Origin of the sequence: Tenacibaculum halocynthiae (assembly GCF_964512825.1) — a bacterium.
Classification (GTDB): Bacteria; Bacteroidota; Bacteroidia; order Flavobacteriales; family Flavobacteriaceae; genus Polaribacter; species Polaribacter halocynthiae.
On sequence record NZ_CAZELG010000009.1, the window covers coordinates 1,398 to 232,083 of the forward strand.

General features: G+C 29.8%; 223 protein-coding genes, 9 tRNA genes, 1 other RNA gene and 1 riboswitch (2 of these 234 only partly in view). Of the genes, 134 read left to right on the plus strand and 99 right to left on the minus strand.

All coding sequences use genetic code 11. From position 1 onward, the window contains the following. The 5 genes from ACKTTQ_RS00635 to ACKTTQ_RS00655 all read right to left on the minus strand — a co-directional run. Nucleotides 1–648, minus strand: partial view of a thioredoxin domain-containing protein gene (locus tag ACKTTQ_RS00635; RefSeq protein WP_456243495.1) — the 5' portion only. The gene continues 939 nt to the left of window position 1, outside the view; only the first 648 of its 1,587 coding nucleotides appear in the window; its start codon is at nucleotides 646–648; the stop codon falls past the left edge of the window. Between the two features lie 30 nt (nucleotides 649–678). Continuing rightward, nucleotides 679–3,390, minus strand: coding sequence for a CHAT domain-containing protein (locus ACKTTQ_RS00640; RefSeq protein ID WP_408048152.1), 2,712 nt, complete (start codon nucleotides 3,388–3,390; stop codon nucleotides 679–681). Then, the gene (locus tag ACKTTQ_RS00645) at nucleotides 3,380–3,904 is read right to left on the minus strand and encodes a hypothetical protein (RefSeq protein ID WP_408048153.1); all 525 of its coding nucleotides are present in this window, start codon (nucleotides 3,902–3,904) and stop codon (nucleotides 3,380–3,382) included. The genes ACKTTQ_RS00640 and ACKTTQ_RS00645 overlap by 11 nt, the downstream gene beginning before the upstream one ends. A gap of 137 nt (nucleotides 3,905–4,041) precedes the next feature. Further along, on the minus strand, nucleotides 4,042–6,744 hold the full coding sequence (locus ACKTTQ_RS00650; protein WP_408048154.1) for a CHAT domain-containing protein: 2,703 nt from the start codon (nucleotides 6,742–6,744) through the stop codon (nucleotides 4,042–4,044). Between the two features lie 17 nt (nucleotides 6,745–6,761). Then, nucleotides 6,762–7,262 carry a hypothetical protein gene (locus ACKTTQ_RS00655; RefSeq protein ID WP_408048155.1) on the minus strand — a complete coding sequence of 167 codons (501 nt, stop codon included), beginning with the start codon at nucleotides 7,260–7,262 and terminating at the stop codon, nucleotides 6,762–6,764. 102 nt (nucleotides 7,263–7,364) lie between these two features. On the opposite strand from ACKTTQ_RS00655, the gene ACKTTQ_RS00660 reads away from it, so the two are divergent. Then, nucleotides 7,365–7,925, plus strand: a complete 561-nt coding sequence (locus tag ACKTTQ_RS00660) for an RNA polymerase sigma factor (RefSeq protein WP_408048156.1) — start codon at nucleotides 7,365–7,367, stop codon at nucleotides 7,923–7,925. Continuing rightward, complete coding sequence (locus ACKTTQ_RS00665; RefSeq protein ID WP_408048157.1) at nucleotides 7,922–8,725, plus strand: tetratricopeptide repeat protein; 804 nt, start codon at nucleotides 7,922–7,924, stop codon at nucleotides 8,723–8,725. Before ACKTTQ_RS00660 ends, ACKTTQ_RS00665 begins: the two co-directional genes overlap by 4 nt. 400 nt (nucleotides 8,726–9,125) lie before the next feature. On the opposite strand, the gene uvrA is transcribed toward ACKTTQ_RS00665, so the two are convergent. Then, nucleotides 9,126–11,951: an excinuclease ABC subunit UvrA gene (gene uvrA, locus ACKTTQ_RS00670; protein ID WP_408048158.1), complete on the minus strand. Its 2,826-nt coding sequence runs from the start codon at nucleotides 11,949–11,951 to the stop codon at nucleotides 9,126–9,128. Between the two features lie 106 nt (nucleotides 11,952–12,057). Between uvrA and ACKTTQ_RS00675 the strand changes: the two genes are divergently transcribed. From ACKTTQ_RS00675 to ACKTTQ_RS00795, 25 genes are all read left to right on the plus strand, one after another. Then, nucleotides 12,058–12,285, plus strand: a complete 228-nt coding sequence (locus tag ACKTTQ_RS00675; protein ID WP_176974334.1) for a PspC domain-containing protein — start codon at nucleotides 12,058–12,060, stop codon at nucleotides 12,283–12,285. Continuing rightward, on the plus strand, nucleotides 12,285–13,286 hold the full coding sequence (locus tag ACKTTQ_RS00680; protein WP_093869059.1) for a potassium channel family protein: 1,002 nt from the start codon (nucleotides 12,285–12,287) through the stop codon (nucleotides 13,284–13,286). The genes ACKTTQ_RS00675 and ACKTTQ_RS00680 overlap by 1 nt, the downstream gene beginning before the upstream one ends. Further along, nucleotides 13,286–14,185 (plus strand): SDR family oxidoreductase, encoded by a 900-nt coding sequence (locus ACKTTQ_RS00685; protein ID WP_408048159.1) that lies wholly within the window; start codon nucleotides 13,286–13,288, stop codon nucleotides 14,183–14,185. Before ACKTTQ_RS00680 ends, ACKTTQ_RS00685 begins: the two co-directional genes overlap by 1 nt. A 94-nt stretch (nucleotides 14,186–14,279) precedes the next feature. Continuing rightward, the gene (locus tag ACKTTQ_RS00690; RefSeq protein WP_093869057.1) at nucleotides 14,280–15,860 is read left to right on the plus strand and encodes an alanine/glycine:cation symporter family protein; all 1,581 of its coding nucleotides are present in this window, start codon (nucleotides 14,280–14,282) and stop codon (nucleotides 15,858–15,860) included. 15 nt (nucleotides 15,861–15,875) lie between these two features. Then, nucleotides 15,876–16,778 carry a ComEA family DNA-binding protein gene (locus ACKTTQ_RS00695; RefSeq protein ID WP_408048160.1) on the plus strand — a complete coding sequence of 301 codons (903 nt, stop codon included), beginning with the start codon at nucleotides 15,876–15,878 and terminating at the stop codon, nucleotides 16,776–16,778. Nucleotides 16,779–16,800: 22 nt separating this feature from the next. Beyond that, a complete protein-coding gene (locus tag ACKTTQ_RS00700; RefSeq protein WP_408048161.1) occupies nucleotides 16,801–17,967 on the plus strand; it encodes an acyl-CoA dehydrogenase family protein in 1,167 nt (388 codons plus the stop codon). 178 nt (nucleotides 17,968–18,145) lie between these two features. Continuing rightward, nucleotides 18,146–18,343: a 30S ribosomal protein S21 gene (gene rpsU, locus ACKTTQ_RS00705; RefSeq protein WP_093869054.1), complete on the plus strand. Its 198-nt coding sequence runs from the start codon at nucleotides 18,146–18,148 to the stop codon at nucleotides 18,341–18,343. A gap of 94 nt (nucleotides 18,344–18,437) precedes the next feature. Next, nucleotides 18,438–19,328 (plus strand): tyrosine-type recombinase/integrase, encoded by an 891-nt coding sequence (locus tag ACKTTQ_RS00710; protein WP_408048162.1) that lies wholly within the window; start codon nucleotides 18,438–18,440, stop codon nucleotides 19,326–19,328. Between the two features lie 13 nt (nucleotides 19,329–19,341). Next, the gene (hpf, locus tag ACKTTQ_RS00715) at nucleotides 19,342–19,650 is read left to right on the plus strand and encodes a ribosome hibernation-promoting factor, HPF/YfiA family (protein WP_113786558.1); all 309 of its coding nucleotides are present in this window, start codon (nucleotides 19,342–19,344) and stop codon (nucleotides 19,648–19,650) included. 96 nt (nucleotides 19,651–19,746) lie between these two features. Next, nucleotides 19,747–19,820 (plus strand) — tRNA-Thr (locus ACKTTQ_RS00720). 34 nt (nucleotides 19,821–19,854) lie between these two features. Then, nucleotides 19,855–19,937, plus strand: a tRNA-Tyr gene (locus ACKTTQ_RS00725). A 69-nt stretch (nucleotides 19,938–20,006) separates the two neighbouring features. Then, nucleotides 20,007–20,079 (plus strand) — tRNA-Gly (locus ACKTTQ_RS00730). Between the two features lie 11 nt (nucleotides 20,080–20,090). Continuing rightward, nucleotides 20,091–20,163, plus strand: a tRNA-Thr gene (locus ACKTTQ_RS00735). A 72-nt stretch (nucleotides 20,164–20,235) separates the two neighbouring features. Next, a complete protein-coding gene (gene tuf, locus ACKTTQ_RS00740; RefSeq protein WP_093869053.1) occupies nucleotides 20,236–21,423 on the plus strand; it encodes an elongation factor Tu in 1,188 nt (395 codons plus the stop codon). A 67-nt stretch (nucleotides 21,424–21,490) separates the two neighbouring features. After that, nucleotides 21,491–21,563, plus strand: a tRNA-Trp gene (locus tag ACKTTQ_RS00745). A gap of 53 nt (nucleotides 21,564–21,616) precedes the next feature. Then, entirely contained in the window at nucleotides 21,617–21,808 is a 192-nt protein-coding gene (gene secE / locus ACKTTQ_RS00750; protein WP_093869052.1) for a preprotein translocase subunit SecE, read from the plus strand. 2 nt (nucleotides 21,809–21,810) lie between these two features. Further along, a complete protein-coding gene (gene nusG, locus ACKTTQ_RS00755) occupies nucleotides 21,811–22,359 on the plus strand; it encodes a transcription termination/antitermination protein NusG (RefSeq protein WP_093869051.1) in 549 nt (182 codons plus the stop codon). 67 nt (nucleotides 22,360–22,426) lie between these two features. Continuing rightward, entirely contained in the window at nucleotides 22,427–22,864 is a 438-nt protein-coding gene (gene rplK / locus ACKTTQ_RS00760; protein WP_093869050.1) for a 50S ribosomal protein L11, read from the plus strand. 20 nt (nucleotides 22,865–22,884) lie between these two features. Beyond that, nucleotides 22,885–23,577 carry a 50S ribosomal protein L1 gene (gene rplA / locus ACKTTQ_RS00765; RefSeq protein WP_093869049.1) on the plus strand — a complete coding sequence of 231 codons (693 nt, stop codon included), beginning with the start codon at nucleotides 22,885–22,887 and terminating at the stop codon, nucleotides 23,575–23,577. A 21-nt stretch (nucleotides 23,578–23,598) separates the two neighbouring features. Next, on the plus strand, nucleotides 23,599–24,114 hold the full coding sequence (gene rplJ, locus ACKTTQ_RS00770; protein ID WP_093869048.1) for a 50S ribosomal protein L10: 516 nt from the start codon (nucleotides 23,599–23,601) through the stop codon (nucleotides 24,112–24,114). A gap of 49 nt (nucleotides 24,115–24,163) precedes the next feature. Beyond that, nucleotides 24,164–24,535 (plus strand): 50S ribosomal protein L7/L12, encoded by a 372-nt coding sequence (gene rplL / locus ACKTTQ_RS00775; RefSeq protein WP_408048163.1) that lies wholly within the window; start codon nucleotides 24,164–24,166, stop codon nucleotides 24,533–24,535. A 235-nt stretch (nucleotides 24,536–24,770) separates the two neighbouring features. Further along, nucleotides 24,771–28,580, plus strand: a complete 3,810-nt coding sequence (rpoB, locus tag ACKTTQ_RS00780; RefSeq protein ID WP_093869046.1) for a DNA-directed RNA polymerase subunit beta — start codon at nucleotides 24,771–24,773, stop codon at nucleotides 28,578–28,580. Nucleotides 28,581–28,676: 96 nt separating this feature from the next. Beyond that, nucleotides 28,677–32,948, plus strand: coding sequence for a DNA-directed RNA polymerase subunit beta' (gene rpoC / locus ACKTTQ_RS00785; RefSeq protein ID WP_093869045.1), 4,272 nt, complete (start codon nucleotides 28,677–28,679; stop codon nucleotides 32,946–32,948). A 68-nt stretch (nucleotides 32,949–33,016) separates the two neighbouring features. Then, a complete protein-coding gene (locus ACKTTQ_RS00790) occupies nucleotides 33,017–33,328 on the plus strand; it encodes a DUF3467 domain-containing protein (RefSeq protein WP_093869044.1) in 312 nt (103 codons plus the stop codon). Between the two features lie 111 nt (nucleotides 33,329–33,439). Then, on the plus strand, nucleotides 33,440–34,246 hold the full coding sequence (locus ACKTTQ_RS00795) for a M23 family metallopeptidase (protein WP_408048164.1): 807 nt from the start codon (nucleotides 33,440–33,442) through the stop codon (nucleotides 34,244–34,246). A gap of 57 nt (nucleotides 34,247–34,303) precedes the next feature. Here ACKTTQ_RS00795 and ACKTTQ_RS00800 read toward each other — a convergent pair whose 3' ends face one another. From ACKTTQ_RS00800 to ccoS, 8 genes are all read right to left on the minus strand, one after another. Further along, complete coding sequence (locus ACKTTQ_RS00800) at nucleotides 34,304–35,137, minus strand: universal stress protein (protein ID WP_408048165.1); 834 nt, start codon at nucleotides 35,135–35,137, stop codon at nucleotides 34,304–34,306. Between the two features lie 89 nt (nucleotides 35,138–35,226). Beyond that, a complete protein-coding gene (locus ACKTTQ_RS00805) occupies nucleotides 35,227–35,931 on the minus strand; it encodes a sulfite exporter TauE/SafE family protein (protein ID WP_093869043.1) in 705 nt (234 codons plus the stop codon). After that, nucleotides 35,931–36,377, minus strand: coding sequence for a FixH family protein (locus ACKTTQ_RS00810; RefSeq protein WP_113786560.1), 447 nt, complete (start codon nucleotides 36,375–36,377; stop codon nucleotides 35,931–35,933). Before ACKTTQ_RS00810 ends, ACKTTQ_RS00805 begins: the two co-directional genes overlap by 1 nt. A 42-nt stretch (nucleotides 36,378–36,419) precedes the next feature. After that, entirely contained in the window at nucleotides 36,420–37,841 is a 1,422-nt protein-coding gene (gene ccoG, locus ACKTTQ_RS00815; protein WP_408048166.1) for a cytochrome c oxidase accessory protein CcoG, read from the minus strand. 40 nt (nucleotides 37,842–37,881) lie between these two features. Further along, a complete protein-coding gene (locus tag ACKTTQ_RS00820; RefSeq protein WP_408048167.1) occupies nucleotides 37,882–38,748 on the minus strand; it encodes a cbb3-type cytochrome c oxidase N-terminal domain-containing protein in 867 nt (288 codons plus the stop codon). A 14-nt stretch (nucleotides 38,749–38,762) separates the two neighbouring features. Continuing rightward, the gene (locus tag ACKTTQ_RS00825; RefSeq protein WP_093869040.1) at nucleotides 38,763–38,930 is read right to left on the minus strand and encodes a CcoQ/FixQ family Cbb3-type cytochrome c oxidase assembly chaperone; all 168 of its coding nucleotides are present in this window, start codon (nucleotides 38,928–38,930) and stop codon (nucleotides 38,763–38,765) included. Nucleotides 38,931–38,935: 5 nt separating this feature from the next. Continuing rightward, nucleotides 38,936–41,137, minus strand: coding sequence for a cytochrome-c oxidase, cbb3-type subunit I (gene ccoN / locus ACKTTQ_RS00830; protein WP_093869039.1), 2,202 nt, complete (start codon nucleotides 41,135–41,137; stop codon nucleotides 38,936–38,938). A 26-nt stretch (nucleotides 41,138–41,163) separates the two neighbouring features. Next, on the minus strand, nucleotides 41,164–41,331 hold the full coding sequence (gene ccoS / locus ACKTTQ_RS00835; RefSeq protein ID WP_093869038.1) for a cbb3-type cytochrome oxidase assembly protein CcoS: 168 nt from the start codon (nucleotides 41,329–41,331) through the stop codon (nucleotides 41,164–41,166). A 385-nt stretch (nucleotides 41,332–41,716) separates the two neighbouring features. Here ccoS and ACKTTQ_RS00840 point away from each other — a divergent pair, with 385 nt between their 5' ends. After that, nucleotides 41,717–42,430: a DUF3667 domain-containing protein gene (locus ACKTTQ_RS00840; protein WP_299135162.1), complete on the plus strand. Its 714-nt coding sequence runs from the start codon at nucleotides 41,717–41,719 to the stop codon at nucleotides 42,428–42,430. Nucleotides 42,431–43,110: 680 nt separating this feature from the next. Here ACKTTQ_RS00840 and hemN read toward each other — a convergent pair. From hemN to ACKTTQ_RS00865, 5 genes are read right to left on the minus strand one after another with little or no spacing between them, the layout of a single operon-like run. Beyond that, the gene (hemN, locus tag ACKTTQ_RS00845) at nucleotides 43,111–44,472 is read right to left on the minus strand and encodes an oxygen-independent coproporphyrinogen III oxidase (RefSeq protein WP_299135163.1); all 1,362 of its coding nucleotides are present in this window, start codon (nucleotides 44,470–44,472) and stop codon (nucleotides 43,111–43,113) included. Nucleotides 44,473–44,514: 42 nt separating this feature from the next. Next, nucleotides 44,515–45,213 carry a purine-nucleoside phosphorylase gene (gene deoD, locus ACKTTQ_RS00850; RefSeq protein ID WP_093869035.1) on the minus strand — a complete coding sequence of 233 codons (699 nt, stop codon included), beginning with the start codon at nucleotides 45,211–45,213 and terminating at the stop codon, nucleotides 44,515–44,517. 11 nt (nucleotides 45,214–45,224) lie between these two features. Continuing rightward, on the minus strand, nucleotides 45,225–45,890 hold the full coding sequence (gene deoC / locus ACKTTQ_RS00855; protein ID WP_093869034.1) for a deoxyribose-phosphate aldolase: 666 nt from the start codon (nucleotides 45,888–45,890) through the stop codon (nucleotides 45,225–45,227). Nucleotides 45,891–45,894: 4 nt separating this feature from the next. After that, nucleotides 45,895–46,227, minus strand: coding sequence for an AraC family ligand binding domain-containing protein (locus ACKTTQ_RS00860; protein WP_093869033.1), 333 nt, complete (start codon nucleotides 46,225–46,227; stop codon nucleotides 45,895–45,897). A gap of 5 nt (nucleotides 46,228–46,232) precedes the next feature. After that, nucleotides 46,233–48,608 carry a heavy metal translocating P-type ATPase gene (locus tag ACKTTQ_RS00865; RefSeq protein ID WP_408048168.1) on the minus strand — a complete coding sequence of 792 codons (2,376 nt, stop codon included), beginning with the start codon at nucleotides 48,606–48,608 and terminating at the stop codon, nucleotides 46,233–46,235. A 103-nt stretch (nucleotides 48,609–48,711) separates the two neighbouring features. Here ACKTTQ_RS00865 and ACKTTQ_RS00870 point away from each other — a divergent pair, with 103 nt between their 5' ends. Next, nucleotides 48,712–49,398, plus strand: coding sequence for a Crp/Fnr family transcriptional regulator (locus tag ACKTTQ_RS00870; RefSeq protein WP_113786569.1), 687 nt, complete (start codon nucleotides 48,712–48,714; stop codon nucleotides 49,396–49,398). 108 nt (nucleotides 49,399–49,506) lie between these two features. Here the strand turns inward: ACKTTQ_RS00870 and ACKTTQ_RS00875 are convergent, their stop codons facing one another. The 13 genes from ACKTTQ_RS00875 to ACKTTQ_RS00935 form a co-directional block, all read right to left on the minus strand. Next, the gene (locus tag ACKTTQ_RS00875) at nucleotides 49,507–50,211 is read right to left on the minus strand and encodes a DUF4369 domain-containing protein (RefSeq protein ID WP_093869030.1); all 705 of its coding nucleotides are present in this window, start codon (nucleotides 50,209–50,211) and stop codon (nucleotides 49,507–49,509) included. 39 nt (nucleotides 50,212–50,250) lie between these two features. Next, nucleotides 50,251–51,513 (minus strand): DUF819 family protein, encoded by a 1,263-nt coding sequence (locus tag ACKTTQ_RS00880; RefSeq protein ID WP_408048169.1) that lies wholly within the window; start codon nucleotides 51,511–51,513, stop codon nucleotides 50,251–50,253. A gap of 39 nt (nucleotides 51,514–51,552) precedes the next feature. Beyond that, nucleotides 51,553–52,212: a DUF2490 domain-containing protein gene (locus tag ACKTTQ_RS00885; RefSeq protein WP_093869028.1), complete on the minus strand. Its 660-nt coding sequence runs from the start codon at nucleotides 52,210–52,212 to the stop codon at nucleotides 51,553–51,555. A gap of 410 nt (nucleotides 52,213–52,622) precedes the next feature. After that, on the minus strand, nucleotides 52,623–52,772 hold the full coding sequence (locus ACKTTQ_RS00890) for a hypothetical protein (protein ID WP_158530833.1): 150 nt from the start codon (nucleotides 52,770–52,772) through the stop codon (nucleotides 52,623–52,625). A 264-nt stretch (nucleotides 52,773–53,036) separates the two neighbouring features. Continuing rightward, nucleotides 53,037–56,237, minus strand: coding sequence for a WD40/YVTN/BNR-like repeat-containing protein (locus tag ACKTTQ_RS00895; protein WP_408048170.1), 3,201 nt, complete (start codon nucleotides 56,235–56,237; stop codon nucleotides 53,037–53,039). Nucleotides 56,238–56,454: 217 nt separating this feature from the next. Then, entirely contained in the window at nucleotides 56,455–56,619 is a 165-nt protein-coding gene (locus tag ACKTTQ_RS00900; protein ID WP_093869026.1) for an Arc family DNA binding domain-containing protein, read from the minus strand. Between the two features lies 1 nt (nucleotide 56,620). Further along, nucleotides 56,621–57,541 carry an alpha/beta hydrolase gene (locus ACKTTQ_RS00905; RefSeq protein ID WP_408048171.1) on the minus strand — a complete coding sequence of 307 codons (921 nt, stop codon included), beginning with the start codon at nucleotides 57,539–57,541 and terminating at the stop codon, nucleotides 56,621–56,623. Then, nucleotides 57,538–58,041, minus strand: coding sequence for a hypothetical protein (locus tag ACKTTQ_RS00910; protein ID WP_093869024.1), 504 nt, complete (start codon nucleotides 58,039–58,041; stop codon nucleotides 57,538–57,540). Before ACKTTQ_RS00910 ends, ACKTTQ_RS00905 begins: the two co-directional genes overlap by 4 nt. A gap of 1 nt (nucleotide 58,042) precedes the next feature. Beyond that, a complete protein-coding gene (locus tag ACKTTQ_RS00915) occupies nucleotides 58,043–58,201 on the minus strand; it encodes a DUF4177 domain-containing protein (RefSeq protein WP_093869023.1) in 159 nt (52 codons plus the stop codon). A gap of 2 nt (nucleotides 58,202–58,203) precedes the next feature. Beyond that, nucleotides 58,204–58,374 carry a DUF4177 domain-containing protein gene (locus ACKTTQ_RS00920; protein ID WP_093869022.1) on the minus strand — a complete coding sequence of 57 codons (171 nt, stop codon included), beginning with the start codon at nucleotides 58,372–58,374 and terminating at the stop codon, nucleotides 58,204–58,206. Beyond that, complete coding sequence (locus ACKTTQ_RS00925; RefSeq protein WP_408048172.1) at nucleotides 58,361–58,555, minus strand: hypothetical protein; 195 nt, start codon at nucleotides 58,553–58,555, stop codon at nucleotides 58,361–58,363. Before ACKTTQ_RS00925 ends, ACKTTQ_RS00920 begins: the two co-directional genes overlap by 14 nt. 3 nt (nucleotides 58,556–58,558) lie before the next feature. Continuing rightward, the gene (locus ACKTTQ_RS00930) at nucleotides 58,559–58,732 is read right to left on the minus strand and encodes a hypothetical protein (protein ID WP_408048173.1); all 174 of its coding nucleotides are present in this window, start codon (nucleotides 58,730–58,732) and stop codon (nucleotides 58,559–58,561) included. Nucleotides 58,733–58,735: 3 nt separating this feature from the next. Next, complete coding sequence (locus ACKTTQ_RS00935) at nucleotides 58,736–59,596, minus strand: SPFH domain-containing protein (protein ID WP_093869020.1); 861 nt, start codon at nucleotides 59,594–59,596, stop codon at nucleotides 58,736–58,738. Nucleotides 59,597–59,712: 116 nt separating this feature from the next. On the opposite strand from ACKTTQ_RS00935, the gene ACKTTQ_RS00940 reads away from it, so the two are divergent. The 3 genes from ACKTTQ_RS00940 (at nucleotide 59,713) to ACKTTQ_RS00950 (ending at nucleotide 61,764) form a co-directional block, all read left to right on the plus strand. Continuing rightward, a complete protein-coding gene (locus ACKTTQ_RS00940) occupies nucleotides 59,713–60,495 on the plus strand; it encodes a S1/P1 nuclease (RefSeq protein ID WP_093869019.1) in 783 nt (260 codons plus the stop codon). Between the two features lie 134 nt (nucleotides 60,496–60,629). After that, a complete protein-coding gene (locus ACKTTQ_RS00945; RefSeq protein WP_408048174.1) occupies nucleotides 60,630–61,139 on the plus strand; it encodes a TlpA disulfide reductase family protein in 510 nt (169 codons plus the stop codon). A 7-nt stretch (nucleotides 61,140–61,146) separates the two neighbouring features. Beyond that, the gene (locus ACKTTQ_RS00950) at nucleotides 61,147–61,764 is read left to right on the plus strand and encodes a thioredoxin family protein (RefSeq protein ID WP_113786577.1); all 618 of its coding nucleotides are present in this window, start codon (nucleotides 61,147–61,149) and stop codon (nucleotides 61,762–61,764) included. Between the two features lie 63 nt (nucleotides 61,765–61,827). Here ACKTTQ_RS00950 and ACKTTQ_RS00955 read toward each other — a convergent pair whose 3' ends face one another. The 3 genes from ACKTTQ_RS00955 to tsaD form a co-directional block, all read right to left on the minus strand. Further along, on the minus strand, nucleotides 61,828–62,439 hold the full coding sequence (locus ACKTTQ_RS00955) for an aspartyl/asparaginyl beta-hydroxylase domain-containing protein (RefSeq protein ID WP_093869015.1): 612 nt from the start codon (nucleotides 62,437–62,439) through the stop codon (nucleotides 61,828–61,830). 74 nt (nucleotides 62,440–62,513) lie between these two features. Continuing rightward, nucleotides 62,514–64,364, minus strand: a complete 1,851-nt coding sequence (locus tag ACKTTQ_RS00960; protein ID WP_408048175.1) for an LTA synthase family protein — start codon at nucleotides 64,362–64,364, stop codon at nucleotides 62,514–62,516. A gap of 3 nt (nucleotides 64,365–64,367) precedes the next feature. After that, nucleotides 64,368–65,396: a tRNA (adenosine(37)-N6)-threonylcarbamoyltransferase complex transferase subunit TsaD gene (gene tsaD / locus ACKTTQ_RS00965; protein WP_113786578.1), complete on the minus strand. Its 1,029-nt coding sequence runs from the start codon at nucleotides 65,394–65,396 to the stop codon at nucleotides 64,368–64,370. A 226-nt stretch (nucleotides 65,397–65,622) separates the two neighbouring features. Between tsaD and ACKTTQ_RS00970 the strand changes: the two genes are divergently transcribed. The 5 genes from ACKTTQ_RS00970 to ACKTTQ_RS00990 all read left to right on the plus strand — a co-directional run bounded on the left by ACKTTQ_RS00970 (nucleotide 65,623) and on the right by ACKTTQ_RS00990 (nucleotide 74,635). Further along, nucleotides 65,623–69,987: a translocation/assembly module TamB domain-containing protein gene (locus ACKTTQ_RS00970; protein WP_408048176.1), complete on the plus strand. Its 4,365-nt coding sequence runs from the start codon at nucleotides 65,623–65,625 to the stop codon at nucleotides 69,985–69,987. Nucleotides 69,988–69,997: 10 nt separating this feature from the next. Then, the gene (locus ACKTTQ_RS00975; RefSeq protein ID WP_408048177.1) at nucleotides 69,998–70,918 is read left to right on the plus strand and encodes a DUF368 domain-containing protein; all 921 of its coding nucleotides are present in this window, start codon (nucleotides 69,998–70,000) and stop codon (nucleotides 70,916–70,918) included. Nucleotides 70,919–70,956: 38 nt separating this feature from the next. Beyond that, complete coding sequence (locus ACKTTQ_RS00980; RefSeq protein ID WP_408048178.1) at nucleotides 70,957–71,964, plus strand: DUF368 domain-containing protein; 1,008 nt, start codon at nucleotides 70,957–70,959, stop codon at nucleotides 71,962–71,964. Further along, nucleotides 71,945–72,703, plus strand: a complete 759-nt coding sequence (locus ACKTTQ_RS00985; RefSeq protein WP_408048179.1) for a shikimate dehydrogenase family protein — start codon at nucleotides 71,945–71,947, stop codon at nucleotides 72,701–72,703. Before ACKTTQ_RS00980 ends, ACKTTQ_RS00985 begins: the two co-directional genes overlap by 20 nt. Before the next feature lie 90 nt (nucleotides 72,704–72,793). Next, complete coding sequence (locus ACKTTQ_RS00990) at nucleotides 72,794–74,635, plus strand: DUF349 domain-containing protein (RefSeq protein ID WP_113786582.1); 1,842 nt, start codon at nucleotides 72,794–72,796, stop codon at nucleotides 74,633–74,635. A gap of 57 nt (nucleotides 74,636–74,692) precedes the next feature. Here the strand turns inward: ACKTTQ_RS00990 and ACKTTQ_RS00995 are convergent, their stop codons facing one another. The 5 genes from ACKTTQ_RS00995 to ACKTTQ_RS01015 form a co-directional block, all read right to left on the minus strand. Beyond that, nucleotides 74,693–75,037 carry a TfoX/Sxy family protein gene (locus ACKTTQ_RS00995; protein WP_408048180.1) on the minus strand — a complete coding sequence of 115 codons (345 nt, stop codon included), beginning with the start codon at nucleotides 75,035–75,037 and terminating at the stop codon, nucleotides 74,693–74,695. A gap of 1 nt (nucleotide 75,038) precedes the next feature. Further along, nucleotides 75,039–75,554: a DUF4136 domain-containing protein gene (locus tag ACKTTQ_RS01000; protein ID WP_408048181.1), complete on the minus strand. Its 516-nt coding sequence runs from the start codon at nucleotides 75,552–75,554 to the stop codon at nucleotides 75,039–75,041. A 105-nt stretch (nucleotides 75,555–75,659) separates the two neighbouring features. Next, the gene (locus ACKTTQ_RS01005; RefSeq protein WP_113786585.1) at nucleotides 75,660–77,147 is read right to left on the minus strand and encodes a S8 family peptidase; all 1,488 of its coding nucleotides are present in this window, start codon (nucleotides 77,145–77,147) and stop codon (nucleotides 75,660–75,662) included. 287 nt (nucleotides 77,148–77,434) lie between these two features. Then, nucleotides 77,435–77,989, minus strand: a complete 555-nt coding sequence (locus tag ACKTTQ_RS01010; protein ID WP_408048182.1) for a hypothetical protein — start codon at nucleotides 77,987–77,989, stop codon at nucleotides 77,435–77,437. A 30-nt stretch (nucleotides 77,990–78,019) separates the two neighbouring features. Next, nucleotides 78,020–78,997: a M28 family peptidase gene (locus ACKTTQ_RS01015; protein ID WP_093869004.1), complete on the minus strand. Its 978-nt coding sequence runs from the start codon at nucleotides 78,995–78,997 to the stop codon at nucleotides 78,020–78,022. Between the two features lie 71 nt (nucleotides 78,998–79,068). Between ACKTTQ_RS01015 and kdsA the strand changes: the two genes are divergently transcribed. The 7 genes from kdsA to ACKTTQ_RS01050 all read left to right on the plus strand — a co-directional run bounded on the left by kdsA (nucleotide 79,069) and on the right by ACKTTQ_RS01050 (nucleotide 85,096). Further along, complete coding sequence (gene kdsA, locus ACKTTQ_RS01020; protein WP_408048183.1) at nucleotides 79,069–79,887, plus strand: 3-deoxy-8-phosphooctulonate synthase; 819 nt, start codon at nucleotides 79,069–79,071, stop codon at nucleotides 79,885–79,887. Nucleotides 79,888–79,934: 47 nt separating this feature from the next. Further along, nucleotides 79,935–80,882 carry a transglutaminase domain-containing protein gene (locus ACKTTQ_RS01025; protein WP_408048184.1) on the plus strand — a complete coding sequence of 316 codons (948 nt, stop codon included), beginning with the start codon at nucleotides 79,935–79,937 and terminating at the stop codon, nucleotides 80,880–80,882. A gap of 407 nt (nucleotides 80,883–81,289) precedes the next feature. Beyond that, nucleotides 81,290–81,691: a transglutaminase domain-containing protein gene (locus tag ACKTTQ_RS01030; RefSeq protein ID WP_408048185.1), complete on the plus strand. Its 402-nt coding sequence runs from the start codon at nucleotides 81,290–81,292 to the stop codon at nucleotides 81,689–81,691. A 402-nt stretch (nucleotides 81,692–82,093) separates the two neighbouring features. Then, a complete protein-coding gene (locus ACKTTQ_RS01035) occupies nucleotides 82,094–82,702 on the plus strand; it encodes a hypothetical protein (RefSeq protein ID WP_093869000.1) in 609 nt (202 codons plus the stop codon). A gap of 5 nt (nucleotides 82,703–82,707) precedes the next feature. Beyond that, the gene (locus ACKTTQ_RS01040; protein WP_093868999.1) at nucleotides 82,708–83,004 is read left to right on the plus strand and encodes a winged helix-turn-helix domain-containing protein; all 297 of its coding nucleotides are present in this window, start codon (nucleotides 82,708–82,710) and stop codon (nucleotides 83,002–83,004) included. Between the two features lie 259 nt (nucleotides 83,005–83,263). Beyond that, a complete protein-coding gene (gene creD, locus ACKTTQ_RS01045; protein ID WP_408048186.1) occupies nucleotides 83,264–84,646 on the plus strand; it encodes a cell envelope integrity protein CreD in 1,383 nt (460 codons plus the stop codon). A gap of 72 nt (nucleotides 84,647–84,718) precedes the next feature. Further along, nucleotides 84,719–85,096, plus strand: a complete 378-nt coding sequence (locus tag ACKTTQ_RS01050) for a ribosomal maturation YjgA family protein (RefSeq protein WP_113786590.1) — start codon at nucleotides 84,719–84,721, stop codon at nucleotides 85,094–85,096. On the opposite strand, the gene ACKTTQ_RS01055 is transcribed toward ACKTTQ_RS01050, so the two are convergent. Both ACKTTQ_RS01055 and ACKTTQ_RS01060 read right to left on the minus strand, forming a co-directional pair. Beyond that, the gene (locus ACKTTQ_RS01055; protein WP_093868996.1) at nucleotides 85,073–85,291 is read right to left on the minus strand and encodes a DUF3820 family protein; all 219 of its coding nucleotides are present in this window, start codon (nucleotides 85,289–85,291) and stop codon (nucleotides 85,073–85,075) included. The genes ACKTTQ_RS01050 and ACKTTQ_RS01055 overlap by 24 nt on opposite strands. 37 nt (nucleotides 85,292–85,328) lie before the next feature. Next, the gene (locus ACKTTQ_RS01060; protein ID WP_408048187.1) at nucleotides 85,329–86,534 is read right to left on the minus strand and encodes an NAD(P)-dependent oxidoreductase; all 1,206 of its coding nucleotides are present in this window, start codon (nucleotides 86,532–86,534) and stop codon (nucleotides 85,329–85,331) included. 207 nt (nucleotides 86,535–86,741) lie between these two features. Between ACKTTQ_RS01060 and ssrA the strand changes: the two genes are divergently transcribed. Further along, nucleotides 86,742–87,136: a transfer-messenger RNA gene (ssrA, locus tag ACKTTQ_RS01065) on the plus strand. 69 nt (nucleotides 87,137–87,205) lie between these two features. On the opposite strand, the gene ACKTTQ_RS01070 is transcribed toward ssrA, so the two are convergent. The 11 genes from ACKTTQ_RS01070 to ACKTTQ_RS01120 form a co-directional block, all read right to left on the minus strand. Continuing rightward, nucleotides 87,206–87,640, minus strand: a complete 435-nt coding sequence (locus ACKTTQ_RS01070) for a heavy-metal-associated domain-containing protein (protein ID WP_408048188.1) — start codon at nucleotides 87,638–87,640, stop codon at nucleotides 87,206–87,208. Between the two features lie 11 nt (nucleotides 87,641–87,651). Further along, nucleotides 87,652–89,358 (minus strand): efflux RND transporter periplasmic adaptor subunit, encoded by a 1,707-nt coding sequence (locus ACKTTQ_RS01075; RefSeq protein WP_408048189.1) that lies wholly within the window; start codon nucleotides 89,356–89,358, stop codon nucleotides 87,652–87,654. A 3-nt stretch (nucleotides 89,359–89,361) separates the two neighbouring features. After that, nucleotides 89,362–90,093 carry a heavy-metal-associated domain-containing protein gene (locus ACKTTQ_RS01080; RefSeq protein ID WP_408048190.1) on the minus strand — a complete coding sequence of 244 codons (732 nt, stop codon included), beginning with the start codon at nucleotides 90,091–90,093 and terminating at the stop codon, nucleotides 89,362–89,364. Between the two features lie 2 nt (nucleotides 90,094–90,095). Further along, complete coding sequence (locus ACKTTQ_RS01085) at nucleotides 90,096–91,319, minus strand: TolC family protein (RefSeq protein ID WP_408048191.1); 1,224 nt, start codon at nucleotides 91,317–91,319, stop codon at nucleotides 90,096–90,098. After that, on the minus strand, nucleotides 91,309–95,034 hold the full coding sequence (locus ACKTTQ_RS01090; RefSeq protein WP_408048192.1) for an efflux RND transporter permease subunit: 3,726 nt from the start codon (nucleotides 95,032–95,034) through the stop codon (nucleotides 91,309–91,311). Before ACKTTQ_RS01090 ends, ACKTTQ_RS01085 begins: the two co-directional genes overlap by 11 nt. Nucleotides 95,035–95,137: 103 nt before the next feature. Further along, complete coding sequence (locus tag ACKTTQ_RS01095) at nucleotides 95,138–95,557, minus strand: HYC_CC_PP family protein (RefSeq protein WP_408048193.1); 420 nt, start codon at nucleotides 95,555–95,557, stop codon at nucleotides 95,138–95,140. A gap of 181 nt (nucleotides 95,558–95,738) precedes the next feature. Further along, nucleotides 95,739–96,239, minus strand: a complete 501-nt coding sequence (locus tag ACKTTQ_RS01100) for a hypothetical protein (RefSeq protein WP_408048194.1) — start codon at nucleotides 96,237–96,239, stop codon at nucleotides 95,739–95,741. 306 nt (nucleotides 96,240–96,545) lie between these two features. Then, nucleotides 96,546–96,728: a hypothetical protein gene (locus tag ACKTTQ_RS01105; RefSeq protein ID WP_408048195.1), complete on the minus strand. Its 183-nt coding sequence runs from the start codon at nucleotides 96,726–96,728 to the stop codon at nucleotides 96,546–96,548. Then, complete coding sequence (locus ACKTTQ_RS01110; RefSeq protein ID WP_408048196.1) at nucleotides 96,712–97,710, minus strand: hypothetical protein; 999 nt, start codon at nucleotides 97,708–97,710, stop codon at nucleotides 96,712–96,714. Before ACKTTQ_RS01110 ends, ACKTTQ_RS01105 begins: the two co-directional genes overlap by 17 nt. A gap of 162 nt (nucleotides 97,711–97,872) precedes the next feature. Next, nucleotides 97,873–98,298, minus strand: a complete 426-nt coding sequence (locus tag ACKTTQ_RS01115) for a hypothetical protein (RefSeq protein ID WP_408048197.1) — start codon at nucleotides 98,296–98,298, stop codon at nucleotides 97,873–97,875. Between the two features lie 17 nt (nucleotides 98,299–98,315). Continuing rightward, nucleotides 98,316–98,561, minus strand: a complete 246-nt coding sequence (locus tag ACKTTQ_RS01120; RefSeq protein ID WP_408048198.1) for a hypothetical protein — start codon at nucleotides 98,559–98,561, stop codon at nucleotides 98,316–98,318. Nucleotides 98,562–98,946: 385 nt separating this feature from the next. On the opposite strand from ACKTTQ_RS01120, the gene ACKTTQ_RS01125 reads away from it, so the two are divergent. After that, nucleotides 98,947–99,690: a hypothetical protein gene (locus ACKTTQ_RS01125; RefSeq protein WP_408048199.1), complete on the plus strand. Its 744-nt coding sequence runs from the start codon at nucleotides 98,947–98,949 to the stop codon at nucleotides 99,688–99,690. 56 nt (nucleotides 99,691–99,746) lie between these two features. Here ACKTTQ_RS01125 and ACKTTQ_RS01130 read toward each other — a convergent pair whose 3' ends face one another. Beyond that, a complete protein-coding gene (locus tag ACKTTQ_RS01130; RefSeq protein ID WP_408048200.1) occupies nucleotides 99,747–100,244 on the minus strand; it encodes a hypothetical protein in 498 nt (165 codons plus the stop codon). Nucleotides 100,245–100,485: 241 nt separating this feature from the next. Here ACKTTQ_RS01130 and ACKTTQ_RS01135 point away from each other — a divergent pair, with 241 nt between their 5' ends. The 3 genes from ACKTTQ_RS01135 (at nucleotide 100,486) to ACKTTQ_RS01145 (ending at nucleotide 103,675) form a co-directional block, all read left to right on the plus strand. Continuing rightward, complete coding sequence (locus ACKTTQ_RS01135) at nucleotides 100,486–101,799, plus strand: hypothetical protein (protein ID WP_408048201.1); 1,314 nt, start codon at nucleotides 100,486–100,488, stop codon at nucleotides 101,797–101,799. Nucleotides 101,800–101,909: 110 nt separating this feature from the next. Continuing rightward, a complete protein-coding gene (locus ACKTTQ_RS01140; protein ID WP_408048202.1) occupies nucleotides 101,910–102,944 on the plus strand; it encodes a sensor histidine kinase in 1,035 nt (344 codons plus the stop codon). After that, complete coding sequence (locus ACKTTQ_RS01145) at nucleotides 102,944–103,675, plus strand: LytR/AlgR family response regulator transcription factor (protein ID WP_408048203.1); 732 nt, start codon at nucleotides 102,944–102,946, stop codon at nucleotides 103,673–103,675. The genes ACKTTQ_RS01140 and ACKTTQ_RS01145 overlap by 1 nt, the downstream gene beginning before the upstream one ends. A gap of 144 nt (nucleotides 103,676–103,819) precedes the next feature. Here ACKTTQ_RS01145 and ACKTTQ_RS01150 read toward each other — a convergent pair whose 3' ends face one another. After that, nucleotides 103,820–110,206, minus strand: a complete 6,387-nt coding sequence (locus ACKTTQ_RS01150; protein ID WP_408048204.1) for an alpha-2-macroglobulin family protein — start codon at nucleotides 110,204–110,206, stop codon at nucleotides 103,820–103,822. A gap of 319 nt (nucleotides 110,207–110,525) precedes the next feature. Here ACKTTQ_RS01150 and ACKTTQ_RS01155 point away from each other — a divergent pair, with 319 nt between their 5' ends. Beyond that, on the plus strand, nucleotides 110,526–111,878 hold the full coding sequence (locus tag ACKTTQ_RS01155; protein ID WP_408048205.1) for a UDP-N-acetylmuramate--L-alanine ligase: 1,353 nt from the start codon (nucleotides 110,526–110,528) through the stop codon (nucleotides 111,876–111,878). On the opposite strand, the gene ACKTTQ_RS01160 is transcribed toward ACKTTQ_RS01155, so the two are convergent. Next, nucleotides 111,870–112,955: a nucleotidyltransferase family protein gene (locus tag ACKTTQ_RS01160; protein WP_113786605.1), complete on the minus strand. Its 1,086-nt coding sequence runs from the start codon at nucleotides 112,953–112,955 to the stop codon at nucleotides 111,870–111,872. The genes ACKTTQ_RS01155 and ACKTTQ_RS01160 overlap by 9 nt on opposite strands. Further along, nucleotides 112,945–114,054, minus strand: coding sequence for a phosphoenolpyruvate carboxykinase (ATP) (locus ACKTTQ_RS01165; RefSeq protein WP_113786606.1), 1,110 nt, complete (start codon nucleotides 114,052–114,054; stop codon nucleotides 112,945–112,947). The genes ACKTTQ_RS01160 and ACKTTQ_RS01165 overlap by 11 nt, the downstream gene beginning before the upstream one ends. A gap of 109 nt (nucleotides 114,055–114,163) precedes the next feature. On the opposite strand from ACKTTQ_RS01165, the gene ACKTTQ_RS01170 reads away from it, so the two are divergent. Together ACKTTQ_RS01170 and ACKTTQ_RS01175 are read left to right on the plus strand one after the other, a co-directional pair. Further along, entirely contained in the window at nucleotides 114,164–114,328 is a 165-nt protein-coding gene (locus ACKTTQ_RS01170) for a DUF5522 domain-containing protein (protein ID WP_158530835.1), read from the plus strand. A 60-nt stretch (nucleotides 114,329–114,388) separates the two neighbouring features. Continuing rightward, complete coding sequence (locus tag ACKTTQ_RS01175) at nucleotides 114,389–115,096, plus strand: DUF4197 domain-containing protein (RefSeq protein WP_408048206.1); 708 nt, start codon at nucleotides 114,389–114,391, stop codon at nucleotides 115,094–115,096. Here the strand turns inward: ACKTTQ_RS01175 and ACKTTQ_RS01180 are convergent, their stop codons facing one another. Together ACKTTQ_RS01180 and ACKTTQ_RS01185 are read right to left on the minus strand one after the other, a co-directional pair. Continuing rightward, the gene (locus ACKTTQ_RS01180; protein ID WP_408048207.1) at nucleotides 115,097–115,807 is read right to left on the minus strand and encodes a LytR/AlgR family response regulator transcription factor; all 711 of its coding nucleotides are present in this window, start codon (nucleotides 115,805–115,807) and stop codon (nucleotides 115,097–115,099) included. It abuts the gene before it with no gap. Next, nucleotides 115,804–116,841 carry a sensor histidine kinase gene (locus ACKTTQ_RS01185; RefSeq protein ID WP_408048208.1) on the minus strand — a complete coding sequence of 346 codons (1,038 nt, stop codon included), beginning with the start codon at nucleotides 116,839–116,841 and terminating at the stop codon, nucleotides 115,804–115,806. The genes ACKTTQ_RS01180 and ACKTTQ_RS01185 overlap by 4 nt, the downstream gene beginning before the upstream one ends. Before the next feature lie 205 nt (nucleotides 116,842–117,046). On the opposite strand from ACKTTQ_RS01185, the gene ACKTTQ_RS01190 reads away from it, so the two are divergent. Both ACKTTQ_RS01190 and ACKTTQ_RS01195 read left to right on the plus strand, forming a co-directional pair. Beyond that, nucleotides 117,047–119,443: a TonB-dependent receptor domain-containing protein gene (locus tag ACKTTQ_RS01190; protein WP_408048209.1), complete on the plus strand. Its 2,397-nt coding sequence runs from the start codon at nucleotides 117,047–117,049 to the stop codon at nucleotides 119,441–119,443. A gap of 126 nt (nucleotides 119,444–119,569) precedes the next feature. Continuing rightward, complete coding sequence (locus ACKTTQ_RS01195) at nucleotides 119,570–119,767, plus strand: hypothetical protein (protein ID WP_093868956.1); 198 nt, start codon at nucleotides 119,570–119,572, stop codon at nucleotides 119,765–119,767. On the opposite strand, the gene ACKTTQ_RS01200 is transcribed toward ACKTTQ_RS01195, so the two are convergent. The 3 genes from ACKTTQ_RS01200 to ACKTTQ_RS01210 all read right to left on the minus strand — a co-directional run bounded on the left by ACKTTQ_RS01200 (nucleotide 119,750) and on the right by ACKTTQ_RS01210 (nucleotide 122,398). After that, nucleotides 119,750–120,535, minus strand: coding sequence for an ABC transporter substrate-binding protein (locus tag ACKTTQ_RS01200; RefSeq protein ID WP_408048210.1), 786 nt, complete (start codon nucleotides 120,533–120,535; stop codon nucleotides 119,750–119,752). The genes ACKTTQ_RS01195 and ACKTTQ_RS01200 overlap by 18 nt on opposite strands. Continuing rightward, entirely contained in the window at nucleotides 120,519–121,133 is a 615-nt protein-coding gene (locus tag ACKTTQ_RS01205) for a sensor histidine kinase (RefSeq protein WP_408048211.1), read from the minus strand. The genes ACKTTQ_RS01200 and ACKTTQ_RS01205 overlap by 17 nt, the downstream gene beginning before the upstream one ends. 482 nt (nucleotides 121,134–121,615) lie before the next feature. Beyond that, on the minus strand, nucleotides 121,616–122,398 hold the full coding sequence (locus ACKTTQ_RS01210; protein WP_408048212.1) for a LytR/AlgR family response regulator transcription factor: 783 nt from the start codon (nucleotides 122,396–122,398) through the stop codon (nucleotides 121,616–121,618). 415 nt (nucleotides 122,399–122,813) lie between these two features. Between ACKTTQ_RS01210 and ACKTTQ_RS01215 the strand changes: the two genes are divergently transcribed. Together ACKTTQ_RS01215 and ACKTTQ_RS01220 are read left to right on the plus strand one after the other, a co-directional pair. Beyond that, the gene (locus ACKTTQ_RS01215; protein ID WP_408048213.1) at nucleotides 122,814–125,951 is read left to right on the plus strand and encodes a SusC/RagA family TonB-linked outer membrane protein; all 3,138 of its coding nucleotides are present in this window, start codon (nucleotides 122,814–122,816) and stop codon (nucleotides 125,949–125,951) included. Nucleotides 125,952–125,961: 10 nt separating this feature from the next. Beyond that, nucleotides 125,962–127,386 (plus strand): RagB/SusD family nutrient uptake outer membrane protein, encoded by a 1,425-nt coding sequence (locus tag ACKTTQ_RS01220; protein WP_408048214.1) that lies wholly within the window; start codon nucleotides 125,962–125,964, stop codon nucleotides 127,384–127,386. A 173-nt stretch (nucleotides 127,387–127,559) separates the two neighbouring features. On the opposite strand, the gene pyrF is transcribed toward ACKTTQ_RS01220, so the two are convergent. Beyond that, nucleotides 127,560–128,387 (minus strand): orotidine-5'-phosphate decarboxylase, encoded by an 828-nt coding sequence (gene pyrF / locus ACKTTQ_RS01225; RefSeq protein ID WP_408048215.1) that lies wholly within the window; start codon nucleotides 128,385–128,387, stop codon nucleotides 127,560–127,562. A 63-nt stretch (nucleotides 128,388–128,450) separates the two neighbouring features. Here pyrF and ACKTTQ_RS01230 point away from each other — a divergent pair, with 63 nt between their 5' ends. The 7 genes from ACKTTQ_RS01230 to ACKTTQ_RS01260 are packed head-to-tail and all read left to right on the plus strand — an operon-like array spanning nucleotide 128,451 to nucleotide 132,712. Beyond that, on the plus strand, nucleotides 128,451–129,527 hold the full coding sequence (locus ACKTTQ_RS01230) for an ABC transporter permease (RefSeq protein ID WP_093868950.1): 1,077 nt from the start codon (nucleotides 128,451–128,453) through the stop codon (nucleotides 129,525–129,527). A 1-nt stretch (nucleotide 129,528) separates the two neighbouring features. Further along, nucleotides 129,529–130,011 (plus strand): TlpA family protein disulfide reductase, encoded by a 483-nt coding sequence (locus ACKTTQ_RS01235; RefSeq protein WP_093868949.1) that lies wholly within the window; start codon nucleotides 129,529–129,531, stop codon nucleotides 130,009–130,011. Further along, the gene (locus tag ACKTTQ_RS01240; protein ID WP_093868948.1) at nucleotides 130,008–130,493 is read left to right on the plus strand and encodes a TlpA family protein disulfide reductase; all 486 of its coding nucleotides are present in this window, start codon (nucleotides 130,008–130,010) and stop codon (nucleotides 130,491–130,493) included. The genes ACKTTQ_RS01235 and ACKTTQ_RS01240 overlap by 4 nt, the downstream gene beginning before the upstream one ends. Nucleotides 130,494–130,552: 59 nt before the next feature. Further along, nucleotides 130,553–131,311, plus strand: coding sequence for a triose-phosphate isomerase (gene tpiA / locus ACKTTQ_RS01245; RefSeq protein ID WP_093868947.1), 759 nt, complete (start codon nucleotides 130,553–130,555; stop codon nucleotides 131,309–131,311). Then, entirely contained in the window at nucleotides 131,311–132,144 is an 834-nt protein-coding gene (prmA, locus tag ACKTTQ_RS01250; protein WP_093868946.1) for a 50S ribosomal protein L11 methyltransferase, read from the plus strand. The genes tpiA and prmA overlap by 1 nt, the downstream gene beginning before the upstream one ends. A gap of 6 nt (nucleotides 132,145–132,150) precedes the next feature. Then, on the plus strand, nucleotides 132,151–132,426 hold the full coding sequence (locus tag ACKTTQ_RS01255) for an ATP-dependent Clp protease adaptor ClpS (RefSeq protein WP_093868945.1): 276 nt from the start codon (nucleotides 132,151–132,153) through the stop codon (nucleotides 132,424–132,426). Between the two features lies 1 nt (nucleotide 132,427). Next, complete coding sequence (locus tag ACKTTQ_RS01260; protein ID WP_093868944.1) at nucleotides 132,428–132,712, plus strand: hypothetical protein; 285 nt, start codon at nucleotides 132,428–132,430, stop codon at nucleotides 132,710–132,712. Nucleotides 132,713–133,062: 350 nt separating this feature from the next. Here the strand turns inward: ACKTTQ_RS01260 and ACKTTQ_RS01265 are convergent, their stop codons facing one another. The 5 genes from ACKTTQ_RS01265 to ACKTTQ_RS01285 all read right to left on the minus strand — a co-directional run bounded on the left by ACKTTQ_RS01265 (nucleotide 133,063) and on the right by ACKTTQ_RS01285 (nucleotide 138,691). After that, nucleotides 133,063–134,457 carry a TolC family protein gene (locus tag ACKTTQ_RS01265; RefSeq protein ID WP_093868943.1) on the minus strand — a complete coding sequence of 465 codons (1,395 nt, stop codon included), beginning with the start codon at nucleotides 134,455–134,457 and terminating at the stop codon, nucleotides 133,063–133,065. Next, on the minus strand, nucleotides 134,457–135,815 hold the full coding sequence (locus tag ACKTTQ_RS01270; RefSeq protein ID WP_093868942.1) for an HlyD family secretion protein: 1,359 nt from the start codon (nucleotides 135,813–135,815) through the stop codon (nucleotides 134,457–134,459). Before ACKTTQ_RS01270 ends, ACKTTQ_RS01265 begins: the two co-directional genes overlap by 1 nt. Nucleotides 135,816–135,818: 3 nt before the next feature. Then, nucleotides 135,819–137,486 carry a peptidase domain-containing ABC transporter gene (locus tag ACKTTQ_RS01275; protein WP_093868941.1) on the minus strand — a complete coding sequence of 556 codons (1,668 nt, stop codon included), beginning with the start codon at nucleotides 137,484–137,486 and terminating at the stop codon, nucleotides 135,819–135,821. After that, nucleotides 137,479–138,156: a TetR/AcrR family transcriptional regulator gene (locus tag ACKTTQ_RS01280; RefSeq protein ID WP_093868940.1), complete on the minus strand. Its 678-nt coding sequence runs from the start codon at nucleotides 138,154–138,156 to the stop codon at nucleotides 137,479–137,481. Before ACKTTQ_RS01280 ends, ACKTTQ_RS01275 begins: the two co-directional genes overlap by 8 nt. A gap of 109 nt (nucleotides 138,157–138,265) precedes the next feature. Next, the gene (locus tag ACKTTQ_RS01285) at nucleotides 138,266–138,691 is read right to left on the minus strand and encodes a DUF6265 family protein (RefSeq protein WP_093868939.1); all 426 of its coding nucleotides are present in this window, start codon (nucleotides 138,689–138,691) and stop codon (nucleotides 138,266–138,268) included. A 79-nt stretch (nucleotides 138,692–138,770) separates the two neighbouring features. On the opposite strand from ACKTTQ_RS01285, the gene prfA reads away from it, so the two are divergent. Further along, a complete protein-coding gene (gene prfA, locus ACKTTQ_RS01290; RefSeq protein WP_093868938.1) occupies nucleotides 138,771–139,847 on the plus strand; it encodes a peptide chain release factor 1 in 1,077 nt (358 codons plus the stop codon). A gap of 334 nt (nucleotides 139,848–140,181) precedes the next feature. After that, nucleotides 140,182–140,370, plus strand: a complete 189-nt coding sequence (gene rpsU, locus ACKTTQ_RS01295) for a 30S ribosomal protein S21 (RefSeq protein WP_093868937.1) — start codon at nucleotides 140,182–140,184, stop codon at nucleotides 140,368–140,370. A 72-nt stretch (nucleotides 140,371–140,442) separates the two neighbouring features. Here rpsU (ACKTTQ_RS01295) and ACKTTQ_RS01300 read toward each other — a convergent pair whose 3' ends face one another. Both ACKTTQ_RS01300 and ACKTTQ_RS01305 read right to left on the minus strand, forming a co-directional pair. Next, nucleotides 140,443–141,213, minus strand: a complete 771-nt coding sequence (locus tag ACKTTQ_RS01300) for a zinc ribbon domain-containing protein (protein ID WP_093868936.1) — start codon at nucleotides 141,211–141,213, stop codon at nucleotides 140,443–140,445. 2 nt (nucleotides 141,214–141,215) lie between these two features. Next, nucleotides 141,216–142,310, minus strand: a complete 1,095-nt coding sequence (locus ACKTTQ_RS01305) for a Nif3-like dinuclear metal center hexameric protein (protein WP_113786619.1) — start codon at nucleotides 142,308–142,310, stop codon at nucleotides 141,216–141,218. Nucleotides 142,311–142,372: 62 nt separating this feature from the next. Between ACKTTQ_RS01305 and lpxK the strand changes: the two genes are divergently transcribed. Then, the gene (lpxK, locus tag ACKTTQ_RS01310) at nucleotides 142,373–143,407 is read left to right on the plus strand and encodes a tetraacyldisaccharide 4'-kinase (RefSeq protein ID WP_408048216.1); all 1,035 of its coding nucleotides are present in this window, start codon (nucleotides 142,373–142,375) and stop codon (nucleotides 143,405–143,407) included. Between the two features lie 46 nt (nucleotides 143,408–143,453). After that, nucleotides 143,454–143,945: a thioredoxin family protein gene (locus ACKTTQ_RS01315; RefSeq protein ID WP_093868933.1), complete on the plus strand. Its 492-nt coding sequence runs from the start codon at nucleotides 143,454–143,456 to the stop codon at nucleotides 143,943–143,945. A gap of 24 nt (nucleotides 143,946–143,969) precedes the next feature. Here ACKTTQ_RS01315 and ACKTTQ_RS01320 read toward each other — a convergent pair whose 3' ends face one another. The 5 genes from ACKTTQ_RS01320 to ACKTTQ_RS01340 are packed head-to-tail and all read right to left on the minus strand — an operon-like array spanning nucleotide 143,970 to nucleotide 148,450. Then, nucleotides 143,970–145,037, minus strand: coding sequence for a mannose-1-phosphate guanylyltransferase (locus tag ACKTTQ_RS01320; protein WP_408048217.1), 1,068 nt, complete (start codon nucleotides 145,035–145,037; stop codon nucleotides 143,970–143,972). Nucleotides 145,038–145,054: 17 nt separating this feature from the next. Beyond that, a complete protein-coding gene (locus tag ACKTTQ_RS01325) occupies nucleotides 145,055–145,645 on the minus strand; it encodes a SprT-like domain-containing protein (RefSeq protein ID WP_093868931.1) in 591 nt (196 codons plus the stop codon). A 47-nt stretch (nucleotides 145,646–145,692) separates the two neighbouring features. Next, nucleotides 145,693–146,376, minus strand: a complete 684-nt coding sequence (locus ACKTTQ_RS01330) for an SDR family NAD(P)-dependent oxidoreductase (protein WP_299135324.1) — start codon at nucleotides 146,374–146,376, stop codon at nucleotides 145,693–145,695. Then, a complete protein-coding gene (locus tag ACKTTQ_RS01335; RefSeq protein ID WP_408048218.1) occupies nucleotides 146,369–147,478 on the minus strand; it encodes a M48 family metallopeptidase in 1,110 nt (369 codons plus the stop codon). The genes ACKTTQ_RS01330 and ACKTTQ_RS01335 overlap by 8 nt, the downstream gene beginning before the upstream one ends. Beyond that, nucleotides 147,479–148,450, minus strand: a complete 972-nt coding sequence (locus ACKTTQ_RS01340; RefSeq protein ID WP_408048219.1) for a YjgN family protein — start codon at nucleotides 148,448–148,450, stop codon at nucleotides 147,479–147,481. Between the two features lie 172 nt (nucleotides 148,451–148,622). Here ACKTTQ_RS01340 and ACKTTQ_RS01345 point away from each other — a divergent pair, with 172 nt between their 5' ends. After that, nucleotides 148,623–149,573: a DUF3179 domain-containing (seleno)protein gene (locus tag ACKTTQ_RS01345; protein ID WP_408048220.1), complete on the plus strand. Its 951-nt coding sequence runs from the start codon at nucleotides 148,623–148,625 to the stop codon at nucleotides 149,571–149,573. On the opposite strand, the gene ACKTTQ_RS01350 is transcribed toward ACKTTQ_RS01345, so the two are convergent. The 5 genes from ACKTTQ_RS01350 to ACKTTQ_RS01370 all read right to left on the minus strand — a co-directional run bounded on the left by ACKTTQ_RS01350 (nucleotide 149,570) and on the right by ACKTTQ_RS01370 (nucleotide 157,538). After that, nucleotides 149,570–150,280 (minus strand): hypothetical protein, encoded by a 711-nt coding sequence (locus tag ACKTTQ_RS01350; protein ID WP_093868926.1) that lies wholly within the window; start codon nucleotides 150,278–150,280, stop codon nucleotides 149,570–149,572. The genes ACKTTQ_RS01345 and ACKTTQ_RS01350 overlap by 4 nt on opposite strands. 44 nt (nucleotides 150,281–150,324) lie before the next feature. Next, nucleotides 150,325–150,996, minus strand: a complete 672-nt coding sequence (locus ACKTTQ_RS01355) for a hypothetical protein (protein WP_093868925.1) — start codon at nucleotides 150,994–150,996, stop codon at nucleotides 150,325–150,327. Between the two features lie 89 nt (nucleotides 150,997–151,085). After that, the gene (locus tag ACKTTQ_RS01360; RefSeq protein ID WP_408048221.1) at nucleotides 151,086–152,594 is read right to left on the minus strand and encodes a SusD/RagB family nutrient-binding outer membrane lipoprotein; all 1,509 of its coding nucleotides are present in this window, start codon (nucleotides 152,592–152,594) and stop codon (nucleotides 151,086–151,088) included. Nucleotides 152,595–152,613: 19 nt separating this feature from the next. Further along, entirely contained in the window at nucleotides 152,614–155,757 is a 3,144-nt protein-coding gene (locus ACKTTQ_RS01365; RefSeq protein WP_408048222.1) for a SusC/RagA family TonB-linked outer membrane protein, read from the minus strand. A gap of 146 nt (nucleotides 155,758–155,903) precedes the next feature. Then, a complete protein-coding gene (locus ACKTTQ_RS01370; protein ID WP_408048223.1) occupies nucleotides 155,904–157,538 on the minus strand; it encodes a BamA/TamA family outer membrane protein in 1,635 nt (544 codons plus the stop codon). A 174-nt stretch (nucleotides 157,539–157,712) separates the two neighbouring features. Here ACKTTQ_RS01370 and rpsL point away from each other — a divergent pair, with 174 nt between their 5' ends. The 48 genes from rpsL (at nucleotide 157,713) to ACKTTQ_RS01610 (ending at nucleotide 191,007) form a co-directional block, all read left to right on the plus strand. Next, nucleotides 157,713–158,087, plus strand: a complete 375-nt coding sequence (gene rpsL, locus ACKTTQ_RS01375; protein WP_093868921.1) for a 30S ribosomal protein S12 — start codon at nucleotides 157,713–157,715, stop codon at nucleotides 158,085–158,087. Between the two features lie 32 nt (nucleotides 158,088–158,119). Continuing rightward, complete coding sequence (gene rpsG, locus ACKTTQ_RS01380; RefSeq protein WP_093868920.1) at nucleotides 158,120–158,596, plus strand: 30S ribosomal protein S7; 477 nt, start codon at nucleotides 158,120–158,122, stop codon at nucleotides 158,594–158,596. Between the two features lie 5 nt (nucleotides 158,597–158,601). Further along, nucleotides 158,602–160,719 carry an elongation factor G gene (fusA, locus tag ACKTTQ_RS01385; protein ID WP_408048224.1) on the plus strand — a complete coding sequence of 706 codons (2,118 nt, stop codon included), beginning with the start codon at nucleotides 158,602–158,604 and terminating at the stop codon, nucleotides 160,717–160,719. Nucleotides 160,720–160,724: 5 nt separating this feature from the next. After that, the gene (rpsJ, locus tag ACKTTQ_RS01390; RefSeq protein WP_075342599.1) at nucleotides 160,725–161,030 is read left to right on the plus strand and encodes a 30S ribosomal protein S10; all 306 of its coding nucleotides are present in this window, start codon (nucleotides 160,725–160,727) and stop codon (nucleotides 161,028–161,030) included. 296 nt (nucleotides 161,031–161,326) lie between these two features. Continuing rightward, nucleotides 161,327–161,944: a 50S ribosomal protein L3 gene (gene rplC / locus ACKTTQ_RS01395; protein ID WP_093868918.1), complete on the plus strand. Its 618-nt coding sequence runs from the start codon at nucleotides 161,327–161,329 to the stop codon at nucleotides 161,942–161,944. Continuing rightward, nucleotides 161,944–162,573: a 50S ribosomal protein L4 gene (rplD, locus tag ACKTTQ_RS01400; protein WP_093868917.1), complete on the plus strand. Its 630-nt coding sequence runs from the start codon at nucleotides 161,944–161,946 to the stop codon at nucleotides 162,571–162,573. Before rplC ends, rplD begins: the two co-directional genes overlap by 1 nt. 7 nt (nucleotides 162,574–162,580) lie before the next feature. Next, on the plus strand, nucleotides 162,581–162,871 hold the full coding sequence (gene rplW, locus ACKTTQ_RS01405) for a 50S ribosomal protein L23 (RefSeq protein ID WP_093868916.1): 291 nt from the start codon (nucleotides 162,581–162,583) through the stop codon (nucleotides 162,869–162,871). Nucleotides 162,872–162,882: 11 nt separating this feature from the next. After that, nucleotides 162,883–163,707, plus strand: coding sequence for a 50S ribosomal protein L2 (gene rplB / locus ACKTTQ_RS01410; RefSeq protein WP_093868915.1), 825 nt, complete (start codon nucleotides 162,883–162,885; stop codon nucleotides 163,705–163,707). Nucleotides 163,708–163,713: 6 nt separating this feature from the next. After that, nucleotides 163,714–163,992 carry a 30S ribosomal protein S19 gene (gene rpsS / locus ACKTTQ_RS01415; RefSeq protein WP_093868914.1) on the plus strand — a complete coding sequence of 93 codons (279 nt, stop codon included), beginning with the start codon at nucleotides 163,714–163,716 and terminating at the stop codon, nucleotides 163,990–163,992. Between the two features lie 9 nt (nucleotides 163,993–164,001). Next, entirely contained in the window at nucleotides 164,002–164,406 is a 405-nt protein-coding gene (rplV, locus tag ACKTTQ_RS01420) for a 50S ribosomal protein L22 (RefSeq protein WP_093868913.1), read from the plus strand. Nucleotides 164,407–164,417: 11 nt separating this feature from the next. Further along, a complete protein-coding gene (gene rpsC / locus ACKTTQ_RS01425; protein ID WP_093868912.1) occupies nucleotides 164,418–165,134 on the plus strand; it encodes a 30S ribosomal protein S3 in 717 nt (238 codons plus the stop codon). 21 nt (nucleotides 165,135–165,155) lie between these two features. Continuing rightward, nucleotides 165,156–165,587, plus strand: coding sequence for a 50S ribosomal protein L16 (gene rplP, locus ACKTTQ_RS01430; protein WP_093868911.1), 432 nt, complete (start codon nucleotides 165,156–165,158; stop codon nucleotides 165,585–165,587). An 11-nt stretch (nucleotides 165,588–165,598) separates the two neighbouring features. Continuing rightward, nucleotides 165,599–165,790, plus strand: a complete 192-nt coding sequence (gene rpmC / locus ACKTTQ_RS01435; RefSeq protein WP_093868910.1) for a 50S ribosomal protein L29 — start codon at nucleotides 165,599–165,601, stop codon at nucleotides 165,788–165,790. 18 nt (nucleotides 165,791–165,808) lie between these two features. Continuing rightward, a complete protein-coding gene (gene rpsQ / locus ACKTTQ_RS01440) occupies nucleotides 165,809–166,066 on the plus strand; it encodes a 30S ribosomal protein S17 (RefSeq protein WP_093868909.1) in 258 nt (85 codons plus the stop codon). A 1-nt stretch (nucleotide 166,067) separates the two neighbouring features. Then, the gene (gene rplN / locus ACKTTQ_RS01445) at nucleotides 166,068–166,436 is read left to right on the plus strand and encodes a 50S ribosomal protein L14 (protein ID WP_093868908.1); all 369 of its coding nucleotides are present in this window, start codon (nucleotides 166,068–166,070) and stop codon (nucleotides 166,434–166,436) included. 13 nt (nucleotides 166,437–166,449) lie between these two features. Beyond that, nucleotides 166,450–166,758 (plus strand): 50S ribosomal protein L24, encoded by a 309-nt coding sequence (gene rplX / locus ACKTTQ_RS01450; RefSeq protein ID WP_093868907.1) that lies wholly within the window; start codon nucleotides 166,450–166,452, stop codon nucleotides 166,756–166,758. 2 nt (nucleotides 166,759–166,760) lie between these two features. Beyond that, nucleotides 166,761–167,312: a 50S ribosomal protein L5 gene (gene rplE / locus ACKTTQ_RS01455; RefSeq protein WP_093868906.1), complete on the plus strand. Its 552-nt coding sequence runs from the start codon at nucleotides 166,761–166,763 to the stop codon at nucleotides 167,310–167,312. A gap of 3 nt (nucleotides 167,313–167,315) precedes the next feature. Continuing rightward, nucleotides 167,316–167,585 (plus strand): 30S ribosomal protein S14, encoded by a 270-nt coding sequence (gene rpsN / locus ACKTTQ_RS01460; RefSeq protein ID WP_093868905.1) that lies wholly within the window; start codon nucleotides 167,316–167,318, stop codon nucleotides 167,583–167,585. A 340-nt stretch (nucleotides 167,586–167,925) separates the two neighbouring features. Beyond that, complete coding sequence (gene rpsH / locus ACKTTQ_RS01465) at nucleotides 167,926–168,324, plus strand: 30S ribosomal protein S8 (protein WP_093868904.1); 399 nt, start codon at nucleotides 167,926–167,928, stop codon at nucleotides 168,322–168,324. 15 nt (nucleotides 168,325–168,339) lie between these two features. Then, nucleotides 168,340–168,885, plus strand: a complete 546-nt coding sequence (rplF, locus tag ACKTTQ_RS01470; RefSeq protein WP_093868903.1) for a 50S ribosomal protein L6 — start codon at nucleotides 168,340–168,342, stop codon at nucleotides 168,883–168,885. Between the two features lie 18 nt (nucleotides 168,886–168,903). After that, entirely contained in the window at nucleotides 168,904–169,254 is a 351-nt protein-coding gene (rplR, locus tag ACKTTQ_RS01475; protein ID WP_093868902.1) for a 50S ribosomal protein L18, read from the plus strand. A gap of 8 nt (nucleotides 169,255–169,262) precedes the next feature. After that, nucleotides 169,263–169,787 carry a 30S ribosomal protein S5 gene (gene rpsE / locus ACKTTQ_RS01480; protein WP_093868901.1) on the plus strand — a complete coding sequence of 175 codons (525 nt, stop codon included), beginning with the start codon at nucleotides 169,263–169,265 and terminating at the stop codon, nucleotides 169,785–169,787. Nucleotides 169,788–169,798: 11 nt separating this feature from the next. Continuing rightward, the gene (rpmD, locus tag ACKTTQ_RS01485) at nucleotides 169,799–169,981 is read left to right on the plus strand and encodes a 50S ribosomal protein L30 (protein WP_408048225.1); all 183 of its coding nucleotides are present in this window, start codon (nucleotides 169,799–169,801) and stop codon (nucleotides 169,979–169,981) included. A 13-nt stretch (nucleotides 169,982–169,994) separates the two neighbouring features. Then, complete coding sequence (gene rplO, locus ACKTTQ_RS01490) at nucleotides 169,995–170,444, plus strand: 50S ribosomal protein L15 (protein ID WP_093868899.1); 450 nt, start codon at nucleotides 169,995–169,997, stop codon at nucleotides 170,442–170,444. 14 nt (nucleotides 170,445–170,458) lie between these two features. Then, nucleotides 170,459–171,781: a preprotein translocase subunit SecY gene (gene secY / locus ACKTTQ_RS01495; protein ID WP_093868898.1), complete on the plus strand. Its 1,323-nt coding sequence runs from the start codon at nucleotides 170,459–170,461 to the stop codon at nucleotides 171,779–171,781. A gap of 1 nt (nucleotide 171,782) precedes the next feature. Continuing rightward, nucleotides 171,783–171,998, plus strand: a complete 216-nt coding sequence (gene infA / locus ACKTTQ_RS01500; protein ID WP_024740627.1) for a translation initiation factor IF-1 — start codon at nucleotides 171,783–171,785, stop codon at nucleotides 171,996–171,998. Nucleotides 171,999–172,010: 12 nt separating this feature from the next. Further along, the gene (gene ykgO / locus ACKTTQ_RS01505) at nucleotides 172,011–172,127 is read left to right on the plus strand and encodes a type B 50S ribosomal protein L36 (protein WP_010181906.1); all 117 of its coding nucleotides are present in this window, start codon (nucleotides 172,011–172,013) and stop codon (nucleotides 172,125–172,127) included. Between the two features lie 2 nt (nucleotides 172,128–172,129). Then, the gene (gene rpsM / locus ACKTTQ_RS01510) at nucleotides 172,130–172,495 is read left to right on the plus strand and encodes a 30S ribosomal protein S13 (RefSeq protein WP_093868897.1); all 366 of its coding nucleotides are present in this window, start codon (nucleotides 172,130–172,132) and stop codon (nucleotides 172,493–172,495) included. Nucleotides 172,496–172,528: 33 nt separating this feature from the next. Next, nucleotides 172,529–172,915 carry a 30S ribosomal protein S11 gene (rpsK, locus tag ACKTTQ_RS01515; RefSeq protein ID WP_093868896.1) on the plus strand — a complete coding sequence of 129 codons (387 nt, stop codon included), beginning with the start codon at nucleotides 172,529–172,531 and terminating at the stop codon, nucleotides 172,913–172,915. A gap of 140 nt (nucleotides 172,916–173,055) precedes the next feature. Further along, nucleotides 173,056–173,661: a 30S ribosomal protein S4 gene (rpsD, locus tag ACKTTQ_RS01520; RefSeq protein ID WP_093868895.1), complete on the plus strand. Its 606-nt coding sequence runs from the start codon at nucleotides 173,056–173,058 to the stop codon at nucleotides 173,659–173,661. A 95-nt stretch (nucleotides 173,662–173,756) separates the two neighbouring features. Next, the gene (locus tag ACKTTQ_RS01525) at nucleotides 173,757–174,749 is read left to right on the plus strand and encodes a DNA-directed RNA polymerase subunit alpha (protein ID WP_093868894.1); all 993 of its coding nucleotides are present in this window, start codon (nucleotides 173,757–173,759) and stop codon (nucleotides 174,747–174,749) included. 60 nt (nucleotides 174,750–174,809) lie between these two features. Next, the gene (gene rplQ / locus ACKTTQ_RS01530) at nucleotides 174,810–175,289 is read left to right on the plus strand and encodes a 50S ribosomal protein L17 (protein ID WP_093868893.1); all 480 of its coding nucleotides are present in this window, start codon (nucleotides 174,810–174,812) and stop codon (nucleotides 175,287–175,289) included. 106 nt (nucleotides 175,290–175,395) lie between these two features. Then, nucleotides 175,396–176,505, plus strand: coding sequence for a glutamine-hydrolyzing carbamoyl-phosphate synthase small subunit (gene carA / locus ACKTTQ_RS01535; protein WP_093868892.1), 1,110 nt, complete (start codon nucleotides 175,396–175,398; stop codon nucleotides 176,503–176,505). A gap of 131 nt (nucleotides 176,506–176,636) precedes the next feature. Further along, complete coding sequence (gene eno / locus ACKTTQ_RS01540; RefSeq protein WP_093868891.1) at nucleotides 176,637–177,923, plus strand: phosphopyruvate hydratase; 1,287 nt, start codon at nucleotides 176,637–176,639, stop codon at nucleotides 177,921–177,923. Between the two features lie 189 nt (nucleotides 177,924–178,112). Then, nucleotides 178,113–179,399, plus strand: coding sequence for a citrate synthase (locus tag ACKTTQ_RS01545; RefSeq protein ID WP_093868890.1), 1,287 nt, complete (start codon nucleotides 178,113–178,115; stop codon nucleotides 179,397–179,399). Nucleotides 179,400–179,455: 56 nt separating this feature from the next. Beyond that, nucleotides 179,456–180,409, plus strand: coding sequence for an arginase (locus ACKTTQ_RS01550; RefSeq protein ID WP_233487144.1), 954 nt, complete (start codon nucleotides 179,456–179,458; stop codon nucleotides 180,407–180,409). A 109-nt stretch (nucleotides 180,410–180,518) separates the two neighbouring features. Continuing rightward, nucleotides 180,519–180,613, plus strand: a riboswitch (TPP riboswitch). A gap of 64 nt (nucleotides 180,614–180,677) precedes the next feature. After that, the gene (thiS, locus tag ACKTTQ_RS01555; RefSeq protein WP_093868888.1) at nucleotides 180,678–180,881 is read left to right on the plus strand and encodes a sulfur carrier protein ThiS; all 204 of its coding nucleotides are present in this window, start codon (nucleotides 180,678–180,680) and stop codon (nucleotides 180,879–180,881) included. Between the two features lie 48 nt (nucleotides 180,882–180,929). Beyond that, nucleotides 180,930–182,786, plus strand: a complete 1,857-nt coding sequence (thiC, locus tag ACKTTQ_RS01560) for a phosphomethylpyrimidine synthase ThiC (RefSeq protein ID WP_093868887.1) — start codon at nucleotides 180,930–180,932, stop codon at nucleotides 182,784–182,786. A 74-nt stretch (nucleotides 182,787–182,860) separates the two neighbouring features. Beyond that, on the plus strand, nucleotides 182,861–183,457 hold the full coding sequence (locus ACKTTQ_RS01565; protein WP_113786630.1) for a thiamine phosphate synthase: 597 nt from the start codon (nucleotides 182,861–182,863) through the stop codon (nucleotides 183,455–183,457). A gap of 3 nt (nucleotides 183,458–183,460) precedes the next feature. After that, on the plus strand, nucleotides 183,461–184,219 hold the full coding sequence (locus ACKTTQ_RS01570; protein WP_113786631.1) for a hydroxymethylpyrimidine/phosphomethylpyrimidine kinase: 759 nt from the start codon (nucleotides 183,461–183,463) through the stop codon (nucleotides 184,217–184,219). A gap of 49 nt (nucleotides 184,220–184,268) precedes the next feature. Further along, the gene (locus ACKTTQ_RS01575; RefSeq protein ID WP_113786632.1) at nucleotides 184,269–184,589 is read left to right on the plus strand and encodes a hypothetical protein; all 321 of its coding nucleotides are present in this window, start codon (nucleotides 184,269–184,271) and stop codon (nucleotides 184,587–184,589) included. Beyond that, nucleotides 184,579–185,229, plus strand: a complete 651-nt coding sequence (thiE, locus tag ACKTTQ_RS01580) for a thiamine phosphate synthase (RefSeq protein ID WP_113786633.1) — start codon at nucleotides 184,579–184,581, stop codon at nucleotides 185,227–185,229. Before ACKTTQ_RS01575 ends, thiE begins: the two co-directional genes overlap by 11 nt. Nucleotides 185,230–185,231: 2 nt before the next feature. Beyond that, entirely contained in the window at nucleotides 185,232–186,005 is a 774-nt protein-coding gene (locus ACKTTQ_RS01585; protein WP_408048226.1) for a thiazole synthase, read from the plus strand. A gap of 53 nt (nucleotides 186,006–186,058) precedes the next feature. Then, a complete protein-coding gene (gene thiH, locus ACKTTQ_RS01590) occupies nucleotides 186,059–187,192 on the plus strand; it encodes a 2-iminoacetate synthase ThiH (protein ID WP_299135335.1) in 1,134 nt (377 codons plus the stop codon). Between the two features lie 63 nt (nucleotides 187,193–187,255). Next, nucleotides 187,256–188,311: a molybdopterin-synthase adenylyltransferase MoeB gene (gene moeB, locus ACKTTQ_RS01595; RefSeq protein ID WP_408048227.1), complete on the plus strand. Its 1,056-nt coding sequence runs from the start codon at nucleotides 187,256–187,258 to the stop codon at nucleotides 188,309–188,311. Nucleotides 188,312–188,421: 110 nt separating this feature from the next. Beyond that, nucleotides 188,422–189,462, plus strand: coding sequence for a flavin-containing monooxygenase (locus ACKTTQ_RS01600; RefSeq protein ID WP_408048228.1), 1,041 nt, complete (start codon nucleotides 188,422–188,424; stop codon nucleotides 189,460–189,462). 22 nt (nucleotides 189,463–189,484) lie between these two features. Further along, nucleotides 189,485–190,417, plus strand: coding sequence for a citrulline utilization hydrolase CtlX (gene ctlX / locus ACKTTQ_RS01605; RefSeq protein ID WP_408048229.1), 933 nt, complete (start codon nucleotides 189,485–189,487; stop codon nucleotides 190,415–190,417). A gap of 56 nt (nucleotides 190,418–190,473) precedes the next feature. Next, nucleotides 190,474–191,007, plus strand: coding sequence for an alpha/beta hydrolase (locus ACKTTQ_RS01610; RefSeq protein WP_408048230.1), 534 nt, complete (start codon nucleotides 190,474–190,476; stop codon nucleotides 191,005–191,007). 33 nt (nucleotides 191,008–191,040) lie between these two features. Here the strand turns inward: ACKTTQ_RS01610 and ACKTTQ_RS01615 are convergent, their stop codons facing one another. The 3 genes from ACKTTQ_RS01615 to ACKTTQ_RS01625 all read right to left on the minus strand — a co-directional run bounded on the left by ACKTTQ_RS01615 (nucleotide 191,041) and on the right by ACKTTQ_RS01625 (nucleotide 194,989). Beyond that, entirely contained in the window at nucleotides 191,041–191,493 is a 453-nt protein-coding gene (locus tag ACKTTQ_RS01615; RefSeq protein ID WP_093868877.1) for a hypothetical protein, read from the minus strand. A gap of 136 nt (nucleotides 191,494–191,629) precedes the next feature. Beyond that, nucleotides 191,630–194,527 carry an FAD-binding and (Fe-S)-binding domain-containing protein gene (locus ACKTTQ_RS01620; protein ID WP_408048231.1) on the minus strand — a complete coding sequence of 966 codons (2,898 nt, stop codon included), beginning with the start codon at nucleotides 194,525–194,527 and terminating at the stop codon, nucleotides 191,630–191,632. A 3-nt stretch (nucleotides 194,528–194,530) separates the two neighbouring features. Beyond that, the gene (locus tag ACKTTQ_RS01625; RefSeq protein WP_093868875.1) at nucleotides 194,531–194,989 is read right to left on the minus strand and encodes an Lrp/AsnC family transcriptional regulator; all 459 of its coding nucleotides are present in this window, start codon (nucleotides 194,987–194,989) and stop codon (nucleotides 194,531–194,533) included. A gap of 155 nt (nucleotides 194,990–195,144) precedes the next feature. On the opposite strand from ACKTTQ_RS01625, the gene hglS reads away from it, so the two are divergent. Further along, on the plus strand, nucleotides 195,145–196,572 hold the full coding sequence (gene hglS, locus ACKTTQ_RS01630; RefSeq protein ID WP_408048232.1) for a 2-oxoadipate dioxygenase/decarboxylase HglS: 1,428 nt from the start codon (nucleotides 195,145–195,147) through the stop codon (nucleotides 196,570–196,572). Nucleotides 196,573–196,765: 193 nt separating this feature from the next. On the opposite strand, the gene ACKTTQ_RS01635 is transcribed toward hglS, so the two are convergent. The 4 genes from ACKTTQ_RS01635 to ACKTTQ_RS01650 form a co-directional block, all read right to left on the minus strand. Continuing rightward, nucleotides 196,766–197,866 (minus strand): WD40/YVTN/BNR-like repeat-containing protein, encoded by a 1,101-nt coding sequence (locus tag ACKTTQ_RS01635; RefSeq protein WP_408048233.1) that lies wholly within the window; start codon nucleotides 197,864–197,866, stop codon nucleotides 196,766–196,768. A 298-nt stretch (nucleotides 197,867–198,164) separates the two neighbouring features. Continuing rightward, nucleotides 198,165–198,590, minus strand: coding sequence for a hypothetical protein (locus ACKTTQ_RS01640; RefSeq protein ID WP_408048234.1), 426 nt, complete (start codon nucleotides 198,588–198,590; stop codon nucleotides 198,165–198,167). A gap of 61 nt (nucleotides 198,591–198,651) precedes the next feature. Continuing rightward, nucleotides 198,652–201,159, minus strand: a complete 2,508-nt coding sequence (locus tag ACKTTQ_RS01645) for a T9SS type A sorting domain-containing protein (RefSeq protein ID WP_408048235.1) — start codon at nucleotides 201,157–201,159, stop codon at nucleotides 198,652–198,654. A gap of 136 nt (nucleotides 201,160–201,295) precedes the next feature. Further along, entirely contained in the window at nucleotides 201,296–202,387 is a 1,092-nt protein-coding gene (locus ACKTTQ_RS01650; RefSeq protein ID WP_408048236.1) for a bestrophin family protein, read from the minus strand. 151 nt (nucleotides 202,388–202,538) lie between these two features. Here ACKTTQ_RS01650 and ACKTTQ_RS01655 point away from each other — a divergent pair, with 151 nt between their 5' ends. From ACKTTQ_RS01655 to ACKTTQ_RS01665, 3 genes are all read left to right on the plus strand, one after another. Next, nucleotides 202,539–205,037 (plus strand): M14 family metallopeptidase, encoded by a 2,499-nt coding sequence (locus ACKTTQ_RS01655; protein WP_408048237.1) that lies wholly within the window; start codon nucleotides 202,539–202,541, stop codon nucleotides 205,035–205,037. 112 nt (nucleotides 205,038–205,149) lie between these two features. Beyond that, a complete protein-coding gene (locus ACKTTQ_RS01660) occupies nucleotides 205,150–205,566 on the plus strand; it encodes a hypothetical protein (protein ID WP_408048238.1) in 417 nt (138 codons plus the stop codon). Nucleotides 205,567–205,672: 106 nt separating this feature from the next. Further along, nucleotides 205,673–205,828, plus strand: a complete 156-nt coding sequence (locus tag ACKTTQ_RS01665; protein WP_113786645.1) for a YqaE/Pmp3 family membrane protein — start codon at nucleotides 205,673–205,675, stop codon at nucleotides 205,826–205,828. A gap of 40 nt (nucleotides 205,829–205,868) precedes the next feature. Here ACKTTQ_RS01665 and pafA read toward each other — a convergent pair whose 3' ends face one another. After that, nucleotides 205,869–207,509 (minus strand): alkaline phosphatase PafA, encoded by a 1,641-nt coding sequence (pafA, locus tag ACKTTQ_RS01670; RefSeq protein WP_408048239.1) that lies wholly within the window; start codon nucleotides 207,507–207,509, stop codon nucleotides 205,869–205,871. A 116-nt stretch (nucleotides 207,510–207,625) separates the two neighbouring features. On the opposite strand from pafA, the gene ACKTTQ_RS01675 reads away from it, so the two are divergent. The 6 genes from ACKTTQ_RS01675 to ACKTTQ_RS01700 all read left to right on the plus strand — a co-directional run bounded on the left by ACKTTQ_RS01675 (nucleotide 207,626) and on the right by ACKTTQ_RS01700 (nucleotide 209,891). After that, nucleotides 207,626–208,366 (plus strand): MlaE family ABC transporter permease, encoded by a 741-nt coding sequence (locus ACKTTQ_RS01675; protein ID WP_093868866.1) that lies wholly within the window; start codon nucleotides 207,626–207,628, stop codon nucleotides 208,364–208,366. 1 nt (nucleotide 208,367) lies between these two features. Next, nucleotides 208,368–209,132, plus strand: coding sequence for an ABC transporter ATP-binding protein (locus ACKTTQ_RS01680; protein WP_093868865.1), 765 nt, complete (start codon nucleotides 208,368–208,370; stop codon nucleotides 209,130–209,132). 133 nt (nucleotides 209,133–209,265) lie between these two features. After that, nucleotides 209,266–209,338: transfer RNA gene (locus tag ACKTTQ_RS01685), tRNA-Lys, on the plus strand. A gap of 40 nt (nucleotides 209,339–209,378) precedes the next feature. Continuing rightward, nucleotides 209,379–209,461 (plus strand) — tRNA-Tyr (locus tag ACKTTQ_RS01690). Nucleotides 209,462–209,698: 237 nt separating this feature from the next. After that, nucleotides 209,699–209,771: transfer RNA gene (locus ACKTTQ_RS01695), tRNA-Lys, on the plus strand. Nucleotides 209,772–209,808: 37 nt separating this feature from the next. Beyond that, nucleotides 209,809–209,891, plus strand: a tRNA-Tyr gene (locus tag ACKTTQ_RS01700). 121 nt (nucleotides 209,892–210,012) lie between these two features. Here the strand turns inward: ACKTTQ_RS01700 and ACKTTQ_RS01705 are convergent. Next, on the minus strand, nucleotides 210,013–212,160 hold the full coding sequence (locus tag ACKTTQ_RS01705; RefSeq protein WP_408048240.1) for a C10 family peptidase: 2,148 nt from the start codon (nucleotides 212,158–212,160) through the stop codon (nucleotides 210,013–210,015). 406 nt (nucleotides 212,161–212,566) lie between these two features. Between ACKTTQ_RS01705 and ACKTTQ_RS01710 the strand changes: the two genes are divergently transcribed. After that, entirely contained in the window at nucleotides 212,567–214,972 is a 2,406-nt protein-coding gene (locus ACKTTQ_RS01710) for a TonB-dependent receptor (RefSeq protein WP_408048241.1), read from the plus strand. Between the two features lie 90 nt (nucleotides 214,973–215,062). Continuing rightward, nucleotides 215,063–216,178 (plus strand): C1 family peptidase, encoded by a 1,116-nt coding sequence (locus ACKTTQ_RS01715; protein WP_299135350.1) that lies wholly within the window; start codon nucleotides 215,063–215,065, stop codon nucleotides 216,176–216,178. Between the two features lie 91 nt (nucleotides 216,179–216,269). Here ACKTTQ_RS01715 and ACKTTQ_RS01720 read toward each other — a convergent pair whose 3' ends face one another. Next, nucleotides 216,270–216,650, minus strand: coding sequence for a MerC domain-containing protein (locus tag ACKTTQ_RS01720; protein WP_093868861.1), 381 nt, complete (start codon nucleotides 216,648–216,650; stop codon nucleotides 216,270–216,272). 200 nt (nucleotides 216,651–216,850) lie between these two features. On the opposite strand from ACKTTQ_RS01720, the gene ACKTTQ_RS01725 reads away from it, so the two are divergent. From ACKTTQ_RS01725 to ACKTTQ_RS01735, 3 genes are all read left to right on the plus strand, one after another. Then, nucleotides 216,851–218,299, plus strand: coding sequence for a DUF389 domain-containing protein (locus ACKTTQ_RS01725; RefSeq protein WP_299135351.1), 1,449 nt, complete (start codon nucleotides 216,851–216,853; stop codon nucleotides 218,297–218,299). A gap of 117 nt (nucleotides 218,300–218,416) precedes the next feature. Beyond that, nucleotides 218,417–218,743 carry a winged helix-turn-helix transcriptional regulator gene (locus ACKTTQ_RS01730; protein WP_408048242.1) on the plus strand — a complete coding sequence of 109 codons (327 nt, stop codon included), beginning with the start codon at nucleotides 218,417–218,419 and terminating at the stop codon, nucleotides 218,741–218,743. Nucleotides 218,744–218,752: 9 nt separating this feature from the next. Continuing rightward, nucleotides 218,753–219,040 (plus strand): YciI family protein, encoded by a 288-nt coding sequence (locus ACKTTQ_RS01735; protein WP_299135352.1) that lies wholly within the window; start codon nucleotides 218,753–218,755, stop codon nucleotides 219,038–219,040. A 68-nt stretch (nucleotides 219,041–219,108) separates the two neighbouring features. Here ACKTTQ_RS01735 and ACKTTQ_RS01740 read toward each other — a convergent pair whose 3' ends face one another. The 4 genes from ACKTTQ_RS01740 to pdxH all read right to left on the minus strand — a co-directional run bounded on the left by ACKTTQ_RS01740 (nucleotide 219,109) and on the right by pdxH (nucleotide 223,392). Continuing rightward, nucleotides 219,109–221,196 carry an OmpA family protein gene (locus ACKTTQ_RS01740; protein WP_408048243.1) on the minus strand — a complete coding sequence of 696 codons (2,088 nt, stop codon included), beginning with the start codon at nucleotides 221,194–221,196 and terminating at the stop codon, nucleotides 219,109–219,111. Nucleotides 221,197–221,318: 122 nt separating this feature from the next. Then, the gene (locus ACKTTQ_RS01745; protein WP_093868856.1) at nucleotides 221,319–222,215 is read right to left on the minus strand and encodes a Ppx/GppA phosphatase family protein; all 897 of its coding nucleotides are present in this window, start codon (nucleotides 222,213–222,215) and stop codon (nucleotides 221,319–221,321) included. A 9-nt stretch (nucleotides 222,216–222,224) separates the two neighbouring features. Then, nucleotides 222,225–222,713, minus strand: a complete 489-nt coding sequence (locus ACKTTQ_RS01750; protein WP_093868855.1) for a SixA phosphatase family protein — start codon at nucleotides 222,711–222,713, stop codon at nucleotides 222,225–222,227. A gap of 31 nt (nucleotides 222,714–222,744) precedes the next feature. Next, on the minus strand, nucleotides 222,745–223,392 hold the full coding sequence (gene pdxH, locus ACKTTQ_RS01755; protein ID WP_113786653.1) for a pyridoxamine 5'-phosphate oxidase: 648 nt from the start codon (nucleotides 223,390–223,392) through the stop codon (nucleotides 222,745–222,747). 217 nt (nucleotides 223,393–223,609) lie between these two features. On the opposite strand from pdxH, the gene ACKTTQ_RS01760 reads away from it, so the two are divergent. From ACKTTQ_RS01760 to ACKTTQ_RS01770, 3 genes are all read left to right on the plus strand, one after another. Then, nucleotides 223,610–225,769, plus strand: a complete 2,160-nt coding sequence (locus ACKTTQ_RS01760; RefSeq protein ID WP_408048244.1) for a TonB-dependent receptor — start codon at nucleotides 223,610–223,612, stop codon at nucleotides 225,767–225,769. Between the two features lie 106 nt (nucleotides 225,770–225,875). Then, nucleotides 225,876–226,295 carry a DUF2141 domain-containing protein gene (locus tag ACKTTQ_RS01765; RefSeq protein ID WP_408048245.1) on the plus strand — a complete coding sequence of 140 codons (420 nt, stop codon included), beginning with the start codon at nucleotides 225,876–225,878 and terminating at the stop codon, nucleotides 226,293–226,295. 16 nt (nucleotides 226,296–226,311) lie between these two features. Continuing rightward, a complete protein-coding gene (locus ACKTTQ_RS01770; RefSeq protein ID WP_093869213.1) occupies nucleotides 226,312–226,935 on the plus strand; it encodes a hypothetical protein in 624 nt (207 codons plus the stop codon). Between the two features lie 31 nt (nucleotides 226,936–226,966). Here ACKTTQ_RS01770 and speB read toward each other — a convergent pair whose 3' ends face one another. From speB to ACKTTQ_RS01795, 5 genes are all read right to left on the minus strand, one after another. Then, complete coding sequence (speB, locus tag ACKTTQ_RS01775) at nucleotides 226,967–227,743, minus strand: agmatinase (protein ID WP_408048246.1); 777 nt, start codon at nucleotides 227,741–227,743, stop codon at nucleotides 226,967–226,969. 101 nt (nucleotides 227,744–227,844) lie between these two features. After that, entirely contained in the window at nucleotides 227,845–228,447 is a 603-nt protein-coding gene (locus tag ACKTTQ_RS01780; protein WP_299135357.1) for a short chain dehydrogenase, read from the minus strand. Between the two features lie 104 nt (nucleotides 228,448–228,551). After that, nucleotides 228,552–229,058, minus strand: a complete 507-nt coding sequence (locus ACKTTQ_RS01785; protein ID WP_408048247.1) for a cupin domain-containing protein — start codon at nucleotides 229,056–229,058, stop codon at nucleotides 228,552–228,554. Between the two features lie 43 nt (nucleotides 229,059–229,101). Next, a complete protein-coding gene (locus ACKTTQ_RS01790) occupies nucleotides 229,102–230,172 on the minus strand; it encodes a phosphotransferase enzyme family protein (RefSeq protein WP_408048248.1) in 1,071 nt (356 codons plus the stop codon). Further along, on the minus strand, nucleotides 230,172–230,686 hold the 3' portion of the coding sequence (locus tag ACKTTQ_RS01795; protein ID WP_408048249.1) for a sugar phosphate nucleotidyltransferase. Its footprint extends 391 nt past the window's final position; the window shows 515 of its 906 coding nt (coding positions 392–906); its start codon lies beyond the right edge, outside the window; it ends in the stop codon at nucleotides 230,172–230,174. The genes ACKTTQ_RS01790 and ACKTTQ_RS01795 overlap by 1 nt, the downstream gene beginning before the upstream one ends.

The following is a 230,686-nucleotide window of genomic DNA, read 5'->3' on the forward strand; positions in this document are numbered from 1 at the left end:
TCCTTTTGAAGTAAGAACTGCATCACAATCTTTTTTATCATCTGCTCCAGAACAAAAAGCATGGCCAATAGAAGTTTGCAAGCCTAATTCTTGTTTTACGATAGCTACACTAACCACAATTCCTACTATAGATAGCAATAAATGAGAAATACTAAAAACAGAATCTGTTGTTTTTGAAATCAAAAAAGCAACTAAGAATCCTACAATTCCAAAACCTACATATTTAGGAATCTTACTAGTTTTTTTACTAGTTTGTATCGTATCTGTTTTTTCAACAGCTACTATAATCCCTGTAAACTTCTTTAAAAATTCTTCTTCAGATATCTTTTCTTTTCTGCCTTCTATAGAATATAAAATAAAATCACTTTTCTTTTTTTCAACTACAGTTAAGTTCTGCCCAGTACTATCATTCACTTGAACGATATAACAAGAAGGTAGTTGCTTTAATGTTTCTGAGTTAACAGGAACATCAGCTGCTACATTTTCTATATTAAAATGATCTAATACTCCTGTTATGGCATGTAAACTAGGATAGGAAGGATGACTTTGTATTTGAAACCTTAACTCTTCTTTATCAAAAGAGATTTTATTTTTCTGTAATAAAAGCTGAACTGATTGTATTAAAGTATTTTTCAAAATATAGATCATTTTCTATAGTGTTCAATACTTTAATTTATGTTACCCTTTTTTTTTGAAAAAAATAAAAAAGATAAATAAACCCAGTAAAATAGGAAGAATGTAGAGTAAGTAATTAGTAGTAAAAACAGGAGAAGTGTCTCCAATTAAAATAAAAGAAGCCCAGTAGTATGGAGATTGTTCTGATAAACTATGGTTTTTTAAATAGGTACGTTTCGCATTATTAAGCGCTTCAGATTTTGATTCTTTGTTTTTTAAATTGGAGTAAAACTCTTTCATGATGTATGAAGAGCTAGCGTCATTAATTTTCCACGTTGAAGAAACCACCGCATTGGCCCCAGAATGAAAGAAACCTCTAGCCAAGTTTAAAACACCTTCACCTTGTTTTAATTCTCCAATATTAGTCTCACAAGCACTTAAAACAACTAAGTCAGCGTTGTTTTTATAGGTGTATAGTTCATGTAACTTTAAGTCATTAGTAAAAAACTGAATGCTAGGATTGTTAGATGCATTTGCATGTGTTGCTAAATGAATGATTTTAGCATTACTAGTTTTATGAACAAAATTCTCTTTTGTAGCATTACTGTTTGTAAAGCTATCTCCACCTATTAAATTAGAAATAACAGCAGCTTCTTTTTCTGTTTTTTCTAGGGATGATAATTCAGTGTTTTTAAAATTAACAGGAGCAAAAACAGCAATGTCTGTATTTGTTTTTCGATCTCTATTTTTATTAAACTCAGAAAATGAGCTAGAGTAAGTATAGCTAATATTGCAATCGTTTACTAAATAGCGCAAGTCAGTAGCGCTAGTATTAAAAGCTTCAAAAGGAATGTTTTCTAAAGAAACATCACTAATAATACTAATATTTTTATTTTTAATAAGATCTTTAATCTCTTTAGTTGGGAATAAATGGTTGTAAAGTGAATATGAGACCTTTTTAAAACGTGCTAGTTCTTGTTTTTGATTAATTGGTTTTGAAATAAGTTTTTTGTATTCAGTAATCCCTAATAAAACACTATCAATATTTTTTATTTTAAAACGAATATCCTTGTTGTTAGCAATTAGTAGTCCCAACATTGATTGCTTGTTAGAATCTACATTACTAGTATTTAATGTATAGTAGAGTTTAATATCGTTTTTATTTAAGTTACTTTTTACTTGATTAAAAGAAATTTGTTGAATATCATTGTTTTGATTACTAAATTGGGGATATATCTTTTGAATAGAGTCTTTAAAATTCTGGTAGCTTACTTTTAAATCAAATAAAGAATCTTTTTTCTTTGAAGCTTTATAAGTGTTTGTTTCACTTTCTAATTGAAAAATATCTTTTTTAAATACGTTGTTTTTAATAGAAACTTCATTAGGAAGGTTGGTGAGTTTTATATTTTCATTAATGTTTAACGCTAACAAAAAAGCTTTATTTTTTTCCATTAACTCAAACATTAATTTAGAATCATTTAATAAATAAGCAGTGTAAATACCTAAATTAAAAGTTTCTGAAATTTCTTTTCGCCACAAATATTTTGTATTAGCTTCTGTGCTATAGTTGATCAGAATATTGACTATCCTATTAGTAAGGTTAACATTGTCAATAGCTTTTTGTAAGTATTCTTTTTCTTGTGTAGAATTGTATAATTGTAAAAGTATTTCTGTTTTAGTTTTTAAAGAAACTATAATTGATCTTTTGTCTCGTGTATTAAGAATTTTTTCTACGGAAAGAGAATTAATATTTTTATTTTTTTTTACTTTAAAACAATAACTAATTGCTTTTTTTATATGAGAAAGAGCTTTGATGTAATTATTATTTCTTTTAAAATAAGTAGCTATGTTTCTATGAGTTTCATTTAAATATGCTTTTTCCATTATATCATATTTAATACTTTTATTGAAAAAATACATAGAACTGTCATTTTTTAAATCCAAATATAATTCACCAATATTCATATAAGCATTTGCAACTATATTAGAATCTTTTTCTTTTAAAGAATTTTTTAATATTTTGAAATAATAGACTTTTGCTTTTTTGTAATCTTTTACATATGGGTTAGAATAAAGGTTTGCAATTCCAGTATGAAATGAATGTATGGCAACATTCCCAAGATTTAGACTTGAAGTATTATTAATTAAACTATCTCCTTTTTTTAAGTAATGAAGACCTAGTTTGGTGCTTTCTTGTGTGTTCATTTTGTAACAACAGTAAGAGAGCTGTGTATATTGAACTAATATGCTCCTTTTCGTACCATGTTTTTCTAATAAAGGTATCCCTTTTAAATAATGATTGATGGATTTATAGTAGTCTCCTTTTTTGTATAGGCAATTACCAATTTGACAATAAGATTGAGCAACTCTTTTTGGATAAGCATTTGAATTGATGGCTTTTTCAAAAAACTGTATTGCTTTTTGGTATTTTTTTTTAAACAAATAGAATTTACCTAAATTGTATAAAGCATTTGTGTGTTTTTTATTTACTAAATTTAAGTTATCTAAAATTGTGACTTCAATTTTACCATATTTTATAGCTAAATCATAGTTTTTTGTTTTCTTATAGTGAAAAAAAGAAAAGTTATGGGCTATTTGAGCGTATTTCGCATCCTTTATTTTGACTGAAGAAAGTATGCTGTCGATTTTTTTTTCAGAAAAATCTATTTTACTACTGAAAGCAACAATTTCTTTATAACTATATTGACTTATAGCCTTTTGATTGCAAAAGACTATAAGTATTAGTGTAATTAGCCTTAGGTGTTTATAAGTCATTTATTTTTAACTGAATAAAACCATTACCACCTTGATTATTATTACTGCCACAATTAGTGTTTGTTGAAACTGAAACCCCACAATCATTAAATATTTTATTGTAGGTTGAAAAATTGATATAGTTGTTTGTACTTTTGCCATTAGGTTTTTCTGCATCATCATCGTCAGCAACAGCTTTATCATTTTCTTTAGGATCAAATATTCGAAACTTGATTACTTCGGCATAAGGATTAGATGGGCATGGAACGATACTTGAAATATTATACCATAAACCTTTAACATTATTATTTTGTAGTGTTGCTCGAATACACTCTCTTTTTTGTACTCTTTCAGCAAAAGAGGTTCCAGGAGTATAAACAACTAAAAGTTCAAATGTTCTAATAGGAATACTAACTTCACTATTTTTAATTAAGGATGTAGAGTTTTTAAATTGTTTGTTTTCTGCAATAAAACTACATGTAATAAAGGCAACTAAAAGAAGTAGTCCTTTGTAAATAAAAGTACTTTTTTTCATGATTAGAAAGATTTTGTTTTCTTAATTTGATGTTTAAGGGACATCAAATACTATATACTCACAAATATAGTTTTTTTCAACTTTAACTTATTTGAAAATTAAAGTTGAAATGGAGGTTTAACATTCATTTAGTATTTTTATTTTCTTTTGAAATAGAAAAAAATCAATAAACCAATTATTAAAATAATACCTACATAATAAAAATAATGAGTAGTAAAAACAGGAGAAGTATCTCCTATTAAAACAAAAGAAGCCCAATAATAAGGAGTCTGCTCTGATAAACTATGGTTTTTTAAATAGGTGCGTTTCGCATTGTTAAGCGCTTCTGCTTTTGATTGTTTATTTTTTAAATTGGAGTAAAATTCCTTCATGATGTATGAAGAGCTAGCGTCATTAATTTTCCACGTTGAAGAAACTACTGCATTGGCTCCTGAATGAAAGAAACCTCTAGCTAAGTTTAAAACACCCTCACCTTGTTTTAACTCTCCAATGTTAGTTTCACAGGCACTTAAAACAACTAAATCCGCATTATTTTTATAGGTGTATAGTTCATGTAGTTTTAAATCATTAGTAAAAAACTGAATGCTCGGATTATTAGCAGAAGTAGCATGTGTTGCTAAATGAATGATTTTAGCATTACTCGTTTTACGAACAAAATTTTCTTTTGTAGCATTACTGTTTGTAAAACTATCTCCGTCTATTAAATTAGTAATAACAGCAGCTTCTTTTTCTGTGTTTTCTAGGGGGGATAATTCAGTGTTTTTAAAATTAACAGGAGCAAAAACAACAATGTCTGTATTTGTTTTTCGATCTCTATTTTTATTAAACTCAGAAAATGAGCTAGAGTAAGTATAGCTAATATTGCAATCGTTAACTAAATAGCGCAAGTCAGTAGCGCTAGTATTAAAAGCTTCAAAAGGAAGGTTTTCTAAGGAAACATCACTAACAATACTAATATTTTTATTTTTAATAAGATCTTTAATCTCTTTAGTCGGGAATAATTGGTTATAGAGTGAATATGAAACCTTTTTAAAACGTGCTAATTCTTGTTTTTGTGTAAGCGGTTTTGATATTAGTTTTTTGTATTCAGAAATAGCCAATAAAACACTATCAATATTTTTTATTTTAAAACGAATATCCTTGTTCTTAGCAATTAGTAGCCCTAACATTGATTGTTTATTAGCATCTACGTTACTAGTATTTAGTGTGTAGTATAGTTTAATATCGTTTTTATGTAAGTTACTTTTAACTTTGTTAAGATAAACTTGTTTAATGTCGTTGTTATGATTGCTAAACTGAGGGTATATTTTATGAATAGAGTCTTTAAAGTTTTGATAGCTTATTTTTAATTCAAATAAAGAATCTTTTTTCTTTGAAGTTTTATGTATTTCTGTTTCACTTTCTAATCGAAAAATATCTTTTTTTAATACGTTGTTTTTAACAGAAACTTCATCCGGTAAATTGGTTAGTTTTATGTTTTCATTAATATTTAAGGTTAATAAAAAAGCTTTATTTTTTTCCATTAACTCAAGCATTAACTTAGAATCGTTTAATAAATAAGCAGTATAAATACCTAAATTAAATATTTCTGAAATTTCTTTTCGCCACAAATATTTGGTGTTAGCTTCTGTGCTATAACTAATGAGAATGTTAACTATTTTATTGGTAAGTTGAACATTGTTAATAGCTTTTTGTAAGTATTCTTTATTTTGAGTAGTATTATAAAGTTGTACAAGAATTTCTGTTTTTGTTTTTAAAGAAACTAAAGCAGATTTCTTATGATTACTGTTAAGTATGTCTTCTATATTGAGTGTGTTTAAATTTTTGTTAGATGCTATTTTAAAGCAATAATTAATGGCCTTTTCAATTTGAGTAAGAGCGAGGTTGAATATTTTTTTTCTTTGATTATACGTAGCTAAGTTTCTATAAGTTTCATTTAAATAAACTTTTTTAGAAAAATCATAGCTAATACTTTTGTTTAAAAAATACACACAACTATCATTGTTTATATCCAAATATAGTTCACCCATATTCATGTAAGCGTTTGCTATATGGTTAGAATCTTTTCTTATTAATGAGTTATTCAATACTTTTAAGTAATATTCTCTTCCCTTATTATAGTTTTTTTTATGTTTATTAGAATATAAATTGGCAAGACCAGTGTATAAAAAGTTCCTTTTTTTGTAAGTTAATTTTAATTTAGGAGAGTTTTTAACTAAACTATCTCCTTTTTTTAAATATAAAAGGCCCAATTCAGTACTTTCTTTCGTGTCAATTTTGTAGCAACAATTAGAAAGTTTTATGTATTGAATTAATATGCTTTTTTTTAAACCATGTTTTTCTAGTAAAGGCAATCCTTTAATAAACATATTTATAGATTTGTAGTAGTCTCCTTTTTTAAAATAGGAATTTCCGATCTCACAATAAGATTGTGCAACTCTCATTCGATGTTTATTCGAATAAATAGCTTTTGAAAAGTAATGAATAGCTTTTTGATATTGTTCTAATTTAAGATGAAACTTACCTACGTTATAAAGTGCTTTTGTGTGTCTTTTGTTAATTATTTTTAAGCTATCTAAAATATGAATTTCTTTTTTCCCATATTTAATGGAAAGTTTGTAGTTTTTAGTTTTTTTAAAGTTAAAAACAGAAAAATTATGAGCTATTTGGGCGTATATAGAATCCTTTGTAGTTATTGAAAGTAAGATACTGTCAATTTTTTTTTCGGACAGTTTTGTTTTTTTATTGATGTTTATTATTTCTTTGTAACTATATTGACTTTTAGCCTTTTGGTGCCAAAAGACTAAAAGTAATATGAGTATTAACTTCTTTGGTTTCAAATTATAATTATTGATAATTATTGAGGTCCAAAACTACCTGAAATTCCTTGTGCTAAATTGCAATTAGTATTACTTGAAGCAGTAGTTAAATTACAGTCATCTATTATAGTTAAAAACGCTAAATCACTAACATACATTTGAACTTTAATATGATTAGGTTTATCTAAGGCTTCATCATCATTATCAACATCACTGACATTATCTTTTCCTTTTATTATACCAAATGTAATAACTTCAGCGTTAGAGTTGGAAGAGCAGGGTGTAATACTTTCAATTGAATATGTACCTACTCCATAATATTGTAAAGTTGTTAAGATACATTGTCTTTTCTGAATTCTGTCAGAAATAGATGTTCCCGAAGGATACACAATTAAAAGCTCAAAAGTGTCATAAAATGTATTGATTTCTGTTTTTTTAATATTATTGTTAAGATCATTTTCTTCTTTAACAATAAAACTAAATGTTACAAAAGCAACTAATAAAATTAGCGCTTTGTAAGTAAAATTACTTTTTTTCATGATTATAAATATTTTGTTTTCTTAATTTGATGTTTATGAAAACATCAAATGTTACCCAAGGGCAAATATAATTTTTTTATTTTTGTCAGATAACTATTTAAAATGGAAGGAAAGTTTTTTTTAGAAGCTATAGAAAAGAATGATTCAAGTGTTATAAAAACAATTTATGAACAGAGTTTTTATGCTATAAAGCAATTTGTTCTTCAAAACAAAGGAAATAGTGAAGATGCTGAGGATGTTTTTCAAAAAGCTTTACTACAAATAGCGGTTAGATTAAAAAAAGAAAAATTTGAAATAAAGTCAAGTTTTGAAGGCTTTCTTTATACTGTTTGTAGAAATTTATGGCGTAGAGAGTTAAATATAAGAAAAAATAGGGTAACAAATAATGAGGTTGTTGAACAGGTAAGTGAAGAGAGGGATACTGCCTTGTCGTATTTGGAAATTAAAAAACAAGAATTGTTTGTAGAAAAATTAGGAATGTTGTCTGAAAACTGTAGAAATATTTTAAATCTGTTTTTTGCTAAAATGCCCTATGCGGAAATTTTAGCAACTACTGAGTATAGCTCTGAAACAGTTATACGACAGCGAGTTTTTAAGTGTAAAAAGAAACTGACAGAACTTATTAGAGGAGATGTGAGGTATATGAAATTAAAAGCGGTATGATGATGGAAGAAGATATATTAATTGAACGTTATTTTAAAGACGAACTTTCAGAAATAGAAACAAAGGCTTTTAAGGATAGGCTAAAAACTGACGAAGATTTTAAAATTAAAGTAGATTTTGAAAAAGAGTTGTTTGATTCTTATAATGAAGAGTTGTGGAATTTTTCAATAGATGAGAACGATGAGGTTGATGAAATAGAAGCTTTTTTTAAAGGTACTGTAGCTAAGAGTTTCGAAAAAACAATTAAAGAAGGAAGTGATGCTTTTAAAAACAAGAAAAAAGGAAAAATAAGACCATTATTCTTTATTTCAGTAGCAGCAAGTATTGCCTTATTGGTAGGAGTATTTAGGTTTTTTAATAATGGAAGTCCGAACAGTAATTATGGTGACTTGTATAATGAGTATGTTTCGCAGACATCGCTTCCTACTTTTGTGAATAGAGGAGATAATGATACAGAAGTTAATTTAATTGAAGCAGAAAAGAGTTTTAAAAACAAAGACTATAAAAAAGCATTGGTGATTTTTGGTAAGAGCTTATTACAAGATAAAAATAATAGTGCTGTTTATATGTATAAAGCAATATCACATATAGAGTTAAAAGATTATATAAGTGCTGAAAAAATACTTGACAGTTTAATAAATAGCGATTTAATTGATGCTCAAAAAGGATATTGGTTTAAATCACTTTCATTGGTAAAGCAAAACAAGTTAACTGAAGCTAAAGAGTTACTGCATCTTATTATTGACAAAGCCTATTACAATAAAGATAAAGCTCAAGAGTTGTTAGAGCAATTGAATTAATATTAATTGTTTAAAGTCTGTAAGAGAAAACTAACTTTTTAAGTGGTCTGTAATTATAGAGAGATTACTTTATTTCATTCGTAATGACGGTTTTTATTAAGTTTTTGTTCGTGTCATTACGAGAAAGCTTACTTTCGAATAATATGTGTAATTATAGAGAGATTACTTCACTTTGTTCGTAATGACAGTTTTGTAGTTAGTTTTTGTTCACGTCGTTACTAGAAAATGTTTTTTGAAGTACTCTGTAGTTATAGAAAGATTACTTCGTTTCATTCGTAATGACATTTTTGTAGTTAGTTTTTGTTTACGTCATTACGAGAAAGTTTACTTTTGAAGTAATCTGTGAAATTATAATGAGATTACTTCACTTCGTTCGTAATGACTGTTTTTTATTTTGACTTTATTTTTTTAGTTCTTTCTTTAAAAATTTAGCGGTATAACTCGTTTTATGTTTAGCTACTTTTTCTGGAGTTCCAGATACTAATATTTTTCCACCACCTTTTCCACCTTCCATACCAACATCAATAATATAGTCGGCAAGTTTTATTACGTCTAAATTGTGTTCAATAATTAAAACCGTATTCCCTTTGTTAGTTAGTTTGTTCAGCACTTCCATTAAAACACGAATGTCTTCAAAATGTAAACCGGTAGTAGGTTCATCTAAAATATAAAAAGTATTTCCAGTATCTCTTTTTGAAAGTTCAGAAGCTAGTTTTATACGTTGTGCTTCTCCACCAGATAATGTGGTAGATCGTTGTCCTAAGGTAATGTAGCCTAAACCAACATCTTGAATAGTTTTTAATTTACGATGTATTTTCGGAATTAATTCAAAGAAATCAACTGCTTCATTAATTGTCATTTCTAATACATCAGAAATAGATTTTCCTTTGTACCTAATCTCCAAAGTTTCTCTATTAAAACGTTTTCCTTGGCAGGTTTCACATTCTACATGTACATCAGGTAAAAAGTTCATTTCAATAACACGAACACCTCCACCCTGGCATGTTTCACAACGACCTCCTTTTACATTAAAGCTAAATCGTCCAGGTTTGTATCCACGGATAGATGCTTCAGGTGTTTTAGCATATAAACTTCTAATTTCACCAAAAACCCCAGTATAAGTTGCAGGGTTTGAACGTGGTGTTCTACCTATCGGTGATTGATCAATATCAATTACTTTATCTACATTTTCTAACCCTTCAATTTTTTTATAAGGCATAGGTTTTTTTACACCTCTATAGATATGCGCATTTAAAATTGGGTATAATGTTTCATTAATTAAAGTAGATTTTCCACTACCTGAAACACCCGTAACACAAATCATTTTACCTAAAGGAAATTCAACAGAAACATTTTTTAAGTTATTTCCAGATGCTCCTGATAATTTTATGGTTTTTCCATTCCCTTCTCTTCTTTTAGTAGGAACTTCAATTGTTTTTCTTTTAGATAAATAATCAGCAGTTAGGGTTTTGTGAGATTTTAAATCTTCAAAAGTACCTTGACTTACAACTTCTCCACCATGCCTTCCTGCACCAGGACCAATATCAAATACAAAATCGGCATGTTTAATCATATCTTCATCATGTTCAACTACTAAAACAGAATTTCCAACATCACGAAGTTTAATCAATGAGTTAATTAGTTTTTCATTATCACGTTGATGAAGTCCAATACTAGGTTCATCTAAAATATATAAAACACCAACCAATTGAGATCCTATTTGTGTAGCCAAACGAATACGTTGCGCTTCACCACCAGATAAAGATTTTGAGGTTCTATCTAAGGTTAAGTAATCTAGACCAACATCTAATAAAAATTGAATTCGAGTTCGGATTTCTTTTAAAATTTCAGAAGCAATTTTTAGTTGTTTTTCACTGAACTCACTTTCTATGTTTTTAAACCAATTAGCAAGTTCAGTAACATCCATTTGTGCTAAATCACTAATGTTATTATTAACAATTTTAAAATGTAAAGCTTCTTTTTTTAATCGTTTTCCTTCACAAACGGAGCAAGAAACTTCGTCCATAAAACCTTTGGCCCATCTTTTAATAGAGGAACTGTCGGTATCCTTATATTGGTTTTCAATAAAAGCAATGATACCTTCAAAGTCTATTTCATATTTTCTTGTAACACCAGCCGCTTTCGATTTAATGGTAAATGATTCCTTACCACCATTTAAAATAATGTCTTTTGCTTCTTTAGGTATTTTATTAATTGGATCAGTTAGTTTAAACTTATAACGTTCAGCAATAGTTTGAAGTTGTTTAAAAATCCAACTGTTTTTTTGTTCTCCTAAAGGAATAATACCTCCATTTTTAATGGAGATACTATCATCTGGAATTATTTTTTGAAAATTAACTTCATTAGTTATTCCCAAGCCATTGCAATCGTTGCATGCACCTTTTGGTGAGTTAAATGAAAATGTATTTGGCTCAGGGTTTGGATATGCAATACCAGTTGTGGGGCACATTAGTTCCCTACTAAAATATCTAGGTTTATCATCGTCAATATCAATAACCATTAATATGTTATTACCAGTGTATAAAGCGGTTTTAATGGTTTCTTCTAAGCGTTTTTCAGCAGCGTTACTAATGGGTAGTCTATCTATAACAACTTCTATATCGTGTGTTTTATAACGGTCAAGTTTCATTCCTTTCTCAATCTCACGAATTTCTCCATCAACTCGAACTTTAACAAAACCTTGTTTAGATATTTGTTCAAACAACTCACGGTAATGACCTTTTCTAGATTTAATTAATGGAGCAAGAACAGCAATTCGTTTTCCATCGAAATCTTTTAAAATTAAGTTTTTTATTTGGTCGTCAGAATAACTAACCATTTTTTCTCCTGTGTTAAAAGAATATGCATCAGCAGCACGTGAAAACAACAAACGTAAAAAGTCATAAATTTCTGTAATAGTTCCAACTGTTGATCTAGGACTTTTATTAGTTGTTTTTTGTTCAATAGAAATAACAGGAGATAAACCATCTATTTTATCTACATCTGGACGTTCTAATCCACCTAAGAATTGGCGAGCATATGCAGAAAACGTTTCTATATATCTTCGTTGTCCTTCAGCATATATGGTATCAAAAGCTAATGATGATTTTCCACTTCCACTTAAACCAGTAATTACAACTAGTTTTTCTCGAGGAATTTTAACGTCAATGTTTTTTAAATTATGGGCTCTTGCTCCATAAACTTCGATATATTCTTGCTCTTTCAAAGTGAGTTATTTACAGAAAAAAGCAAATTTAAGCAATACTTATGTATTTTAGTTTACTAGATATAAACAAAATAGTATCTTGCAGTTAAAACAGAAAAATAGTATAATGAGAATAATCCATTCAACACGACATTTTTTTGAGAGAAACGGATTTTATGTATCATCGCGTTTAGCGGATAGATTAGGTATGAGAGCTGTAAATGTTCGATTATTTTTTATTTATATTTCTTTTGTTACTATCGGTCTTTCTTTTGGCTTGTATTTAACTTTAGCGTTCTTGTTAAGGTTAAAAGATATGATTTACACTAAAAGAACTTCGGTTTTTGATTTATAATGAATACGATATTTCAATCACGTTTATATAAAGCTGTTTTATTCTCCATATTAATTTTATTAGTAGGAGTAGGAGGGTATTGTTTTTTGTTTGACTATTCTTTTGTGGATGGTTTGTATATGACAATTATTACTATAACTACTATTGGTTTTGGAGAAGTACATCCGTTTGGAACTGGAGAAAAAATATTTACAATAGGACTCATTTTATCTAGTTTGTTTATTTTCGGATATGCGGTATCTTCATTTTCAGAATATTTAATAAGTGGCCAGTTTTTTCATCAATTAAAAATTAAAAAAGTGCAAAAAAAAATAGAGAAGTTGAAAGGACATACTATTGTTTGTGGTTATGGCAGAAATGGACGTCAGGCTATAGCTAAATTAAAAAGTTATAAAAAAGATTTTGTAGTAGTTGAGCAAAATCAAACAATAATACAACGATTAGACAACGATGGTGTACTAAATATTGAAGGAGATGCAACAACTGATGAAACTTTGATAAAAGCAGGAATTTTAAATGCTAGTAATTTAATAACAGCTTTACCTTCTGATGCTGATAATTTATTTGTAGTACTTACTGCTAAACAATTAAATAGAAAGTGTAAAATAATAAGTAGAGCTTCTAAAGAAACTTCGTATAGTAAATTAAAAATAGCAGGTGCTGATAATGTTATAATGCCAGATAAGTTAGGGGGTGCCCATATGGCTTCATTGGTAGTAACACCAGATGTGATAGAGTTTGTAGATCGTTTAACTATTGAAGGTGATACGACAGCTAATTTGGAAGAGATAGCAATTAATAATTTGCCACAAGAATATATTGATAAAACTATTTTAGATTTAGATTTAAGAAAGCAAACAGGTTGTACTGTTATAGGATATAGAACTTCTGAAAAAGAATATATTATTAATCCTGATGCTTCAGTAACACTAAAAGCGGGTGCTAACTTAATTGTTTTAGGAAGACCAGAGCAAATAACAAAATTAAGAGAGTTGTTTTAATGAAAAGAGTTGTGATAACAGGAAGTAATGGTTTACTTGGTCAAAGTTTGGTTAGTTTACTATTAAATGAAAAAGATAAATATAAGGTAATAGGTTTTTCTAGAGGGGATAATAGGAGTGGGAGAAATGATTTTGAATATGTTTCGATTGATATAACAGATGAAATGTTATTGAAAGAAAAACTGAAAACATATACTCCTGATGTTATTATTAATACTGCAGCAATGACAAATGTTGATGCTTGCGAAGATAATAAAGAAGAATGCGATAAACTTAATGTAGATGTAGTTCATTTTCTTAAAGAATATGCTGAAAAAACGAATGCTCATCTGATTCATTTATCAACAGATTTTATTTTTGATGGTGAAAAAGGATATTATAAAGAAACTGACGACCCAAATCCTTTAAGTTATTATGGAATGTCAAAGCTTAAGTCTGAAGAATTGTTAACTTCTTCATCTGTACATTACACAATTTTACGTACAATTTTGGTGTATGGAAAGGTGTTCGATATGTCTAGAAGTAATATTGTGCTATGGGTTAAAAAATCTTTAGAAGAAGGGAAGGAAGTTACTATAGTTAATGATCAATATAGAATGCCAACCTATGTTGAACCTTTGGCGTTGGCTTGCAAGTTAGTTATTGATAAAAAAGCAAAAGGAGTATTTAATGTGTCTTCCAAAAAACTATTAAGTATATATGAAATAGCTATGGAGATTGCTGAGGTGTTTGATTTAAACAAAAAATTGATTAAGCCTATTTCAACTCAAAGTTTAAATCAAAAAGCATCAAGACCAGCTAAAACAGGTTTTGATTTAAGTAAGAGTATTGAGCAATTAAACTTTGTGCCAGAAAATTTTAAACAAGATTTACAAAACTTTAAAGAAAAATTAACTTAAAAACTACATTTAACGCATAAAAGTTGGCAAAACTTCAATTTTTTAAGATATTGCAATCCACTAATTCAAAAAAAACTAACTTATAATTTATATTATGAAGAAAAAACTTCTAGCATTATTAATGTTAATAATGCCAATGTTAACTTTTGCACAAGAGAAAGGACTAGCAGAAAAGATAAATGAAGGTTTTAAACCTGTTGCAGATGCTTGGGGAAGCATTGTTTTTTATCCAGTAAAACTAGGTGGAGGAGTTGAAATGCCTTTGGTTATTATTATGTTACTTTCTGCGGGTTTAATTTTTACGATTATATTCAAGTTTGTAAATATTCGATTATTTCCTACATCAATTAATATAGTAAGAGGGAAGTATGATGATGTTGATCACGCTACTTCTGGTGTTATGGCAGGAGACCCAACTCCAGGAGGTGATGCTATTGAAACTATTAGAGTTGAAGGCAATGAAGGTGAGGTAACCCATTTTCAAGCGTTAACAGCTGCTTTGTCAGGAACTGTTGGTTTAGGTAATATTGCAGGGGTTGCAGTAGCTTTATCATTAGGAGGTCCTGGAGCTACTTTTTGGATGATTGTTGCTGGTTTATTAGGAATGTCGTCAAAGTTTGTAGAGTGTACTTTAGGTGTTAAGTACCGTGATGTAGGTGAAGATGGAACTATTTATGGAGGACCAATGTATTACCTTAAAAAAGGTTTAGCTGATGTTGGTAAAAGTGGATTAGGTAAAGTGTTAGCTGTGGTATTTGCAGTTATGGTTGTTGGTGGTTCGTTTGGTGGTGGAAATATGTTCCAGGCTAATCAAGCAGCTCAACAATTTGGAAGTATGATTGGATCTAACGATTTATCTACAGCCTTAATTTTTGGTATTATTATGGCAGTTTTAGTAGCTGTAGTAATTATTGGAGGAATTAAAAGAATTGGAAATATTACTGAGAAGATTGTACCTTTTATGGTAGGAATATATTTTTTAGCAGCAGTTATAATTTTAGTTGCTAATTTTTCTAAAATAGGAGATGCTTTCGGTCAAATTTTTGATGGAGCATTTAATGCTAAAGGTATTTCAGGTGGTTTACTTGGAGTGCTAATTATTGGTTTTCAAAGAGCTGCATTTTCAAATGAAGCTGGAGTAGGTTCAGCTGCGATTGCACATTCAGCAGTAAAAACAAAATATCCTGCATCTGAAGGGTTGGTTGCTTTATTAGAGCCTTTTATTGATACTGTGGTGGTTTGTACAATGACAGCATTAGTAATTATTATTACAAACGGAAATGGTGATATAATGACATATGGAGTAAAATCACCTGATGGAGTTTTAGCTACTTCTAAGGCCTTTGCTTCTGTATTACCATGGTTTCCTTATATTTTAACAATAGCAGTTGTGTTATTTGCTTTTTCAACTATGTTGTCTTGGTCATACTATGGGTTACAAGGATGGATGTTCTTATTTGGTCGTTCAAAAGCGTCTGATTATGCATATAAAATCTTATTTTGTTTATTTGTAATTATAGGTTCAGCTGCAAGTTTAGGTGCTGTTACTGATTTTTCTGATGCAATGATATTTGCAATGGCAGTTCCAAATGTGATAGGATTATGCTTCTTGTTCCCTAAAGTTCGTGAAGAGTTATCTAAGTATTTGAAAGCTATCGGAGTTATGAAGGCTTAAAATATTCCATATAAAATGAAGTTATTTAAATCCCATTTCTGGTATACTAAAAGCCAAAGAAATGGGATTTTCTTTTTAATAATTCTTATTGTCCTGTTGCAAGCTATATATGTATTTGTAAATTTTCATGAAGAAGAAACTGAAGATTTAGATAAAAATGAATTAGCAGTTTTTTTAAAAGAAATAGATAGCCTAAGGGAAGATAAACTTAAAAAGAAAGGGCCTAAGTTATATCCGTTTAATCCTAATTATATTTCTGACTACAAAGGGAGTAAATTAGGAATGTCTATAGATGAAATAGATAGATTACATGAGTTTAGAAAAAGAGGAAGATTTATAAATTCAAAAAAGGAATTTCAACAAGTAACAAAAATATCGGATAGTTTATTTTTTAAAATAGCGCCTTATTTTAAATTTCCTGATTGGGTAACTAAGAGAAATCTGAAAAAAAGAAATGACGCTGAAAATATAATCAGATCTAGTGCGAAGCAAAAAGAATTTGAAGAGGTTATTAAGTTCTCAAGTATTGATATAAATAAGGTCACATTAAGAGATGTGGTGAATTGTGTGGGGGATCAAGAGTTAGCTCAAAAATTATTAAATTATAGAAGTAGAATACAAGGGTTTACTTTTGTGTCACAATTAAACGAAGTTTCTGGAATTAAGGACAATGTTGTAAGAAAACTAAGGAGTACTTTTAAAATACTACATAAGCCGCAAATATTAAAAGTGAATGTAAATACAGCTACATTTAAAGAGGTTTTAAGAAATCCATATATAGATTATATACTTTGTAAAAAAATATTTGATTATAAGGAGGAAGTCGCCGAAATCCAAAACATTGCTGAATTGAAAAATATTAGCGGTTTCCCATTAAAAAAATACGCTAGAATAGTCTTATATTTGGAAGCGAAATAAACAACAACTAATTATAAAATCAATGAATAGTATGTACTTTACTGAAGAGCACGAATCTTTTCGTCAAAGTTTTAAGGGCTTTTTACAAAAAGAAGTTGTTCCTCATATAGATAAATGGGAAAAGGATGGGACTGTTGAACGTTTTATTTGGAAAAAGTTTGGGGAAATGGGCTACTTTGGTTTAAACCAGCCTGAAGAATATGGTGGATTAGGTTTAGATCTTTTTTATACGGTAATCTTTTTAGAAGAATTACAGAAAATTAATTCTGGAGGTTTTGCTGCAAACATGTGGGCTCATGCATATTTAGCCATGACGCATCTTAATAAAGAAGGAGATGATAGAATTAAAAAAGAATATTTAACACCAAGTATTGAAGGTGATAAAATAGGGTGCTTATGTATTTCTGAACCTTTTGGAGGAAGTGATGTTGCAGGAATGCGTACAACAGCAATAAAAGATGGAGATAATTTTGTGATTAATGGATCAAAAACATTTATAACAAATGGTGTTTACTCTGATTATTTAGTAGTTGCGGCAAAAACAAACCCTGAAGCAAAACATAAAGGGATGAGTATTTTTGTTGTAGATAGAAATGTACAGGGAGTTTCAGCTGTTAAATTAGATAAATTAGGATGGAGAGCATCTGATACCGCTGAAATAGCATTTGATAATGTTATTGTTCCTAAAGAAAACTTAATGGGAGAGGAAGGTTCTGGTTTTTCTTATATTATGCAACATTTTGCTTTAGAACGTTTGATTATGGGTATAAATGCGCATGCCAGATCTGAATATGCTGTAGATTATGCATTGCAATATATGAATGAAAGACAGGCATTTGGTAAACATTTAAATGAATTTCAAGCATTGAGGCATAAAGTTGCTGAAATGGCAAGTAAAGTTGATATGTGTAAAGAGTATAATTACTCAATCACAAAGCGATTAAATGATGGCCAATATGTAGTGAAAGAAGCAAGTATGAGTAAGTTACTTTCTACAAAGATGGCTGATGAGGTTATATACGATGCTTTACAGTTATTAGGAGGGTATGGTTATATGGAGGATTATCCAATGGCAAGACTTTTAAGAGATAGTCGTTTAGGTCCAATAGGGGGTGGTACTTCTGAGATTTTAAAAGAGATTATTGCAAAAATGATTATCGATAAAAAAGAATATAGACCAGCAACCTAGTAGGTACTGTATTCTCAAAATTATAATAGTTTTTTATAAGTAATTCTAGTGAAGAAAGTGTTGATGATGAATAGTTTGAAAATAATTCACAAAAGATAATTGTATTTCAAAATTTGTTTTTACTTTTGCAGTCCTAAAAATAAAATTTAGAGACAGACATGAAGGGAGGTGCAATTATATGTTAATCATTCCAGTAAAAGAAGGAGAGAATATTGATAGAGCGTTAAAACGTTACAAACGTAAATTTAGCAATACTAAAACAATGCGAGAATTACGTAATAGGAAGCAGTTTACAAAACCTTCAGTAGCTAATAGAGCTCGAAAAATAAAAGCATCTTATGTTCAGCAGTTAAGAACACAAGAAGAAATAGGATAAAAAAATCCTTAAATAAATAAAGTCCCGTATTATTTTAATACGGGACTTTTGTTTGTGGTAAACATTGGTTAAATTTGAGGATATATATTTATTTATGCTAGTAACATCGTTTTTGGAGTATTTAGAGTTTGAAAAGAAATATTCTAAACATACCATAATGGCTTACGAAAACGATTTGATAGCGTTTAAGGAGTTTTGTATAGAGAATTATGAAGAAGATGATTTAACGAGTATTCACTATCGTGAAATAAGAAATTGGATTGTAGATTTGGTGAATGGAGGTGTTTCGAATAGAAGTGTTAATCGGAAGGTGAGTTCATTAAAGTCATTTTATAATTTTTTGCAAAAAATAGAAGAAATTGATATAAATCCATTAGCAAAACATAAATCATTAAAGGTTCAGAAAAAAATCAATTCACCTTTTACGGAGTTGGAAATAAATAATGCAATAAATTTAATAAAAGAGAAAGATGATTTCGAAGGATTAAGAGATAGGTTAGTTGTTGAGTTGTTATATTCAACAGGTATAAGGAGGGCGGAATTGATTAGTCTTGAAGAAAAAAATATCGATTATGTTAATAATACTATAAAAGTTTTAGGTAAGAGAAATAAAGAAAGATTAGTTGTTTTATTGCCATTTGTAGTGGAAACTATTGATAGTTATTTGATTAAGAAAAAAGAACTGTCGTTAACAGATGATGATGGTTATTTATTGATGACTAAAAAGGGAGGTAAAATATATGAAACACTTGTTTATAGAATAATAAATTCGTACTTTAGTAGGGTGTCTACAAAAGGAAAAAAGAGTCCGCATGTGTTAAGGCACGCCTTTGCTACGCATTTATTAAATAATGGTGCATCGCTGAATTCGGTTAAAGAATTACTAGGGCATTCAAGTTTAGCCTCTACCCAAGTTTATACGCATAATAGCTTGGAACAAATGAAAAAAGTGTTTAACATGGCTCACCCTAGAGGAGCTGATTAAAAATTGAAAGATTATGAAGGTATTTACACAATCTGTTAACTTCACCGCCGACAAGAAATTAATTGACTATATAGAGAGGAAAATAGGGGGCTTAGAAAAGTTTCATGATAAGATTGTTGATGCAGAGGTGTTTTTAAAAGTGCAAAAAACAAGTGAAAAGGAAAATAAAATTACTGAAGTAAAAGTTAATATACCAGGAAGTGAGTTGATGTTTAAAAAACAATATAAAACCTTTGAAGAGGGTATTAGTGTTGCGATTGAGTCGTTAAAAAGGCAGTTAAAAAAATCAAAAGAAAAGGATAAAGATTTTTTAGTGCTATAAAAATGAAAAAATTTTCAAAAAAAGTTTTAGAAAATCAAAATTACTTTATACATTTGCAGTCCGTTAGAAATAGCGGATTGTTTTTTGCAATAAAAAGCCGATGTAGCTCAGCTGGCTAGAGCAGCTGATTTGTAATCAGCAGGTCGTGGGTTCGAGTCCCTCCATCGGCTCAATTAAAGTTCATTAACATAATACAATTAAAATGGGGAGATTCCAGAGCGGCCAAATGGGACGGACTGTAACTCCGTTGTCTTACGACTTCGCAGGTTCGAATCCTGCTCTCCCCACTTTTTAAAACTGATTAATTAATATATTAAGCTTCAATTTTTAATTATTAATGAAAGGTTTTAAAATCCGCGAGAGTAGCTCAGTTGGTAGAGCGTCAGCCTTCCAAGCTGAATGTCGCCGGTTCGAACCCGGTCTCTCGCTCTAATTTCCAAGCCGGTGTAGCTCAGTTGGTAGAGCGCATCCTTGGTAGGGATGAGGTCACGGGTTCAAATCCCGTCGCTGGCTCTTTTAGAGTATTTTAAAATAGGTTTTAAAGTAACACTAAATATATTTAACTAAGAATAAAAATTAATAATCATGGCAAAAGGAACTTATGATCGTTCGAAACCGCACTTAAACGTAGGTACTATTGGTCACGTAGATCACGGTAAAACTACTTTAACTGCTGCAATTACTAAGGTTTTAGCAGATGCAGGATATTCAGAAGCAAGAGCTTTTGATCAAATAGATAATGCTCCAGAGGAGAAAGAGAGAGGTATTACAATTAACTCTTCTCACGTAGAGTATCAAACAGCTAATCGTCACTATGCTCACGTTGATTGTCCAGGTCACGCCGATTATGTAAAGAACATGGTAACTGGTGCTGCACAAATGGATGGAGCTATCTTAGTAGTTGCTGCTACTGATGGTCCAATGCCACAAACTCGCGAACACATCTTATTAGGTCGTCAGGTAGGTATTCCACGTATCGTTGTTTTCTTAAACAAAGTTGACATGGTTGATGATGAGGAGTTATTAGAGTTAGTAGAAATGGAAGTAAGAGAATTATTGTCTTTCTATGAATATGATGGAGATAATGGTCCTGTAGTTTCAGGTTCTGCTTTAGGAGCTTTAAATGGTGAAGAAAAATGGGTTAATACAGTTTTAGAATTAATGGAATCTGTAGATACTTGGATTGAAGAGCCACCAAGAGATACTGAAAAAGATTTCTTAATGCCAATTGAAGATGTATTCTCAATTACAGGTCGTGGTACTGTTGCTACTGGTCGTATTGAAACTGGTATCATCAATTCTGGTGACGCTGTTGAGATTATTGGTATGGGAGAAGAAAAATTAACTTCTACTGTAACTGGTATTGAAATGTTCCGTCAAATCTTAGATAGAGGTGAGGCTGGAGATAACGCTGGTATCTTATTAAGAGGTATAGCTAAAGAAGATATTAAAAGAGGAATGGTAATCTGTAAGCCAGGTTCTGTAACTCCACACGCTAAGTTCAAAGCTGAGGTGTATATCTTAAAGAAAGAAGAAGGTGGACGTCATACTCCATTCCATAACAACTACCGTCCTCAGTTTTATGTACGTACTACTGATGTTACTGGAAACATTAACTTACCTGATGGAGTTGAAATGGTAATGCCAGGAGATAACTTAACAATTACTGTTGATTTAATCCAACCAATTGCATTAAACTTAGGTTTACAGTTCGCAATCCGTGAAGGAGGTAGAACAGTTGGTGCTGGTCAGGTAACTGAAATTTTAGACTAATTTTAAGGTCTTAAATATATAAAATAAGGAGTCTCTTTAAAAAGAGAGGCTCCTTTTAAAATGAAATACGGGTTTAGCTCAGTTGGTAGAGCACTGGTCTCCAAAACCAGGTGTCGGGGGTTCGAGTCCCTCAATCCGTGCAAAACTAAAACGAGTTACAGGTTTTTCTGTAACTCGTTAAAAGGATAAAATCATGAATAACTTTATACAATACATTAAAGATTCTTTTGAAGAATTAAATACTAATATGACTTGGGTATCTAGAGAAGAGGCTCAAAAGTCAACGGTAGTTGTAGCTGCATTTACTATAGTTTTTGCATTAGCTGTAGCAGGAATTGATTGGGTTTTTCAAACAGGGTTAGATAACTTCTTTAAAAGGTTTTAATAATGGCTGAGTCAGTGATGAAGTGGTATGTTGTTAGAGCTATTGGTGGTCAAGAGAATAAAGTGAAAACTTATATCGAAACTGAAATAGCACGTCATGGTTTATCTGATTTTGTAAGTCAAGTAATTGTTCCGACAGAAAAAGTTATTCAAGTAAGAAATGGAAAAAAAATAAACCGTGAGAGAGTTTATTTTCCAGGGTACATAATGGTTGAGGCTAACTTAGCTGGAGAAGTACCACACATAATAAAATCAGTAACTGGAGTTATTGGTTTTTTAGGTGAAACTAAAGGAGGAGATCCTGTGCCTATGAGAAAATCAGAGGTAAATAGAATGTTAGGTAAAGTAGATGAGTTATCTGTAAAGGATGAAAATATTGCAATACCATATAACGTAGGAGAAACTGTAAAAGTAATTGATGGTCCTTTTAATGGATTTGATGGTACAGTTGAAAATGTAAATGAAGAAAAGCGTAAGCTTGAGGTAATGGTTAAGATTTTCGGAAGAAAAACACCATTAGAATTGAATTACATGCAAGTAGAGAAAATATAATTGTTACAACCTATATTTTGATTTGTTTTTAGCTTCCACTTTTAAACAAATCGTTAAATCTTAAACAATGGCAAAAGAAGTAAGTAAATTAGTAAAACTACAAGTAAGGGGAGGTGCAGCGAATCCGTCGCCACCAGTTGGACCCGCTTTAGGTGCTGCCGGTGTTAACATCATGGAGTTCTGTAAGCAGTTTAATGCACGTACACAGGACAAACAAGGTAAAGTATTACCTGTTGTTATTACTGTTTATACTGACAAATCATTTGAATTTGTAGTAAAAACACCACCAGCTGCAGTACAATTATTAGAAGCGGCCAAAATTAAGAAAGGTTCAGGTGAACCTAATAGGAAAAAAGTAGCAAAAGTTTCTTGGGATCAAATTCGAGGAATTGCAGAAGACAAAATGGTTGATATGAATGCCTTTGAAGTTGAATCTGCAATGAGAATGATCGCTGGAACAGCTCGTTCTATGGGATTAACAGTAACGGGCGATGCTCCTGCATAAACTTAAAAGAGATTTAGAAAATGGCAAGATTGACTAAAAAACAAAAAGAGGCTCACGCTAAATTAGATAGCTCTAAAGTTTATAACTTAACAGAAGCATCAGCTTTAGTAAAAGACATTACAAATGTAAAATTTGATGCATCTGTAGATTTAGCAGTACGTTTAGGAGTAGATCCTCGTAAAGCTAATCAAATGGTTCGTGGTGTTGTAACATTACCACACGGAACAGGTAAAGATGTAAAAGTTTTAGCATTAGTTACTCCAGATAAAGAAGCAGAAGCTACAGCAGCTGGTGCAGATTATGTTGGATTAGATGAATACCTTCAAAAAATTAAAGGAGGATGGACAGACGTTGATGTAATAATCACTATGCCTAGTGTTATGGGTAAATTAGGTCCTTTAGGTCGTATTTTAGGACCAAGAGGTTTAATGCCTAACCCTAAAACAGGTACAGTAACAATGGATGTATCAAAAGCAGTAACAGAAGTAAAAGCTGGTAAAATTGACTTTAAAGTTGATAAAACTGGTATCGTACATGCTGCAATCGGAAAAGTATCTTTTGATGCTAAAAAGATTGAAGAAAATGCAAACGAGTTATTGCAAACACTTATTAAATTAAAGCCAACAGCAGCAAAAGGAGAGTACATAAAAAGTATCTTTATGTCTTCAACTATGAGTCCTAGTGTTGCTATTGATGAAAAATCTTTATCATAAGGCAGTTAAAACTTTTTAATCATGACTAGAGAGGAAAAATCACAAGTAATAGAAGATTTAACAGCACAATTAGCAGATACTAATACCATTTATTTAGCAGATATATCTGGATTAGATGCTGTTACTACATCAAACTTACGTAGAGCTTGTTTTAAAGCGAATGTACAGTTATCTGTTGTTAAGAACACATTGCTTTCAAAAGCAATGGAAGCTTCTGATAAAGAATTTGCTGAGTTACAAGATGTATTAAAAGGTAATACTTCAATGTTAATTTCTGAAGCATCTAATGCTCCAGCTAAAGTTATCAAAGAGTTCAGAAAAAAATCAGATAAACCTTTATTAAAAGGTGCATATGTTGAAGAAGCAGTTTATGTTGGTGATGACCAATTAGACGCTCTTGTAAACATTAAATCTAGAGAAGAACTTATTGGAGATATTATCTCATTATTACAATCGCCTGCTAAAAATGTTGTTTCAGCATTACAATCAGGTGGTAACAAACTTTCAGGTATTCTTACAACGTTATCTGAAAAATAATTACGCGCACTAATAAACTAAAATAATAAAATTTTTAAAAACAATTAAAATGGCAGATTTAAAAGATTTCGCAGAACAATTAGTTAACTTAACAGTAAAAGAAGTTAATGAATTAGCTGATATTTTAAAAGAAGAGCATGGTATTGAGCCAGCCGCAGCAGCAGTAGCAGTAGCAGGACCAGGAGCAGCAACAGAAGCAGCTGAAGAGCAAACAGAATTTGATGTTATCTTAAAAGCAGCAGGAGGTTCTAAATTAGCAGTTGTTAAATTAGTTAAAGAATTAACTGGTTTAGGATTAAAAGAAGCTAAAGGTATCGTTGATAGCGCACCAGCAGCAGTAAAAGAAGGTGTATCTAAAGATGAGGCTGAAGGTCTTAAAAAGTCTTTAGAAGAAGCTGGAGCTGAAGTAGAGCTTAAGTAATATCTTTCCCGGTTATTAAACGGGATAAACAATAAAGGTTTAGGTACTAGAAACTTATGTTTTTAGTCCTAAACCATTTTGTGTATATATTCGTTCTTTATCTTATCACATAAGTTTAATTTGTGATTATACGATAATAATAAACTGATTAACAGTCGGTTGTTGCAATAAAAATTGCATTATTGAAACAATAAGTTTCAAAAAATATATTTTTAATTTAAAAATAGTATCTCTTTTGGCAACGATAAACACTACTGAAAGAATTAACTTCGCATCATCAAAATTAGGAGCAGATTATCCTGATTTTCTTGATATTCAGGTAAAATCTTTTCAAGACTTTTTCCAACTGCAAACTAAAGCAGAACAGCGAGGTAATGAAGGTTTATATAAAACTTTCATGGACAACTTTCCGATTACTGATACCCGTAATCAATTTGTATTAGAATTTTTAGACTATTTTGTTGACCCGCCTAGGTATAGCATTCAAGAATGTATAGAGCGTGGTTTAACACATAGTGTACCTTTAAAAGCACGTTTAAAGTTATATTGTACTGATCCTGAACATGAAGATTTTGAAACTATTGTTCAAGATGTTTATTTAGGTACAATACCTTATATGACAAATTCTGGAACGTTTATTATAAACGGAGCAGAACGTGTTGTGGTATCACAATTACACCGTTCACCAGGTGTATTCTTCGGTCAATCTTTCCATGCTAATGGAACTAAATTATACTCTGCAAGAGTTATTCCATTTAAAGGTTCTTGGATTGAATTTGCAACCGATATCAATCAAGTGATGTATGCTTATATTGATAGAAAGAAAAAATTACCAGTAACGACATTATTCAGAGCCATAGGTTTTGAAAGAGATAAAGATATTTTAGAAATTTTTGATTTAGCTGAAGAAATAAAAGTTTCAAAAGCTGGATTAAAAAAAGTATTAGGGCGAAAATTAGCGGCAAGAGTATTAAAAACTTGGCATGAAGATTTTGTTGATGAAGATACTGGAGAGGTAGTATCTATTGAGCGTAATGAAATAGTTTTTGACCGTGATACAATTTTAGAGAAAGAACATATTGATGAAATAATTGAAGCTGGAGCAAAAACTATCTTATTACATAAAGAAGATAATTTGCTTGCAGATTACGCCATCATTCATAATACATTACAAAAAGATCCTACGAATTCTGAAAAAGAAGCAGTAGAACATATTTATAGACAATTACGTAATGCTGAACCGCCAGATGAGGAAACAGCAAGAGGTATTATAGATAAATTGTTTTTCTCTGAACAACGTTATAGTTTAGGAGAAGTAGGACGTTTTAGAATGAATACCAAACTTGGTCTTAACGAAGCAATAGACCAAAAAGTATTAACTAAAACAGATATAATTACAATTATCAAATACTTAATTGAATTAATAAATTCAAAAGCAGAAGTAGATGATATTGATCACTTATCTAACCGTCGTGTTAGAACAGTAGGAGAACAATTAGCTGGTCAATTTGGAGTAGGTTTAGCTCGTATGGCACGTACTATTCGTGAACGTATGAACGTTCGTGATAACGAGGTATTTACACCAATTGATTTGATTAATGCTAAAACATTATCTTCAGTAATTAATTCTTTCTTTGGAACTAACCAGTTATCTCAATTTATGGATCAAACAAATCCATTAGCTGAGATTACACATAAGCGTCGTTTATCGGCTTTAGGACCTGGAGGTTTATCAAGAGAAAGAGCAGGTTTTGAGGTTCGTGATGTTCACTATACTCATTATGGTCGTTTATGTCCTATTGAAACACCAGAGGGACCAAATATTGGGTTAATTTCTTCATTAGCTGTATTTGCAAAGGTTAATAACCTTGGATTTATAGAAACACCTTATAAGAAAGTTGATAATGGTGTTGTAGAAGATAATGAACCTATATATTTAAGTGCTGAAGAAGAAGAAGGAATGAAGATTGCACAATCTAATCTTCCTGTTTCTAGTGAAGGAGCAATTGAATCTGAAAGAGTTATTGCTCGTGAAGAAGGAGATTTTCCAGTTGAAACTCCAGATGCAATTAACTATATGGATGTTGCACCTAATCAAATTGCATCTATATCTGCATCATTAATTCCGTTCTTAGAACATGATGATGCCAACCGTGCATTAATGGGATCGAATATGATGCGTCAAGCAGTTCCATTATTACGTCCACAATCTCCAATTGTAGGTACAGGTTTAGAGCGTAGAGTAGCTAAAGATTCTCGTATTTTAATAAATGCAGAAGGAGCAGGTACAGTTCAATACGTAGATGCAAATAGAATTACAATTAAGTATGATAGAACTGAGGATGAGCGTACAGTAAGCTTTGATTCTGATGAGAAATCATATAACTTAATTAAGTTTAGAAAAACAAATCAAGGAACAAACATTAACCTAAAACCAATTGTTAAAGTTGGAGATAGAGTTGAAGAAGGTCAAGTTCTTTGTGAAGGTTATGCAACTCAAAAAGGTGAATTAGCTTTAGGACGAAATATGAAAGTAGCCTTCATGCCTTGGAAAGGGTATAACTTTGAGGATGCGATTGTAATTTCTGAAAAAGTTGTTCGTGAAGATATTTTTACTTCTATTCATATTGATGAATATTCTTTAGATGTTCGTGATACAAAATTAGGAGCTGAAGAGTTAACTAATGATATTCCTAATGTTTCTGAAGAGGCTACTAAAGACTTAGACGAAAACGGAATGATTCGTATTGGAGCAGAAGTTAATCCTGGAGATATCTTAATAGGGAAGATTACACCAAAAGGAGAATCTGACCCAACACCAGAAGAAAAATTATTACGTGCTATTTTTGGAGATAAAGCAGGTGATGTAAAAGATGCATCATTAAAAGCTTCACCTTCATTAAGAGGAGTTGTAATAAATAAAAAATTATTCAAACGTGCAGTAAAAGATAAAAATAAGCGTGCTAGAGATAAAGAAGCAATAGCTACTTTAGAAGCATCTTACGTATCAAAGTTTGAAGGTTTAAAAGATATATTAATAGACAAGTTATTTAACTTAATAACTGGGAAAACCTCTCAAGGTGTTTATAACGATTTAGGTGAAGAAGTATTACCAAAAGGTAAGAAATTTACTCAAAAAATGTTAAATTCAGTTGGAGATTTTACTCACTTACACGGAACTTGGACTACTGATAAAGATTTAAATAATTTAGTTGTTGAATTAGTTCACAACTATAAAATTAAAGTAAACGATTTACAAGGTGTATTACGTCGTAAAAAGTTTACAATTTCTGTAGGAGATGAATTACCTGCTGGTATTTTAAAGCTTGCTAAAATTTATGTAGCTAAAAAACGTAAATTAAAAGTTGGTGATAAAATGGCAGGACGTCACGGAAATAAAGGTATTGTTGCGCGTATCGTACGTCAAGAAGATATGCCTTTCTTAGAAGACGGAACACCTGTAGATATAGTTCTTAATCCATTAGGGGTACCATCGCGTATGAATATTGGTCAAATTTATGAAACTGTTCTTGGTTGGGCAGGTGAAAAGTTAGACCAAAAATATGCAACACCAATTTTTGATGGGGCAAATATTAACGAAATTAATGCTTTAACAGATGAAGCAGGAATCCCTCGTTACGGTCATACATACTTATATGATGGTGGAACAGGAAAACGTTTTGATCAACCAGCAACAGTTGGAATAATTTATATGATTAAGTTAGGTCACATGATTGAAGATAAAATGCACGCGCGTTCTATTGGACCTTATTCATTAATTACACAACAACCATTAGGAGGTAAGGCTCAGTTTGGAGGTCAGCGTTTTGGAGAGATGGAAGTTTGGGCACTTGAAGCATATGGAGCATCAAGTATCTTACGTGAAATCTTAACCGTGAAGTCTGATGATGTATTAGGAAGAGCTAAAACATACGAAAGTATTGTTAAAGGTGAAACTATGCCAGAACCAGGTTTACCTGAATCATTTAACGTATTAATGCATGAACTTAAAGGTTTAGGATTAGACGTTAAGTTAGAAGAATAATCACAGTGAAATGTCTCAGGGTGAAAACCCTGAGACAAATCATTTTTTCATATCAGTCTTACGTAAGACATTTATTTTTAATTCGAATCCATTATCATGGCAAGAAAAAACGAAAAATACACTGTTAAGAAGTTTAACAAAATTTCAATAGGTTTAGCATCACCAGAGTCTATTTTAGAGGCTTCTAGAGGTGAGGTTTTAAAACCAGAAACAATTAACTACCGTACTCATAAACCAGAAAGAGATGGTTTATTTTGTGAGCGTATCTTTGGTCCTGTAAAAGATTATGAGTGTGCGTGTGGTAAATATAAAAGAATACGATATAAAGGTATCGTATGTGACCGTTGTGGTGTAGAAGTAACTGAGAAAAAAGTTCGTAGAGATAGAGTAGGTCATATTAATTTAGTAGTACCAGTAGCACATATTTGGTACTTCAGATCATTACCTAACAAAATGGGATACCTTTTAGGGTTACCATCTAAGAAGTTAGATATGATTATTTACTACGAAAGATATGTAGTAATTCAGCCAGGTATCGCTAAAAATTCTGAAGGAGAGCCATTACAAAAAATGGATTTCTTAACTGAAGAAGAGTATTTAGACATTGCGGATGAACTTCCACAAGATAATATGTATTTAGAAGACTCTGACCCAAATAAGTTTATAGCTAAAATGGGAGCAGATTGTTTAATTGATTTATTAGAAAGAATCGATTTAGATACTTTATCTTATGAGTTACGTCATAAAGCAAATACTGAAACATCTAAACAACGTAAAAATGAAGCGTTAAAGCGTTTAAATGTTGTTGAAGCATTTAGAGATTCTCAAAAAAATAGAGAGAATAAACCTGAATGGATGATAATGAAGGCGGTACCAGTTATACCACCAGAATTACGTCCATTAGTACCTCTTGATGGAGGACGTTTTGCTACTTCTGATTTAAATGACTTATACCGTCGTGTAATTATCCGTAACAATCGTTTAAAACGATTAATGGAAATTAAAGCACCAGAAGTAATTTTACGTAATGAAAAACGTATGTTACAAGAATCAGTAGATTCATTATTTGATAACACACGTAAGGCATCAGCTGTAAAAACAGAATCTAACAGACCATTAAAATCATTATCTGATAGTTTAAAAGGTAAACAAGGACGTTTCCGTCAAAACTTATTAGGTAAGCGTGTTGATTATTCTGCGCGTTCTGTAATTGTTGTTGGACCTGAATTAAGATTATTTGAATGTGGACTGCCAAAAGATATGGCAGCAGAATTATACAAGCCTTTTGTTATTCGTAAATTAATAGAAAGAGGAATTGTTAAGACTGTAAAATCTGCAAAGAAAATTATAGATAGAAAAGAACCTGTAGTTTGGGATATTTTAGAAAATGTAATTAAAGGACATCCAGTTTTACTAAACCGTGCTCCTACGTTACACCGTTTAGGTATTCAAGCATTCCAACCTAAATTAATTGAAGGAAAAGCAATTCGTTTACATCCACTTGCTTGTTCTGCCTTCAATGCCGATTTTGATGGTGATCAAATGGCGGTTCACTTACCATTAGGACCTGAAGCAATTTTAGAAGCTCAGTTATTAATGTTAGGTTCTCATAATATTTTGAATCCTGCAAATGGAGCACCTATTACGGTACCATCTCAGGATATGGTATTAGGTTTATACTACATGACTAAAGAAAGAAAGTCAACTCCTGAAGTGCCTATTAAAGGTGAAGGATTAACTTTCTATTCTCCAGAAGAAGTTATTATAGCTTTAAATGAAGAAAGAGTAGACTTAAATGCGGGAATTAAAGTTCGTACGCATGATGTTGTTGATGGTGAGCACGTAACTAGAATTATAGCAACTACAGTTGGTAGAGTTTTATTTAACGAAAAAGTACCAAAAGCTGCAGGATACATTAATGATGTATTAACTAAGAAGTCTTTAAGAGGTGTTATTAGTGGTATTTTAAAGGTAACTGATATTCCTTCTGTTGGTAATTTCTTAGATGAAATTAAAAATATGGGATATAAATACGCCTTCGAAGGTGGTTTATCTTTCTCATTAGGTGATATTATTATTCCTGCTGAAAAGCAATCTATGATTGCTGAAGCTAACAAAGAAGTTGATGGAATTATAATGAACTATAACATGGGTATGCTTACTCAGAAAGAACGTTATAATCAGGTAATTGATATTTGGGGTAGAACCAATAACCAATTAACTGAGTTGTCTATGAAACGTTTACGTGAAGACCAACAAGGATTTAACTCAGTATTTATGATGTTAGATTCTGGAGCGCGTGGATCTAAAGAACAGATTCGTCAGCTTACAGGTATGCGTGGATTAATGGCAAAACCTAAAAAATCTACAGCTGGAGGTGGAGAAATTATTGAGAATCCAATTCTTTCTAACTTTAAGGAAGGGCTATCAATTTTAGAATACTTTATCTCTACGCACGGGGCTCGTAAAGGTCTTGCGGATACGGCTTTAAAAACGGCCGATGCAGGTTACTTAACACGTCGTTTAGTAGATGTTTCTCAAGACGTAATTGTAAATGAAGATGATTGTGGTACATTAAGAGGATTAGAAGTTACTCCATTAAAGAAAAATGATGAAATAGTTGAATCATTAAGTGATAGAATTTCAGGACGTACTGCATTACATGATGTTTTCAAGCCAACTACTGATGAAATTTTAATTGGAGCTGGAGAATTAATTACTCCTAAGTTAGCTGAAATTATTCAAGAGTCTGGTATTGATAGAGTTGAAGTTCGTTCAGCATTAACATGTGAATCTCAAAGAGGAATATGTGCTAAGTGTTACGGACAAAGTTTATCTACTGGTAAAAAAGTTCAAAGAGGTGAAGCAGTAGGAGTTATTGCAGCACAATCTATTGGAGAGCCGGGTACACAGTTAACATTACGTACGTTCCACGTTGGTGGGGTAGCAGGTAATATTTCTGAAGATAATAAGTTAATAGCTAAATTTGAAGGAAAAGTTTCTATTGATGATTTACGTACTGTAAAAGGTAAAGATAACGAAGGAAAAGAAATTGAAATCGTTATTTCACGTACAGCAGAAATTAAAATTACTGATAAGAAAACAGGAATTACTTTAAGTACAAATATTATCCCTTACGGATCTACTATCTTTAATAAAGAAAGAAAAGATATTAAGAAAGGTGATGTAGTTTGTCAGTGGGATCCATTTAACGGTGTTATTGTTTCTGAATTTGGAGGTAGAGTTAAGTTTGATAACTTAGAACAAGGTATAAACTACTCTGTTGAAGTTGATGAGCAAACTGGTTTCCAAGAAAAAGTAATGACTGATTCTAAAAATAAAAAAATTATTGCTTCATTAATTATTGAAGATGCAGACGGTAATGCTTTACGTTCGTATAGTTTACCTGTAGGTGCACATTTAATGGTAAGTGATGGTGATAAAGTTGAGTCTGGTCATACTTTAGTTAAAATTCCACGTAAGTCTGGTAAAGCAGGGGATATTACAGGAGGTTTACCACGTGTAACTGAATTATTTGAAGCACGTAATCCATCTAATCCAGCTGTTGTAGCTCAAATTGATGGGGTAGTATCTTTCGGTAAAATTAAGAGAGGTAACCGTGAAATTATAATCGAGTCTAAAACTGGAGAAATTAAGAAATACTTAATTAAATTATCTAACCAGATTTTAGTTCAAGAGAATGACTTTATAAAAGCAGGTATGCCATTATCTGATGGAGCAACAACTCCTATAGATATTTTAAATATTAAAGGACCTTCAGCTGTTCAAGAATACTTAGTAAATGAAATACAAGAAGTATATCGTTTACAAGGGGTAAAGATTAACGATAAGCATTTTGAAGTAGTTGTACGTCAAATGATGCGTAAAGTTAGAGTTATCGATTCAGGTGATACTTTATTCTTAGAAAACCAATTAATTCATAAAAATGATTTCATTAAGCAGAATGATGCTATTTATGGAATGAAAATCGTTGAAGAAGCTGGTGATTCTGAAAACTTAAAAGCAGGACAGATGATATCTGCACGTCAATTAAGAGATGAAAACTCTTTATTACGTAGATCAGATAAAGACTTAGTAGTAGCACGTGATGTTCAACCAGCAACAGCTGAGCAGGTATTACAAGGTATTACAAGAGCGTCATTACAAACAAAATCGTTTATTTCTGCGGCATCGTTCCAGGAAACTACGAAAGTTTTAAATGAAGCTGCTGTTAATGGTAAGATAGATACATTAGAAGGATTAAAAGAGAATGTAATTGTAGGTAAGAGAATACCAGCAGGAACAGGAATGAGAAGCTACGATACGCAAATTGTAGGTCCTAAAGATGAAATAGAAAATAGTTTATAAAAACTATTGTAATTATAAGGAAAGACCTCTATTTTAGAGGTCTTTCTTTTTAAACGTAATATTGTAGTATGGACGAAAATAACAATGACCCACAATTAAATATTGAATTAGATCAAGATATAGCTGAAGGAACGTATAGTAATTTAGCAATCATCAATCATTCAGTTTCTGAGTTTATAGTTGATTTTATAAATATTATGCCTGGTGTACCTAAGGCAAAAGTAAAATCGAGAATTATTTTAACACCACAACATGCTAAAAGACTTACAAAGGCATTAGCTGAAAATATTCGTAAGTTTGAACAAGCTCATGGTGAAATTAAAGATTATGAACAACCACCTATTCCTATGAATTTTGGAGGTACAACTGGAGAAGCATAATGAAAAACAACTTAAGATTAATTGTAACTGTAAGTTTTTTAGAGTTTTAAAATAAAAAAAATCCCATTTGTGGATTTTTTTTTATTTTTGAATATTGCTAAAAGATGAAAAATGAAAAAAATGTTATTATTATTATTATTATCACCAACTTTAATTAAAGCTGGTGTCAATGTCAAAATTTTTTATGAAAAGACTGACACAGGTTATAATATTTATGCAGATAACCATGAATATTGTCCAGTATCAATTAAAATTAATTTTAGAGTATTTAATTTAAAGCCTAGTCATGGAATTAATAATATTTATGTCGTTGGAGCATCAAAAAAAAGGCATTTACTGACAAAATTAAAAATTTTAAATAAATTTGAGTTATATATGTTTTCATTTAAAGGGTGGATGTATTATGGTAAGTATAATAAAAGTTACGATATGGAATATGTTTATGATTTACCTTTTAATAAATTCAGTAGGTTTAGAATAGATCAGGGATATAATGGTCGTTTTTCACATAAAAATATATATGCACTTGATTTTAGCATGCCAATTGGCACAGAGATAAGAGCTATAAGAGATGGAGTAGTTGTAAAAGTTGAAGAAAAGTATTCTAAAAGATGCATGCAAGAGCATTGCAAAAAATTTAGTAATTTTATTATTATCTATCATTCTGATGGTACATTTGCTTCCTATGCGCACATAAAAAAAAATGGAGCAATTGTAAAGTCTGGAGATAGAATTTCAAAAGGAGAGTTAATAGGATATAGTGGAGATGTAGGATATGCAACAGGGGCGCATTTACATTTATCAGTTTATTTAGAAGTGATGGGGAAACAAGAAACAATAAAAACGAAATTTAGGATTGATAATGGTAACAGAAGTGAATATTTGAAAGACAAAATTTTTTATGAAAGAAAGTATTAATAATTATTTATAATGAAAAAGCAGATTAAATTTATTAGTTAATCTGCCTTTTTAGTATTATACTTTAAAAGTAATCACAGGTAATGTACTGTGGTTGGCAATATCTTCGGATATACTACCTTCAAAAAAGTGTGCAATTCCTTTTCTACCGTGGGTAGCTAAAACTAATACATCTGCATCAATAGTATTTGCATAATATAAAACACCTTCTTCAATCGAGTAATCAGCAATAATTTTAATGTTATTAAATGAGTCTATTGCTTCATGTGTTTTATTAATGAATTTACTTACTTTATCATTAATTTCTTTAGTGCTTTTAAAATTTGATGTTGGTGTAGTTACATAAGTTAATTTTAAATCACAGCCCAAAGCACTAAAGAAAGCCTTTGCTTCTTGATATGGTTTAATATCATCATCAGAGAAATCACAAGCAAAAACAGCCGTTTTTAAATCTGTTTCAATAGGTTTTTCTTTAATAACTAATACAGGAACGTTTGCATAACGTATTACTTTTTCCGTGTTAGAGCCAATAAACATTTCTTTTAAGCCACTTGTGCCACGTGATCCCATAATAATTAAATCAGCATTTTCTTCTCTTGATAGTTGATCTAATTCACTAAATATTTTGAAATGTTTAATTACTGGTGTTACTTTCACTGAGTTTAAATACTCTTTATTTAAAAAATCTGAAAATTTTCTTTCAGCTAGTTTATAGTAAAATATAGTTTCTTGTTGTGCATATGATTCTGATTGTGAAGCTATAGCATTAGAAAGCTCAAGCATATGAACAGCAATGATTTCAGCATTGTGTTTTTTTGCTAAATAGGCGGCAGATTTTAATGCGTTTTCAGAATAGATTGAAAAATCAATAGGAACAATTATTCTTTTCATAATTTAAAGGTTTTGATTGATACTCTAAGTTATGATATTTTGTGTTTTTAAAACATGATTTATATCAGTCTAAGAAAGAAAATATTGTTTTAATGGCAACCTTTTGCTGTTTCACTAATTGTAGAAACTAACTCACTTGGAGAGATGTATGGAATGCCTAAACCTAGGCCACGAAGTATAAATAAAACACCTATCGAAGCAACAACATAAGGAATTGCTTTTTGAATTTTTTGTCTAATTGAAACATTTGCAAAATTACCAATATATACAACTGTCGTCATTAAAGGAATTGTGCCTAAACCGAATAAAAACATATATAAACTTCCTTCTAAAGCATTAGATGTTGTTAAAGCACCAAATACAGCCATATAAACTAAACCACATGGAAGAAACCCATTAAGAAAACCTATGGTAAAAAATGTATCATTTCCTTTCTTTTTTAACTCATTTCCTAAAGCTGATTTTACTTTAAATATTAATTTGTTAATTGGTTTAGAAAAAATTGTGATTTTGCGTGCTATTTTAGGAAGCAATACAATTAATATCATTAAAAGCCCTACAATGATTGATAATTGTTGTTGAAAGCCAAAGAAATAAAAACTTTTTCCGAGCAATCCGAAAAGAAGTCCCATTAAGCTATAGGTAAGAGTTCTTCCAAAATGATAACTCGTAATTTGAAAAAATTGTTTTACTTTATTAGTCCTATCTATAGGTAACATAAAAGCTATAGGACCACACATTCCAATGCAGTGGAAACTACCTAATAATCCTAATATAATAGCTGATAATAACATTAGTAAATAAGTTCTTCTTTAAATAAATAGTTTCTACCTTTGTATTGCCAACTTATGGTAATGTTCCATCGACCACCCAATAAACGGTTCTCAGGCACGAGCAAATATGTATTGGAAAGTGAAAGTGGTATTTCGAAATCCAATTGTTTATTAGATGGTCTGTATAGAAACATTTTACCTTTTATTTTTTTGTAGTCAAAATCTTTAGGAAAATTAATAATTAAGCCTTCTTTAGATTTATTTATAGTAATGTTGTTTTTTAATCTTTTAGCATTTTTTGTAGCCTCAATGTTTTGCTGAAAATCTAATTCTTTTTGATAATATTTTTCAGTTACTAAATCATGATTATACCCTTGTTTTGTGCTCATTGTAATTACAAAGTACATTATAAAGCTCATAAAAGCGATGATTGATATTACTATACCCGTGCCCCAGTTTAGTTTCATTTTATTGTTTTTTTATGTTATTATATTTATATAATAACTGGTTTATCTATAGCTCCTTGGACCTAAGAAGTTTGTTGTTGTTGTTTCAATGAGTTTAGTACCACTATAAACTCCAATTTTTAATTTTTCTTTATCACCTTTCATTATAGATTGATGTAATTCTATAAATAAAGTGCCCTCAGCCAAACCTTGCTTTGGAATTTCAAAGTTTTGATGTGTTACAATTTCAATTTTACCTTTATGCGATATTAGTTTATAACTAACATTATTTATTTGTTGTGTAGTTTTATTAATTACTTTAAACGTATAAATATTACTAATAATACCATTTTCTTTATGTTCATATAATTGCCCTGGAAGTCTTAATATAGTTGCTTCAACATCATTTCGTAAAAACAACATTCCTATTAAAACACCAATTAATATAAATAAGACTGCTGTATAGCCTTTCATTCTGGCATTAAACTTAAAAGGAGCCTTTTTACTAATGTTTTCTTCACTAGCATACCTGATTAAACCTTTGGGAAGACCAACTTTTTCCATCATATGATCGCATTCATCAATACAGGCAGTACAATTAACACATTCAAGTTGTGTTCCGTTTCTAATATCTATACCAGTTGGACAAACATTAACACACTGAAAACAATCTATACAATCTCCTTTTCCAGAAGCCTTTCTATCTTCGTTCTTTTTGAATTTTGCTCTACCATTTTCTTTTTCTCCTCTAACATGATCATAAGCAACATTAATAGTTTTGTTGTCTAATAATACACCTTGTAATCTTCCGTATGGACAAGCTATAATACATACTTGTTCTCTAAACCAAGCGAATATAAAATAGAAAACACTTGTAAATATTAGTAATGAAATTAGTGTGCTTATATTCTCAAAAGGATTACCAGTTATGTAGGTAATTAATCTATCTCCACCAATAAGATACGCCAAAAATACATTAGCAATTATAAATGAAATTATAAAAAAGATAACCCATTTTAAAACTCTCTTCTTTATTTTTTCAGCATTCCATTGTTGTTTATCTAATCGAATTTGTTTCCCTCTATCTCCTTCTATTAAGTATTCAATTTTTCTGAAAACCATTTCTAAAAAAATCGTTTGCGGGCAAATCCATCCACAAAATATCCGACCAAAAACAACAGTAAATAGGATAATAAAAACAACACCAATTATCATTGATACCACGAGTAAATGGAAATCTTGTGGCCAAAAAGGAAAACCAAAAATGTTAAATTGCCTATCTAAAACATTAAATAGTAAAAATTGATTCCCGTTTATTTTAATGAATGGAGCTGATAATAAAATGAATAATAGAAAATAGCTTATATATGTACGGTACTTGTAAAAAACACCACTAGGTTTTTTAGGGAAAACCCAAGAACGTTTACCATCACTATTTATAGTGCTAATACTATCTCTAAAAACTTCATCCTTGGGTGTTTCCATAATAACTAACTATTAAAAAACCAAAATTTTAATTTCTTATTTATTCTTCTTCGTATAAATCTCCTTGAGGTGCTTTGGCTTTGGCAGGAGTTGTTCCTTGTAATGATAAAACATAACTAGAAACTTTTTGAATATCTTTAGGTTTTAATGTTTTTCCCCAAGCTACCATACCTTTACCATCTCTACCTCCTTTTGAAATAGTTTTGAAAACATTTTTTATACCTCCACCTAAAATCCAATATTTATCGGTTAAGTTAGGGCCAATACCTCCACCACCATCTTTTAAATGACAAGCAGCACAGTTTAAATTAAATACAGCTTTTCCTCTATTTAAATCACTTTCGTCTGTTAAAATAGTAACCGTTTCCATATCGATAATAGCTTCTTTAGAGGTAGATTTAAAGGCTGCTAATTCACGTTTTGCTATAGCAACAGATTTTTCATATTCTACAATTTGATTGTCACCATTAAAAACGTGGTATTTTACTAAATAAAGTACTCCAAAAATCATAGTAGCATAAAACATATATAGCCACCATGGCGGTAAGTTGTTATCTAGTTCTTTAATTCCATCATAGTTATGGTCTAACTCAATTTCACCTTCTTCTTCAATAGCTTTAGCTTGAGTCCATTTAGTAATAAGATCTTTAGCCCAAGCCCAATGATCAACTTCTTCAGGCTTAATTCCGTCTTTTTCTAATTGAAGTTCTTCAGCTTTTTGCTGAGCTACAATATTTACTAATTCTTTTAAAAGAACTACTAAAATTAATGCTACTAAAGCTATCCAAACTAAAGGGTTTTCATACAAGCTAAAAGGATTTTCGTATGACATTATAGCTTTAACTATAGCAAAAAATGTAATAGCTATAAAAGAGATATATGCTAATGATTGAAAATATTTTTTCATCTTCTTTTATTTTACTAATTATCTAATGGTAATTGACTTACTTTACTTATATATTCATTCTTGGCAGTATATACCCACCAAAACAGTACTACAAAAAAGGTAAAGAAAATGGTTAATGAAATCATTGGGTAAATTTCAATTCCGGTAATACTCTCTAGGTGATTTTTTACAAATTTTAACATGATTTCTATTTTTTAGAACTTAATTGATCTTGAACATCTTTTACTTTAATATCTGTACCTAATCGTTGTAAATAAGCGATTAAAGCAACAATTTCTCTATCTTTCATTTCAATAAATTCAAAACCATTTTCTTGAGCATACTGTTTGTCAGATGCGTAATTTTTTGCAAAATCTGGGTCAGCATGTAAATTTTCTTGAATCTTCATTCCTTGAGCATCCATATTAGCTTGTGCATTAGCAATTTCTTCATCAGTATAAGGAACACCAAGACTTACCATTGCTTTCATTTTTCCTTCAGTACTAGATTTATCTAATTTGCTTCTCATTAACCATTTGTAGCTAGGCATAATAGAACCAGGTGATGTACTTTGAGGATCATACATGTGATTTAAGTGCCAACTATCAGAATATTTCCCCCCAATTCTTAATAAATCAGGACCAGTACGTTTACTACCCCACAAGAATGGGTGATCATATACAAACTCTCCAGCTTTAGCATACTCTCCATAACGTTCTACTTCACTTCTAAAAGGACGAATCATTTGTGAGTGACATCCAACGCAACCTTCACGTATATATAAGTCTCTACCTTCTAATTCTAAAGGACTATAAGGTTTTACACTCGTTATAGTTGGAATGTTTGATTTTACTAGAAGGGTTGGTATAATTTGAATAACACCACCAATTAAGATTGCTACAGTAGCATAAATAGTTAACTTAATAGGTCTTCTTTCTAACCAAGTGTGCCATGTTTCACTACCAGTTCTATGTTTAGATACTTTTGTTAAGGCTGGTGCCTCTGCTAAATCATCTGTCACATCACTACCAGATTTAACTGTTTTTATAACGTTGTATAACATTACAAATGCCCCAACAATAAACATACTACCTCCAATAGCACGCATCCAATACATTGGTATAATTTCGTTGACAGTTTCTAAAAAATTACCATAAGTTAATGTTCCGTCAGGGTTAAATTGTTTCCACATAGAAGCTTGAACAAAACCAGCAACATACATTGGTAAAGCATACATAATAATACCTAGCGTACCAATCCAAAAATGGAAGTTAGCTAAAGCTGTAGAATATAATTTTGTTTTAAACATACGAGGTATTAACCAATACAGCATACCAAAGGTTAAAAAGCCGTTCCATGCTAAAGCTCCAACGTGAACGTGTGCTATAATCCAGTCACTAAAGTGGGCAATTGCATTTACGTTTTTTAACGATAACATTGGTCCTTCAAAGGTTGCCATACCATACCCAGTAATAGCTACTACCATGAACTTTAAAACAGGATCTGTACGTACTTTATCCCATGCTCCGCGAAGAGTTAATAAACCATTAATCATACCTCCCCAAGAAGGAGCTATAAGCATTACTGAAAAAGCAACTCCTAAATTTTGAGCCCATTCAGGTAATGAAGTATATAATAAATGGTGAGGACCTGCCCAGATATAAATAAATATCAACGACCAGAAGTGAACAATTGATAGTCTATAAGAATATACAGGTCTGTTAGCAGCTTTAGGTACAAAGTAATACATTAATCCTAAAAATGGAGTTGTTAAGAAAAATGCTACTGCATTATGTCCATACCACCATTGAACTAAAGCATCTTGAACCCCAGCGTATACTGAGTAACTTTTTAAAAAGCCTACAGGTAATGCTAAACTGTTAAAAATATGAAGAACTGCTACAGTAACAAAAGTACCTAGATAAAACCATACAGCTACATAAAGATGACGCTGTCTTCTTTTCATAATGGTCCATATCATGTTTACACCGAAAGCTACCCAAACTAATGCAATAGCAATATCAATAGGCCATTCTAGTTCAGCATATTCTTTTGATGATGTATACCCTAAAGGTAATGTTATTGCCGCAGCAACAATAATTAATTGCCACCCCCAAAAATTAAAATTACTTAAAAAATCATTAGCCATTCTTGCTTTTAATAACCTTTGTAGTGAGTAATAAATACCTGCAAAAATTGCATTTCCTACAAAGGCAAAAATTACTGCGTTGGTATGCAATGGGCGTAAACGACCAAAACTTAACCATGAGATTCCGTCAGTAATATTTGGGAATAAAAACATAAAAGCCAAAAGCAAACCTACTGAGAACCCTACAATCCCCCAGAGTAACGTTGCATAGATGAATTTTTTTACGATTTTATTATCGTAATAAAATTGTTGCATTTCCATAATCTATTTGAATTTAATATCTATTGTTAGTTGTTAATTTTTTCTTCGTTAACTAATTCATCATCAAATAACATACGAACAGAAGGTGTGTACGAATCATCGTACTGTCCTTTTTTTACGGAAACAATAAATGCTATAAAGAAAACAATAGCCACTAAAATACTTAGTGAAAGTAGTAAGTAAATAACGCTCATATCTTGCCTGATAATAATACATCAAAGGTAGTTTTGAAGGCTTTCTTAAAATATGATATTTGTCATGTTTACTAATTTAGTTGGTTTTCAAATACAGAAAAAGAAAAGATTTTTTGAGTTTTGATTATTTAACCTACACATTTATACCATTCGTCGATACTTTTTGTCGATTAAACGGCTGAGATAAACTAAACAACTAATAAGCAGTTTTAATTTTAGTTAAGTATTTACTTTTACAGTATCAAAATTATTTTCCCCTAAAGATAAATTGATTCCCTTAAGTTTATTATTAAAAAGCTCATTAGTAAAACAATGAGCTTTTTTAAGTTTTAAACATTTTTATATACTTTTACAAACTAACATTAGCATTTTAAGTAAATTTTAAATGAATTGTATTTCATGTAATCATGAACATGATGAGAAATTTTGTCCTAATTGTGGAGAGAAAAAGAATGTAGAAAAAATAACATTTACATCAATGTTTAATTACGCATTTTTATCAGTAGCTAATATGGATAAAGGATTTCTGTTTAATGTAAAAACATTAATTATAAATCCCAAAAAAGTTGTTTTAGAATATATTCATGGAAAGAGAAAAGGAGTTTTAAATCCAATATCATTTTTAATTATTACAATTTCGATTTATTTAATTGTTGAGGGGATATTTAGAGTACCGAAAACGATTAATGAAGTTGGTGTAAATGATCTAGTATTTAGAAAAATAGGTAATGCAGGAGGAAGGTTTATAAGAGAATATCTTAAGTTTTTCTGGATATTTTCAATAATTCCTTTAAGTTTTTTTACAAAATTGGTTTTTGGAAAGTATAATTATTCTGAGCATCTAGCAATTAGTTCATTTGTTGTTGGTCAAGCTACTTTGTTTGGATTGTTAAGTTATATGGTTTTTAAAAGCCCTTTATTACTTGATCCAATAGTGTATTTTTTTATAATAATTTTATTATATAGGGTTTTTGTAGGAAAAAATAATAAAGTTGAGATAGTTACCTTATCTATTATTTCTGTTTTTTTATTTTTTTTCACTTTGTTTTTATCTACTCTTCTCATAGGTTTTTTAAAAGTCAAGTATTCATTTTTTTAGAAAATTAAGAATATCTATTTTACCATTCATCGATACTTTTAGTTTATTAATCAGTTGTTGCAGTAGAAGCAACTAATAGTAGTTACATTTTTTTAAATAAGAAGATATATTTACAGTATCAAAATTATTTTCCCCTTTTAGATAAATTGATTCCCCTTAAATATTATATTAAAACTCATTAGATGTCTAATGAGTTTTTTTATTACCATAAAACTACTTTTAGATAAAAAAAGGTAAAAACACTAGCTATTTTACCAATTATCGATACATACAGTTTATTAATCTATTGTTACAGTAGAAGCAACTAATAGTTGTTATATTTTTTTTAATAAGAAGATATATTTACAGTATCAAAATTATTTTCCCCTTTTAAATAAATTGATTCCCTTGAATATAGCAAGAAAGCTCATTAGACATCTAATGAGCTTTTATTTTAGGTAATTATAATGGATGTTTTTAAGATTACTTTTTTCTTTAATTAAAGAAGTGATATCAACTTTACCATTCGTCGACACTTTAATGATATTCACCCTTTCTTATAGTTGAAACAACTAACAATAACTAGACGTTGTGAATAAGAGGTTATCTTTACAGTATCAAAATTATTTTCCCCTAAAGATAAATTGACTCCCCTTAAATATTACATTAAAACTCATTAGACACCTAATGAGTTTTTTCATTTAGATAGTCATTGAAAATAGTTTAGTATCTGGCTGTTTTTTATGTAGTTTTTTATCAAAAGCCATACAGATATTGCGAACAAAAGGACGTGCTTTTTCAGGAACAGATAATGTGTTATTTTTAATACTTACTAAACCATCTGTTATCATCTCTTCAAGTTTTTCTATATGTTTTGAAATATTTTTTATGTGAAGGGATTCTTCTTTCCAAGAAGTTTCAAAATGACACATAATGTTTAATATATGTTGGCGAATAATTAAATCTTCTTTTGATAAAAGATGACCTCTAAAAACAGGAATTTCACCATTATTGACCAATTGTTGATATTCCTTTACTGTTTTTACATTTTGAGAGAATCCATACCAAGAATCTGAAATTGAAGACATGCCTAAACCAATCATTAATTGGGTTTTGTTAGCGGTGTACCCCATAAAATTACGATGTAAAGTTTTTTCTTCTGTAGCTTTATATAAACTATCACTAGGTAAAGCAAAGTGATCCATACCAATCTCTGCATAACCCATATTTGCAAATAACTGCTTCCCTAGCTCATAAAGTTCTCGCTTTTCTTCATTTTTTGGAAGATCTTGTTCATTAAAACCACGTTGACCAACACCTTTTACCCAAGGAACATGAGCATAACTGTAATAAGAAATTCGATCAGGTTCTAATTCTTTGGTTTTGTTAATTGTATGAATTACATTTTCTTTAGTTTGGAAAGGTAAACCAAACACTAAATCATGACTAATAGATGTATAACCAATTTCACGAGCTAATCGAGTAGCTTTTTCTACATTTTCAAAGGGCTGAACCCTATGAATGGCTTCTTGTACTTTTAAATTATAATCTTGTACACCATAACTAACTCTAGTAAATCCTAAATCGTAAAGAGTTTGTAAGTGTTCTTTTGTTGTATTGTTAGGATGTCCTTCAAAACTAAATTCATGATTTGGGTGTTTTTTTGCATTCTTAAAGAGACCACTAATTAAACGTTTTAATTCTTTTTTGGAAAAAAAAGTTGGAGTTCCTCCACCTAAATGAATTTCTTTTATAATAGGGGTTTCATTTATTAAATTAACATAGAGTTGCCATTCTTTTAATACGGTGTCAATATACGGTTGTTCTACCTCATGACGTTTGGTTATGTGCTTATGACATGCACAAAAGGTACATAGACTTTCACAATAAGGAAGGTGTATATATAAACTGATACCTTCTGAAGTATTACTTTCAATAAATGATTGTTTAAATGTAGCGATCCATTTCTTTTTTGAAAATGTTTCATTATCCCAATAAGGTACAGTAGGATAACTAGTATATCTAGGTCCTGGAATGTTATATTTTTGTATTAATGAGCTCATGTTTAGTATTGTTTATTAATAAAGGAAGTAGCTTAGTATAGTTTATACTACATTTAAGGCTATCTCTATCATTTCTTTGAATGTTTGTTCTCGTTCATCAGCTGTAGTTTTTTCTTTCGTAACCAAACTATCAGAAATTGTTAAAATAGATAGTGCTTTAACATTATATTTAGCTGCTATTGTATATAAACCAGCAGTTTCCATTTCAACACAAAGCACACCATAATCAGCCCATTTTTTATAACTATCAAACTTATCTGCGTAAAACTCATCAGAGCTTAACACGTTTCCAGCTTTTAATGAAATGTTTCTTTTTGTTGCCTCCTGTACGGCTCTTTGAAACAATTCAAAATTTGCAGTAGGGGCATAATCAGCACCATTAAAGCGCATTTTATTTAATCCAGAATTTGTAGAAGCAGCCATTGCAATTACAATATCTCTAATTTTCACATCTTTTTGATAAGATCCAGCTGAACCAACTCGTATAAGATTTTTAACATCATATTTAGTAATTAATTCTGAACAATAAATTAAAGTAGAAGGAATTCCCATACCTGTTCCTTGTACAGATATTTTTTTACCTTTATAATATCCTGTGAAACCTAACATGCCGCGTACGGTGTTATAACAAATAGAATTATCAAAAAATGTTTCAGCAATCCATTTGGCTCTCATAGGGTCACCTGGTAGCAAAACAGTTTCTGCTATTTCTCCTTTTTTAGCTTCTATATGTATGCTCATAAGTATGGTTTTTAGTACTGGCTTTTATTTGTTATACCATCGGTAACTAAAGAAACTCCAGATGAAGTACCTAAGCGAGTAACCCCAAAATTAATATATTTTTTAGCGATTTCTATATTTCTTATACCACCAGCTGCTTTAATTTCTATTTTACCTTTAGCTATATTTTTCATTAAAGAAACATCTTCAAACTTAGCACCGTCAGTACCAAAACCTGTTGAGGTTTTAATGAAATCAGCCTTAGCGTTAACAGCTAATTGGGTAACAATTTTTATTTGTTCAGTATTTAAATAACAGTTTTCAAAAATTACTTTTAAGGTATGTTTTTCAATGATTTTTTTTATTTGACTTATTTCATTTTCTACATACTCATATTCTCCGTCTATTAATTTTCCAATATTAATAACCATATCAATTTCTGAAGCTCCATTTTTAATAGCATTTTTAGCTTCAAATACTTTTGTTTCTGTACTCATAGCACCTAGAGGAAAACCAACTACTGCAGCAATTTTAATAGTTGAATTTTCTAATTCTTGTTTAGCTAATTGTACGTAAGATCCGTTAACACATACTGCGCTGAAATTGTGTTTTTTAGCTTCATTACATAGCTTGATAATTTCTTTTTCTGTAGCTGTTGGCTTTAATAATGTATGATCTATATATTTGTTTATTTGCATGTTCCTAAACGTTTTTTACTCTATTTACTGTGTCTGATTTTGATAAAGATAATCGAACAATACTTTCCTCTATTGCAGTAAGGTTATGAACTACGTGTGGTTTCAATGAAATGATATCACCAGTATTTAGTAGTTTCTCTTCTTCATTAACTCCAAAAGCTATACATCCTTTTACTACTTGAACTATGATTGCAAATGGGGCTTGATGATCTTCCATGGTTTGACCTTTTTCGAACACAACTCGTATTTCTTTTGAAAAGTCAGTATCTAACAGTAATGAAACAGCTGGTTTCATTTTATTAAACTTTATATTTTTTAAAAATGAGGCTACTTTCATAATTTTTATTTTATTTTTCGTCCTAATATATTTGTTGCAATAGTTGTAAATAGTACTATACTTATTGAGCTCAAAGGCATTAAAATAGCAGCTATTACTGGTTTTAGTTGCCCAGTTACAGCAAAGTAAAGACCTACTACGTTATAAGATAAAGATAACAAAAAACAGTACTTTATAATTTTAATAGCAGTTTTTGAGGCTTTAATGTAATTAGTTATCTGATGAAATTTTGAAGCATCTAAAATAGCATCACAGGCAGGAGAAAATACATTAATGTTTTCAGAAAGAGCAATCCCAACATTACTTTGGGCCAAGGCTCCAGCATCATTTAATCCATCACCAACCATCATTACTTTTTTATTTTGTTGCTGAAGACCATTAATATAATTTAATTTATCTTCAGGCTTTTGATTGAATAGTAATGTTGTAATTGAGGGTAAAAAGTTTTGTAAATATTTTTTTTCACCTTCATTATCACCAGACACTACAGCTAGTTCATAATTATTTTTTAAAGAAGAAAATACTGGTTCAACATCTTTCCTATAAGCATTTTTAAAAAGAAATTTACCTTTATATACATCGTTTATACTAATGTGAACAGAAGTATCTAGATTCGTAGATTCTGATTTATCTTGAACAAAAGAGGATGATCCAATTTTTAATGTTGTTTGTTGGTAAGAAGTTTCAATACCTTTTCCTATGTATTCATGATAATTATCAATAGATATATTTTCTTCGTTCTTAAAAGAAGTATAAAGCATTCTACTTAATGGATGATTTGATGATCTTAAAGAGCTTTTTAATATTGATTTTTGTTCACTGTTTAATGCTATTCCATCATAAGTAATGTTATTTTCTTTGTTAGTTGTTAAAGTCCCGGTTTTATCAAAAATTATGCTATTAATAGTTGCCAGTTGCTCAATAACTGTAGCGTTTTTAAGATAGAATTTTCGTTTGCCAAAAATACGTAATAGATTACCTAAGGTGAATGGAGCTGCCAAAGCAATTGCACAAGGGCAAGCAATTATTAAAACAGCGGTAAATACATTTAAAGCTATACTTGGGTCGTAAAAAAACCAAAATAGTGTAGTTACAAAAGCAATGGATAGTACTGCAATGGTAAAGTTTTTACCAATACTATCGGTTAAAGTTTTAAAAGTAGAGTTTTTATCTTTTTGAAATACATCATTACTCCATAATTGAGTTAAGTAACTTTGAGAAACAGAATTTAAAACTTCCATCTCTATACTTCCGTAAAGTTGTTTTCCTCCTGCAAATATTTTATCTCCCGATTTTTTTGAAACTGGATTGGCTTCACCAGTAACAAAGCTATAATCTATTTGCGCATTTCCATTGATTAAAATACCATCTACAGGAATTAACTCTTGATTTCTTATTAGTAATCGGTCTCCTTTTTTTATGTTATAAATTTGAGTATTTTCTTCTTTACCATCTTTAGTTATTTGTGTTACAGCAATAGGGAAATAAGATTTGTAATCTCGCTCAAAGGATAAAAAGTTATATGTTTTTTGCTGAAAAAACTTACCAAGTAAAAGGAAAAATACAAGTCCGGTTAAACTGTCGAAAAAACCTGTACCTATATTGAAAACAATTTCTACAGTACTTCTTATAAATAATACCAATAAACCTAAAGCAATAGGAACATCAATATTTAATATTTTTGTACGTATTCCTTTATAAGCCGAAACAAAATAGTCCTGACTGGCATACAATATAACGGGTAATGAAAAAGCAAACATTAACCACCTAAAAACACTTTTGTATTGTTCTAACCAAAATTCAGAGACTTCGAAATACTCAGGAAAAGATAAAAACATTACATTTCCATAAGCAAAACCAGCAATTCCAAGCTTATATAATAAACTTCTATTTACTTGTTTTTTACCTACTTCATAGTCTTCTAAACTAATATAGGGTTCGTATCCTATTGAACTTAATAATAAAACAACTTCTTTTAAATTTGTGTTAGTTGCGTTGTAGGTAATTCTAACAGTTTTTTTAGGGAAATTAACTTGAGATGTAGTTATGTTTTTTTGAAGTTTGTGTAAGTTTTCTAAAATCCATATACATGAACTACAATGTATATGAGGGATGTACATATTTACAACTTGAATATTACCATCATTAAACTCTATTAACTTTTCAACAATATCATTATTAGTTAAAAAGTCATATTTCCCTTTAATTTCTTCGGGGATAGCTCCAGGACTATTTTGAAAGTCGTAGTAGCAGGTTAAATCATTGTCTGAAAAAATTTCATAAACAGTTTTACAACCATTACAACAAAATGATTTTTCATTAATAGTAATAGTATCTGCCTCACACTTGTTACCACAGTGAAAACATTTTTTACTTTCCATATTTACTCTTTTGCCTAGAGCAAAGGTCTATTATTATGTTAGTATAAAATATGATATTTGTCAGCTTTTTAGTACCTTTGATTAATCTCAAAAAGGGCACATTATGAGTAAATGTGAGCAATGTATTGTTCGTCAATTTAATTCTTTAAAGGCATTAACAAAAGATGAATTAGTAAGGATTTCTGGATGTAAAACTTCAAAATTAGTAAAAAAAGGAGAAGTTTTATTTGAAGAAGGTGAACATATAAATGGTGTGTTTTGTATAAAAGATGGTGTTTGTAAGGTTTCTAAAATGAGTGATAATGGACGTGATCAAATAGTTCATTTGATTAAAAAAGGAGATTTACTTGGGGAACGAAGTTTGATAAATAATGAAACCTCAAATTTAAAGGCAATAGCAGTTAATGATATGGAGGTTTGTTTTATTCCTAAAGAAGAAATCATAAAAGATTTAGAGAAAAATCAAAACTTTACCATGGAGATTTTAAAGAACATGGCTTTATCATTAAAAAATGCGGATAATGTTATTGTAGACATGGCACAAAAAACGGTGAAGCAACGTTTAGCAGCAACTTTATTATATTTAGACGAAAGGTTTTTAAAAAATAGTGAAGGAGCTATTGATGTTAATTTTTCAAGGGAAGATATAGCCAATATTATTGGAACAGCTACTGAATCAGCCATTCGATTACTTTCTGAATTTAAAAAGAACAAATTAATTAGTTTGAAAGGTAAAAACATTACTATTTTAAATCCAAGAGGATTAAAGGATATTTCTGAAGGATTTTAAAATTTATTAATAATTTAAATAGACTATTTTAAATAAAAATAGTTATTCTATAAAAAAGACCAGTGATTATTTAATCACTGGTCTTTTTTACTTTTTAGTAGCGTAAAATTATTTCTGTTCTTTGATTTTTATATCAGTAATAAACTTTTGTAAACGTTTACCATATGGTGAATTCTTTACTTTATCAGTTAAGCTATTATTTATAGTGTCAAGTAACTTAATATTAGCGTCAAATAGTTGAGTTAGCGCTATATATGGAGCAGCTTCACTATCAGGGTTAGCAATCGCAAAATTTGTAGTGAATAAAAACCTACGACGAACCATTTTTTTATAATCAGCTTCAAGTTTTTTAATCAATTCTTCATCTTGTGCTTGTTTAGCCTCAAAATCTTGTTTAATAAAATCTAAACGTTGGTCAGTAAAGCGTTTATCAACCTTATTGTAATTATCTAATACTTCTTGGTTCTTTGATCCTTTTATTACAGGTTTAAATCCAAATTCTTCAACGTTATCGTTAATTGTAATTTCTCCTTTTTCTCCAAAAAATAATAAACGTTTATCATTTGTGTTTCCATTAAAAGTAAGGTAATACATTACAGGAGACTCTACATTATCTGTTAAAATAAACGCATCATTACCTAATAAGGCAACAGAATCAACAGTGATTAATACTGTATCCTTCATTTTTTGAAGATATAAAGTTCCTTTTTTAAGACCTTTAATTTGCCCTTTAACAATCATGTTTCCTTGTTTTTTAGAAGAACATGCTATAGCAATAAATGTAAATACTAAAACGATTAAAAGTTTTTTCATTGAATTAAAAATTTTGAGTTGCAAATATGAGGAAATCTACTAAGCTTTCGAGGCTATTTCCATTAAAATTGTACATAACATGGCTCCGTAGGTTCCAACTACATACCCAAAAACAGCAAGTAAAACTCCAACTGTTGCTAATGATGGATGAAAAGCAGCAGCAACTACAGGAGCGCTGGCTGCAGCACCAACGTTGGCTTGACTTCCTACAGCTAAAAAGAAATAAGGCGCTTTTATTAATTTAGCTACTAATATCAATAAACCTGCATGGATAGACATCCAAACGACACCTACCACAAGTAATCCTGGATTATCTAAAATATTGGTTAAATCCATTTTCATACCAATAGTAGCAACTAAAATATAAATAAAAATGCTTCCTATTTTACTAGCACCAGCTCCTTCATAATTTTTAGCTTTGGTAAAAGATAAAAGAATACCAATGATAGTAGCAATTGTAACCATCCAAAAGAATTTAGAAGAAAAAGATGATAAAGAGGAAGTTTTATCAGCTACTGATTCAAAATTATTGACTAAATAACTAGATATATTATCTGCACCAAAATGAGCAAGACCAACTGCACCAAATGCTAAAGCTAAAATAATAACTAAATCAGCTAAAGAAGGAACTCTAGTTATATTTGAAGTAAAAGATGATACTTTATCTTTTAACTCTTCAATAGCTGTGGTATCTGCTTTTAACCATTTATTTATTTTATTGTTTTTACCAATTCCAATTAATAAAATAGCCATCCAAATATTTCCAACAACAATATCAACCAATACCATTTTTCCATAACTAGCTTGATTATATTGGTATATTTCTAACATAGCAGCTTGGTTTGCTCCACCACCAATCCAACTACCAGCAAGTGTAGAAAGGCCTCTCCAAACAGCATCAAAGCCAACACCTCCAACAGTTTCTGGAGAAACAATGGAAACTAATAAAATAGCTATAGGCCCACCGATTATAATTCCAATGGTTCCTGTAAAAAACATAATTAAAGCTTTAGGACCTAAGTTAAAAATAGCTTTTAAATCGATACTTAAAGTCATTAAAACTAATGAAGCTGGAAGTAAATACCTACTAGCAATAAAATAAGTTTGCGTTTTTTCTGCTGAAATCCACCCCATAGAATTAAAAATAGAAGGGATTAAATAACACATTAAAACGCCTGGTACTATTTTATAAAATTTAGACCAAAATCCTGATTTTTTAGATTCTGTATAAAAGACAAACCCTAATGAAACCATTAGAATTCCGAATACAATTGCATCATTAGTAAAAAGAGGTGCTTCCATAAATAGTAATTAGTTTGGGCTAAGGTATATAAAATATGTTTATTTCTTTTTTTGGTGATTTGTGTTAATGATAATACCTAATTGAATTCTATCAAGATGTGTATCATTAACCATAATATTCATATATCCAGCTTTCAATTTAATAGAACTTGATAGTTTATAAGAAAAACCAGTTCCTAGCCAGTTTTGATTATATGCTTGCCCATCAAAATCAAAGAAAATTTCATTAAATAAATATGTTGACCATTTTTTAGATATAGGGTAGTCTAAACCTAATTGATAACGTACAAAATGTCCTGTAATTGAATTGAAAAAGCGTTGCTCAAACCTCAATCGGTGAGCAAAACCTAGTTTAGAAACTTTATGTTTTACATTAAAGTCCTCATAAATTCTGTGTTCATTAAAAGAGCCACCATCAATACCAAATGTGTTATCTGTATTTAAATAAGAATGACCAAGTGTTGCGCTTAAGTTTTTGTTGATTTTATAATTAACCCCAAAACGACTAATAAACTGTTGCATATCATCTCCAATTTCAAAGAAACGAAAATGAGCCATTGTTTTTAAACTGAATTTTTCAGATAATTTATGAGATCCATTATACATGTACCATGCACCTAGTTCTTTTGCAGGATTTTTTTGAGCTACTATTTTTAATGAAACGATAGCTACTATAAGGGTTAAATAAATTTTCTTCATTATGTTGATTTTCCTTTTTTTATTAAATGTAAAAATAGTAATTTCATTAACTTCTAAAAAAAGAACCTGTTTAAAATACTTTTTAAACAGATTCTTATTAAAAATTATTAATTTTAGTTATTTACTCTCATAAGTTTTGTTGCTAACACTCCTTATTACTTTATATTTTTATAAAGAAGAAATTTGGAAATAAGTATTTTTATGTTAAAACTTGATTTGGTAAGTCTAAAGGACAGAGCCTGATAGGGTAGTACTTATTAAGTTTTTTATTTAGATGATTAGCATCAATGTATAGAAGCTACCATTAATTGGTAGCTTCTATTTAATTATAGGTAAAATGTTACTTGATTATAAAATACATATAGTGTATTATACAAAAAGGCTATCTATTGAGTAGACAGTTTTTGTTTTTATACCATATGCCCAGAACAGGCAAGTATTGAACATCTACCAAATTTATTTAAGCAAAAGCCCCAGCCACAGCCTCCTTCTTTTCCATTGATTTTTTTAAGTTCTTCTTTTTTTAAAACTTTCCCTAAGTTTAAAATTGATTTTTTCATAATAAATAATTAAAAATTTAATAAGCCCTGAACGTTTAAAGACACTCAAGGTTTGTGTCTAATTTTCGCGAAAAATATATTTATGTAATACTAAAAAGTATATTTTTTTGCTAGAGCTTATATGTTAAGGGAGTTTGAAATAGTAGTTATTTCAACATAATTAAAAGGGTATTAAGAGTTGTAGTAAAAGTAAATAATAGCTTTCATTAAAAAATCACCCGAAAAGGGTGATTTTTTAATGAATATAGTAAGTTTATTAAGTTGTTAATTTGTTTTAAATATACGTACTTCTTTAAAAGGTGTAATTGTAATTTTTTCAACTTTTTGTTTATAATCAGACCACTCTTTATTAAAGAATGCATTAGTTTTATCAATTGCTTCCTTTAAAGTGTTTTCAAATTGTGCTACTAATCTTTCTTCAGTTTTGGTTTGATTTTTAAATTTACTACCAACATAACTATAAGCTGTCCATAAACGAGTACTTACATTTGGAACCGGGCTTCTAACTATACCTTGACGTTTATCTTTTTTTCCTAAATAAAGGTCTATCAATTTAGTTATTTCTTTAGAAATTTTTTCTGAAGATTTTATCTCAGATTTATATTTTTCTTTATCTTCTTTTTTTAATTTTTTACTGTAGTTGTCGGCAATTTGCTTACTCTCTACTAATTGTTTTACTACTTTTCCTATAACTTTTTCTTTATTAGATAGCTTTTTTAAGCTTCCATATAATTGATCAAGATTTTGTTCTGTTAATTCTAACCTAGGATCAAATTTAATAGAGATGTTTTGTTCAGAAACAACATTTCCATAGGTCGCTTTAATTTTATAAATACCAGGTCTAGCTCCAATTCCACTAGGTTCAGATTTTTGTTTACGAATTTTTCTTGAAGCTCTTAGTACACCTTTTTCATCCATCCCCCAACGTAATGTGTGAATTCCATTTTTTTTAGGTGCTTTTCTTTTTAGAGTTCTAATTAATTCGTTTTTATTATTATAAAATTCAAACTTTATTGAATCCCATTTTATTTTATTTTTCTCTTTTTTAACAGTTTTAGTATTTGATTTTCCCTTTTTGTTTTTAGAATCTTTTTTAGGTTTGTTTAAATAATATTTTATTAGAGCTCCACTAGACCTGTTTTTTCCATTAAACATGGCGTCAGCTCCAAAACGAGAGCCAGTAGGTTGTTGATAAGCAGCATGATATCCGGTAGGGGGAGAGAATAGTTCAAATTTATTTACCAAAATATTTTTGTTAGCCGCTATAGCTCTTAACGGACGAATATCGTCCAACACCCATGCAGCTCTACCAAAAGTACCAATAACTAAATCATGCTCTCTTGGATGAATAACTAAATCTTTTACAGGTACAGTAGGAAATCCGTTAGTCCATTTTATCCATTTTTTACCTGCGTTTATTGATATATATAATCCGTCATCTGTACCTAAGAACAATAAGTTAGGGTTTATAATATCTTCAATAATACATAAAGCATAGCTTTGAACATCATTTTCATTTACTATACGTTCCCATGTTTTACCATAGTTTTTAGTACGATATGCATACGGTTTGTAATTAAATCTACGATAATCATTAGCAACTAATAAAGCTTCTCCTTTATTTTTGTTTGAGGCTTTAATTTGTGTTACCCAGCTATTTGCTGGTAACCCTTTTATATTTGTTGAAACATTAGTCCAGTTTTGACCTCCATTACGAGTAATTTGTACTTGTCCATCATCAGTAGCTGCCCATAGCATATCCTTTTCTAAAGGAGATGGTTCTACTACTAAAATAGTACAATGGTTTTCAGCACCAGTTGCATCCATTGTTAATCCCCCACTTTCAGATTGTTTTAATTTGCTTTTGTCATTAGTAGTTAAATCTGGAGAAATAATTTCCCAAGTAAGTCCTTTATCGGTTGATTTGTGTACAAATTGACTTCCAAAGTATAGTGTAGAATTATTAAAAGGATCAATATTAATGGCAGAATTCCAGTTAAATCGAAGATGCATTTTTGAATCAGGATGTGTAGGGCGAACAGGAAAGTTATTTCCTGTTTTAGAATCATAACGAACAACATATCCTTGTTGACTCATAGACCATCCATAACGAGCATCATCTTTATCGGGTACTACATCAAATCCATCTCCAAAACTAATTTCTTGCCAATAAGAGTTTCTAATTCCTTGCGATTTCCATACATAAGCAGGTCCTTTCCAAGATCCGTTATCTTGCATTCCACCATATATATTGTATGGATATTCATTATCTACATTGATATGATAAAACTGTGCAATAGGTAAATTACCAACAAAACGCCATGATTTACCTCTATCATGTGTAATATTTAAACCTCCATCATTTCCATCAATCATAAAAGATGCGTCTTCTGGATGTATCCACCAAGCATGATGATCTGGGTGAACTCCATTAGATACTCCATAGGCAGGCATTAATTGTTTGAAGTTTTTACCTCCGTCTTCAGAAACATTGATGTATGTAAAAACAGTATATAGTCTGTTTTCATTTTGAGGATCAACATAAATTTCTGAATAATAGAAAGGGCGATTTCCAATACCACGTTTGTCGTTAATTTTTTTCCACTTAAAACCACCATCTATACTTTTGTAAAGTGCATTTTTCTTAGCTTCAACGAGTGCGTAAATTACATCAGGGTTAGAGCGAGATATTGCAACTCCAATTCTTCCAAGTTCTCCTTTAGGAAACCCCTCTTTATCAGTAATTTTTTTCCAATTTTCACCACCATCATGAGTAATATAAACGCCACTTCCTTTTCCTCCAGATTTAAAAAACCAAGGATCACGTTTATGTTCCCACATAGAAGCGATTAATTTATTAGGATTTGAAGGATCCATTACTAAATCTGCTGCTCCAGTTTTATTATTATTGAATAAAATTTGTTTCCAAGTTTTACCACCATCAATTGTTTTATAAACACCTCGTTCTTTATGTTCTCCCCAAGGTGATCCAATTGCCCCAACATAAATAATATTAGGGTTTGTTGGATCAATAATAATTCTGTGTATATGACGTGTTTTTTCTAGTCCCATGGATTTCCATGTTTTACCAGCATCTAATGATTTGAAAATTCCATATCCACCATTTAAACTATTTCTTGGGTTTCCTTCACCTGTTCCAGCCCAAATAACACTAGGGTTAGACTGTTGAATAGCTAATGCTCCTATTGAAGCAGTTACTTGTTTTTCAAAAATAGGCTTCCATTTAATTCCTCCTGAGGTAGATTTCCAAACACCACCAGAAGCAGTACCGACATACATGATATCAGTGTTTTTTTGAACAACATCGATAGCTGTTACACGTCCACTCATACCACCTGGGCCAATATTTCTTGGTTTCATGTTTTTTACCAAGTCCATAGAAAATTCTTGTGCAAATAGCATAGAACTAATGGATATAAATAGTATTGAAAGTATTTTTTTCATTAGATAAGTTTAATTAGTATGTTGAGAGGTAAAGATATTAATTAAACTTCTTAAAAAAATGTTAAGCTCTTTTGGAAACGGTTTATTAAAAGCTGGATATTAGCTTAGTTAGGTTAGTTTTTCTTTTAAAAAGGATGTTAAAAAGTCATATATAAAATTGTATGATAATAGGAGGTGTTCCTATACAATAATTATGGCAATACAAAGAAGAGTATATTTACTCTTCTTTTTTCTTTGGTTCCCGTTTCGCTTCTTTTAAAACTTGCATAAGCATCCATTCAATCTGCCCGTTGGTAGATCGAAATTCATCAGCAGCCCATTTTTCAACTGCCTTTAGCATATCTTCATTTATGCGTAATGCAAATGCTTTCTTTTTTGCCATACTATTTCTTTATAAAATTTAAAATAGAGACTATTAACTCGTCGGAAATCATATATTCAGAAGTATAATACGATTTTAAGTTATCAGAATCTTTTTCTAGTTCTATTAAAACATGATTCATTTTATCAATAATATCTATAGTTGTTTTTGAATTGGCTTTATGCAAAAGTTCAGCCTCTTCAACTTGCACTTGTAAATCTTTGTTTCCATTAATGATTAAAGTGGGAATCGTTAATTTTTTAATTTCTTCTACTGGATTGTATGTAGTCCAACTTGAAATAAAAGGTAAATTTTGTTTTGCAAAAATAGAAATTAATAAAGGATTTACTTGTTTAATGTCTCCTGTATTCAATAATTCTTCAAAATGATTTTTTGTGATTTTTCCTAATTGTTTGTTTTGTTTATTTACTTGTTTAATAATAGTTTTATCAATTGTATGTGCACTTCCTGCTATTGAAATATATTTGTCTATGTTTTTTGAGGCCAACATTCCAATCAGTGAGCCTTGGCTATGTCCAATTAGAATAATTTCTGAAAATCTATGGTCATTTTTAAAATGATCAATTACTTTTTTAGCATCTGTTACTAAATCTTCAAAAACTACTTTCTTCAAAAACTTGTAGTTTTTTGGGGTAGCGGTTCTTTTGTCATAACTAAAGAAGGCAATGTCATTTACGTTAATTGCTTTTCTAAACTTTTGAATATAATTAGCTTTTATAATCTTTCCTTGATTTCCATTTCTGTCTACATTTCCTGAGCCATGAACCCATATGATTAAAGGTGTTTTTTTTAATGTATAGGTTAAAGTACCAGGTAGTTCAATAGAATCATTTTTTATGATGATATTTTCTGATTTTACTTGAGCAAAAGAAAATACAATAGTAATTAAGTAAAATGTAATGTAAAAGATAAAGCGTATCATAATATTTTTATTTTGTTTTCATAGGTGTGTAAAACAAGTTCTACATCATCTTTTTTTTGAGTTCCTATTAATAACTTTTCACCGTTTACTAATTCTAATTGGATGCCTATATTTCCTTTAATATTAACTGCTATTCCTTTTTTAGAAAGAGTGTATCTAATTCCCCAACCACCATATTCAGCTATTGGATTGTATTGCCTAACATTTATGTTTTTAATTTCTTTCCATTTTTTTGTTTTAAATTTAGAATGAAAAGGAAATAGTTGATAATGGATGCCATGCTCATCTATTTTAGTTTTTAGTACGCAACTATAAATTAAAACATGAACTAATAGTATAGCGGTTAATGAAATTAAAGAGGAGCTATTTGCAGTTAAGCTTTTATCTATAGCACTCATCCATCCTGTAACTATAGAGTATATAGGGATAATTGATCCTAAAACTAAAAGAATATGTAGCCATGTTTGAGTAAATCGTTGCTCTTCTTTAAAGACTTTCATTTTACCTGTTTTTATCTCGTTCTAAAATAATTCTTACTGAGTTTTCAGCAATATGCTTTAAAACCCATCCTTCTCTGGCATATTGATTTAAAGTGTCCTCTAGTTTTTGATTATTACCAGAAAAACCCATTTTCCAATTAACTACTTTATATTCTTTCATTTTTATCTGTTTTTATCTTTTTCTAATAGAGCTTCTATATTACCACCGTTATTTAACGGATACACGTTAATAACTCTCCACCCTTGTTTTGCATAATTGTTAATTTCTTCTTCAAATTTTTGTCGTCCATTACTCCAACTAAACTTTCTATTTATAATTTTATATTCTTTCATTTTTCCCTGTTTTACACTTTTTTTTATTAGCTAAAGATAAAGCAACACCAATTGTTGTGCCCATACCAGACCCTAATGAGATACCAATAGGTATATTATTGAAAACTACACCATAAATAATCCCTAAACTAGTACCTAATGATATACCAATTGCTAAATAAAGGATCTGTTTTTTATTCATAGGTTAAAATTTGTTTTTAGAATTTCCATTCTTTTTTTTAATTTTCTGTTGGTTAAATAGTAAACCAAAAATGAGTCCAACTCCAGCCCCAATAGGTAATCCTAATCCGGTAGAAGAAAAAATAATACCTATTCCAGCACCGAAAATCATTCCCATAAAAGCATTCTTGTTCTTCATTTTTTAATGATTTAGTGTACCAGTATTCAAAACAGGAGAGGCTTCTTTATCACCACACAAAATAACCATTAAGTTACTTACCATTGCAGCTTTACGCTCTTCGTCTAATTCAACAATTTGCTTTTTGTTTAACTCCTCCAAGGCCATTTCTACCATGCTTACAGCTCCTTCAACAATTTTATGCCTTGCTGCAACAATTGCAGTTGCTTGTTGGCGTTTTAACATTGCACTTGCAATTTCTTGTGCATAAGCTAAATAACCAATTCTAGCTTCAAGTACTTCAATTCCTGCAATAGATAAACGTTCGTCTATTTCTTTTTCTAAAGCATCACTTACTTCATTTACACTTGAACGTAATGTAATATCTTCATCATGACCTTCATCTGCAAAGTTATCGTAAGGATACATGCTTGCTAGCTTTCTTACAGCGGCATCTGTTTGTACACGAACAAAATTCTCATAGTTGTCTACATCAAAAGCAGCTTTATAAGTTTCAGTAACTCTCCAAACTAAAATAGTACTAATCATTACAGGATTTCCTAATTTGTCGTTAACTTTTAAACGCTCACTATCAAAATTACTAGCTCTTAAAGAAATTGCTTTCTTCTTATAAAGCGGGTTTGCCCAATACAATCCATTTTGCTTAACTGTACCTACATATTTTCCAAAAAGCAAAATTACTTTTGATGAATTAGGGTTTACTAAAATAAAACCGAATGATAAAATAAAACCTACTAGTGTTGAAATTAAATAAATAGGGTTTTCATTTTTGATTGACATAATTATTCCACCAATAAAAAGTGTTAGTACAATAAAAAATAATAGATAGCCATTTGCTGGTTTAATGATTTTTTCTGAGTTCATATTGTTGTTTGATTTAATTTGATATCATTTTGATATCGTAAAGATATGAAATATTTTTTTATAAATCCAAAAAACTATGCGTACTATTTTTTAACTTCGCAAAAAAAGTATTTAAAATGACTAAACGTTTCTTATTACTAGTATTCAGTTTTTTAATGTCTTTTACGGGGTTTTCGAATGATGATATTTGGGGGCCAACCGGACATAGAGCTACTGGAAAAATTGCTGAAAATCATTTAACAAATAGAGCAAAAAGAAAGATAGATAAATTATTAGAGGGGGAAAGCTTAGCTTTTGTATCAACTTATGCTGATGAAATAAAATCTGATAGAAATTATAGAGAATTTTATTCTTGGCATTATGTGAATATGCCTTTAGATGGAAAATATGAAACTTCTGAAAAAAACCCGAAAGGAGATTTAATTACTGGAATTAATCGTTGTGTGAAAGTTTTAAAAGACAAAAATAGCACAGTAAAAGATAAGCGTTTTCATTTAAAAATGTTAGTGCACTTGATGGGAGATTTACATCAACCTATGCATATAGGTCAAAAAGAAGATAAAGGAGGAAATACTATCCAGGTTCAATGGCATGGTAGAGGATCAAACTTACATAGAGTTTGGGACGAAAGCATACTTAGTAAATGGAATATGAGTTATGTTGAATTAGCTGATAATGCAAAAAGATTGTCTAAACAACAAGTTAAGGTAATTCAAAAAGGAAATGTAGTTGATTGGATGTATGATACTCATAAGTTAACAAAAGAAGTGTATGCCTCTGCTAAAGTAGGAGAGAATTTGCGTTACAGGTATTCGTATGTTTACTTTCCTATTGTAAGAGAACAGTTACAAAAAGGAGGTTTACGTTTAGCAAAATTATTAAACGATATTTTTTGTTAAAAAAATAAAAAAGTTATTATTTATAAGCTCGGTTAGATTTATCTCTCCGAGCTTTTTTCTTGTTAAGTTTAAGTTAATTAATAGCTATTATAATAGTAATTAATTAAATTAGAGCCTTATATAAATTTTGATTGATGAATAGAGTTTGTTTATTGTTACTTTTGGTATTAGTAGGAGTTTCGTGCAAAAAAAGTAATGAAGATAAAAAAGAAAAAGAAGTTGTAATCAAGGTTTCAACACTAAATTATGACCAGCTGACACCTTTATTACATAAAAATGATGGAAAAATTTATGTAATAAATTTTTGGGCTACTTGGTGTGTGCCTTGTGTAAAAGAATTACCAGCTTTTGAAAAATTAAGTGCTAATTATAAAGATAAAAATGTAGAAGTTGTTTTGGTAAGTTTAGATTTTTCAAAACAAATAGAAAGTAATTTAATTCCATTTATAAAAGAGAAAAAGTTAAAATCTAAAGTAGTTCATTTTGAAGATAGGAATGAACAATTTTGGATTAAAGATATTGCTGAAAACTGGACAGGTTCTATACCAGCTACTTTAATTTATAATGGAAAGAAAAGGAAGTTCTATGAAAAGTCATTTGACTATGAAGAGTTACAAAGTGAATTACAAACTTTTTTAAACTAATATAATTATGAAAACTTTTAAAACAATACTAGTGTTAACTGTTGCTGCTGTAGTTTCTGCATTTACAATTAATGATAACGGAGGTTATAAAGTAGGAGATGTAGCTTCTGATTTTAAATTGAAAAATATCGATGACACCATGGTTTCTTTAGCGAACTATAAAAAGGCTAAAGGTTTTATTGTTGTTTTTACGTGTAACAAATGTCCATATTCTGTAGCAAATGAAGACCGTCTTATAGCTTTAGATAAAAAATATAAAGAGAAAGGATATCCGGTAATCGCAATAAATCCAAATGATCCAGCTGTTTCTTCAGGAGATGATTTTGAATCTATGAAAGTTAGAGCTAAAGAAAAAGGGTTTACGTTTCCGTATTTATTTGATGAAGGACAAAAAGTATATCCAATGTATGGAGCAACTAAAACACCTCATGTTTATATTTTAAGTAAAAACAAAAGCAAACTAATTGTTGAGTATATTGGAGCTATTGATGATAGTTCTCGTAGCGAAAGTAATGTTTCTGAACGTTTTGTAGAGAATGCAGTTGATGCTTTATTAAAAGGTAATAAACCTACCAAAACGGATACACGTGCAATTGGATGTTCTATTAAATATAAGAGAAGTTAATATCTTATTTATAGCATAAAAATATAAAACCCTGAACTTAAAAGTTCGGGGTTTTATGTTGGTTTAATTTGCTTTTTTTATGATGTTCCTTAACCAGTTATTAGGAATCATATCAATAGTTAAATTTACACGTTCCGTTTTTCCGTAGTTGGTTATTTTATGAGGATCATTTAGTTTTAAATACCAACATTCACCCGGTTGCATTGCTACAGGAGTATTATTTAAATAAAAGGTAACATCATCATTACCAAAAATAGGTATGGTAAGGCGTACTACAGATTTTTCTATTTCAAGAGCTAATGTTGGATCGTTATGTTCTTTAACTACAGCACCAGGAGCTAAGCGAAGTAACCTAACGAGTGTTACTTTTGTGTGTTCCTTAAAAGTATTTACAATACTAGTTAAATAAGGAGATTCTTTAAGCTCAGTAGTGTCGAGCCAATCTGTCCAAGAACCATCAGCGTAATCATCGGCTGGAGGGGGGAATGGTAATGATTTGTCTACAATATGCGCTGGGGCTCTTAAAGGAATTGTATCATAATATTCATACTTAATTAAATGCTGCTGTTTTAAATCTTCAAATTCTTTCAGCATTTTGCTTACATCAAACTGAAAAGGGAGCAATACACGATCATTATGTGTTTTTGATATAGAAGGTTCAATTGCGTTTTCCATAAAGTTTTTAGATTAAGTTATATTAGTCTAGCTATAGCTAAGATAATTGAAATTAATTAAAAATCAATAGGAGCTTATTTGTTTAGGAAATCTTGATAAGCTTCTTGAGTTATGGCTTTACCCAAAGAGTCTAATGTTTTATAATTTCCTTCTTGTAATACAGGTTTATTACTTACATAATCATACACAAAACTTCCATTTTTTCCTACAGTACCAAAACCTTTATTAAAAATATAATGAATGTATTGTTCCTCAGAATTATTAAAAAGATGCTTGCTGAATTTAAACTGGCTAGCATTCCCTTTTAATAAATGAGTTAACGTGTATGAGAAATCAATTTGTGAACCGAAATTATCAACAGTAATTCCTTTTTTAGCAAGTGCACCACCTAACCAAACCATTGGAATTTGGAATTTTTTAGGAGAGTTAAAATATCCTTTATGTTTAGGTAGTGGATGTCCGTGGTCAGACATAATCACAACTAATGTATTGTCCCACCAAGGTTGTTTTTTGGCATCAGAAATAAATTTTCCAATTGCTTTGTCTGTATATGCTTGTGCACTTTTATAAAGATTTTCTTCTGAATTTTTTCCAAATTTATAGGTGTCAGGAAATTCATAAGGTTCATGACTGGTTAATGTTAAAGCTATTTTGAAAAAAGGTTTTTCTAGTTGAGGTTTAGATAAATCTTTCATAACGCGATCTAAGAAAATATGATCATGTGCTCCCCATTTTGAATTCCAATTTTCTTTATCAAAAGCACTACCGTCTAGCATGAAATCAATATCCCCATTTCTTAAATAGGTATTCATATTTCCAAAATTGGTGTCACCTCCATAGTAAAAAGCTGTATTGTAACCTAAATTTTTCATTTCCTTAGTTAACATTGGAAGCTTTCTTGTTTTATGTGGCATTTTAATAATGCTTAAAGTAGGTTGAGGATAATAACCGCTTAAAACAGCAACTAATCCTTTGTCTGTTCTATCTCCATTTCCATAAAAATTAGTAAATAAAATTCCTTCTTTTGCTAATTGATTTAGGTTTTCTGTAACATTAGGTTCTCCTCCTAATGCACCTACAGCTTTAGCAGATAAACTTTCCCAAATGATTAAAATAACATTTGGTTTCAATGTTTTTAATATAGAATCATTGCTAGCTAATAGTTGATTCCTTGTTTTATCAATTATCTCTGTAGCATTATTAGGATTGAAATTTTGATATGGATTTGTGTCTTCTGTTTTGTGAGTTAATGTGTTAGAAAAATTCCATATAAAATTTACTGCTGCGTGATTAGCAAACATATGTTTAGAAAAATAAACATTACTTTGGTTTATAGGTATAGTTTGAACACCGCCTCTGATTGGTAGTATAAGAGCAGCAAATAAAACTAAAAAAATAGGAGCTTCCCATATTTTTCCTTTTTCTAAATTATTAAAAAGAGTCGTTAGTTTTTTATTGAAAAGATAAGTTGTGAAACCAGAAATAACAAGCCAACTAATAATTCCACCAATTAACATGGTTACAGTTACTGAAGCAAGCATTATTTTTGGAGTATTGATGTAAGTTAGTAAAGTAGAATCAATACGAACTCCCCACGATTTATACAAAACGATATCAATTAACATAAATAAGTTAATTATAAATATAACAGGGTAGGTATAGCTTTTAATTAATAAAGCAACTATTTTTTTAGGAATCCAAATTGAGAATAAAAAAATCAAAAAAGGAATTAAAGATAGATAACCTGAAAAAGAAGCATCTAATTTTAATCCATGTAAAAATGTTTTCAAGATGGTAATAAAATCAAGATCAAAAGTTTTATCGTAATAAAAAGCTAAAAATAAAAAACGAGAAAAAGAAAAATAGAGCAGCCATAATACAAAATAATTAAAGCTAAGTGAAAGTCTGTTTTTTAGTGATTTCATAGTTTATTCAGTAACTTTTAGTCTAGCTTTCGCTGTAACAAAAACATCAGCGTAGTTTTTGTTTAGATATTTTAAATAACCAGTAATAGCAATCATTGCAGCATTATCAGTTGTGTATTCAAAATTAGGAATATAAGTAGTCCAGCCCCAATGCTTCTCTGCTAACTGTAGGCGTTTTCTAATTTCAGAATTTGCGGAAACTCCTCCAGCTATTGCTATATGCTTAATATTAGTATGTTTTACTGCATTTTTAAGCTTCTCCATTAAAATTTCAATAATTGTATATTGGATTGAAGCACAAATATCATGTAAATTTTCTTTAATAAAATTAGGATTCTCTTTTACATTTCGTTGAATGAAATATAAAATCCCAGTTTTTAAACCACTAAAACTAAAATCTAACTCACCTACTTTAGGTTTTGTAAATTTAAACACTTTTGGGTCTCCAAGTTGAGCATATTTATCAATTAATGGACCACCTGGATAAGGGAGTCCTAATATTTTTGCCGATTTATCAAAGGCTTCTCCAACTGCATCATCTATAGTTTCACCAAGAATTTCCATTTCAAAATGATTAGTGATTTTAACAATTTGAGTATGGCCTCCACTAATGGTTAAACAAACAAAAGGAAATGGCGGTATTTTACAACCTTCTTCTTCTATAAAGTGAGCTAAAATATGTGCCTGCATATGATTAACATCTATCAAAGGAATGTTTAAACCTAAAGCTAATGATTTTGCAAAAGAAGTCCCCACAAGTAAAGACCCCATTAATCCAGGACCTCTTGTAAAAGCAATTGAATTTAAATCTTCTTTAGTAATACCAGCTTGTTCTATAGCTTGCTGTACAACTGGAACAATGTTTTGTTGGTGAGCTCTTGAAGCTAATTCAGGAACAACACCGCCGTATTTGGCATGTATTTCTTGGTTGGCAACTACATTGCTTAAAACTTTACCATTACAAATAACAGCAGCACTTGTGTCGTCACAAGAGCTTTCAATACCTAAAATATAAATGTTTTTAGTGCTCAAATTAAAAAGAATTAAAGAGCAAAAATATTCATAATGCGTTAGAAATTCGTTAAAATCGAATTTTCTTTGCAATAAGGCAAGATTTTTGGGGTTTGCTAGTTACTTTTGTTAAATTGTTTTCACTAAAAATTTTATTATAAAAAAAGTAAAAAAAATAATATTTAGAACAGTAAAGTACGTTGTGCTTTTTTTGTTGTTGCTTATGTTTTTCTTGTCGATACCAGCGGTGCAAAGTAAACTAGGAAGCTATGCTACAAAAAGTATAAATGAAAGTTATGGTACCAATATAGTAGTAAAAAAAATAGATTTATCTTGGTTAGGTAGTGTACAATTAAAAGGAATTGAAATTAGAGATCATCATCAAGATACTCTTATTTTTGTTAAAAACTTAAGTACATCTATACAAAACGCTAAAAAGGTTTTAGATAATAAAGTAGATTTAGGGGCAGCTTCTCTTAGTGGAATTCATTTTTACATGAAAACGTATAAAGATGAGAATAATGATAATATGTCCATTTTTATTGACAGTTTTGAAGATGGAAAACCTAAAGATAGTTTATCAACACCATTTATTTTAAGAAGTAATAATATTCAATTAAAAGACTTAACATTTAAGTTGTTTGATTATAATAAAAAAGATGCTCTACAATTTGCAGCATTTAATGGAGGAGGTAATTTACAAGACTTCTCTGTAGTTGGTCCAGATGTTTCTATGGATATCAAAAAAATGTACCTTACTGATAATAGAGGTGTAAACATAACTAACTTAACTACTGATTTTAAGTATACGAAAACACATATGTTGTTTGATGATACGGTTATAGAAACTGATAATGAGTCTGTATTAAAAGCTAACATAAAATTCACATATAATAGAAAGGATTTAGTTGATTTCTCTGATAAAGTCCAGATTAAAGCTGTTTTTGATAAAAGTGCACTTGCTGCTAAAGATTTAAATAAATTATATAAAGAGCTTAGAGGTAGTGATGTAATGTATTTTACAGGTACTATTGATGGAGTTTTAAATAATTTTAGTGCAAGTAATGTAAAGTTAAGATCTAAACGAGGAATGAGAATTATTGGAGATCTTGGTTTTGTGAATGCATTAAATACAGATAGAGGTTTTATTTTTGATGGGGATCTAGAAAATGTTACAGCCAATTATTTTCAATTAAAAAGTGTACTTCCTAATTTATTAGGAAAAACATTACCAACCGAGTTTCAACGATTAGGAAACTTTACAATGTCTGGATTAGTTAAAGTTACCCCTGAGCAAATGGAAGCTACGTTGTCAGTAGATTCTGAGATAGGATCAACTATTTCTGACTTACAACTTACCAATATAGATAACATTGACGAAGCTGCTTATGTAGGTGAGGTAGAATTCATAGATTTTGATTTAGGTGTTTTTGCTAATGACCCATTATTGGGTAAAATATCATTAAAAGCAGATGTGAATGGAAGTGGTTTCAACGTAGATAATATTAATACAACCATTATAGGAAATATTAGCACTCTTGATTTTAATAAATACCAGTATAAAAACTTAAGTGTAAACGGTCAATTTCAAAATAAGAAATTTGATGGGTTTTTAAGCTCTGAAGATGATAACTTTAAAATGAAATTTGAAGGGTTAGCTGACTTCTCTTCAGCAATCAATAAGTTTGATTTTGAGGCAGATATTGATAAAATTGATCTTAAAAAAACAAATTTATTTACTAGAGATAACATAGCAGAATTAAAAGGAAAAGTGAAACTTAATGTTTCAGGGAATACTTTTGATGATATTGTAGGGAAAGCAACATTTAAAAACTTTGTTTATAAAAATCAGAAACAGTCGTATACTTTTAAAAAGTTTGATATAAGTTCTGCAGTAAAAGACAGTATTAAAACAATAGAAGTAAATTCAGAAGATATTGTAAAAGGTAAATTAAAAGGTAAATTTTTATTTAATGAATTGTCTTTAGTTACACAAAACGCATTGGGAAGCGTGTATACAAATTATGAGCCTTTTAAAGTCACCCCAAATCAATTTTTAGATTTCGATTTTACCATTTATAATCAAATAATTGATGTCTTTTTACCTGAAATATCAATAGGTAAAAATACACGCTTGAAAGGAAAAATAAAATCAAATGAAAACTCGTTAAAGCTTACTTTTTCATCTCCAGAAATTAATGCCTATGGAAATTTAATAGATAATGTTTTATTACGATTAAATAATAAAAATCCACTTTATAATACTCACTTAACTGCAGGTAAAATAGATTCTAAATATTATGATATTGAAAAATTGAATTTAATTAATAGAACGCAAAATGATACACTATTTTTTAAATCAGAATTTAAAGGAGGGAAAAATTATGAAGAAGATTTCAATTTAGATTTTTATTATACAATTGATAAAGACCAAAAGTGGGTGGTTGGTGTACAAAAATCAATGTTAAACTATAAAGGCTTTGATTGGGTAATAAATCCAAAAAGTAATAAAGAAAATAAGGTAACCTTTAATTTAAAAGAGAACGATTTTATAATCAGCCCTTTTGTTTTTCAATCTAATGATCAAAAAATAGCATTGAAAGGAGCTATAAAGGGATCTAATTATAAAGATTTACAAGCGAATTTCACAAAAGTAAAGTTAGAAAGTTTTTTACCTTCTATTGATAGTTTAAAGTTAAATGGAGAGGTTAATGGAGTTGTAGATTTTAAACAGAACGAAGATAAGTTAAGTCCTAAAGCAAATTTATTAATTAAAGATTTTAAGATTAATGATTTTGAACAAGGAGATCTAACATTGGATATTACTGGGGATAATTCGTATGAAAAGTACAAGGTAAATATGTTACTTTCTACCGATAAGGCAAAGAGTATTTCAGCAACGGGAGGATTAGATTTTAGTAAAAAACGACCAACTGTAGATTTAAATATAGCTTTAGAAGAGTATAAAATAGCTGCATTTAGTCCGTTAGGAGGTGAGGTGCTTTCAAAATTAAGAGGAGAGGTTACAGGGAATTTTACGGCTACTGGTTTTTTAAGAAATCCAGATTTTGATGGGTATTTAGATTTAAAAAATGCAGGATTGGCTTTTCCTTATTTGAACGTGGATTTTGATCTTAAAGGAAATACTAGAATTGATTTAGAGGGACAACAATTTAAATTAGATGATGTAATTTTAGAAGATATTAAGCATAAAACACAAGGTACTTTATCTGGGTATATTGCACATCAAAATTTTGATTTGTGGTTTATGAATCTAAATATTAACACTGATAATTTATTGATTTTAGATACAGAAGAAAGCGAGGAAGTACAATATTATGGAACTGGATTTTTAAAGGGAAGGGCAGAAATAAGAGGAGTTACAAGTAACTTAGATATTGATGTAAACGGAAGTACGCAACCAGGAACTAAGTTTGTTATTCCTTTGAGTGATATTAAAATGATAGATAATTATAAGTTAATTCATTTTGAAAAAAGAGGAGTTGTTAAAGATGAAAAGAGTAAGTTAATAGATGACATTAAAGGATTAGATTTAAAAATAAGGCTTGATGTAACAAAAGATGCGATAGCACAAGTGGTAATAGATAAAGTATCAGGTAGTGAGTTAAGGGGTAGCGGACAAGGAAATTTATTTATTGATATTGACACTCGTGGTAAATTTAATATGTTTGGTGATTTTACAGTTGATAACGGATTGTATAATTTTAAATATGCTGGTATAAATAAGCCGTTTGTAGTGCAAAAAGGAGGTACTATATCTTGGAGTGGTAATCCATACGATGCTGAACTTGATATAACTGCTGTGTATAGAACAAAAGCGAATCCTGCACAAGTATTAGATAATGTAAATTCTACTCGAAAGATACCTATAGATTTATACACAAAAATTACAGGAGGTTTATTTAATTCAAAGCAAGAGTTTGATATTAAAATACCCAATGCTAATTCAACAGTGAGTTCTGAGTTAGAGTTTATTTTAAATGAAAATGATTTAAATACGAAGATGCAACACTTTTCATTTTTATTAGCTTTTGGAACATTTTATAATGATGAAGCTATAGGGAATAGTGCAACATCAGGTTTAACAGGAACTGCATCAGAAATAGCTTCAAGTATTTTGTCTAATATGCTAAATAGTAAAGACAATAAATTTCAGGTTGGGGTTGGGTACACCCAAGGAGATAGAAGTAATGTTGATAATTTAAATAGTGATGATCAAGTTGATGTATCAGTAAGTACTCAGTTGAGCAATAGGGTAATTGTAAATGGGAAAGTAGGTGTTCCTGTAGGAGCAAATACTCAAACAAGTGTTGTTGGAGAAGTAAAAGTAGAAGTATTACTTAATGAAGAAGGTAATTTTAGAGGAACTGTTTTTAATAGACAAAATGATGTGCAATATTCTACTGACGAAGAAGGGTATACTCAAGGGGTTGGATTATCTTATCAAGTTAATTTTAATAACTTGTCAGAGTTAGGAGAAAAGTTAGGGCTAAAAAAGAAGAAGAAAAAGAAAGAAGAGAAAAAAGATACCATTGCTAAAAAGAAGAAAAAATTAATACATTTTAAATCAACTAAAAAGAAAGATAAATAACTAACTATACATGAGTAGAACAATAAAAGATTATTTAATCATTGGGTTAAAAGGAATGGGAATGGGAGCAGCGGATGTAGTTCCTGGAGTTTCTGGAGGAACTATAGCTTTTATTTCGGGTATTTATGAAGAGTTACTAAGTTCTATAAGTAATATAAATCTAAGTTTATTTCAAACACTAAAAAATGAAGGGCTAAAAAAAGCTTGGAATCAGTTGAATGGTAATTTTTTAGCTGCACTTTTTATTGGTATTCTTACTAGTATTGTTTCTTTAGCAAAAGCAATTAAATGGTTGTTGGAACACAAACCAATTTTGTTATGGTCTTTCTTTTTTGGCTTAGTGTTAGCAAGCATATTATACATAGCTAAACAAGTAGAGAAGTGGAATGTTGTAAGTATAATTATTGGCCTATTAATGATTGGATTTGGTTATTTTATTACTGTAGTCCCCTCTACTAATGGCCAGGAAGCTAGTTATTTGTTTTTAATATTCTCTGGTGCAATAGCCTCATGTGCCATGATACTTCCAGGGATATCAGGTTCTTATATATTATTATTAATAGGTGTTTACCCATTAGTAATGACAGCTTTAACGAACAAAGATTTGAAAATTATTTCAGCAATAATAATTGGAGTTATTGTAGGATTAACTACTTTCTCTAAACTATTAAAATGGTTATTTGCTAATTATAAAAACGAAATGTTGATAGCTTTAACTGGACTTATGTTGGGGTCATTGAATAAGGTATGGCCATGGAAAAGTATAATTTCAACATATACTGATAGGCATGGGGTGGTAAAGCCTCTTCTAGAGAAAAGTATTTTGCCACAAAATTTTAATGGTGAACCTCAATTAATCAATGCATTAATCTTAGCAATTGTTGGTTTTGGTTTAATCTTATTATTAGAGAAATTAGCCGTAAAAAAGTAGTAGAAAAACTGTATTTTAGTTTTTTCTAATTAAGCTACATGCAAAAAGAACGAACATTTATTCAAAAAGTCAATTTGTTTTTAAAAGGATTGGCAATGGGAGGAGCAAATAAGGTTCCTGGCGTTTCTGGTGGTATGGTTGCTTTTGTTATGGGTTTTTATGAAGAACTCATTTTTACGTTTCAACGAATAAACGGAAAAGCATTTAAGCTATTATTAACAGGCCGTTTAAAAAGTTTTGCACGTTATACCAATTTACAATTCTTGGTATTAGTAATGCTAGGTAGTATGTTTAGCTATTTTAGTATTTCTTTACTACTAGATTATTTTTTGAAAAACTATGAGCAGTATGTTTGGGCTTGGTTTTTTGGAATGATTTTAGGATCAATTTATTATATCTCTAAAGATTTTGGTAAGTGGGAACTTAAAAACATTGTAGGTTTATTAATAGGTGCCTCAATAGGAATAGGTATAAGTTTTATGACACCTGCAAAAGAAAACGATAACCTTTGGTTTGTTTTTTTATGTGGAATAATTGGTGTTTCTGGAATGACCTTACCTGGACTTTCAGGTTCTTTTATTTTAATATTACTAGGTAATTATGTATTGCTTTTAGTTGATAGTGTAAACGTATTTGGAAATGTAGTTGCAAATTTATTTTCAGGAAATTTTGAGGTGCTTAAAGATGCTGTTAAAGTTAGATATCTTAAAATTATAGCCGTTTTTACAGCTGGTTCTGCTTTCGGGTTAGTTTCCATATCGCATATATTAGGATATGTATTAAAACGATGGCATCAAATAGTTACTGCCGTTATTATAGGATTCATTACTGGTTCATTAGGAATTGTTTGGCCATGGAAAAAAACAATTTATAAAACTACAGAAGCAACATTTTTACTTGATAAAAAAGGAAATAAAATAGTAGAAAATTATCAACGTTACATTCCAGATATACAGGATAAAGAAACGTGGATTTCAATAGGTTTTGTAATTATAGGAATAATTATAATTTTAGTGATAGATTTTTATGGAAGAAAACGAAAATAAATACCTATTTGCATTAGTAGGAAAAAACATCTCTTATTCTTTTTCTAGAGGGTATTTTACAGAGAAATTTTCAAAATTAGGACTAAGAAAACATGAATATGTAAACTTTGATATTCAAAAGATAGAAGAGTTTACTAAAAAAATAAAAGAGCATAAAAATGACATAAAAGGAATGAATGTAACCATTCCTTATAAGTTAGAGATTTTTGATTTTCTAGATAAAATTGATAAAAAAGCTAGTAAAATAGGAGCTGTAAATACTGTAAGAATAACAAAAAAAGGAAAACTTATAGGATATAATACGGATGTATATGGTTTTAAAAAATCATTAACTCCGTTGTTGAAAAAGCATCATGAAAAAGCTTTAATATTGGGTACTGGTGGAGCTTCAAAAGCTGTAGCTTATGTACTTGATAAATTAAATATTGAGTATAAATTTGTGTCAAGAACACCAAAAGGAAAAGATACTATAACCTATGCGGATGTTTCTGAAAAAGTAATGATGTCACATTTATTGTTAATAAATTGTACACCACTTGGTACTCACCCAAATATAGAAAACTGCCCCAGTATACCATATGAGTTTGTTAGTGAGAAACATATGTTGTATGATTTAATATACAACCCTTCAGAAACAACCTTTTTACAAAAAGGAAAAGAAAAAGGTGCAACTATAAAAAATGGATTAGAAATGCTAGAGCAGCAAGCTGAGAAAGCATGGAAAATTTGGAATAAATAATCATTGAATGTTCGTTAAAAATAAAGTTTGCTATTTTATAAGAATGCTTATCTTTAACAACTAATAAAAAGGAACTTAAACATTGTAGATATGTTAGAAAACAACGAAGAACAGGTTGAACAACCAATAAATGAAGAAAGTACAACCGTAAATGAAACAGATAAGGCTGTTAATGAAGTTGAAAATGAAGTAGCTCAAGAATCAGAAAAGGCAGAAGAAAGGCATGAAATTCCAATGCTTGATTATGCAACTATGGAGCTAGATAAATTGGTTGATGAACTAGAGAAACTATTAAAAGCATATCCTGTTCAACAATTAAAAAATAACGTTGATGCAATTAAAAATTCGTTCAATGCTAAATTTGGTAAATTATTAGCTGAAAAGAAAGAAGCTTTTTTGGCTGAAGGAGGAAACTCAATAGATTTTCAATTTTCTAGCCCAGTAAAAACAGCTTATAATAAATTATTAGGTGAGTATAAAACGAAACGTGATGCTTACTATTCACAATTAGAGAAGAAGCTTAAAGAGAATCTTGAAAAAAGAAATGTTTTAATTGAAGGATTAAAAACATTAATTGAAAGTGGTGATGTAAAAACAATGTACAATGATTTTCAAGCAATTCAAAAGCAATGGAGAGAAATAGGACCCGTGTCTAAAACAAAGTATAATGATACATGGAAAACGTATCATCATCATGTTGAGCGATTCTATGATTTACTACACTTAAATAAAGATTTTAGAGAGCTTGATTTTAAACATAACTTAGAAGAGAAGTTAAAATTAATTGCACGAGCTGAGGCATTAAATGAAAAGGATGATATAAACGAAGCTTTTAAAGAGTTACAAGATTTACATCGTTTATGGAAAGAAGAAATTGGACCTGTAGGAAAAGAACATAGAGAAGATGTTTGGGGTAAATTTAGTGAGGCTACAAAAAAAATACATGACAAGCGCCACCAGCATTTTAAAGTTTTAAGAACAAAACATCAAGAAATGATTGATGCGAAATTAGAAGTTGTAGCGGAAATTAATGCTTACGATACTTCTAATAATAAAACGCACAATGATTGGCAAAAGAGCATTGTTGAAATTGAAGCTTTAAGAAAGAAGTATTTCGATATAGGAAAGCTTCCATATAGTAAAAGTGAAGCGGTATGGCAACAATTTAAAGCAGCAACAAAGAAGTTTAATGCTTCAAAAAATGTTTTTTATAAAGAAGAAAAAGGAGCGCAAAGTAATAACTTAAAGCTTAAAATAGAATTAGTAGAGTTAGCTGAGAGTTTGAAAGATAGTGATGATTGGGATACTGCTACAAATACAATGAAACGTATACAATCTGATTGGAAAAAAATAGGTCACGTTCCTAGAAAATTTTCGGATGAAATATGGAAGCGTTTTAAAGGGGCTTGTAATCATTATTTTGATAGACTTCACGAGCGTAAAAATGAATTAAATAAAGAACAATTAGTTGTTGTTGAAGGTAAAAAAGAATTTATCGAAGAAATAAAGGCTAAAGAAAATTTAACGCTTGATGAGGTAAAAGAATCTATTTCTAAATGGAAAGAATTAGGGGTTTTACCTAGAAATGCACGACATTTAAACGAAAAATTTAACAAAGCTATAGATACTCACCTTAATAATTTAAATATGGGGAGAGCAGATATAGAAATAATGAAGTTTAAAAATGTTATTGAAGGATATTTAACTCAAAAAGATTATAGAAAATTAGATAGCGAACAATTATTTATTAGAAGAAAAATAGATGAGAATGTTCGTGAAATGCAGCAGTTAGAAAACAATTTGAGTTTTATTTCTAATGCAACTGAAGATAATCCTTTAGTGAAAAATGTTCGAAATGGAATTCAGAAATTCAAAGATGAGTTAGACATTTGGCAATTAAAGTTAGATTACCTTAAGAAGTTAAACTATTAATTAGTTGTATATATTTTAAAAAAAACGGTAGAAAGAAATTTCTACCGTTTTTTTATTTTAAAGTTTTTTCTTATTCGATTTTGCTTTTGGATTATAATCAAGTGCTAACTGTAACCAGTAATATAAGTTTTCGTCTAAATCAATGGCTTCATTAGACAAAAAAACAAAGCCTTTCATTGGTCTTCCTGTAAAATTCATGGTATTACATCCTGTTTTTGTTAAGGATTCTTCATAAATACCTGGATCAATCCGAGCCATAACTTCATTTTTAATAACTCCAACACAGATTTTATCATTAATCATAAAACTGAGTCCACCAAACATTTTCTTTTCTATAAAGAAAATATTTTCGTTTTGAAAAAAATGAGAAATTCTGTCAGATAAAAACGTATCGTAGGCCATACTATTTTTTTGGAGGATATTTTGTAAAAGATTTTTTAACTATTTGAGAATAGTGTGTTTTCTTTTCATTAGGTGAAGCTCTTTCATTCATTTCACTGTTTATTTCACTTTGCCATATTAGCTCATTTGATGTTGCCTCAACAAAATCAATGGTAAGTATTTGGTTTATTTTTTTTCTACCTATCGGTATTCCACCAGAAATACCAAAGCCGATATTTCCTCCACCACCAATTCCGACTCCAATAGTATTTCTATTAGCAGATTCTCTTTCTTTTGAAAAGAAATTAACGTAAAAATCAGGAGTTTCAGAAATTTCCATTCCTTTAATGTTTAAGTTTTCTGTAATTATTTGTGTAACTCTTTTTATATCTAATTCATTCAGTCCTTTACCAGCGTCTTCAAAAAAATTGAATGTTTTGTACTTTTTAAAGTTTGTTTTGCTATCGTAGTCATATACTACTCTACTAGTAGAACAACTTATAAAAAGAAATAGAAAGAGATATTTTAATTTATTCATGATGTTATTTTTAATAAAAGAATAGCAAAAACTATACCTTATAAAAATACAAAAAGCTTCGAATAAACGAAGCTTTTGCAAAGATTAGTTAGTTGATTAATCTATTTATTGAACAGCTTTTAAAGCATCAATATTTCCGTATCCATATTCAGAATGCTTATTAGGGTAAAAATCAGCAGACTCTTTCATTTTTTGTAAAACCTGAGCACGCGACCAACCTGGATGTTTTGCCCACACTAAAGCAGCAATACCAGCAGTTGTAGCAGTTGCTACTGATGACCCTCCAACATAGTTTTCTTTACCGTTATAATAACTTAAAACTGGTATTTTATTATCAGTTCCATTTCTTCTTTGCATTTGTACAGTAAAGTCTATTTTAGAACCAGAATGACATACGTCACATTTACTATATTGACCTTCTTTAACACCAGTAACCGCAACAGTTTCATTCATGCTAGCAGGGAAAATTACTCCATACCAAGTAGTAAATGAAGTAGATGTACCACCAGCAGCTAAAATCATTTTCCCTCTATTGTATGCATATTTTACAGCATCTTCAACTCTACCAATACTAAAAGGAGAACCAATAGACATTGAAATTACTTTTACATCACTTCTGTTACCTAGAGCAGTTAAAGCTTCAGCAATACCTCTTTTTTCATGATAATCATTTATTAAAACATTTTCAACAGCTCTATAGCTAACTAAATTAGCATTGTAAGCAACACCAACAGGAAGGTTGTCATTGTTTCTTGGAGCAGTAGCAACAGCGGCCATTTTAGTTCCGTGTCCACATTTATCGTTAACACCATCATAGTTGTTTGACCATGCCCACCATGAATCTACAAAAGTTCCGTATTTCTGTACCGATCTACCTGAAGAATATCCATCATTAAAATATTGATTCATCCATTTTTGTTCTGGCGATAACCCTGAATCTATAATAGCTACTGTAACTCCTGAACCTGTACTGTAATTCCAAGCTTGAGGTATTTTATGAGCATCAAAAGCCCAAGGTACTCTTGCTCCTGGCGTAACAGTTCGGTAATCATTAGAGTTTAAGGTTAATTGGTTATAACCACAACCAGAACCTCCAGAAGAACTAGACCTTTGTTGGCTAGAAGTACTAAAAAAACTATAATCAGCAGGTTCTATATATCGAACTCGTTTATCGTTTAGTAAAACTTTAATAGTTTCTTTGTTTGTTACTTTAAGATCAATAACATTAATGTTTTCATCAGCAAAAATCTCATTCTTCCCTTTAGAAGCAGTTTTTTCTATACTATTAACTAAAGCTAAGATTTGATTTTTTATATTTTGAGAAGTTGAACTTCTTTGATAGTTGTTTTTTGAGTTTCCATAACCTATAGTTAAAAGGTTATTTCCATGTTTAATAGCACTCCATATGGTATGAACATCTTGGTCTGACCATTTAAAATCTCCTTTAGTTTCTAAAGATTTTTTGATAACACTATTAATTTCTGTTTTTGATAATAACTCTTTTTGTTCTTGATTTTGAATTTCTAATGAATCGTTTGTAGAGCAAGAGAACATCATAAAGATTATCCCAATACTTAAAAGATTTTTTTTCATAATTTGAAGGGTTTGTTATTAAATTTTAGCGAATGTAGTAAAAAATTAATAAAATTTAAGAGTAATTGTCAATATAGTGTTGTTTGAATTATTAAATTATCATTAGTTTAATGTTAAGAAAACAAAAAAAGCAAGAAAATCATTCTTGCTTTTTAATAATTGTTTAGAAATTATATAGGTTTTGTAAAATCTTGATTTTCAGTAAGGGTTAATGCTTTTTTCGGTTTAGTATTAATTTTTAGTTATTCCGAGTGAATTTGATAAGAAGATAGTTGAGTCCACAGTATTTACGAATATAAATTGTTGTGTGACGCTTTTATTTTATTTTCAATTCGTTTTAGTACAGAAACATATTTTTCAAGTTGTTTAATATCTTTAATTCCATATTCAGGTGTTAAAGTAATTTGGGTGGTTGTCTTAACTCCGGTTTTTATATAAATTTTGTCATTTAAAATTTCGTTACAAAAGAATTTATCAATTGCGAGTTGTTTTATCAAGTCTATATTTCCTCGAAACAAAAATTGTTTTACAAGCGACTTATGAACAAACTTTCCTCGTTGCGGTATAATGAAATTCAGAAATTTATTCCACGAATCAATTGGGAATATTGTTAATTCAGTTGTGTAAGTTTTATCCAAATGTAAAGTAATCCGAAACGGTTCAGTTACTGGCATTGCTCCAGCAACTTCATTTAAATTAATACTTATTTTAGTTCCATCAAGTTCTATAATGCCACTTTTTGGTTTATAAACGTATTTTCCAATCGGACTGTTTACATTTATAGTTGATTCTTCTGAATATTTCCCATTATATTTTTCTGTTAATTCTTGAATAACATTCATTATTTCAGTGTTTTATGTAATTGCACAGGACTATTCTTTTATAACAACTCTTGTAGGTGTATCTTTACCATTAATAATGCTTTCAGTACCTTTTGCTACTGCTTTAACAGTTTCTGTTAGAACCCCAACATTTAAAGTTTCTGCTTCATCTGAAACCTTATGATAATCTGGATCTATATCAATAGGAGTTGTTGAAAAGGTATGTGATGGAACTCCTAAGCGAGCTAAGGACGCATTATCTGATCTAAAAAACAGGTTAAACTTTAGATACGGGTCAGGAAATAATTTATAGTCAGTTCCTTCAAGGTTTTTTTGAATGATCTTACCAAAGTTAGAGCGATCAAAACCAGTTAACCAAGCAGTTTTTGGACCAGTTTTTGGTTCTTTTCCTATTAATTCTAAGTTAATTCCAGCAACAAATTTAGTTGGGTCAATTCCTTTACCAAAGTATGTAGACCCTATTAACCCCATTTCTTCAGCTGTAAAACAAACAAATAAAATACTACGTTCGTTAGTATCACTTTTTGCAAAATATTCAGCTAAAGTTAAAACACCAACTACACCAGAAGCATCATCATTAGCACCGTTAAATATGCGATCACCATCTCCACTTTTTTTAACACCTAAATGATCATGATGAGCCGATACAATAACAAATTCATTTTTCTTAGTTTTTCCTTCCAATACACCAATAATATTACTCATTTTAATTCCTTTATGAGTAAAGTTTTGACGATAACTTTTAAGGTCACCAAAAGTTTTTAAGCCTATTTTTTTATATTCGTTTTCAATATATACAGTAGTTTTTTCCATCCCTTCTGTTCCAGGCTTTCTCCCTTCCATTTCATCAGAGGATAATGTATATAAATGTTTACGTACTAATGAAGAATCTATTGAAATATTCTTTTTTTGAGTAACTTTTGTGTTATTTCGTTTAATATTTTTTGTTTGCTTACAAGAAATAAACGAGAAAATTAATGCTAAAAGGAATATTGGTTTTTTATTCATGTTAAATTGATTTTAAAGTCTAAATATAGCTAATTTAATTTCTTATTTTTGTTTTTAAATAAATAACTAATATGCATTTATCAGATATTCCTAATATAAAACATAGTAATTCAAATAACTTTTTTCTTTTAGCTGGACCTTGTGCTATAGAAGGTGAAGATATGGCTTTAAGAATTGCTGAAAAAGTAATTTCCATAACTGACAAGTTAGAGATACCTTATATATTTAAAGGGAGTTTTAAAAAGGCGAATAGGAGTAGAGTTGATAGTTTTACTGGAATAGGAGATGAGAAAGCATTAAAAATTTTACGTAAAGTTTCTGAAACATTTAATGTACCTACTGTTACCGATATTCACGAAGTATCTGATGCCGAAAAAGCAGCAGAGTTTGTTGATGTTTTACAAATACCTGCATTTTTAGTGCGACAAACAGATTTAGTGGTAGCTGCTGCAAAAACTGGTAAAGTTGTAAATCTTAAAAAGGGGCAATTTATGAGCCCAGAAGCAATGCAACATGCAGTAAAAAAAGTTCACGATTCTGGAAATAAGAACGCTTGGATAACTGATAGAGGTACTATGTTCGGTTATCAAGATATGATAGTTGATTTTAGAGGGATACCTACAATGAGACAATATGCACCTACCGTATTAGATGTTACACATTCTTTGCAACAACCAAATCAATCAAGTGGAGTAACTGGTGGTAGACCTGATATGATTGAAACAATAGCAAGAGCAGGTGTTGTAAATAATGTAGATGGGCTTTTTATTGAAACTCATTTTGACCCTTCAAATGCTAAAAGTGATGGTGCAAATATGTTAGATTTAAAATATTTAGAGGCATTATTAACTAATTTAATTGCTATTAGAAAAACAATTATTAAATTGTAGGCATAGTTTTTGGTTAGTTAGTTAAAATTATAATCCCTTAATATAATATGCGCAAACTTTTTTTATATTTAATTTTATTGATTTCTTTTAATGTTACATCTCAAAACTTTAAAGAAATTAATGAGAAGCTAAAAAAATACCCTAAACAAATAACAGCTAAACGTCTTGCTAAAAAAGTAGCAAAAGATTTTTCTTCTAAAGAAGGTCAAGCTAAGGCTGTGTTTTATTGGGTATCTAACAATATAAAATATAACCTGTCTGCTTATCAAAATCAGTCTCAAAAAAGAATTGGTTTTAGTTATAAAAATGAAGAAGACAGATTACAGAAAATACAAGCCATTAAAGATAGTATTGTTGCAAAAACATTAAAAACAAACAAAGGAGTTTGTGAAGGATATGCACAAACTTTAGCCAAGGTTTTTAGTTATCTAGGTTTTGAAAATGAAGTAATAAAGGGGTATGTAAGAAATTCTATTTATGATATAGGAGAAAAATTAAATGTACCAAACCATGCTTGGAATGTTGTTAAAATAAATAATAAATGGGTTCTTATGGATGCTACTTGGGCATCAGGAGCAGTGATAAATGGAAGGTGGCAACCAAATTTTAATGAATACTTTTTTAACTTTCCTAAAAAGCATTATTTGAAAACGCATTACCCAAAAGATAAAAAATGGTTGTTTGGAATGAAGTTTTCAAAAAAAGAATTTTATGATCAGCCAATTTATTCTTCTGACTTTTTAAAAACTAATTTAGAGTTATTAGGCCCTTTAAAAGGGATTATTAAAACGAAAAACACTGTACTTTTAAAAGTAAAAAACCTTTCGTCATTTCAAACTGTTTTGTGTGGATTAAGTAGTTACAGATTTGCAAAAAAACCAAGTCTTATTTATAAAAACGATGTTGGTTATATTAAAATTACACCTACAAAAAATTGTAACAAGTTATTTTTAGTTGTTGACGGTAAAATTTATATAGAGTACAAATTAATTTAGAGTATAAACTTAAATAGAACTGCCATTTAAGATTAAATATTAGATGTTTTCTAATAGAATTTGCCTTGCATAAATTTAATAAGAAAGGTATTGTATTAGGTTTTACTATGGTTGAATATTAATTTGTATATTTATTTGAAAATGATGTTATAAAAAAATCACTGATTACTTTTTTACTTTTCACCGTATCAACATTAATCTTTTCGTAAGAGGGGTTATTTGACGTAAAACTTGCTAAGGTTGATAAAATTATTCACTCATATAACAATATAGAATCTATAAATCAATTAGTTGAAAAAATTGACTTTGATTTTGAAACTAAAATTGAGAAGGCAAGGGCAGTATATACTTGGATAGCCTAAAACATAGCCTATGAAAATTCAAATGTATTATTTTCTCCTGAATTTTTGATTTATCAGAATAAAGAAAGCCTTAAAAGACTAAAGGATTATAAAAACAGGCAAACCATAGTAGAAGCATTTGAAACGAAAAAAGCAGTATGCTTAGGATATGCATTACTGTTTAATAAGGTTTGTAATGCCCTTAAAATTAAAAATGAATTAATTTATGGATATACTAGATCATCAGTAGAACAAATTGGTAAGATGGTTTCTAATAAAAATCATGTTTGGAATGCGGTGTATGTTGAAAATGAATGGAAACTTATTGATTTAACGTATGGAGCAGGGTATAATTATAGAGGTGTTTGGCAAAAATATTTAGATGTAAGTTTTTTTGATGTGAATAAAGAAAAACTTAGATTAACTCACTTTCCTTCCAAGGTTTTTTGGAGAAAGTATTTAAAATAAAAGCCTTTAAAAGAGTTTTGTAACGATCCTTTTTTTCATGATTCTTTTTTAACATCAAATATTGAAATCATTACTCCAAAATTAGGAGAGATTAAAGTAAATAAAAAAGAAAAATTATATTTAAAGCTTAAAGGAATAGATAAAAAATCTTCAATTTTATATACATATTCCAATGATAAATATCTAAGAGTTCCTCATGTTAAGAATACTAATTCTACAAGTCGAATTTATTTTAAAAAGCCTAAAGAAAATACCAACTTAAATATTTATGTAAATAATGAGCTAGTAATGCAATACAAAGTATTAGTAGAATAACTCTTTTCAGTTTTTGATTTTTTGAAAAAAAATATTTGTTATAATGAAATAAAAATACTTACTTTGTGGTTCAAAGTACTTTAAAAAATGAGTAGAGAAGAATATTTAAAAGATATATCTGAAATTAAAAATTTAATGAATAAATCATCACGTTTTATTTCATTAAGTGGTCTTTCTGGTATTTTAGCTGGTATATATGCTTTATTAGGTGCAGGATATGCCTATTGGGTAGTGAATATTAATGGAAGGGGCTATTTAACTTTAGATGGAAAAGTATTTCAGTTATTAAGTATTGTACTTTTATTGATTGGGATTTTGAGTGTAGGAACTGCCATTTTTTTAACAACAAAAAAGGCAAAGAAAAATCAAGAGAAAATATGGGATCCAACTACAAGAAGATTATTATTTAACTTTTTAGTGCCTTTAGTTGCGGGTGGTATATATGTAATAATAGTTTTGAGTCAGGGGCGTTATGGACAATCTGGAGCTTTAATGTTACTTTTCTATGGTATTTCATTATTCAATGCATCAAAATATACATTGGGTTACGTTAAATATTTAGGTTTAACTGAAATCGTTTTAGGTTTAATTAGTGCTATTTTTCCTGGATACGGATTTTGGTTTTGGGTACTAGGTTTTGGAGTAATGCACATTATTTACGGTACTTTAATGTATTATAAATATGATAAAAAATAGTTTTTTTGAAAAATATTATTTTAAATATAAATAAAGCTTTTGATCATAGAATCAGACTAGGTATAATGTCAGTTCTAATGGTGAATGAGTATGCAGATTTTAAAACTTTAAAAGAGTTATTAGGAGCTACAGACGGAAATTTAGCAAGTCATTCTAAAGCATTAGAAAAAGTTGAATTTATAAGAATTGAAAAACAATTTATAGGAAGAAAGCCTAATACAAGGTATTATGCTACTGAAAAAGGAAAATTAGAATTTAAAAAGCACATAAGCGCATTAGAAAAATTAATAAAAAATAAGTAGTATTTTTTTTGAATAATTACTTTGTATTTCAAAGCCCTTTGTATTTTTTTGTTGTAAATGTCTTGAATAATAGGGGGAGATTGCTATGGATATCCTGAGTTTAATAAAAGAGTTCGTAAAATGTATAGTGAATTGAAAAAGAGAACTGTGCTGTAATAAACAGCTATTAATTAAACTCAGGTTATTATAAAAAAAAGATGACTAGTTACTTAGATAAATTGGAGAATATAATAACAAATATTTTAAATAAAAGATGAAAATGGAAATATCAAATCAACAAAATGGGAAATTTGGCAAATGGCTAAAAAACTCAATTACGGCAAGAATGTTAATGATTGGCTTATTAATAGTAATTCTATTAATTCCTTTATCCTTTATTAAAAGCTTGATTTATGAACGTATGGGAAGGCAACAGGAAGTAGTTAATGAAATCAATAAAAAATGGGGTAAAGAAGTATTGTTGTATGGTCCAATATTAAAAGTGCCCTACAAAACGTATAAAGTTAAAAATATATTCAACACGGCAACCCAACAAAACAGTGAAGAAAGCATAGAGAATATAAAATACGCTTATTTTTTTCCTAAAAAACTAAATGTAGCATCTACGATTAATCCTGAAGAAAAAAAACGAGGAATTTATAAAACAGCAGTATATAAAAGCTCAATAGCAATTTCAGGAAGTTTTGTAAAACCAGACTTTAGTGAATTAGATATAAAACCTGAAAATATAATTTGGGAAAAATCAAAATTAATAATTAAAACTTCAAATTTAAAAGGTGTTAATAGCCTTGTAGAATTAAAACTGAATAATAGTACTTATGCGTTCAGTTCAAAAAGAGATACTTATAATTCTACTAAATCATATACTAAACATGTTAAATTGCATAAGTTAGAAAGCAAGTATCTAAAATTAGAGGATGTCCCTTTAAAAAAAGAAGTAAATTTTAGTTTAGACATGAACATAAATGGGAGTAAACAAATTCGGTTTATACCTGTTGGTAAAGAAACTACTATTGAAATAAAATCCGATTGGAAAACCGCTAATTTCTTAGGAGAATATTTACCTTATAATTCTGATAAAATATCTGATACTGGGTTTAATGCTAAATGGAAAGTGCTTGAAATAAATAGACCATACCCACAACAATTTTTTAAAGGGTTGCCTAATTTAAAAGAATATGCATTTGGAGTTAATTTCATGATTCCTGTAGATGAATATCAACAAAGTGAACGTTCAGCTAAATATGGTTTTTTGGTAATTGGGTTAACCTTTTTGGTATTTTTCTTAATTCAAACCATGAGTAAAATATCTATACATACATTTCAATATTTAATGATTGGTATCGCATTAATTATGTTTTACACATTGTTAATATCAATATCTGAGCATAGTAGTTTTTTTAAGGCATATTTAATAGCAGGAATTTCAGTAGTATCTTTAATAACAGCCTATTCTAAGTCTATTTTAAAAAATATTAAGTTCCCATTATTTATAGGTGCTTCCCTTGTTATTTTATATACCTTCATTTACATCATTATCCAATTAGAAAACTACGCATTATTGGTTGGTAGTGTAGGGTTATTTATAATCTTAGCTTCCGTAATGTATGCATCAAGAAAAATTGATTGGCAAAACGATTAACAAGCTATAGGTATTAATGAATACAATAAAGTACCATACTGGGTATGGTACTTTACTTTTAAAACTTTATAAATGAATATTAGTTTAAATTATTTTAAGAAAGCTGTTTTAGTTTTTATAGTAGAGCTATTAATAGCTCAAACTTCTGGTTTTATAAGGCACACATTGGGCGACTTTTTGGTAGTGATTTTACTCTTTTATTTAATGAAAGCTTTTTCCAATTTCTCAAATATAACAATAGGAATAGGAGTATTACTTTTTTCTTTTTTAGTTGAGTTTTTACAGTTAACCTTTTTTTTAGAATATATAGGAATGCAAAACAATAAGTTAGCAACTATAATATTTGGAGCAACATTTAGTATTGGTGATCTGATAGCGTATACACTAGGTATAGCTACTGTTCTTTATTTAGAAAAACCGAAAAAATTAGAAGGTTCTGATCTTTCTTAAAATATCTTCTAATCCATTAAGTTGTAACTCATAAACAAGCGCCATCATTTTTCCTAATTTTCCTGCTGGAAAACCTTTGTTCTTATACCATACTAAATAATACTCAGGTATATCAATTAAAAAAGTGCCTTTATATTTACCAAAAGGCATTTTCATGTTTGCAGTATCAATTAAAAATTGTTTGTCAGGTAGCATAAAAAAATCCCGCTTTGCAGCGGGAATAGTATTGTTATTATTCTTTTCCTTCTACAAAATCTTGAAGGTAGGAATAACGATTGGTTAATTTTCCGGTTTCTGTCATTTTAGCGCGGGCTAATATACCATCTTTATCATTATTGTAAAAAGAAGGAATAACATGTTCTAAAAACATATCACCAAACCCTTCACTAGCATCTTTAGGTAGTTCACAAGGTAAATTGTCAACAGCCATCACTACTATAGCATCATCATCTTTAAAATCAATTTCAGATTCTGTTACAGGATTATAACCGTATATTGGATCTGCTATTGTTGAAGGTCTTATTGTTGTTGCAACAGGTCCGTCAACATCACATGAAATATCTGCTACAAATTTGATGTTAAAATCTTCTTTTTTAGCATCATCTCTAGTAAATAAGTAAGGAGCTCCATCACCATAAAAATGACCAGCAATAAAAAAGTCAGTTTCTTTAGCGTATGGCATAAAGTTACTTTCATAACCACTAGGATCTTTATAAAACTCAAATTTATCTCCTACTTTACCATCTGTACGCTTGCTATATTCCATAACATCTACCATACAATACGTAGGTTCAGTAAATTTAGCCGTTAAATATAAAGCATCACTTATTTCTTTTATTTTTAAATGATCTAAAATTTCTTTGGCTCCATAGGCAACTTTACCTGTACCAGAAAGTAAAATTTTGATATTTGGTAATGTAATTTTATCTAATTCGGCCTTTACAGCATCTAAATCGGATAAACTTTCAACTTTAGGTAAAGCAAAAGAACCGTCTTTTAAACCAATAGCTCTAAGTCCATTATAAGCACCTACTAAACCAGCATAACGTCCAAAACCAATTAAACGAGCACCATTTTCTTTTATAATGGTTTCATGGTCAAATAGCTCAATGTTTTTTTCTAACATTGCTTTTAACAATTTCCTATTATAAGGTTGCTTTTTAATAGTGTGTGAAAAGAAAAAGTATTTTTTATTTGGAATTAAATTTTCAATAGGAACTTCTTTAACCCCTAATAAAACATCACAATCACTAATATCATTAGTAACTTTAAATCCTGCATTTTTATAAGCATCATCATTAAAAACTCTAATATCAGAACTTTCTATTACAATTTCAGCTTGAGGAAACTGTTGTTGAAATTCTTGCAATTTTTGAGGTGAAAACACAACTCTTCGATCTGGTGGATTTTTGCGTTCTCTTATAATTCCGAATTTCATATCTATTCTATTTGTATTAAAATTAAACAATTTATCTATAAATGTTGTAGTTTACAACAACTTCTGCGAAAATACTTTTTTTAAAAGTAATTTACAAGTAGTATTTTTTTATATTTGCCTTCGCTTATTTAAATAGAATAAGATTTCATTTAATATTTTGTTAGATGGTATGTTTTTTGACATAAATAAGTAATTCTTTGACATATTGGGGACGACTGGTTTTGACAGCAAGGTCAGTGATAATGTAAGCATACCGAGGAGTGAAATGATAACTCGTAAAACTTATTTCAACTTTTTAAACGGCGAAGATAACTACGCTTTAGCTGCATAATCTGAATTAATAGTAAGATTAGCCTCGGCGCACAAGGTGCGCAAGCTTTATGTCCACGGAAAGCCTTGGTTTATGGCGTTTCACTTTTGGGCATCGTAAAAATAAACATAGAAAACTTAGCACTTCGATAGGTTTTTGAAACTAAAGAAGATAGGCTTAAAGTAGGCAGTTTTTGGTCAGCTTTAGGATGAAAACTAAACAAAAACTAAGTATGTAGAAAGCCTTTGAGCTGCTTGTTTGGACCCGAGTTCGATTCTCGGCGTCTCCACAAATAAACCCTGTAAGTATTATGTTTACAGGGTTTGTTGTTTATAGGTGTCAGTTTAGATGACATTACAACTTAATGATTTGAATTTTCATCTTCTTTTACTTCTCCTTTTAAACTCATCTCCATTTCATGATCATATTTACAACATGCAGGTAAATTTTTATAAGCAGATTCACTTCCCATCACTTTATCTGTATCATAACCTGAATTAGCAATTGCTTTATGGATTGCATTCAAATTTGTTTTAGATTCATCATACGAAACATTTATTTGCTTCTTTAATTTATCCCACTCAGCTGATGTTACTCCATCAATACTATTAACCGCTTTTTCAATGGTATTTTTACACATTTCGCAGTTACCACGAACACCAAATGTTGTTTGGGTAGAGGCTACTTGTTTGGTTATTGTTTGCTCTGTTATAGTTGTTTCTTTTTTTGTTTCGTTTTTACAACTTACTAAACTCATTGTAGCTATAATTGCTACGCTTAACATTACTTTTTTCATTGTTTAAAAATTTACTTGTTATTTATTACTTGTTTTACTTCGCCACATTTCAGCATCATATCGCCGAAATACGGATTTAATACTTGTTTTTCTTTACTTAACCAATATGCACCTTTGTCGCTATCTGCCATTGGGCAATATTGCTTGTAGCTAACCTCGTTAATTCCGAACGACTGTACAGCCAAAATAAAATGCTCTGAAAGTATTTTAAATTGATTTCGTTGCACTTTAATATCATCGGAATTGGTAATGGCATTACTACTTGATTTTAGTGTTTTAATTAACGGCATCCATTGCTTGTGAGCTTCGTTAGTGGTTAGCAATTTCATATTGATATTTTGTAATGCCTTATGTAAAGTTGATGCACTATTTTTTGATAATTCAGCATCCGATTTTATAAGGTTATCTTTTAGTTTGATGTACGCATCGTAGGCAGTTTGTAATTGCGATGTGAATTTTTTGCTCACTTCAAACTGTTCACTCATTTCTTTTTTATGGTTCATCATCGACTTTTTTCCTTGTAATTGTGCCGATGCATCAATAGTAAATACACCATTGGTTACCACTTCGTCGCCTGATTGTAAGCCATTTTTTACTTCATAATTATCGCCTAATTTGTTACCTAATACTATTTCTCTCATTTCAAAAATAGGATTGTTGGTATCTGGTTTTACATATACTATTGAGCGTTTTCCTGTCCATAAAACAGCCGATGCAGGTATCAATAATTGTGCTTTGGTTTCTTTTACTGTGGCATCTACTTTTCCTGTTACAAACATTTCGGGTTTAAAGAGTTCTTTTTGATTGTTTAAAACCGCTCGAACAGTTACGGTACGTGTTTTTGGATTTAGAACAGGATTGATAAACGAAATTTTAGCATTAAAAACTTCGTTAGGATACGCATTTGTAGAAATAGCAATAGCTTGTCCAACTTTGAAATTACTAACTTGATTTTCGTACACATCAAAGTTTGCCCAAACCGTATTCAAATTGGCAATTTTTAATAACGGTTGCCCTTGTTTTGTATAATCTCCTTGTTCTACTAATTTTTCTGAAACTGTTCCTGATACAGTAGCGTACACAGGAAAATTTTCTTTTACCTTTTTAGAACTTTCAATTTGATTGATTTGATTGTCAGACAGCTTCCATAATTTTAACTTATTACGCACTGCTTTATACAATGCAGGTTGTGTTTCTTTTAAGGTAGATGCTGTTAGTAGTTCTTGTTGTGCTTTAACCAATTCGGGCGAATAAATGGTGGCTAAAAGTTGCCCTTTTCTAATACTTTCGCCTGTAAAACTGATATTTAAACGTTCTATTCGTCCTGTAAAATAACTTACTTGTACTGCGTTGGCTTTTTCGTTTTCGGCAATTTTTCCTGATAAGGTTATTCCATTATCCGAATTAGCAGTAGCATTACCAATAATGATAGTTTGCACGTTTGCCAACGCCATTGCGTTTTTTGTAAGTTTAAATTGGTTAGGCGATAAACCGTCTGCATCAGCTTCGGCAGGAATTAAATCCATACCACAAATTGGACAATCGCCTGCTTCGGGTTGCATAATTTGTGGGTGCATTGAACATGTCCATTTTTGCGATAAGTTACTTTCGGCTTGATGATTGTGGTTTGTTTCGTTATCTGATGAATTACCAAAGAATAGTTTTCCAAAAATTAATCCTACCATTAAAATTATAATGTATATGATGTATTTTTTCATTTTTTAAAAGATTAACATTAATACAGCCATTACTAACATAATAGCGTTTTCTATAAAAGTTGCTTCGGTCATTGGTAGTTTTAAAGCTGTACCTAAACACGCACAACGAATTGCCTTCTTATCAAGTAATGTTTTGGTTACACCCACGGTAGTTATTCCCAATACGAAAATGGTTATAATTAGTGCTATGTTAATTTCAAATCGCATTAAAAACATCAACCCTAAAATAGTTTCTATAAATGGATAAATTTTGGCATATACAGGCACTCGTTTTGCTAACGGGTCGTACATTCTAAAACTATCTGGAAAACCTTTTAAATCTAACATTTTAAAAAAACTGAATATGATATAAAATAAGCCCATAAAATCGAGCATAAACTCACCCCAACTCCAATTTTTATAGTGTAACAATATACTTGCTACTGTAATGTATAATAAGATTAAAAACAAGGGTTTTAATTGCTCGAATTTGCTTTTTTCTTGTGCCATTTCAAAGTCCGAAAAGGTGTTTGTAGTTACCTTTTTAACAGGTAGTTTTTCAGAAATGGTGTATTTTTCTTTCAATACATTTTGTAAATCTGATAAACCAATATGCTTACTCATAGTTATTTCAGCTTCTTTATTTTCAAGATTTACCTTTACATCGGTAACGTTATCTAAACTATCTAAACTTTTTTCTACGTTAGCTTTACAGCTTCCGCAAGTCATTCCGTCAATTTTATATGTGTGTTTCATTTTTACTGAATTAAATAGTTAATAATGGTGCTTTGTACATAATAATTTTGCACCGCCTTAATTTGGTTTAACTGAAACTTTAACTGCAATTCTTGAATATCGAGAACATCGTTAAAATCAATCGTGCCTGTTTCGTAGCTTTTAACAAGAATGGTTTCGGCATTTTTTGCTTGTTTCAAGTTTTTGCTTTGTGTGTTTTTGCGTATTCTTGCCGATGTACGCTCTTTAATTGCTTTATCTAACAAGGTTTCTAACCTGTTAAATCGCTCTTGTTTTTGACTGTTAAATTCTTCTTGCTGAATTTCGTTTTGTTTGGTTTTCGACTTATATTTTTTATTGAAAATTGGAATAGAAAACGATACCATTGGCATTACAATATCTTTTCCGTTATCGTTAAAATTCATATCAGGACGTTGGGCAACGTTAACATAATCTAACCCGAAACCTATCATTGGGCTACTTTCCTTTTGGTTTAATAGTTCAGATTTTTCAACTGATTGATAAAACTTGTCGTACTTTATTAATTCAGGATGAAATTGTAAACTATCTGTATTTATTGTACTGTCGTTCAACGGGATTTCTAATTCTGAAACCACATTTATCGCTGTGTTTTTACCTCTGTTTAATAGCTTGTTAAAGGCTGTTTGTTCAGCTAAAATTTGTTGTTGTAAAATGGCTTTGGATTGGTTTAAATCGTTTTGTCGCATTTGTAAACGCAACACATCTACGGCAGATGCTTTACCAACTTCAACCGACGTTAACGCCATAGTTTCGTAGGTTTTTAGCAAGTTGATGTTTTCGGTTAAAACCTGCTGTTTAGCCTTAATTGCGTACAAATTGTAATACGAAGTTGATATCGACGCGATTAATTGTCGTTTAGCAATGGTAATATCTTCAGACTTGGCATCGGCTAAGGAACTTACATAATCTTCTCTCGAACTAATTGTACCAAACCAAGGCAACATTTGGTTTATTGAAACTTTAAATCGTTGTGCGCCTGTTCGCGTTTCGGGTTCGCTTACAAAATAACCTACGGCAATGTTGGTATTGGGTAAGGTATTTACTTCGTTTACCTTTTCTGAAACACGTTTGTATTGCAATTCAAACTGTTTAATTTTTGGATTATTTGCCAAGGCTTCATCAATAAGCGATTGTAGTTCTTGTGCATAAGAAAATCCACTAAACACAAGAATGAATAATAAGGATAATATGTTTTTAGTTTTCATTTGTTGTCTTTCTTTTTAATAAAAATTCTTCTCGTAAACTATACAATACAGGCAGTAAAAAATAGGATGTAACGTCGATAATCATACCTCCAAAGGCAGGAATTGCCATTGGTATCATAATATCGCTTCCTCGTCCTGTCGATGTTAGTACAGGCAGTAATGCCAATACGGTTGTTGCCGTTGTCATTAAACACGGTCTGATACGTTTTTCACCTGCTTCTACAACCGATTTTCGTATATCGGTTTTTGTTTTTGGTTCATTTTTGGCAAAGGTTTGTTTTAAATAGGTTGCCATTACTACACCGTCGTCGGTGGCAATACCAAATAAGGCAATAAAACCTACCCAAACTGCTACACTTAAATTAATTGGGTGCATTTGGAACAGCTCTCGAATATTTTGTCCAAAAACGCTAAAGTCTAGAAACCACGATTGTCCGTAAAGCCACATCATTATAAATCCGCCTGCAAAGGCTACAATAATTGCTGTAAACACCATTAAAGAAGTGGTTGCTGAACGGAACTGAAAATATAAAATGATGAAAATGATAAGCAATGCCAATGGTACAACTACGGATAAGGTTTTTTCGGCTCGTATCTGATTTTCGTATGTTCCTGTAAATTGAAAATTAATACCTTTTGGTACAATTAATTTGCCACTTTCTATTTTTTGCTGAATGACTTTTTGCGCATTTTCAACCACGGTTACTTCGGCAAAATCGTTAAGTTTATCAAACAACACGTAGCCAATTAGAAAGGTGTCTTCACTTTTAATTACTTGTGCGCCTTGTTCGTAACGAATAGTTGCTAACTCACTTAATGGTACAGAATTTCCTTTGTTTATAGGTACATAAATTTGTTCTAAATCGGTTGGTGTGGTTCGTAGTTCTCTTGGGTAACGAACACGCACGCCGTAACGCTCTCGTCCCTCGACGGTTTGGGTTAATGACATACCACCAACGGCAACTTTTAAAACATCTTGTACCTCTTGAATAGAAACACCATAACGTGCTATTTTCTCTCTGTTGATGTCGATTAACAGATATGGTTTTCCTACAATTCGATCAGCAAAAACAGCTTCTTTTTTAACACCTGTTACTGTTTTTAAAATGCTTTCTAATTGCACACCAAAGGCTTCAATTTCTTTTAAATTTTGTCCTTTTACTTTGATACCCATTGGCGCACGCATCCCCGTTTGTAGCATTACCAATCGGGTTTCGATAGGTTGCAATTTTGGTGCAGATGTAACGCCTGGTATTTTGGTTGCCTTAATTATTTCGTTCCAAATATCGTCGGTAGATTTTATGTTAGGTCGCCAATTTCGGTAAAACTCGCCGTCGTTATCTTCAATTAATTCATCTGTAGAAACATCAGAAAAAATAATTTTAGAAACCGCATAGGTCGAATTTGGATTGGCCACTGTTTTGCCATTTTTCAATACAAATAATCCGTCTTTATTTATTTGATAACGTTGACGTTCGCCGTGGTTATTAAGTGCATATTCGGGTTTGTAAATAATTACATTTTCATACATTGAAAGTGGCGCAGGGTCTAAAGCTGATTCGGTTCGTCCTGCTTTACCAACTACCGTTTTTATTTCAGGAATATTGGCAACACCCATATCCAACTGTTGTAAAACACGTTTATTTTCTTCAACGCCCGAATGTGGCATTGAGGTTGGCATTAGTAAAAACGAGCCTTCGTTTAAAGAGGGCATAAACTCTTTGCCTGTGTTTTTGAAAATTAAAAATCCGAGAATGCTAATGGTGGTTGGAATTGCCAAAAAGAGCATTTTGTTTGCTAATGCCCATTGTAAAATTTGAGTATAATATTTGCGTAATAGTGAGAATACGCCTAACAACCCGAAACAGATTATAGCCACAAACAACAGGTTTAACAATAAGCTCTTGCCTACACCTAAAGGTCGCCAATATTCAGCCAATAAAAACACAATAGCTAATGATGCAATAACTATATTAATAAGGTTTACTTGTTTGTTGGAAACTTTTTGTTGTAGTTTTAAAATGCCTGTACTGCCGAAAGCGATTAAGAGTATTCCTAACCAGTTTCCGAAAACAATAGAAATAATACCCAAACCAATTAATACAGCATTGATGATGTACGATAGGTTTTTGGTAATACTTCTTCGTTTAAAAATGATAGTTGCAAATGGCGGAATTAAAAACAACGCCACCACCAATGCCATAATAAGTGCAAAGGTTTTGGTAAAAGCCAACGGACTAAATAATTTACCTTCTGCGCCAACCATTGTAAATACTGGTAAAAAGCTAATTATAGTGGTCATTACTGCGGTAACAATAGCGCCTGAAACTTCGGCAGTAGCATTGTAAACTACGGTATTGATTGGTAAATTATTTTCATTTTTTTCTAAATGATTTAAGATGTTTTCTGATAGAATTACGCCTACATCTACCATTGTTCCGATTGCGATTGCAATTCCTGATAAGGCTACGATATTGGCATCAATTCCAAAGGTTTTCATTGCGATAAATACCATTAAAACCGCCACAGGTAACAAGCTCGAAATTAAAATGGATGCTCGTAAATTATATACCATTACAATAATTACTAAAATGGTAATGAGTATTTCTAATGTAAGCGCTTCGTTAAGCGTACCTAATGTTTCTTGAATAAGTTCAGAACGGTCGTAAAACGGTACAATGGTTAACTGTGATATTGTGCCGTCTGCCAACACTTTTGAGGGTAATCCTGCGCTTAATTCTTTAATTTTTTCTTTGGTATTATTGATAACCTCTAACGGATTTGCACCATAACGTGCCACCACAACACCGCCTACAACTTCTGCGCCCTCTTTGTCTAAAATTCCTCTACGAGTTTTTGCGCCGAGCGATACTTTGGCGATGTCTTGTATTTTAATTGGTGTGTAATTTGCTGATGAAACTACCGCATTTTCGATATCTTTTATAGATGTGATATAACCTAAACCACGCACCAAATATTCTACTTGATTAATTTCTATGGTTTGCGCTCCGATGTCTTGGTTGCTTTGTTTTACAGCTTTTACAACCTGTTGCAGATTGATATTATATTGACGCATTAATTCAGGGTTTACGTCAATTTGATATTCTTGAACATATCCACCAATTGATGCAACTTCAGACACACCTCCTGCCGATGATAAGGCGTATTTTACATAGTAATCTTGTATGCTTCGTAGTTCGTGTAAATCCCAACCGCCAGTTACGTTTCCGTCTTTATCTCTACCCTCTAATGTGTACCAATAAACTTGTCCTAAACCTGTGGCATCGGGTCCTAAAGTTGGATTAACGCCCTCTGGTAATAAGCCACTTGGTAACGAGTTGAGTTTTTCGAGAATACGTGAACGACTCCAGTAAAATTCGACGTCTTCTTCAAAAATTATATAGATGCTCGAAAACCCAAACATCGAGGAACTACGAATGGTTTTTACGCCTGGTATGCCTAACAACGACGTGGTTAACGGATAGGTTATTTGGTCTTCTATGTTTTGTGGTGAACGTCCGTCCCATTTTGTAAATACAATTTGTTGGTTTTCACCAATATCTGGGATAGCATCTACCGCCACGGGTGCATTTGGTAAAAAGCCTGTATTCCAGTTAAAAGGTGCGTTTATAACTCCCCAACCTATAAACAAGACGAGTAGTAAAACGGCTATAAGTTTGTTTTCTATTAAAAATTTGATGCTTTTATTGAGCATAAAAAAATGATTTTAAATAATTAGACTTTGATATGTTAAATACCTTGTACAGCAATATATCCGTTGAAATAACAATGGATATAATTGGTCTAATACTCTAAAATCAGATTAAATATACTTCGTCGAGAACGTGAATATCCTTGACGACTAGTGGAGGAGAATAATTTTTAAAAGGAATTACTTTATCATGTAATTCTTCAAATAAATTAATATAAGAATAGTAAAAAGATGCTATAAAAAAATGTTGCTCTAATGACAATGTATCAAACGATGATAATTTTAAATCATCTTGTCCGTCAATTAATTGAATAATATCGCTACAACAATTTTTTGTAGACATTGTACACACATCGGGCACACTTTTTTCACCTTTTTCCATCCCACAAGAGGCAGCTTTTTTAAAAAAACTTATATCAACTAATTCTTCACCACAAAAATGACTACTTATGGTAAATGACATTGTAGAAAAGACAACTACAAAAGTCATTAAAATTGATGTTATTTTATTTACTACATTTTTCATCTTGTAAAGCAAAGGTACAAAAATTAAAAATTAAAAAAAATCATAAACTATTAAAAATCATACTTTTCATTATGATAGAATAAAGACTTTATTCAATTTTAGGCTCTCTATTTTATAAACTCTTAACCTGTTTTTTTAGAGCAGTTTAAGTTTTTTTTTGTATTCCGTATTGTAAAACGCTTTAATTTTTCCAACCTTTTTTTACCACAAAATAAGAGTAAATAGAGCTTATCAAGTTTGCATAAAAAAGATATATTCCCACTAAAAAAAGAATCAATGAAGCAAATATATAAATCATAATAATTTGACTTAAAAACGTATCTCCATATTTGTCTGTAGGATAGTATTTGTCAAGAATAGGTATCATTAAAATTAGTAAAATAAAAGAGTTTGTAAACCAAAAACTTTTCCAAGTTTTTTTGTCATTTAAAAAGAAACTGGCTCTAAATTCTATTATTAAATAGATGATGCCTATAATAATCTGAAAAATCGCTATAAATTTAAAAAGATCAGATTCATAAAAATCATCTAATTTGAATCTTATACCTAGGTTCGCATCTGTAACATGATTAAAAATTATTGCAGTGTAAATTGCTATTAATAGCCCAGTAATAAGGAATATAATACCGTATTTAAATGTTATGCTTTTAAATTTATCTTTCAAAACGGAAATCTTTATCATTATCAAATTTTAAATTCAGGGTGTTTATTGATTTACAAATGTTTTACCAGTTTGTATAAGATTAATTATGTGTTTAAGCACTTAAGTTAGTAAATAAATCAAAGGTAGAAAGTGTTCGCTGACTTTTGTATGTAGAATATATAATAAAGCCAGCAATTAAATATACACTTATTAAGTTTATAAAGTAGCAAATTTAAGTATTAAAACAAGTAATTGCAAAATCAGGATTAATATATGATGAAACTTATAGAAGTACTTTGATAAAAAATTAAACAAAAATTAGTTGTTTTTTACCACAGTTCTTTGTTACCAAATGTTTTCTTTTTCTTTTTTTTCTTCTTTTCTTTCATACATTTTTTTCATTTGTTCTTGAAAGTCATCAATAATTTTATCACTAAATCCATAAATAATAACAGATTCTTTTTGAGGTTCCTTAGACGAGTATACAATTAAACTTCCGTCTTTTTTAGTTTTAGTTTTTATTTCCATTATTGTTTATTTTGTACCATTTTTCTAAAATATCATATATTCCATCACAAATACCGATAAGCATACCCGGGTCATATTTTTTATGAAATCCATTCTTTTCATTACAATCAATGCATAAAAAACCATATAAATTATTAATTCGTTCATTTGATTTATCATAAAAAGGGCAGATAGGAATAACTACTTCACTTTTATAGGGTAATGTCCAATATTTTTCTATCTCAGTTACATTAATATCTTTAGGTATATTCCCGTAGTTTTTAAAACTACTATTCTTATAGGATTTATCTAAAACTAAATTATTGTTTAGATAAAATGATTTATTAGCCGAACTTATGTTATTAATAATATCTAAAAAGCAAGTATTTTCAAAAATTGAATGAGTTTGTGGGTTTCCATCGTAATCTTTTCTGTCAAAGTAACTGTCTTCATCTCTTGCAATTGTCTTAAGTTCAGATTGTTGATTTGTGGTTCCGTCGTCATCTCTTTCAATAACTTTTATAGAAACGGAGTAATTGAAATTAGCTCTTTTTTCAAAATTATGTTTTAACTTATTTGTTAGATTAACTAAGGTTTTAGTAATATCCTCGCTTGTTGGGTTTTCTTGTCGTTTTAATTTATTTATTTGACCAAAAGAATCTTTTAATTTTATTAGAGTTTCTCCATAATAATTGTATTTACTAAGTAAATCTTTTTTACTTTTAGAATTATCAAGAATATCTATTCTTTTATCTTTTTCATTTAATTTTTCATCTCTGTCATTGATTTTTCTCTCTAAATGATTTATTTCTAATATAAATTCATAGAGAAGTCGAAAAATAAAAGAAAGTATAAGTATTGATATACCATACCTTGTTGATCTTAATATAGTAAAATTAAAGATATTTTTTAATCCAAAAAAAGTCATTACTGTAGTACTGATACTTCCTAAGTAAAACTTATAGTTCCATTTGATAGCTTGTAATAATGCTCTTTTAAACAATTTTTTATTTTTTTATTTTAATATTTGGTAACGTTTTGTGTATGGTTTGTTGCGTGTTTAAATGTACAAAATTTAGAGTTAAACACTAGCTTTATAAAAAATCACTGACCTTCGGTCTAGCAAGGAATAGCAATTAACTATACGCTTTGTTGTAGGTAGTTTTTATCTTTTCATTCTTATTGAAATCGGATATTCTTTTCCACTAATTTTTGTCCAACCAACTATTAAAATCCAATTAGGATGCAAACTTAAATTAATATTCAAGTCGTTATGTTCCATAAAATAAACGGCAGTTTCATAATCGTTTTGATTTTCTTCGTTAATTACAATTTGTCCTTTTTTTCCTAAATTTATTTCACGTGCATAAAATTCAGGCGAGTATATTCCGAAACTAAATTCAAAGTCTTCCTTTTCACAAAGTTCATCAAAAATATTTTCATCTGACTTAATTGTCAAATCAATTATTTCATTCCCATTAATTTCAATCGTTGATTTTTCTCGGTCAAATGAAAAATCATAATTTCCAATTATAAATTCCTCTTTAATTTCTTCAGTTTCGTTCGTTTTTTTCTTAAATATATTTCTCATTCATTTACTTTTAGCTTCTAGCTTCGTTCCTCTTTTACAGTTGCAGCATTTAAAATTGATAATAAGTCATTATTTGCTTCATTGATTATTGAATCAATTTCATTTTCAAATCGAGATAAATATATGATAGCAGACTTTACTTGAAATAAATTGTATTTCGATGTATCAACATTAAGTTTCTTAAATTTGATTTCAACAGTTTTTAAATGATAATTTTTATCAGTTAATAATTCAAAATAAAGTTTTTCAGGGTCTTTTCTCATAATTACCTACAACTCGTTATATAAATAACAAAGTTCTCGTTTATTGGGTTATAGTTCCAGATAAAAGGAACTGTCGATAAATATATAAAGAGGTACTAAGGTTACTTTACGGATATCCGCAGTTCTTTATTTTTGGTAAGTATATAGCCTAAAAAAATGTAGATATAGCAATTGAATATTCTAACAATTTTTTTTCAATTTCAAACCTAAGAAAATTAATTGCTTTTTGCAAGATGTATAAACAGTTAATTATTAGCTGTTTTTTAAACTTTTTTAAAGGAGTTTTCCCTTTGCTATTTTCTTTTAACACAATTTAACATTTTTTTTTTAGGGGGTTTCAATCCTTGTCTGTTTAACCTCTGCATAAATAAAAATAGATAATAAAATGAGAAATTTAATGAAGGGATTGTTAATCTGTGTGATTACATTAATGGCAGTGAGTTGTTCAAAAGAAGATAACTTAAATGCAAATCAATTTGCTAAGAAAAGTTTTGTAACTAAGAAGGCAACAGATTTTTTTGTGAATAGAGATGGTAGTGTGAATGTAACAGTTAATGGAGGTTTTCAAGATCCTAGAGGTGAAGGAGAAGAAAGAGGTTTTGTTTATGGAGAAAGCTCTAACCCATTAGTAAATTTAAATAATACAATTGTTGCTGCTGGTCCTATTCAAGAAAATGTTTTTGGTGTTTTTAGAAACATAGCAAAAGGAAAAGTTTATTATGTAAGAGGATACTTTAGATTAAAAAATGGAAGTTACTTTTATGGTAAAGAAATTGTATTTAATACAAATATTGATGCAAGCAAAACGAGAAAATTAAGCATGGAAATGTTGTCAAAGCCACACTGGGTTTCATCAACAGAAATGACTCCTCAATTAGATGTAACTGAATTAGAAAAAGAGTCTCCTAAAGAAATTGGTTTTGAGTATAGTGTAAACAAAGATTTTTCGAACAGTAAAAAAGCATTAGCAACAGATATTAAAGGAAATATTTTTGTAACTAAATATGCTGTATTAGTAATTAAAGGGCTAACAGCTAAAACAACGTATTATTTCAGACCTTATGCTGAATATAATGACGGTACTGTTACCAATGGAGGAAAAAGTGTAGTTGAGTTAACAACGAAATAAATAAAAAAGAGGCTGTTGATGAAGACAGCCTCTTTTTTTGTTGTTAAGCTTTTATATTAAAACTGATAACGAACACTTAGTCCAAAATCAGAGTTAAAACCATCATAGGCATCACTAAAACCAAACTCTGGTCTAAAATCTAAAGAAACCATTAAAGGAATATCAAAGCTATATTCAACACCAATAACTCCAGCACCAAATAAAGAAGTACTAGAACTACTATTAACTGTTACGCCATTAATAGTTTGCGACTTTGTTTTCCAACTTCCAAAACCACCACCAACACCAGCATACCAATTAAAACGATCTTCTAATTGCCATACCCATTGGTATAAACCAGTAGCTTTAAAAGCACTATAGTTTTTATTTCCTCTAATACCTAAGTCAACCTCTAAACGATTTGTATTACTTAATTTACGTTGGTATGATATCTCACCACCAAATCCGTTATTATCTCCAAAACGAATACCAATTGCATTTTCAGAAATTTGTTGTGCATTGGCAGTTAAAGCAGTAATTGTTAAAAAACCAATAAATAAAAATAATTTTCTCATAATAAAAATCTTAATTGTTTTGTTTGTTACTTGACAAATTATATGCCAAATAAACTTCTTTTTTTATTTGTAGCCAATCTTTTTCTTTTAAATAACGTATAAATTTAAAAAGAAATAGCATTTCAAAAGTTAATATTTCCGTTTAATAACCTCATTTTACCACTCATCATAATTGTGTTTTTGTTCTACGCGTTTCAAACTAGTTTTGAGGTGTTATAAAAATAAACTAATAAAAACGATTATGAATAAAACGCTATTTTTTTTAATTATTGCACTTATTATAGTTGGGTGCAGCTTTGAAAAATCAAAACCCGCTAATATAATAACGAGTGATATAACGAACTTTTGGAAGGCATACGATAAAATTCAAAAAACTTCAGACACTATTCTACAAATGAAACATTTGAAAGAGTTGTTTTTTGATAAGGGAACTATAGGTTTAAAAGCAATGATGAAAGCAAAAAATGTTACTCCACAAGAATATTTGAAAGTAATAAATGAATATCCGAAATTTTGGAAATCAGTTAGAAAAAACACATTAAGAACCAATGAGTTTAGTATAAAGTTAGAAGAAGGGATAGAAAAATTACGAAAGATATATCCAAGTTTAAAACCCGCAAAGTTGTATTTTACAATAAGTGGATTAATGTCAAATGGAACTACTTTAGATGGTTTGGTGCTTATAGGAAGTGAACTAGCAATGGCAGATAAGAATACAGTTTCTTCAGAGTTTTTAGGAAGGATGAAAAAAAACAGGAGAATATTTTTTGATTCTAACCCCATAGATAATTTGGTTCTTTTAAATATTCATGAATATGTACATACTCAACAAAACATGCCAGTAAATAATCTGTTATCAAAAGTAATAAGTGAGGGAGTGGCTGAATTTGTTTCAGTGAAAGCTATGGGGATTCCCTCAGTAACACCAGCAGTAGCTTATGGGAAGCTTAATGAAAAAGTTAGACAAAAGTTTGAAGAGGTTATGTTTTATGGTAACAACACACATAGATGGTTATGGAGTGATGCTCCTAATGATTTTGACGTTCGTGATTTAGGGTATCATATAGGTTATGAGTTAAGTGAAAGGTATTATCAGCAAGCAAAGAATAAAAGTGATGCTATTAAAAAACTAATTGAGTTAGATTATACGAATGAAGTAGAAATTGAAAATTTTGTAAATAGTACTGGGTATTTTTCAGAAACGCTTGAGAGTTTGTATGAAAAGTTTCAGAATAAAAGACCCTATGTTGTTGCTGTAAAACAATTTAAAAATAAAAGTGAAGATGTAAGAGCTTCTTTAAATAAGTTAACAATCGAGTTTTCAGAACCAATGCACCAAAAGTATATGAATTTTGATTATGGGCCTTTAGGAGAAGAAGCTGTAGTAAAGTTTAAAAAAATGATAGGGTACTCTAAAGATGGGAGGTCATTAACTTTTGAGATAGAACCACTACAACCTAATAAAAGATATCAGTTAACAGTAGGTTGGGGCTTTAGAAATTTGAAAGGTGTTCCTTTAAAAAGGTATTTAATAGATTTTAAAACAACAAAATAATATATTTAGTGCACATAATTTTTTAGATATTTTGATAGTGAAAAACCGAAAAGTTATGTGCTTTTAGTATACTATTAAATGTATAGATTTGTATAATTTAAAAAACTAAAATGAATTATTTTTTTTCAAAAAGAGCAGTACCTAATTATATGGTTTGGCTACTAACATTGTTGCCAGATTATGTAATGAAAATTATTGATTTAGAGAAAAATAAGGAACTGGTTAACTATCTTCTTCTTGAAAGTTTTACCTGGTTTTTTGTAGGAATTATATTAACGGCGGGTATTCAAATTGGTTTAGAGAAATTTACGAAGAATAAATCGGTAAAAGATAAGGTAGTATACTTAATACCATTTATGATTATTGCATCAGTACTATTCAATTTTATATTTTGGCCAATAGTTGATGCTTTGTTTGAATACTTTATGCATAAAGTGAGCTACCATGGTAAGTTTGCAACTCGTATTTTTAATTGGCTTAACTGGATTATTTGGTTTGTATGTTATACCGCATTTAATTTATATCATGAGGTAAAGGAAACTAAATTAAAGAATGCTGAATTAGATGCCATATTAAAAGAATCACAATTAAATACGTTAAAAGGACAAATCAACCCTCATTTTATGTTTAATAGTTTAAACAATATAAGAGGGTTAATGTTGGAAGATGTAAATAAAGCAAGAAATATGCTTACATCTTTGTCTGAAACGCTTAGGTATTCTCTTACACAAAACAATATAGATGCAATAGCTTTAGAGGATGAACTTGAAATGGTTGAAAAATATGTAGATATTTCAAAAATACAATTTGAAAACAGATTACAATTTGAATTAATTGTTGATGAATCTTCATTGAGTATTCAAATTCCACCAATGCTCATTCAAATGTTAGTAGAAAATGCCATAAAACATGGAATTTCTAATATAAAACATGGAGGAAAAATATCAGTTATTGCAAAAGTGGTAAATAATTTATTATTGATAAAAGTTGTAAATTCAGGAACTTTACAAAGTAATAAAAGAGGTACACAGGTAGGTATTCAAAATATAAAAAAGCGATTAGATTTATTGTACGATAAAAAAGCTACTTTTAGCTTACACCAAGAAGAAAAAAATGTAGTTGCAACTATTCAAATTCCATTATAATGATACCATTAAATGCAGTTATTGTAGAAGATTCACGTTTAGCCAGAAATGAATTAAAAGAACTGATTAAACAACATAAAGAAATAAAAATTATAGGGGAAGCTGAAAATGTAGATGAAGGTTTTGAGTTAATAAATAATACGAAGCCTGATTTATTATTCTTAGATATCAATATGCCTGAAAAAAATGGGTTTGAGCTTTTAGAAATGTTAGATGAGGTTCCTATAACTATTTTTACAACTGCTTTTGATGAATATGCTATAAAATCGTTCGAGTATAATGCTTTTGATTATTTGTTAAAACCAATAAATGAAAAACGTTTTTCTAAAACAATACAGAAGGTTATTGAACAAATAAATTGCAGTCTAATTATTGAAGACAAGGATAAGAATACATTTAATTTAGATAAGCAGATTTTTATAAAAGATGGTGAAAAATGTTGGCTCGTGAAAATTAAAGATATTGTATTCTTTGAAATAGTAGGCAATTATACCCGCGTGTTTTTTGAAAGTAATAAAGCGCTAGTTTATAAATCACTTATTCAAATAGAAGAAAAATTACCAGAAACTGTTTTTTTTAGAGCCAATAGACAACAAATTATAAATACTAATCATGTAAAGAAGGTTGTATCGTGGTTTAATGGTAAATTAAAAATAGAAATGCTTTCAGGAGAAGAGATTGAAATATCAAGAAGGCAATCTTATATTTTTAAAGAACAGCTAAGTTTTTAATTTTATAAGAAGAAAGATTAAATATTTCAGTTGCTGTTTTTACGTTAAATAAAGTATAGATAACTATATAAAAACACCTCTTGACTTTAAATTGTCAAGAGGTGTTTCAGTTATATTGAGTATTGTTTTATAAAGGTAAAAATATTATTCTACACGAATTCGTATTCCTTTAGAATGACTGCTAAATTCAGGAGCGTACATATTTTGTATGGTTGTAATTCCATTACTAAAATCTCCTGCATTATTAATTCTTACATCATATTCAAACACATATACGCCTTTGGGTAAACGATCAAAAAAGAAATTTGTTGAAGCGTCTTTTGTACTTTCATAATAACCTAAGCCATCTTGCCATTTGTATTTAGAAAGAACGTTTATTGGTTCTACGCCACTAGCTCTCATATCTTTCATATGAATGAACTCCATATTTCTATCTGAACGTAATTCTATACGTACCGTTAGTAAATCTCCTACTTTTAACAACGAATTGTCAGTAACTTCAATTAACTTTTTACCAGTATCAGAATTTACCTTCTTAAATAGTTTTTTCTTTAATTGTAAAGGTGTTTTTGCAGAGGTTATTTTATCTAAATCTTCAAAATATTGCCAATACAAACCACCCCAAGCAATTGATTTTCCTTTTGTGCTAATAGAAACTTCTCCCATATTAGGAGTAATTTCATTGCCGTTCCAAGAGGTTTTAAAGTACCCAGTACCAGCTTCAACTTTTACAGATGGAATTTTGGTTGGGTCAATTTTTTTATCACCAATTTTAAGATCTACTAAATCGGTTACAGATATCCAATCACTACCTTGTAATAATAGTGCATAAACAGCTTCAGTAGTTGCTTTAGTTGTTTTCCATTGGCTAACTTGCTTGTTTTTTAACAACCATATTTTTAAGTTATCTACTGTTTTTGTATCGTTTTCAACTTCAGCAAAAGCTTCAATTAATAAAGCTTGTGTTTCAATAGGAGCTTGGTACCAATACCAGCTAGGCTTGTTGTTTTTCCAATACATACCTAGTTCTTCTGAGGTGATACTATTTTCTTTTAATGAATTTAAAACTTTAGAGGCAATCTTTTTGTCTCCATTTCTATGTTGAATTAAAGCAATTAATCCTTTACTATATAAATTGAATTCATTCCAGTAAGTGGCAGATTGATTTCTATAATATTCAATTGCTTGACTAGCTTTATCAATAACAGGTATATCAGAATAAAAACTACGCATGTATAAATACTGTAATTCAAAATAACCTATATGTTGCTTTGCTAGAAATTTTTCTGCTTTTTCAGCGCCACTTTTTTGTTTTATTTTGTCTGCTTCTCTAAGCAGTTTCTTATAATCATCAGTAATTTCAAGATCTAAAAATTTAATGGCTTTATGAAGTATGGTATTTACATCTTTATTAAAACTTGTAACGCCTAATTTTTTTAAATGACCAAAACCACTAGCAATATGTTGTGTAATATATCTGTTTGGATACATACTACCTTTAAACCAAGGAAAACCTCCATTGGGTAGTTGCATATTTTTCAACTTGTTTATGGATGATTGTTCTTCATTACTCAATTTATTTAAGTCAAATAAAAGCGCAATTCTCTTTTTTTGTTCGGTTTCTGATTGTGCATCACGTAACCAAGGAGTTTCCTGAATTATTAATGATTTTAACTCTTGATTTTTCTCTAAGTTACTAACTAAAGCTTCTGATGATTTCCATTGATTAAAAACTTCTTGTATTCTTGGATTTGAGTTTGCGATATGACTAGCAAGTGTATTAGCATAATAACGAGCAAAAGTTTGTTCACTACATTCATGAGGGTATTCCATTAAGTATGGTAAAGCTTGTACAGCATACCAAGCAGGGTTAGAGGTAACTTCTACCGTTAATTTATGGTTTTTTAAAGTTGATGAGGTATTATTTATAAGTTTATCGAGGGTAAATGTTTTTGATTGATTACCTCGTACCCACATAGGTAAGGTTTCAGTAACTAACATTCTATTTGATAATATAGGTAAAGCATTTTGTTCTCCATCAGAAAAATCACCTGCTTTTGCAAAAACTTTATATTGAACAGCATCAATAGTTTCAGGAATGGTTAAATTCCAAGAAACAGTGGTGTTCCCGTTTTTATCAATCGAAAAAGATTGAGTTTTTGTAGTATTATTTAATAAATCGATTTCTTTTCCAGTTACAGGATTGGTTAGTATAAGTTGAGCAATTCCTGTTACGTTTTTACTAGTAAGATTTGATATTTTTGAGCTTAATGTTATTTTATCTCCATGGCGTAAAAAACGAGGAGCGTTTGGTGTAACCATCAGCTCTTTTTGAGTAACAGTTTCTAATGTTTTAGTAGCAGCATGTAATTCTTTCGTATGAGCTAATAATTGTAACTTCCATTTAGTTAATGCTTCAGGTGCTGTAAAATTAAAAGAAATATTTCCGTTTTTATCTGTTGTTAAATGTGGATAGAAAAATGCTGTTTCTTGTAAGTTTTTACGTATTTGAATCCCCTTTAAAGAGGTTTTTGTATTTTTAGTTTGACTACCAACTTTATAATTTTTAGTTGAGTTTTTAGGAGACCATCCTTCATCTAAAACAGCACTTTCTTCAACTTCTGCAAGATTTGCACTAACTCCAGGGACGCCTCCAGCCATTCTACTCATTTTTCTTCTTGGAGCAGAAATTCCATAGGCAGTAGTAACAACTTCATCTAAGACATTATCATTTTCCATTAAAATAATAATATTAGAAAAATCACCTACAGCTTTTTCAATCGTTTTCATACCTACAAAACTATAAACAAGTACATCTCCTTTATTAGCATTTAAAGAAAAATTACCATCAAAATCTGTTTCTGTTCCATATGTGGTTCCTTTTATTAATACAGTTACGCCAGGAAGCGGACCACTTTCATCCTGAACTACACCAGATATAGTTCCATCAAATTTGGTTCTTTGAAAAGTTAGTCTTTTTAAATATTGAGTGTTAACCCAGTTATCATTAATAAAACTAAAACCAAACCAATTGTATTGAACATTTCTTCTTTGGTAGTTGTTGTAATACCTATTCGTATTATCGTTTAAATTCTGAACTCTAAAATAATTATTACCAAAACTTATAGTTGCTTCAGAGTTATTGTATATAGAATATATTGGTTTTTTAATAGGAGAGAAGTTCCATTTGTGTGGTTTAAAAGCATCTAAAGAAGCGTCATACATTCCTGTTAAAAGTTCAGCAGCTACTACATCTTTTTTAGTCCCTTTGATAGTGAAACTCCATGTTTGTTTTTGTCCAGGTTGTAGTTTGTCTCTAAATGTTTTTGTACTAATTTCTAAATCTGTTTTAGGATAAGGAACACTAACTAACAAATTTCCTTTTTCAAAAGCATTATAATTAACAAAATACCATTTTACCCCAAATCCACCTATGTCATCTTTAGTTACTGGGATAGATATTTTAGTATGATTTTTAGTTAAATGAATATATTTTCTTTCTACTGTTTTATGTTGTTTTTCTATAAGGAGCATTAATGTGATATCTCTTGAATTAGAGCTTATCGTTATTTCAGCTTTATCTCCTACATTGAATGAAGCCTTATTAGTTGTTACTTGCACTAATTTAGTATCGGCAGGTAGTTTGTCTAATTTAGAGAAAACAGAAACAAACTCTTTAGCAGTTACCTTTTGTCCAAATTTATCTTGGGTATCTAAAATAATTACATATTTGCCAGATTCCCAATTTCGTATACTGTTTAAAGCTATTTCTTTATGATTTTCGGTATTAAACTTTGTATTAAAAACTAGAGTTCCTTTTTTCCAATTAATAGAATTATCTTCATTTGTGTAAGCATCATTTGGAAACTTATTTTCAAACTCTTTTTTAGGTATCGTTTGGTAATCAGGAGCTGTCCAAGGGCGTTTGCGTAAAATACGATTAGGAGCTTGTAGTTTATAAATTTTTAAGGTTCCTGTGCTAGCTACAAATTCGTCATTTAAATTTTTAGTGCTAATTTTTAGTAAGTGACTGTTCTTTGTTTTATCTAGGTTTTCAGGGCTTTCAATATCAGCTACTAAGGCATGATAACCAACTTTTACTTCAGTAGTTGCACTTCGAGTTTCACCGTTAATATCAGTTACATCAGCAGAAATTTCGTAAATAAAAATAGGTAAATCTTTTTTAGCAATATTTTCATCAGGCATCGCTTTGAACTGTATAGAAAAATTACCAGATGAATCTGTGATGCCTTCACCTTGAGTAATTTCTTGAGGTTGTGAAGTGAAATATGGTCTATACCAATACCACCACCTAGGATATTGTACTTTTCTATGAACGCGATATATAACTTTAGCATCTGTAATATTAACTCCGGAAAAAGCTTTAGCAAATCCGTTTACAGTTATAGAATCGTTTATTTTAATAGTGCTAGAAATAGGTTTAAAGACAGTTTCAAATTTTGGACGTTTGTATTCTTCTACAGAAAAATACGTGTAGTTTTTATAACGACCAATAGATGTTTCAATAAGAAATTGACCGGTTAAACCTTGGTTAGGTAACACAAATTTTGATGAAAAAGATCCAAATTCATTGGTTTGTAGTTCAATTTCTTTTAATACTTGATGGTTTACGTCTTTAAGAGTAATTGCAACTGTTTCATTAATTTTTACGGAAGCTTTCTTTTTAAAAGTTTCCATAGCAATACCTTTAAAGTGAACTGTTTGCCCTGGTCTGTATATACTTCTATCAGTAAAAAGAAATGTTTCTGTATGAACTCTAGATGTTGAATTATTATTTTTATATCTCGGATTTATATAAAATTTACCAAAATTTACATTTTCATCTTTATAGGTAATATTGGCATTTACATTAGGGTAATATTGTTTATTTGGAATAAAGGTAAACTCTCCATTTTCGTTTGTTACAAAATGGTTATCTAGTTTTTTGTCGTAGTGATTTCTTGTAGTATTAGTAAAATGAACTTTGGCATTTACTATTGGTTTTCCAGTGTTTCTATTAACAACTTGATAATTGTTACTTTGTTCGTTATTGTTTATAAAAGCAATATTTGTTGCTTGTACATAAGAAAAAGCTACTGTAGTTTTATTAGATAATTCTTTTTTAGTAGTCGCAAGAATTAAATGATTTCCACCAGAAAGTTTTGGAATACTAACTTCAGTAGAGTGTTGTTGATAGTCTTGTTCATCTTTTAATTCCGAGTACCAAGAAGTTGTTTTATCAAGTTTTTTGATAAATTCAATTTGTTTTTTTTCATTATAAATTTTTTCCAGTTCCAAAATTTGAGCGGCAGTAATTTTATAAATAGAAAAATATAATTCAGCACTATTTTTATAAGTAACTAATACTTTTGAAAAATGATTTATTGGAATATTTTTTTCAGTAATAATGCTCAATGATTTAGTAAGAATTTGTTGTTTTAAGCTTTCACATTTTTTTGCGCCATCACTTTCAGGAAATTGAAGTATTGTTTTATTACAAATAGCCAACGCTTCTTTGTTTTTAAAACGATGTTTATTTTCAACCTTGTTTGGTTGGTAGGTGTTTGCTAATTCTGTATAAACTTTTGCAATTTCAAACGAATATAATCCCGAAATTTCATCTGTTTTGTAACGATTTTTTGAAGCTTCTAAAGCCTGTAAATATAAATTTTCTTTGTTTTTAAAAATACCATGTTGCTTTACAAAAGCTAAACGTTGTAAATCTGTAGTTACTAAGGCTTCTAAATTTTTATTTTGTACATGAAATTGAAGTAAATCTTGATATATCTTTAAGGCATTAAACTGTAAGGATGTCGTGTCTTTAGTTGTTAGGTTAATTGAAATAAAGCTATTAAAGTCACTTAATAAATTAGGATTGTTTAGCTTAAATTGATAAGAAGGTTTTGTAATATTTGTTTCAGTAGTTTTATAAAAATCTAAAGAGTTTTGTGCCAAGAAGTCGAATAAAGTTGGATGGTATTTTTTTGTGTCTTTAGTAGTACGTAAAATATCAGAAAAACTCTGAATGTTAATTTTTTGAAGTTGGTTTTTGTCAGCTAATGAAGCTTTATAATATTTATGTATTTCGTTAAATAATGTATTTAAATCCCATGTTCTAAAATCAGTTGAATCAACTTTATTTTGAGTTTGTGTTCTGTTATAAAACTTCCATCTATTTTGATTAAAAAATTGCCAATATAAGTTTGCTAGTATATTTTCTAATACATTTTTCGTTGGGAATTCATTAGTTACTATGTGTTCTTTAAATTGATCAATAATTTTTAATTGAGCATCTTCTTCTAGTATTAAAGAAAATTTACTTTTATAAAAAAGTGTTTTTACTAGTTGAGGTGAATTATTATTTTTCTTTGCCTTTTCATAAATTTCATCAACAATTTTTGAAGCAGATTTTGGAAGGTTATCAATTTCAAATTTATGAACCTTATCCCATAAACTTTGATAGTTTTGCTGAGCTTTAATTGTTGTAGAAAATAGAAATATCATTAGTGAAAGAAGGATTGTTTTTTTCATTTTAATTCATTTTTAGTCAATTGATAGTATTAATTATCAATTTTAATAACTTAAATTTTAGTAAAGCACGTATTTTTTTGTTGTTCAATCAACCTAAAATATGTGAATTGGTATTTTTATGGTGTAAACGTTACTTTTCATTTAGTTATTGGTTAAAGATAATGAAATCTATATAGGTTTTTTGTATAAAACAAAAAACGAGCCATTTGAATTTTTGACTTTGTTTTTATGGAAAAAAATATTCTTTTCAATAACAATTAAAGTGTTTTTTGTAAGCTGTTATACTTCATTATCTTTACAGAAAATTTAGGAGTTTTAAATGAGAGTACATTTTATAGCTATTGGAGGAAGTGCAATGCATAATTTAGCAATTGCTTTAAGCAAAAAAGGATATCAAGTAACAGGAAGTGATGATACAATTCATGATCCTTCTAAATCTAGATTAGCCAAATATGGGTTATTACCAGAAGAGTTTGGATGGTTTACTGAGAAAATAACTGAAACATTAGATGTTGTTATTTTAGGAATGCATGCTAAAAAAGATAACCCTGAATTATTAAAAGCCCAAAAGCTTGGGGTGAAGATATATTCATATCCTGAATTTTTATATGAACAATCTAAACATAAAACACGTGTAGTTATTGGAGGTTCACATGGAAAAACTACTATAACTTCAATGATTTTGCATGTTTTAAATTATCATGAAAAAGAAGTAGATTATATGGTAGGTGCTCAATTAGATGGCTTTGAAACAATGGTACATTTAACAGAGGAAAATGAATTTATTGTTTTAGAAGGAGATGAATATTTAAGTTCTCCAATTGATATGCGTCCTAAATTTCATTTATACAAACCAAACATAGCCTTATTAAGTGGTATTGCATGGGATCATATTAATGTATTTCCAACATTTGAAAACTATGTAGAGCAATTTTCGATTTTTACAAACTCTCTAACAAATGGAGGGATTATGGTATATAATGAAGAAGATACTACTGTAAAAGATGTTGTTGAAGCATCTGAACATGCTATAAAAAAATACTCATATAACACTCCAAATCATAGTATTGAAAACGGAATTACATTTATTGACACTCCTGATGGTTTAATGCCTTTAGAAATATTTGGAGAACATAATTTGCAAAATTTAGCTGGAGCTAAATGGATATGTCAGCACATGGGAATTGATGAAGATGATTTTTATGAGGCTATAGCCAGTTTTAAAGGGGCAAATAAAAGATTAGAGAAAGTTACTGAAAGTGATAGTACAGTTATATTTAAAGATTTTGCCCATAGTCCAAGTAAAGTTCAAGCTACTACCACAGCTGTTAAAAACCAATATGCTAATAGAACTTTATTAGCTTGTTTAGAATTGCATACCTATAGTAGTTTAAATGCTGAGTTTTTAGCAGAGTATAAAGGAGCTTTATCTAATGCAGATAAAGCAGTAGTTTTTTATTCTCCAGATGCTGTTAAAATTAAGCAATTAGAAGAGGTTTCTGAAGAGCAAATAGCTAAAGCTTTTGAACGAGATGATTTACTAATTTATACAAACCCACAAGAATTTAAAGAATTCTTATTTGCCAAAAATTTAAAAGATACAGCGCTTTTATTAATGAGTTCGGGGAATTATGGAGGGTTGGATTTTGAAGAGGTTAGGCAATTAATCTAAATTTTTTAGTTGTTTTTTAAACTCTTTATCTGTAAGTCTTTTAAATAGCCAAAATCTTATTTTGTTATCATAAATAGATTGATAAAATATTTTAAATCTAGATTTAAAGTATCTAGATTTTTTTTGCTTGGCATAGTGTTTTTGTCTGTAGTTATTGTCGTTTAATATTTTCAAGAATAAATTTATGCAATATTGTGTATGTTTATTAGTATGAAAATCTAAAGAGTTGATATTCCCAAATGATACATAGCAAAGAGCTAAAAAAGTATTTAAAGGACTTTTGAGTTTTTTAAATTTATTAAAAGAGTTTTTTGCTATTGTTTTTTTAGATAACAAGAAAACATCATAAGCGTTTCTTAAGGCTATATCATTAAAGAATAAACCATCATCATTTATTTGTTTAGCAATTATAGATAAACAAAGTTGATCAGAGTAACTTAATACATTCACATTACCAATTTGTTGTATTTTATTTTTAATGTAATTGTAATTAAATTCATTTGAATAATCCTTAATAACCATTTGTTTATGTATTTCTACTCCAGCAATTTTATTTGGATGTTGTATTCTTGGGTAATGTTTAAATGAAGGGAAATCATATTTCAATTCTACCACGGGAGAGTAATTGTTTTGATGTAGAATACTTATGGTTTTTTCATATTCTTTTGGAGAAATTATAAAATCAATATCTCCAACCATTCTTTCTGAAATGTCTTCATAGAGTCCTTCTAATAAGTTACCAGTTCCTTTTAAAAAAATCGGAGTAATATTATTGGTTAAAAGTAATTCGTTGATTTCTTTTGCTTGTTCAATAATTTGTTGATTTCTTTCACGGTTAAGATTGGTTATGTACTCCATGTATCCAACCAAATCATTAGGAAGATGATGTAAAAAGCCAGCACGTTTTAAATTACAATATAAGGCAGGAAATACATAATGACCAGTGCTTAATTTAACTACACTATCCCAATCAACAGTCTTGTCAATTATTTTTTGTTCAACTATTTTTCGATTTTCTTCTTCATGGGTTATAGTTAAACATTTACCAACAAAAAAAAGTGTTTCTTTATAAGTCATCAGTAAATAGTTTTTTTACGGTTGTAATCATTTTTTCATTATCAGAATACGTAAGTTTATAACAGGATAAGTTGTCAAACCAATCTAAAAAAGAAGTCGCATTTTCAGTTCTTGCAGAAAGCCACGAATCTGGTACTAATTGCTGAAAAGCATCAAGTTTTGAAATTTCAGTAATTTTTAAATCACTTTCAGCTTTATATTTAATAAAAACTAATGTTTTACAAGGCTGATGTTGTTTAGATCCAGAGTTTTTTGGAGGAAGATACCGTACTATTTTGTTTAAAGCTTTAAAATGGTATTCAGCTGAAGTTTCTAACTCAGGGTAAATTGGTAAAAGAACAGGTAAACTATTCTTTTTTATTGAAATAGCAGAAGAAAAACTATAAACTTCTTTATTTTCAGAAAGTATTGGCACAAAGTCATCAGCTAAACATGAAAAGCCATTAGCTTGTAACAATGCTAAAGAAGTACTTTTTCCATTGCCAGAATCACCCAAAAAAAGAATTGCTTTTTCTCCGTTACTTACAGCAGAAGCATGAAAAATACCCATCCAATTGTCTTCTCTTTCCTTATGAGTATGCTCAATAATTTTCATTGAGAATTTTCCTTGAAAATAGTGGCTCTCGGATGTTTTCCATGAGCCAATTAGAATATTGTCAATGTAAAAATGAATATTATCGTTGGAAGTAAAAACTTTATAATGGTAGTCTATTTTATTTTGAGAATCGACTTCTAAATGTGCAAACTTAGGATGGATTAACGAGAAGCTATAATCACTTAAGAATTCAATAAAAAATATGCTAGAATTTATTTTATAGTATTTTCTAATATGAAAAGTACTAGGAATGCTATGACTAGAAAATGTTTCTTCCTCTGCAATCTTTTCTTTTAAGAGTTTTTTTATATCAGTTATAAAACCAGAAGCTTCATCATAAGGTATGTTTATTGACTTATATAAAGTAGTGAAAATTTCTTTTATAGGAGTTTTTTTATTTAATAGATTAAGTGTGTCTGCAACAATATTTTCAACAACAATATATTGATTGTTATGCGATAACCAAACAATACTTTTACCTTCAATTTTCTTTGTTAAAATCATATCGTGTAAAAATAATAAAACCAATTTTTAAAGAGCGATATTTATATATCTTATTATAGTTCTGGTATAAACTTTGTTACTTTTAAAAATTGATTGGTACTTTTGCAGTATGTATAGACAACGAGTAGAGTTAGAAAAAGAAGATTTTTATCTAAATGAACAGGGATATAAAGTTTTTACAGAAAAATATCATTTAAAAAGAGGATATTGCTGTAAAAGTGGATGCAAACATTGTCCGTATGGATATGATAAAAAAACAGATAGTTTTAAATAAAAGTGACGATAATTGAGTAATTGTTTCTAAAATAAAAAGAGTTTAATAAAAATATAAAAAATGAAAAAAATATTAATAGTATTCATAGCTATCCAGTTTATTGGTTGTGCTGAGTTACAAAAAGTAGTAAATCAAATACCTAATAAAGGAATTTTATCTCAAGGTCAAATAGGTAGTGGACTTCGTCAAGCATTAGATAATGGAATTAAACACCAAGTATCTAAATTAACATCTAAAGATGGGTTTTATAGAAATCAATTAGTGAAAATTTTGTTACCAAAAGAGCTACAAGGCGTAGATAAAGCTTTGCGTAAAATTGGTCTAAGTAATATTGCAGACGAAGGAATTAAGGTTTTAAATAGAGCTGCAGAAGATGCGGTAAAAACTGCAACACCTATTTTTGTAAATGCAGTTAAAGAAATTACCTTTAATGATGCTAAAAACATTTTATTAGGAGAGCAAAATGCTGCAACTTCATATTTAGAAGGAAAAACTAAAACAACTTTATATGGTAAGTTTAACCCCGTAATTAAGAGTTCATTTGGAAAAGTGGGAGCTGATAAAGTTTGGAAAAATTTAATATCAAAATATAATAGTATTCCATTTGTGAAAAGAGTTAATCCAGATTTAACTGATTATGTAACAACAGAGGCCTTAAAAGGAGTTTTTCAAATGATAGCGGTTGAAGAAAAAGGAATTCGTCAAAAAGTTGGATTACGAAATACTGATTTACTTAGAAGAGTTTTTGCATTACAAGATAGAAGTTAATTATAGTTGATTATTAGCTATTTTTTCAAAAAAGAGTTTTTTATAGGTGTTACCTATTGGAAGCTCTTTTTTGTGTATCCAAACTACATCATTATCTATTTTATTAATATGCTTTATTGAAATAATGTATGATTTATGAATTTGGATAAAATTAGATGAAGGTAAATTTTCATTAATATGTTTTAATGTACTGTAGGTAATAATTCGTTCATCTTTTAGATAAATAGAAACATAGTTTTTTAATCCTTCTACGTATAAAATGTCATTTAAAAATACTTTTGAAAATTTATTTTTACCGTCAGTTTTAAAGAAGAAGAAATCATCTTTTTGATAACTGTTTTTTACAATGGTTTCTTTTTTTAGAATTTTTAAAACAGCTTTGTAAAAACGCTCGAAATCAATAGGTTTTAATAAATAATCAATAGCAGCAACTTCATAACTATCTATAGCAAACTGTGGGTATGCTGTTGTAAAAATCACTTTTGTTTTTTGATTGATTATTTTAGATAATTGAATACCTGATATCTCTGGCATTTGAATGTCTAAAAAAACTAAATCAATATCTCCTTTTTCTAAACTTAGTAAAGCTTCTAAAGGATTCGTATAGGTTGCTCTTAATTCTAAAAAAGAAATTTTGGTTACGTATTTTTCCAATAAGCGAATAGCAGGTGGTTCATCGTCAACAATAATACAGGTTAACAGTTTACTCATAAAGGTAGTTTTAAAAATGCTTTAAAAATAGGTTCTTTTTGTTGATAATTTAAGGAATATGTATCTTTAAAAAGAACATTTAGTCTTTTCTGAATGTTTTTTGACCCAATACCAGCGCCCATATATTTTTCTGAAGAGTTAATGTAATTTTCTGTAATTATTTCTAATTCATTACTTGTTATATTAATTTTTATTTTGGCAGGACGTTTGTTGTCGTTTATGATTCCGTGTTTGCAAACGTTTTCAATAAAATGAATTAAAATTAAGGAAGGAATCCGTTGGTTTTCTATAACTCCATTAATACTCAAATGTACATGAAAGTTGTCTTCATATCTACGTTTAAAAAAGTATAAATAATCTTTAATAAATTTAAGTTCTTTTTTTAAAAGCATGAAATCATCTGAAGTTTCATAGGTAACAAAGCGTAATAACTCAGAGAGTTTTAAAATATCTTCAGCAGTGTCTGGTTTTTCGTCATATAATTCTATATAAAAATTATTTAAGGTGTTAAATAAAAAATGAGGACTTATCTGTGCTTTTAAAGTAGTTAGTTGTGCTTTTTGATGTTCTAAATTTAATTTATGTAATTGCTCTTTGTTTTCAATATATCTAAACAATAAATACACAACACTACTATATAAACAGAAACGAAATGTATAATAAAAAGAATCAAACAAATAAGTAGTAACTAGGTTAGGGTTTTCAATATTGTAATTATGTAATCCGGTAATATTAAAGAAAATAATTTCTTCTAAAACGTATCGAGTTCCAGCAAATAATAAAATCATTGCTAGAAAAGAAGATCCATAAAAAAGAAGTCTTTTTTTGACTAAAAACCGAGGAGCAAAAACTAAATAATTAAGAACATAAATACCGTAAAAACAAAAGTTTGAAGTGAAATGAAGAAAGTAATAAGGATGTTTAAATTGGTGCTTTGATGAATTGTTTTGTGTTATCTCATTCCATAATAAATCCATCACTACTAATGTGAAAACAATAAGTAAATTGTATTTTAATTCTTTAGTTAATTTCATAAATCAAAAATACATTGATAAATAATAGTTATTTTAAAAATAGGACAATCCTTAGCTTTTTTTATACAAAAGCATATTTTTATACAACTAAAATATAACTAATAAATTTACTATTGTTTATGTAGTAAAACTAGATGTTGGTGTAATAAAAAATAAGAGTTTAGTCATATAATGTAATGTTGTAGTATCAAAAAATAATGATATTATGAGATTACTTTTTATTACTTTTTTATGGTTGCAATCATTTTTAACCTTTGGGCAAATTAAAATTGAGTTAAAAGGAACAGTTACTTCTTCTTCAGTAATAACAAATTTGGGTTATGTAGCAATTACAGTTTTTGATGCCAATACTAATAAATTAATAACACATTCTTATTCTGATGAAGTAGGGAACTATAAAATTTCAATTAAAAAAGAAGCAAAAGTGTACATAAAAGCAGATTTATTAGGATATAAGAGTTATACATCAGATCATTTTATAGTTGTGGAAAACACAATTAAAAACATAGTATTGATTGAAAATATAGAAGAATTGGATGAGGTTGAGATTTTTCAAAAAAAGAAACTTATAAAGTTAAAAGGAGATAAGTTAATTTATAATGTTGAACTAGCAGGAATTGGAGAAGGTAACAATGGTTTAGAAACGATAAGTAAACTTCCAGGAATGCGATTAGATAAAGATGAAAATATTGTCTTTAGAGGAAATGGAAATTTGCAAGTGATGATTAACGGAAAACGCTCACTACTTTCAGGAGAAGCATTGAATCAATATTTAAAAACTTTAGGGGGTGAGAATTTAAAAAAAATAGAGATAATAGTGAACCCTTCGGCACGTTATGACGCTTCTGGAACAGCTGGAATTATTAATATTGAATTAAAAAAAGGAAAAAATATTGGTTTAACTGGAAGTTTATATAGCTCTATTGGAGGGGAGTATTTTAAAAACAGTAATGGATTAAATTTGTATTATCAATCTGGAAATTGGAATATCAATTTTGGAACAAGGTATGCAATTAATAATTCTATAAATGAAAGAGAAATTATACGTGAAATAACTTCTATAACTGAGGTAAAAACTTTGGAACAACTGAATGACTGGCTACCAAAAGCAACATCATATTCAGGAAAGTTTGGGGTAGAGTATAGTATTAATAAAAATGCAATAATTGGAACTTCATGGAATTATAATATTTACAATAGTGATAATAAAACTATAGGAAAGACTAATGAGTATTTAAATTGGAAGAAATTAAGGTTTACATTATTAGATGAGTTCACAAATGAAAAAGATAAGACATTAACAAGTAATATATATTATAATTATGCCTCAGATAGTTTAACAACTAAATTGAATATGCAGTTAAATTATGCAAATTATAATAATGATAAGTTTGAACAAACAAAAAATGAGTATTTTTTATTAGGAGGGGTAAAGTATCAGGACGATTTTACAATTCGGTTAAATAACCCTACTAGGTATCATGTTTTAAATGCTATAATAGATTTGGAACATCAATTAAATGAAAGTTTTAAGGTTGAGACTGGTGTTAAGTATAGTTATGTAAATAATGATTATAATAATCAATATGCTATTCAAAATGTTACAGGTGTTTTTCAACCAAATATAGCCAGAAGTAATCATTTGTTATATAAAGAGAAAATATTTTCAAGTTATGGAATTGTCTCATGGAGTTCAGAAAAATGGAGTTTACAGGGAGGTTTAAGATCAGAGTCGATTAATTATAAAGCAACTTCTATTACAAATAATAAAAATAATACAAAATCATATACTTCATGGTTTCCATCTTTAAGTATAAATAAGGTTTTAAAAAATGATAAACTTCAATTTTCTTATAGCAAAAGAATTCAACGACCTCGTTATTTAGATTTAAATCCGTTCTATGAATATCTAGACACTTATAATGTGTCAGTAGGTAATCCTGATTTACAACCTCAGTTTACTAATGCTTTTAACTTTTCTTGGATTCATAAACAAAAAACATCAGTTTCACTATATAGTAATTTTAATTCAGATGTTATTTATTATAAAGTAGCTTATGATCCAGTTGAGAATATTACTGTTAATTCTCAAGATAATATAGCTAGTTCAACCAATATAGGATTGTCTTTTTCTACTTCTATCAGGTTTAAAGAGTGGTGGGATATTAATTTTAATAATGATTTTAGTTATACACGAATGAAATCTGATATTGTTAATTATGAGTTTGATGATCAGGGGTATAATTGGTATGTTAATATAAATAATGAGTTTTCATTAAGAGATAAATGGAAATTATTTTTTGAAGGCTTTTATAATCATGGAGGAGTGTATGGAAATTGGAATAATAAATCTTCATACGATATTTCTATAAGAATGAGGAAGGTAAGTGGGAATGATAAATGGAAGTTTCAGTTGAAAGGTGATAATCTACTAAAAAAGAGTTTGTTTAGTTCTGTAGTAACCCAAGGTAATGTAGTTACAAATTGGACTAATAAATGGGAAACAAGAAGAATTTCATTTAGTGTTACTTATAATTTTGGAGATGGGAAAAAGAAATCTATAAAACAGGCCGACTTATTAGATGAAAAAAAGAGGTTGTGATAACTATTGATGTTGACTATTTTTAGTTTGAAGCTTTTTTGTGTTAAATATCTGTTTTTCAGTGTTAAAAGTGGTGTTGGTAAACGAAAATTATGTATATTTATAAGGTGTTTAATAAAAACTATAATGCTACAAATAAATCAATTACATAAATATAAAAGGCATCTTGAAGAAAGGTATCGTAAATTGGTTGAAAGAGCTAATGATTATAAATATGTTGATGAATGTAAAAGTGATAGATCAGCATTTAAAGCAATGCAAGTTTTAGAAAAACTTAATAGAGTAAAATATTTGAATAAAGAAATATCAAATTCTGTTGTGTAATTGTTTGAAGTAATCAAAAGCTTTTAAAAGTCTACTGCCATACCAAGAAAACATTTCTCCATCTACAAAAAGTATTTTTGCGTGTTGAATATGTTCTTGTATTTCAAAAGCATGCTGTTCTTTAAAAGGGTAAGGTTCTGAGGATAATAAAATTAAATCAGGGTTTCCTTCTTCTTGAATTTTAGTGATATCAACCTCAGGGTAGCGATCTTTGTTTACGTAAATATTACTAAATTTATTTAGGGTTAGTAAATGATTAATGAAATTATTATTTCCAGAAACCATCCAAGGTTTTCTCCAAATAAAGTATGCTACTTTTTTATAATCTTTATCTTTTATAAAACTACTGAAGCTCCCGATTTCAAAATTTAGTTTATTTAAAAGGCTAAGGGCTTCATTTTTTTTGTTAAAAATAGTGCCGTATTGTTTAATAAGCTCTTTAGTGTCTTCTAAACTGAAAATATCAGAAACATGGGTTGGTGCTATTTTTTCACATTCTTGAACTATTTCTTTAGTATTCTCTTCTTTATTGCATAGAATAATATCTGGTTTGAGCTCTTTGATTATGTCAATTTTAATATTCTTTGTGCCTCCAACAATAGTTTTGCTTTTTTTAAGGTGCTTAGGGTGAATACAAAACTTTGTAATACCAACGATAAAATCTTCTAAACCTAAGTCAACCAAAAGTTCTGTTTGACTTGGAACTAATGAGATAATTCTTTTAGGAGTGGTCTTTAATGTAACTGTTCTGTTAATTTGATCTATCAACTGTTTTTACGGCAATATACGGAAAACTGATACTTGTTATTACACCCTTATCTTTATTATTATTCATTTTAAAAAAATAGTTTTCATTAAAAGTACTTTTTAATCTTTCAATAGTACTTTCCAAACCAATATTCATTTTAACTTGACAAAAATCATCAGGAAGTGATTTTCCATCATTTTCAATAGTGATAAGAATACAGTCGTTTATTTTTTGAATTATTAAAATAATATTTAAATCGTCATGATCGTAAGAATAACCATGCTTTACTGAATTCTCAATAATTGGTTGTAGTAAAAGGTAAGGTATTTTAGCATTTAAAATAGATGTATCGTGTATGATGGTTTTAAAAGAAAAATTATCGGCAAATCGTACTTCAAGAATACTAATATATTTTTTTAGAGTAGATAATTCAAGCTCTATGCATGTTGTTAGTTTTTCTTTAGTATCTAACAGTTCTCTAAAAAGATCGCTTAAATCAGCAATAGTATCTTGCGCTTTTTTAGGAGATATATCTATCAGTGAAGAAACACTGTTTAAAGTGTTAAATAAAAAATGAGGTTGTAAGTTTGATCGTATTAGGTTTAACCTTGTTTTCATTAGTTGCCTTTCAAGAATAGATTTTTCTTTTTCTATTTTTTGATTTTTTTTTAAGTAATGATAAGAGTAAATAACTGAGATGATGAAGAAATAAATTAATACGTTAACATCTATTGTGGCTATTATATATCTAAGTACCTCTTTTAACATAAGGTCATTTAGCTTGATATTTCCATTAGAAATATGAAATAAATAAATACATAAAACAATAATAAAACTCATTAAAAAAGAGAGCATAATATGCAGTAATGCAATTTGCTTCCATGACTTCTTTTTGTTAAGCAACTTTTTTGTTGTTTTATTCACAACAATGAAAAAAAGTATAACCAAAAAATAGTCTAAAATAGAGTCAATTATTAATATAGACCATTTTTTTTGAGTATACCTGTAACCAATAGATTTAAAGTAATAAACTTTAACTAAATGAAGAATAGAAATAAAAGCATAGAGTATTGAGAAAAATAATGTTAGCCTACTTTTTTTCATTTAACTCCCATCATTTCTTGAAACTCCTTTTTATATCCTTTACTAACTCTAAAAGTTTTGTTATCATTAATTTTTACATCAGTTTCACCATAATTAGATGTGATAATTTCGTTTATAAAATTAGAGTTTATAATTGTAGACCTGTGAATTCGCATAAAACTATTAGAATTTAATCTATTAATTATACTAGATAATGATTCACGTAGTAAATACTTTTTATTATCCATGGTGAAAATTTCTACATAGTAACCAGAAGCTGAAATGTATTTAATAGAATCGATTTCTATAAATGAAATTTTATTACCAGATTTAATACTTATTTTTTTGTTATTTGTATGTTGGTCAATGATTTGTTTTTCTTTAACAATGTCAAGGATGTTTTCTAAACTATGTTGAAAACCAGAAATTTCTTCTTTTTGTTTTTGTTCTACTATTTTATTTATGGTAGTTATAAATCTATCTTCTTTAAAAGGTTTTAATAAATAATCAAAAGCAAAATAGTCAAAGGCTTTTAAAGCGAATTCATTATAGGCTGTAACGAAAATAAAAATAGGTTTTTTAGGAAGGTTTATTTTTTCAATAATATCAAAACCTGTCATGTCCTTAATTTTAATGTCAAGAAAAACGACATCAGGATTAAGACTGTTTATTTTTTCGATTGCGTTTTTTCCGTTAGAGCAATCTCCGATCACGTTTAATAAACCATGTTGTTCTATTAATTTTTTTATTCTAATTCTTGCAAGATTTTCATCGTCAACTATTAAGGCAGAAATTTCCATTTACATATTTTTTTATATAATTATAACAAATCGATAATAATTAACCCTAAACGCTTTTTGTTAAAAAATAAAAACTTTTTAGAAGGAAGAATCATTGGTTTTTATGGTCTTTTTTTGAAACCTAATAAAACTCAATATTTTTATTTTGTGTAAACATAATATACAGGGAGAACTTGAATTTTAAGCTGTTTTTTTAACAAAACTAATAAAGAATATTCATAGTAATGACAGTACTTTGAAAGTAATTTTAAACTTTAACATTATTAACATTTCATTGTGATTTATGAGTTTTTTCATTTACATCTAAAAAAGGTTTTTTTACATCAAATTACTATCTGTTTGCTTCAAATAAAGATTATTGATACGGTATTGCCTGTACTTTTATAAATGTTAATTAATAAAAATTTAATAATTTATGAAGCAAAGTTTCAAAAAGGCTTTAACATTTCTAGCGTTTTTTTGTTTTATTGTTAGCGTAAGTGCGCAGCAAAGAACAATAACAGGAACTGTTAGTGATGAAGCAGGACAATTACCGGGGGTAAGTGTTGTAATTAAAGGTACTGTTAAAGGAACAGAAACTGATATCGATGGTAATTATACTGTCAAAGCAAATACAGGAGATACTCTTGTATATATGTTTTTGGGGTACGAAAACGTAGAAAAAGTAGTTGGTCAATCATCTATCATTAATGTGAAGATGACTGAAGATGCAAACGTTCTTGATGAAGTTGTTGTGTCTGTAGCATATGCTGCTAAAAGAAAGAAAGATATTATTGGAGCTGTAAGTGTAGTTACTGCAAAGGAAGTAGGTGACTTAAAAGTTACTACTGTAACTGAAGCTTTACAGGGAACTTCAGGATTATCATTAGTTAATACATCAGGGCAACCGGGGGCGAGTCCAACAATTAGAATTAGAGGTGTAGGTTCTTTACAAGGTAATGTTGATCCATTAATTATTGTTGATGGAGCTCAGTTTGCTGGGAACTTAAATTCAATTAACTTTAATGATGTAGAGTCATATTCAGTTTTAAAGGATGCTGATGCGGTTTCTTTATATGGTAATAGAGGAGCAAACGGAGTTATTATCATTAAAACAAAATCTGGAGCTGATACTAATGGAGAAGGTATTATTGAAGTTAGCACTAGTTATGGTTTTTCTGACAAAGCAACGAATGATTATAGTTATTTAAATTCTGAGCAAATTTTAACTACCTCTTGGCAATCTATTAGAAATGCAAGGTTAGATGCAGGTGATACACCAGCAGTTGCAAGTAATTTTGCAACTACAAATTTGATAAGTGATTTAAAAGCAAATCCATATAGTGTTAGCCAACCAGTAGGTACAGATGGAAATATCAAAAGTAATGCAAGATTGCTTTACAATACTAATTATTACGATATCTTAACTCAAAATGCAACAAGACAAGATGTGTCTTTAGTATTAAGAGGAGGTTCTGAAAAAACTAAATACTTTATTTCTGGAGCATTTTTAGATAGTGATGGTTTTAGTTTAAATTCTACTTTTAGAAGATATAATGGAAGAATTAATCTTTCTTCAGATGTAAAGTCTTGGTTAAGTGTTGGAGCAAATGCTTTTGTAACAATAAGTGAATCTAATGTTCCTACTCAAAGTGGATCTTTATTTGCAAATAATATTCAATATGCAAGATCTATTTCTTCTATTTATCCATTATATAAAAGAAATGGAGATGGAACTTTTATTTTAGGAGCAAATGGCGAAAAGCAATATGACTTTGCTGAGAACAGAGGTTTTTTTGGTAATTATAACCCATTAGCTGAAACTTACGGAAGTACAAATTTATTTGAGAGAAATACATTTAATTTTTCACCATATGTTAATTTTAAGTTTTCTGATAATTTAAACTTTAAATCTCAATTAAATTATACAAACTATTTGTATGAAGAGAATACATTTAATAATCATTTTGTAGGGACTCCTCAAGATCAAGTTAATAATAGATCTAGTAGTAAAAGTAGAAATACTACTAAAACTTGGAACATTATTAATACATTATCTTTTAATCAAACTTTTAATGAAAAGCATAGTGTAACTGCTATATTAGGTCAAGAAATGTATGATAGGACATTCAATAGAGTAAATGCGACAGCAACAGGATATATTTTTGATGATTTAACAGAGTTAGATAATGGTGCTACACCAACTACAGTAGGTTCAATAACTAACAAAAACAGACTATATAGTTTCTTTGGAAGGTTAGACTATAATTTTAATGAAAAATATTATTTTGGAACAGGTGTTCGTAGAGATGCATCTTCAATTTTTTATAAAGATAATCGTTGGGGTACTTTTTGGTCTGTAGCTGCTGGTTGGAGTATTTATGATGAATTTTTTAGAGGAAGTGAAACAGTTAGTTCTTTAAAGTTAAGAGGTAGTTATGGTACAGTAGGGAATCAAAATATTAATCAGCAATTTACATATATTAATGAGTATGGATTGGGCTTTAATGTCTTAACAAACCCAGGTTTAGCGCCTACGGCTTTAGGTAATAAAGATTTAAAATGGGAGACTCATAATAAATTGAATATAGGTTTAGATTTTGCTTTATTTAATAGTAGGATTTATGGTAGTATAGAATATTATGATAATAGGGTAACTGACCTTTTGTATCAAGAGGTACTATTTTCTTCTTCAGGTTCAGGTGGTACTGGTCTAGATGGTAATGGTAATCCTAGAGATTTAGCGCAATGGAAAAACTTTGGTGAAATGAGTAACAAAGGTTTTGAATTTAATGTTAATTCTATTAATATTAAAAACGATGACTTCAAATGGACAAGTTCTTTTACAATTTCTACAAATAAAAATAAAATTGAAGATCTTAAACAAAGTGAAAATAATGGTTCTTTTCGTTGGGAAGCAGGAAGAGATCGTTATGAATTCTATATGAGAGAATGGGCTGGAGTAAACACTAAAACAGGTGCACCTGAATGGTATAAAGATGTAATAGATGCTTCTGGAAAAGTTACTGGAAGAGAGAAAACATCTAAATACGATGAGGCAACTAGATATTTCACAGGGAAGTCTGCATTGCCTGATTTTGAAGGTAGATTAGGTACTAAATTTGAGTATAAAGGAATTGATCTATCATTAAACTTTAACTACAAATTTGGAAACTATATATATAATACAGATTATGCTTCTTTAATGAAAGCTAGGAACTTAGGAGAACAATTAAGTGGTAATGTTTTAAATGCTTGGCAAAAAGATGGAGATATTACAGATGTACCTAAATTAACTACTGCAAGTGATAACTTCAATTCTAGATCAACTAGATGGTTGCAAAGAGGAGATTTTATTCGTTTAAAGAATATTTCTATAGGTTATAATCTTGATCAAGAAATGTTAGAAAAGTTAAATATCAGAAGGTTAAGGGTTTACCTTTCTGCTGATAACTATTGGACATGGAAAAGAGAGAGTAACTTAGATGATCCAGAACAAAGTTTTAACGGTATTACTAATAATAGATCTACCGTATTAAAAACATTGTCTTTAGGAGTTAATATTTCACTATAAAAATTTTACAATGAAAAATATATTTAAATATACATTAATAGGAGCTTTATTCATAGGTTTTGCATCTTGTAGTGATGAGTTCCTAGATGAGCCAAAACCAACAGGGTCTGTTACAGATTTAGTAGTATATACTTCAGAAACTGGCGTTGATGCAGCTTTAACAGGCCTTTTTGCCAATTTAAGGGATTTTAGATCAAGACATGATACTTGGGGAGCAAAAGCTTATTATTTAGGGGCTGAGGTTATGGGAACAGATTTAACAGTTCCAGATTTTAACTGGTACATTTTTGAACATAGATGGGATGTAACGGAAAATTCAAATGGTAGAAGAACTAACTGGGCTTGGGAGATTTTTTATTCAACGGCTAATATAGCAAGAACTCATATTGAGGGAATTAATAAATCGACTTTGCCTGACGCTAAAAAGAAAGCATATATTGGTGAGTTAAAAGCTGTGGAAGCGTATAGTTATTATAATTTGGTACGGTATTTCTCGGGATCTTATTTATTAGGAGAAGATAAACCTGGAATTCCATTATATACAGCTACATTAAGCTCTGGAATAGAGCCTTCAGGGAGAGGTACTATTAAAGAAACTTATGACAGAATTATTAAGTTGTTAGAAGAAGCAATTCCTAATATGAATAACTCTCTTTCTAAATATAGATTTAATAAATCTGCTGCTGAAGGTGTTTTAGCAAGAGTTTATTTAGAAATTGGTAATTGGACTAAGGCTGCTGAATATGCTGCTAAAGCAAAGGCACCATATGCTTTAATGGATCAAGCTACATATAAAGCAGGATTTAATACAATAAGCAATAATGAATGGATGTGGGCTTTACCATTTAATGCAGATCAACAAAGTGGTTTTGCTAGATTTTATTCTTTTATTGACCATACAAGTCCTGGGTACAATCAAATATATGTAAGTAAAGATTTTCAAGCTTTATTTACAAGTGATACTGATGTTAGAAAATCTTTAATCAAAAAGCAAGCTACAACTAATCAAACTAAATTATTTACAACTGAGAAGTTTAGAGATTTAACTGATAGATCTGGTGATTTAGTATTCATGAGAGCTTCAGAAATGTATTTAATTGAAGCTGAAGCAAAAGCAGAAGCTGGAGATTTAAATGGAGCTAAACAAGTTTTATTAGAATTAGTGAAAGCTAGAGATGCAGTTGCTACTTTATCAACAGCTACTACTAAAGATGCATTAGTTAATGAGATTTTAATAGAAAGAAGAAAAGAATTATATGGAGAACTTGGTGTTTCTTGGTTTGACTTAAAAAGAAGAAACAAAGGGATTTCTAGAAAAGGAGATGCTTACAGATGGGAAGTTGAATTTCCAGCAGGAAATGCAAGATGGACTTTTAAGATTCCTCAAGATGAGATCGATAAAAATCCAAAAATATCACAAGCTGATCAAAACTAAATTTTGAAAAGGCTGTTTTTAAACAGCCTTTTTATTCTCTTAATTCAAAAACCAGTGAGTTCACATCAAAGACAGTAAACTAAGGAATTAATCCCCTTATTTTTGCCATAGTTATACCAACTTTGTTTTCATTGGTATCATTATTTGAATTAATCTATAAAGTCAAGGAGTCATTAACCTTGACTTTTTTTGTTTAATATAATTTCCATACTTTTTTGAAGCTCTTTAGCTTTCTCAGCAGCAGACTTTGCAAAATTAGTATCATTACTTGCATAAATAATTCCACGTGAAGAATTAATTAGTAAACCGATATTTTCATTCATTCCGTGCTCACAAACATCTTCTAAGTTACCACCTTGTGCACCAACACCAGGAACTAATAAAAAACTTTTAGGAATGATAGTACGAATTTCAGATAAGAATTCAGTTTTTGTAGCACCAACTACATACATTAAGTTATGAGAGTTGGTCCAGTTTTTTGAAGTTTCTAAAACTTGTTTATAAAGTTCCTTTCCATCAACTTCTTTAGTTTGAAAGTCAAAGGCACCTTGATTAGATGTTAAGGCTAATAAAATAGTATGTTTGTTTTCAAAAGCTAAAAAAGGTTCAACAGAATCTTTTCCCATGTATGGCGCAACAGTAACACTATCAAAAGCTAAATCATCAAAGAAAGCTTTAGCATACATTGTTGAAGTATTACCAATATCACCACGTTTTGCATCAGCTATTGTAAAAATTTCAGGGTGTTTTTCGTTAATGTAATTAATTGTTTTTTCAAGAGCTCTCCACCCTTTCAGTCCATATGCTTCATAAAAAGCAGTATTTGGTTTATAAGCAACACATAAATGATGAGTAGCATCAATTATTGCTTTATTAAAAGCAAAAATAGGATCTTCCTCTTTTAATAAATGTTGAGGTATTTTGTTAAGATCTACATCTAAACCAATACATAGAAAAGATTTTTTCTTTTTAATTTCAGATACAAGTTGTTGTGTTGTCATGAGTTGTTATAAAAGTTAGGCAAAAGTAAACATTTTTATGAGTTTCTATTATCTTTGTTATCAATGTTCCGATATATTATAAACAAAATTTTTTATGGTTTCCTAACACTTTTTGGGGTGGTTACTGTCATTTTCTTTTTATTTAATATTTTACCAGGAGATCCCGCTAGAATGATGTTAGATCAGAGAGAGAATTCAGAACAATTACAAAATATTAGAAAAAAATATGGCTTTGATAAACCAGTTTTTACCCAGTATTTATATTATTTGAATGATGTTTCACCATTATCTTTTCATAGTGATAACAAAGACGATTATACATATTTGTTAGAAAAAAAGTATAAATATCAAAAATTAATATCAATAGGAAAAGTAACTATAGTTTTAAAATATCCATATTTACGTCAATCATTTCAAAAGAATGGTAAAAATGTTTCAGAAGTAATAAAAGAAACATTACCTAATACTGCTGTATTAGCAATATTTGCAATAACAATAGCCATGTTTTTAGGTATATTTTTAGGAGTGTTATCAGCTATTTATAAAGACACATTGTTTGACAGGCTAATAGCTGTTGTTAGTACCTTTGGTATGAGTGTGCCATCATTTTTTTCAGCAATAGTTTTTGCATGGTTGTTTGGGTTTGTTTTGCATAAATATACGAATCTTCAAATGACTGGAAGCTTGTACGTTGTAGATGATTTTGGCGAAAACATATACATTCAGTGGAAAAATTTAGTGTTACCGGCTTTAGTTTTAGGAATTCGTCCACTAGCTGTAATAATTCAATTAATGAGGAATTCATTATTAGAAACCTTAAATCAAGATTATATAAGAACCGCAAAGGCTAAAGGGTTAACTACGTTCCAAGTGATTAGAAAACATGCACTTAAAAACTCATTAAATCCTGTGATAACAGCAATTTCGGGTTGGTTTGCATCCATGCTTGCAGGAGCTGTTTTTGTTGAATATATTTTTAATTGGAATGGATTAGGCAAAGAAATAGTAAATTCATTGAACACTTTAGATTTACCTGTAATAATGGGGAGTGTATTAGTAATAGCAAGCTTGTTTATTTTTATTAATATTTTAGTAGATATTTTATATAGTTGGTTAGATCCACGTGTTAAATTAGAATAGTATGAGAATTGTTGTAATAGTTTTAGTAACACTTTTGTTTGGTAGTTGTGCAGTTTTTCAGCCTAAAAAAATATCTGTAAAGCCTTTAGAAGAAAAATTGATAACTATTAATAGGGAGTCTATTACTCTAAAAGAGATATTGAAGAATGGCTTAAAAAGAGAAACTATTATACAGGTATACGCTAGTTATTGTCCTTTTAGTCAAGATAGTTTTAAAGATGTAGTGGAACTTCAGCAAAATAATAAAAAGATAAATTATGTCTTTTTATCAGTAGATCATTCTTACCATGATTGGAAAAGAGGGTTAGAAACTTTAAAAGTAAAAGGAAGTCACTATTATATACCTAAAAAGGGAAAAGGAGAAATAGCTAAATTTTTAAAGTTAAAAACAATTCCAAGATTTTTATTGATAGATAAAAACGGTAAGCTTAAAGTGTTTAATACGTCTAAAGTATCTAAAATAGAAAGTAAATTAAACAAATGAAAAGGTTTACAATAATTTTCCTTATCCTGTTAAGTAGTTGTATCGTAAAAAATGAGTCTGAATTTTCTGAAGCTGCATTAAATGATGTTTTTATTACATTAAAAGGAGATGAAATTACATTTCAAGAAATTTTAGATAAACATATTGAAAAGAAAATAGTTTTAAATATATGGGCTTCTTGGTGTGGTGATTGCATAAGAAGTTTACCAGGTATTATAGAGTTAAAAAGTAAATATCCTGATATTGTTTATATTAATTTATCATTAGATAAATCAATTACTAATTGGAAACTAGGAATAGAAAACCTACAACTTAAGGGAGAACAATATTATATGAAATCTGGATGGGAAGGCCCTTTTGGAGAGTTTTTGCATTTAAGTTGGATACCTAGATATTTAGTAGTAGATAAAAATAAAAAAATAATAGTTTTTAATGCTACAAAATCTACTGATGAACTAATTGAAAAAAGCTTAAAAAAATGATGTATTTTTGCACTCAAGCTTAAACCTTCTTAACTACACAATTTAAAAATAACAACACATTGAGAAAAAACATCGTAGCAGGTAACTGGAAAATGAACAAAAACCTTAAAGAAGCTAAAGAGCTTGTTAAAGGGATAAGAAAGGGATTGAAAAATAATAATTTTGAAAATAAGAGGGTAATTGTCGCTCCAAGTTTTATAAATCTTAATAGCACTGTAAAAAGAACTAAAAAATCTAATATTGAAGTAGCTGCACAAAATATGCATGAAGCTAAAAGTGGAGCTTATACAGGAGAGGTTGCTGCAGATATGTTAACAGACGTTGGAGTTAATGTAGTTATTTTAGGTCACTCTGAAAGAAGAATGTATTTTAATGAAACTAATGAATTGTTAGCAAAAAAAGTTAACACAGCATTAGCTAATAATTTAGAAGTAATTTTTTGTTTTGGTGAGTTATTAGAAGATAGAAAAACTGAAAAGCATTTTGAAGTAGTAGAAAACCAACTAAGTGAAGGATTGTTTCATTTATTGAAAGAAGATTTTTCAAAAGTTATATTAGCTTATGAGCCAGTTTGGGCAATTGGAACAGGAGAGACTGCATCACCTGAGCAAGCTCAAGAAATGCATGCCTTTATTAGAGAAGTATTAGCTAAAAAGTATGATGAAAAAACAGCAAATAGTATTTCTATATTATATGGAGGAAGTGTAAAACCAGCGAATGCTAAAGAGATTTTTTCAAAAGAAGATGTAGATGGAGGATTAATTGGTGGAGCATCATTAAAATCAGAAGATTTTTTAGCAATAATTGAAGCAATTTAATGGATAGTATTTATATAGAGTATAATTTTATAGTTGTTCCTAATGAACCAGCTACTGAAATTTTAATAGCTGAGTTAGGAACTGTAGGGTTTGAAAGTTTTGTAGAAAGCAATGAAGGAGTCACTGCATATATTCAAAAACAAGATTGGAGTGAAGATATTTTAAACGATATCTTCATTTTAAGTTCTACAGAATTTAAAATTACCTACACTAAACGAGAGGTAGAGCAAACGAATTGGAATGCAGAATGGGAGAAGAATTTTAATCCTATACAAGTTGAAGATAAAGTGAGTATAAGAGCTCCTTTTCATGAAAACCCAAATTTAAAATTTGATATAGTAATAGAACCAAAAATGAGCTTTGGAACAGGTCATCATGAAACAACTCATATGATGGTACAACACTTGTTAGCATTAGACTTAGAAGGTAAGAAAGTATTAGATATGGGATGTGGTACAGGAATTTTAGCTATTTTTGCTGAAATGAAAGGGGCAACACCAATAGATGCTATTGATATTGATGCTTGGTGTTATGAAAATTCTATTGAAAATGTTCAGAGGAATAACTGTAATCATATTAGTGTTTATGAAGGAAATTCATCGCTATTAGAAAATAAGCAGTATGATGTTATCATTGCAAATATTAATAGAAATATTTTGCTAAATGATATGGAAACATATACAAAATGTCTTAATGAAAATGGTGTTTTGTTGTTAAGCGGATTTTATCAAGAAGATATTTCTATCATTGATGAAGAAGTATCAAAATATAAATTATCTCTAGATAAAACTATACAAAGAAATAATTGGGTGTCATTACGATATCAAAAATAAAAACAGATGAGTACTATTGAGAAAATTCAAGAAGAGTTAGATGTTTTAACAGAGGAAACTAGAAAGCATGAAATTATTTTATATAATGATGATGTAAATACATTTGACTTTGTTATAGATAGTTTAGTTAGTGTATGCGAGCATACACCAGAACAAGCTGAACAATGTACTGTTTTAGTACATTATAAAGGAAAATGTGCAGTTAAAACTGGCGAATACAAAGATTTAGAATCTAAATGTTCAAAACTTTTACAGTTAGGACTTTCTGCTGAAATACTTTAATATGGAAAATGTTTTTAAGTATTATGAGTTCTCTGATTTTTATGTTGATAAATCAGATACTTTTTTAGGAGAAGAAATTTGTTACTCGGAATTAAATTCGCAACATTTTTTAATTTTTAAAAAAAATATTTCAGAAGAAAAAGTGACCTATGATTTGTATGTTTCAAAATATTCTTCAAAAAAAGAAATAGGCGTTAAACCCCCGGAAATACTAGAGATTTTGGTTGAGGATTATGATAAGTCCATACCTGAACATCGAGTAGTGTTAAGAAAATATTTATACTAAAAATCTCAAAAAAATAATTTTTTTTGAGATTTTTTTTGTTTTTATGTGACCTATCGAAAAAAGAAGTGTCATAATAGTGTAACAAGAAACGAAATAACGTTTTAAGTTTTAAATAAGTTCATTAAACATTTCATTTATAATAGTTTGTTTTCCCTAAGTTTATAATTGTTATAAACCCCAAGTCTCTCTGAGTAAGATTCCCCTTGTATATGGTCTGAAATGACAACATGCTGAAAGGAGAGGTTTTTAAAAAAGATAAATATAATTTTAAAGATAGTAGTAGTTAGTTTTTTATACTAAGTTTGGTTAGACGAAAAGGCCTTGAATGAGAATTTAAGGTCTTTTTTATTTTATAAACTAAATGAATTGAGTGTTTTTAATAGGGTAGATTTTGATTTAAAATAACTAAACTGATTTTTAATTAACTTTAATTCATTTTCTATCGATTTAACTTCTCTGTAGTTAACAAGGAACATAGATCCTTCACCTAAATAAAATTTTCGTTCTTCACTTTTTAAAAGCTGTTTGTAGTCTTTAGCTAGATCATTTAATATTCTATTTTGTTCTTTATATGAGTTAATTTGTTCTGTGTTACTTTTTATTTTATTGTCTATAGCTACTTTTGTTGATGAAATATCAAAGTCTATTTCTTTCAATTTTAAGTTGGCTAATTTTAAATCAGCACGTTCTTTTCTTAGAAATAGAGGTAAACTAACATTTAACCCTCCTTTGTAGTTAGATGTTGAAAGTGTATTTACATTTTGATAATCAGTAGTTAAAAAATTATATTGAAGATCTATTTTCGGAAGAAGATTGTTTAGTTTAAGTTTTCTTGATACTTTAAACCCTTCTTTTTTTAATTGTAAAGCTTTTAATTTAGGATGATTATTAGTGTTAAAACTAGCGGCTTTTATAATTGAATTTCCAAGTACCAAATCAATATTATTTATAGTATTAAGATCAGGAGTTATTAAGTCACTTAATTCTAGTGGTAAATCATTATTTAACCACAAATAATTGGAAAGCTCTAACTTAGATTTAGTATGACTTATTTTAGATTTCTCAAGGTCTAATAGTCTGTTTTTTAAATTGATGTTAGCCTCTAGTGTATCAACTGCAGGTTTATCTCCTGCGATGAAACTTTTTCTAACATTATCTAGTCTAGTTTTTGCATTTGTTAGATAGTTATTGTAAACCAATTGTGTTTGGTAGTTTTTTAACCATTTAAAATAAGAGTTTATAGCGTTATATAATATTTCGTTTACTAATAGTTTTTGTTTTTCTATTGATTGTTTTCTGTAAAGCTTGGCTTGTTTTAAGAAAGCCATTCTTTGGTTAATTAATAATCCTTTAGCAAGAGATACTGAAACCCCAGCTGAATATAATCCTTTTTCAGGGGTTTTAAATTCTGGATTTAAATAGTATCCATCATTGTTTTCATAATTGGCTTTAAATTCTATACCATACCATGTTGGTATTTTGAATGTTGTATTCAGTTTGTTATAATATTCTGTGTTTTTAAAGTTTTTACGAGTATAATCAACTTCTATTTTAGGATCAAAAGCACCTCTAGCCTTGAGTAATTTAGCTTCCCCATTGCTTGTTGTTAATTTAGCTTGCTTTAATAAAGGATGGTATTTTTTTACATATCCTAAATATTCTTCTAATGAAAGTGAGTTCTTTGCTTCTTGAGAAAAACTAAAAGTATTGCAACAAAAAATTAAAATGATTAAAATTTTTTTCATTATTTTTTATTTTTAGTTTCTGCTTGTTTCTTGTTTTTAGGCTGATAAAAGTTAGGAGGGAAACTGTTAATTTGCCTCCATAGTTCATACCATATAGGTACATTTTCTAATAAGGCAATTGATCTTGCTCCTGAGCCTATTCTAACAGCTTTTGGCCATGGTTCATACTCTTTATCTTGTGTTAGTAGTACTCGGTATTTTCCATTGCTACTAATATAATTTTCGATTGCTATAACTTTTGCACCATAGGTACCGTAGGATACATTAGGCCATCCACTAAAAATGATTGCTGGCCAACCGTCAAATTGAACACGTACTTTTTCACCTATATGTATTAAAGGTAAATCTATAGGTTTAACATACATCTCAACTGCTAAATCATAATTAGCAGGCATTATACTAACTAGTTTTTCACCTTCTTTAAAGGTTTCTCCAATACCTGAAATAATGGCTTTGTTGATATATCCATCTTGAGGAGCAGTAACAAAAAGTAAACTTTCACGTTTTTTATAGTTAGCTAAACTAGACTCTAATTTTGAAACCTGCGCTTCACTATTAAAGGCACTCGATTGAGCAGTAAACACATTACTTTGTGCTTTTGCTAATTTATCATTGTAGGTTGCTTTAAGTGTAGATATAGTAAGCTTGGCATTTATAACATTATTTTCAGTAGTTAATAATTTGTTTTTTTGAGAAATCAATTTTGCATTAGCTTCCTGAAGTTTTGCTCTTTTCTCTTCAACATCTTTAGTAGCTTTTAAACCTTCTTTTTGAAGTGTAACTGTTCTTTTATATTGAGTTTTAGCAATAGTTGTTTTTATTTTCACAGCTTCTAAATCAATACTATCACTTTTTACTTTTAAATACGCTTGCATAAGTTTGTTTTGTGCTTGCGCAAGTTTTAGCTTTCGTTCTTGTTTTAATGCAATAATTTGATTTTTGTAAGCTTGAGTTTTATTTTGGTAGGCAATTACAGAAGAAGCTTTTGCGTTTAATTGATTACCGGTTCTTTCAGATAATTTTGCATCAAAATAATTGCTTTTTATTTCTGATATTCGAAGAATAGTATCTCCTTTTTTTACATAGTCTCCTTCCTGTATAAACCATTCTTCAATTCGCCCAGGAATTTGTGATTGTAAAGTTTGCGGACGATGATTAGGTTTAAGGGTAGTAACACTTCCTTTGCTAGTTATGTTCTGAGTCCATGGTAAAAATAAAATTACAATTAAGATGAAGGTAAAGAAAAGTAAGAATTTTTTAAATCGTTTATGATATTGTTTAGTGAAAATTTCTTTACCAGACTTAAAGGTGGTAATATCAATATATTTTGATATTTTATTGTTAGAGATATTTAACATAGCTTAGTGTTTAAGGTTTATAATAGCGCCTTTTTCAAGCGTAATATGCTTATTACATTTTTCTTTCCATGTATAATTACTACTAACTACAATTAAACTCCAAGGCTGAGAGCTATGTGTTAAGAAATCGATTATTTTCTGTGTTTCTTCTTTTTTAAATTGATCTAATGGGTCTTCTAGAATTAAAACTTTAGGTTTTTTTATTATAGCCCTTGCTAAAATTATTTTCTTAGCTATAGTATAGGCTATTTGTTTTCCATCAGGTTTTAAAATTGTACTTAAACCATTAGGTTGTTGTTTTATAAAATCTTTTAAGCCTACTTTTTCTAAGGTTAGGTATATTTGTTCATCCAATATGTCTTTATTTCCAAAAGTAATGTTCTCTCTTATGCTTCCTTCAAATGGGGTTTCTTCTGATAATGATAAACCTAGATTAGCTCTGTACTTATTTAAGTGTAAGCTGTTAATGGACTGATTATTAATAAAAATATGACCTGATGTTGGTTCTACTAAACCTGAAATTAGTTGTAGTAAACTTGATTTACCACTTCCGCTTTCTCCTTGAATTAATATCCTATCTGTTGGTTTTACAATTAGTGAAATATCATTTAATATAGGTATGTTTAAGGTGTTTACTTTATAAACAACACTTTGGAGTTCTATAGATAATTCTTGGTCTCCATTAATTAACTCTCCTTCTTGGGCTTCAATTGGCTTGTCAATTATTTGTCCAAGTTTTTCAATGGATGTTAACACATCGTAAAATGATTCTAAACCAATAATTAGTTTTTCAACCGATGTAATTATTAAAAGAATAATGATTTCTGCAGCAACAAATTGTCCAATATTCATTTTTTGATTCAATACTAAAAAACCTCCTATTAATAATAGTCCAGCAGTAACCAGTACTTTAAAACCGATCATTTGTATGTACTGTAGTATTAAAATTTTAAAATGTTTTTCTCTTGATTGTAAATAATCATCTACTAAATTATCAGTTTTATTAAGCGCCAAATTTGTTTTACCAGATAATTTAAAACTCATAACTGTTCTTGCAATTTCTTGTAGCCAATGAGCAACTTTGTATTTGTTTTTAGATTCTTTTAAACTTGTTTCTAATCCTTTTTGTGCAGTGTATTTAAATACTATGAAAATTAATAATAGTAATAAGAATCCAAAGAATATAAAGAAAGGATGGTAAAATGATAGTAATAATAAGGCGAAAATTATTTGTAAAAAAGCTGATGGAACATCAATAAGTATTTTTGATAGCCCTTTTTGAATAGTAAGTGTATCAAAAAAACGATTAGCTAGTTCAGGCAAGTAATAGTTTCGTAATTCACTCATTTTTATTTTGGGAAATCTATAGCTTAACTCTAAAGATGCTCTCGTGAAAATTCGTTGCTGTATAGTTTCGATGATTCGCATTTGCATTAATTTTAAGATACCTGCAAAGGCAACTCCACCAGTAACTAAAATAATTAAAACGATCCAAGAAGCAGAAACTTGAGCGCCTTGTAATAAATTAATGATAGCTTGTATTCCTAGTGGAAGAGACAAGGCAACTATACCTTCAAAAATAGCATAGTATGCTATTTGAAGTATGTCTTTTTGTTCTAGTTTAACAAGCCCTAAAAAACGTTGCCATGGAGAAAGTATTTTGTTATTCATTTAATAATGTCTTTAATACTAGTTCAATAAAAAAATCAGTTGGATTATCGTTGCTTTTAAAATTTGTAATTGAAGGAAAATGTTGCTTGGTAAAGTGTTGATGAAGTGAACTTTCTGTTATAGTACTAGCTAAACTCAAAGGATATTTATATTTAGGATTGTGCCCAGAAATCATTTCAGATAATCTTTTTACAACTCTTTTATAGGTCATAAAATATCCTTCTTTATTTTCAGCATCAACATCTATAGTTAAATAAGATTTAGAATTTTCGTTTATTACAATCTTATTTAATAAAATCTCATTAATATGCCCATAATTACTGTCTTGAACAGTGGTTCTCGTAACAACTTTTAGAGCGGTAATTAATTTATCTTTAGAATTATTAATACTATATGTTTCAATAACTAATTGATATTCTATCCATCCCCAATACCAAGAGGTTAAATAAATTAACAAGTTGTGTTTGCTTTCAAAATATCTATATATAGAACTTTCGTTTGATCCAATTTCTTTTCCGAGTTTTTTGAAATTGAAGCTTTCGAAGCCAAATTTTTCAATTAAAATAATACTATATTCAACTATTCTTTTCCCTAAATCGGATGATTCAGGGTTTTTTATATAGATCCCTTTTGGGGTTTCTATTTTAATATTTGACAGTAAATTTTTCATAATTAAAAATATTTACCGCAAAGTTAATAGTATTACTTTCAATAATGAGTAAAAGAATGTTAAATAAATATAAATATTTACTTACAGTTAATAAATGAAAATAATGTGATTAATTTAATTTTTTAAATGTAAAATCTATTTTAAAACTATCATTTGAAACTTGAGCATGTAGATTTGAGTTGTTTTTCCAATATTTTATTTTTTTTGGGAATTCATTTAATTTATTTTCACAAATAAATGATGAATCTGTTTGTTGTATGAATTTAAATAGAGTAGGTTTATTGTTAACACCTGTAACTTTAAGATGCAGAGTGTCGTTAATAGTTTCTATAGTTAGAATTTCTTTAAAAATAGTATCTCCTTTTTTTAGTGTAAAGCCTGATCCTTTATAACTTGAGTTCCAGTTTTCATATGTAATTTGATTAGGTTTATCATTTATGCGTTGCCATTTTCCAATAAGAAAAGTAGGTTTTAATGTGTTAGATTTGCAGGAAAGTATAAGAGTAACGCATAAAAAGAGAAAAAGAAATCTCATAATAAGTTTGTTTTAAGTTAGTTGTGTGTTGCTCAAATTTAAAGAAAAATCGTAAATTCGCAATCCAAGAAAAGATATAATGCTAGACAAATTACAGATAGTTAAACAACGCTTTGATGAAGTGTCAGATTTAATCATTCAACCTGACGTGATTTCTGATCAAAAACGTTACGTACAATTAAATAAAGAATATAAAGATTTAGGAAAAGTTGTAAAAAAAGCAAACGAATACGAAGGGCTTGTAAATACAATTGAAGAGGCTAAAGAAATTATAGCTGATGGAAGTGATGCGGAAATGGTAGAAATGGCTAAAATGGAAATGGAAGAGTCTAAAGCTCGTATCCCTGTTTTAGAGGATGAAATCAAGTTCTTATTAATACCTAAAGATCCTGAAGATGGTAAAAACGCTGTAGTAGAATTACGTGCAGGTACTGGTGGTGATGAAGCAAGTATTTTTGCTGGAGATTTATTTAGAATGTATACTAAGTATTGTGAAGGAAGAGGCTGGAAAGTTTCTACTGTAGATTTTTCTGAAGGAACCAATGGAGGGTTTAAAGAAATACAATTTGAAGTTAGTGGAGATGATGTGTATGGAACGTTAAAGTTTGAAGCTGGTGTACATCGTGTACAACGTGTGCCTCAAACGGAAACTCAGGGTAGGGTTCATACTTCGGCAGCTACTTGTATGGTTTTTCCAGAAGCTGAAGAATTTGACGTAGAAATTAATCCTAAAGACGTTCGTATTGACTTTTTCTGTTCATCTGGTCCTGGAGGTCAATCTGTAAATACAACTTATTCAGCTGTTCGTTTAACGCATATTCCAACTGGTTTAGTAGCACAATGTCAAGATCAAAAATCACAACATAAAAATAAAGAGAAAGCTTTTAAAGTATTACGTTCACGTTTGTATGATATGGAGTTAGCTAAGAAACAAGAAGCTGATGCTGCAAAACGTGGGTCAATGGTTACATCTGGTGATCGTTCTGCAAAGATTAGAACATACAACTACCCACAAGGACGTGTAACTGATCATCGTATTGGATTAACATTGTATGATCTACAAAATATTGTAAACGGTGATATTCAAAAAATTATTGATGAATTAATGTTAGCTGAAAATACGTCTAAGCTAAAAGAATTAGGAGAAACAATTTAATATAATATATAGAGCTCAATCGTTTAAGATTGAGCTTTTTTATTTACTGGCATTTATTTGTTTACTCATTAAATAAGTTATAAATTTGTACCTTCATTTTTGTTCTATCCTTAAAGGGGAAATATCTGAGATTTTAAAAACACTTTTTTAAGTGTTTAATCAAAACTTCAAAGTTACTTTTTATTAAGTTTTTCTTTTTTTTAATAGAATTATTTAACCTGTAAAGGTTAGGTATTTTCATGCTAAAAGTATTCAATATAAAATAGGTTTACTTATAGTATGTAAAATGAAGTTTAAATAGAGAGTAATTTAAGAATATTAAATATAATAATATATGTTAAAAATTATAGTAAAAGAAGGTGAGAACATAGATAGAGCCTTAAAACGTTACAAGCGTAAGTATAGAGACGTTAAAATTTTACAACAATTAAGAAATAGAAAACAATACGATAAGCCATCTGTAATTAGACGTGCTGAAGTTAAGAAAGCAGCTTATAAAGAGCAACTATTCAAAGAAGATTAGTATTTGTTTTTTAGAATAATAAAAAAGCTCAATCTATAGATTGAGCTTTTTTGTGTTTATATAAGTAGCTTTTTATGAAAATAAGCTATCAATTTTTTCACGTTCTTCAGCAGCTAAAGCAGAATCAACTAAAATACGACCACTATGCTCATCTATCGTAATTTTTTTACGATTAGCAATCTCTAATTGAATTTGAGGTGGAATAGTAAAGAAAGATCCTCCAGCAGCACCACGTTCAATAGAAACAACAGCTAATCCGTTTTTTACTTTATTACGAATTCTTGAATAAGCATTTAATAAATGAGTATCTATAGATTCAGAATACTCTTTAGATTTGTCTTTTAATAATTGCTCCTCTTTTTCTGTTTCTTTTAAAATGGCATCAAGTTCATTTTTCTTGTGAGTTAAATGATTTTCTTGCTGAGTTAATTTGTCTTTTGTACCTGCAATTACCTCATTTTTCTGAGCTATTTTAGCTTTGTACTCTTTAATTCTTTTTTCTGATAATTGAATTTCTAATTCTTGATATTCAACTTCTTTTGTTAAAGAATCAAATTCACGATTGTTACGAACATTCTTTTGTTGTTCTTCGTACTTCTTTATAAGAGCTTTAGATTCAGTAATAGCTAACTTTTTACTATTAATATCAGATTCTAAACTAGCTAAATCGCTTGATAAATTAGAAAGTCTGGTATTTAATCCGGCAACTTCATCTTCTAAATCTTCAACTTCTAAAGGTAATTCACCACGAACATTTCTGATTTCATCTATTCTAGAGTCAATTAGCTGTAAATCATATAACGCTCTTAATTTTTCTTCTACCGTTACTTCTTTTTTTGCCATCTTTATATATAGTATATTGGATTTGTACTTTCTTCGCTTAAAATAATTGCAAAAGTACTAAATTTTTTGCTAAGATAATCAACCAAAATATTTTTTGTAAACTGCTCACTTTCATAATGGCCAACATCTGCTAATAAAATCTTTTTTTCTGCCTTAAAAAACTCATGGTATTTAAAATCAGAACTTATGTATGCATCAGCTTTAGCTCTTATAGCATTATTAATAGCAAAACTTCCTGAACCTCCTAATACAGCTACTTTTTTTATCGATTTATTTAATAATTCTGAATGACGAACACAATCAGTTTTAAATGTTTTTTTAACAAATCGAAGAAATTCATTTTCATTCATTTCAGAAGAAAACTCTCCAATCATTCCCATTCCAACATGTTGATTTTTATTATTAAGTGTTATTATTTCGTAAGCCACCTCTTCATATGGATGGTTGTTAAATAAGGTGTTTAGTATTTTTCCTTCTAAATAACTATCAAAGGTTATTGAAATACATGTTTCTTCTTCAAATGCTAATTCTCCTTTTTTACCAATTTTAGGATTTGAACTTTCATTTCCTTTATAACTCCCTTTTCCATCCATATTAAAGGAACAATTATCATAATTACCAATAGTACCAGCTCCAGCTTTAAATAATTGTTCTCGAAGAGAGTTAGCATGATTAATGGGTACGTATGTAGTTAGTTTTTTAATAATTCCTTTTTTAGGAATTAATGTTTTAATGTTTTGTAATCCTAAGACTTCACACATTTTAGCAGAAACTCCATTTTGAACATTATCTAAAGCCGTATGTGTAGCGTAAATAGCAATGTTGTTTTGAATAGCTTTTAATACAACTCGTTCAACATAGTTGTTTCCATTTAATTTTTTTAGGCCACTGAATATTATAGGATGAAAACTTATGATTAGATTACATTTTTTGGCTATTGCTTCATCAATAGTTTTTTCTAGAGTGTCTAAAGTTACTAAAACACCTTTAACTTTTGTTGAGTAACTACCTATAAGAAGTCCTACATTATCAAAATCTTCTGCATAAGAAAGAGGTGCTAATTGTTCAATATAATTTGTAATATCTCTTATTTGCATAGTTAAGTTTTACAAGTTTTAATTCAATATCAAAGTTAAGATTTTTAATTACTTTCGTTGTAATGAAAGTAATCCGTTTTTTATTATTTCCAATAGCCGTTATATATGATATTGTTACGAGTATTCGTAATATATTGTTTGATAAAAATTTTTATAAAGAAAAATCTTTTGCTTTTCCAGTAATTGCTGTAGGTAATTTAAGTGTTGGAGGAACGGGAAAATCTCCTCAAATAGAATATTTAATACGTTTATTAAGTAAAAACTATAAGCTAGCTACATTAAGTAGGGGATATAAAAGAAAAACAAAAGGGTTTCAAATTGTAACTTCAAAACATTTAGCAGAAGATGTAGGCGATGAACCATTACAATTTTATAAGAAGTTTAATGATAAGGTTACTGTAGCTGTTGATGCAAATAGAGTTAATGGTATCCAGGAGTTGATAAAGCAAACAAATAAGCCAGAAGTTATATTATTAGATGATGCTTTTCAGCATAGAAAAGTTAAGGCAAGTTTATATGTGTTATTAACTAAGTATGAAGATTTATATGTAAATGATTACATTTTACCAACTGGAAATTTAAGAGAAAGTAGGAGAGGAGCTAAAAGAGCAGATATTATAATTGTAACTAAATGTCCAGATGATTTATCAGATAAAGAGCAAAAAGATATAATTAAGAAAATTAATCCAGAAAGTTATCAAGAGCTGTTTTTTACAACAATTTCATATGATACAAAGTTGTATGGGAACCAAAATATACTTATTGATAAGTTAATAGGAGAAGAAATTATCGTGGTTACTGGAATTGCAAATCCAGCCCCTTTCTTACAATTTTTAAAATCTAAAAATATAAAAGTTAGACATTTGAAATTTTCAGATCATCATCACTTTACTAAAGGTGATATTGAAAAAATAAAGTTGGAATACAATAATATTGTATCCTTAGGGAAAGTAATACTTACAACTGAAAAAGATTTTGTTAGATTAGAAAATAGGGTAGATAATCTATTCTATTTACCAATAGAAAGTTCATTTTTAACAAATAAACAAAAGTTTGATACTATAATTGAGGGGCATGTAACAACTATGCTCAATTAATAATGGTATTATTTTTGATATTTTGGAATAGGTAAAATAAATATAGATGAAAAAAATAATAACCTTTTTAGTTTTGTTATTTGCAGTTAACATTGTTTTTTCACAAAATAAAGCAATTACTGATGAGTCAAATAAACAGATTAAAGTTACTTGGGAAACATCTTATGAGGAAGCTTTAAAAAAGTCGAAAAAAGAGAAAAAACCTGTGTTAATCTATTTCACAGGATCTGATTGGTGTGGACCTTGCATAAAATTAGATAGAGAATTATTTCATACTAGTAAATTTGTAGAGTATGCTAATGAAAATATGATTTTATACATGGCTAATTTTCCAAGAAATAAGGATTTAGTTACTAAAGAAGTTGCTGTTGTAAACAAAAGACTAAGTAAAAAATATAAAAATTCTTTTCCTATGGTATTGTTAATAGATAAAAGGGAAAAGGTTTTAGGAGAAAAAAGAGGAAGCTATATGACTGAATATTATTATCCTTTTTTTGAAGCTGTTATAAAAAAACATTATAAAAAAAATCCGAAGTAGTAGCTTCGGATTTTTTATTATTTTTTAGTTGTTAAATGTCTCTTTTGCTTGTGCGGCAATTTGTTTTATTTCTTGTTCATCATCTTTTGGGCATATTAAAAGTACATCATCTTTTTCAACTACTATAAAATTTGATAATCCTTGGATAATAACTTTTTTACGATTTTGAGTTCTTACCATATTACCACTTGAATCTCTAAAAATAGTTTTAGCTCCTACAATAGCATTTTTTTGCTCATCTTTAGGTAGTTTATTGTAAAGTGAACCCCAAGTTCCAAGATCATTCCATCCAAAGTTAACGGGCAAGACATGTACGTTTTTAGCACGCTCCATTACTCCAAAATCAATAGAAATATTTTCACATGATTTATAGTTATTGTTTATAAAGTCATCTTCAAAGTCAGTATTATATACATTATTTCCATCATCTAAAGTAGCAACCATTTCAGGTAAAAATTCACTAAAGGCTTTTAAAATACTTTTTGTTGACCAAATAAATATTCCAGCATTCCATAAATAATCACCACTTGCTAAAAACTCTTTAGCTTTATCTAAGTTTGGTTTTTCAGTGAAGTTTTTTACTTTTTTTATACTAGATTCATGCTCTTCGAATTGTATATATCCATAGCCAGTATTTGGAGAGTCTGGTTGGATTCCAAGGGTCATCAAAATATCTTGTTTTTCACAAGCATTAAATGAAGTTTTAATATTGTTTAAAAATTCATTTTCATTTTCAATCCAATGATCAGAAGGTGCTACTAGCATTACTGCATTTGGATTTTGTTGATGTATTTTTAATGCAGAATATAAAATGCATGGAGCTGTATTTCGCATGGTAGGTTCTAATAGTAACTGCTTGCTTTTTACTTTAGGTAATTGATCTAAAACTAATGATTCATAGCGTTTATTTGTTGCTATTAAAATATTGTCTGAAGGGATTAGTTGATTTATTCGACTAAAAGTTTTCTGAATCAAAGATTCCCCTGTTCCTAACATATCATGAAATTGTTTAGGATATTGTTGTGTGCTTACTGGCCAAAATCTTGACCCAACACCACCTGCCATGATAACTGCGTAATAATTATTGCTCATAATTTGTATTGTATTAACTACTGAATAAGTAGAACTTCTGCATTTTGATTAAAAAGGTATACACGTTTATTGGTTAAGTTCAAACATTCATATCGTGTTCTACGCTTGTTGCCTCTTTTATATAGCCTGTTTTTAAATTGAAAAACATTTCCATTAGGAACTTCAAAGATAAAAATCTTTCCTGGTTCTGCTTTACCATTACGCAAAGCTAATGATAAATTTACATCTGTATCTGTACTAGCTTTCGGGTTTTTTAAATAATTAGCTAAATAAGGAAGTATTTGAGTAGGGTAAATCTCAGGTTCTAAGAAGGGAAGCATTAAATGTTGAAAAACAGTTTTCCATTCTTTACCATGAGGTTGTACCCTTCCAAATTTTTGGTGTGTAACATGATGGGCAATCTCATGAATTAACGTTAATAAAAACTGATAATGATTCAAGTTGTTATTTACTGTTATTAGCATCCTTCCATCAGGCATACGACGAAAGTCGCCATGCTTTGTTTGTCGTTGACTAACTATTTTTAGGTTTACTTGATGTTTGTTTATCAAATATTCAACCAAAGGGATAGCTTTTTTAGGTATGTATTTAATTAAAGTTTCTTTCAATTTATTCTATACAATTGCTTTATTATCTTCAATATATTAAAGTTTTTCTATGGAGTAGAACTAGAAACTTGTAATACTTTTCCATTGTAGTACTTATTTCCAGTTAATGAGAATTCAAAAATATAATCAGCCATTTCTTTAGCTGAAAGAGGAGCTTCATAGCCAGGGAATGCTTCTTCAAGCATTTCAGTTTGTACTGCTCCTAGAGCTAAAACATTAAAAGCTATTTGTTGGTTTTTATACTCTTCTGCTAATAATTCAGATAAAGTAATAACAGCTCCTTTTGCAGAACTGTATGCTGCAAGACCAGGAAATTTCATACTTCCTTGTATTCCTCCCATACTACTTACGGTAATTACGTGACTCCCTTTTTTCATAAAAGGTATTGCTTTTTTTGTTAGTTCGGCAACAGCAAAAACATTTACATTGTAAACTTCCTTAAAATCTTCAGTAGATAACTCTGAAAAAGGTTTATTTATTAGTTTTCCAGCATTATTAATTAAAATATCAACTCTAGTCCAGTTGTTTTTTATAAAGGCTTCAGCTTTTACCAAATCTTCATTAGAAGACAAGTCAACAGAAATAGTTGTAATGTTTTTATGATTTAAAGAATCAAGTGATTTTGTATTCCTTGATAAAGCCAAAACATTATGACCTTGATTAGCAAATTGTTTAGCCAGTTCATAACCTATTCCTCTACTTGTTCCAGTAATAATTATGTTCTTACTCATTTATAGTATTAGTATTTATTTTTGAAATTAGTTGTTTTAAATTATTCCATCTATCTTTTAGAATTAGATTTCTCTTAAAGGAAGATTGTTTATCTGCTATTTTTTTTGTGTATAGTATCCTGTCTCTAAGAACGGGATGATTGTTTAAGTATTTTGGTATTTCAATCTCATTTTCTTTTTTTAGAATTTGAAATAACTCTGGCATTCCAGATAAGTTTAAATTATTTTTTTGCATAATTTCCATACTATATATATCAGCTTCATTTTCTAAGTTACGAGAATATGACAATTGAGAAAATAAATGCGCATTCTTTGTTAAAACAGCGGAAATACTATTAAAATCATTAAATATAATAGAGAGAAATACTTTTCCGGACAAATTTCTGCTTAAATTTTTTAGTACATGTCTGTTTTCTATATGAGAAATCTCATGACCTATTAAAGCAGTTAACTGGTGTTCATTCTCTATTTTATTAAGTAGTGAAGAGTAAATCACTATTTTTCCACCAGAAAGAGCATAAGCATTCAATTCTTTATTATTTACTACATACGCCTTTATTGGAAAGGTAGTATTTACATTCATATCATTAATGAAAAGTTGTAATTTATTTGACTTTTCTTTATCAATATCTAAATCTTTCAATAGTACATTAAAAGTGTAATTACCAAATTCAATTATTTGTGTTTTATTTAATTTTGAAACAAAATTTATAGCTACAGTTGGAATAACATAAAAATATATAGTGAAGAGTATCGTAAAAACTGCTAAAAGCAGGCTTATTATAGATTTCTTTTTGTGTTTATGTAAAAAAGTATTAACTCTATTATTTAAATTTTTGTGATTACTTTTATTTAGGTACTCTATAAAATTATTGTCTGAGCTTTCTATTTTTTGAAAAGGAAAGGTATTGCCATAAGTAAAAGAAATTAATCCTTTTGTGTGAACCTCTGACTTTTTGATATTCTGAATATTCCATGAAATTTGTATAGGGTTGTTTTCTTTTTTTTTGAAAGAAATTTTCCAAGCTAAGGAGCTTGGTGAAATATAAGCTTCATGTGTTTGAGATGACTTCCCATCAAAATAGTTTACTTTAAAAGGCATTTATAGTAAATCTAAATCTAAAAAATCTAATAAGTCATCTCCAGATGCATCATCATAATCATCATAAGATGTTTGTTGTATAACATTAGTATTTAAACCTTCTTCAATTTCTAAAAAACGGAAAATAAAATTAAATGTTCTAATAGTAACCCATGGTGTTGCTATTCCTAAAGTTAACACAATCAATAAAAAATTAACTATCATTAATTCAAAAATATCACCAGGTTTAATATTTAACTTGAAATTTACTTTTTTTCCATCTTGTGTTACTTCTGTATTCTCAGCATAAAAAGTCCATAGATTTTTTAAATACCAAAAAGAATATATACCTAATGTAAGATAAAATAAAAGAATAAATTTTAAGTTAATCCAAAACAAAGTTTCTCCTTTACCTTTGAAATCAAAAGATAAGTTTCCAAATCGTAAATGACTCAGAATATATTTTCTAATTTCAATTTGAAACCAAGCACCATAAATCCCAAAAGTTAAGATAGTTAGAATCATTCCTGTAATAAACTTCCAAAAGAGTTCCATTCTTTTACCTAAATATTTAAAATGAATACCCTTCCAAGAACTTCTAGATGAGCGATAACGTATAGCACCATGAATAGCGAATGGAATGATAAGAATGAAAAATAAATAAAATATAGCAACAGTTAAAATAGTTGTAATTTGATTTCCAGATTGTAAACCATAAATTAAAGTTCCGTATAATAGAATAAAAATTATATATATTTTAACGAACCCTCTAAAAACCTCATTACCAGTACCATGAAAAGTAAAACGAGACTCATCTAATTCTGTAGATTGATAATGATATTTTAAAATTTCAACTTTAGCCCATGGATAGTATAGACCTAAGGTAAAAAGTGTTAATAATATATTTTTTAAAAAAATAATGGCAAATTCAACTCCACTACCAAAATATTTAAAGCTTTTTTTTTCAGTTTTTAAACTAGAAATAATCTCCATTGTAATTTTTAATTTGTTTTAAATCAAAAATGCAATTTTATTTTAGAGTGTGCAAATATTATAAAATTCACATTTTTAAATATTTTATGTAATTATTTACTATCTTTTTAGACTATACAAGAAACCTTATAAAGTTATGAAGTATATATTTTTGCTTTTTATTTTCGCCTTTATGTTTTCATGCTCAGATGGTATTGATAAGAATATAGATGATAATGTAAATGAAGATAAATGGCTTGTAGACGAAACCTATATAAAAGAAGGAGCTCCGTTTGCTTTTATAGATAACCCTAGTTTCAAGAAAGTAAATGAAATTGAAAATGTATCTGATGATGATCTTGTAATAATGTTTAATTATAAAGGGAGGGTTAAGGTTTTTCCTTATGTTTATTTAAATTATTCTGAAGTTGTAAATGATAAAATAGATGATTTAGAATACATAGCTAGTTATTGTCCACAAACAAAAAGTGGTATTTGTTTTAATAAAGTTATAGGTGGTAAAAGTTTGAACATGTTTGCCTCAGGTTTTTTATTTAAAGATAATTTGGTTTTAACATCACAAGAGGAAGATGTTTTTTGGTCGCAAATGTTACTTACTGGTATTAAAGGGGGTCAAAAATATATGGAGATAAATGATTTATTTTCAATAGAAACAACTTGGAAAACCATTAAAGACTATTTTCCTATGGCTCAAGTGTATTATCATAATTTACTTAGTAGAGGAGAAGTGAATAAGTACAATAGTGTAAAGAAAGCTAAGTCAACTAAGTTTTTTGGTATTGTTAATGGTGGAATTGAAAATTCGGTTGAAGTTTTTCCTTATTCTAGCTTTAGTAAGTTAAAGTTAAATAAGTTAATAGTTAATGGAAGACAAACTATTGTAATAGGTGATGAAAGTAAAAATATTTTCACTTCATTTTATGAACCTACTGGAGAAAATTTAGAACTGGATACTAGTTTTCCTTTAGTATTGAAAGATAATAAAGGAAATAGATGGAATATATTTGGTGAAGCTATTGAAGGACCTAAAAAAGGCACAAAATTAGCTTCACCTAGTTTTTTTCATGCTGAACTATGGGCATGGAATTTTTTCTATAAAAATAATGTTACTATGCATAACTAAAATAATGAATTATAATAATTAATTATTTTAACAATATCCCCTTCTTCTTTATATGTTAATTTGTTTTTTTTGATATAAATTTTTACTTGATCTTTTTTTTCGGTAATTAATTTAGTAACATTAGATTTTTTTAATTTAATTTTTTCTAATTTTTTATTTTGAATGTAACTATAGTAATTAACTATTTTAACATATTCAGCAGGTTTTACTTGTTGATTTGTCATTTTGTTAATGATAGGTTTTTTTAATTTCCCTGAATATTTCTTTAATAAGCTAATTTTACCATCAGTTATTTTTTCATAAAATTGCTCATTAATATTTATAAAAAATCTATTTTCTACATTAATACTTTCTACATTTTGATAAATGTAAACGCTGTCTCTTGAAATTTTTGACAAAAAAGCTTTTTCATCCAAATCATAATTCATGTTATTGATTTGATATTTTTTTCCAGTCTTAGAAGTAATTGTTGAATTGTTTTTCCAAGTATTAAATAAATAAAATGACCCTTTAACGCCTTTAAATTGATCATTTTTATTAAAGGCTCTAGCATCATTACGTTGAAAAGTACCTCCAAGTGTTTGAGTATTAAAGTTAACTTTCATTTTAGGAGCTTCACTTGAGTTAGTTGGCCAAAAAGTTCTCTTTCCTTGTGAATACAATTGATTTGTAATAATAATTACAAAAAATAAAATTATTTTTTTCATATCAGATTTTGTTGGTTATAGTTTTTCTTTTTGAGTTAATTTTTTTAAAAGTTGTTTAGTAGCTTGTTGTAATATTGTAATATTTTAATTACGTCATTCTCTTTTTTGTAAGACAATTTATTTGTTTTAGAGTATTTCTTTATTTCTTCTTTTTTAGAAGAAAGTAATTTAAGAATACTTGATTTCTTTAGTTTTATTTTTTTTATAGTATTGTTTTGCCTTGAATATAAAGTTTCAACTTTGATGTATTGGGGTTTCTTAACTATTTGATTTGTCATTTTATTTATAACAGCTTTTTTATACTTACCAGTATACTCTTTTAATAGTTGAAGTTTACCATTAACTAATATTTCATAAAATGTACCATCAATATTTTCAAACAAAGACAATGGAGTTTTAACGTTTTTAAGATTATTGAAAATGTATATACTATCATTGCTAATTTTTGCAACGAATTGCTTATTTTCTATATCATAATTTAAGTTATCAATTTTCAGTTTTTTGTTTGAAAAAGAAGTTAATGTTGATAGATTATTCCAAGCTTTAAACAAATATATAGAGCCTTTCATATTATCATTAAAATTATTTCCCGAATTTAAATTTAAGTTTTGAAATGTTCCTCCAATTTTTTGAGGATTAAAATTCATTCCATCAACTTGAGAGTTTACTAATAATGTTATAAAAGATAAACAAAGAAAGAATATTAACTTTTTCATAGTAAGGTGTTTGGGTTTAGGTAAATATAAAAAAAAACTACCTTTAAATTAATAAAGGTAGTCTTAAAAATTATATAATTTTTATACTTTTATTTATCCCACCATAATTTAGTGAATAAATCATCAGCACCTTGTGCAGCAACAGCAGCATCATAACTACTCTTATTTTGACTAGGTTCAGTTGAAGGATATGCATGTCTTGTAGGAATTTGATTAGTTCCATTCAAGGCATCAACAGCAGCTGTTAATACAGGGAAATCTAATCTTCTCCATTCAGCCCAAGCTTCATAAGGTTGGTAGAATAAAGAAATCCACTTTTGTTCAGCAATTTGATTCATATCTGTAGCAGCATTGTATGCTACTCCGGCAACACCTAAATAAGTTGTTGCATCAGCAGCAGAAACACCCCATTGTTCTAAAGAAGCTTTAACACCAGCTTCATAATAAGATTGTACAGTTCCAGAAATCCAGTTTAACTTGGCAGCTTCTGCTTTGTTAAATGAAACCTGAGCAAATGTGAATATAGGTAAAGATTTAGTTCCATTTTTGATTAAATCATCATTCATGAAAGACACATCAGCATTAGGAACAGTTCCTGCTCCTGCCCATCCGTAACGTAAACCAACATAATTTCCTGAAGAAGCAGCAGGAGCACCGAATTTAGGTAAACGAGGATCGTTTAAAGCTTGTAATCTGTTAACTAAAACATCACTTAAACATTCGTCAGTTCTACCAGAATCAACATAATCATCTTGGTAAGGGTTGTCATACTGGTCATCTGCGATACAAGCAAACATTATGTTTTCACTTGAAGATGTAATTGCACCAGCCATAGCTTGATTAAACATTGTAGCTGCGTAATCACCTGCATTAGGATAAACTTTAGCTAAACGAATAGCCATGTTCATTTTTAAAGTATTAGCAAACTTTTTCCATTTAGCCATGTCTCCTCCGAAAAAACTATCTCCAGAAGGACCAGCACCACCATCAATTTGCGCAAGAGCTTCGTCTATTTCTTTAAATAAATCTTTATAAATAAACTCTTGAGTGTCATATTTTGGATTAGGAGTATTTACACCACCTATAGCTTCAGTATAAGGTAGCATTCCCCATCTATCAGTCATCCATTGGAAATAGTAAGCTTTTAATATTCTAGCAACAGCAATTTGATTATTGTTCGATCCATAAGCAGACATGTTAGCTGCATCATTAGTATTAGCATCAATAATGGTTTTAAGAGCTAATATTGGTGTGTAAACATTTACTGTCCCTTGTTGATTTCTTATATCTCCATTTGGAGCTGTTTGATTAGTACCGCTTCCGGTTATATTCCAATTGAAATTTATTGTCTGATATCTAGATTCTTCTGTATATTGAGTTTGTGATAAATGCTGAACATATAATGACGGAGTAGCAGTACCAGATAAACTTAAGGCTCCAACTAGCTTTGCTTGACTTGCAGTTAATAGTGAAGGAGGTAATACTTCAGAAGGGTCGTTTAAATTTTTATTAGTCTCTCCAAAGTCATATGAGTCACAGCTAAAACCAACTAGTAAGAAGGTCGCTAACGACAAAGCTTTGTATATATATTTTTTCATTTTTTCTAAAAATTTTTAATTAAAATTTAACTTTAATATTCATACCAAAAGTTCTACTACTTGGTAACTGTCCACCTTCTTCCCATCTTAAACCTGCATTGTTTACATTTTCAATCTCAGAAGGATCAACACCATCAACACTAGAGTAAATTAACCATAAGTTGTTTGCATAAGCATTAACTGTAATAGTTTCTATAGGAGTGTTTTCAAATATTTTCTTTGGGAAAGTATACCCTAAAGATAATTGTCTTAACTTAACGTAAGAAGCATCATAGATCCATCTTTCATGTAAAGCAAATAATCTTTTCCAATAAGTTTGGCTATCTACGAAGTAAGAAGCTGCGCTTCCTGAAGTAGCGTCAACACCTTCTACTAAAACACCACCAGTTGTATTTGATACGTTATTAGCGTTTATTGAAGTTCCTGAAACAATAGCACCGCTAGCATCTACTAATGGGTCTCTTACAGGGTTACCTTTTGCATTGTCTCCAACTGTAGCAATACCTAAACCAGCGTAGTTGTTAAACATTTGAGTAACTGAGAAATATTTCCCACCTTTTTGGAAATCAAGACTAAAAGATAAGTTAATTCCTTTATAGTTAAATGAGTTTGTTAAACCTCCAGTAAAATCAGGTAATAAGTTACCTAAATATTGATTTTGATCAAATTGAATACTACCAGTACTGCTTAATAACATGTTTCCATTAGCATCTCTTCTGATTTTTCTACCATAAATAGCACCATATTCTTGACCTACTTTAGCTTCTATAGTTAAACCTCTCCAAGAAGTATCAATTACATCTGTCGTAATAGCTTCATTAGTTACAGGGTTAACGTATAATTCATCAACTTGTCTCTTTAATGTTGCAAAGTTTAATCCAACATCCCAAGTAAAGTTTTCATTTTTAATAGGAGTTCCATTAATAGCAACTTCTATACCATTAGATGAAAATTTCCCAGAGTTAACACTTGATGAACTGTAACCTGTTGCATTTGATATAGGTATCTTTATTGGTAAATTAATATCTTTTCTGTCAAAATATGTTATATCTAAACCTAATCTGCTACCAAAAAACTTTAACTCAGTACCAATTTCAAACTCTTGCCTAATTCCTCCTTCAAGATTTGGATTAGCTTGATTACGTTGCGGGAAAAAAGGAACAGTCCCACTATTTGAAGAGCCAGAATCAAATGCAGTTACTAATTCATTAATACCAGGGAAACTTGGAGCCTCTGCATAACCAATACGTAATTTACCAAAACTTAATTCTTCTAAGTTAATGACTTTGTTAAATAAGAAACTTAAAGAACCTCCATAAGTTAATACTCTGTTGTCATTAGCGTTAGCAGTAGAGTTCCAATCTGATCTTACTGTACCATCTAAGAATAACATATCATTATACCCAAGAGAAGCAGTTGCAAATAAACCTCTGTTTTTACTGTTAACTTCGTTATTTGTGTATGTAGGTCTATCTTTAGAAGAAGCAACAGAGTATATACCAGGTATTGTTAAGCCACCACTAGAAGCTCCTCTTATAGATCTATCTTGCCATTGCCTTAATTCAGTACCAACAGAAGCAGTTAAATCTAAATTATCTGTAAGATCTTTGTTGTAAGTTGCCATTGCAAAAAATTCAGTAGAACTAATTGTACGATCTCTTTCAGCAAAAGATGTTTGGTTTAAACCTCCAAAAGCAACTCTTGCATCAGATTTGTAAGTGTTTACGGTTCTTCTAATTTCAGTATTTAATGTAATGTTATCAGTGATTTTGTAGTTCATTCCTACATTACCATAAACAGCATTTTTAGTTTGGTTCTTAATATTTTGATTAGTTTCAAAATATGGAGAATCCCAATATAAAGGGTTAACATTAGAAGTACTTCTAATATTCCATGTGTAAAATTTACCTCCTTGGAAATATGAATCTCTTAATCTGTTCATATCCAATTGTCTTTGGAACCATTGATTAAAGTTAGAAGCAATACTTCCATAACCACCAGTAGGATCATTTAAAGTAGTTCTGTATTGGTAGTTTATGTTTGTGTAAACTTCAAGTTTATCAGACACATCAAAACTAGCACTAGCACTAACTTGCTTTAAATTTCTCTTAGAGTTAGGTAAAACACCTTCAATGTCAACATTTCTTAATATAGTCTTAACACTATAACCATCTCCACCTTTAGAGAATGATAAAGTAGTATTATTTGTGATACCAGTGTTAAAGAAGTTTCTTACGTTATCTGGGTTAGCAGACCATGGTCTTAAGTTACCAAATTCAGAAGAGCCAGGTATCCAACTATCCCAATGTCTAACCATTCTACCATCTAATTTAGGACCCCAAGATTCATCAGCTGCATAATTAGGGATGTTTTGGCCGTTTAAAGTAGAAAAAGTTTGAGAGTATCCACCACCATATTCATTTTGGTATTCAGGTAAGATGTATACGTTTGAAACTTGTAAAGCTTGGTCAATTACAAATGATGTTTTTCCGTTTTTAGCTCTTTTAGTTGTTATAACAACAACTCCATTTTTACCAATAGGACCGTATAATGCAGTAGCACCACTACCTTTAAGAACGTTAAGACTTTCAACATCATCAACATTAATATCTCCAGAGTTGTCAATTTTTACACCATCAACAACATAAAGTAAATCACTCTCACCTCTTAAACGAATTAAAGCGTTTCCAAATCCAGAACTAGGAGCACCTAACATCTGTACACCGGCAACTTTACCAGCTATAGAATTATTAATGTCTACCTCTCTTGTTTGAGTAAGTTGTTCACCTTTTACAGTTTGTTGAGCAAAACCTAAACTTTTTGCTTCTCTTTTAATACCTAATGCTGTAACTACTACTTCGTTTAACACGTTATCATTCTCTAGTGTTACATTAATAGTATTTGAAGCACCTACAGTTTTTTCAGTAGTTTTCATACCAACAAAACTAAAAACAAGAATGTCCCCTTCTTTAGTTTTGATTGAGTATTTACCGTCAAAATCTGTTTCAGTACCTTGGGTAGACCCTTTTTTAAGTACAGACACCCCAGGTAAAGGTCCAGATTCATCGGAAACAGTACCTGAAATTGTTTTTTCTTGTGCAAAAGAAATTTGCACAACCAACGCTAATAGTAGCGTTAAAATTCCATTAAACTTTGTTTTCATTGCGTAATTGTTTGAATTAATTGCGTCAAAAGTCTTAAATAAAACTTAAAAAACCAACTAAATTGTTAACTAATTATTAAATAAGTTAACTAATTGTGAAATTTATTAAAGCTATTGGGGCTTTGTGGAATTTTTTTTAAAGATTATTAAAAATAATTAGATAATTTTAATGAAAGAAAAGAATTGTTGAGATTAAAGCTATTGTTATTTGATTTTCCTATAGAATATTCAATGTTTATTAAAGTGTTTTTCAATAGCTGTTTGTAACCTATACCTAGGCTTGTTAAGTGATTAGTTTTGTTGTTTATGTCTTTTAAGTAGGCATAGTCAAATAAGATGTACAATTGTGAGGTTTTTGATGTAATGTAACGGTATTCTGTATTTATGAATGTGTATTTTTTTGTAAAAAAACTTTGCTCATTAAATCCTCTAACACTACTAGCTCCTCCAATTCTAAATAATTCGTTGATCAAATATTTCTTTGATTCTAAGTAACCAATTTCATTTTTTATATATAGAGAATTGCGATTGTTTAGTGTAAAGTTTTTTTCTATTTCTGATTTAATTTTTAATTGTTTCTGTGTTTGTTTGTTTGAGTTTCTGTTTCCGAATAAAGGAGTTACTTTGAACAGGAAATGTTTATCAGTGAATAAAGTTTTATTGTTTTTGATATTGTAAATGTATGATATGCCTATAAAGTAATTTGAATAGTCATTAATGTTAGGAAGATTTTGTAATTGTAATGTGTTAGTAGAGTTGGTTGAATTGTATGTAATCGCCACGGTTGATTTGTGGTTTATAGTATATGCTATTTTTGAGTTGAATTTAGAATTTAAAAATGTAGAATCTTGTTTGTGTAGTTTAAATGATATACTTGGAGTTAGTGGAGTGTTAAATATATAAGGTAGCTCAGAAAATAATTCTATAGATTCATTTTGTTTGTTGAATGATTTCCATGAGATCTTAAAAGTTTCTCCTGAGTTTAATGTATTGTTTAGTAGTAGGTTAATGTGTCCATTTAGTTTAAAACCTTTTTTTTTTCCTTCAGATGTAAAGTTTATGATACCATCAAAATTACTCTTACTTTCTTTTTTTAGGTATAAAAATAGAATGGTTGAGTCCTTACTGAATAATAATTCTGGTTTTTTTATAGATTTAATGAAGTTTATAGATTTAAGTTTATAATCTATTTTTGATAATTTCTCTCTACTTATTGTTGTTTTGTTATTAATGCTAAGGTAGTTTTTTATGTATGTATTTGGGAAACTGGTGTAACCTTTAATAACGGTTTTGTCAATAAAACGTTTTTTTAGAAATGTGGTTTTTACATTAGCAAATAAAGTATCTCCCTTTAAATGTATGCTGTCAAGTTTTATCGAAGAAAAAGAATTTCCAAGATTGTCAAGTTCTTTTGTTTCATTTAGTAAAAATTCTTTTAGCTCTTTTGTTTTTATAAAGATGTTTTTATTCTTATAATGAATAGCAACTGTGTTTGTTTTATTGTTAAGGTTAAATAGGTAATTATATTCTTTGTTTTTAATATTTAAATGATATTTGTGATTGAAATATCCAATTGATTTTAAGTTGTTAGAAATTTTACTGATTTCTTGGAGTAGATTTTTTTTTGATAAGTGCTTTTGTTTAAACTTAATTTTTTTTAACACTTTATCTTCAATAGAGTCTTTTGAAAATACATTTAAATTAAATTCTTGAGCAGATGTTGTTTCAAAGAAAATAAACAGAAAAGTGAATAGAATATATGTTTTTGTGTGTCTTTTCAATGTAAAGTTTTTTTAGCTAAAGTACATTTATTATTAAGTATTTAAGGAAATACTGGATTGTTGTTTAAAAATAACTGGCTGATATTTGAATAATTAGAAATTAATCGTACATTTGCGCACTCTTAGAAATTAAGAGAAATTTTTAGTACAAACGAAAAATAGTAATTAATTAGTATGCCAACTATTCAACAATTAGTTCGTAAAGGAAGAACCAAAATAACTAAGAAGAGTAAATCGGCTGCTTTATCGGCATGTCCTCAAAGACGTGGAGTTTGTACGCGTGTTTACACTACCACACCAAAAAAACCTAACTCAGCAATGCGTAAAGTAGCGCGTGTTAGATTAACAAATGGTAATGAAATCAATGCGTATATCCCAGGAGAAGGACATAACCTACAAGAGCACTCGATAGTATTAGTTAGAGGTGGAAGGGTAAAAGATTTGCCAGGTGTTAAGTATCACATTGTTCGTGGAGCATTAGATACAGCTGGAGTTGAGGGAAGAACTCAACGAAGATCAAAATACGGAGCAAAACGCCCAAAAAAGTAAATTTAAGATAGTAACTTTTTTAATGTAAAGACATGAGGAAAAGAAGAGCTAAAAAAAGAGTTTTATTACCAGATCCAAGGTTTAACGACCAGTTAGTAACACGTTTTGTGAACAACTTAATGTGGGATGGTAAGAAATCTGTAGCATTCAAAGTTTTTTACGATGCAATTGATATCGTAAATGAAAAGAAAACTGACGAGGAGAAGTCAGCTTTAGAAATTTGGAAAGATGGTTTGTCAAATGTAATGCCACATGTAGAAGTTCGTTCTCGTCGTGTAGGTGGAGCAACATTCCAGATTCCTATGCAAATTCGTCCAGACCGTAAAGTATCTATGGCTATTAAATGGATGGTTTCTTATGCGCGTAAGCGTAATGAAAAAACTATGGCACAACGTTTAGCTTCTGAAATTTTAGCGGCTGCTAAAGAAGAAGGTGCTGCAGTTAAAAAACGTACTGATACTCACAAAATGGCTGAGGCAAACAAAGCGTTCTCACACTTCAGATTTTAATAGAAATGGCTAGAGATTTAAAATATACTAGAAATATTGGTATTGCTGCGCATATTGATGCAGGTAAGACTACTACGACTGAGCGTGTATTATATTATACAGGTGTTAGTCATAAGATAGGTGAGGTACATGATGGTGCTGCAACTATGGACTGGATGGAGCAAGAGCAAGAAAGAGGTATTACAATTACTTCTGCTGCTACCACTTGTGAATGGAAGTTCCCAGTTGAAAATGGAGAGCCTACAAAAGATACTAAAGGATATCACTTTAATATAATTGATACTCCTGGTCACGTTGATTTTACAGTAGAGGTAAACCGTTCATTAAGAGTTCTTGATGGATTAGTTTTCTTATTTAGTGCAGTTGATGGTGTTGAGCCTCAGTCTGAAACTAACTGGAGATTAGCAGATAACTATAAAGTTCCTCGTATTGGATTCGTTAATAAAATGGATCGTCAAGGTGCTAATTTTATGGCTGTTTGTCAACAAGTAAAAGATATGTTAAAGTCTAATGCTGTGCCAATTGTAATGAATATTGGAGATGAGGCAGATTTTAAAGGTATAGTAGATTTAGTAAAGAACCGTGCTATTGTATGGCATGATGCTACTCAAGGATCTACTTTTGATATTGTTGATATTCCAGAAGAATTAAAAGAAGAAGCTTCAGAATTACGTGGTAAACTTATTGAAGAAGTTGCTGCTTATGATGAAAATCTTTTAGAAAAATATATGGAAGATGAAGACTCTATTACTGAGGAAGAAGTGCATGCTGCTCTTCGTGCTGCTGTAATGGATATGTCAATCATTCCTATGATTTGTGGATCAGCGTTTAAAAATAAAGGTGTTCAGTTCTTATTAGATGCTGTATGTCGTTATTTACCTTCTCCATTAGATAAAGATGCTATTATTGGAACTAATCCTGATAATGGTGAAGAGCTTACTCGTAAGCCAGATGTAAAAGAGCCTTTTGCTGCTTTAGCATTTAAAATTGCTACTGATCCTTTCGTAGGACGTTTAGCTTTCTTTAGATCTTACTCTGGTCGTTTAGATGCTGGGTCTTATGTTTTAAATAACCGTTCAGGGAAAAAAGAACGTATTTCTCGTATCTATCAAATGCACGCTAATAAGCAAAATGCAATCGATTTTATCGAAGCAGGTGATATTGGTGCTGCTGTAGGATTTAAATCAATTAAAACTGGTGATACTTTATCAGATGAAAAACACCCTATAGTGTTAGAGTCTATGGATTTTCCAGATCCAGTAATCGGTATTGCTGTTGAACCTAAAACTAAAGCGGATGTTGATAAATTAGGTATGTCTTTAGCTAAGTTAGCAGAAGAAGATCCTACTTTTACCGTTAGAACTGATGAAGCATCAGGGCAAACTATTATCTCAGGAATGGGAGAGTTACACCTTGATATCATTGTTGATCGTTTAAAGCGTGAGTTTAAAGTAGAGGTTAACGAAGGTCAACCTCAAGTAGAGTACAAAGAAGCTATTACTGCAGTTGCTGATCATAGAGAAGTTTATAAAAAACAATCTGGTGGACGTGGTAAATTTGCTGATATTGTATTTACTATGGAACCTGCAGATGAAGGTGTTCAAGGGTTGCAATTTGAATCTATAATTAAAGGTGGTAACGTTCCTAAGGAATTTGTACCGTCTGTAGAAAAAGGATTCAAAGAAGCAATGAAGAATGGTCCTTTAGCTGGTTACGAAATGGATTCTATGAAAGTTACTTTAAAAGATGGATCTTTCCACCCTGTGGATTCTGATCAGTTATCTTTTGAATTGGCTGCAAAAATGGGATATAAAGCTGCTGCAAAAGCTGCAAGAGCTAAAATCATGGAGCCATTAATGAAATTAGAAGTATTGACTCCTGAAGAAAACATGGGAGACATTGTAGGAGATTTAAATAGAAGACGTGGTCAAGTGTCTGACATGAGTGATCGTGCAGGTTCAAAAGTTGTTAAAGCTTTAGTTCCATTATCAGAAATGTTTGGTTATGTTACAGCATTAAGAACAATGTCTTCAGGTAGAGCAACTTCAACTATGGAATTTTCTCATTATGCAGAAACTCCAAATAATATTTCAGAAGAAGTAATTGCAAACGCAAAAGGTTAATTAAGATGAGTCAAAAAATTAGAATAAAATTAAAATCTTACGATTATAATTTAGTAGATAAGTCTGCTGAGAAAATCGTAAAGACAGTGAAAAGTACTGGAGCGGTTGTAAATGGACCAATTCCATTACCAACTCATAAAAAGATTTTTACAGTATTACGTTCACCACACGTAAATAAAAAATCAAGAGAACAATTTCAATTATCTGCTTACAAGCGTTTGTTAGATATTTATAGTTCTTCTTCAAAAACTATTGATGCTTTAATGAAACTTGAGTTACCAAGTGGAGTAGAAGTTGAGATTAAAGTATAAGTAAATCAATAACTTTCGGTTTAATTTTGTTAAGCCGAAAGTTTTTTTTACTTTTGCACACCGAAATTTAAGTATTTCGATATTTTTTCTATTTGTTTTAATAGAAAAAAGACATGTCCTGAGGGTTTCGCAAGGGAAAAACGGTAAAACACAAAATAGTTAGAGCTAAAAGTGTTTACGCTCTTTTTTTTTACGTAAAACTTGAAAGTAATGTCAAACTGAAACATTTGTTTCAAACAATTTATATTAATAGACGCGCTGGATAAAATAAATCTATCGTCTGAAAATTAACAAATATGTCTGGGTTAATAGGAAGAAAAGTAGGAATGACCAGCTTATTCGATGAGAACGGGAAAAATATTCCTTGTACTGTAATCGAAGCGGGTCCTTGCGTCGTTACCCAAGTCAGAACCGAAGAGGTTGACGGCTATAACGCGTTACAACTTGGTTTCGATGACAAAAAAGCAAAAAGCTCAAATAAAGCTTTAGATGGTCACTTTAAAAAAGCTGGCACAACTGCTAAAAGAAAAGTCATTGAATTTCAAGGATTCGAAGGAGAGTACAAATTAGGAGATTCAGTTACTGTTGAGTATTTTGCAGAAGGAGAGTTTGTAGATGTATCAGGAGTTTCAAAAGGTAAAGGTTTTCAAGGTGTTGTAAAACGTCATGGATTTGCTGGAGTTGGACAAGCAACTCACGGTCAGCACAACCGTTTAAGAGCGCCAGGTTCTATTGGTGCTGCTTCATACCCTGCAAGAGTATTTAAAGGAATGCGCATGGCAGGACGTATGGGAGGAGATAATGTAAAAGTTCAAAATTTAAGAGTATTGAAAGTGGTTCCAGAAAAGAACCTTATCGTTGTTAAAGGAGCAATTCCAGGACACAAGAACTCTTACGTAACTATTGAGAAATAATGAAAGTAGCAGTATTAGATATTACAGGAAAAGATACTGGTAGAAAAGTTGAACTTTCTAGCGAAGTATTCGGAATTGAACCAAACGATCACGCGATTTATTTAGATGTTAAACAGTACTTGGCTAACCAAAGACAAGGTACTCATAAGTCTAAAGAAAGAGCTGAAATAGCAGGTAGTACAAGAAAGATTAAAAAACAAAAAGGAACTGGTACTGCAAGAGCAGGATCTATCAAGTCTGGTGTTTTTAGAGGTGGAGGACGTATGTTCGGACCAAGACCAAGAAACTATTCTTTCAAATTAAATAAAAACTTAAAGCGTTTAGCTCGTAAATCAGCTTTAAGTATTCAAGCAAAAGATAATAATTTAGTAGTTGTTGAAGATTTCAATTTTGAAGCTCCAAGAACTAAAGAATTTATTAATGTATTAAAAGCTTTAGAATTAGATTCAAAGAAATCTTTATTTGTTTTAACTGAAGAAAGTAAAAATGTTTACTTATCATCAAGAAACTTAAAAAAGTCTAAAGTTGTAAATGCTACAGGTATTAATACTTACAATGTTTTAAACGCAAGTAAAGTAGTTATAGCTGAAAGCTCATTAGAAGGAATTGAATCTAATTTAAGTAAATAGGGAAGAAATGAGTATTTTAATTAAACCTATTATTACGGAAAAAGCTACAAATGATAGCGAGGTGTTTAACCGTTATACATTTGTTGTAAATAAGAAAGCTAACAAAGTTGAAATCAAAGGTGCTATTGAAGCTACCTATGGTGTAGCAGTATCTGCTGTTAGAACTATGAACCATCCTGCTGAAAGAAAAACTAAATACACTAAAAAAGGTTTAGTATCTGGATTAACAAGTGGTTATAAAAAAGCAGTTGTACAGTTAGCAGAAGGAGAAACTATTGATTTTTATAACAATCTTTAAGAAAAGACAGAATGTCAGTTAGAAAATTAAAACCAATAACACCAGGTCAGCGTTTTAGAGTAGTGAATGGGTTCGACACCATTACTACTGATAAGCCGGAGAAATCTTTATTAGCTCCGAAAAAACGATCTGGAGGTCGAAACAATCAGGGAAGAATGACTACACGTAATATCGGTGGTGGTCATAAGCAAAAATACCGTATTATCGATTTCAAAAGAGATAAAGAAGGTATCCCTGCAACAGTAAAAACTATTGAGTACGATCCAAATCGTACTGCATTTATTGCCTTAGTTAGTTATGCTGATGGAGAAAAGCGTTATGTAATTGCACAAAACGGATTAAAAGTAGGTCAAACTATCGTTTCAGGTAAAGAATCTACTCCAGATGTGGGTAATGCTATGTACTTAAGTGATATTCCTTTAGGAACAACTATTTCATGTATTGAATTACATCCAGGTCAAGGAGCTGTTATGGCTCGTTCTGCTGGTTCTTTTGCTCAATTAATGGCAAGAGATGGTAAGTACGCTACTGTTAAGTTACCTTCAGGAGAAACAAGATTAATCTTATTAACTTGTAAAGCTGTTATAGGAGTTGTATCTAATTCAGATCATCAATTATTAGTATCTGGTAAAGCAGGTAGAAGTAGATGGTTAGGTAAGCGTCCTAGAACTAATGCTGTAAGAATGAATCCAGTTGATCACCCAATGGGTGGTGGTGAAGGACGTTCATCAGGAGGTCATCCAAGATCTAGAAATGGTATACCAGCTAAAGGATACAAAACTAGATCTAAGACTAAAGCTAGTAACAAGTATATCATAGAACGTAGAAAGAAATAATAAATCATGGCAAGATCATTAAAAAAAGGACCTTACGTTCACTACAAGTTAGAGAAAAAAGTGATGGCTAATGTTGAAGCAGGAAGTAAATCAGTTATTAAAACTTGGTCAAGAGCAAGTATGATTACACCTGACTTTGTTGGACAAACAATTGCAGTTCATAACGGACGTCAATTTGTTCCAGTATATGTTACTGAAAACATGGTAGGTCATAAATTAGGAGAATTTTCACCAACTCGTTCTTTTAGAGGACATGCAGGTGCAAAAAATAAAGGTAAAAAATAGTAGGAAATTATGGGAAGTCGTAAACATAACATGGCAACACAGTTAAAAGAAGCGAGAAAGCAAAGAGCTTTTGCAAAGCTTACTAACTGTCCTACATCACCAAGGAAAATGCGCTTGGTGGCTGATTTGGTAAGAGGAGTAGAGGTTGAAAAAGCTTTACAAATCTTGAAGTTTAGTCCTAAAGAAGCATCTAGAAATTTAGAGAAATTGTTAATGTCTGCAATTGCAAACTGGCAAGCTAAAAATGAAGATGCAAGTATTGAAGAGGCTGGATTATTCGTGAAATCTATTTGTGTAGATAGCGCAGGAATGTTAAAAAGATTAAGACCAGCTCCACAAGGGCGTGCACATAGGATAAGAAAACGTTCTAATCACGTAACTTTAGAGTTAGGAGCTAAAAATAAAAGTAATTAATCAAAGTAGAAATGGGACAAAAAACAAATCCAATAGGAAATCGTTTAGGAATTATCAGAGGATGGGAATCTAACTGGTATGGTGGAAATGACTACGGAGATAAAATTGCTGAAGATGACAAGATAAGAAAGTATATTTATGCTAGATTATCTAAAGCAAGTGTTTCTCGTGTAATAATAGAGCGTACTTTAAAACTTGTAACCGTTACTATCACTACTGCACGTCCAGGTATCATTATTGGTAAAGGAGGTCAAGAGGTAGACAAGTTAAAAGAAGAGCTTAAAAAAATTACTGGGAAAGAAGTTCAAATTAATATTTTTGAAATTAAGCGTCCTGAATTAGATGCTAAATTAGTTGCAGCTAGTGTTGCACGTCAAATTGAAAATAGAATTTCTTACAAGAGAGCTACGAAAATGGCTATTGCTGCTGCAATTAGAATGAATGCTGAAGGGATTAAAATCCAATTATCAGGTCGTTTAAATGGAGCTGAAATGGCACGTTCTGAACATTATAAAGAAGGAAGAATTCCTCTTTCTACTTTTAGAGCAGATATCGATTATGCACTTGTTGAATCGCATACTACATACGGAAGAATTGGTGTGAAAGTATGGATAATGAAAGGTGAGGTTTATGGTAAACGTGAACTATCTCCATTAGTAGGATTATCTAAGCAAAAAGGGAATTCTAATAAAGGAGGAGGAAAACGTCAACCTCGCAGAAGAAAATAATTTTTTTAAAAGAAATTACACATGTTACAGCCAAAAAGAGTAAAATTCCGTAAAGTCCAGAAGGGTAAGGGAAATATGAGCGGTAACTCTGGTAGAGGTACTCAACTTTCTAATGGAATGTTTGGGATCAAATCTTTAGACCAGAATTTACTTACATCTCGTCAGATTGAAGCAGCACGTATTGCAGCAACTCGTCATATGAAAAGAGAAGGGCAGCTTTGGATTAAAATATTTCCAGACAAGCCAATAACTAAAAAGCCTTTAGAGGTACGTATGGGTAAGGGTAAAGGAGCACCTGATCATTTCGTATCAGTAGTTAAACCAGGTAGAATTTTGTTCGAAGTTGGTGGAGTACCAATGGATGTTGCAAAAGAAGCTTTACGTTTAGCAGCTCAGAAACTTCCAGTAAAAACGAAGTTTGTTATCGCAAGAGATTTTGATTTTAACGCTTAATTCTATATAAAATGAAACAATCAGAAATTAAAGAATTATCTATCGCAGACTTACAAGAACAGTTAGTAGCGTTAAAGAAAAATTATACGGATCTTAAGATGGCTCATGCCATAACTCCATTGGAAAACCCATTGCAGTTAAGAAGCTTAAGAAAAACTGTAGCAAGAATTGCTACAGAATTAACTAAAAGAGAATTACAATAATTCTAGTCAGTTTTAAAGATGGAAAAAAGAAATCTTAGAAAAGAGAGAATAGGTGTTGTATCTAGTAGCAAAATGGAGAAATCTATCGTTGTTAATGAGGTAAAAAGAGTAAAGCACCCAATGTACGGTAAGTTCGTTTTAAAAACGAAGAAGTATGTTGCACATGACGAGAATAACGATTGCAACGAAGGTGATACTGTTAAGATAATGGAAACTCGTCCATTAAGTAAATCTAAACGTTGGAGATTAGTAGAAATCCTAGAAAGAGCTAAATAATATGTTACAAACAGAATCAAGATTAAAAGTAGCAGATAACACTGGAGCAAAAGAAGTTTTAGTGATTAGAGTTTTAGGTGGAACAAAAAAGCGTTACGCTAGCGTTGGAGATAAAATCGTTGTTACGGTAAAATCTGCAACTCCAAACGGAACTGTAAAAAAGGGTCAAGTATCTCGTGCAGTTGTTGTTCGTACTAAGAAAGAAGTTAGACGTAAAGACGGATCTTATATTAGATTTGACGATAATGCTTGTGTACTTTTAAATCCTACTGAGGAAATGAGAGGTACTCGTGTATTTGGACCTGTTGCTCGTGAATTACGTGAGAAGCAGTTTATGAAGATTGTATCATTAGCACCTGAAGTGCTTTAATATCGTATTTAAGATGAAGAAGTTCAAAATCAAATCAGGAGATACTGTTAAAGTAATAGCAGGAGATCACAAAGGATCAGAAGGTAAAGTTTTACAAATCCTTAAAGATAAAGATAGAGTTGTAGTAGAGGGAGTAAATATGGTTTCTAAACATACTAAACCTAGCGCAACAAATCCACAAGGAGGAATTGTAAAAAAGGAAGCTTCTTTACATATATCTAATGTAGCATTAGTTGAAAACAACGAAGCTGTAAGAGTTGGATATAAAGTAGAAGGAGATAAAAAAGTAAGATTTTCAAAAAAATCAGATAAAGCAATATAACCATGAGTTACGTACCAAGATTAAAAGAAGAGTACAAGAGCAGAGTTATCAAGGCTCTTACTGATGAATTTGGTTATAGCAATGTAATGCAAGTTCCTAAATTACAGAAAATTGTAGTAAGTAAAGGAGTAGGTGCAGCTATAGCAGATAAGAAATTAATTGAATATGCTATTGATGAGTTAACAAGAATAACTGGTCAAAAAGCAGTTCCAACAATTTCTAAAAAGGATGTTGCAAACTTTAAATTACGTAAAGGTATGCCAATTGGTGCAAAAGTTACGTTAAGAGGAGTTGTAATGTATGAATTTTTAGACCGTTTAGTAACAGCCTCTTTACCACGTGTAAGAGACTTTAACGGAATTAAAGCAAATGGTTTTGATGGTAGAGGTAATTACAATTTAGGAATTACTGAACAAATCATCTACCCAGAGATTAATATTGACCAAGTTAAAAAAATCAGTGGTATGGATATTACTTTTGTAACATCTGCAAATACTGATAAAGAAGCAAAGTCATTATTAGGAGAATTAGGTTTACCATTTAAAAAGAATTAAAAGATGGCTAAAGAATCAATGAAAGCGCGTGAGCGCAAAAGAGCTAAAATGGTTGAAAAGTATGCTGAAAAGAGAAAAGCTTTAAAAGAAGCTGGAGACTACGAAGCATTACAAAAATTACCAAAGAATGCATCACCAATTAGAAAGCACAACCGTTGTAAATTAACTGGTCGTCCAAAAGGGTATATGCGTCAGTTCGGAATTTCACGTGTAACTTTCCGTGAAATGGCTAATCAAGGGTTAATCCCAGGAGTAAAAAAAGCAAGCTGGTAACAGTGTTTTACTATAGAAACAAGGTGTATAATTTTAAATTATGCACCTTTTTTTGTTTTTAATATTATTTTTTATACTTAAATGACCCAAAAAAGTATTCAAATATTAGCCAATAAATTCAAAGTCAAAACGATAATTGACTAAAACATTTTTTTTTCAAAAAGTTTATGTATATTTGCACTCTGTTTTTTATAGGGTAAATTCCGTCTTGTAAGTAACTGTTAGTAAAATAGCAAAGCCTTATAAGTAATTTATTTCTGAAAAGCAAAAAATGAATATTAACTGGTTTCAGGTTCAATAGCCTTAATTATTGAAAACCAAAACCGAAAATTAATTAATTATGTACACAGATCCAATCGCGGATTTTCTTACTCGTGTCAGAAATGCTATCGCAGCTGGTCATAGAGTAGTAGAGATTCCTGCTTCAAAATTGAAGAAGGAAATGACGAAAATTTTGTTCGATCAAGGTTACGTTTTAAGTTATCAGTTCAATGAAGATAAAGTTCAAGGAACTATCAAGATAGCTTTAAAATATGACAGAGAGACAAAAGAATCAGTAATCAGAAAAATTCAGAGAATTTCAACACCAGGTTTACGTAAATACGTTGGCGCTAAAGAAATGCCAAGAGTATTAAACGGATTAGGTATTGCTATTGTTTCTACATCTAGAGGTGTAATGACAAACAAAAAAGCAAGACTTGAAAATGTTGGTGGAGAAGTTTTATGTTACGTTTACTAAAATACATTTTGTAAAATGAGTAGAATAGGAAAAAATCCAATCGCATTACCACAAGGTGTTGAAGTTAAAGTAGACGGGAACGTGGTTACAGTTAAAGGTAAATTAGGTGAGTTAACTCAAGAGTTAAAATCTGGTATTACTGCAAAAATCGAAGATGGTATTTTAACAGTTGAAAGATCATCAGAAAGTAAAGACGATAGATCAGCACATGGTTTATATCGTGCTCTAATCAATAATATGATTGAGGGAGTTTCTAAAGGTTATACCAAAGAACTAGAATTAGTTGGTGTAGGTTATAGAGCATCTAATCAAGGTCAAAAATTAGAATTGGCTTTAGGTTTCTCTCATAGTATTACTTTAAATTTAGCTCCAGAAGTTAAGGTTGAGACAGTATCTGAAAAAGGTAAAAATCCAATCATTAAATTATCTTCATTTGACAAGCAATTAGTTGGTCAAGTAGCAGCAAAAATTCGTTCTTTCCGTAAGCCAGAGCCTTATAAAGGAAAAGGAATTAAGTTTGTAGGAGAAGTATTAAGAAGAAAAGCAGGTAAATCTGCATAATAAATAAGAGAAATTATTATGGCATTATCAAAGCTTGAAAGAAGACAACGTATTAAGCATAGAATTAGAAAAATTGTTACAGGAACTGCTGAAAAACCAAGATTATCGGTTTTTAGAAGTAACAAAGAAATTTATGCTCAATTAGTTGACGATGTAGCGGGTGTTACTTTAGCATCTGTATCATCAAGAGATAAAGAAATAGCATCAAGTTCTAAAGCAGAAGCTGCAACTGCAGTAGGTAAATCTATAGCTGAAAAAGCTAACAAAGCTGGCGTACAAATGGTTGCTTTTGATCGTAATGGGTATTTATACCACGGTAGAGTAAAAGTATTAGCAGACGCTGCTAGAGAAGCTGGTTTAAAATTTTAAGAAATTATATTATGTTAGGATATAAAAACATAGAAAGAGTAAAACCAAGCGGTTTAGAGCTTGTAGATAAATTAGTAGGTGTACAACGTGTTACTAAAGTAACTAAGGGGGGTAGAGCATTTGGTTTCTCTGCAATCGTAGTAGTTGGTGATGGTAGCGGAGTTGTAGGTCATGGATTAGGAAAGTCTAAAGATGTTGCCTCAGCTATTGCAAAAGCAGTAGAAGATGCAAAGAAAAATTTAGTACGTATTCCTATTTTAGACGGAACTTTACCTCACGAACAAAAAGGTAAGTTTGGTGGTGCGAAAGTATTCATTAAGCCAGCTTCACATGGTACCGGGGTTATCGCCGGTGGTGCAGTTCGTTCGGTATTAGAATCTGTTGGTATTAAAGACGTATTATCAAAATCTCAAGGATCATCTAACCCTCACAATGTTGTAAAAGCTACATTTGACGCTTTATTACAATTACGTAGTGCTGCAACTATAGCTAAACAAAGAGGTATATCTTTAGAGAAAGTTTTTAACGGTTAAAATTTAAGACGATGAGTAAAATTAGAATTACACAAGTAAAAAGTCAAATCGGTCGCCTTAAAAATCAAAAAAGAACGTTAGAGGCACTAGGTTTACGTAAAATGAACCAAACTGTAGAGCATGAGGCAACTCCTTCTATAGTTGGTATGGTAAATACAATTAAACACTTAGTTTCCGTAGAGGAAATTAAATAAGACATAAATAATCATGAGTTTACACAACTTAAAACCGGCAGAGGGATCTGTTAAAAAAGTTAAGAGAATTGCACGTGGTGAAGGTTCTGGTAAAGGTGGTACCGCTACAAGAGGTCACAATGGGCAAAAGTCTCGTTCAGGATATTCTCGTAAAATTGGATTTGAAGGTGGTCAAATGCCACTTCAAAGACGTGTGCCTAAATTTGGTTTTACTAACATAAATCGTAAAGAATATGTTGGTGTTAATTTAGATAAATTACAAAATTTAGTAGATAGCGGAAAAATTACTGACACTGTTAGTTTAGATGTTTTAGTAGAAAACCGTTTAGCTCGTAAAAACGACTTAGTTAAAATATTAGGTGGAGGAGAGTTAAAAGCTAAATTAAATATTACTGTACATAAATTTACTGCTACAGCTAAAGCTGCTATTGAAGCTGCTGGAGGCGAAGCGGTTACCTTATAAGAAAACTGTAAATGATGAATTTTATAAATACTTTAAAAGATATTTTCAAAATTGAAGAGTTAAAAGAAAAAATAATTTTAACTATTGGTTTAATTGCTGTATACAGGTTTATGTCGGCTGTTCCATTACCTGGGATAGATCCTACACAGCTTGCAGCATTAAAAGATCAAGCTGGAGGAGGTCTTTTAGGTTTATTAAACGCATTTACAGGAGGAGCATTTGCTAGAGCGTCAGTAATGGCACTTGGTATAATGCCTTATATTTCTGCATCTATTGTAGTTCAATTAATGGGTATTGCTGTACCTTATTTACAGAAATTACAGAAAGATGGAGAAAGTGGAAGAAAAAAGATTACACAAATTACTCGATGGTTAACTATCTTAATTACTTTGGTTCAAGGACCAACGTATATTACAGCTATTAAAACCCAATTTGGATTACCAGAATCAGCTTTCTTAGTTGGTGGTGCTACATTTTGGATTTCATCAATGATTTTATTAACAGCAGGAACCATATTTGCTATGTGGTTAGGAGAGCGTATCACTGACAAAGGAGTTGGTAACGGAATATCGTTATTAATTACAGTTGGTATTATAGCTAATTTCCCTGTTGCTTTCTTACAAGAAGTAGTTTCTAAAACAGAAAATGCTGGCGGTGGAGGAATCATGATGATTTTAATAGAGTTAATAGTTTGGTTTGTTGTAATTTTATTAACCGTATTATTAGTTACCGCAGTTCGTAAAGTAGCAGTACAATATGCTCGCCGTACCGCAGTTACAAACATTAAAGATGTTGACGGAGCAAGACAATACATTCCGTTAAAGTTAAATGCTGCAGGTGTAATGCCAATTATATTTGCACAAGCTATAATGTTTTTACCTGTTGCATTAGGTCAAAAATATCCAGCTTTAAATAGTTTAGCTGATAATTTCGGTTTATGGTATAATGTAATATTTGCTGTTTTAATTATCGTATTTAGTTATTTTTATACGGCAATTACAATACCTACTAATAAAATGGCTGAAGATCTTAAAAGAAGTAATGGTTTCGTACCAGGTTATAAACCAGGTGAAGAAACTGCTAATTATTTAGATTCTGTGTTATCAAAAATAACATTCCCAGGATCATTATTTTTAGCAGCATTATCTATTTTACCTGCAATCATTGTTAAATTTGGAGTTACTCAAAATTGGGCAATGTTTTATGGAGGAACATCTTTAATCATTATGGTAGGAGTTGCTATAGATACTATTCAGCAAATTAATTCATATTTATTAAACAGTCGATATGACGGTTTAATGAAAACAGGTAACAGTAACAGAAAATCATTAAAATAATATGGCTAAGCAACCAGCAATTCAACAAGACGGAACAATAACAGAAGCATTATCAAATGCAATGTTTCGTGTAGAATTAGAAAACGGACATATTGTAACGGCTCACATTTCAGGAAAAATGCGTATGCATTATATCAAATTGTTACCTGGAGATAAGGTGAAATTAGAAATGAGTCCGTATGATTTATCAAAGGCAAGAATTACTTACAGATATTAAAAAACAAAACTGATGAAAGTAAGAGCATCATTAAAGAAAAGAAGTGCCGACTGCAAAATAGTACGCAGAAAGGGCAGATTATATGTAATTAACAAAAAGAATCCTAGATTTAAACAAAGACAAGGGTAGTTATGGCAAGAATCGCAGGTATTGACATTCCAAAGAATAAAAGAGGAGTTATCGCTTTAACTTACATCTTTGGTATAGGAAGAAGCAGAGCTAAAAATATATTAGCAGAAGCAAAAATAGATGAGAGTATCAAAGTTCAAGATTGGACTGATGATCAAATTGCAGCAATTCGTGAGCAAGTTGGAACTTTCACTATCGAGGGAGAGTTACGTTCTGAAGTTCAATTAAACATTAAGCGTTTAATGGATATCGGATGTCAAAGAGGTATTCGTCACAGACTTGGATTACCATTAAGAGGTCAAAGAACTAAGAATAACTCTCGTACAAGAAAAGGTAAGAGAAAAACTGTAGCTAACAAGAAAAAATAATCGTTAGATTATTTTTACTAATTGTAAACAATCATGGCAAAGTCTAAAGTAACAAAGAAACGTAAAGTTGTAATTGAGTCAGTGGGAGAAGCTCACGTAACGGCATCATTTAACAACATAATTATATCTTTAACAAACAAAAAGGGAGATGTTATCTCTTGGTCTTCAGCAGGAAAAATGGGTTTTAGAGGTTCTAAAAAGAATACTCCATATGCAGCTCAATTAGCAGCAGAAGATTGCGTAGGTGTGGCTAAAGAAGCTGGATTACGTAAAGTTAAGGTATATGTAAAAGGACCAGGAAATGGTAGAGAATCTGCTATTAGATCAATTCATAATGCTGGGATAGAAGTAACTGAAATCATTGATGTTACTCCAATTCCTCATAATGGATGTCGTCCACCAAAAAGAAGAAGAGTATAAGCTGAACTAGTTTCAGTTTATATTTTTCTAAATTGATATTATTAGTATATCAATAAAAATTATAAATTTTAAACCAAGTAGGATCAAAGATTATCGAAGGAGTAAGCCTTAATTCATAATCCCTACTAAATTAATTAGAAATGGCAAGATATACAGGACCAAAAACTAAGATTGCTCGTAAATTTGGTGAAGCAATATTCGGAGATGATAAAAACTTCGAAAAAAGAAATTACCCTCCAGGACAACATGGAGTTGGTAAAAGAAGAGGTAAAAAATCTGAATATGCTATCCAGTTAATGGAAAAGCAAAAAGCTAAATATACTTACGGTATTTTAGAGCGTCAATTTAGTAACTTATTTAAAAGCGCTTCAGCTTCTAAAGGTATTACTGGTGAGGTTTTATTACAATTATGTGAGTCTCGTTTAGATAACGTTGTTTTCCGTTTAGGAGTTGCTAACTCAAGAAGAGGAGCACGTCAATTAGTATCTCACCGTCACATTACTGTGAATGGAGAGATAGTAAACATACCATCTTACAGATTAAGAGAAGGAGATGTTGTAGCTGTTAGAGAAAAATCTAAATCTTTAGAAGCTATTGAAAATGCATTAGCTTCTAATAGTAGTGTTTACGAATGGTTATCTTGGAATTCTGATCAAAAATCAGGTATTTTTATTAAAGCACCTGAAAGATTACAAATTCCTGAGAACATCAAAGAGCAGTTAATCGTAGAATTATATTCTAAGTAATAAATTAATCATATTGAAGTTCAGCCAAAGGGTTTGTCAGTATTTCTTCAAACTTATGAACCGCGCAACTGAATTACAATTAAAATGAAGAAAATATGGCAATTTTAAATTTTCAAAAGCCTGATAAAGTAATAATGATTGAATCTACAGATTTTTCTGGAAGATTCGAATTCAGACCTCTTGAACCAGGTTTTGGATTAACTATTGGAAATGCTTTGAGAAGAGTATTATTATCTTCTTTAGAAGGTTTTGCAATAACATCATTACGAGTAGATGGCGTTGATCACGAATTCTCAACGATAGAAGGAGTTGTAGAAGATGTTACAGAAATCATTTTAAATTTAAAACAAGTACGTTTTAAAAAGCAAATTGAAGAATCTGACAGAGAAACAGTTTCTATAGCTGTATCAGGACAAGAGCAATTAACAGCAGGTGATTTACAAAAATTTATTTCAGGATTTCAAGTATTAAATCCAGAATTAGTTTTATGTAACATGGATAAGTCTGTTAGCTTTAGTGCTGAAATAAGCATAGAAAAAGGTAGAGGATTTGTGCCAGCAGAAGAAAACAAAAGAGCTGGAGCACCTTTAGGAACAATTTTTACTGATTCTATTTACACTCCAATTAAGAATGTAAAGTATGCAGTAGAAAACTTTCGTGTTGAACAAAAAACAGATTACGAAAAATTAGTTTTTGATATTGACACAGATGGATCTATTAATCCTAAAGATGCATTAACTGAAGCAGCTAAAATTTTAATTCACCACTTCATGTTATTTTCGGATGAAAGAATAACTTTAGAGGCTGATGAAATAGCTCAAACTGAAACATATGATGAGGAATCATTACATATGCGTCAATTATTGAAAACGAAACTAGTAGATATGGATTTATCAGTTCGTGCTTTAAATTGTTTGAAAGCTGCAGAGGTAGATACTTTAGGAGACTTAGTATCTTTCAATAAAAGTGACTTAATGAAGTTTAGAAACTTTGGTAAAAAATCATTAACTGAATTAGAAGAGTTAGTGATTAATAAAGGACTAAATTTTGGAATGGATTTAGGTAAATATAAATTAGATAGAGATTAATCTTTCATATTTTGCTCCTCATAAAGAGTTGAAGCAAGATGAAAGCAAAACCCAAATGTCATGAGACACGGAAAGAAATTTAACCACTTAGGAAGAAAAACAGCGCATAGAAAAGCAATGTTATCAAACATGGCTTGTTCTTTAGTAGAGCATAAGCGTATTAATACTACTGTTGCTAAAGCGAAAGCTTTACGTAAGTTTATTGAGCCTTTAATTACAAAATCTAAGGCTGATACAACTCACAACAGACGTACAGTATTTAGATATTTACGTGATAAAAATGCTGTTACAGAATTATTTAAAGAAATTTCTGTAAAAGTTGCTGATAGACCAGGAGGGTATGTTCGTATTATCAAATTAGGAAATCGTCAAGGGGATAATGCTCCAATGGCAATGATTGAATTAGTTGATTATAATGAATTATACAACCCTAAAGGAAACCAAGCTAAAAAATCTACACGTCGTAGCCGTCGTGGAGGTGCTAAAAAAGCTGAAGCTGTTGCTCCTGTTGAAACTAAAACTTCACAAGAGGAAGAATAAAAATGAAAATTTTTATCAATCATATAAAAGGGATGAACATTTAATGTTTATCCCTTTTTTTATATATTTTTGCAACTCAATTACACAATACAATACACTAAACTAAATGAAATATCAATCACGTAAAAAAGCTTTAGTATTATTAGCTGATGGTACAATTTTCTATGGTAAATCAGTAGGGATAGAAGGTACGTCTACAGGAGAAATCTGTTTTAATACCGGTATGACTGGGTACCAAGAAGTATTTACTGATCCTTCTTATTTTGGACAATTAATGGTTACTACAAATGCTCACATAGGTAATTATGGTGTTAATAATGAAGAAATAGAGTCTGAAGGAATTAAAATTTCAGGATTAATTTGTCGAAACTTTAGTTTTACACATTCAAGAGTTGATTCTGATGGAAATTTAAAAGATTGGTTTGAAAAACATAATCTTGTAGCAATTTCTGATGTAGATACAAGAGCATTAGTATCTTATATTAGAGATAATGGTGCTATGAATGCTATTATTTCAACAGAAGTTGATAATATTGAAAATTTAAAGAAACAGTTATCTGAAATCCCTAATATGGAAGGTTTAGAACTTGCTTCTAAAGTATCTACAAAAGAACCTTATTTTATAGGAGATGAAAATGCACCAATTAAAATTTCAGCATTAGATATAGGAATAAAAAAGAATATACTTAGAAATTTTGTTAAGAGAGATGCGTATGTAAAGGTGTATCCTTATAATGCTACTTTTAAGGAAATGAGTGAATTTAATCCTGATGGCTATTTTATATCAAATGGACCTGGTGATCCTGAACCTTTAATAGATGCTCAAAATACAGCAAAAGATATTATAGCAAATGATTTACCTTTATTTGGTATTTGTTTAGGACATCAAGTAATAGCATTGGCTAATGGTATTTCTACTTATAAAATGCATAATGGTCATAGAGGAATTAATCACCCAGTGAAAAATTTACTTACAGGAAAAGGTGAAATTACATCTCAAAATCATGGATTTGCAATTAATAGAGAAGAAACTGAAGCACATAATGATGTAGAAATTACTCATGTTCATCTAAATGATAATACTGTAGCTGGTATTAGAATGAAAAATAAAAATGTTTTTTCTGTACAATATCATCCTGAAGCTAGCCCTGGACCACATGATGCAGAATATTTATTCGATCAATTTATAGAAAATATAAAAAAGGCGAAAGCTTAATATAAATTCCCGCTTTTCTGCGGGAATTTATATTTGATAACGTTTTCGTAAAATCACAATAATATAAGATAATAAAAAGGCAGTATTTTGTAAATTTACTACCTTAAATATACTAATAAACAAAAACAACTATGAGTATTATAATCAATATCCATGCACGTCAAATTTTTGATTCTAGAGGTAATCCTACAGTAGAAGTAGATGTAACTACTGAAAATGGTTTTACAGGTAGAGCGGCTGTACCATCAGGAGCTTCTACCGGAGAACATGAAGCAGTAGAGTTACGTGACGGAGGTGCCGCATATATGGGTAAAGGTGTTTTAAAAGCAGTTGAAAATGTTAATACATTAATAGCTCAAGAATTATTAGGAGTATCAGTTTTTGAACAAAACATGATTGACAAAATAATGATTGACTTAGATGGTACTCCAAATAAATCTAAACTAGGAGCTAACGCAATACTAGGTGTTTCATTAGCAGCAGCAAAAGCAGCGGCAAATGAATTAGGGTTGTCATTATATCGTTACATAGGCGGTGTTTCAGCAAATACATTACCTGTGCCAATGATGAATATAATTAATGGAGGATCACATTCTGATGCTCCGATTGCATTTCAAGAGTTTATGGTAATGCCAGTAAAAGCTGAAAACTTTACCGAAGCAATGCAAATAGGTTCAGAAATTTTCCATCACTTAAAGAAAGTTTTACATGATAGAAATTTATCTACTGCTGTAGGTGATGAAGGTGGTTTTGCACCAACTTTAGAAGGAACCGAAGACGCAATTGAAACTATTGAATTAGCAACTAAAAATGCTGGGTATAAGTTTGGTGAAGAAGTAATGATTGCTTTAGATTGTGCTGCAGCTGAATTTTTTGTTGATGGAAAATATGATTATACCAAGTTTGAAGGTAGTAAAGGTAAAGTAAGAACTAGTCAAGAACAAGCTGATTATTTAGCAGAATTAGCATCTAAATATCCTATAATTTCTATTGAGGATGGAATGGATGAAAATGACTGGGACGGTTGGAAATATTTAACTGAAAAAATAGGAGACAAGGTTCAATTAGTAGGAGATGATTTATTTGTAACTAATGTAGATCGATTATCTAGAGGAATAGAAAACGGAATTGCTAACTCTATTTTAATTAAAGTAAATCAAATTGGTACTTTAACAGAAACCATTGCTGCTGTTAATATGGCTCATAATGCAGGTTATACATCAGTAATGAGTCATAGATCAGGAGAAACTGAAGATAATACTATTGCAGATTTAGCCGTAGCATTAAATACAGGACAAATAAAAACGGGATCAGCATCTAGATCTGATCGTATGGCAAAATATAATCAGTTATTACGTATAGAAGAAGAATTAGCTGATGTAGCTTTTTTTCCACAGGAAAAAGCATTTAAAATATAATAAGATAATTCTTATTTAAAAGAAAAATAAAGCTTGTAAGGTTGTCTTACAAGCTTTGTTTTTTATAAAATTTTTAGATAAAGAAATTTTATTTTTTTATGTTAAAAATCTATGACTATCAATTTTTTAAATTTATAAAAAATGGTATCTTCGCAACTCACTTCAATTATAAAAATTTTTAGATAAAAAATGGCAGATATAGCAAAGTTACAAGTTGGCGAAAATACGTATGAATTTCCTTTGATAACAGGAACGGAAAATGAAACTGCAATTGATATTAAAACGTTGAGAGGCGCTACTGGTGGACTTATAACAATTGATCCTGGATATAAGAATACAGGTTCTTGTCAAAGTGCTATTACATTTTTAAATGGAGAAGAAGGAATTTTAAGATATAGAGGTTACTCAATTGAAGAACTTGCTGAAAAAGCAGATTTCTTAGAAGTAGCATATTTGTTGATTTTTGGTGAATTACCAACAAAAGAACAATTACAGAAATTCCATGATGATGTAAGATCTAAAGCTATCGTTGATGAAGATATAAAGAAAATTATTGATGCTTTTCCTAAAAATGCTCACCCTATGGGAGTGTTGTCATCATTAACTAGTGCGTTAGTATCATTTAATCCAACTTCTGTAAATGTTGATTCAGAAGAAGATATGTACAATGCTATAGTTAAAATTTTAGGAAAATTTCCTGTTTTAGTAGCTTGGACAATGCGTAAAAAACAAGGATTACCTTTAAATTATGGTTCTAAGAATTTAGGGTATGTAGAAAACATTATGAAAATGATGTTTGAGCAACCTAATGAAGAGTATGCAATAAACCCAATAATTAAAGATGCATTAGATAAATTATTAATATTACATGCAGATCACGAACAAAACTGTTCTACATCAACTGTAAGAATTGTTGGTTCATCACATGCAGGATTGTTTGCTTCATTATCAGCTGGAATCTCAGCTTTATGGGGTCCATTACATGGAGGTGCAAATCAAGCTGTATTGGAAATGTTGGAAGCTATTAGACAAGATGGTGGAGATACTAAGAAGTACATGGCAAAAGCTAAAGACAAGAATGATCCTTTCCGTTTAATGGGATTCGGACATAGAGTATATAAAAACTTTGACCCTAGAGCTAAAATTATTAAAGTAGCAGCTGATGAAGTTTTAGCAGATTTAGGTATTGATGACCCAATTTTAGATATTGCTAAAGCATTAGAACAAGAAGCTCTTAACGATGAATATTTCGTTAAAAGAAAATTATACCCAAATGTTGATTTCTATTCAGGAATTATATATAGAGCTATGGGCATACCAGTTGAAATGTTTACAGTAATGTTTGCATTAGGTCGTTTACCTGGTTGGATTGCACAATGGAGAGAAATGCGTTTAGGAAAAGAACCAATAGGGCGTCCTCGTCAAGTTTATACAGGTGAAAACCACAGAGATTTTGTAAAGATTAGTAAAAGATAAAATATACTAAAAATGTCATTTAATATTTAGATGACATTTTTTATTGAATTCATATTATGAAAGAAATAAAAATTATAAAAAACAGATCTGATATTGGCGCTGGTACTAGAGGATCTGACATGGGAATTGATGCTATTGAAATTGCAGCAATAAACAAAGGAAGTAATTATTTTGAGCAATTTGAATTTGAAGACGTAATTACTAAAAATGAATCTGTTTATAGTAAAGAGAATAATTCATTTGCTAAGAGAATAGAAAATGTATTTAATCAGTGTAAAAGGTTATCTAATCATGTAAAAGTAAACTTACAGGAAGATAAATTTCCAATTGTTATTTCTGGAGATCACTCGTCTGCATTAGGAACTATTAGTGGTGTTAAAGCTGCTAACTCAACAAAAAGAGTAGGAGTAGTGTGGATTGATGCTCATGGAGATTTACATTCGCCATATACATCGCCTTCAGGTAATATTCATGGTATGCCTTTAGCAGCAGCAATAAGTGATGATAATTTAGATTGTCAAGTAAATGATATTGATAGAGAAACTGCTGAGTTATGGGATAGAATGAAAAACATAGGTGTTCCAGGACAAAAAGTACAAGCAGAAGATGTTATTTTCTTTGGAGTAAGAGATACTGAAGAACCAGAGGATAAACAAATGGAAAAACATGGAATTAAAAACTACAAAGTAGCTGAAGTTAGATACCGTGGATTAGAAGTTTGTGTAAGTGAAGCACTTGAAAAGTTAAGTAATTGTGATGTAATCTACGTTTCTTTTGATGTTGATGCTATGGATTGTGATATGGTTTCGTATGGTACGGGAACTCCAGTACCAAAGGGATTTGATCAATATGAGATAATAGATATTATAAATCAATTATTAGAAAGTAAGAAAGTAGCTTGCTTAGAATTTGTTGAAGTAAATCCGCTATTAGATTTCAAAGGAAATAAAATGGCAGAAACTGCTTTTGATGTTCTTGAAAAGGTAACAGAAACTATTAAAAAAATATAATACAGTTATATTTAAGTATAATGAAACTAGCCTATAAGGCTAGTTTTTTTGTTTTTAATAAATTTTGAAAAGAGTATTGCTAGTTTAAATAAACTATTATATTTGTCATTGTAAACTTTAGGAGTAGCTAGGAAACTAGTTTGAGAAATATCCTTGGAACCTGATATGGTTAACACCAACGTAGGAAAAAGTTATTATTTTTAGTTTAGTATTTAGCTTAATAAGCAATACTAAAAACTTCTTCTATAGTTTACTTAAACATGTTAATATGATAAACATAAAAGTAAACGACATTAATCAACAATTTTCGAGTTCACTAACCATAGAACAATTAGTTTTCAAACTTCAAATTGTAACTAACGGTATTGCTATTGCCATTAATGATAGTGTGATTAAAAAAGAGAGTTGGGAAACAAAAGAACTTAAAAATAACGATAAAGTTTTAATTATAAAATCTACTCAAGGAGGATAAAATTTTCAAAACAAACTAACAATATTCTATAATTTACCTTACACAATTATGAAGAAAAAAGATACTGCACCAAGTAATGGAATAACTAGACATCCATTTCCAAATTCAAACAAAATTTATGTTCAAGGAGAAATACATCCTGATATTAAAGTTGCTATGAGAGAAATAGAATTGAGTGATACTGTTGATTCTATGACAAAAAAAAGAACTCCTAATGAACCAGTAACGATTTATGACACCTCAGGACCTTATACCGACCCTACTAAAGAAATTAATATTCATAACGGTATTGAACGTATTAGAGAATCATGGATTTTAGAAAGAGAAGATGTAGATGAATTAGCTACTTTTTCATCAGAATATTGTAATGAGCGTTTAAATGATAAAAGTTTAGATCATTTACGTTTTAGCTTAAAACATAAGCCAAAGCGAGCTAAAAAAGGACAAAATGTAACTCAGTTACATTATGCTAAAAAAGGAATTATAACTCCAGAGATGGAATATATTGCAATTCGTGAGAATCAACGAATTGATGAAGTAACACGTTTGTCAAAGCAACATCCAGGACAAGATTTTGGAGCAAGTATTCCAGCAAAAATAACCCCAGAGTTTGTTAGAGAAGAAGTAGCAAGAGGTCGTGCAGTAATACCTTCAAATATAAATCATCCTGAAGCTGAACCTATGATTTTAGGACGTAACTTCTTAGTGAAAATTAATGCAAATATTGGTAATTCAGCAACAACATCTTCAATTGAAGAAGAAGTAGAAAAAGCTGTTTGGGCTTGTCGTTGGGGAGCAGATAATATAATGGATTTATCTACAGGAAAAAACATTCATGAAACGCGTGAATGGATTATTCGTAATTCACCTGTTCCAGTTGGTACTGTACCAATTTACCAAGCTTTGGAAAAGGTAAATGGAATAGCTGAAGATTTAACATGGGAAATTTTTAGAGATACTTTAATAGAGCAAGCTGAACAAGGAGTAGATTATTTTACAATACATGCAGGAGTTCGTTTACGTTATGTGCCTATGACAGCTAAGCGTATTACAGGAATAGTATCTCGTGGTGGTTCAATCATGGCTAAATGGTGTTTAGCACATCATAAGGAGAGTTTTTTATATACACATTTTGAAGAGATTTGTGAAATAATGAAAGCGTATGATGTTGCTTTTTCGTTAGGAGACGGTTTACGTCCAGGTTCTATTGCTGACGCTAACGATGAGGCACAATTTGCTGAACTAGAAACTTTAGGAGAATTAACTAAAATAGCAAGGAAACACGAAGTTCAATGCTTTATTGAAGGACCTGGTCATGTACCAATGCACATGATAAAAGCGAATATGGACAAGCAATTAGAAGCTTGTGATGAAGCACCTTTTTATACACTAGGGCCGTTAACAACTGATATTGCTCCCGGTTATGATCATATTACGTCTGGTATTGGAGCTGCCATGATTGGTTGGTTTGGATGTGCCATGTTGTGTTATGTAACACCAAAAGAACATTTAGGATTACCTAATAAAGAAGATGTACGAACAGGAGTAGTTACCTACAAGTTAGCTGCACATGCTGCTGATTTAGCTAAAGGTCATCCAGGGGCACAACATAGAGATGATGCTTTAAGTAAAGCTCGATTTGAGTTCCGTTGGGAAGATCAGTTTAATTTAGGGTTAGATCCTGAATTAGCTCGTGAATACCATGATGAAACTTTACCAGCTGAAGGTGCAAAAATTGCTCATTTCTGTTCTATGTGCGGACCAAAATTTTGTTCTATGAAAATATCACAAGAGGTTCGTGATTTTGCAGCAGTTAATAAAGTTGAAGGTGATGAAGTATTTGCAAAAGGAATGGAAGAAAAATCTAAAGAGTTTAAAGATAAAGGTTCAGAAGTATATCTATAATCTATTGTTAATTATGAGTTGCAAATTAATATATAGTTAGATATTTGTAACTCATAATTCTTAATTTAAATTTAATGATTGTTTTAATAGCTCCAGAGAACGATATAGAAAATGAAATTAAAATCTTACATCAATTATTTGAAAAGGGTTTAGAGTTTTATCATTTTAGGAAGCCATATAAGAATTATGAAGACCATGTTTTGTATTTAAATCAAATAGATAAAAAATACCATGATAGAATAGTAGTTCATTATTTTCATGAATTAATTAATGAATTCAATTTAAAAGGTATTCATTTTCAAGAGCAAAAAAGGAGAGATGTCTTAGAGAATGGGAGTCAGTATTTTATTAGCTTAAATATGATAGGTAAAACAATGAGTAGTTCTTTTCACGAGCCTGAAGAATTAGATAGCTGTGATATAGAATTTGATTACCATTTATTGAGTCCAGTATTTTCGTCAATATCTAAAAAAGGATATGAAGGTAAAGGTTTTGATGTAAATCATATTGATAAAATGATTATAGGTATTGGAGGTATAAATGATAATACCATAAAAGAAACCATTCAACTGGGGTTTCAAGGTATTGGAGTTTTAGGCGGTGTTTGGAATACTGAAAACCCTATTGAGAGTTTTAAAAATATTAAGGAAGAATACGAAAAGTCAATATAAAAATTGAATACTAAAACTTACATATTAACCATAGCTGGTATTGATCCATCAAGCGGAGCAGGAATCACATCAGATATTAAAACATTTGAAGCCCACGGGTTGTATGGCCTATCTGTTTGTACTGCAGTTACCGTTCAAAATGATATTGCCTTTAAAGATTGTATTTGGATTGAAAAAGAAACAATTGTTAATCAAATAACAACACTTTTTGAACGATTTTCAATATCAGTAGTTAAAATAGGAATTATTCAGTCATGGAAAATTTTATTAGAAGTACTTCAAGTATTAAAAAAAATAAACCCATCAATAAAGATAGTATTAGATCCTGTTTTAAAAGCAAGTGCGGGTTTTGATTTTCATTCGAAACAAGACCTGAAAGTATTTGAGAAAGTTTTAAATCATTGCGACTTTTTAACACCAAATTATAATGAAATAAAAGAATTATTTCCTGATAAAACTGTTGAAGAAACAATTGAATTTATTTCAGAAAGAACAAATATTTATTTGAAAGGAGGTCATAGAGAAGATAAAAAAGGTTGGGATGAAGTTTATTATAGTAAAATAGTAAAAATGAACATTCCACCTATAGCCACTACTGTTTATCAAAAACATGGAAGTGGTTGTGTATTATCATCAGCATTAGCGTCAAATTTAATGAAAGAAATTCCTTTAGAAGATGTTTGTAAAAATGTAAAAAGATATACAGAAGAGTTTTTAAACTCAAATGAATCTTTGTTAGGTAAACACAAGTATAAGAAATAAATAAAGTAAGATAAAAAAAACGGGATATAAATATCAAATAGAGAAAGAATTGATTAATCGAAATTGGGAAATAATCGAAATTAATTCAAATATAGAATGGTGGGATGATGAAAATTGGAAAATTCAATTTAAATTTAATCATAGAATTTTACTGTATATATGTTTTATAGTTGACCCACAGTTTTCTAGAAATAGAAAGAAAGGTAAAGAAATTTATGAAATAAAAGCTACATCTAGATTTCCAATGAATTGGAATGATAATTTAAATGTAATTGGTTCAATTAGTTTAACAAAAAGAAAGTTTGATGTAAAATTTGATAAATTTATTGAAGACATAGAAATATTCAAAAAAAACAAGAATGATAAGTAAATTACACTATATAACTCAGGGGAAAACAGCTGAAGAGCATTTAGAAAATATTCAAAGAGCATGTTCATCAGGAGTAGAATGGGTGCAGTTACGCTTAAAAAACGTTGACCCTAAAACAATTTTAGAAACTGCTAAAAAGGCAAGAGAAATTACTGCACATTATCAAACTAGATTAATTATAAATGATTACTATAAAGTAGCAAAAGAAGTGAATGCAGATGGAGTACATCTTGGAAAAAAAGATGCTTGTCCATTAAAAGTTCGTGATTATTTAGGTAAATTTTATAGTATTGGAGGAACGGCAAATACTTTAGAAGAATGTAAAGAGTTGTTAACTAAAAAAGTTGATTATATTGGTTTAGGGCCTTTTCAATTTACTGAAACTAAAAAGAATTTAAGTCCTGTAATAGGGGAAGCTGGATATAAAGTATTGATTGAAGAATTAAATTCGGAAACCCCTATAATAGCTGTAGGAGGCATTACTTTAGATACAGTTACAAGTATAATAAAAACGGGTGTTTTTGGAGTAGCTGTTTCTGGAGCAATAACTAACGATTTTACTAGTATTCCTGTTTTCCATCAATTATTAAAAGCTCCAAGTACTAATGAACAAGTTTATAAACTAGATGATAACAAATAAAAATGATAAATACCAAACTAACAATAGCAGATAAAACTTTTTCATCTAGGTTATTTACAGGAACAGGAAAATTTAGTTCATCTCAGTTAATGAAAGAATCTTTAATAGCATCAGAAAGTGAACTAATAACTGTTGCATTAAAAAGAGTAGATGTTCAAAATGAAGAGGATGATATATTATCACACTTAAATCATTCAAGAATTAATTTGTTACCTAATACTTCAGGAGTTAGAACAGCAAAAGAGGCAGTTTTTGCAGCTGAATTATCTAGAGAAGCATTAGAAACTAATTGGGTTAAATTAGAAATTCATCCAGATCCAAGATATTTATTACCAGACCCTATTGAAACTTTAAAAGCAGCTGAAGAGTTGGTAAAACAGGGATTTGTTGTAATGCCTTATATTCATGCAGATCCAGTTTTATGCAAACGTTTAGAAGAGGTAGGAACACAATGTGTAATGCCATTAGGCGCACCAATTGGAAGTAATAAAGGATTAAAAACGATAGAGTTTTTAGAAATAATAATTGAACAATCTAATGTTCCTGTTATTGTTGATGCTGGTATTGGAGCACCATCGCATGCTGCATACGCAATGGAAATTGGCGCCGATGCAGTATTAGTGAATACTGCAATTGCTGTATCTAAAAATCCAGTGGTTATGGCAACGGCTTTTAAAATGGCAGTAGAATCTGGGAGAATGGCTTATGAAGCAAAATTAGCTCCCGTTAGAAATAAAGCGGAAGCTAGTAGTCCATTAACAAGTTTTTTGAATTAATAAAGTTATACTTTCTTTTATGTTAATTATAAAGAAAGAATAAAAAATGTAGAATGAATTCGATAGAAAACGAAAATTCAAAAAGTTTCATAGATACTTTTGGTCAATATAATTGGGATGTAGAATTAGAAAGTATTTTTAGTAAAACTACATCTGATGTTGAACAAGCACTGGTAAAAAGTAAAAGAAGTTTAGAAGATTTTAAAGCTTTAATTTCACCTGCAGCAAAACCGTTTTTAGAAGAAATGGCACATATGAGTAGCGTGCTAACAAAAAAGCGTTTTGGAAATACTATACAAATGTATGCTCCAATGTACTTAAGTAATGAGTGCCAAAACATATGTACTTATTGTGGGTTTAGTTTAACAAATAAAATACCTCGACGAACTTTAACAGATGAAGAGATATTAAAGGAAGTTACTTTTCTAAAAAATAAAGGGTATGACCATATTTTATTAGTTACAGGAGAAGCAAATAAAACAGTTGGTGTAAATTATATAAATAATGCAATCAAATTAATCCGTTCTCAGTTTTCAAATATAACGATTGAAGTTCAACCATTAGATCAAAATGAGTATGAGCTACTTATAGAAAATGGTTTATATGCGGTTTTAGTATATCAAGAAACATATCATAAAGAGGAATATAAAAAACATCATCCTAAAGGAAAGAAATCTAATTTTAAGTATCGTTTAGAAACTCCAGATAGGTTAGGAAAAGCTGGTGTTCATAAAATAGGATTAGGAGCTTTATTTGGTTTGGAAGATTGGCGTGCAGATAGTTTTTTTACAGCGTTGCATTTAAAATATTTACAAAAAACCTATTGGAAAACTAAGTATTCTATTTCATTTCCTCGATTGCGCCCGCATTCAGGTGGATTAGAACCAAAAGTTGAAATGACTGATGCAGATTTAGTACAATTAATATGTGCATTTCGTTTGCTTGATGAAGATGTTGAATTATCAATGTCTACTAGAGAAAGTGAAGTTTTTAGAAATAATATTGTTAATTTAGGAGCAACATCTATTAGTGCAGAATCAAAAACAAATCCAGGAGGATATTCAGTAGAACCACAATCCTTAGAACAATTTGAAATATCTGATGAACGTAGTACCGAAGAAATAGTACTAATGTTAAAAGAAAAAGGGTTGGAAGTAGTGTGGAAAGATTGGGAAGTTTTTAGTTAATTTAACATAGCTAGAAGTTCTCTTTGATTGTCTTTTATTAATAGAAAAGAATAATTAGTTAAAATGAGTTTAACTCCAGAAGAAAAAAAGCAGTATAACCGTCACCTTATTTTAGATAAAATAGGAGAAGAAGGTCAATTGAAATTAAAGAAGGCTAAAGTTTTGGTTATTGGAGCAGGAGGACTAGGATGTCCTGTGTTACAATACTTAACTGCTGCAGGAGTTGGTAATATTGGAATTATAGATGATGACGAAATAGATCAAAGTAATTTACAACGTCAAATTTTATATACCATAGATGATATAGGCTTATCCAAAGCAGAAACGGCATCAAAACGATTGTCTAAATTAAATCCATTTGTAATCTTTACAGTATATAAAGAAAAGCTAACTCGAGCGAATGCAATTCAGTTATTTGAAAACTACGATGTTATTGTAGATGGAAGTGATAATTTTTCAACACGATATTTGACTAATGATGCTTCTCTATTAACGAATAAACCTTTAGTTTATGGGGCCATTTTTAAGTTTGAAGGGCAGGTAAGTGTTTTTAATTACAAAAAGAGTGCAACTTATAGGTGTTTATATCCTTCACCTCCAAAACCAGATAAATCTCCAAATTGTTCCGAAATTGGAGTTTTGGGTGTGTTGCCAGGAATTATAGGAAGTCTTCAAGCAAATGAAACAATTAAAATAATTTGTGAAACGGGTGAGGTGTTAGCAAATAAATTATTGATGTATGATACACTAAGTATGCGTCAAATGATATTGAAATTCGAAAGAACAGAAAAAGCTGAGGTTACCGAGTTAGAAGAAGACTATGATTTTTTCTGTGGGATAAAATCAATGAATAATGAAATTTCATTGGGTGAATTACAAAATAATTTAGAGATGTATAATTTGTTGGATGTTCGAGAATACTGGGAACGTGAAGAACACCATATAGGAGGACAGCACATTCCGTTAGGAGAAATTCCAAAAAGATATTTAGAACTAGATACTTCAAAACCGATAGTAGTATATTGTAGATCAGGAATGCGAAGCAAAAAAGCAATTAATGTATTAGAGGGTGAGTTGAATAATACTGTTTTTGTGAATTTAAAAAATGGCATCAAATAAAAAATTAGATATTTAACTAATTTTAATCACTTAAAAGTATACTAAGAACTTAGTGTTTATGCGTTTATTTGTATTTACCTTTGTAGCGTAAATCAATAAAAGGGCATTAGATGTTAGATTATGTAGTAATTGGAGGAGCGCAAGCAGGATTGTCTATGGCTTACCATTTAGGAAAAATGGATAAAAAGTTTATAGTTCTTGATGGAGAAAATGAAATTGGTGCTTCTTGGTTGAATAGATGGGATTCTTTAAAACTTTTTACCCCCACAGAGTATAATCATTTACCGGGATTAAAATTTAATGCCCCCAAAGGGTATTACCCTTCAAAAGTTGAAGTTAGTAATTATTTTAAATCTTATGTTGAAAAAAATAGTATTCCAATACAGCTAAATACTCTAGTAACTTCTGTTAGTAAAACTAAAGAAGGTTTTTTTATTAAGTATAAAGATGGGAGTATTGAGGCAAAAAACGTAGTAGTTGCAACAGGTCCTTTTCATATTCCTTATACACCACCTTGTCATACTAAAATATCTGATAGTATACTTCAAATGCATAGTAACTATTATAAAAATAAAAACCAGTTACAAAACGGTGATACATTAGTTGTAGGCGGGGGAGATTCTGGGTATCAAATTTTAAATGAAATATCTGAGAACTCTTCAAGAACTGTTTATTTTTCTGGAGATACTTCTGTAAAATCGTTACCCCAACAGTTTTTAGGTAAAACATTATGGTGGTGGTTTACTTTAATCGGTTTTTTAAGTTATAGTAAGTATAGTTGGATTGGGAAAAAAATTAGTTCTTCTTCTCAACCAGTTATAGGAACAGATGTAAAGGGAATACTTTCTCGAAAAAATGTAGTTTGCGTTGGAAGAACAAGGGATGCATTTAAAAACGATATCCATTTTGAAAAGAATAAAATTTCTACTATTAAAAATATTGTTTGGGCAACTGGGTATCGTCCGAACTTTAAATGGATTGAAGGACTAGAGTTAGATGAAGGAAATTATCCTAAAAACTATAGAGGTGTAAGTAATATAGAAGGTTTATACTTTATAGGGTTACCTTGGATGTTTACTAGAGGATCAGCAACATTGGGAGGAGTTTCAAAAGATGCTAGTTATTTAGCTGATATAATGCGCAAAAAATAAGAAATATTTTTACCTTCGTAGTATGAAGCAAACTACCAATACTATCTTAATGGTTCGCCCTTCTAGTTTTAGAATGAACGAACAAACTGCTGTTAATAATTATTACCAACAGGAATTAGCTGGAATGTTACCCGTAACTATTAATGCTAAAGCACAGGAAGAATTTGATGATTTTGTTGGTAAATTAGAAGGAGTAGGAGTAGAGGTGGTAGTAATTGAAGATACTAAAACACCAGATACACCAGATGCTTTGTTTCCTAATAACTGGATTTCTTTTCATGAAAATGGAGATGTTGCCGTATATCCAATGTTTGCTGAAAATAGACGTCTTGAAAAAAGAGATGATGTATTAGAGGTTTTAGAGAGTAAAGGATTTATAATAGAAAATGTTATTGATTATTCTGAGGCTGAAGAAGAAGGCATTTTTTTAGAAGGAACTGGAAGTATGATTTTAGATCGCACTAACCAAAAAGCCTATTGTGCTTTATCACCTAGAGCAGATGAGGAGTTATTTATTGAGTTTTGTGAAGATTTTGAATATACACCTGTAGTTTTTGTTGCAAATCAAACGGTAGGAAGTAACAGAGAAGCTATTTATCATACTAATGTTATGATGTGCGTAGCAGAAACTTTTGTAGTAGTTTGTATAGATGCTATTGATGATAAAAAAGAAAGAAAAGAGTTAGTAAAACATTTTAAGTCTGATGGAAAAGAGGTTATTGCCATAACTGAAAAACAAGTAACTCAGTTTGCAGGAAATATGTTACAGCTTATAGGAAATGATGATGAACGTTTTTTAGTAATGAGTTCTTCTGCCTACAATTCATTAACTGAAAATCAGGTAGCTATAATTGAAAAGCATTGTAAAATAGTACACAGTTCACTTGAAACTATTGAAACTTGTGGAGGTGGTAGTGCTCGTTGTATGATGGCGGAAGTGTTTTTAAAAAAATAAATTTGTTGATTTTTATTATTCTCAGCCCTTTTTATAGTTATATCTAATAATTTATTATGATGAAAAGATTAATTATTCTATCAGATTTATGGGGAGAAAAGAAAGCAACATGGTTAACAAATTATACAGAACTATTAAAAAATGATTTTGAAATTGTTTTTTATGATAGCTGTGAACTAGCTGAAATTAATACAACGATTTATACAGAAGAAAACCTGCATCAGCAATTTGTAAATGGCGGTATTGAAAAAGCTATTTCTAAACTTTTCGAAATTGAAAAACAAAATGATACAATAGTACTTGCGTTTAGTATAGGAGGAACTATAGCTTGGAATTTTGCAATGCAAAGTAATAGAAAATTATTAATGTACTGTATTTCTTCTACTAGATTAAGATATGAGTCTAAAAAACCTTTGGGTAATATTTTCTTATATTTTTCAGAAAATGATAGGTTTGTGCCTAAGGATACTTGGTTTAAAATAATGAATTTACCTATTCTAAAAGTAAAAGGAAATCATGATATATATAGAGATAAAAACTTTGCAACATTTGTTTGTAAAGAAATTATAAATAAAAAGGATTTCAATTAAATTGAAATCCTTTTTATTTAATTCAAGTTTTTTTTAAGCTATAGAAGTATTGGTTATTTTATAATTCTTATAGTATTGCATTAAAATAAAAGAACAAATAACTGATGAAGCAATTCCTTCAATAGCTAAAGCAAAAACAATTAAAGATAAATTTAAGTTTTTACCCCAAAAAGAAGAGTTTCCTAATACGGTAATTAGTTCAGGATCAATAAATCCAACATAAATTATTAAGCCTAAAATGGTAAGGCCTACGGCTAAAATTGAAGTTCCTACTCCTATTGAAAAATTTGAAAAGTATAATGATTCTTGATTTAGTTTAATGTTTGTTTTTATAGCCTTGTTTATTCCCCAAAGCACAAAAACAAAATTTAATAAACGTAATTCAGAAACATTATTTAAACCCAATATTTTCATTAAAAAAAAGAACCCGACAATACCTCCAAAAATAAGTAAGGCATTGTTAATGATTATTTTATTTTTTGACATAATTGTATATTTAAAATTACATATCTCTTAAATATACGAAATATATTCGTTAAAGTATTGTTTTTTAGATGAGTGAACACATAAGTTCAATGAATTGTTAATGAACTTATGTGTATTTGTAAATAATTAACTAATATTAAATTAATGATTCTTTTAATATTGTTATAGGATGCTTAGCAATACGTTTGGTACCGTCATAAATTTGATGTCGACAACTTGTTCCTGCAGCAACAATTTCTGTTTGCTTAGAACAGTTTCTAATTTTAGGAAATAAAGTATCTTCACCCACTTGCATACTTACTTTATAGTGCTCTTTTTCATATCCAAAAGAACCAGCCATTCCACAACAACCAGTATTCATAATTGTTACTTTGTAATTTTCAGGTATGTTTAATATACTAAATGAAGCATGAGTACTAGATAATGCTTTTTGATGACAGTGACCATGAATTTTTAGTTCTTTAGCATCACTCGTGAAAATAGAAATATCAATATTATTTTTTTTGTGTTCGTTAGCTAAAAACTCTTCAATAGTAAATGTGTTTTTTGCAATTTCTTTTGCTCCTAGTTTATCATCTGCTAAACGAATATATTCATCTCTAAAAGTTAAAATAGCAGAAGGCTCTATACCTATTAAAGGGGTTTCATTAGAAATTAAATTTTTAAAAACAGCAATGTTCTTATTGGTTATTTCTTTAGCTTCCTTTAAAAAACCTTTTGAAATATAACTACGTCCGCTTTCTTCATGTTTTATTGATTTTACTTCATAACCTAGTTTTTCTAAAACAATTACTGTGTCTTTCCCTATTTCAGTATCATAATAATTGGTAAATTCATCATTAAATAGATAAACAGTTTTATTTGTAGTTTTTGAGGTGTGCTTTTTTAACCAAGCTTCTAAAGGTTGTTTATCTAATTTAGGAACACTTCGTTCGGTAGCTACACCCATTACTTTTTTAGCAATCGTTGTGTTGGTAAAAAAGTTTGTTAAAGCAGGGAGCTTACTTCCTAATTTGTTGTATTTTGAATTGTTTGCAAATAATTTACTGCGGAAAGAATAGCCATTAGTTTCTTGATATTGATATAAAAACTCTGCTTTCATAGAGGCAATATCAACATTACTTGGGCATTCTGTAGCACAAGCTTTACAGCTTAAGCATAAATCTAAAATATCTTTTAATTCTTTAGAATCAAATTTGTTTTTTGCTGTATTATTTGTCAATACTTCACGTAAAGTATTTGCTCTTGCACGGGTGGATTCTTTTTCATTTCGTGTAGCTCTATAACTAGGGCATAAAGTTCCTCCAGCTTCAGGTGACTTTCTACAATCTCCAGAACCATTACATTTTTCTGCTAACTTTAATATCCCTTCACTATCCGAAAAATCTTGTATTGTATCAATTTTAGGTTCAACCCGATCAATTTCATAACGTAAGCTTTTATCCATAGGAAAAGCGTCAGTAATTTTTCCTTTATTAAAAATGTTATTAGGATCAAAAGCTTTTTTGATTCTACGTAATAATTGATAATTATTCTCACCAATCATTAAAGGAATAAATTCAGCACGAACAATTCCATCTCCATGTTCACCACTAAATGAACCTTGGTATTTTTTTACTAATTCAGCAGTTTCAGTAGTTATTTTTCTGAAAAGAGAAACATCTTCCTGCTTTTTTAAATTTAAAATTGGACGTAAGTGTAATTCACCTGCACCAGCATGGGCATAATAAACTGCGTCTTGCTGATATTTATCCATAATTTGAGTAAACTCTTCAATATATTCTGGTAAATCGTTTAAGGCAACAGCAGTATCTTCAATACAAGCAACTGCTTTCATGTCTCCAATAATATTACCTAATAACCCCAAGCCAGCTTTTCTTAAGTGATGAACTTTAGCAATATCTTTTCCGTAAACTTTTGGATAATGATAGCCAAAATTATTAGTTTCTAAATCTTTAATAAGTTTATCAGCTAAAACTTCTGCTTGTTCTATTGTGTTAGCAGAAACTTCTAGCATTAATACAGCTTCAGGATCTCCTTGTAAAAAGAAACGATTTTTAGTTTGTTCACGGTTATTCTTAGTACAGTCTAAAATCACTTTATCCATAAGTTCACAAGCATATAAATTATGATTCATAGCTGTAACTGTGGCTTTTAAACTTTCGTTTACACTTGTAAAATGAGGACATACCATAATGCTTTGAGTAGGTGGTAAATCATCAAGTTGTATGGTAATTGAAGTAGAAAAAACTAAAGTACCTTCACTACCAGATAAAAATTTAGCAGGGTTTATAGTTGGTTCATTACCCCCAAATAAATCTGAGGTTAAAAATTCATCAACAGCATACCCAGTATTTCTTCTATGAATACTTTCTTTAGGGAACTCTTTTTTTATTTCTTGTTGAATAATTTTTTGTGAAAGCTCATTATAAATTGAACTATAAATTTTTCCTTCAAGTGAATTATTTGATTTTTTTTGTTGGAATTCTATAGAGTTAATTTCAGAAAAAGTAACATCACTACCATCACTTAAAATACCTTCAATACTTAGCACTTTATCACGAGTAACACCGTAACGAATTGATGTACTACCAGATGAATTGTTTCCTACCATTCCTCCAATCATACATCGATTTGAAGTTGAGGTATTTGGTCCAAAAAATAAACCAAAGGGTTTTAGAAAACGATTTAAATCATCACGAATAATTCCAGGTTCAACTGTAATAGTTTTTGCTTTTTCATCAAAAGCAAGCATGTTAGTGAAGTATTTAGATACATCAACTACAATACCATCTCCAACACATTGACCTGCTAAAGATGTTCCAGCAGTACGAGGAATTAAAGTAATACTATTTTCAGTAGCAAAAGAAATTAACATCTTAATATCTTCCTTGTTTTTTGGGTACGCAACAGCTAATGGTATTTTACGATATACAGAAGCATCAGTAGCATAAATATTTTTATGTAAATTATCGTATAATAATTCTCCATGTAAAGAATTTTCTAACTTTGTTAAAACGGTAGTATTTATCATCTTCTATTGAATAGGGATATTTCTTTTAAAACCTGCATCAAAACAAATAAAAGTATCTGTTCCAGCAACACCATTAATTAAATGAACCTGTTCGTACAAAACTTCACGTAAATGTTCATTGTCTCGTGCAAATATCAGAATAAAAATAGCATAATTTCCAGAAACATAATTGGATTCAACAATTTCATCAACTTTTTTAAGTTCTTCCATTACTGATTTAGCAAAGCGAGCTTCTCGTAATCTGATTCCTGTATATGATTTAGTTTTATAGCCTAATTTTTTTTCGTCAAGTAAAAATTCAGCATTTTTTATGACACCAGATTCTGTTAGTTTTTTTATTCGTTGATGTACTAATGAATTAGAAATTTTTAATTCTTCTGCTATTTGAGAAAAAGCTTTTCTAGCATCAGATTGTAAATGAATTAGTATTTGTTTATCAATATAATCAAATTGATTATTCATATAGTAATTTTCAAGTTGTTAAAAATTAAATTTACTTTTACAGGTTGTTTAAAAGTCAATTTAATATAAAATGATTATTTAAAGTGTAAATTTACTTATAATTATATGTTTTTGAAAGAAATACGATTTATTTTTGCTTAAAATTTTAATAAAATATGTCATCAAAAAGTATAGTAGAAGAATGTCATACTGTTAAGGCATTTGTTTCTCCAGAATATATTCGTAGTCGTTTTTCAAAGGTTATGTCTGATATGTATAAGGATGAGGTTCCTCTTTATGGAGAACTATTGGATTTGGTTCATGATATTAATGAAAAAGTACTTTCAGATTCGAACGAGATTAAGGAGCAACTATCACGTACAGGAGAAGTATCTAGGTTAAATATGGAGCGACATGGAGCAATTCGTTTAGGGAAACCTGAAGAACTATTTACCATGAGACGTTTGTTTAAAGTAATGGGTATGTACCCTGTTGGGTATTATGATCTAGCAACGGCTGGAGTTCCTGTGCATGCTACTGCATTTAGAGCTATTGATAATACAGCTCTTAATCAGGCACCTTTCAGAGTTTTTACATCTTTATTGCGTTTAGATCTAATTGATGATGATCAGCTTCGAAGTAATGTAGAATCCATTCTTGAAAATCGTCAGATATTTACGGAAAAAGCATTAAAACTTATAGATAAGTTTGAAAAAGAAGGAGGTTTAACTATAGAGGATACTGAAACTTTTGTTCGAGAAGCGTCGGAAACTTTCCGATGGCATGAATCAGCAACAGTAGATTATAATATGTACCAAACGCTGTTAAACCAACATAGGTTAATTGCTGATGTAGTTGCATTTAAAGGCCCGCATATAAATCATTTAACACCTAGAACTTTAGATATAGATACGGTGCAAGCTAGTATGGAGGCTCGGAATATTCCTGCAAAAGATACTATAGAAGGACCACCAGCAAGAAAATGCCCTATTTTATTACGCCAAACTAGTTTTAAAGCATTGACAGAAAAAGTGGCTTTTAAGAATAGTACAGGAAATGAAGAGATGGGGGAGCACAAAGCTCGTTTTGGAGAGATTGAACAGCGTGGTGTGGCGTTAACACAAAAAGGACAAGATTTATATAATGAATTACTAAGTAAGACACGTAGGGCGATAGGCGGATCACCAACAGCAGAAAACTCTACTGAATATAACAAATTACTGAAAGATAATTTTAAAGTTTTTCCTGATAATTATGATGAACTTCATTCTCAAGAATTAGCTTATTTTCACTATTTCATTACTGAAAAAGCGAATAGTTTACCAAAAGATAAATTGTATACAAAATTAGATGTTAATCAATTATTAGAGAAAGGATATTTGATTATTGAACCAATGGTTTACGAAGATTTTCTTCCAGTAAGTGCAGCAGGTATTTTTGCTTCTAATTTAGGTACAGATGATGCTAAACGTAAATATGAAGGAACTTCTAATCAATCGTTATTTGAAAAAGATTTAGGAGAGCCAGTTTACAGGTTGATGCAGTGGTATGAAGATATGCAAGAGGAAACTATTGAAAAATGCTTAGCACTAATAAATGTTTAAAGTATTATTGATTGATAAAAATTATACGTAATATCAAATTTAAATTTTGCTTTAAATAGCGTTAATGGGGAGAGTCTTCTATTGAGGTTTATAGGAAGCATTATACATGTTAAATAATCACATAGAAAAACAATTTTCTATGTGATTATTCTTTACCTAAAAAATAAGAGGTAATACTGAAATGATTATGTTATTATTTCAATGTTATTTTAACCAATAATCCTTTGTAACCAATTGCAAAAAATGATTTAGCGTTTATAGCATGTAAGTCATTCCATTCTGCAACTACATGTTTATGTGGTATTCTACTCCATGTTTTACCGTTATCTATTGAGATTGCTAGATATTCACCATTTGTTAGGTTGTTAGATTTATTTCTACCAGCTATAAGAATAGTGTTTTCAGCCATAGCTACGTTGGTTAGTTTGTTATCAGAATTATAATCGATACTTTTCCATATTTTGGTATTAGAATTATATGAATGTATTGCTCCTTTTTCTGTGCTAGCATTTGTTTGTCCATTATTACCTACTGCTATTAAAAAATCATTTTTAATAGCCATATCTGTAAATTTAACAGGCTCGTTTATTGTATTTACATCCCAAAAATCATTGTTTTTTATAGAAATTTTACCATCATTCCAAGTACCACCGCTAAATATTAAGGCATTAGTTGGTGCAAAATAAGTTATAGAAGTTAAATGGTTGTTTTCAAGTAGTTGTTCGTAGTTATAATTTGGATTAGTATTTTCCTTTTCAAGATCAGTCCATGTTAAACCATTATCTATAGTTTTTAAAATAAAGCCATGAGCCTTAGCTCCCTTTTGCCCAACTATGTATGCTTCATTATTGCTCGTAAATTTAATTGAGCTCATGTAGTAGCCTTTAGCTTTAAGTCTAGAGTCTATATTCCAGGTAGTTCCTCCGTTACTTGAAGAAAGAATAGTTCCGTTGTCAGTAACACTAAAGACTTCATTGTTATTTTTTATAGAGATGCTGTTTATTGAAAAGTCAGAAGAAGAATATACTTTTTTCCAAGTAGTTCCTCCATCAGTTGTTTTTAAAATTTCACTTTCTTTATTAGGGTAAACACTACCAGCAGCAATAAAACCGTTAAGAGCATTTGTAAACTCAATACAATTAAGAGTGAGTTTAGTTGGTATTTTAATAGTTGTTAATTCAATAGAGTTAGAAATTGGAGGAGAAGTGTTTTGATCTGGAATAGATGTGTTTTCAGAGCAATTAACTAATAAAGTTAATACGAAAATTGAAAATAGTACTTTTAATAATTTCATAGATTTTTTTGTGTGTTTGTAAATGTATTAAGATCTAAAAATGTTTAATGAAAATGATTTTTATAAAAAAGAGAAGAGAGAAAATGATTAAATTCAGTTCTTAAAAAGTAAGTAGCGTATACCATAATTTACCTAGTATTTTTAGGTAGATAAAAGTAAAGTTATAGCATTATTCAATATTAAAATTAACGTTAAATATATTATAATATTTAACGTTAATTTTAATACTCAAGAAGGAAGTATAATTAGAACTTTATGTAAATAAAAAACCGAGCTAACTAGCTCGGTTTTTTATTTATCACCTTTTTCTTTTTTCTTCATTCTTAAATTTAGAAATTTTAAACTCTTTGAGTTTGCCCATTTCTTTTAAGTATAATAGTATACTATTATTAGATGAAGTACTTAAAGTATTTATGTTTTTAAGTGGTATTTCTATTGTATAACTCCCTTTTTCTGATATTGATTTGCTATAAGAAGAAGCGTTTTCATGTTTTAACAAATATTTTGTAGTTATATGAGATTTATCATTTTGAAGTATTTTAATACTATCAATTTCTATTTGTGTACTATAATCAACAGAGAATTTTAAAATATAATTAGTAAATGCTTTCTCGGTAGGTCTACCAGGGAAAACTGTTTGTTTTGTAGCAGATACTAACTTTAGTGATTGATTACAACTTATTAATACAAAGAGAGATAAGAATAATATACTGAATTTTTTCATAAGAAATTTAATAAAAACACAGAATAAATAATTATTTATTCTGTGTTTGAATTTAATCAAATTATTTTACAATTAATTTTTTAGTAATACTTTTATTATTGTTAGTGATTTTAACTAAATAAATACCATTTGAGAAACCTGAAAGATTAATGTTTTTTTCAGTGTTTTCAATAGTTAAATCTTTAACAACACTTCCAATAATATTATATATAAGTATATTCGTTTTCCCAGTAAGTTTATTTAATTTAATGTTAATGTTTTTGCTATTTGTTGGGTTAGGAAATAAAGATATAGCAGTTTTAGGTAATTTGTTGTCTTCAGTACCTAAAGCAGATGAGCTTATAGAAGCTTCCCAAACACCTCTACCATAAGTAGCAGCTCTAAGTTTGTTAGTTGCATAGTGAATCTCAATGTCATGAACAATAACATTAGGTAATCCACTTCCTAATCTAACCCAGTCTCCTTTTGAATTTGTTCTATAGTAAACACCTAAATCAGTAGCTAAAAATAACTCACCATCAGAACTACCTGTTCTATATATTATTTTATGTGTAGGTATATTTGGTAAAGCACCTGTTATATTAGTCCAGCTAGTACCACCATTTGTAGATCTAAAAACTTTATTTACTGAATATCCAGAGTATGCTATATATACTTCAGAAGGATTCGTTGGGTGAACTTCAATACTTTTCACGTTTCCTCTTTGTGGTAAAGTAATGCTAGTCCAAGTTGTTCCTCCATTAGTTGTTTTTCTTACAACTCCACTTTGACCAGAAACATATATTATATTCGCATTAGAAGGAGCTATTGATATAAATTCGATAGTCCCTGCAGAAGAATTTAAATTAATCCAGTTGTTTCCTCTATCAGTAGATTTGTAAATATCTCCAAAACCACCAAAAATAGTTTTCGGATCAGTTGGGTGTATTTCTAGTTCCCAAACAAAAGGAGCTCCAGAAGGTGTAGATACTCTAGTAGCAGCAGTTTTAAATCCATCTAAAGTTCTATTCATTCCACCTTGCTGGCTACAAGACCAAGCAATATTTGAATCTGAATAATCCCATAATCCTTCTACACCATCACTACCAGGATTTTCACCTTTAAAACCATTACTTCCATCATAAATAGCAATATCATTATCTTGTGCTCCCAAGATTAATTTTCCTTGATCTTTTGGAGTTCCAGAAACATTGTAATATTGAGTAATAGCTAAACCAGAAGATAAATCTGCCCATTTTGTGTCTGAAGAAGCATCACCTTTAAAAATACCACCATCATTTACAGAAAAAGCAGTATTTGTTCCAGGAACAAACATCATATCATGATGATCAGAGTGAACATAAAAATATGGGTTTCCAGTCTCCCAATATCCATCTAAATATTTTTCCCAGCTAGTTCCTCCATTTTTTGAGCGCCAACCTTCAACACCACCAGCTAAAATTAAATTTTTATCTAAAGGAGAAATAGCTAAAGTCATATTGTATCCACCTTGAGCTGAGTATCCGCTAATTGTTGATACTGTTGTCCATGTTTTTCCTTCATCAGTTGATTTTCTAACTATACCGCTACTATCAAGAGATAAAATTAAATTAGGATCATTAGTAGTTTGAGCAATATCTAATCTTGAAGAAGAAGGTTTTGAAGCTACTGACCATGTTGCACCGTTATTTCTAGAAATATACAAACTACCATATTTTGTTGTAGCATAAATTATAGTGCTACTTCCAGTTTTATATTGAATATCATTGAAAGAAGAAAAATTCTCAGTAAAAACATCCGTCCAATTCGTACCTCCGTCCGTAGATCTTTTAATGCTGTTTTTAGTAGTAGCAAAAATTGTATTTGGATTATTAGGGTCAATAAGTAATTTACTTATTATGTTATTTTGATTTAAAGAAAAAGACAAACCAGTTGCATTCCAGTTTTCACCTGAGTCAACAGATTTAAACACTCCTACAGACCTATTTTGACCACCATCATAATCACCAGTAGCTAAGTATAAAATTTTAGAATCAGTTGGGTGAATTACAATGTGTGAAACACCTAAATTAGGAAAGTTATCACCTTTTGCAGCCCAATTTTTCCCTCCATCAGTTGTTTTCCAAACACCACCGCCTGGAGTACCTACATACATTGTATTGGTATCGGTTCCTTTAAAAGCAACAGTATTAACTCTTCCCATTCCAGGGTAAAAACCAATTGAAGATTTTGGAGGAGTAAGTGGCCCTACTATAGACCAACTTGTAGATTGCTTTTTACGTAAACGAGCATGACGCTTGTTTTCTTTTTTTAATTCATTGTAGTTATGAGTAGCAGAAACAAAAGAACCATCAGGTAAAATTCTATCTTTCCAAAAGTTTTTCCAACGGTTAAATTGTTTTATCTGTTTTTTCGAAACTTTGTTAGAGCTTCTTTTAGCAGCAGATATTCTTTGCTCATTACTTTTTAGAATATTGAAATAATTTGCATCTTTTTTTAACGGAGCATCTCTCCAATTTGATTGTTGCGCGCTTATTTTATACGAGCATAAAAAGGTAATTAATAAAAGTAGGGATAATTGATTTTTCATTTTTTATAATTGTCTTGTTTCCCTATAAAGACAGTTTTAAAAAAAATTACCCTACTTATTTTTTTATTAAAACTTTAACATTATCAATGTTTTTAAATCTTTTTCATGTCTTTTTTATTGAAAAAAATATAGTGAATTATAGTATAATATCATTTTCCCATTCATAAGATTCTGGGATGTCAGTATCATCGATTAATTGACGTATGTCAATCTCAATTCCTCTTGATAAGTCGCTTATAGGTACATCATTAGGGCCACCTTCAAAAGGGTTTTCAGAATTTTCTCCAATAGCTTCCATAGAATAAAATATCCAAGCTAATAGTGTACTGAACGGGATAGAAAACCATTCAAAATGTATAGCAATGAATTCTTGAATTTTATGCATGATAACTGTTTTAAATTCATGGTTTGCTAATGAAGCAAGAATTCTATCACCCAAAGCTTCAAATTCTTGCATCATTCCATAGGGTAAAAGAATGATAAAGATCCAAATAAATATAAAGTTTAAAGTAGCAAATTGTCTAGGATAAGGAAAATTTTTAATGCGTTCACTTTTTCCTTGAAGTGTATACAATTCAACCAATATTTTTTCAAGTTCCATATGACGAAAATCATCAATTAACCCTTCACTTTGTAATTCTTTTATACGTCTAGACTGAATTCCTAATAATTGAGATGCTTGATTTCCTTTTGCAAAAATCTCTTTATATTCATTATTAGAAATATATGGATTTATAGCTTTTTCAATGGGTATTGTTTGTTCTAAAACCACAAAGTTTTTTTCTCTAAACTCTTTATTCGATTTACTAGGTTTAATATGGTTTTCCCATGGTTTATGTTTTCTTAGTTGATAACGTAAAGCTGTTAACCAAGCGACATGACGATGCACTAATTCACGATGAATTTTTTTCAGTTCACTATTAGAAATGTTATCGTTTTTTATGAAATCTTTGATCATGATGGTAAAAGATCGAGAAGTATTTACAATGCCTCCCCAAATTTTACGGGCCTCCCATAAACGATCATATGAAGCATTGTTTTTAAAACTAACAATAAAAGAAACTGCTGTACCCAATACACCTAAAGGGAGCCATGGTATGTAAAGCCATTTCCATCGCAAAATGTCAAATAAAAAAACAGGAATAGTACTTAAAAGTAAAAATACATAAGTATACCTCCTTGTCCATTTTAGCATTCCCTTTAAGGGATACGTTTTTTTTATGTACATGATTTTTTTAAATTAATTGATAACTAAAATATGAAAAGCATATTGAATTTCTTTGATGATAAAAGTTTTCTTAAAAAATCGTTAAAAACTATAGTAGGATTTGTTAAAATCTAAGAATGAGTATCTTTATGGTTTAATCAAATTATAACTAATGAAAAAATTACTCCTATGCTTATTTTTTATAAGTATACATATAAAAGCACAAGAAATAGATTTATCCTACTATTTGCCTAAAGATGTTTCTTATAATAAAAATATACCAACGCCTAAATCTGTTATAGGACATGAAGTAGGAGAATGGCATATAACGCATGATAAGTTAGTGGAGTATATGAAGGCTTTGGCAAAAGCATCAGATAGAATTAGTATAGAAGATAGAGGAAATACTTATGAAGGACGATCATTATTATTACTAAAAATAACATCTCCAAAAAATCATAGTAATCTAGATGAAATTAGGTTAAAGCATATTCAAGCAACCGATGATAAAACAGTAAATGTTACTAGTTTACCAATTGTAGTATATCAAGGATTCTCTATACATGGTAATGAGGCAAGTGGGTCTAATGCATCATTAGCAGCAGCCTATTATTTAGCCGCTGCTGAGGGGAATAAGATAAATGAACTATTAAATAATACGATAATATTATTTGATCCATCATTAAATCCTGATGGATTACAACGTTTTGCTTATTGGGCCAACACAAATAAAGCTAATAACATTAATCCAGATCCAAATGATAGGGAGTATCATGAAGTTTGGCCAGGAGGAAGAACGAATCATTATTGGTTCGATATGAATCGTGATTGGTTGCCTGTACAATTACCTGAAAGTAAAGTGAGAATTAAAACATTTCACGAGTGGTTGCCAAATATTTTAACCGATCATCATGAAATGGGAACTAATTCTACTTTTTTCTTTCAACCTGGAATACCTGAAAGAACAAATCCTTTAACTCCCCAGTTAAATCAAGAGTTAACTAAAGAAATAGGTACTTACCATGCAAAAGCATTTGATAAAATTGGATCATTATATTACTCTGAAGAAGATTTTGATGATTTTTATTACGGAAAAGGTTCTACATTTCCAGACATAAATGGAAGTATCGGTATTTTATTTGAGCAAGGTAGTTCAAGAGGGCATGCACAAGAAAGTGATAATGGAGTTTTAACCTTTCCGTTTACAATTAGAAATCAATTTACAGCTACTTTATCAACATTAGAAGCTGCAAAAAGTATGCGCGTAAAGATTTTGAAATACCAACAAGATTTTTATGAAAAAGCTAGGAACGAAAAACAAAATAAAGCACTTGTTTTTGGAGATGAAAAAGATGCCGGAAAAGTGTATCATTTAGCTGAAGTGTTAAAAAGACATCATATAAATATACATGAGTTAAAATCAGACATAACTAGTGAAGGGAAAAAATTTAAAAAAGGGTATAGTTATGTAGTTCCAATGAATCAAAAGAATAAAAGGTTAATAGAAGCAATGTTTGATGTGCGTAAAACATTTAAAGATAGCTTATTTTATGATGTTTCTGCTTGGACATTTAATCATGCTTTTGGGGTTGATATGATTAAGAATCAATCGCTTTCAGTAGCTGGGAAGAAAATTGAAAATTTGCAGAAGAATAAAGGAAGTGTTACAGTAAAAAGTAGTGTTGGTTACTTAATGCCTTGGAATGAATATTATGCTCCTAAAGCTTTGCATGCAATTTTAGATAAAGGAATTAGAGCTAAAGTAGGAATGAAAAAGTTTAATAATGATGGTATAGTCTACGATTACGGAACTATTTTTATACCAGTACAAAATCAAAAACTTAATAATAATCAATTATTTAATTTTTTAGGAGAAGTAGCTGAAAAAAGTAATGTAAAAATTAAAGGAGTTACAACTGGATTAAATAATGGAGCTGATTTAGGAAGTAGAAATTTTAGAGCAATTAAAAAGCCTAAAGTGGCTATGCTTGTAGGAAAAGGAATTACTAGTTATGATGCAGGTGAAATATGGCATTTATTTGACCAACGATTTAATATTAAGTTAACTAAATTAGATACTGACTATATAGAAAGAGTAGATTTAAGTAAATATACAACCTTAATACTACCAAATAGTTATTCTTTAAATGGAGCTATAATTAATAAAATAAAAACTTGGGTTCGTAATGGAGGTGTTTTAGTTGGGTATAGAAATGCTGTAAAATTATTAGCTAATCAAAAACTTATTAAAGTAGAATTTAATAAGTCAAAAATAGATGTAGTAAATAATGTGTCATTTGAAAACAGAAGATTACAATCAGGTGCTCAGGTAATTGGAGGGGCTATTTTTGAAGCTGATATAGATAAATCACATCCTATAAATTTTGGATATAAAAATCAAAAAATAGCATTGTTTAGAAATACAAAGTTATTCTTAAAGGCTGATAAAAAAAGTTATAATAATCCAATTCAATACACTAAAAAACCTTTATTAAGTGGTTATATTTCAAAAGAAAATTTGAAGGAATTGAAAAATTCAGTGCCTTTTAAAGTTCAAAGATTTGGTAGTGGGAAAGTAATTGTTTTTACTGATAATACTAACTTTAGAGGTTTTTGGTTCGGAACCAATAAACTATTAATGAATGCTGTTTTCTTTGGGAGAATAATGTAGTCATAGTTAAATAAAGTTAATAAGGTAGGGTGAATAAAAAGTTATATGTTTAACTGTAAAATTGATTGTAGTACTATAAAAGGTGTTACAGATACAATTAATAATTAAATATATGAAGTTAGTTAGTTTTTTACATAAGTTAACATTTGTAATCTTTTGTATATTGTTTTTATCATGTAGTAAAAGCAATGATTTACCTGAAGAAAATGAGTATGAAGTTACATATGAAGTTATCGTAAAAAGTAAAAGTGAGAATAATGTAAAAATTGAATTCCGAAATGTAAATGGAGAATTAGAGTATACTTCTAAAGGAATTATGCCCTATGAAAACTTTTCTATGCAAGAAAAATTTAATGTTAAAAGAGGTTTTGAAACTTTTTTAAAAGTAAAAGATAGTGTTTTTGGAGAAGGAGAGATTCAAATTAGAGTAATGATTAAAAAGTTACAAAATATTGTTTTTGAAGATATAAGGGTACATAATAGAAATGGGTATGGTTATGATTTATGCATAACAAAAAAAGCACAGTAATTTAGATTAAAATATAAAGAGCAATGAATTAAATATTTAATTCATTGCTCTTTTGTGTAACAAAATTTAATAAAAGACGTCTTTATAATAAAGAATTAGATTAACTATGAGTTTATTAAGAGTCTTACTGGCAATATTTTTTCCGCCTTTGTCAGTACTAGGAAAAGGATGTGGTTCTGTTGTTATTGTATTTTTACTAACCCTTTGTGGTTGGGTTCCTGGCGTAATTGGAGCATTGGTAATTTTGAACAACCCGAATTAATTAAAAATAAAAAAGGCGCTAATTAGCGCCTTTTTTATTTTTAATTTAAAACTTCATGAATTACTTTACCTGTATTTCCATTCGGAAATTCTATCTGTAATAAATTAGATAGAGTAGGTGCAATATCTATAATTTCATATTTTCTTTTTGAACTTCCCTGTTTAATCCCTTTTCCGTAAAAAATAATAGGTACGTGAGTATCATATGAATATCCCGACCCATGAGTAGTTCCTTTTTTAGGATATACAATAGTTGAAGGGTTTGGTACTAATAATACATCACCTGAATATTTTTGATTATACCCATTTTGTAAAGAATTTAAAATCCCATTAGTAAAATTAGTATTCTGCATAGTTTTAGCAGTTACAGCTTTATAAATCCCTTTATAATTTATAGCTTCATTTGCTATAGTCTTAGCTACTTTTTCATAATCTAATTTTAGTTCATTGATTTTTTCTTTATTTAAGAAAATTTGAAAATTTGAAATATTTTCAATTAACTCATCAGACTTAAAATAGTTGTTAGTTACTTTCTTTAGAAAATTTAAAAATTTAACAGGTTTTATGTAGCCTGCAGGAATTTTTACAGATTTTAAATAAGAAGGAACTTCTGTTGCAGCATGATCAGCAGTTAAAAAAAGAGTGTAATTCCCTTTTCCTACCTCAGTATCTAAAAATTTAAATAAACTTGCTAAGTCTTTATCCAAACGTAAATAAGTGTCTTCTATTTCTTTTGAAGCAACGCCAAATTGATGGCCAACATAATCGGTTGAAGAATAACTAACTGCTAAGAAATCTGTATAATTAGATTTTCCTAAATTTTCTCCAATAATTGCAGCTTTAGCAAAATCTGTAGTAAAAGAGTTTCCCGCAGGAATTGCTTTTAAAATACTATAATTATTGTTCTTAGCTCTTAAGTTAGGAATGTCATGAGGAAAAACAGGTTTAGCTTCACCTTTAAAAGTAGCTTCAAAGTTATTATCGTCAGCTATACTTTCAGTGTAGGTTTTAATATCATATAGCGTATTCCATGGCTTACTTAAATACTCATCATCTTTTTTTAAATTATTAAAACGTTTTACCCATTTAGGTAAATTATCCATGTAAAAAGAAGAAGATATCCATTGTCCATTTTTACCACCATCAAACCAATAAGCAGCATTAGCTGTATGACCAGCTGGTAAAATAGCTGAACGATCTTTAATTGCTATACCAATGGTTTTTCCATTCATGTTTTGAGCTAAACGTAATTGATCTGTAATAGTAGAAGTGACCATTCTGTATGGAGATTTTTCTCCGTCCATACCATTGTTACCAACTGTTTTATAATTCTTGTCAGTAACACAATAAATAGATTTTTTTAAATATTTATCATACCAGTGGTTACCAATAATACCATGATTTATAGGAGTAGTACCTGTGTAAATAGAAGTATGTCCTACGGCAGTATAAGTAGGAATGTAGTTATAATGAGCATTTTCAAGTGAAAACCCTTCACGTAATAAGCGTTTAAAACCATCATTACCATATTTTTTTGAAAATCTGATAAGGTAATCATACCTCATTTGATCAATAACAACACCAACTACAAGTTTTGGTTTTTTATCATTTTTTTTTGTTGCTGGTTTAAAGGCCATTATAGTCAATAAAAAAGCAAATAAGAGAATAAGATTTTTTTTCATTTTAAAAAATAATTATGAAGAACCAAAGGTAATTAAAAAAGAAAGCTTAAGCATATAAGTAGGGATAGAGTTAATGGTTTTTTATACTTTAGCAAAAGAAAAATTAATATTAATTAATGAATTATATAGAGCATGTAGGAAAGTATTTTATAATGCTAAAACAAGTTTTTAAAAGACCTCAAAGAGCTAGAGTATTTAAAGAAGCTTTATTTAGAGAGATAGAAGAACTTGGGCATAAATCAATTGGGATTATAGCCTTTATTTCATTTTTTATAGGAGGAGTTATAGCATTACAAACAGCATTAAATTTAGAAAACCCATTTATACCAAAGAGTTTAATTGGTTTTGCGGCAAAAAGATCGGTGATTTTAGAATTTGCACCTACATTTTGTTCTATCATTTTAGCTGGAAAAGTAGGTTCATATATAACTTCTAGTATAGGAACTATGAGAGTGACAGAACAAATAGATGCGCTTGAAGTAATGGGAATAAATTCCCTTAACTATTTAGTACTGCCTAAAATTATAGCAACTGTATTTTTTTACCCTTTTCTTATAGTGTTAGGAATGTTTTTAGGCATTTTCGGTGGATGGGTAACAGGGGTTTTATCAGGATTATTCTCTGGAGCAGATTTTATTGAGGGAATACAAATGGAATTTGACCCTTTTTTAATAACGTACGCTTTAATAAAAACAGTGATTTTTGCTTTTTTAATAGCTACAATACCTTCATATCAGGGGTATTTTGTTAAAGGAGGTTCACTAGAGGTAGGAAAAGCAAGTACACAATCAGTAGTTTGGACTATAGTTGTTATAGTAATAGCTAATTATTTTTTAACTCAAATGCTATTGACTTAATATGATAGAAGTAAAAGATTTACATAAAGGATTTAAGGAAGTTAAAGTTTTAAAAGGTATTTCAGCAACTTTTCATCCTGGAGAAACAAGTTTGATTATTGGACAAAGTGGATCTGGAAAAACGGTGTTTTTAAAATCGCTTGTAGGTTTGCATACACCTGAAAAAGGAAGTATTTTATATGATGGTAGAATAAATACTGAAATGACCATTGAAGATAAAAGGCAATTTCGACAAGAAGTAGGAATGGTTTTTCAAGGGAGTGCTTTGTTCGATTCACAAACTGTAGAAGAAAATATAATGTTTCCTTTAAAAATGTTTACAAAGCAACCTGATTCGGAAATGTTAGATAGGGTAAATTTTGTATTAAAAAGAGTTGATCTAGAAAACTCAAATAAAAAGTTTCCAGCTGAATTATCTGGGGGAATGCAAAAAAGGGTTGCAATAGCTAGAGCGATTGTTATGAACCCTAAATATTTGTTTTGTGATGAACCTAATTCAGGTTTAGACCCAAAAACGGCTATTGTAATTGATAATCTTATTCAAGAGATTACAGATGAATATATGATAACAACAGTTATTAATACGCATGATATGAATTCGGTTATGGAGATTGGTGAAAAGATAGTTTTTCTTAAAGATGGAAGAAAAGCATGGGAAGGAACCAGTAAAGAAATATTTAAAACAGATAATGAAGCTGTAGTAAACTTCGTGTATTCGTCTGAGTTATTCAAAAAAGTAAGGAAAGCCTATTTAAATGATTTGTAGGTAACTCCTTCTTCTTTAGGTTGATGTGAATTTGTTTTGTTTTTTATTAAAAATAAACAATAAAAAAACTTGCAGAACAAATAGAAGGTTGTATATTTGCACCCGCAAACACGGAAAAGTGAAAAGCAAAAATGACCTGGTAGCTCAGTTGGTAGAGCATCTCCCTTTTAAGGAGAGGGTCCTGGGTTCGAGCCCCAGCCCGGTCACAAAAGCTTCTTGTTTATAAACGAGAAGCTTTTTTTATGAGGGGAGATTCCAGAGCGGCCAAATGGGACGGACTGTAACTCCGTTGTCTTACGACTTCGCAGGTTCGAATCCTGCTCTCCCCACAAACCTCAATCGGTATGATTGAGGTTTTTTTTTGCTGGTCAAAAAATTATCGAATGGCTTTTAATATTTCTTAATGTTTGATTATGAGTGTTTTATTTTCGATGTTATCTAGTATCGTAAGAAGGTGTTTTCCTAGTTGTTTTTTTTTGGAAATAATTGATAAAAAAAAGTTTGTATAATTAATAAAACATTCTATATTTGCACCCGCAATCGCAGACATGCAAATGCGGAATAATGACCTGGTAGCTCAGTTGGTAGAGCATCTCCCTTTTAAGGAGAGGGTCCTGGGTTCGAGCCCCAGCCCGGTCACAAAACTTCCTTATATAGGAGTGTTTTTTTTACATGAGGGGAGATTCCAGAGCGGCCAAATGGGACGGACTGTAACTCCGTTGTCTTACGACTTCGCAGGTTCGAATCCTGCTCTCCCCACAAACCTCAATCATATCGATTGAGGTTTTTTTTGTTAGTTATTTTAATAATAAAAACCCCTTAGATATTAACATCTAAGAGGTTTCAGCATTTAATTAATTATAACAATAAACTAGAAATACTATTCTCTAGATTTTATAAACGATTTCGAGTATTTAATATTTTTATCAAACACTTTAATAAAGTATACTCCTGTTTTTAAATTTTCAATATTGATTGATGGAGAAAATGAATTTTCATCAACAGTTTTTCCATTAGCATCAATAATTTTATAATGTGCGTTTTTAAGAACCTTATCAGTTCTAATGTTTAAAGTTTTACTAGTTGGGTTTGGGTACAGTTGTAAATCTATTAAAATGCTATTGCTTGCTGTGTTTTTGTTGCTTTTACGTGCTGAAGTTTGAACTATGTTAACAGTGTAGTCTTCAACTTCACCATCATTAAAAGATTCGCAAGGAGTTTGTGTGTATTTATATTTCATAGAAACTCGCATTCTAGTTGATCCAAGTTTTACATTACCAGGTACTTTAATACTAGTAACTATATTTGTGTTACTTGTAGTAGATGTATTTACAACTCTTTCGTTGTCTTCAAAACTTCCGTTTTGATTATAATCTATCCAAACACTAAAATACTCCTTGTATGAGCTTCCGCTAAAAGCAGCACTAATAGTTAGGTCATTTGTGCTTCCAGCTGTAATAGTTGCAACTTGATTAGTGAAATCTGCATACCCACCATTTGCACCAGTAGTATTTGTTAAGTCTCCAAAAGAAACAAGATCTATCCATTCGTATTTTATTCGGTTACCTTTTGATTCACAATAGCTTTTGTTTTTTCCTACAGTAATTGTAAAAATTTGTGTTGTAGTATTAGTACCGTCTGTAGCTTCTAATGTAATTTTTGCTTCTCCTGAGTTTGCATTTGAAGGTGTTCCTTCTAATGTATACACATTGTTTTTTAATGTAAGATTCAACCAAGAAGGAGCATTTTTTAAAGATATTTTAATGATGTCTTTCTTATTTTCATCGATGGTGGTAATTTCATACTGATATGGTTTATCAATATCAATGAATGTAATTGGTTCAGATTTAAATATTGGAGCAAGGTTTGTTGGGTATAAATTAACCATAACTGCATTATTATCTATCCAGTTGTATTTGCCTCCATGTGTAACCATTTCAGTTAAGTAAAAATAGCCGTTACTTCTACCAGCCCATCCCCAGTTAATATGAAAAAAATCACCTTGATCAGTTGTGTCGTATCCATCTAAAGCAAATAAATGTCCAGCACCACTAGCATTAGGATCTTGAAGGTTTTTGCTTCTACCTGAATATAAAACTGGTCTTTTTTCGTTAAGTTGTTCTTTTATCAGAGTATTCCATTCTTGGTCAGAATAACGATATCTATATACCATTGAAGCTCCACTGTTGTACTTGAAGTTTCTTTTCAAAGCACTTAAAGCATTTGAAGTATACGCACCCGAACCTCCGTTAGCAGATGTTCCATAATTCATTTTAACTGCAACTCCAGCATGATATGATAACTTAGCGTTTTCATTATCTGCTCTAGTTTTAGACATGTTACTCCAATCGTAAGTTTGCTCTTCAAAGTTTACACTTAAATTACCATATTTTCTATGGTTATAAGATGTTTGCCCTCTTCCTGTACTTGGAAACTCCCAATACCTCATTACTTGAGACATAGCGGTAGCAACACAACCAACTATGGCTTGTCCGTCGTTGTCACTTGGACAAAATCTTTCAAAACCACTAGATTGTGTGTATAAAATATCATCCATAAAAGGAGCAATGGTTGTAGTTCTTTTTTGGCTTTTATTTTTAGATGGATTTAATATTTTATTCCATGCAGATTTAGTAACTTTTTTTCTATTTACTTTTTGTGCTTTGGCACTTTCGTAAACAAAAGATTTATACGCATTTAGTAAATCTTTCATTTGTGGTGTATTCAAAGATGTATCAAATGTTCCTTTATCTGAATAGCCTAAAATAGGTTTAGTAGCATCATCAGCAGAAACAATAACAAATCCACCACTATTAAAGTTTATTAAGTAATACACTAAGCTATTTTCATAATACACTTCCTTAATTGAAGCTACATTTTCTTGTGCTGATTTAGCGTTTTTTTGTTGGTTTTTGTTAATCCATTTATTGGCAACAAGTAGTGCTGTCTTTTTATTAATAGGATCAGCAAAAGCACTCTTAAAGCAAAAGAGTAGCACCATAGTAAACAATGTAATTTTTTTAATCATTATATATTATTTTTAATTGTCAGGCAAAATAAGATGATGAAAGACTGTTATGAAATAAGGGTTTTTCCCATTTAAAGAATAGGGTTTATGTGTAGGTGTGGTAAGGGTTTATGGGTAGGGGTAATTGAATATTGCAAAATAGTATTCTAGTTATTGGATATGTGTTAAAAAAAATGATAGTAAATTACTGTTTTACTATTTTTTGTTTAAGCAAGTTCCGAGGTGAATTTTTTTAAAAAAGAATATTTTCAAAGATCTTGGTTATAAGGAGAGAAATTGTAGTACCATTTTTATTGGTTGAATGATTTTTTATGGGCTTTATATGTAGTTAACAATTTAATAATGTTTAATGTTTTTTTAAAATAGATAAACAATATGTATATTTGCATACATTAAACATTTACACATGAAGAAGTTTTTAGTATTTATTGCAATTTTTCAATTAGTTATTATTCAGGCTCAAGACTTAGGTGTTATAAAGGGTAAAGTAATAGATTCTAAAACGAGAGAGTTAATTCCTTTTGTAAATGTTGTAATAGCTGGAACTCAAAAAGGAGGAACAACAAACGAATCTGGAGAGTTTATTATAAAAGAATCACCGTTGGGGTATCAACAAGTTCAGGTTTCATTTGTTGGTTACAAAACAGTAGTTTCTGAAGATTATTTAGTTACCAAAGAGAAAATACCATACATAGTTATTGAATTGATTGAAGACGCTACACAGTTGGCTGAGGTAGAAGTTAAAACTAAGTTATTTAAAAAAACATTAGAAAGTCCACTATCATTACAATCATTAGGGGTAGCAGAAATTGAAAAAAATCCTGGAGGAAATAGAGATGTGTTACGAGTAATACAATCTTTTCCAGGTGTAGCTTCTAATCCAGGATTTAGAAATGATATAATAATTAGAGGTGGAGCAACTTCTGAAAACAAATTTTATGTTGATGGAATAGAAGTTCCCGTTATAAATCACTTTCAAACTCAAGGAGCAACTGGTGGTCCAGTTGGTATAATGAATACTGATTTAATAAGGAAGGTAGATTTTTATTCAAGTGCATTTCCTGCTAACAGAGGGAATACGTTAAGTTCTATTATTGAATTTACACAAAAAACAGGAAGTCCAAATGAGTTAAATGCAAGAGCAAGTTTAGGTACTTCAGATGCAGGAATTACGTTAGACGGCCCTTTAGGAGAAAATACAACGTTTATAGTTTCATTGCGTCAATCATATTTACAGTTTTTATTCAAATTGATTAAACTTCCGTTTTTACCAACCTATAATGACTTTCAATTTAATATAAAAACTAAGCTAAATGATAATAGTGAGTTAGCTATAATAGGTTTAGGAGCAATTGATGATTTTAAAATAAACACAGAGGTAAACGATGGTGTTACAGATGTTGAAACGTTAAAAAGAAATAAAGTTATTTTAAATACTGTTCCAGTAAATAGTCAATGGAATTATACGGTTGGTGTTAATTATAAAAGATTTGGTGAAAATTCAACACAACAATTTGTATTCAGTAGAAATGAATGGAAAAATAAAGCAGTCAAGTATTTTTTAAATGACGAACAAGAAAGACCAGAAAATCTATTATTAGATTATAATTCTAAAGAAATAGAAAATAAGTTTCGTTTCGAAAATACGGTAAAGAAAGATAACTACTCTTTTAATATAGGAGCGAATTTAGAGTTAGCGAATTATTCGAACAATACATTTCAAAAAATAGTAAACACACAAAATGTTGCAGAAAAAAAATTCTCATCAAGTGTTGATTTCTTCAAATATGGAATTTTTGGCCAGTTTTCTAAATCTTTTTTTAATAATAAACTTGGAATTTCTCTTGGTTTTAGATTTGATGGTATAGATTATAATTCTGAAATGAAAAATTTACTGAATCAATTTTCACCAAGAATAGCTGCAACGTATAACTTTAATGAAAAATGGTCATGGAACTCTTCTTTAGGTATTTATAATCAATTACCATCCTACACGGTACTAGGTTTTAGGAATCAAGCGAATGAATTAGTAAATAAGAGAGGGTTAAAATATATTGAATCTCAACATGCAGTAACTGGTATTGAGTTTAGGCCAAATACAACTTCAAAATTAACCTTTGAAGGTTTTTATAAGAGGTACTCAGATTACCCTTTCTCGGTTAGAGACCAAATAAGTTTAGCCAATCTTGGAGCAGATTTTGGAGTAGTTGGTAACGAAGAAGTAGTTTCTAACTCTAAAGGTAGAGCTTACGGATTTGAAATTTTAGCTCAAAAAAAATCATATAAAGGACTATATGGTATCGCTGCTTATACTTTTGTAAGGAGTGAGTTTAAAAATAATTTAGGAAGATATATTCCGTCAACTTGGGATAATAAACATTTATTAACGATTACTGCAGGAAAGAAGTTGGCTAAGAATTGGGAAGTAGGAACCAAGTTTAGGTTAGTTGGGGGAAGACCATATACTCCTTATGATTATAATACATCAGCTGTTAAAGCGAATTATGATGTTAGTAATGGAGGTATTTTAGATTTTTCACGTTTAAATGAAGAGCGTTATGCTACTTATACACAGTTAGATATTCGTGTTGATAAGACTTGGTATTTAAAAAGATATTCTATCAATTTATACATGGATGTACAAAATGTATATGCTAGTTCTTCAGACAGACAACCTTTTTTGCTACCTCAGGAAGATGGAAATGGTCAGCGATTAACAGATCCAAGTGATTCTTCAAGATACTTATTAGAAGAAGTAGAAAGTTCATCAGGAAGAGCTATTCCAAGAATAGGTGTTATTGTAGATTTTTAATTTTTAAATATATTATTGTTTTAATTATTATAGTTCTTTTTAGAAAAACATTAAATTGCCAAACAAACCAACTAAAAAGAATTTTTTAAAATGAAAAAATTATTAATTGGAGCTTCTTTTTGCTTGCTAGCTATTAGCTCTATTACAGCTCAAAAGTATCAATTCACAACAGTGAAAGATATTGAAAATACAGAAGTAAAAAGTCAAGGTAGAACTGGAACTTGTTGGAGTTTTTCTACTACTTCATTTTTAGAATCAGAAATTATAAGATTAACAGGTAAGCAAATCGATTTATCTGAAATGTATACTGTTCGTAATACCTATTCAGCAAAAGCAGTTAATTATCTATATCGTCAGGGTAAGGCTCAATTTAGTGAGGGAGGTTTAGCTCATGATGTTATTAATTCGGTTGCAGATAAAGGATTAGTGCCTGAACAAACATTTACAGGTTTAAATTTAGGACAAGATAAGCATAACCATGCAGAGTTAATTGCTGTGCTTAAAAGTATGTTAGATGCATATATTAAAAATCCAGCAAGAAAATTAAGTCCTAGGTGGAAGCAAGCTGTTGAAGGAGTTTTAAATGTTTACTTAGGAAAAAATAAGGAAGAATTTTCTTTTGAAGGGAAAAATTATACTCCTAAAACGTTTGCAGAGTATGTAAAAATAGATCCAGCAAATTATGTTACTTTGAGTTCTTTTGAACATGCTAAAAAATATGATAAATTTATATTAAATATTCCAGATAACTTTTCAAATGGAGCGTTTTATAATGTCTCTTTAAATGAATTAGTGTCTGTAACTGAAGAAGCTATCAAAAATGGTTATACGGTTGCTTTAGATTGTGATGTTTCTGAAAAAACATTTTCGTCTAAAGCGGGTGTTGCTGTTGTACCAGCTATAAGTGGAGAGAATAAAAAGGCATTGAAAGAAATAGTTGAGGAAAAAAATATAACAGCTTCATATCGTCAGTCTGAGTTTGAAAATTTTAATACTACAGACGATCACTTAATGCATATTGTAGGTATTGTAAAAGATCAAAAAGGAAATACCTATTTTAAAGTTAAAAACTCTTGGGGAAATAAACAAGGAAATCAAGGGTATGTATATATGTCAATCTCTTATTTTAAATTGAAAACAATTTCAGTTTTATTACATAAAGATGGAATTTCATCTAGTTTGAAAAATAAATTAAATATAAAATAAATTCTTATTTATTTTAATAGTAAACGCACCTTAAAATCTATGGTTTTTAAGGTGCGTTTTGTTTTTAAGTTGCTAATTAATAAGTTTAGATTTAAGATTTTTTATGGTGGATTTCACATAACTTCCAATTTATTAAATGAGCTAAAGCAATTGCAGATGCACCAGTAACCATTAATACTGTTTCTAGTTGTTCATTTGCCCATATTTGACAAATAAAAATAATTGTGAATCCAGTAATAGCTGTAATTAATGGTGTTTTTTTCTTATGAAGCTTAGTAAACCCTTGTGATAAAGATAGTATTGCAATAAATAAGCTAACTAGTACTATTAGGCCTTCTACAATCGGTGATTCCATAAATGCTAAACCACTAAATGGGGCTAAAGTTAATAATATTGGAAGTATTCCACAATGAATAGCACACAGTAATGATATTAAAAATCCGATAAGATCTATTTTCTTTGATATGGTCATTGGTGTTGAATTTGATTGTTAATTAAATGAAAGGCAAATGTAATAAAAAAACATTAACGCAACTTAGTTGCGTTAATGTTTTTTTATTACATTTATGAAGTCATGTGAAGGACATGAGAATTAGAAAGCAAGTAACGATGAATGCTATGGTATATCATTGAATTTTGTATCTTTCGACAGTTAACAAAAATTAAAAATTTATGGAAGAAAAACTGAATAGTGAAGAGTCAGTTGAGCAATCAAAACAAGCGGTTCAGGATGATGCAAAAGGATTGTGGGTGAGTTCGAAGAAATTTATTGTTGAATTATTAGATTTTCGTCATGATACAGATCAAGAAGCTACTATTGAAGCCATAAAAGGAGATATTCCTTTTAAGGGAGCTACAGCTTGGATTTTAATATGTTCCATATTTGTTGCGTCAATTGGATTAAATGCAAATTCAACAGCTGTAGTAATTGGAGCCATGTTAATATCTCCGTTAATGGGACCAATATTAGGAATTGGAATGTCAATTGCTATTAATGATATTGATACTCTTAAAAAATCAATGATAAACTTAGCAACTATGATTGTTCTAAGTTTGTTAACAGCATTTTTGTTTTTTGCTATTTTTCCCTTAAAAGAAGAAACTTCTGAATTGTTAGGAAGAGTAAAACCTGACATACGTGATGTGTTAATAGCATTTTTTGGTGGATTAGCATTAATTATTGCACGTACAAAAAAAGGAACAATAGCTTCAGTAATATTTGGTGTAGCAATTGCTACAGCATTAATGCCACCTTTATGTACAGCTGGTTGGGGATTGGCTACAGGAAAATACCATTTCTTTTTAGGGGCTATGTATCTCTTTACTATCAATACTATTTTTATAGCCTTAGCAACTTTTGTTGTTTTAAAGCTTCTTGGGTTTACAATGATACGTTATGTGAATTCTGTAAAAAGAAAAAGAATAGCTAGATTAGCATCTTTTATAGCAGTTTTAGTAATGATACCTGCGGTTTTTACATTCATTAATGTATACCAAGACAGTATTATAAATGCAAATTATAAAAAGTTTTTAAAAGAGAAAATTGATGATAATAAGGATTTATGGTTGCAGCGTGAAGATATAGATAGAGACGCAAAAACTATCAGTTTATTTTTTAATGGTGATATAACAGATGCAACGGAAACTTTTTTAAGAAATGAATTAAAAACATATCCCAAAATTGATTCATACTTGCTTTTAATAAATGAAAACAAAGCTCGAAGTGTTGATAGAGTAGTGGATGCTTATGATAGAGCTATTGCCGATTTAGATGAAAAGGATAATGTGATAAAAGGATTACATAAAGAAATAGACGATCTTAAGTCAACAATTTCTAATTTAAATCAAAGAATAGAGCAAGATGCGACTAATAGGGATAAAAATACAGTTCCATTTAGTTCTATTATAAAAGAAGCTAAGATTAGGTATAATGGAATTACAGGAATGAGTTTTTCAAAGAAACTTGTGTCAAAAGATTTTATTAAGATAGATACAATTCCTGAAATATCAATTTCATGGAATAAAAAATTAGCAGATTCAATAGTTACTAAAAAAGAAAAAGAACTTAAAGGATGGTTACAAAAAGAGTTATCAATTAAGAATCTTATAATTAAAAAATAGAAAAAATAAACTTTATAATGAAAGGGAAGAAATGAATGTTTCTTCCCTTTTTTATTAATTAAAAAATATTTACTACAAATTTTGTAGTACACTACAGAATTTGTAGTTTTGAAAAATATGAAAACACCGAAACCAGGAAAATCAGTAAGAGGCTCAAAGTCAGGAAAACCAATTATGGCACTTTTTGATTTATTAGGAAGGAATTGGACAATGGGTATTATTTGGCATTTAAATGATTCGTCAAAATCATTTAGTGATTTAGAGAAGTTATGTACCGATATTTCTCCTACAACTTTAAATACAAGGTTGAAAGAGTTGCAAAGCACATTTATTATAGAAAAAACAGTAGGAGGTTACAAATTAACTACTATTGGGGAAGAGTTGTTTGTTTTGTTTGAGCCTCTAAGAGAGTGGTCAAATCAATGGTCAAAAAAATTTAAATAACAAAAGAACATGTTTATAATTAATTTCAATTTTATAAAACCTTTAGAAGAGGTTAACAAATATACTGAATTGCACAGGGCTTATGTGGCTAAGCAGTATGAAAAAGAAAAGTTTATAATTGGAGGGCCAAAAACTCCACGTAATGGAGGGGTTGTAGTATCAAATGAGTGCTCAAAAGAAGAGCTTATAATGATTTTAGAAAATGATCCATTAATATTAGAAAGAGTAGCCGAATACGATTTAATTGAGTTTTCACCATTAATGAGTAGCCAGAATTTAAATTCATTTATAAAGTAAAAAACCGAGCTAAATGCTCGGTTTTCATTTTTGATTACTTTGTTAGAGTATTCGTAGTAAGCTAGAGTTTATTTTTGGTTAATAACTCTAAATGTTGTTCTTCGGTTTGAAGCATGTTCTCTTTCTGTACAAGAAACACCATCAGAACATCTATTGGTTAATCTATTTTCGCCATAACCATTTGCTGTTAATTGACTAGGGTTAGTTCCTTTAGCTATAAGGTAATTAACTACTGCTTGTGCTCTTCTTTCAGATAATGATTGATTACTCTTTTTTGTACCTCTAGAATCTGTGTGTGATTCAATAGCTACAGCAACACCATCTTTTAAAATAGGTAGTAATCTTGCATCAATAATACGTTTAGCTCCTGAAGTTAAAGTAGCACTACCTAAGTTCCAGTTTATTGGTAAAGGAGTGTTTTCAACTAATTTACATTCTACTTCTTTCCATGATGTTAATCCACCTTTTGAAACTAAAACTTCTTTAGTGATAGTTTTGTATTTAGCAGCTACTTGTACTTCTTCTTCCCAAGCATCTTTAACTAAAACAGTTTTCTTAATTGTTTTATAAATTGCATCACCTTTAATTAATCTTGTAGATGGGGCAGAAGTCATTACAGTTTTTCTCATTGTAGTTGTTACTTCTGGTATTTCAATTGTATTTGTTGTAGTAACAGCTGGTATACTTCTTTTTACAGTAGTTGTAACTTCAGGTATTTTAATTGTTCTTGTGGTTGGAGGAGTAGTCATTACTCTCTTTTTAATTATTTTAGTAACCGCAGGAATTTCAATTGTTGTTGTGCTAGGAGGAGTAGTCATTACTCTTTTCTTAATAATTTTTGTTTTAGCTGGTATTTCAATTACTCTTGTTGTTTCTGGAGTAATAACAGTTCTTTTAATAATTTGAGTAACCTCAGGAATTTCAATTGTTCTCGTAGAAGGTGGAGTTACCATTACTCTTTTTTTGATGATTTTTGTAACTGCTGGAATTTCAATAGTTCTTGTAGAAGGTGGAGTTGCCATTACTCTTTTCTTTACTATTTTAGTAACTGCAGGAATATCAATAGTTCTAGTACTAGGCGGTGTAGTAACTACTCTTTTAGAATAAGTTGCTACTCCACATCCATTAGGTCCTGCATTATTATCGTTACAAGTAGGTGTTTTAACGGTAGATGCATCTTTTTCTAATACAGTTTTGCTTATTGTTTGATATTGAGCAGGTACTTCTTTATAACACCAGTAACGACAATCATTAGGGTCTGAAGATTCACAATCTGGAGCTTTTTCACTCATTTGCCATCTGGCAGATTTTGCTCTTAGCTCTATAACTTCACTATCTTGATTAAAGGCAGCAGGAATAACTCTTAATTTAGATCCGTATTCTCTTCTCTGATATTTTAGAATTTCTGATCCGTAAACAGCAGGAATAACTTCTAAACGTTTAGAAGCTTCTTTTATAGTAACTACTACGTCTCTCATTTCGTATTTAGCAGGAACGATTTCTACTCGTTTTCCGGCTTCTTTTACAGTAACAACAACGTCACGCATTTCATATTTAGCAGGAACAACTTCTAAGCGTTTTGATGCTTCTTTTACAACAATGGTTTCTTCTACTATATTAGTTTTTGCGGGTATTTTTACTAAGCGTTGACTAGCCTCTTCAATGGTAACAACTACATCACGCATTTCATATTTAGCAGGAATAATTTTTAATCGCTTGCTAGCTTCTTTAACTGTAACAACTACGTCACGCATTTCATATTTAGCAGGAATTACTTCTAAACGACTAGAAGCTTCTTTGGTAACTACGGTTTCTGAAGCAACAGAAGGTCTAGATAAAGATTTTTCTATACGTTTACTAGCTTCTTTCGTAACAACTGAAAAGTTTTTAGTTTCGTATTTAGCAGGAACAATTGTTAATTTTTGACTTCCAACATTAACTAAAACTCTTTCAGTTATAGTTTTGTATTCTGCAGGGTGCGTAATAATTCTTTTATATGCAGGTGCTATTTCAATAGTAACATCTTCATTTTTCCATACTTCTGGAGTTTTACATCGAACATAGCATTTCCCCGGTTCGGCGTTGGTTGGTAAATCTTGCGAAAAAGCAGATAACCCAAAAGCAAATAAAGCTCCAGATAACAATAATTTTTTCATAATTAATAAAAATTTGTTAATGATTATTTAGTTTCATTTAATATGACACGCCAAGGGGTTAGAGGTCACATAATTACAAATATAACAAATTCTATCAAATGTTAAATAAATGTTAAAAAACTTTACAATTTATTGAAGTATAAGCTTTTAATTATCCCGTCTGAAAGCCCTATTTTAGGAACAAATATTTTTCTAGCTCCACTCCATTTCATTGCAGAAAGGTAGATTTTTGTAGCAGGAACAATTACATCAGCTCTATCTGGATTAAGACCTAATTCAGAAATTCGTTCTTTATAGGTCATTTTTTTTAAAAACTGATATTGAGCATTAAGATAAATATAAGAAATCGGTTTTCCTTGCTCTCTTCCAGACATTTTGAATATTTTATTAATATTACCTCCAGAACCTATTAAAGTAATTCTTTTGTAGTTTTTTGTGTTTTCTTCGATCCAGTATTGAACCTTTTTAAAGATAATTTTATTGTCAGATTTTTTATTGTTTATTAATCTAACTGTACCTATTTTAAAAGATTTAGAGTTAACTATTTTACCTCTTGAGAATAAGGTAAATTCAGTACTACCTCCACCTACATCAACATATAAATAAGTACTGTCTGATTCAATTAATTGATTTAAGTCAGTAGAAGATATTATAGCCGCTTCTTTTTTACCATCAATGATGTCAATTTCAACATCAGTTTCTTTTAAAACCATTTTAGCAACATCTTTACCATTTGTTGCTTCTCGCATGGCAGAAGTAGCACAAGCTTTATATTTTTCAACACCATGAACTTTCATAATAAGCTTAAAAGCTTTCATGGCATCTACAATTCTATTAGTATTTTCGGTTGAAATGGTTCCAGATACAAAAGCATCAGCTCCTAAACGTATTGGAACACGAACCAAAGATGATTTTTTAAATTGAGGATCTTTATCATTCTCTTCAATTACATTGGCAACTAGTAGTCTTACGGCATTTGAGCCTATATCAATAGCTCCGTATTTTGTTATTTTCAAAATCAGTAAGTTTTATCTATGATTTTTAGGAAACTCTGCTAATATAGTATTCCCTTTTTTTATGTTTTTCCAGTGCTTTTCATTGAATTCAATTCCTATAACACCGCAAGTAGCTACATGTGCAATAGGTTTACTTCCGAATTTATTTACAAAAGTATTTATACCATGATCATGACTAAATATAATGGCGCTATTAAAACTATCATCTAAAGCTTTCACAGTTTTTACTAAATAACCATCACTAAAACTATAAAGCTGACGTTTTATTTGCAAGTTAGATAATGGATAACTAAAGTTTTCACAAAAAATAACAGCTGTGTGTAACGCCCTGTTAGCACTACTTGAAACAAAAACATCTGGCTTTTGTATTTCTTTGGCTAAATATTTCGATAGCAAATGTGCATCATTAATACCACGTTCTTTTAGTGGTCTGTCAATATCTTTAACGCTATCATACTTCCATGAAGATTTAGCGTGACGAACGATGTAAATTGTCTTCATTTAATTTTTTAAACAATATGTAAATATAAAACTATGGAGCTAAACGTTCAAGTTTCCAAGAAAAATCTTTTTGTAAAGAATATCTAATTCTGTCATGCATCCTGTTAGGACGACCTTGCCAAAATTCAATAGAAATAGGTTTAACAATAAAACCACCCCAATGTTTTGGCCTTGGAATTTCTTGATTTTTAAATTTTGCTTCATAAGAAGTTAAGTTATTGTCTAACTCTTTCCTAGAAGTAACTACTTCACTTTGGTTTGATGCCCAAGCACCTAATTTACTACCATCTGGCCTAGATTCAAAATAGCCATCAGATAAATTAGAAGCTAACTTATTAGCAGTACCTTTTATTATTATCTGCTGTTCTAAACCTGACCAAAAAAAAGACAAGCAAACATGATTGTTATTTATAATAGCTTTCCCTTTTTCAGAATTATAATTAGTATAAAAGATAAAGCCTTCCCAAGTATATTTTTTTAACAAAACAATTCTACTTTTTGGAAAACCATCTTGCCCTATAGATGAAATAGTCATAGCGTTTGCTTCATCAACCATTTCAGAATTATCAGCTGATAAAAACCAATTTCTAAAAAGTTCAATTGGGTTTTCAGGACAATTTATTTCAAGGAGTTCTTGTTTTTCGTAAGACTTTCTATGATTACTTAAATCGTGTGCCATTGTTAGCTTTAATTGTTGGAGTAAAGGTACAATTTTTAGCAAGATTTGTAAACTTGATAGCAAGAAATGTTAAATGAATAATGAAGGGTCAAGTCTATTTTTGCAGAGTTACAATTCATCATAAAAAAAATACAGTTGAGTAGCTCTTTTTAGAAAAGGATATAAATCAATTGCATTTTTGAACCGTGAAAATCAATTAATAATAGCAATATATAAAATGAAACAAGTTTTAATAATTATAGTTTTTGTGTTAGTACATTTATCAATGAATGCACAAACAGTTATTTCAGGTAAAGTAACTGACACAAAAGGTGAACCTATTTTAGGAGCGAATATATATTTAGAAGGAACCTATGATGGTACTTCGTCAGATGAAAATGGAGAGTTTAAATTTAGAACTTCAGAAAAAGGCGTAAAGAAATTATTAGTATCATTTATCTCTTTTGAATCTTTTTCAAAAATAGGAGATGTATCTTCATTTAAAAATTTGCATATAAAATTAAAAGATGATGTTAATACATTAGATGCTGTATCCATCAATGCAGGTACTTTTGAAGCAGGTGATAATGCAAAAGTAACAGCATTAAAGCCATTAGATGTAGTTACTACTGCTAGTGCTTTGGGTGATTTTGTAGGTGCTATTCAAACATTACCTGGTACTTCAACAGTAGATGAAGATGGACGTTTGTTTGTTAGAGGTGGAGATGCTGGGGAAACACAAATTTTTGTTGATGGTATTCGAGTGTTTACACCTTATGCGCCATCAGCAAGAAATATACCTACTAGGGGAAGATTTTCTCCATTTTTGTTTAAAGGATTTTCTTTTTCAACTGGTGGATATTCTGCTGAGTATGGACAAGCTTTATCTAGTGTTTTGACAATGAGTACTATTGATGAGCCTACTCAAGAAAAAACAGATATATCTATTATGACAGTTGGAGGAGGTATAGGAAACACTCAAATATGGGGTAAGAATTCATTAAGTATAAACACATCTTATATAAACTTAGCACCGTATCAAAAATTATTTCCAGACAGAAATACATGGAATAAACCTCTACAAGCTGCAAGTGGAGAAATGGTGTATCGTTATAAACCTAATGAAGATGGAATGTTGAAGTTATATGGAGCTTTTAGTTACACTGATTTCGATATGATTCAGGAAGATATTAATTATGTTGATGGATTTCATTTTGGACTTAGAAATAGAAATTTATATTTTAATGGTTCTTATAAAGAAAGGTTAGATAATAATTGGAAAATTTCTGGAGGATTCAGTTTTACTAATGATTTTTCAAATTTAGGAATACTAGATGATGTTGTAAAAGATGAGGAAAACTCTATTCATGCTAAAATAAAACTACAAAAAAAAGTATCAAATAGATTTAAATTAAATTTCGGAGCTGAATATTTATTTACACACTTTAATGAAAATTATATAGGAAATAACACAGGGAATTATAAGTATAAATTTAAAAATGATATAGCTAGTGTTTTTGCAGAAACTGATATTTTCTTTTCAAAAAAATTAGCCTCGAAAATTGGTGTTCGTTTTGAGAATTCTGAGTTTTTAAATCAATTTACTGTTTCACCTAGAGTTTCATTAGCATACAAAACAGGTAAGGATGCTCAAGTTTCACTTGCCTATGGACAATTTTATCAAAATCCTAATAATGATTATTTAAAGTTTTCTGATAATTTAAAAGCTCAAGAAGCTTCGCACCTTATTGCAAATTATCAATATGTTAAGGATAAGAAAATATTTAGAATTGAAGGTTATTATAAAGAGTATGATAATTTAGTGAAATATGATACACAAATAGCATTACCAATGTCTAAATTTAATAATAAAGGAAGTGGATACGCTAAAGGAATAGATGTGTTTTGGAGAGATGGGAAAACCATAAAAAATACAGAGTATTGGGTGTCATACTCATATTTAGATACGGAAAGAGATTATAAAAACTATCCTACAAAGGCTACTCCGGGTTTTGCTTCTTCACATAACATGTCTATTGTAGCTAAGCATTTTGTAAAAGATTGGAAAAGTCAATTAGGCTTGAGTTACAATTTTGCTTCTGGAAGAAACTACACTAACCCAAATAAAAGTGGCTTTTTAAATGATAAAACAATTAACTATAATTCAGTAAGTTTTAATTGGGCATATTTAATTAGCCAGCAAAAAATAGTATACTTTTCTGTAAATAACGTTTTAGGTACTCAAAACATATTTGGCTATAATTATAAAAATACGCCTAATGTAAATGGAGTTTTTGATAGGCAGGCTATTATTCCTTCGGTAGATAGGTTTTTCTTTGTCGGTTTTTTCTGGACAATAAGTGACAATAAGAAAGATAACCAGTTAAATAATCTATAATCTTACAATTCAGTCATATAATATAACAACTCAGTTTGTTTTTTAATGATATGAATAAGTTACTATAGATATTTGAATAGAAATTAAGAACTAAAACTAATTAATCATGCAAAAAATAGTAATAATCATAGTAGTTTTCTTAAGCGGAATGCTAACCTCATTAGCACAAGAGAAATATACCATAACAGTTGAGTTTACGGGAATGAAATCTAATAAAGGAAGTTTGTTTGTTGCTTTGTATAATGAAGAAACTAATTTTTTAAAAAGACCTTACAAAAGAAAAATAGGGGAAATTAAAAACAAAAAAGCGAAAGTTGTTTTTGAAGGGGTTTTACCAGGAGTTTATGCAATTTCATCATTTCATGATGAGAATGATAATAAAAAAATGGATGCCAGAATATTTGGAATTCCAAAAGAACCAACAGGAACTTCAAATAACGCAAAAGGTTTTATGGGGCCACCTAAATATAAGGATGCAAAATTCGAAGTTAAAGAAAATAGTATTATTCAAATTAAAATTAATTAAAACCACAGATATAAAAATGAAAAAAGTTATAGCAATAGTAGCAGTTTTATTTTCAATGAATATGATAGCTCAAAGTCAGTATGAAAAAGGAATGGGAAAAGCTTTTGAGTTATGGGAAGCTAAAAAAAATACTGAAGCATCTCAATTATTTGAACGAATTTCAAAAGTAGAAAAAGAAAATTGGTTACCTCCTTTTTATGTTGCTACTATAGAAATATTAGGGAGTTTTGGGTTAAAGGACGAAGCAAAATTAGAAGCAAAATTAAAAAAAGCACAAGAGTTTTTAGATGAAGCAAAATCTTTATCAGAAAAGAATCCAGAAATTATGATAACACAAGCTTTATTAAATACAGCTTATATAGCTTTTGATGGACAAAAATATGGGATGACATTATCAATGAAGAATACAAATTTATATGCTGAGGCAGAAAAATTAGCGCCTAATAATCCTAGAGTAATTTTAGGAAAAGCTGAATGGAATATGGGAAGTGCACAGTTTTTTGGAACATCGATTGAGCCATATTGTAAAGACGTAGAAAAATCACTTACACTATTTAAAACGGATAATCCAGAAAAATTTCATCCACGATGGGGAGAAAAAAGAGCCAAACAAGTAATGAAAAAGTGTAAAGTAAAATAAAAAAAAGAGGCGAGATAGCCTCTTTTTTATTTTATAACATTTTAGTTACTATTTCTTTCATCATTTTAGCAGCTAAAAAAGCAGTCATGTTTTTTAAATCTTGTTTTGGGTTGTATTCTACAATATCAGCACCAATGATTTCTGTATCTATGCTTTGAATTAAATTTATAACCTGTCTTGAAGTCAATCCTCCAGGTTCATGATGAGAAACACCAGGAGCGTAAGCAGGGTCAAATCCGTCCATATCTAAAGAAATATATAAGGGATTTTTAAACTCAGGAATAGAAGCTAAGTTTAAATCTTTCATTTGATGAATTTCTACGTTATATTTTTCTGCTTGTTCAGCTTGATGTGGATTTAAGGTTCTAATTCCAACCTGTACCAGTCTGTTAACAAGTCCGTGTTCCATAATTCTAGCAAAAGGCGAAGCATGAGAATATAAATCACCTTCATAATTATCGTATAAGTCACAGTGGGCATCTATATGTAGTATATCAAATTTAGAATACTTTTTACTATGCGCTTTGATAATAGGAAAAGTTATAGAGTGATCTCCTCCTAGGGTAAAAATTTTAGCACCAGTATCTATATGCTTTTTTGTTATTTTTTCAATGTCAAAATATTCTTTAATTTCAAAATCTCCCGCATCACTTATAGCTGGGTTTTCAATTGAAATTAAGTTTTCAGAATACATATTAGCGGAGCCACAGTTTAAAGCGTCTCTTATTAAAGAAGGAGCAAGACTTGGCCCTCTTAAGTAGGAGGATTTTTCATCGTACTTAATTCCTTGAATAGTTATTTTACTCATTGTTAGTTAGATGTTAGGGGTGATTTATACTTGAAACACCAATTTAGTAAAATTTTCGATGAAAACAGGAAAGTTTTTCTGTCTTTATAAATGTGAAGATTTTAATCATAATATCGTATGATTTGACCTCTATTTTTTCCCTCTATACTTTTAATATAAGAATTGATTACTTTGTCAGTTGGAATTGGATTATGGCCAGGGAAATAGTCTTTATATTTCTCATAAGCATCTTGAACAACACCAAGTGATACAACATTTATACGTATTTCATTTTCTATTTCTAAATCTACAGCTTTTACAAAACTATGTATAGCTCCATTAACCATAGCAGCACTTGTTGTTTTTTCAACAGGATAATCAGCTAAAATACCTGTAGATAGAGTAATAGAACCTTTAGGGTTGAGGTATTTACTACCTATTCTAACTACATTAACTTGTCCCATTAATTTGCTTTTTAAACCAATGTAGTAATCTTCTTCAGTCAGGTTTTTAAAAGCATCCCATTTTGCTTCACCAGCAATACAAACAATAGCATCTAATTTACCAATTTGAGAGAAGCAATTTTCAATCGATTCACTTTTTGAAATGTCAATTTTAACGTCACCACTTAATCTACCTCCAATTATAACTTCGTGTTTGGTCATTAAATAATTAGATACTTTTTTGCCTATAGTTCCATTACCACCAATAACTAATATTTTCATTTATTTTAAACTTAATTTTCTTAAAAATACAAACAAAATATGGTTTAAGAGTATTTATGTTAAGAAATAGAGATGATAATTAAATAAAGAATAAAAAACAGTGGTTAATGATGTGTTAATCTTGAAATAACCTCTTTTTGATTAGGGAACAAAGAAGTAAGCTCTTTTTCAGATTTAAGTTCAAAATCTTCAAAACTAAATCCAGGAGAAACTGTACAGCCAACTAAAGAATAAGAATTTTGTTCAATGACTTCAGCTCCAAACCAATAACCTCCAGAGACAACAAATTGTGGAATTTCTCCTTTACTTAAATTATTTCCTATAATATGTGTTTCATGTACTCCAGATTCTGAAATAGTATGTAGTTTAATAGGTGATCCGTCATAAAAATGCCAAATTTCATCTTGTTTTATCCTATGTAATGCAGAGAAATTATCTGAAGTTAGTAAAAAGTAAATACAAGTAGAATAATTTCTATTTCCTGTGTAGTTTTTTTCTAAACTATTATTATTTATTTTTCCCTCACTACGGTATGTTTCCCTAAAATAACCACCTTCTGGATGTGATTCTAGTTTTAACTCTTTTATTATTTTATCAATTTTTGTCTCCATGTTTGGTGTAGTGTTAAAAGTCAAGTTATGTTTTAAAAAAGTATTATTGATAAGAGGCTATTACAAAATCATTCATTTGATTAAAATTTTTAAGAATATCTTTTAATAAGGAAATTTGAACTTTGGTTCTTACTAGATTATGTTCTTGATATTCGATTTTATAATAAATATCATTATTTAAATAATCAGCTAAAAAACGAATGGCTTGTTCGTAAGTGATAATTTTTACCCCAAGCATTAAAGATTTTATTTCTTCATGTGTTATAAAATTTCTAGAAGCTTTAGCATATCCTTTCGTGAAAGCTTTAAATAAGTTTATATCTAAAGAAACTTTAGCTATGTTTTTTTCTCCTTCTGAAGCTGTATTCATACCTGTTCTTACAGCATCACCAAAATCGTAGGCTAAATAACCAGACATTGTTGTGTCTAAATCAATAATACAAATAATTTCATTGTTTTGGTTAAATAGAATGTTTCCTACTTTGGCATCTTGATGAATTGTACGTAAAGGTATTTTTTCTTGGTTTCCAAGTAAAATAATTTCATGCATTTCAGGGGCTAAACTTAACAAGTATTCTATTTCATCTTTAACTTTTGAAAGTTTATTATTTTGATTTTGTTGAATAGCTTTTTTTAGCTGCTCAATTCTGTTTGGGGTATTGTGAAAATTAGGTAATACTTCAAATAATTTAGGCTGTGGTAAGTCTGACAAAACTTGATGGTAGTTTCCAAAAGCTTTTCCTAAACTTTCAGCCTGTTTTTCATTATTTAGTGTTTCAATAGTTTTTGAATTGTTTATATAATTAAACATTCTCCAAAATGAACCATCTTTGTTTTTGTAATATCTCTTATCCTTTTTTGTTAGAATAATAGTTAATATTCTATCTGATTTATCTTTTGGTGTTCTAGATTGAATATGTGTTGTTATTCTAAATATATTTTCTGAAAGTTTATCAATATCTTTAAAAATATGATTATTTATTTTTTGGAGAATATAACAATCCTTTGAAGTAATAATTTTGTAAGTGGTATTTATATAGCCTGAATTAATGATTTCATGAGTTATAAAATCCCCCTTTATTTTAAAAGCTTGAATAATTGAAGTAATATCCATTATAAATTCCAAAGTTGTTTAGGGTATTCTCCAGAAGAAGTTAATTCTTTAATATTATTTTCAACTACTTCTTTATCTTCTTTATATGTCATTCCAAACCATTTAGAATTGGTTGGTAAAACTTTTACAGAACTTTTACTTTTGACTACTAAGTTATTTAAAACAAAAGGAAGATAGAATTCACTTTTTAACTCATGAATATTTTCTCTAAGAAAAGAGATAAAATCTTCTTCAAAAGAGGAGAATATGGCAGGAGTTAAACCAAACATATTCATAGAAGCAATTTCATTTGATTTTAAAACTGTTTCCGTATTGTTCTCTAGATAAACAATTGTGTGATCTTCTTTTTTTATAATATTGGTACGCTCAGTAATAGAGGTAAGGTTGTTGTTGTCAACTTCACAAATTCCTCTTGAAACACTTCCATTAGTCGATAAGGTGTTTTCAATACTATAGCCCACCATGCATTGTTTTGAAAGGTCCTCTTTTTTTAAAGAGGAAAGATATTTAGCCA

Bases quoted from the DNA above. Each gene is read 5' to 3' on its own strand.
- ACKTTQ_RS01060 (WP_408048187.1), bottom strand. From the start codon at position 86,534: ATGAAATTCGGAATTATAAGAGAACGCAAAAATCCACCAGATCGAAGA.
- ACKTTQ_RS01275 (WP_093868941.1), bottom strand. From the start codon at position 137,486: ATGAATAACAAAATACTTTCTCCATGGCAACGTTTTTTAGGGCTTGTT.
- ACKTTQ_RS01190 (WP_408048209.1), top strand. From the start codon at position 117,047: ATGAGATTACTTTTTATTACTTTTTTATGGTTGCAATCATTTTTAACC.
- ACKTTQ_RS01585 (WP_408048226.1), top strand. From the start codon at position 185,232: ATGATAAATACCAAACTAACAATAGCAGATAAAACTTTTTCATCTAGG.
- ACKTTQ_RS01170 (WP_158530835.1), top strand. From the start codon at position 114,164: ATGTATAGACAACGAGTAGAGTTAGAAAAAGAAGATTTTTATCTAAAT.
- secE (WP_093869052.1), top strand. From the start codon at position 21,617: ATGAATAACTTTATACAATACATTAAAGATTCTTTTGAAGAATTAAAT.
- ACKTTQ_RS00865 (WP_408048168.1), bottom strand. From the start codon at position 48,608: ATGGAAAGTAAAAAATGTTTTCACTGTGGTAACAAGTGTGAGGCAGAT.
- ACKTTQ_RS01345 (WP_408048220.1), top strand. From the start codon at position 148,623: ATGTTTTCATGCTCAGATGGTATTGATAAGAATATAGATGATAATGTA.
- ACKTTQ_RS01095 (WP_408048193.1), bottom strand. From the start codon at position 95,557: ATGAAAAATGTAGTAAATAAAATAACATCAATTTTAATGACTTTTGTA.
- ACKTTQ_RS01725 (WP_299135351.1), top strand. From the start codon at position 216,851: ATGGAAGAAAAACTGAATAGTGAAGAGTCAGTTGAGCAATCAAAACAA.
- ACKTTQ_RS01740 (WP_408048243.1), bottom strand. From the start codon at position 221,196: ATGAAAAAATTATTGTTATCTGGAGCTTTATTTGCTTTTGGGTTATCT.
- ACKTTQ_RS01645 (WP_408048235.1), bottom strand. From the start codon at position 201,159: ATGAAAAATCAATTATCCCTACTTTTATTAATTACCTTTTTATGCTCG.
- thiC (WP_093868887.1), top strand. From the start codon at position 180,930: ATGAAGAAAAAAGATACTGCACCAAGTAATGGAATAACTAGACATCCA.
- rplW (WP_093868916.1), top strand. From the start codon at position 162,581: ATGAGTATTTTAATTAAACCTATTATTACGGAAAAAGCTACAAATGAT.
- pdxH (WP_113786653.1), bottom strand. From the start codon at position 223,392: ATGGCACACGATTTAAGTAATCATAGAAAGTCTTACGAAAAACAAGAA.
- ACKTTQ_RS01770 (WP_093869213.1), top strand. From the start codon at position 226,312: ATGAAAAAAGTTATAGCAATAGTAGCAGTTTTATTTTCAATGAATATG.
- ACKTTQ_RS01125 (WP_408048199.1), top strand. From the start codon at position 98,947: ATGAGAAATTTAATGAAGGGATTGTTAATCTGTGTGATTACATTAATG.
- ACKTTQ_RS01335 (WP_408048218.1), bottom strand. From the start codon at position 147,478: ATGCCTTTTAAAGTAAACTATTTTGATGGGAAGTCATCTCAAACACAT.
- ACKTTQ_RS01005 (WP_113786585.1), bottom strand. From the start codon at position 77,147: ATGAAAAAAAATCTTTTAAGTATTGGGATAATCTTTATGATGTTCTCT.
- ACKTTQ_RS01255 (WP_093868945.1), top strand. From the start codon at position 132,151: ATGAGTACTATTGAGAAAATTCAAGAAGAGTTAGATGTTTTAACAGAG.
- rplC (WP_093868918.1), top strand. From the start codon at position 161,327: ATGTCTGGGTTAATAGGAAGAAAAGTAGGAATGACCAGCTTATTCGAT.
- ACKTTQ_RS01235 (WP_093868949.1), top strand. From the start codon at position 129,529: ATGAGAATTGTTGTAATAGTTTTAGTAACACTTTTGTTTGGTAGTTGT.
- ACKTTQ_RS00900 (WP_093869026.1), bottom strand. From the start codon at position 56,619: ATGGCAAAAAAGAAAGCATTTGCATTACGCATAAATGAAGATATGCTA.
- ACKTTQ_RS01660 (WP_408048238.1), top strand. From the start codon at position 205,150: ATGAAGTTAGTTAGTTTTTTACATAAGTTAACATTTGTAATCTTTTGT.
- ACKTTQ_RS01140 (WP_408048202.1), top strand. From the start codon at position 101,910: ATGAATTATTTTTTTTCAAAAAGAGCAGTACCTAATTATATGGTTTGG.
- moeB (WP_408048227.1), top strand. From the start codon at position 187,256: ATGAGTTTAACTCCAGAAGAAAAAAAGCAGTATAACCGTCACCTTATT.
- hglS (WP_408048232.1), top strand. From the start codon at position 195,145: ATGTCATCAAAAAGTATAGTAGAAGAATGTCATACTGTTAAGGCATTT.
- ACKTTQ_RS00680 (WP_093869059.1), top strand. From the start codon at position 12,285: ATGAATACGATATTTCAATCACGTTTATATAAAGCTGTTTTATTCTCC.
- ACKTTQ_RS01150 (WP_408048204.1), bottom strand. From the start codon at position 110,206: ATGAAAAAAACAATCCTTCTTTCACTAATGATATTTCTATTTTCTACA.
- rpsG (WP_093868920.1), top strand. From the start codon at position 158,120: ATGAGGAAAAGAAGAGCTAAAAAAAGAGTTTTATTACCAGATCCAAGG.
- ACKTTQ_RS01130 (WP_408048200.1), bottom strand. From the start codon at position 100,244: ATGAGAAAATTATTTTTATTTATTGGTTTTTTAACAATTACTGCTTTA.
- hemN (WP_299135163.1), bottom strand. From the start codon at position 44,472: ATGAGCTCATTAATACAAAAATATAACATTCCAGGACCTAGATATACT.
- ACKTTQ_RS00905 (WP_408048171.1), bottom strand. From the start codon at position 57,541: ATGATACGCTTTATCTTTTACATTACATTTTACTTAATTACTATTGTA.
- ACKTTQ_RS01085 (WP_408048191.1), bottom strand. From the start codon at position 91,319: ATGAAAACTAAAAACATATTATCCTTATTATTCATTCTTGTGTTTAGT.
- ACKTTQ_RS01340 (WP_408048219.1), bottom strand. From the start codon at position 148,450: ATGGAGATTATTTCTAGTTTAAAAACTGAAAAAAAAAGCTTTAAATAT.
- deoD (WP_093869035.1), bottom strand. From the start codon at position 45,213: ATGAGCATACATATAGAAGCTAAAAAAGGAGAAATAGCAGAAACTGTT.
- ACKTTQ_RS01705 (WP_408048240.1), bottom strand. From the start codon at position 212,160: ATGATTAAAAAAATTACATTGTTTACTATGGTGCTACTCTTTTGCTTT.
- ACKTTQ_RS01610 (WP_408048230.1), top strand. From the start codon at position 190,474: ATGATGAAAAGATTAATTATTCTATCAGATTTATGGGGAGAAAAGAAA.
- ACKTTQ_RS01665 (WP_113786645.1), top strand. From the start codon at position 205,673: ATGAGTTTATTAAGAGTCTTACTGGCAATATTTTTTCCGCCTTTGTCA.
- ccoN (WP_093869039.1), bottom strand. From the start codon at position 41,137: ATGGAAATGCAACAATTTTATTACGATAATAAAATCGTAAAAAAATTC.
- ACKTTQ_RS01285 (WP_093868939.1), bottom strand. From the start codon at position 138,691: ATGAGATTTCTTTTTCTCTTTTTATGCGTTACTCTTATACTTTCCTGC.
- ACKTTQ_RS01260 (WP_093868944.1), top strand. From the start codon at position 132,428: ATGGAAAATGTTTTTAAGTATTATGAGTTCTCTGATTTTTATGTTGAT.
- ACKTTQ_RS00870 (WP_113786569.1), top strand. From the start codon at position 48,712: ATGAGTAAATGTGAGCAATGTATTGTTCGTCAATTTAATTCTTTAAAG.
- ACKTTQ_RS00820 (WP_408048167.1), bottom strand. From the start codon at position 38,748: ATGAAAAAATATTTTCAATCATTAGCATATATCTCTTTTATAGCTATT.
- rpsJ (WP_075342599.1), top strand. From the start codon at position 160,725: ATGAGTCAAAAAATTAGAATAAAATTAAAATCTTACGATTATAATTTA.
- ACKTTQ_RS01565 (WP_113786630.1), top strand. From the start codon at position 182,861: ATGATTGTTTTAATAGCTCCAGAGAACGATATAGAAAATGAAATTAAA.
- ACKTTQ_RS00885 (WP_093869028.1), bottom strand. From the start codon at position 52,212: ATGAAGAAAATTTATTTAACCCTTATAGTAGCTATCGTTTCATTAAAA.
- rplO (WP_093868899.1), top strand. From the start codon at position 169,995: ATGAGTTTACACAACTTAAAACCGGCAGAGGGATCTGTTAAAAAAGTT.
- ACKTTQ_RS00945 (WP_408048174.1), top strand. From the start codon at position 60,630: ATGAATAGAGTTTGTTTATTGTTACTTTTGGTATTAGTAGGAGTTTCG.
- ACKTTQ_RS00675 (WP_176974334.1), top strand. From the start codon at position 12,058: ATGAGAATAATCCATTCAACACGACATTTTTTTGAGAGAAACGGATTT.
- carA (WP_093868892.1), top strand. From the start codon at position 175,396: ATGAAATATCAATCACGTAAAAAAGCTTTAGTATTATTAGCTGATGGT.
- ACKTTQ_RS00665 (WP_408048157.1), top strand. From the start codon at position 7,922: ATGATGATGGAAGAAGATATATTAATTGAACGTTATTTTAAAGACGAA.
- rplK (WP_093869050.1), top strand. From the start codon at position 22,427: ATGGCAAAAGAAGTAAGTAAATTAGTAAAACTACAAGTAAGGGGAGGT.
- ACKTTQ_RS00910 (WP_093869024.1), bottom strand. From the start codon at position 58,041: ATGAAAGTCTTTAAAGAAGAGCAACGATTTACTCAAACATGGCTACAT.
- ACKTTQ_RS01785 (WP_408048247.1), bottom strand. From the start codon at position 229,058: ATGGAGACAAAAATTGATAAAATAATAAAAGAGTTAAAACTAGAATCA.
- rplP (WP_093868911.1), top strand. From the start codon at position 165,156: ATGTTACAGCCAAAAAGAGTAAAATTCCGTAAAGTCCAGAAGGGTAAG.
- ACKTTQ_RS01550 (WP_233487144.1), top strand. From the start codon at position 179,456: ATGAAAGAAATAAAAATTATAAAAAACAGATCTGATATTGGCGCTGGT.
- rpsU (WP_093868937.1), top strand. From the start codon at position 140,182: ATGTTAAAAATTATAGTAAAAGAAGGTGAGAACATAGATAGAGCCTTA.
- ACKTTQ_RS00935 (WP_093869020.1), bottom strand. From the start codon at position 59,596: ATGAACTCAGAAAAAATCATTAAACCAGCAAATGGCTATCTATTATTT.
- ACKTTQ_RS01015 (WP_093869004.1), bottom strand. From the start codon at position 78,997: ATGAATAAAAAACCAATATTCCTTTTAGCATTAATTTTCTCGTTTATT.
- ACKTTQ_RS01715 (WP_299135350.1), top strand. From the start codon at position 215,063: ATGAAAAAATTATTAATTGGAGCTTCTTTTTGCTTGCTAGCTATTAGC.
- rpoC (WP_093869045.1), top strand. From the start codon at position 28,677: ATGGCAAGAAAAAACGAAAAATACACTGTTAAGAAGTTTAACAAAATT.
- rpsH (WP_093868904.1), top strand. From the start codon at position 167,926: ATGTACACAGATCCAATCGCGGATTTTCTTACTCGTGTCAGAAATGCT.
- ACKTTQ_RS01320 (WP_408048217.1), bottom strand. From the start codon at position 145,037: ATGAGCAATAATTATTACGCAGTTATCATGGCAGGTGGTGTTGGGTCA.
- ACKTTQ_RS00825 (WP_093869040.1), bottom strand. From the start codon at position 38,930: ATGTTAAAATTTGTAAAAAATCACCTAGAGAGTATTACCGGAATTGAA.
- ACKTTQ_RS01180 (WP_408048207.1), bottom strand. From the start codon at position 115,807: ATGAGTAAACTGTTAACCTGTATTATTGTTGACGATGAACCACCTGCT.
- ACKTTQ_RS01205 (WP_408048211.1), bottom strand. From the start codon at position 121,133: ATGAAAACAAGGTTAAACCTAATACGATCAAACTTACAACCTCATTTT.
- ACKTTQ_RS00960 (WP_408048175.1), bottom strand. From the start codon at position 64,364: ATGAAATCACTAAAAAACAGACTTTCACTTAGCTTTAATTATTTTGTA.
- ACKTTQ_RS00710 (WP_408048162.1), top strand. From the start codon at position 18,438: ATGCTAGTAACATCGTTTTTGGAGTATTTAGAGTTTGAAAAGAAATAT.
- ACKTTQ_RS00990 (WP_113786582.1), top strand. From the start codon at position 72,794: ATGTTAGAAAACAACGAAGAACAGGTTGAACAACCAATAAATGAAGAA.
- ACKTTQ_RS01075 (WP_408048189.1), bottom strand. From the start codon at position 89,358: ATGAAAAAATACATCATATACATTATAATTTTAATGGTAGGATTAATT.
- ACKTTQ_RS00690 (WP_093869057.1), top strand. From the start codon at position 14,280: ATGAAGAAAAAACTTCTAGCATTATTAATGTTAATAATGCCAATGTTA.
- ACKTTQ_RS01120 (WP_408048198.1), bottom strand. From the start codon at position 98,561: ATGAGAAAAGACCCTGAAAAACTTTATTTTGAATTATTAACTGATAAA.
- ACKTTQ_RS01210 (WP_408048212.1), bottom strand. From the start codon at position 122,398: ATGGAAATTTCTGCCTTAATAGTTGACGATGAAAATCTTGCAAGAATT.
- ACKTTQ_RS01070 (WP_408048188.1), bottom strand. From the start codon at position 87,640: ATGAAAAAAGTAATGTTAAGCGTAGCAATTATAGCTACAATGAGTTTA.
- ccoS (WP_093869038.1), bottom strand. From the start codon at position 41,331: ATGAGCGTTATTTACTTACTACTTTCACTAAGTATTTTAGTGGCTATT.
- ACKTTQ_RS00975 (WP_408048177.1), top strand. From the start codon at position 69,998: ATGAGTAGAACAATAAAAGATTATTTAATCATTGGGTTAAAAGGAATG.
- creD (WP_408048186.1), top strand. From the start codon at position 83,264: ATGGAAATATCAAATCAACAAAATGGGAAATTTGGCAAATGGCTAAAA.
- ACKTTQ_RS00940 (WP_093869019.1), top strand. From the start codon at position 59,713: ATGACTAAACGTTTCTTATTACTAGTATTCAGTTTTTTAATGTCTTTT.
- ACKTTQ_RS01720 (WP_093868861.1), bottom strand. From the start codon at position 216,650: ATGACCATATCAAAGAAAATAGATCTTATCGGATTTTTAATATCATTA.
- ACKTTQ_RS01270 (WP_093868942.1), bottom strand. From the start codon at position 135,815: ATGTTAAATATCTCTAACAATAAAATATCAAAATATATTGATATTACC.
- ACKTTQ_RS01165 (WP_113786606.1), bottom strand. From the start codon at position 114,054: ATGATTTTAACAAAGAAAATTGAAGGTAAAAGTATTGTTTGGTTATCG.
- ACKTTQ_RS01750 (WP_093868855.1), bottom strand. From the start codon at position 222,713: ATGAAGACAATTTACATCGTTCGTCACGCTAAATCTTCATGGAAGTAT.
- ccoG (WP_408048166.1), bottom strand. From the start codon at position 37,841: ATGGAAACACCCAAGGATGAAGTTTTTAGAGATAGTATTAGCACTATA.
- ACKTTQ_RS01055 (WP_093868996.1), bottom strand. From the start codon at position 85,291: ATGCTACCTGACAAACAATTTTTAATTGATACTGCAAACATGAAAATG.
- thiS (WP_093868888.1), top strand. From the start codon at position 180,678: ATGATAAACATAAAAGTAAACGACATTAATCAACAATTTTCGAGTTCA.
- ACKTTQ_RS00655 (WP_408048155.1), bottom strand. From the start codon at position 7,262: ATGAAAAAAAGTAATTTTACTTACAAAGCGCTAATTTTATTAGTTGCT.
- ACKTTQ_RS01600 (WP_408048228.1), top strand. From the start codon at position 188,422: ATGTTAGATTATGTAGTAATTGGAGGAGCGCAAGCAGGATTGTCTATG.
- ACKTTQ_RS00685 (WP_408048159.1), top strand. From the start codon at position 13,286: ATGAAAAGAGTTGTGATAACAGGAAGTAATGGTTTACTTGGTCAAAGT.
- rpmD (WP_408048225.1), top strand. From the start codon at position 169,799: ATGAGTAAAATTAGAATTACACAAGTAAAAAGTCAAATCGGTCGCCTT.
- secY (WP_093868898.1), top strand. From the start codon at position 170,459: ATGAATTTTATAAATACTTTAAAAGATATTTTCAAAATTGAAGAGTTA.
- rplR (WP_093868902.1), top strand. From the start codon at position 168,904: ATGGCATTATCAAAGCTTGAAAGAAGACAACGTATTAAGCATAGAATT.
- ACKTTQ_RS01080 (WP_408048190.1), bottom strand. From the start codon at position 90,093: ATGAAACACACATATAAAATTGACGGAATGACTTGCGGAAGCTGTAAA.
- ACKTTQ_RS00980 (WP_408048178.1), top strand. From the start codon at position 70,957: ATGCAAAAAGAACGAACATTTATTCAAAAAGTCAATTTGTTTTTAAAA.
- ACKTTQ_RS01790 (WP_408048248.1), bottom strand. From the start codon at position 230,172: ATGGATATTACTTCAATTATTCAAGCTTTTAAAATAAAGGGGGATTTT.
- ACKTTQ_RS01315 (WP_093868933.1), top strand. From the start codon at position 143,454: ATGAAAAAAATAATAACCTTTTTAGTTTTGTTATTTGCAGTTAACATT.
- ACKTTQ_RS00915 (WP_093869023.1), bottom strand. From the start codon at position 58,201: ATGAAAGAATATAAAGTAGTTAATTGGAAAATGGGTTTTTCTGGTAAT.
- ACKTTQ_RS00995 (WP_408048180.1), bottom strand. From the start codon at position 75,037: ATGGCCTACGATACGTTTTTATCTGACAGAATTTCTCATTTTTTTCAA.
- ACKTTQ_RS01350 (WP_093868926.1), bottom strand. From the start codon at position 150,280: ATGAAAAAAATAATTTTATTTTTTGTAATTATTATTACAAATCAATTG.
- ACKTTQ_RS01635 (WP_408048233.1), bottom strand. From the start codon at position 197,866: ATGAAATTATTAAAAGTACTATTTTCAATTTTCGTATTAACTTTATTA.
- ACKTTQ_RS00790 (WP_093869044.1), top strand. From the start codon at position 33,017: ATGGACGAAAATAACAATGACCCACAATTAAATATTGAATTAGATCAA.
- fusA (WP_408048224.1), top strand. From the start codon at position 158,602: ATGGCTAGAGATTTAAAATATACTAGAAATATTGGTATTGCTGCGCAT.
- rpsL (WP_093868921.1), top strand. From the start codon at position 157,713: ATGCCAACTATTCAACAATTAGTTCGTAAAGGAAGAACCAAAATAACT.
- ACKTTQ_RS00985 (WP_408048179.1), top strand. From the start codon at position 71,945: ATGGAAGAAAACGAAAATAAATACCTATTTGCATTAGTAGGAAAAAAC.
- ACKTTQ_RS01240 (WP_093868948.1), top strand. From the start codon at position 130,008: ATGAAAAGGTTTACAATAATTTTCCTTATCCTGTTAAGTAGTTGTATC.
- ACKTTQ_RS01650 (WP_408048236.1), bottom strand. From the start codon at position 202,387: ATGTACATAAAAAAAACGTATCCCTTAAAGGGAATGCTAAAATGGACA.
- ACKTTQ_RS01680 (WP_093868865.1), top strand. From the start codon at position 208,368: ATGATAGAAGTAAAAGATTTACATAAAGGATTTAAGGAAGTTAAAGTT.
- rplJ (WP_093869048.1), top strand. From the start codon at position 23,599: ATGACTAGAGAGGAAAAATCACAAGTAATAGAAGATTTAACAGCACAA.
- rplB (WP_093868915.1), top strand. From the start codon at position 162,883: ATGTCAGTTAGAAAATTAAAACCAATAACACCAGGTCAGCGTTTTAGA.
- rplA (WP_093869049.1), top strand. From the start codon at position 22,885: ATGGCAAGATTGACTAAAAAACAAAAAGAGGCTCACGCTAAATTAGAT.
- ACKTTQ_RS01050 (WP_113786590.1), top strand. From the start codon at position 84,719: ATGAATATTAGTTTAAATTATTTTAAGAAAGCTGTTTTAGTTTTTATA.
- ACKTTQ_RS01100 (WP_408048194.1), bottom strand. From the start codon at position 96,239: ATGATAAAGATTTCCGTTTTGAAAGATAAATTTAAAAGCATAACATTT.
- ACKTTQ_RS01545 (WP_093868890.1), top strand. From the start codon at position 178,113: ATGGCAGATATAGCAAAGTTACAAGTTGGCGAAAATACGTATGAATTT.
- tuf (WP_093869053.1), top strand. From the start codon at position 20,236: ATGGCAAAAGGAACTTATGATCGTTCGAAACCGCACTTAAACGTAGGT.
- rpsM (WP_093868897.1), top strand. From the start codon at position 172,130: ATGGCAAGAATCGCAGGTATTGACATTCCAAAGAATAAAAGAGGAGTT.
- thiH (WP_299135335.1), top strand. From the start codon at position 186,059: ATGAATTCGATAGAAAACGAAAATTCAAAAAGTTTCATAGATACTTTT.
- ACKTTQ_RS00920 (WP_093869022.1), bottom strand. From the start codon at position 58,374: ATGAAAGAATATAAAATTATAAATAGAAAGTTTAGTTGGAGTAATGGA.
- infA (WP_024740627.1), top strand. From the start codon at position 171,783: ATGGCTAAGCAACCAGCAATTCAACAAGACGGAACAATAACAGAAGCA.
- ACKTTQ_RS00890 (WP_158530833.1), bottom strand. From the start codon at position 52,772: ATGAAAAAATCAATTTTAAACTTAGGGAAAGTTTTAAAAAAAGAAGAA.
- ACKTTQ_RS01090 (WP_408048192.1), bottom strand. From the start codon at position 95,034: ATGCTCAATAAAAGCATCAAATTTTTAATAGAAAACAAACTTATAGCC.
- ACKTTQ_RS01215 (WP_408048213.1), top strand. From the start codon at position 122,814: ATGAAGCAAAGTTTCAAAAAGGCTTTAACATTTCTAGCGTTTTTTTGT.
- rplF (WP_093868903.1), top strand. From the start codon at position 168,340: ATGAGTAGAATAGGAAAAAATCCAATCGCATTACCACAAGGTGTTGAA.
- ACKTTQ_RS00660 (WP_408048156.1), top strand. From the start codon at position 7,365: ATGGAAGGAAAGTTTTTTTTAGAAGCTATAGAAAAGAATGATTCAAGT.
- ACKTTQ_RS01730 (WP_408048242.1), top strand. From the start codon at position 218,417: ATGAAAACACCGAAACCAGGAAAATCAGTAAGAGGCTCAAAGTCAGGA.
- ACKTTQ_RS01735 (WP_299135352.1), top strand. From the start codon at position 218,753: ATGTTTATAATTAATTTCAATTTTATAAAACCTTTAGAAGAGGTTAAC.
- rpsS (WP_093868914.1), top strand. From the start codon at position 163,714: ATGGCAAGATCATTAAAAAAAGGACCTTACGTTCACTACAAGTTAGAG.
- ACKTTQ_RS00800 (WP_408048165.1), bottom strand. From the start codon at position 35,137: ATGAAAAGAATAATTGTTCCTATTGATTTTTCAATCTATTCTGAAAAC.
- rpsU (WP_093869054.1), top strand. From the start codon at position 18,146: ATGTTAATCATTCCAGTAAAAGAAGGAGAGAATATTGATAGAGCGTTA.
- ACKTTQ_RS01035 (WP_093869000.1), top strand. From the start codon at position 82,094: ATGAGTAGAGAAGAATATTTAAAAGATATATCTGAAATTAAAAATTTA.
- ACKTTQ_RS01355 (WP_093868925.1), bottom strand. From the start codon at position 150,996: ATGAAAAAGTTAATATTCTTTCTTTGTTTATCTTTTATAACATTATTA.
- ACKTTQ_RS00640 (WP_408048152.1), bottom strand. From the start codon at position 3,390: ATGACTTATAAACACCTAAGGCTAATTACACTAATACTTATAGTCTTT.
- kdsA (WP_408048183.1), top strand. From the start codon at position 79,069: ATGCATTTATCAGATATTCCTAATATAAAACATAGTAATTCAAATAAC.
- rplV (WP_093868913.1), top strand. From the start codon at position 164,002: ATGGGAAGTCGTAAACATAACATGGCAACACAGTTAAAAGAAGCGAGA.
- ACKTTQ_RS01195 (WP_093868956.1), top strand. From the start codon at position 119,570: ATGCTACAAATAAATCAATTACATAAATATAAAAGGCATCTTGAAGAA.
- ACKTTQ_RS01305 (WP_113786619.1), bottom strand. From the start codon at position 142,310: ATGCAAATAAGAGATATTACAAATTATATTGAACAATTAGCACCTCTT.
- ACKTTQ_RS00955 (WP_093869015.1), bottom strand. From the start codon at position 62,439: ATGGAAAACGCAATTGAACCTTCTATATCAAAAACACATAATGATCGT.
- ACKTTQ_RS01135 (WP_408048201.1), top strand. From the start codon at position 100,486: ATGAATAAAACGCTATTTTTTTTAATTATTGCACTTATTATAGTTGGG.
- ACKTTQ_RS01525 (WP_093868894.1), top strand. From the start codon at position 173,757: ATGGCAATTTTAAATTTTCAAAAGCCTGATAAAGTAATAATGATTGAA.
- ACKTTQ_RS00875 (WP_093869030.1), bottom strand. From the start codon at position 50,211: ATGAAAAAACTTTTAATCGTTTTAGTATTTACATTTATTGCTATAGCA.
- ACKTTQ_RS01780 (WP_299135357.1), bottom strand. From the start codon at position 228,447: ATGAAAATATTAGTTATTGGTGGTAATGGAACTATAGGCAAAAAAGTA.
- ACKTTQ_RS00645 (WP_408048153.1), bottom strand. From the start codon at position 3,904: ATGAAAAAAAGTACTTTTATTTACAAAGGACTACTTCTTTTAGTTGCC.
- ACKTTQ_RS01160 (WP_113786605.1), bottom strand. From the start codon at position 112,955: ATGACTTATAAAGAAACACTTTTTTTTGTTGGTAAATGTTTAACTATA.
- ACKTTQ_RS00700 (WP_408048161.1), top strand. From the start codon at position 16,801: ATGAATAGTATGTACTTTACTGAAGAGCACGAATCTTTTCGTCAAAGT.
- rpsQ (WP_093868909.1), top strand. From the start codon at position 165,809: ATGGAAAAAAGAAATCTTAGAAAAGAGAGAATAGGTGTTGTATCTAGT.
- rpsD (WP_093868895.1), top strand. From the start codon at position 173,056: ATGGCAAGATATACAGGACCAAAAACTAAGATTGCTCGTAAATTTGGT.
- ACKTTQ_RS00930 (WP_408048173.1), bottom strand. From the start codon at position 58,732: ATGAAGAACAAGAATGCTTTTATGGGAATGATTTTCGGTGCTGGAATA.
- ACKTTQ_RS01265 (WP_093868943.1), bottom strand. From the start codon at position 134,457: ATGAAAAAAATTTTAATCATTTTAATTTTTTGTTGCAATACTTTTAGT.
- thiE (WP_113786633.1), top strand. From the start codon at position 184,579: ATGATAAGTAAATTACACTATATAACTCAGGGGAAAACAGCTGAAGAG.
- deoC (WP_093869034.1), bottom strand. From the start codon at position 45,890: ATGCAAATAAACAAATATATAGATCATACATTATTAAAGCCAACAGCT.
- ACKTTQ_RS01115 (WP_408048197.1), bottom strand. From the start codon at position 98,298: ATGAGAAATATATTTAAGAAAAAAACGAACGAAACTGAAGAAATTAAA.
- ACKTTQ_RS01025 (WP_408048184.1), top strand. From the start codon at position 79,935: ATGCGCAAACTTTTTTTATATTTAATTTTATTGATTTCTTTTAATGTT.
- ACKTTQ_RS01620 (WP_408048231.1), bottom strand. From the start codon at position 194,527: ATGATAAATACTACCGTTTTAACAAAGTTAGAAAATTCTTTACATGGA.
- speB (WP_408048246.1), bottom strand. From the start codon at position 227,743: ATGAGTAAAATAACTATTCAAGGAATTAAGTACGATGAAAAATCCTCC.
- ACKTTQ_RS01300 (WP_093868936.1), bottom strand. From the start codon at position 141,213: ATGGCAAAAAAAGAAGTAACGGTAGAAGAAAAATTAAGAGCGTTATAT.
- rpsN (WP_093868905.1), top strand. From the start codon at position 167,316: ATGGCTAAAGAATCAATGAAAGCGCGTGAGCGCAAAAGAGCTAAAATG.
- ACKTTQ_RS01000 (WP_408048181.1), bottom strand. From the start codon at position 75,554: ATGAATAAATTAAAATATCTCTTTCTATTTCTTTTTATAAGTTGTTCT.
- hpf (WP_113786558.1), top strand. From the start codon at position 19,342: ATGAAGGTATTTACACAATCTGTTAACTTCACCGCCGACAAGAAATTA.
- prfA (WP_093868938.1), top strand. From the start codon at position 138,771: ATGCTAGACAAATTACAGATAGTTAAACAACGCTTTGATGAAGTGTCA.
- ACKTTQ_RS01655 (WP_408048237.1), top strand. From the start codon at position 202,539: ATGAAAAAATTACTCCTATGCTTATTTTTTATAAGTATACATATAAAA.
- eno (WP_093868891.1), top strand. From the start codon at position 176,637: ATGAGTATTATAATCAATATCCATGCACGTCAAATTTTTGATTCTAGA.
- rpsK (WP_093868896.1), top strand. From the start codon at position 172,529: ATGGCAAAGTCTAAAGTAACAAAGAAACGTAAAGTTGTAATTGAGTCA.
- ACKTTQ_RS00805 (WP_093869043.1), bottom strand. From the start codon at position 35,931: ATGTTATTATCAGCTATTATATTAGGATTATTAGGTAGTTTCCACTGC.
- ykgO (WP_010181906.1), top strand. From the start codon at position 172,011: ATGAAAGTAAGAGCATCATTAAAGAAAAGAAGTGCCGACTGCAAAATA.
- ACKTTQ_RS01155 (WP_408048205.1), top strand. From the start codon at position 110,526: ATGAGAGTACATTTTATAGCTATTGGAGGAAGTGCAATGCATAATTTA.
- ACKTTQ_RS01710 (WP_408048241.1), top strand. From the start codon at position 212,567: ATGAAGAAGTTTTTAGTATTTATTGCAATTTTTCAATTAGTTATTATT.
- ACKTTQ_RS01185 (WP_408048208.1), bottom strand. From the start codon at position 116,841: ATGAAATTAACTAAAGAATTAAAATACAATTTACTTATTGTTTTCACA.
- rplX (WP_093868907.1), top strand. From the start codon at position 166,450: ATGAAGAAGTTCAAAATCAAATCAGGAGATACTGTTAAAGTAATAGCA.
- ACKTTQ_RS01220 (WP_408048214.1), top strand. From the start codon at position 125,962: ATGAAAAATATATTTAAATATACATTAATAGGAGCTTTATTCATAGGT.
- ACKTTQ_RS01330 (WP_299135324.1), bottom strand. From the start codon at position 146,376: ATGAGTAAGAACATAATTATTACTGGAACAAGTAGAGGAATAGGTTAT.
- ACKTTQ_RS00695 (WP_408048160.1), top strand. From the start codon at position 15,876: ATGAAGTTATTTAAATCCCATTTCTGGTATACTAAAAGCCAAAGAAAT.
- ACKTTQ_RS01360 (WP_408048221.1), bottom strand. From the start codon at position 152,594: ATGAAAAAATATATATACAAAGCTTTGTCGTTAGCGACCTTCTTACTA.
- ACKTTQ_RS01765 (WP_408048245.1), top strand. From the start codon at position 225,876: ATGCAAAAAATAGTAATAATCATAGTAGTTTTCTTAAGCGGAATGCTA.
- ACKTTQ_RS00925 (WP_408048172.1), bottom strand. From the start codon at position 58,555: ATGAATAAAAAACAGATCCTTTATTTAGCAATTGGTATATCATTAGGT.
- rpmC (WP_093868910.1), top strand. From the start codon at position 165,599: ATGAAACAATCAGAAATTAAAGAATTATCTATCGCAGACTTACAAGAA.
- ACKTTQ_RS01760 (WP_408048244.1), top strand. From the start codon at position 223,610: ATGAAACAAGTTTTAATAATTATAGTTTTTGTGTTAGTACATTTATCA.
- ACKTTQ_RS01280 (WP_093868940.1), bottom strand. From the start codon at position 138,156: ATGAAAAATTTACTGTCAAATATTAAAATAGAAACCCCAAAAGGGATC.
- ACKTTQ_RS01145 (WP_408048203.1), top strand. From the start codon at position 102,944: ATGATACCATTAAATGCAGTTATTGTAGAAGATTCACGTTTAGCCAGA.
- ACKTTQ_RS00880 (WP_408048169.1), bottom strand. From the start codon at position 51,513: ATGGAAGCACCTCTTTTTACTAATGATGCAATTGTATTCGGAATTCTA.
- ctlX (WP_408048229.1), top strand. From the start codon at position 189,485: ATGAAGCAAACTACCAATACTATCTTAATGGTTCGCCCTTCTAGTTTT.
- ACKTTQ_RS00950 (WP_113786577.1), top strand. From the start codon at position 61,147: ATGAAAACTTTTAAAACAATACTAGTGTTAACTGTTGCTGCTGTAGTT.
- ACKTTQ_RS00860 (WP_093869033.1), bottom strand. From the start codon at position 46,227: ATGAAAGTAGCCTCATTTTTAAAAAATATAAAGTTTAATAAAATGAAA.
- rplD (WP_093868917.1), top strand. From the start codon at position 161,944: ATGAAAGTAGCAGTATTAGATATTACAGGAAAAGATACTGGTAGAAAA.
- ACKTTQ_RS00810 (WP_113786560.1), bottom strand. From the start codon at position 36,377: ATGAAACTAAACTGGGGCACGGGTATAGTAATATCAATCATCGCTTTT.
- rplL (WP_408048163.1), top strand. From the start codon at position 24,164: ATGGCAGATTTAAAAGATTTCGCAGAACAATTAGTTAACTTAACAGTA.
- pafA (WP_408048239.1), bottom strand. From the start codon at position 207,509: ATGAAAAAAAATCTTATTCTCTTATTTGCTTTTTTATTGACTATAATG.
- rplN (WP_093868908.1), top strand. From the start codon at position 166,068: ATGTTACAAACAGAATCAAGATTAAAAGTAGCAGATAACACTGGAGCA.
- ACKTTQ_RS01615 (WP_093868877.1), bottom strand. From the start codon at position 191,493: ATGTCAAAAAATAAAATAATCATTAACAATGCCTTACTTATTTTTGGA.
- ACKTTQ_RS01105 (WP_408048195.1), bottom strand. From the start codon at position 96,728: ATGGAAATAAAAACTAAAACTAAAAAAGACGGAAGTTTAATTGTATAC.
- prmA (WP_093868946.1), top strand. From the start codon at position 131,311: ATGGATAGTATTTATATAGAGTATAATTTTATAGTTGTTCCTAATGAA.
- lpxK (WP_408048216.1), top strand. From the start codon at position 142,373: ATGAAAGTAATCCGTTTTTTATTATTTCCAATAGCCGTTATATATGAT.
- ACKTTQ_RS01010 (WP_408048182.1), bottom strand. From the start codon at position 77,989: ATGAATGTTATTCAAGAATTAACAGAAAAATATAATGGGAAATATTCA.
- ACKTTQ_RS00840 (WP_299135162.1), top strand. From the start codon at position 41,717: ATGAATTGTATTTCATGTAATCATGAACATGATGAGAAATTTTGTCCT.
- ACKTTQ_RS01230 (WP_093868950.1), top strand. From the start codon at position 128,451: ATGTTCCGATATATTATAAACAAAATTTTTTATGGTTTCCTAACACTT.
- rplQ (WP_093868893.1), top strand. From the start codon at position 174,810: ATGAGACACGGAAAGAAATTTAACCACTTAGGAAGAAAAACAGCGCAT.
- rpsC (WP_093868912.1), top strand. From the start codon at position 164,418: ATGGGACAAAAAACAAATCCAATAGGAAATCGTTTAGGAATTATCAGA.
- ACKTTQ_RS01625 (WP_093868875.1), bottom strand. From the start codon at position 194,989: ATGAATAATCAATTTGATTATATTGATAAACAAATACTAATTCATTTA.
- rplE (WP_093868906.1), top strand. From the start codon at position 166,761: ATGAGTTACGTACCAAGATTAAAAGAAGAGTACAAGAGCAGAGTTATC.
- ACKTTQ_RS01175 (WP_408048206.1), top strand. From the start codon at position 114,389: ATGAAAAAAATATTAATAGTATTCATAGCTATCCAGTTTATTGGTTGT.
- ACKTTQ_RS01675 (WP_093868866.1), top strand. From the start codon at position 207,626: ATGAATTATATAGAGCATGTAGGAAAGTATTTTATAATGCTAAAACAA.
- nusG (WP_093869051.1), top strand. From the start codon at position 21,811: ATGGCTGAGTCAGTGATGAAGTGGTATGTTGTTAGAGCTATTGGTGGT.
- ACKTTQ_RS01365 (WP_408048222.1), bottom strand. From the start codon at position 155,757: ATGAAAACAAAGTTTAATGGAATTTTAACGCTACTATTAGCGTTGGTT.
- ACKTTQ_RS00795 (WP_408048164.1), top strand. From the start codon at position 33,440: ATGAAAAAAATGTTATTATTATTATTATTATCACCAACTTTAATTAAA.
- ACKTTQ_RS00895 (WP_408048170.1), bottom strand. From the start codon at position 56,237: ATGAAAAAAATACTTTCAATACTATTTATATCCATTAGTTCTATGCTA.
- pyrF (WP_408048215.1), bottom strand. From the start codon at position 128,387: ATGACAACACAACAACTTGTATCTGAAATTAAAAAGAAAAAATCTTTT.
- ACKTTQ_RS01640 (WP_408048234.1), bottom strand. From the start codon at position 198,590: ATGAAAAAATTCAGTATATTATTCTTATCTCTCTTTGTATTAATAAGT.